The organism is Neobacillus sp. NPDC093182, assembly GCF_044754045.1.
Genome location: NZ_JBIVOI010000010.1, coordinates 1 through 230,686, shown reverse-complemented (window position 1 = coordinate 230,686; position 230,686 = coordinate 1). Strand labels below are relative to the sequence as shown.

234 protein-coding genes, 1 rRNA gene, 13 pseudogenes and 3 riboswitches are annotated in these 230,686 nt (G+C 38.0%); of the genes and pseudogenes, 194 read left to right on the top strand and 54 right to left on the bottom strand.

Annotated elements, in window-relative coordinates; all coding sequences use genetic code 11:
• Positions 1 to 41: 41 nt before the first annotated feature.
• Positions 42 to 185: pseudogene (locus tag ACIQAA_RS19215) on the bottom strand (arsenate reductase/protein-tyrosine-phosphatase family protein); the annotation flags it as partial.
• Positions 186 to 484: 299 nt separating this feature from the next.
• Between ACIQAA_RS19215 and ACIQAA_RS19210 the strand changes: the two are divergent.
• On the top strand, positions 485 to 1,594 hold the full coding sequence (locus tag ACIQAA_RS19210; protein WP_402622385.1) for an FtsZ/tubulin family protein: 1,110 nt from the start codon (positions 485 to 487) through the stop codon (positions 1,592 to 1,594).
• Between the two features lie 135 nt (positions 1,595 to 1,729).
• Here ACIQAA_RS19210 and ACIQAA_RS19205 read toward each other — a convergent pair whose 3' ends face one another.
• The 3 genes from ACIQAA_RS19205 to ACIQAA_RS19195 form a co-directional block, all read right to left on the bottom strand.
• Positions 1,730 to 2,197, bottom strand: a complete 468-nt coding sequence (locus ACIQAA_RS19205; RefSeq protein ID WP_402622462.1) for a glycoside hydrolase family 3 C-terminal domain-containing protein — start codon at positions 2,195 to 2,197, stop codon at positions 1,730 to 1,732.
• A gap of 49 nt (positions 2,198 to 2,246) precedes the next feature.
• Positions 2,247 to 2,738, bottom strand: coding sequence for an Rrf2 family transcriptional regulator (locus ACIQAA_RS19200; protein ID WP_402622384.1), 492 nt, complete (start codon positions 2,736 to 2,738; stop codon positions 2,247 to 2,249).
• A gap of 327 nt (positions 2,739 to 3,065) precedes the next feature.
• Entirely contained in the window at positions 3,066 to 3,686 is a 621-nt protein-coding gene (locus ACIQAA_RS19195) for an NAD(P)-dependent oxidoreductase (RefSeq protein WP_402622460.1), read from the bottom strand.
• A gap of 222 nt (positions 3,687 to 3,908) precedes the next feature.
• Here ACIQAA_RS19195 and ACIQAA_RS19190 point away from each other — a divergent pair, with 222 nt between their 5' ends.
• Positions 3,909 to 4,997 (top strand): GerAB/ArcD/ProY family transporter, encoded by a 1,089-nt coding sequence (locus ACIQAA_RS19190; RefSeq protein WP_402622382.1) that lies wholly within the window; start codon positions 3,909 to 3,911, stop codon positions 4,995 to 4,997.
• Positions 4,998 to 5,010: 13 nt separating this feature from the next.
• Here the strand turns inward: ACIQAA_RS19190 and ACIQAA_RS19185 are convergent, their stop codons facing one another.
• Together ACIQAA_RS19185 and ACIQAA_RS19180 are read right to left on the bottom strand one after the other, a co-directional pair.
• Positions 5,011 to 6,171 (bottom strand): Ger(x)C family spore germination protein, encoded by a 1,161-nt coding sequence (locus ACIQAA_RS19185; protein WP_402622381.1) that lies wholly within the window; start codon positions 6,169 to 6,171, stop codon positions 5,011 to 5,013.
• A 36-nt stretch (positions 6,172 to 6,207) separates the two neighbouring features.
• A complete protein-coding gene (locus ACIQAA_RS19180) occupies positions 6,208 to 7,800 on the bottom strand; it encodes a spore germination protein (RefSeq protein ID WP_402622379.1) in 1,593 nt (530 codons plus the stop codon).
• Positions 7,801 to 8,041: 241 nt separating this feature from the next.
• Between ACIQAA_RS19180 and ACIQAA_RS19175 the strand changes: the two genes are divergently transcribed.
• The 4 genes from ACIQAA_RS19175 (at position 8,042) to ACIQAA_RS19160 (ending at position 13,098) form a co-directional block, all read left to right on the top strand.
• Complete coding sequence (locus tag ACIQAA_RS19175; protein ID WP_402622378.1) at positions 8,042 to 8,959, top strand: LysR family transcriptional regulator; 918 nt, start codon at positions 8,042 to 8,044, stop codon at positions 8,957 to 8,959.
• Between the two features lie 283 nt (positions 8,960 to 9,242).
• Positions 9,243 to 10,235: an SLAC1 anion channel family protein gene (locus ACIQAA_RS19170; RefSeq protein ID WP_402622377.1), complete on the top strand. Its 993-nt coding sequence runs from the start codon at positions 9,243 to 9,245 to the stop codon at positions 10,233 to 10,235.
• A gap of 62 nt (positions 10,236 to 10,297) precedes the next feature.
• Positions 10,298 to 11,203 carry an EamA family transporter gene (locus tag ACIQAA_RS19165; RefSeq protein WP_402622376.1) on the top strand — a complete coding sequence of 302 codons (906 nt, stop codon included), beginning with the start codon at positions 10,298 to 10,300 and terminating at the stop codon, positions 11,201 to 11,203.
• Positions 11,204 to 11,793: 590 nt separating this feature from the next.
• Positions 11,794 to 13,098, top strand: a complete 1,305-nt coding sequence (locus ACIQAA_RS19160; RefSeq protein WP_402622374.1) for a polysaccharide deacetylase family protein — start codon at positions 11,794 to 11,796, stop codon at positions 13,096 to 13,098.
• A 145-nt stretch (positions 13,099 to 13,243) separates the two neighbouring features.
• On the opposite strand, the gene ACIQAA_RS19155 is transcribed toward ACIQAA_RS19160, so the two are convergent.
• From ACIQAA_RS19155 to ACIQAA_RS19140, 4 genes are all read right to left on the bottom strand, one after another.
• Positions 13,244 to 14,146, bottom strand: a complete 903-nt coding sequence (locus ACIQAA_RS19155; protein ID WP_402622372.1) for a VanW family protein — start codon at positions 14,144 to 14,146, stop codon at positions 13,244 to 13,246.
• Between the two features lie 104 nt (positions 14,147 to 14,250).
• A complete protein-coding gene (locus tag ACIQAA_RS19150; protein WP_402622370.1) occupies positions 14,251 to 15,354 on the bottom strand; it encodes a GerAB/ArcD/ProY family transporter in 1,104 nt (367 codons plus the stop codon).
• Positions 15,354 to 16,433, bottom strand: coding sequence for a Ger(x)C family spore germination protein (locus ACIQAA_RS19145; RefSeq protein ID WP_402622368.1), 1,080 nt, complete (start codon positions 16,431 to 16,433; stop codon positions 15,354 to 15,356). The genes ACIQAA_RS19150 and ACIQAA_RS19145 overlap by 1 nt, the downstream gene beginning before the upstream one ends.
• Complete coding sequence (locus ACIQAA_RS19140; RefSeq protein WP_402622366.1) at positions 16,423 to 17,934, bottom strand: spore germination protein; 1,512 nt, start codon at positions 17,932 to 17,934, stop codon at positions 16,423 to 16,425. Before ACIQAA_RS19140 ends, ACIQAA_RS19145 begins: the two co-directional genes overlap by 11 nt.
• Positions 17,935 to 18,218: 284 nt before the next feature.
• On the opposite strand from ACIQAA_RS19140, the gene wrbA reads away from it, so the two are divergent.
• The gene (wrbA, locus tag ACIQAA_RS19135; RefSeq protein WP_402622364.1) at positions 18,219 to 18,842 is read left to right on the top strand and encodes an NAD(P)H:quinone oxidoreductase; all 624 of its coding nucleotides are present in this window, start codon (positions 18,219 to 18,221) and stop codon (positions 18,840 to 18,842) included.
• Positions 18,843 to 19,198: 356 nt separating this feature from the next.
• Here wrbA and ACIQAA_RS19130 read toward each other — a convergent pair.
• A pseudogene (locus ACIQAA_RS19130) lies at positions 19,199 to 19,693 on the bottom strand (RrF2 family transcriptional regulator).
• Between the two features lie 229 nt (positions 19,694 to 19,922).
• On the opposite strand from ACIQAA_RS19130, the gene ACIQAA_RS19125 reads away from it, so the two are divergent.
• The 9 genes and pseudogenes from ACIQAA_RS19125 to ACIQAA_RS19085 all read left to right on the top strand — a co-directional run bounded on the left by ACIQAA_RS19125 (position 19,923) and on the right by ACIQAA_RS19085 (position 32,301).
• Positions 19,923 to 20,366 (top strand): carboxymuconolactone decarboxylase family protein, encoded by a 444-nt coding sequence (locus ACIQAA_RS19125; protein WP_402622362.1) that lies wholly within the window; start codon positions 19,923 to 19,925, stop codon positions 20,364 to 20,366.
• A 100-nt stretch (positions 20,367 to 20,466) separates the two neighbouring features.
• Positions 20,467 to 20,895, top strand: coding sequence for an organic hydroperoxide resistance protein (locus tag ACIQAA_RS19120; protein WP_402622361.1), 429 nt, complete (start codon positions 20,467 to 20,469; stop codon positions 20,893 to 20,895).
• A gap of 54 nt (positions 20,896 to 20,949) precedes the next feature.
• Positions 20,950 to 21,378 carry an organic hydroperoxide resistance protein gene (locus tag ACIQAA_RS19115; RefSeq protein ID WP_402622359.1) on the top strand — a complete coding sequence of 143 codons (429 nt, stop codon included), beginning with the start codon at positions 20,950 to 20,952 and terminating at the stop codon, positions 21,376 to 21,378.
• Between the two features lie 131 nt (positions 21,379 to 21,509).
• A pseudogene (locus tag ACIQAA_RS19110) lies at positions 21,510 to 21,809 on the top strand (carboxymuconolactone decarboxylase family protein); the annotation flags it as partial.
• 102 nt (positions 21,810 to 21,911) lie between these two features.
• Positions 21,912 to 22,163: a DinB family protein gene (locus ACIQAA_RS19105; RefSeq protein WP_402622358.1), complete on the top strand. Its 252-nt coding sequence runs from the start codon at positions 21,912 to 21,914 to the stop codon at positions 22,161 to 22,163.
• A 1,427-nt stretch (positions 22,164 to 23,590) separates the two neighbouring features.
• Positions 23,591 to 23,908, top strand: a complete 318-nt coding sequence (locus ACIQAA_RS19100; protein ID WP_402622356.1) for a hypothetical protein — start codon at positions 23,591 to 23,593, stop codon at positions 23,906 to 23,908.
• A gap of 200 nt (positions 23,909 to 24,108) precedes the next feature.
• Positions 24,109 to 27,570: a S8 family serine peptidase gene (locus tag ACIQAA_RS19095; RefSeq protein ID WP_402622354.1), complete on the top strand. Its 3,462-nt coding sequence runs from the start codon at positions 24,109 to 24,111 to the stop codon at positions 27,568 to 27,570.
• A 287-nt stretch (positions 27,571 to 27,857) separates the two neighbouring features.
• Positions 27,858 to 28,763, top strand: a complete 906-nt coding sequence (locus tag ACIQAA_RS19090) for a LysR family transcriptional regulator (RefSeq protein ID WP_402622353.1) — start codon at positions 27,858 to 27,860, stop codon at positions 28,761 to 28,763.
• Between the two features lie 85 nt (positions 28,764 to 28,848).
• A complete protein-coding gene (locus ACIQAA_RS19085) occupies positions 28,849 to 32,301 on the top strand; it encodes a S8 family serine peptidase (RefSeq protein WP_402622351.1) in 3,453 nt (1,150 codons plus the stop codon).
• Positions 32,302 to 33,023: 722 nt separating this feature from the next.
• Here ACIQAA_RS19085 and ACIQAA_RS19080 read toward each other — a convergent pair.
• Positions 33,024 to 33,224 (bottom strand): annotated as a pseudogene (locus tag ACIQAA_RS19080) (Rrf2 family transcriptional regulator); the annotation flags it as partial.
• A 217-nt stretch (positions 33,225 to 33,441) separates the two neighbouring features.
• Here ACIQAA_RS19080 and ACIQAA_RS19075 point away from each other — a divergent pair.
• From ACIQAA_RS19075 to ACIQAA_RS19050, 6 genes are all read left to right on the top strand, one after another.
• The gene (locus ACIQAA_RS19075) at positions 33,442 to 34,095 is read left to right on the top strand and encodes an FMN-dependent NADH-azoreductase (RefSeq protein ID WP_402622350.1); all 654 of its coding nucleotides are present in this window, start codon (positions 33,442 to 33,444) and stop codon (positions 34,093 to 34,095) included.
• Between the two features lie 830 nt (positions 34,096 to 34,925).
• Positions 34,926 to 35,585: a response regulator transcription factor gene (locus ACIQAA_RS19070; protein WP_402622349.1), complete on the top strand. Its 660-nt coding sequence runs from the start codon at positions 34,926 to 34,928 to the stop codon at positions 35,583 to 35,585.
• Complete coding sequence (locus ACIQAA_RS19065; protein WP_402622348.1) at positions 35,582 to 36,964, top strand: sensor histidine kinase; 1,383 nt, start codon at positions 35,582 to 35,584, stop codon at positions 36,962 to 36,964. Before ACIQAA_RS19070 ends, ACIQAA_RS19065 begins: the two co-directional genes overlap by 4 nt.
• Before the next feature lie 86 nt (positions 36,965 to 37,050).
• A complete protein-coding gene (locus ACIQAA_RS19060; RefSeq protein ID WP_402622346.1) occupies positions 37,051 to 37,533 on the top strand; it encodes a hypothetical protein in 483 nt (160 codons plus the stop codon).
• 417 nt (positions 37,534 to 37,950) lie between these two features.
• Entirely contained in the window at positions 37,951 to 38,454 is a 504-nt protein-coding gene (locus ACIQAA_RS19055) for an RNA polymerase sigma factor (RefSeq protein ID WP_402622345.1), read from the top strand.
• A gap of 679 nt (positions 38,455 to 39,133) precedes the next feature.
• Entirely contained in the window at positions 39,134 to 39,412 is a 279-nt protein-coding gene (locus tag ACIQAA_RS19050; RefSeq protein WP_402622343.1) for a hypothetical protein, read from the top strand.
• Between the two features lie 308 nt (positions 39,413 to 39,720).
• On the opposite strand, the gene ACIQAA_RS19045 is transcribed toward ACIQAA_RS19050, so the two are convergent.
• Positions 39,721 to 40,089 carry a cupin domain-containing protein gene (locus ACIQAA_RS19045; RefSeq protein WP_402622342.1) on the bottom strand — a complete coding sequence of 123 codons (369 nt, stop codon included), beginning with the start codon at positions 40,087 to 40,089 and terminating at the stop codon, positions 39,721 to 39,723.
• 216 nt (positions 40,090 to 40,305) lie between these two features.
• Here ACIQAA_RS19045 and ACIQAA_RS19040 point away from each other — a divergent pair, with 216 nt between their 5' ends.
• Positions 40,306 to 41,025 (top strand): YwaF family protein, encoded by a 720-nt coding sequence (locus ACIQAA_RS19040; protein WP_402622340.1) that lies wholly within the window; start codon positions 40,306 to 40,308, stop codon positions 41,023 to 41,025.
• Positions 41,026 to 41,091: 66 nt separating this feature from the next.
• Here ACIQAA_RS19040 and ACIQAA_RS19035 read toward each other — a convergent pair whose 3' ends face one another.
• Positions 41,092 to 41,370 carry a hypothetical protein gene (locus ACIQAA_RS19035; RefSeq protein ID WP_402622338.1) on the bottom strand — a complete coding sequence of 93 codons (279 nt, stop codon included), beginning with the start codon at positions 41,368 to 41,370 and terminating at the stop codon, positions 41,092 to 41,094.
• A 215-nt stretch (positions 41,371 to 41,585) separates the two neighbouring features.
• Positions 41,586 to 42,191: a TetR/AcrR family transcriptional regulator gene (locus ACIQAA_RS19030; RefSeq protein WP_402622337.1), complete on the bottom strand. Its 606-nt coding sequence runs from the start codon at positions 42,189 to 42,191 to the stop codon at positions 41,586 to 41,588.
• Positions 42,192 to 42,364: 173 nt separating this feature from the next.
• Between ACIQAA_RS19030 and ACIQAA_RS19025 the strand changes: the two genes are divergently transcribed.
• The 35 genes and pseudogenes from ACIQAA_RS19025 (at position 42,365) to ACIQAA_RS18855 (ending at position 73,812) form a co-directional block, all read left to right on the top strand.
• Positions 42,365 to 43,123 carry an SDR family oxidoreductase gene (locus ACIQAA_RS19025; RefSeq protein WP_402622335.1) on the top strand — a complete coding sequence of 253 codons (759 nt, stop codon included), beginning with the start codon at positions 42,365 to 42,367 and terminating at the stop codon, positions 43,121 to 43,123.
• A gap of 56 nt (positions 43,124 to 43,179) precedes the next feature.
• Complete coding sequence (locus ACIQAA_RS19020) at positions 43,180 to 43,350, top strand: hypothetical protein (RefSeq protein ID WP_402622334.1); 171 nt, start codon at positions 43,180 to 43,182, stop codon at positions 43,348 to 43,350.
• A 196-nt stretch (positions 43,351 to 43,546) separates the two neighbouring features.
• Positions 43,547 to 44,608: a LacI family DNA-binding transcriptional regulator gene (locus tag ACIQAA_RS19015; protein WP_402622333.1), complete on the top strand. Its 1,062-nt coding sequence runs from the start codon at positions 43,547 to 43,549 to the stop codon at positions 44,606 to 44,608.
• Between the two features lie 157 nt (positions 44,609 to 44,765).
• Positions 44,766 to 45,239 carry an RpiB/LacA/LacB family sugar-phosphate isomerase gene (locus ACIQAA_RS19010; RefSeq protein ID WP_402622331.1) on the top strand — a complete coding sequence of 158 codons (474 nt, stop codon included), beginning with the start codon at positions 44,766 to 44,768 and terminating at the stop codon, positions 45,237 to 45,239.
• A 27-nt stretch (positions 45,240 to 45,266) separates the two neighbouring features.
• Positions 45,267 to 46,205, top strand: coding sequence for a ribokinase (gene rbsK, locus ACIQAA_RS19005; protein ID WP_402622329.1), 939 nt, complete (start codon positions 45,267 to 45,269; stop codon positions 46,203 to 46,205).
• Complete coding sequence (locus ACIQAA_RS19000; RefSeq protein ID WP_402622327.1) at positions 46,202 to 47,494, top strand: ABC transporter substrate-binding protein; 1,293 nt, start codon at positions 46,202 to 46,204, stop codon at positions 47,492 to 47,494. Before rbsK ends, ACIQAA_RS19000 begins: the two co-directional genes overlap by 4 nt.
• A gap of 73 nt (positions 47,495 to 47,567) precedes the next feature.
• Positions 47,568 to 48,470 carry a carbohydrate ABC transporter permease gene (locus ACIQAA_RS18995; RefSeq protein WP_402622325.1) on the top strand — a complete coding sequence of 301 codons (903 nt, stop codon included), beginning with the start codon at positions 47,568 to 47,570 and terminating at the stop codon, positions 48,468 to 48,470.
• 49 nt (positions 48,471 to 48,519) lie between these two features.
• A complete protein-coding gene (locus ACIQAA_RS18990; RefSeq protein WP_402622458.1) occupies positions 48,520 to 49,383 on the top strand; it encodes a carbohydrate ABC transporter permease in 864 nt (287 codons plus the stop codon).
• A 427-nt stretch (positions 49,384 to 49,810) separates the two neighbouring features.
• Positions 49,811 to 51,049 carry a beta-ketoacyl-ACP synthase II gene (gene fabF, locus ACIQAA_RS18985; RefSeq protein WP_402622323.1) on the top strand — a complete coding sequence of 413 codons (1,239 nt, stop codon included), beginning with the start codon at positions 49,811 to 49,813 and terminating at the stop codon, positions 51,047 to 51,049.
• A 382-nt stretch (positions 51,050 to 51,431) separates the two neighbouring features.
• Entirely contained in the window at positions 51,432 to 51,644 is a 213-nt protein-coding gene (locus ACIQAA_RS18980; RefSeq protein WP_402622321.1) for a peptide-methionine (R)-S-oxide reductase, read from the top strand.
• Positions 51,645 to 51,678: 34 nt separating this feature from the next.
• A pseudogene (locus ACIQAA_RS18975) lies at positions 51,679 to 51,982 on the top strand (thioredoxin-disulfide reductase); the annotation flags it as partial.
• Between the two features lie 165 nt (positions 51,983 to 52,147).
• Positions 52,148 to 52,489, top strand: coding sequence for a bacillithiol system redox-active protein YtxJ (gene ytxJ, locus ACIQAA_RS18970; protein WP_402622319.1), 342 nt, complete (start codon positions 52,148 to 52,150; stop codon positions 52,487 to 52,489).
• A gap of 84 nt (positions 52,490 to 52,573) precedes the next feature.
• Positions 52,574 to 52,777, top strand: a complete 204-nt coding sequence (locus tag ACIQAA_RS18965; RefSeq protein WP_402622317.1) for a hypothetical protein — start codon at positions 52,574 to 52,576, stop codon at positions 52,775 to 52,777.
• Between the two features lie 139 nt (positions 52,778 to 52,916).
• Positions 52,917 to 53,390 carry a DinB family protein gene (locus ACIQAA_RS18960; RefSeq protein ID WP_402622315.1) on the top strand — a complete coding sequence of 158 codons (474 nt, stop codon included), beginning with the start codon at positions 52,917 to 52,919 and terminating at the stop codon, positions 53,388 to 53,390.
• Positions 53,391 to 53,741: 351 nt separating this feature from the next.
• Positions 53,742 to 53,933: pseudogene (locus ACIQAA_RS18955) on the top strand (transposase); the annotation flags it as partial.
• Between the two features lie 383 nt (positions 53,934 to 54,316).
• A complete protein-coding gene (locus ACIQAA_RS18950) occupies positions 54,317 to 54,760 on the top strand; it encodes a MarR family winged helix-turn-helix transcriptional regulator (RefSeq protein WP_402622314.1) in 444 nt (147 codons plus the stop codon).
• Positions 54,761 to 54,982: 222 nt separating this feature from the next.
• A complete protein-coding gene (locus tag ACIQAA_RS18945; RefSeq protein WP_402622312.1) occupies positions 54,983 to 55,462 on the top strand; it encodes a glutathione peroxidase in 480 nt (159 codons plus the stop codon).
• Positions 55,463 to 55,952: 490 nt separating this feature from the next.
• On the top strand, positions 55,953 to 57,104 hold the full coding sequence (gene msrA, locus ACIQAA_RS18940; protein ID WP_402622311.1) for a peptide-methionine (S)-S-oxide reductase MsrA: 1,152 nt from the start codon (positions 55,953 to 55,955) through the stop codon (positions 57,102 to 57,104).
• 75 nt (positions 57,105 to 57,179) lie between these two features.
• Positions 57,180 to 57,626, top strand: a complete 447-nt coding sequence (msrB, locus tag ACIQAA_RS18935; protein ID WP_402622309.1) for a peptide-methionine (R)-S-oxide reductase MsrB — start codon at positions 57,180 to 57,182, stop codon at positions 57,624 to 57,626.
• A 68-nt stretch (positions 57,627 to 57,694) separates the two neighbouring features.
• Positions 57,695 to 58,168 (top strand): DinB family protein, encoded by a 474-nt coding sequence (locus ACIQAA_RS18930; RefSeq protein WP_402622307.1) that lies wholly within the window; start codon positions 57,695 to 57,697, stop codon positions 58,166 to 58,168.
• Positions 58,169 to 58,259: 91 nt separating this feature from the next.
• Positions 58,260 to 58,928, top strand: a complete 669-nt coding sequence (locus ACIQAA_RS18925) for a TVP38/TMEM64 family protein (RefSeq protein ID WP_402622306.1) — start codon at positions 58,260 to 58,262, stop codon at positions 58,926 to 58,928.
• Entirely contained in the window at positions 58,915 to 60,345 is a 1,431-nt protein-coding gene (locus tag ACIQAA_RS18920) for a dihydrolipoyl dehydrogenase family protein (RefSeq protein ID WP_402622304.1), read from the top strand. Before ACIQAA_RS18925 ends, ACIQAA_RS18920 begins: the two co-directional genes overlap by 14 nt.
• Before the next feature lie 20 nt (positions 60,346 to 60,365).
• Positions 60,366 to 61,643 (top strand): ABC transporter substrate-binding protein, encoded by a 1,278-nt coding sequence (locus tag ACIQAA_RS18915; RefSeq protein ID WP_402622302.1) that lies wholly within the window; start codon positions 60,366 to 60,368, stop codon positions 61,641 to 61,643.
• Positions 61,624 to 62,508: an ABC transporter permease gene (locus ACIQAA_RS18910; protein ID WP_402622300.1), complete on the top strand. Its 885-nt coding sequence runs from the start codon at positions 61,624 to 61,626 to the stop codon at positions 62,506 to 62,508. Before ACIQAA_RS18915 ends, ACIQAA_RS18910 begins: the two co-directional genes overlap by 20 nt.
• Positions 62,489 to 63,313, top strand: a complete 825-nt coding sequence (locus tag ACIQAA_RS18905) for an ABC transporter permease (protein WP_402622299.1) — start codon at positions 62,489 to 62,491, stop codon at positions 63,311 to 63,313. Before ACIQAA_RS18910 ends, ACIQAA_RS18905 begins: the two co-directional genes overlap by 20 nt.
• Entirely contained in the window at positions 63,306 to 64,355 is a 1,050-nt protein-coding gene (locus ACIQAA_RS18900) for an ABC transporter ATP-binding protein (RefSeq protein WP_402622297.1), read from the top strand. Before ACIQAA_RS18905 ends, ACIQAA_RS18900 begins: the two co-directional genes overlap by 8 nt.
• A 3-nt stretch (positions 64,356 to 64,358) precedes the next feature.
• Positions 64,359 to 64,961: a CDP-alcohol phosphatidyltransferase family protein gene (locus tag ACIQAA_RS18895; protein ID WP_402622296.1), complete on the top strand. Its 603-nt coding sequence runs from the start codon at positions 64,359 to 64,361 to the stop codon at positions 64,959 to 64,961.
• A gap of 81 nt (positions 64,962 to 65,042) precedes the next feature.
• Positions 65,043 to 65,645, top strand: coding sequence for a TetR/AcrR family transcriptional regulator (locus tag ACIQAA_RS18890; RefSeq protein WP_402622294.1), 603 nt, complete (start codon positions 65,043 to 65,045; stop codon positions 65,643 to 65,645).
• 58 nt (positions 65,646 to 65,703) lie between these two features.
• The gene (locus ACIQAA_RS18885) at positions 65,704 to 66,516 is read left to right on the top strand and encodes an SDR family NAD(P)-dependent oxidoreductase (RefSeq protein WP_402622292.1); all 813 of its coding nucleotides are present in this window, start codon (positions 65,704 to 65,706) and stop codon (positions 66,514 to 66,516) included.
• Positions 66,517 to 67,184: 668 nt separating this feature from the next.
• Positions 67,185 to 67,892, top strand: coding sequence for a sensor histidine kinase (locus ACIQAA_RS18880; protein ID WP_402622290.1), 708 nt, complete (start codon positions 67,185 to 67,187; stop codon positions 67,890 to 67,892).
• Positions 67,893 to 67,905: 13 nt separating this feature from the next.
• Complete coding sequence (locus ACIQAA_RS18875) at positions 67,906 to 68,535, top strand: response regulator (protein ID WP_402622456.1); 630 nt, start codon at positions 67,906 to 67,908, stop codon at positions 68,533 to 68,535.
• Between the two features lie 416 nt (positions 68,536 to 68,951).
• Entirely contained in the window at positions 68,952 to 70,289 is a 1,338-nt protein-coding gene (locus tag ACIQAA_RS18870) for an epoxide hydrolase family protein (protein ID WP_402622289.1), read from the top strand.
• Positions 70,290 to 70,781: 492 nt separating this feature from the next.
• On the top strand, positions 70,782 to 72,374 hold the full coding sequence (locus tag ACIQAA_RS18865) for a spore germination protein (protein ID WP_402622287.1): 1,593 nt from the start codon (positions 70,782 to 70,784) through the stop codon (positions 72,372 to 72,374).
• Positions 72,375 to 72,412: 38 nt separating this feature from the next.
• Complete coding sequence (locus ACIQAA_RS18860) at positions 72,413 to 73,588, top strand: Ger(x)C family spore germination protein (protein WP_402622285.1); 1,176 nt, start codon at positions 72,413 to 72,415, stop codon at positions 73,586 to 73,588.
• Complete coding sequence (locus tag ACIQAA_RS18855) at positions 73,585 to 73,812, top strand: hypothetical protein (RefSeq protein ID WP_402622283.1); 228 nt, start codon at positions 73,585 to 73,587, stop codon at positions 73,810 to 73,812. The genes ACIQAA_RS18860 and ACIQAA_RS18855 overlap by 4 nt, the downstream gene beginning before the upstream one ends.
• Here the strand turns inward: ACIQAA_RS18855 and ACIQAA_RS18850 are convergent.
• The gene (locus ACIQAA_RS18850; RefSeq protein WP_402622281.1) at positions 73,804 to 74,904 is read right to left on the bottom strand and encodes a GerAB/ArcD/ProY family transporter; all 1,101 of its coding nucleotides are present in this window, start codon (positions 74,902 to 74,904) and stop codon (positions 73,804 to 73,806) included. The genes ACIQAA_RS18855 and ACIQAA_RS18850 overlap by 9 nt on opposite strands.
• Before the next feature lie 498 nt (positions 74,905 to 75,402).
• On the opposite strand from ACIQAA_RS18850, the gene ACIQAA_RS18845 reads away from it, so the two are divergent.
• The 3 genes from ACIQAA_RS18845 to ACIQAA_RS18835 all read left to right on the top strand — a co-directional run bounded on the left by ACIQAA_RS18845 (position 75,403) and on the right by ACIQAA_RS18835 (position 78,298).
• A complete protein-coding gene (locus tag ACIQAA_RS18845) occupies positions 75,403 to 76,455 on the top strand; it encodes a choice-of-anchor J domain-containing protein (RefSeq protein WP_402622280.1) in 1,053 nt (350 codons plus the stop codon).
• On the top strand, positions 76,373 to 77,119 hold the full coding sequence (locus ACIQAA_RS18840) for a carboxypeptidase-like regulatory domain-containing protein (protein ID WP_402622454.1): 747 nt from the start codon (positions 76,373 to 76,375) through the stop codon (positions 77,117 to 77,119). Before ACIQAA_RS18845 ends, ACIQAA_RS18840 begins: the two co-directional genes overlap by 83 nt.
• 252 nt (positions 77,120 to 77,371) lie before the next feature.
• A complete protein-coding gene (locus ACIQAA_RS18835) occupies positions 77,372 to 78,298 on the top strand; it encodes a LysR family transcriptional regulator (RefSeq protein WP_402622279.1) in 927 nt (308 codons plus the stop codon).
• A gap of 243 nt (positions 78,299 to 78,541) precedes the next feature.
• Here the strand turns inward: ACIQAA_RS18835 and ACIQAA_RS18830 are convergent, their stop codons facing one another.
• Complete coding sequence (locus ACIQAA_RS18830) at positions 78,542 to 79,504, bottom strand: DUF3231 family protein (protein ID WP_402622277.1); 963 nt, start codon at positions 79,502 to 79,504, stop codon at positions 78,542 to 78,544.
• Positions 79,505 to 79,781: 277 nt separating this feature from the next.
• Between ACIQAA_RS18830 and ACIQAA_RS18825 the strand changes: the two genes are divergently transcribed.
• From ACIQAA_RS18825 to ACIQAA_RS18795, 7 genes and pseudogenes are all read left to right on the top strand, one after another.
• Complete coding sequence (locus ACIQAA_RS18825) at positions 79,782 to 80,135, top strand: DoxX family protein (protein ID WP_402622275.1); 354 nt, start codon at positions 79,782 to 79,784, stop codon at positions 80,133 to 80,135.
• A 27-nt stretch (positions 80,136 to 80,162) separates the two neighbouring features.
• On the top strand, positions 80,163 to 80,924 hold the full coding sequence (locus tag ACIQAA_RS18820) for a pirin family protein (protein WP_402622274.1): 762 nt from the start codon (positions 80,163 to 80,165) through the stop codon (positions 80,922 to 80,924).
• A gap of 26 nt (positions 80,925 to 80,950) precedes the next feature.
• On the top strand, positions 80,951 to 81,394 hold the full coding sequence (locus tag ACIQAA_RS18815; protein WP_402622272.1) for a MarR family winged helix-turn-helix transcriptional regulator: 444 nt from the start codon (positions 80,951 to 80,953) through the stop codon (positions 81,392 to 81,394).
• A gap of 36 nt (positions 81,395 to 81,430) precedes the next feature.
• Positions 81,431 to 81,982, top strand: coding sequence for an NADPH-dependent FMN reductase (locus ACIQAA_RS18810; RefSeq protein ID WP_402622270.1), 552 nt, complete (start codon positions 81,431 to 81,433; stop codon positions 81,980 to 81,982).
• A gap of 970 nt (positions 81,983 to 82,952) precedes the next feature.
• A pseudogene (locus ACIQAA_RS18805) lies at positions 82,953 to 83,402 on the top strand (transposase); the annotation flags it as partial.
• An 813-nt stretch (positions 83,403 to 84,215) separates the two neighbouring features.
• On the top strand, positions 84,216 to 85,796 hold the full coding sequence (locus tag ACIQAA_RS18800) for a BCCT family transporter (protein WP_402622269.1): 1,581 nt from the start codon (positions 84,216 to 84,218) through the stop codon (positions 85,794 to 85,796).
• Positions 85,796 to 87,364 carry an HAL/PAL/TAL family ammonia-lyase gene (locus ACIQAA_RS18795; protein WP_402622267.1) on the top strand — a complete coding sequence of 523 codons (1,569 nt, stop codon included), beginning with the start codon at positions 85,796 to 85,798 and terminating at the stop codon, positions 87,362 to 87,364. Before ACIQAA_RS18800 ends, ACIQAA_RS18795 begins: the two co-directional genes overlap by 1 nt.
• A 210-nt stretch (positions 87,365 to 87,574) precedes the next feature.
• Here ACIQAA_RS18795 and ACIQAA_RS18790 read toward each other — a convergent pair.
• A pseudogene (locus ACIQAA_RS18790) lies at positions 87,575 to 88,402 on the bottom strand (aldo/keto reductase).
• Positions 88,403 to 88,471: 69 nt separating this feature from the next.
• On the opposite strand from ACIQAA_RS18790, the pseudogene ACIQAA_RS18785 reads away from it, so the two are divergent.
• From ACIQAA_RS18785 to ACIQAA_RS18695, 19 genes and pseudogenes are all read left to right on the top strand, one after another.
• Positions 88,472 to 88,931, top strand: a pseudogene (locus ACIQAA_RS18785) (transposase); the annotation flags it as partial.
• A 1,149-nt stretch (positions 88,932 to 90,080) separates the two neighbouring features.
• Entirely contained in the window at positions 90,081 to 90,443 is a 363-nt protein-coding gene (locus ACIQAA_RS18780; protein WP_402622265.1) for a DoxX family protein, read from the top strand.
• A 74-nt stretch (positions 90,444 to 90,517) separates the two neighbouring features.
• Complete coding sequence (locus tag ACIQAA_RS18775) at positions 90,518 to 90,928, top strand: hypothetical protein (RefSeq protein WP_402622263.1); 411 nt, start codon at positions 90,518 to 90,520, stop codon at positions 90,926 to 90,928.
• A 138-nt stretch (positions 90,929 to 91,066) separates the two neighbouring features.
• A complete protein-coding gene (locus ACIQAA_RS18770; RefSeq protein WP_402622261.1) occupies positions 91,067 to 91,198 on the top strand; it encodes a MarR family winged helix-turn-helix transcriptional regulator in 132 nt (43 codons plus the stop codon).
• Positions 91,199 to 91,372: 174 nt separating this feature from the next.
• The gene (locus ACIQAA_RS18765) at positions 91,373 to 92,431 is read left to right on the top strand and encodes an LLM class flavin-dependent oxidoreductase (protein WP_402622260.1); all 1,059 of its coding nucleotides are present in this window, start codon (positions 91,373 to 91,375) and stop codon (positions 92,429 to 92,431) included.
• Positions 92,432 to 92,685: 254 nt separating this feature from the next.
• Complete coding sequence (locus ACIQAA_RS18760; RefSeq protein ID WP_402622259.1) at positions 92,686 to 92,967, top strand: pirin family protein; 282 nt, start codon at positions 92,686 to 92,688, stop codon at positions 92,965 to 92,967.
• A 60-nt stretch (positions 92,968 to 93,027) separates the two neighbouring features.
• Positions 93,028 to 93,471 (top strand): MarR family winged helix-turn-helix transcriptional regulator, encoded by a 444-nt coding sequence (locus ACIQAA_RS18755; RefSeq protein ID WP_402622257.1) that lies wholly within the window; start codon positions 93,028 to 93,030, stop codon positions 93,469 to 93,471.
• Positions 93,472 to 93,501: 30 nt separating this feature from the next.
• A complete protein-coding gene (locus ACIQAA_RS18750) occupies positions 93,502 to 94,050 on the top strand; it encodes an NADPH-dependent FMN reductase (protein ID WP_402622255.1) in 549 nt (182 codons plus the stop codon).
• 190 nt (positions 94,051 to 94,240) lie between these two features.
• Complete coding sequence (locus ACIQAA_RS18745; RefSeq protein WP_402622254.1) at positions 94,241 to 95,734, top strand: spore germination protein; 1,494 nt, start codon at positions 94,241 to 94,243, stop codon at positions 95,732 to 95,734.
• Positions 95,721 to 96,797, top strand: a complete 1,077-nt coding sequence (locus ACIQAA_RS18740) for a Ger(x)C family spore germination protein (protein WP_402622252.1) — start codon at positions 95,721 to 95,723, stop codon at positions 96,795 to 96,797. The genes ACIQAA_RS18745 and ACIQAA_RS18740 overlap by 14 nt, the downstream gene beginning before the upstream one ends.
• A gap of 18 nt (positions 96,798 to 96,815) precedes the next feature.
• Positions 96,816 to 97,934 (top strand): GerAB/ArcD/ProY family transporter, encoded by a 1,119-nt coding sequence (locus ACIQAA_RS18735; RefSeq protein ID WP_402622250.1) that lies wholly within the window; start codon positions 96,816 to 96,818, stop codon positions 97,932 to 97,934.
• Between the two features lie 142 nt (positions 97,935 to 98,076).
• Positions 98,077 to 98,655, top strand: coding sequence for a TetR/AcrR family transcriptional regulator (locus ACIQAA_RS18730; protein WP_402622249.1), 579 nt, complete (start codon positions 98,077 to 98,079; stop codon positions 98,653 to 98,655).
• Positions 98,656 to 98,772: 117 nt separating this feature from the next.
• Positions 98,773 to 99,951: an MFS transporter gene (locus tag ACIQAA_RS18725; RefSeq protein WP_402622453.1), complete on the top strand. Its 1,179-nt coding sequence runs from the start codon at positions 98,773 to 98,775 to the stop codon at positions 99,949 to 99,951.
• A gap of 66 nt (positions 99,952 to 100,017) precedes the next feature.
• Positions 100,018 to 100,189: pseudogene (locus tag ACIQAA_RS18720) on the top strand (mannose-6-phosphate isomerase); the annotation flags it as partial.
• Positions 100,190 to 100,247: 58 nt separating this feature from the next.
• A complete protein-coding gene (locus ACIQAA_RS18715) occupies positions 100,248 to 100,817 on the top strand; it encodes a TetR/AcrR family transcriptional regulator (protein ID WP_402622247.1) in 570 nt (189 codons plus the stop codon).
• A gap of 410 nt (positions 100,818 to 101,227) precedes the next feature.
• Positions 101,228 to 101,551 carry an NIPSNAP family protein gene (locus ACIQAA_RS18710; protein WP_402622245.1) on the top strand — a complete coding sequence of 108 codons (324 nt, stop codon included), beginning with the start codon at positions 101,228 to 101,230 and terminating at the stop codon, positions 101,549 to 101,551.
• Positions 101,552 to 101,621: 70 nt separating this feature from the next.
• A complete protein-coding gene (locus ACIQAA_RS18705) occupies positions 101,622 to 102,161 on the top strand; it encodes an NAD(P)H-dependent oxidoreductase (RefSeq protein ID WP_402622243.1) in 540 nt (179 codons plus the stop codon).
• 265 nt (positions 102,162 to 102,426) lie between these two features.
• Positions 102,427 to 103,164 carry an SDR family NAD(P)-dependent oxidoreductase gene (locus ACIQAA_RS18700; protein ID WP_402622242.1) on the top strand — a complete coding sequence of 246 codons (738 nt, stop codon included), beginning with the start codon at positions 102,427 to 102,429 and terminating at the stop codon, positions 103,162 to 103,164.
• Between the two features lie 54 nt (positions 103,165 to 103,218).
• Positions 103,219 to 103,455, top strand: a complete 237-nt coding sequence (locus ACIQAA_RS18695; protein ID WP_402622240.1) for a tautomerase family protein — start codon at positions 103,219 to 103,221, stop codon at positions 103,453 to 103,455.
• 141 nt (positions 103,456 to 103,596) lie between these two features.
• Here the strand turns inward: ACIQAA_RS18695 and ACIQAA_RS18690 are convergent, their stop codons facing one another.
• Entirely contained in the window at positions 103,597 to 103,707 is a 111-nt protein-coding gene (locus tag ACIQAA_RS18690; RefSeq protein WP_402622451.1) for a hypothetical protein, read from the bottom strand.
• On the bottom strand, positions 103,661 to 103,816 hold the full coding sequence (locus ACIQAA_RS18685; protein WP_402622470.1) for a hypothetical protein: 156 nt from the start codon (positions 103,814 to 103,816) through the stop codon (positions 103,661 to 103,663). The genes ACIQAA_RS18690 and ACIQAA_RS18685 overlap by 47 nt, the downstream gene beginning before the upstream one ends.
• A gap of 345 nt (positions 103,817 to 104,161) precedes the next feature.
• On the opposite strand from ACIQAA_RS18685, the gene ACIQAA_RS18680 reads away from it, so the two are divergent.
• The 19 genes from ACIQAA_RS18680 to ACIQAA_RS18590 all read left to right on the top strand — a co-directional run bounded on the left by ACIQAA_RS18680 (position 104,162) and on the right by ACIQAA_RS18590 (position 123,288).
• Complete coding sequence (locus tag ACIQAA_RS18680; protein WP_402622238.1) at positions 104,162 to 104,725, top strand: VanZ family protein; 564 nt, start codon at positions 104,162 to 104,164, stop codon at positions 104,723 to 104,725.
• A gap of 45 nt (positions 104,726 to 104,770) precedes the next feature.
• Positions 104,771 to 105,457, top strand: a complete 687-nt coding sequence (locus ACIQAA_RS18675) for a response regulator transcription factor (protein ID WP_402622236.1) — start codon at positions 104,771 to 104,773, stop codon at positions 105,455 to 105,457.
• Positions 105,447 to 106,559: a sensor histidine kinase gene (locus ACIQAA_RS18670; RefSeq protein WP_402622235.1), complete on the top strand. Its 1,113-nt coding sequence runs from the start codon at positions 105,447 to 105,449 to the stop codon at positions 106,557 to 106,559. The genes ACIQAA_RS18675 and ACIQAA_RS18670 overlap by 11 nt, the downstream gene beginning before the upstream one ends.
• A 286-nt stretch (positions 106,560 to 106,845) precedes the next feature.
• On the top strand, positions 106,846 to 107,988 hold the full coding sequence (locus ACIQAA_RS18665; RefSeq protein ID WP_402622233.1) for a GntR family transcriptional regulator: 1,143 nt from the start codon (positions 106,846 to 106,848) through the stop codon (positions 107,986 to 107,988).
• Between the two features lie 275 nt (positions 107,989 to 108,263).
• A complete protein-coding gene (locus ACIQAA_RS18660; protein ID WP_402622232.1) occupies positions 108,264 to 109,565 on the top strand; it encodes an ABC transporter substrate-binding protein in 1,302 nt (433 codons plus the stop codon).
• 159 nt (positions 109,566 to 109,724) lie between these two features.
• On the top strand, positions 109,725 to 110,630 hold the full coding sequence (locus ACIQAA_RS18655) for a carbohydrate ABC transporter permease (RefSeq protein ID WP_402622450.1): 906 nt from the start codon (positions 109,725 to 109,727) through the stop codon (positions 110,628 to 110,630).
• Between the two features lie 13 nt (positions 110,631 to 110,643).
• Positions 110,644 to 111,477, top strand: coding sequence for a carbohydrate ABC transporter permease (locus ACIQAA_RS18650; protein ID WP_402622230.1), 834 nt, complete (start codon positions 110,644 to 110,646; stop codon positions 111,475 to 111,477).
• 42 nt (positions 111,478 to 111,519) lie between these two features.
• The gene (locus tag ACIQAA_RS18645; protein WP_402622228.1) at positions 111,520 to 112,398 is read left to right on the top strand and encodes a sugar phosphate isomerase/epimerase family protein; all 879 of its coding nucleotides are present in this window, start codon (positions 111,520 to 111,522) and stop codon (positions 112,396 to 112,398) included.
• Positions 112,399 to 112,418: 20 nt separating this feature from the next.
• Complete coding sequence (locus tag ACIQAA_RS18640; RefSeq protein WP_402622226.1) at positions 112,419 to 113,528, top strand: Gfo/Idh/MocA family protein; 1,110 nt, start codon at positions 112,419 to 112,421, stop codon at positions 113,526 to 113,528.
• 23 nt (positions 113,529 to 113,551) lie between these two features.
• Complete coding sequence (locus ACIQAA_RS18635) at positions 113,552 to 114,535, top strand: Gfo/Idh/MocA family protein (RefSeq protein WP_402622225.1); 984 nt, start codon at positions 113,552 to 113,554, stop codon at positions 114,533 to 114,535.
• A gap of 18 nt (positions 114,536 to 114,553) precedes the next feature.
• Positions 114,554 to 115,654, top strand: coding sequence for a Gfo/Idh/MocA family protein (locus ACIQAA_RS18630; RefSeq protein ID WP_402622223.1), 1,101 nt, complete (start codon positions 114,554 to 114,556; stop codon positions 115,652 to 115,654).
• A gap of 106 nt (positions 115,655 to 115,760) precedes the next feature.
• On the top strand, positions 115,761 to 116,372 hold the full coding sequence (locus tag ACIQAA_RS18625) for a GNAT family N-acetyltransferase (RefSeq protein ID WP_402622221.1): 612 nt from the start codon (positions 115,761 to 115,763) through the stop codon (positions 116,370 to 116,372).
• Positions 116,373 to 116,441: 69 nt separating this feature from the next.
• Positions 116,442 to 116,909, top strand: a complete 468-nt coding sequence (locus ACIQAA_RS18620; RefSeq protein ID WP_402622220.1) for a P-loop nucleotide/nucleoside kinase family protein — start codon at positions 116,442 to 116,444, stop codon at positions 116,907 to 116,909.
• Positions 116,910 to 117,255: 346 nt separating this feature from the next.
• Positions 117,256 to 117,516 (top strand): hypothetical protein, encoded by a 261-nt coding sequence (locus tag ACIQAA_RS18615; RefSeq protein ID WP_402622218.1) that lies wholly within the window; start codon positions 117,256 to 117,258, stop codon positions 117,514 to 117,516.
• A 238-nt stretch (positions 117,517 to 117,754) separates the two neighbouring features.
• Positions 117,755 to 118,252: a hypothetical protein gene (locus ACIQAA_RS18610; protein WP_402622217.1), complete on the top strand. Its 498-nt coding sequence runs from the start codon at positions 117,755 to 117,757 to the stop codon at positions 118,250 to 118,252.
• Positions 118,253 to 118,819: 567 nt separating this feature from the next.
• Positions 118,820 to 119,368 (top strand): pyridoxamine 5'-phosphate oxidase family protein, encoded by a 549-nt coding sequence (locus ACIQAA_RS18605; protein WP_402622215.1) that lies wholly within the window; start codon positions 118,820 to 118,822, stop codon positions 119,366 to 119,368.
• A gap of 201 nt (positions 119,369 to 119,569) precedes the next feature.
• Positions 119,570 to 121,093, top strand: coding sequence for a spore germination protein (locus ACIQAA_RS18600; protein WP_402622213.1), 1,524 nt, complete (start codon positions 119,570 to 119,572; stop codon positions 121,091 to 121,093).
• Complete coding sequence (locus tag ACIQAA_RS18595) at positions 121,071 to 122,198, top strand: GerAB/ArcD/ProY family transporter (RefSeq protein WP_402622211.1); 1,128 nt, start codon at positions 121,071 to 121,073, stop codon at positions 122,196 to 122,198. Before ACIQAA_RS18600 ends, ACIQAA_RS18595 begins: the two co-directional genes overlap by 23 nt.
• Positions 122,188 to 123,288, top strand: coding sequence for a Ger(x)C family spore germination protein (locus ACIQAA_RS18590; RefSeq protein WP_402622209.1), 1,101 nt, complete (start codon positions 122,188 to 122,190; stop codon positions 123,286 to 123,288). The genes ACIQAA_RS18595 and ACIQAA_RS18590 overlap by 11 nt, the downstream gene beginning before the upstream one ends.
• 204 nt (positions 123,289 to 123,492) lie before the next feature.
• On the opposite strand, the gene ACIQAA_RS18585 is transcribed toward ACIQAA_RS18590, so the two are convergent.
• From ACIQAA_RS18585 to ACIQAA_RS18575, 3 genes are all read right to left on the bottom strand, one after another.
• Positions 123,493 to 123,801 (bottom strand): GNAT family N-acetyltransferase, encoded by a 309-nt coding sequence (locus ACIQAA_RS18585; RefSeq protein ID WP_402622207.1) that lies wholly within the window; start codon positions 123,799 to 123,801, stop codon positions 123,493 to 123,495.
• A gap of 51 nt (positions 123,802 to 123,852) precedes the next feature.
• Positions 123,853 to 124,017, bottom strand: coding sequence for a hypothetical protein (locus ACIQAA_RS18580; RefSeq protein ID WP_402622205.1), 165 nt, complete (start codon positions 124,015 to 124,017; stop codon positions 123,853 to 123,855).
• A gap of 106 nt (positions 124,018 to 124,123) precedes the next feature.
• Entirely contained in the window at positions 124,124 to 124,756 is a 633-nt protein-coding gene (locus ACIQAA_RS18575; RefSeq protein ID WP_402622204.1) for a LysE family translocator, read from the bottom strand.
• A 244-nt stretch (positions 124,757 to 125,000) separates the two neighbouring features.
• Here ACIQAA_RS18575 and ACIQAA_RS18570 point away from each other — a divergent pair, with 244 nt between their 5' ends.
• From ACIQAA_RS18570 to ACIQAA_RS18560, 3 genes are all read left to right on the top strand, one after another.
• Positions 125,001 to 125,567, top strand: coding sequence for a DUF4256 domain-containing protein (locus ACIQAA_RS18570; protein ID WP_402622202.1), 567 nt, complete (start codon positions 125,001 to 125,003; stop codon positions 125,565 to 125,567).
• Between the two features lie 155 nt (positions 125,568 to 125,722).
• Positions 125,723 to 127,486, top strand: a complete 1,764-nt coding sequence (locus ACIQAA_RS18565) for an acyltransferase family protein (protein ID WP_402622201.1) — start codon at positions 125,723 to 125,725, stop codon at positions 127,484 to 127,486.
• Positions 127,487 to 127,650: 164 nt separating this feature from the next.
• Positions 127,651 to 128,070: a hypothetical protein gene (locus tag ACIQAA_RS18560; RefSeq protein ID WP_402622199.1), complete on the top strand. Its 420-nt coding sequence runs from the start codon at positions 127,651 to 127,653 to the stop codon at positions 128,068 to 128,070.
• Positions 128,071 to 128,106: 36 nt separating this feature from the next.
• On the opposite strand, the gene ACIQAA_RS18555 is transcribed toward ACIQAA_RS18560, so the two are convergent.
• Together ACIQAA_RS18555 and ACIQAA_RS18550 are read right to left on the bottom strand one after the other, a co-directional pair.
• Entirely contained in the window at positions 128,107 to 129,606 is a 1,500-nt protein-coding gene (locus ACIQAA_RS18555) for an MHYT domain-containing protein (protein ID WP_402622197.1), read from the bottom strand.
• A gap of 222 nt (positions 129,607 to 129,828) precedes the next feature.
• Positions 129,829 to 130,137, bottom strand: a complete 309-nt coding sequence (locus ACIQAA_RS18550; protein WP_402622195.1) for a hypothetical protein — start codon at positions 130,135 to 130,137, stop codon at positions 129,829 to 129,831.
• 401 nt (positions 130,138 to 130,538) lie between these two features.
• Between ACIQAA_RS18550 and sstT the strand changes: the two genes are divergently transcribed.
• The 3 genes from sstT to ACIQAA_RS18535 all read left to right on the top strand — a co-directional run bounded on the left by sstT (position 130,539) and on the right by ACIQAA_RS18535 (position 132,637).
• On the top strand, positions 130,539 to 131,777 hold the full coding sequence (sstT, locus tag ACIQAA_RS18545; RefSeq protein ID WP_402622193.1) for a serine/threonine transporter SstT: 1,239 nt from the start codon (positions 130,539 to 130,541) through the stop codon (positions 131,775 to 131,777).
• 134 nt (positions 131,778 to 131,911) lie between these two features.
• Entirely contained in the window at positions 131,912 to 132,109 is a 198-nt protein-coding gene (locus ACIQAA_RS18540) for a DUF6199 family natural product biosynthesis protein (protein WP_402622191.1), read from the top strand.
• A 78-nt stretch (positions 132,110 to 132,187) separates the two neighbouring features.
• Entirely contained in the window at positions 132,188 to 132,637 is a 450-nt protein-coding gene (locus ACIQAA_RS18535; protein ID WP_402622189.1) for a universal stress protein, read from the top strand.
• Positions 132,638 to 132,850: 213 nt separating this feature from the next.
• Here the strand turns inward: ACIQAA_RS18535 and ACIQAA_RS18530 are convergent, their stop codons facing one another.
• Entirely contained in the window at positions 132,851 to 133,588 is a 738-nt protein-coding gene (locus tag ACIQAA_RS18530; protein WP_402622187.1) for an HAD family hydrolase, read from the bottom strand.
• A gap of 385 nt (positions 133,589 to 133,973) precedes the next feature.
• Between ACIQAA_RS18530 and ACIQAA_RS18525 the strand changes: the two genes are divergently transcribed.
• The 5 genes from ACIQAA_RS18525 to dnaN all read left to right on the top strand — a co-directional run bounded on the left by ACIQAA_RS18525 (position 133,974) and on the right by dnaN (position 138,348).
• Entirely contained in the window at positions 133,974 to 134,420 is a 447-nt protein-coding gene (locus ACIQAA_RS18525; protein WP_402622185.1) for a MarR family winged helix-turn-helix transcriptional regulator, read from the top strand.
• A 217-nt stretch (positions 134,421 to 134,637) separates the two neighbouring features.
• A complete protein-coding gene (locus ACIQAA_RS18520; protein WP_402622184.1) occupies positions 134,638 to 135,165 on the top strand; it encodes an RNA polymerase sigma factor in 528 nt (175 codons plus the stop codon).
• Positions 135,149 to 136,321: a YhfM domain-containing protein gene (locus ACIQAA_RS18515; RefSeq protein WP_402622182.1), complete on the top strand. Its 1,173-nt coding sequence runs from the start codon at positions 135,149 to 135,151 to the stop codon at positions 136,319 to 136,321. The genes ACIQAA_RS18520 and ACIQAA_RS18515 overlap by 17 nt, the downstream gene beginning before the upstream one ends.
• Positions 136,322 to 136,532: 211 nt before the next feature.
• On the top strand, positions 136,533 to 137,030 hold the full coding sequence (locus ACIQAA_RS18510) for a GNAT family N-acetyltransferase (RefSeq protein WP_402622180.1): 498 nt from the start codon (positions 136,533 to 136,535) through the stop codon (positions 137,028 to 137,030).
• Between the two features lie 187 nt (positions 137,031 to 137,217).
• A complete protein-coding gene (dnaN, locus tag ACIQAA_RS18505; RefSeq protein WP_402622179.1) occupies positions 137,218 to 138,348 on the top strand; it encodes a DNA polymerase III subunit beta in 1,131 nt (376 codons plus the stop codon).
• Between the two features lie 291 nt (positions 138,349 to 138,639).
• Here the strand turns inward: dnaN and ACIQAA_RS18500 are convergent, their stop codons facing one another.
• The gene (locus tag ACIQAA_RS18500) at positions 138,640 to 139,215 is read right to left on the bottom strand and encodes an HAD-IA family hydrolase (RefSeq protein WP_402622177.1); all 576 of its coding nucleotides are present in this window, start codon (positions 139,213 to 139,215) and stop codon (positions 138,640 to 138,642) included.
• A 154-nt stretch (positions 139,216 to 139,369) separates the two neighbouring features.
• Positions 139,370 to 139,478: riboswitch (TPP riboswitch) on the top strand.
• Positions 139,479 to 139,579: 101 nt separating this feature from the next.
• Here ACIQAA_RS18500 and thiM point away from each other — a divergent pair.
• The 19 genes from thiM to ACIQAA_RS18405 all read left to right on the top strand — a co-directional run bounded on the left by thiM (position 139,580) and on the right by ACIQAA_RS18405 (position 159,653).
• On the top strand, positions 139,580 to 140,386 hold the full coding sequence (thiM, locus tag ACIQAA_RS18495) for a hydroxyethylthiazole kinase (protein WP_402622175.1): 807 nt from the start codon (positions 139,580 to 139,582) through the stop codon (positions 140,384 to 140,386).
• Between the two features lie 12 nt (positions 140,387 to 140,398).
• On the top strand, positions 140,399 to 141,205 hold the full coding sequence (gene thiD, locus ACIQAA_RS18490) for a bifunctional hydroxymethylpyrimidine kinase/phosphomethylpyrimidine kinase (RefSeq protein ID WP_402622174.1): 807 nt from the start codon (positions 140,399 to 140,401) through the stop codon (positions 141,203 to 141,205).
• A 9-nt stretch (positions 141,206 to 141,214) separates the two neighbouring features.
• Positions 141,215 to 141,877: a thiamine phosphate synthase gene (gene thiE / locus ACIQAA_RS18485; protein WP_402622172.1), complete on the top strand. Its 663-nt coding sequence runs from the start codon at positions 141,215 to 141,217 to the stop codon at positions 141,875 to 141,877.
• Positions 141,878 to 141,976: 99 nt separating this feature from the next.
• Positions 141,977 to 142,084, top strand: a riboswitch (TPP riboswitch).
• Positions 142,085 to 142,163: 79 nt separating this feature from the next.
• Entirely contained in the window at positions 142,164 to 142,673 is a 510-nt protein-coding gene (gene thiW / locus ACIQAA_RS18480; RefSeq protein WP_402622171.1) for an energy coupling factor transporter S component ThiW, read from the top strand.
• A gap of 15 nt (positions 142,674 to 142,688) precedes the next feature.
• Positions 142,689 to 143,774: a LuxE/PaaK family acyltransferase gene (locus tag ACIQAA_RS18475; protein WP_402622169.1), complete on the top strand. Its 1,086-nt coding sequence runs from the start codon at positions 142,689 to 142,691 to the stop codon at positions 143,772 to 143,774.
• Entirely contained in the window at positions 143,771 to 145,219 is a 1,449-nt protein-coding gene (locus tag ACIQAA_RS18470; RefSeq protein ID WP_402622167.1) for an acyl-CoA reductase, read from the top strand. The genes ACIQAA_RS18475 and ACIQAA_RS18470 overlap by 4 nt, the downstream gene beginning before the upstream one ends.
• Positions 145,220 to 145,229: 10 nt before the next feature.
• Positions 145,230 to 145,973, top strand: coding sequence for an ABC transporter ATP-binding protein (locus ACIQAA_RS18465; protein ID WP_402622165.1), 744 nt, complete (start codon positions 145,230 to 145,232; stop codon positions 145,971 to 145,973).
• Positions 145,970 to 146,713: an ABC transporter permease gene (locus ACIQAA_RS18460; RefSeq protein ID WP_402622163.1), complete on the top strand. Its 744-nt coding sequence runs from the start codon at positions 145,970 to 145,972 to the stop codon at positions 146,711 to 146,713. The genes ACIQAA_RS18465 and ACIQAA_RS18460 overlap by 4 nt, the downstream gene beginning before the upstream one ends.
• Before the next feature lie 14 nt (positions 146,714 to 146,727).
• The gene (locus ACIQAA_RS18455; RefSeq protein WP_402622161.1) at positions 146,728 to 147,732 is read left to right on the top strand and encodes an ABC transporter substrate-binding protein; all 1,005 of its coding nucleotides are present in this window, start codon (positions 146,728 to 146,730) and stop codon (positions 147,730 to 147,732) included.
• Positions 147,733 to 147,741: 9 nt separating this feature from the next.
• Entirely contained in the window at positions 147,742 to 148,512 is a 771-nt protein-coding gene (locus ACIQAA_RS18450) for a 3-oxoacyl-ACP reductase (protein WP_402622159.1), read from the top strand.
• Positions 148,513 to 148,782: 270 nt separating this feature from the next.
• A complete protein-coding gene (locus ACIQAA_RS18445; RefSeq protein ID WP_402622157.1) occupies positions 148,783 to 149,115 on the top strand; it encodes a heterocycloanthracin/sonorensin family bacteriocin in 333 nt (110 codons plus the stop codon).
• A gap of 169 nt (positions 149,116 to 149,284) precedes the next feature.
• Entirely contained in the window at positions 149,285 to 151,204 is a 1,920-nt protein-coding gene (locus ACIQAA_RS18440) for a putative thiazole-containing bacteriocin maturation protein (RefSeq protein ID WP_402622155.1), read from the top strand.
• Between the two features lie 8 nt (positions 151,205 to 151,212).
• Positions 151,213 to 153,147: a TOMM precursor leader peptide-binding protein gene (locus ACIQAA_RS18435; RefSeq protein WP_402622449.1), complete on the top strand. Its 1,935-nt coding sequence runs from the start codon at positions 151,213 to 151,215 to the stop codon at positions 153,145 to 153,147.
• Between the two features lie 22 nt (positions 153,148 to 153,169).
• Positions 153,170 to 154,747, top strand: a complete 1,578-nt coding sequence (locus tag ACIQAA_RS18430) for a SagB family peptide dehydrogenase (RefSeq protein ID WP_402622153.1) — start codon at positions 153,170 to 153,172, stop codon at positions 154,745 to 154,747.
• A 398-nt stretch (positions 154,748 to 155,145) separates the two neighbouring features.
• The gene (locus ACIQAA_RS18425; RefSeq protein ID WP_402622151.1) at positions 155,146 to 156,099 is read left to right on the top strand and encodes an MBL fold metallo-hydrolase; all 954 of its coding nucleotides are present in this window, start codon (positions 155,146 to 155,148) and stop codon (positions 156,097 to 156,099) included.
• Positions 156,100 to 156,186: 87 nt separating this feature from the next.
• The gene (locus ACIQAA_RS18420; RefSeq protein WP_402622149.1) at positions 156,187 to 157,404 is read left to right on the top strand and encodes a translocation protein TolB; all 1,218 of its coding nucleotides are present in this window, start codon (positions 156,187 to 156,189) and stop codon (positions 157,402 to 157,404) included.
• A gap of 97 nt (positions 157,405 to 157,501) precedes the next feature.
• Positions 157,502 to 157,954, top strand: a complete 453-nt coding sequence (locus ACIQAA_RS18415; protein ID WP_402622147.1) for a DMT family transporter — start codon at positions 157,502 to 157,504, stop codon at positions 157,952 to 157,954.
• A 248-nt stretch (positions 157,955 to 158,202) separates the two neighbouring features.
• Entirely contained in the window at positions 158,203 to 158,637 is a 435-nt protein-coding gene (locus ACIQAA_RS18410; protein WP_402622145.1) for a hypothetical protein, read from the top strand.
• Between the two features lie 89 nt (positions 158,638 to 158,726).
• Positions 158,727 to 159,653, top strand: a complete 927-nt coding sequence (locus ACIQAA_RS18405) for a patatin-like phospholipase family protein (RefSeq protein ID WP_402622144.1) — start codon at positions 158,727 to 158,729, stop codon at positions 159,651 to 159,653.
• A gap of 32 nt (positions 159,654 to 159,685) precedes the next feature.
• Here the strand turns inward: ACIQAA_RS18405 and ACIQAA_RS18400 are convergent, their stop codons facing one another.
• On the bottom strand, positions 159,686 to 160,240 hold the full coding sequence (locus ACIQAA_RS18400; protein ID WP_402622142.1) for a MerR family transcriptional regulator: 555 nt from the start codon (positions 160,238 to 160,240) through the stop codon (positions 159,686 to 159,688).
• Positions 160,241 to 160,527: 287 nt separating this feature from the next.
• Here ACIQAA_RS18400 and ACIQAA_RS18395 point away from each other — a divergent pair, with 287 nt between their 5' ends.
• The 3 genes from ACIQAA_RS18395 to ftsZ all read left to right on the top strand — a co-directional run bounded on the left by ACIQAA_RS18395 (position 160,528) and on the right by ftsZ (position 165,803).
• On the top strand, positions 160,528 to 160,698 hold the full coding sequence (locus ACIQAA_RS18395; RefSeq protein ID WP_402622140.1) for a hypothetical protein: 171 nt from the start codon (positions 160,528 to 160,530) through the stop codon (positions 160,696 to 160,698).
• 163 nt (positions 160,699 to 160,861) lie between these two features.
• Complete coding sequence (locus tag ACIQAA_RS18390) at positions 160,862 to 164,032, top strand: ATP-binding cassette domain-containing protein (RefSeq protein WP_402622139.1); 3,171 nt, start codon at positions 160,862 to 160,864, stop codon at positions 164,030 to 164,032.
• Positions 164,033 to 164,636: 604 nt separating this feature from the next.
• Positions 164,637 to 165,803, top strand: a complete 1,167-nt coding sequence (gene ftsZ / locus ACIQAA_RS18385) for a cell division protein FtsZ (protein WP_402622137.1) — start codon at positions 164,637 to 164,639, stop codon at positions 165,801 to 165,803.
• A 563-nt stretch (positions 165,804 to 166,366) separates the two neighbouring features.
• On the opposite strand, the pseudogene ACIQAA_RS18380 reads toward ftsZ, so the two are convergent.
• Positions 166,367 to 166,580, bottom strand: a pseudogene (locus ACIQAA_RS18380) (DUF3888 domain-containing protein); the annotation flags it as partial.
• Between the two features lie 125 nt (positions 166,581 to 166,705).
• On the opposite strand from ACIQAA_RS18380, the gene ACIQAA_RS18375 reads away from it, so the two are divergent.
• The 10 genes and pseudogenes from ACIQAA_RS18375 (at position 166,706) to ACIQAA_RS18330 (ending at position 173,619) form a co-directional block, all read left to right on the top strand.
• Positions 166,706 to 167,335, top strand: coding sequence for a DUF421 domain-containing protein (locus ACIQAA_RS18375; protein ID WP_402622136.1), 630 nt, complete (start codon positions 166,706 to 166,708; stop codon positions 167,333 to 167,335).
• Between the two features lie 513 nt (positions 167,336 to 167,848).
• On the top strand, positions 167,849 to 168,190 hold the full coding sequence (locus tag ACIQAA_RS18370) for a PadR family transcriptional regulator (RefSeq protein WP_402622134.1): 342 nt from the start codon (positions 167,849 to 167,851) through the stop codon (positions 168,188 to 168,190).
• 1 nt (position 168,191) lies between these two features.
• Positions 168,192 to 168,533, top strand: coding sequence for a DUF1048 domain-containing protein (locus ACIQAA_RS18365; protein ID WP_394138921.1), 342 nt, complete (start codon positions 168,192 to 168,194; stop codon positions 168,531 to 168,533).
• Positions 168,534 to 168,585: 52 nt separating this feature from the next.
• Positions 168,586 to 168,716: pseudogene (locus tag ACIQAA_RS18360) on the top strand (DUF1048 domain-containing protein); the annotation flags it as partial.
• A 158-nt stretch (positions 168,717 to 168,874) separates the two neighbouring features.
• On the top strand, positions 168,875 to 169,636 hold the full coding sequence (locus ACIQAA_RS18355; RefSeq protein ID WP_402622133.1) for an ABC transporter ATP-binding protein: 762 nt from the start codon (positions 168,875 to 168,877) through the stop codon (positions 169,634 to 169,636).
• Positions 169,637 to 170,386, top strand: a complete 750-nt coding sequence (locus ACIQAA_RS18350; protein ID WP_402622131.1) for an ABC transporter permease — start codon at positions 169,637 to 169,639, stop codon at positions 170,384 to 170,386.
• A 542-nt stretch (positions 170,387 to 170,928) separates the two neighbouring features.
• Positions 170,929 to 171,513, top strand: coding sequence for a cupin domain-containing protein (locus ACIQAA_RS18345; protein ID WP_402622447.1), 585 nt, complete (start codon positions 170,929 to 170,931; stop codon positions 171,511 to 171,513).
• Positions 171,514 to 171,792: 279 nt separating this feature from the next.
• Positions 171,793 to 172,419 (top strand): class I SAM-dependent methyltransferase, encoded by a 627-nt coding sequence (locus tag ACIQAA_RS18340; RefSeq protein WP_402622129.1) that lies wholly within the window; start codon positions 171,793 to 171,795, stop codon positions 172,417 to 172,419.
• Between the two features lie 72 nt (positions 172,420 to 172,491).
• The gene (locus ACIQAA_RS18335) at positions 172,492 to 173,397 is read left to right on the top strand and encodes a TIGR01777 family oxidoreductase (protein WP_402622127.1); all 906 of its coding nucleotides are present in this window, start codon (positions 172,492 to 172,494) and stop codon (positions 173,395 to 173,397) included.
• Positions 173,398 to 173,505: 108 nt separating this feature from the next.
• Positions 173,506 to 173,619: a putative holin-like toxin gene (locus ACIQAA_RS18330; RefSeq protein ID WP_402622126.1), complete on the top strand. Its 114-nt coding sequence runs from the start codon at positions 173,506 to 173,508 to the stop codon at positions 173,617 to 173,619.
• A 218-nt stretch (positions 173,620 to 173,837) separates the two neighbouring features.
• On the opposite strand, the gene ACIQAA_RS18325 is transcribed toward ACIQAA_RS18330, so the two are convergent.
• Positions 173,838 to 174,533 (bottom strand): helix-turn-helix transcriptional regulator, encoded by a 696-nt coding sequence (locus ACIQAA_RS18325; protein WP_402622124.1) that lies wholly within the window; start codon positions 174,531 to 174,533, stop codon positions 173,838 to 173,840.
• A gap of 140 nt (positions 174,534 to 174,673) precedes the next feature.
• On the opposite strand from ACIQAA_RS18325, the gene ACIQAA_RS18320 reads away from it, so the two are divergent.
• The gene (locus tag ACIQAA_RS18320; RefSeq protein WP_402622122.1) at positions 174,674 to 175,618 is read left to right on the top strand and encodes an alpha/beta hydrolase; all 945 of its coding nucleotides are present in this window, start codon (positions 174,674 to 174,676) and stop codon (positions 175,616 to 175,618) included.
• 48 nt (positions 175,619 to 175,666) lie between these two features.
• Positions 175,667 to 177,319 (top strand): flavin-containing monooxygenase, encoded by a 1,653-nt coding sequence (locus tag ACIQAA_RS18315; protein ID WP_402622120.1) that lies wholly within the window; start codon positions 175,667 to 175,669, stop codon positions 177,317 to 177,319.
• A gap of 71 nt (positions 177,320 to 177,390) precedes the next feature.
• Here the strand turns inward: ACIQAA_RS18315 and ACIQAA_RS18310 are convergent, their stop codons facing one another.
• Positions 177,391 to 178,110 (bottom strand): hypothetical protein, encoded by a 720-nt coding sequence (locus ACIQAA_RS18310; protein WP_402622119.1) that lies wholly within the window; start codon positions 178,108 to 178,110, stop codon positions 177,391 to 177,393.
• A 266-nt stretch (positions 178,111 to 178,376) separates the two neighbouring features.
• Between ACIQAA_RS18310 and ACIQAA_RS18305 the strand changes: the two genes are divergently transcribed.
• A complete protein-coding gene (locus tag ACIQAA_RS18305; protein WP_402622117.1) occupies positions 178,377 to 179,456 on the top strand; it encodes an NAD(P)H-dependent flavin oxidoreductase in 1,080 nt (359 codons plus the stop codon).
• A gap of 186 nt (positions 179,457 to 179,642) precedes the next feature.
• A riboswitch (purine riboswitch) is annotated at positions 179,643 to 179,745 on the top strand.
• Between the two features lie 170 nt (positions 179,746 to 179,915).
• Positions 179,916 to 180,791, top strand: coding sequence for a 5'-methylthioadenosine/S-adenosylhomocysteine nucleosidase (locus ACIQAA_RS18300; RefSeq protein ID WP_402622116.1), 876 nt, complete (start codon positions 179,916 to 179,918; stop codon positions 180,789 to 180,791).
• 149 nt (positions 180,792 to 180,940) lie between these two features.
• On the opposite strand, the gene ACIQAA_RS18295 is transcribed toward ACIQAA_RS18300, so the two are convergent.
• Positions 180,941 to 181,909: a metal ABC transporter solute-binding protein, Zn/Mn family gene (locus ACIQAA_RS18295; protein WP_402622114.1), complete on the bottom strand. Its 969-nt coding sequence runs from the start codon at positions 181,907 to 181,909 to the stop codon at positions 180,941 to 180,943.
• Positions 181,910 to 182,273: 364 nt separating this feature from the next.
• On the opposite strand from ACIQAA_RS18295, the gene ACIQAA_RS18290 reads away from it, so the two are divergent.
• From ACIQAA_RS18290 to ACIQAA_RS18275, 4 genes are all read left to right on the top strand, one after another.
• Positions 182,274 to 182,864: a copper resistance protein CopC gene (locus tag ACIQAA_RS18290; protein ID WP_402622112.1), complete on the top strand. Its 591-nt coding sequence runs from the start codon at positions 182,274 to 182,276 to the stop codon at positions 182,862 to 182,864.
• Between the two features lie 28 nt (positions 182,865 to 182,892).
• On the top strand, positions 182,893 to 183,531 hold the full coding sequence (locus ACIQAA_RS18285; RefSeq protein ID WP_402622110.1) for a YcnI family copper-binding membrane protein: 639 nt from the start codon (positions 182,893 to 182,895) through the stop codon (positions 183,529 to 183,531).
• Between the two features lie 282 nt (positions 183,532 to 183,813).
• Positions 183,814 to 184,152 carry a DUF5655 domain-containing protein gene (locus ACIQAA_RS18280; RefSeq protein WP_402622108.1) on the top strand — a complete coding sequence of 113 codons (339 nt, stop codon included), beginning with the start codon at positions 183,814 to 183,816 and terminating at the stop codon, positions 184,150 to 184,152.
• 178 nt (positions 184,153 to 184,330) lie between these two features.
• The gene (locus ACIQAA_RS18275; protein WP_402622106.1) at positions 184,331 to 185,446 is read left to right on the top strand and encodes a mechanosensitive ion channel family protein; all 1,116 of its coding nucleotides are present in this window, start codon (positions 184,331 to 184,333) and stop codon (positions 185,444 to 185,446) included.
• A 100-nt stretch (positions 185,447 to 185,546) separates the two neighbouring features.
• On the opposite strand, the gene ACIQAA_RS18270 is transcribed toward ACIQAA_RS18275, so the two are convergent.
• The gene (locus ACIQAA_RS18270; RefSeq protein ID WP_402622104.1) at positions 185,547 to 186,482 is read right to left on the bottom strand and encodes an FkbM family methyltransferase; all 936 of its coding nucleotides are present in this window, start codon (positions 186,480 to 186,482) and stop codon (positions 185,547 to 185,549) included.
• 240 nt (positions 186,483 to 186,722) lie between these two features.
• Positions 186,723 to 186,809, bottom strand: a complete 87-nt coding sequence (locus tag ACIQAA_RS18265; RefSeq protein ID WP_283865653.1) for a YjcZ family sporulation protein — start codon at positions 186,807 to 186,809, stop codon at positions 186,723 to 186,725.
• A 194-nt stretch (positions 186,810 to 187,003) separates the two neighbouring features.
• Here ACIQAA_RS18265 and ACIQAA_RS18260 point away from each other — a divergent pair, with 194 nt between their 5' ends.
• Together ACIQAA_RS18260 and ACIQAA_RS18255 are read left to right on the top strand one after the other, a co-directional pair.
• Positions 187,004 to 187,297 carry an RNA polymerase alpha subunit C-terminal domain-containing protein gene (locus tag ACIQAA_RS18260; protein WP_402622102.1) on the top strand — a complete coding sequence of 98 codons (294 nt, stop codon included), beginning with the start codon at positions 187,004 to 187,006 and terminating at the stop codon, positions 187,295 to 187,297.
• Between the two features lie 94 nt (positions 187,298 to 187,391).
• Positions 187,392 to 188,273 carry an alpha/beta fold hydrolase gene (locus ACIQAA_RS18255; protein ID WP_402622100.1) on the top strand — a complete coding sequence of 294 codons (882 nt, stop codon included), beginning with the start codon at positions 187,392 to 187,394 and terminating at the stop codon, positions 188,271 to 188,273.
• A 40-nt stretch (positions 188,274 to 188,313) separates the two neighbouring features.
• Here the strand turns inward: ACIQAA_RS18255 and ACIQAA_RS18250 are convergent, their stop codons facing one another.
• From ACIQAA_RS18250 to ACIQAA_RS18235, 4 genes are all read right to left on the bottom strand, one after another.
• Complete coding sequence (locus tag ACIQAA_RS18250) at positions 188,314 to 189,300, bottom strand: inorganic phosphate transporter (protein WP_402622098.1); 987 nt, start codon at positions 189,298 to 189,300, stop codon at positions 188,314 to 188,316.
• A gap of 31 nt (positions 189,301 to 189,331) precedes the next feature.
• Positions 189,332 to 189,949 (bottom strand): DUF47 domain-containing protein, encoded by a 618-nt coding sequence (locus ACIQAA_RS18245; RefSeq protein ID WP_402622096.1) that lies wholly within the window; start codon positions 189,947 to 189,949, stop codon positions 189,332 to 189,334.
• Positions 189,950 to 190,387: 438 nt separating this feature from the next.
• Positions 190,388 to 190,900 carry a GNAT family N-acetyltransferase gene (locus ACIQAA_RS18240; protein ID WP_402622094.1) on the bottom strand — a complete coding sequence of 171 codons (513 nt, stop codon included), beginning with the start codon at positions 190,898 to 190,900 and terminating at the stop codon, positions 190,388 to 190,390.
• A gap of 102 nt (positions 190,901 to 191,002) precedes the next feature.
• Complete coding sequence (locus ACIQAA_RS18235) at positions 191,003 to 191,971, bottom strand: NAD(P)-dependent alcohol dehydrogenase (RefSeq protein WP_402622092.1); 969 nt, start codon at positions 191,969 to 191,971, stop codon at positions 191,003 to 191,005.
• A 250-nt stretch (positions 191,972 to 192,221) separates the two neighbouring features.
• Here ACIQAA_RS18235 and ACIQAA_RS18230 point away from each other — a divergent pair, with 250 nt between their 5' ends.
• From ACIQAA_RS18230 to ACIQAA_RS18220, 3 genes are all read left to right on the top strand, one after another.
• Positions 192,222 to 192,575: a hypothetical protein gene (locus tag ACIQAA_RS18230; RefSeq protein ID WP_402622090.1), complete on the top strand. Its 354-nt coding sequence runs from the start codon at positions 192,222 to 192,224 to the stop codon at positions 192,573 to 192,575.
• Between the two features lie 435 nt (positions 192,576 to 193,010).
• On the top strand, positions 193,011 to 193,424 hold the full coding sequence (locus ACIQAA_RS18225; protein WP_402622089.1) for a RidA family protein: 414 nt from the start codon (positions 193,011 to 193,013) through the stop codon (positions 193,422 to 193,424).
• A 123-nt stretch (positions 193,425 to 193,547) separates the two neighbouring features.
• Entirely contained in the window at positions 193,548 to 193,748 is a 201-nt protein-coding gene (locus ACIQAA_RS18220) for a hypothetical protein (RefSeq protein ID WP_402622087.1), read from the top strand.
• A gap of 278 nt (positions 193,749 to 194,026) precedes the next feature.
• Here ACIQAA_RS18220 and ACIQAA_RS18215 read toward each other — a convergent pair whose 3' ends face one another.
• Positions 194,027 to 194,443, bottom strand: coding sequence for a ribosomal maturation YjgA family protein (locus ACIQAA_RS18215; protein WP_402622085.1), 417 nt, complete (start codon positions 194,441 to 194,443; stop codon positions 194,027 to 194,029).
• A 151-nt stretch (positions 194,444 to 194,594) separates the two neighbouring features.
• Here ACIQAA_RS18215 and ACIQAA_RS18210 point away from each other — a divergent pair, with 151 nt between their 5' ends.
• The 6 genes from ACIQAA_RS18210 (at position 194,595) to ACIQAA_RS18185 (ending at position 199,829) form a co-directional block, all read left to right on the top strand.
• Positions 194,595 to 195,104: a GNAT family N-acetyltransferase gene (locus ACIQAA_RS18210; protein WP_402622083.1), complete on the top strand. Its 510-nt coding sequence runs from the start codon at positions 194,595 to 194,597 to the stop codon at positions 195,102 to 195,104.
• A gap of 161 nt (positions 195,105 to 195,265) precedes the next feature.
• On the top strand, positions 195,266 to 196,153 hold the full coding sequence (locus tag ACIQAA_RS18205; protein ID WP_402622081.1) for a hypothetical protein: 888 nt from the start codon (positions 195,266 to 195,268) through the stop codon (positions 196,151 to 196,153).
• Positions 196,154 to 196,236: 83 nt separating this feature from the next.
• On the top strand, positions 196,237 to 196,977 hold the full coding sequence (locus ACIQAA_RS18200; RefSeq protein WP_402622079.1) for a DUF429 domain-containing protein: 741 nt from the start codon (positions 196,237 to 196,239) through the stop codon (positions 196,975 to 196,977).
• 26 nt (positions 196,978 to 197,003) lie between these two features.
• Positions 197,004 to 197,867: a PhzF family phenazine biosynthesis protein gene (locus ACIQAA_RS18195; RefSeq protein ID WP_402622077.1), complete on the top strand. Its 864-nt coding sequence runs from the start codon at positions 197,004 to 197,006 to the stop codon at positions 197,865 to 197,867.
• 24 nt (positions 197,868 to 197,891) lie between these two features.
• Entirely contained in the window at positions 197,892 to 199,145 is a 1,254-nt protein-coding gene (locus ACIQAA_RS18190) for an MFS transporter (RefSeq protein WP_402622076.1), read from the top strand.
• 51 nt (positions 199,146 to 199,196) lie between these two features.
• Positions 199,197 to 199,829, top strand: coding sequence for a pyridoxamine 5'-phosphate oxidase family protein (locus ACIQAA_RS18185; RefSeq protein ID WP_402622075.1), 633 nt, complete (start codon positions 199,197 to 199,199; stop codon positions 199,827 to 199,829).
• A 188-nt stretch (positions 199,830 to 200,017) separates the two neighbouring features.
• Here ACIQAA_RS18185 and ACIQAA_RS18180 read toward each other — a convergent pair whose 3' ends face one another.
• Positions 200,018 to 202,330: a thiamine pyrophosphate-dependent enzyme gene (locus ACIQAA_RS18180; RefSeq protein ID WP_402622073.1), complete on the bottom strand. Its 2,313-nt coding sequence runs from the start codon at positions 202,328 to 202,330 to the stop codon at positions 200,018 to 200,020.
• Between the two features lie 18 nt (positions 202,331 to 202,348).
• On the bottom strand, positions 202,349 to 203,359 hold the full coding sequence (locus ACIQAA_RS18175; RefSeq protein ID WP_402622071.1) for a 2-oxoacid:acceptor oxidoreductase family protein: 1,011 nt from the start codon (positions 203,357 to 203,359) through the stop codon (positions 202,349 to 202,351).
• A 372-nt stretch (positions 203,360 to 203,731) separates the two neighbouring features.
• On the opposite strand from ACIQAA_RS18175, the gene ACIQAA_RS18170 reads away from it, so the two are divergent.
• On the top strand, positions 203,732 to 204,202 hold the full coding sequence (locus ACIQAA_RS18170; protein WP_402622069.1) for a hypothetical protein: 471 nt from the start codon (positions 203,732 to 203,734) through the stop codon (positions 204,200 to 204,202).
• A gap of 57 nt (positions 204,203 to 204,259) precedes the next feature.
• Here ACIQAA_RS18170 and ACIQAA_RS18165 read toward each other — a convergent pair whose 3' ends face one another.
• Positions 204,260 to 205,327 carry a sulfite oxidase gene (locus ACIQAA_RS18165; protein WP_402622067.1) on the bottom strand — a complete coding sequence of 356 codons (1,068 nt, stop codon included), beginning with the start codon at positions 205,325 to 205,327 and terminating at the stop codon, positions 204,260 to 204,262.
• 183 nt (positions 205,328 to 205,510) lie between these two features.
• Between ACIQAA_RS18165 and ACIQAA_RS18160 the strand changes: the two genes are divergently transcribed.
• The 12 genes from ACIQAA_RS18160 to ACIQAA_RS18105 all read left to right on the top strand — a co-directional run bounded on the left by ACIQAA_RS18160 (position 205,511) and on the right by ACIQAA_RS18105 (position 215,218).
• Positions 205,511 to 205,936 carry a DMT family transporter gene (locus ACIQAA_RS18160; protein ID WP_402622065.1) on the top strand — a complete coding sequence of 142 codons (426 nt, stop codon included), beginning with the start codon at positions 205,511 to 205,513 and terminating at the stop codon, positions 205,934 to 205,936.
• 33 nt (positions 205,937 to 205,969) lie between these two features.
• Entirely contained in the window at positions 205,970 to 206,668 is a 699-nt protein-coding gene (locus ACIQAA_RS18155) for a Crp/Fnr family transcriptional regulator (protein WP_402622063.1), read from the top strand.
• A 93-nt stretch (positions 206,669 to 206,761) separates the two neighbouring features.
• Positions 206,762 to 207,250, top strand: coding sequence for a DMT family transporter (locus tag ACIQAA_RS18150; protein WP_402622061.1), 489 nt, complete (start codon positions 206,762 to 206,764; stop codon positions 207,248 to 207,250).
• Between the two features lie 21 nt (positions 207,251 to 207,271).
• The gene (locus tag ACIQAA_RS18145; protein ID WP_402622059.1) at positions 207,272 to 207,982 is read left to right on the top strand and encodes a YjjG family noncanonical pyrimidine nucleotidase; all 711 of its coding nucleotides are present in this window, start codon (positions 207,272 to 207,274) and stop codon (positions 207,980 to 207,982) included.
• A 25-nt stretch (positions 207,983 to 208,007) separates the two neighbouring features.
• Entirely contained in the window at positions 208,008 to 208,532 is a 525-nt protein-coding gene (locus tag ACIQAA_RS18140) for a GNAT family N-acetyltransferase (protein ID WP_402622057.1), read from the top strand.
• A gap of 130 nt (positions 208,533 to 208,662) precedes the next feature.
• On the top strand, positions 208,663 to 209,277 hold the full coding sequence (locus ACIQAA_RS18135; protein WP_402622055.1) for a DedA family protein: 615 nt from the start codon (positions 208,663 to 208,665) through the stop codon (positions 209,275 to 209,277).
• A 145-nt stretch (positions 209,278 to 209,422) separates the two neighbouring features.
• Positions 209,423 to 210,118 (top strand): vancomycin resistance response regulator transcription factor, VanR-F/VanR-M family, encoded by a 696-nt coding sequence (vanR, locus tag ACIQAA_RS18130; RefSeq protein WP_402622053.1) that lies wholly within the window; start codon positions 209,423 to 209,425, stop codon positions 210,116 to 210,118.
• Positions 210,111 to 211,223 (top strand): sensor histidine kinase, encoded by a 1,113-nt coding sequence (locus ACIQAA_RS18125; protein WP_402622051.1) that lies wholly within the window; start codon positions 210,111 to 210,113, stop codon positions 211,221 to 211,223. Before vanR ends, ACIQAA_RS18125 begins: the two co-directional genes overlap by 8 nt.
• A gap of 91 nt (positions 211,224 to 211,314) precedes the next feature.
• Positions 211,315 to 212,172 carry a VanY-A/VanY-F/VanY-M family D-Ala-D-Ala carboxypeptidase gene (vanY, locus tag ACIQAA_RS18120; protein ID WP_402622049.1) on the top strand — a complete coding sequence of 286 codons (858 nt, stop codon included), beginning with the start codon at positions 211,315 to 211,317 and terminating at the stop codon, positions 212,170 to 212,172.
• 233 nt (positions 212,173 to 212,405) lie between these two features.
• Positions 212,406 to 213,146 carry a TerC family protein gene (locus ACIQAA_RS18115; protein ID WP_402622047.1) on the top strand — a complete coding sequence of 247 codons (741 nt, stop codon included), beginning with the start codon at positions 212,406 to 212,408 and terminating at the stop codon, positions 213,144 to 213,146.
• A 69-nt stretch (positions 213,147 to 213,215) separates the two neighbouring features.
• On the top strand, positions 213,216 to 214,028 hold the full coding sequence (locus ACIQAA_RS18110) for a VOC family protein (protein WP_402622046.1): 813 nt from the start codon (positions 213,216 to 213,218) through the stop codon (positions 214,026 to 214,028).
• A 338-nt stretch (positions 214,029 to 214,366) separates the two neighbouring features.
• Positions 214,367 to 215,218, top strand: a complete 852-nt coding sequence (locus ACIQAA_RS18105) for a P-loop NTPase family protein (RefSeq protein WP_402622445.1) — start codon at positions 214,367 to 214,369, stop codon at positions 215,216 to 215,218.
• A 51-nt stretch (positions 215,219 to 215,269) separates the two neighbouring features.
• Here the strand turns inward: ACIQAA_RS18105 and ACIQAA_RS18100 are convergent, their stop codons facing one another.
• Positions 215,270 to 215,971 (bottom strand): Na-translocating system protein MpsC family protein, encoded by a 702-nt coding sequence (locus ACIQAA_RS18100; RefSeq protein WP_402622045.1) that lies wholly within the window; start codon positions 215,969 to 215,971, stop codon positions 215,270 to 215,272.
• A gap of 147 nt (positions 215,972 to 216,118) precedes the next feature.
• Between ACIQAA_RS18100 and sda the strand changes: the two genes are divergently transcribed.
• The 3 genes from sda to ACIQAA_RS18085 all read left to right on the top strand — a co-directional run bounded on the left by sda (position 216,119) and on the right by ACIQAA_RS18085 (position 217,623).
• Positions 216,119 to 216,265 carry a sporulation histidine kinase inhibitor Sda gene (sda, locus tag ACIQAA_RS18095; protein ID WP_402622043.1) on the top strand — a complete coding sequence of 49 codons (147 nt, stop codon included), beginning with the start codon at positions 216,119 to 216,121 and terminating at the stop codon, positions 216,263 to 216,265.
• Between the two features lie 300 nt (positions 216,266 to 216,565).
• A complete protein-coding gene (locus ACIQAA_RS18090) occupies positions 216,566 to 217,054 on the top strand; it encodes a GNAT family N-acetyltransferase (RefSeq protein ID WP_402622041.1) in 489 nt (162 codons plus the stop codon).
• Positions 217,055 to 217,200: 146 nt separating this feature from the next.
• Positions 217,201 to 217,623, top strand: a complete 423-nt coding sequence (locus ACIQAA_RS18085; RefSeq protein WP_402622040.1) for a DUF1801 domain-containing protein — start codon at positions 217,201 to 217,203, stop codon at positions 217,621 to 217,623.
• 65 nt (positions 217,624 to 217,688) lie between these two features.
• On the opposite strand, the gene ACIQAA_RS18080 is transcribed toward ACIQAA_RS18085, so the two are convergent.
• Positions 217,689 to 218,525: an RMD1 family protein gene (locus ACIQAA_RS18080; protein WP_402622039.1), complete on the bottom strand. Its 837-nt coding sequence runs from the start codon at positions 218,523 to 218,525 to the stop codon at positions 217,689 to 217,691.
• Between the two features lie 149 nt (positions 218,526 to 218,674).
• Here ACIQAA_RS18080 and ACIQAA_RS18075 point away from each other — a divergent pair, with 149 nt between their 5' ends.
• Both ACIQAA_RS18075 and ACIQAA_RS18070 read left to right on the top strand, forming a co-directional pair.
• A complete protein-coding gene (locus tag ACIQAA_RS18075; protein ID WP_402622037.1) occupies positions 218,675 to 219,130 on the top strand; it encodes an SRPBCC family protein in 456 nt (151 codons plus the stop codon).
• Positions 219,131 to 219,273: 143 nt separating this feature from the next.
• On the top strand, positions 219,274 to 219,408 hold the full coding sequence (locus ACIQAA_RS18070; protein ID WP_402622035.1) for a hypothetical protein: 135 nt from the start codon (positions 219,274 to 219,276) through the stop codon (positions 219,406 to 219,408).
• A 37-nt stretch (positions 219,409 to 219,445) separates the two neighbouring features.
• Here the strand turns inward: ACIQAA_RS18070 and ACIQAA_RS18065 are convergent, their stop codons facing one another.
• The gene (locus ACIQAA_RS18065) at positions 219,446 to 220,159 is read right to left on the bottom strand and encodes a cell wall hydrolase (RefSeq protein WP_402622033.1); all 714 of its coding nucleotides are present in this window, start codon (positions 220,157 to 220,159) and stop codon (positions 219,446 to 219,448) included.
• 305 nt (positions 220,160 to 220,464) lie between these two features.
• Here ACIQAA_RS18065 and ACIQAA_RS18060 point away from each other — a divergent pair.
• Positions 220,465 to 221,663, top strand: a pseudogene (locus tag ACIQAA_RS18060) (MFS transporter).
• A gap of 5 nt (positions 221,664 to 221,668) precedes the next feature.
• Here the strand turns inward: ACIQAA_RS18060 and ACIQAA_RS18055 are convergent.
• The 3 genes from ACIQAA_RS18055 to ACIQAA_RS18045 all read right to left on the bottom strand — a co-directional run bounded on the left by ACIQAA_RS18055 (position 221,669) and on the right by ACIQAA_RS18045 (position 223,007).
• On the bottom strand, positions 221,669 to 222,139 hold the full coding sequence (locus ACIQAA_RS18055) for a divergent PAP2 family protein (protein WP_402622031.1): 471 nt from the start codon (positions 222,137 to 222,139) through the stop codon (positions 221,669 to 221,671).
• A 172-nt stretch (positions 222,140 to 222,311) separates the two neighbouring features.
• Positions 222,312 to 222,569 carry an HPr family phosphocarrier protein gene (locus ACIQAA_RS18050; RefSeq protein ID WP_402622029.1) on the bottom strand — a complete coding sequence of 86 codons (258 nt, stop codon included), beginning with the start codon at positions 222,567 to 222,569 and terminating at the stop codon, positions 222,312 to 222,314.
• Between the two features lie 195 nt (positions 222,570 to 222,764).
• Positions 222,765 to 223,007, bottom strand: coding sequence for a glutaredoxin family protein (locus ACIQAA_RS18045; RefSeq protein ID WP_402622028.1), 243 nt, complete (start codon positions 223,005 to 223,007; stop codon positions 222,765 to 222,767).
• Positions 223,008 to 223,235: 228 nt separating this feature from the next.
• On the opposite strand from ACIQAA_RS18045, the gene ACIQAA_RS18040 reads away from it, so the two are divergent.
• Positions 223,236 to 223,958, top strand: coding sequence for a TerC family protein (locus ACIQAA_RS18040; protein ID WP_402622026.1), 723 nt, complete (start codon positions 223,236 to 223,238; stop codon positions 223,956 to 223,958).
• Positions 223,959 to 224,024: 66 nt separating this feature from the next.
• On the opposite strand, the gene ACIQAA_RS18035 is transcribed toward ACIQAA_RS18040, so the two are convergent.
• Positions 224,025 to 224,813, bottom strand: a complete 789-nt coding sequence (locus tag ACIQAA_RS18035) for a class I SAM-dependent methyltransferase (RefSeq protein WP_402622024.1) — start codon at positions 224,811 to 224,813, stop codon at positions 224,025 to 224,027.
• Positions 224,814 to 224,982: 169 nt separating this feature from the next.
• On the opposite strand from ACIQAA_RS18035, the gene ACIQAA_RS18030 reads away from it, so the two are divergent.
• A complete protein-coding gene (locus ACIQAA_RS18030; protein WP_402622022.1) occupies positions 224,983 to 225,861 on the top strand; it encodes a proline iminopeptidase-family hydrolase in 879 nt (292 codons plus the stop codon).
• 51 nt (positions 225,862 to 225,912) lie between these two features.
• Here the strand turns inward: ACIQAA_RS18030 and ACIQAA_RS18025 are convergent, their stop codons facing one another.
• The 5 genes from ACIQAA_RS18025 to ACIQAA_RS18005 form a co-directional block, all read right to left on the bottom strand.
• Complete coding sequence (locus ACIQAA_RS18025) at positions 225,913 to 226,227, bottom strand: spore coat protein (RefSeq protein ID WP_402622020.1); 315 nt, start codon at positions 226,225 to 226,227, stop codon at positions 225,913 to 225,915.
• Complete coding sequence (locus ACIQAA_RS18020; RefSeq protein WP_402622018.1) at positions 226,227 to 226,433, bottom strand: DUF892 family protein; 207 nt, start codon at positions 226,431 to 226,433, stop codon at positions 226,227 to 226,229. Before ACIQAA_RS18020 ends, ACIQAA_RS18025 begins: the two co-directional genes overlap by 1 nt.
• Before the next feature lie 417 nt (positions 226,434 to 226,850).
• Positions 226,851 to 227,276: a spore coat protein gene (locus ACIQAA_RS18015; RefSeq protein ID WP_402622017.1), complete on the bottom strand. Its 426-nt coding sequence runs from the start codon at positions 227,274 to 227,276 to the stop codon at positions 226,851 to 226,853.
• A 29-nt stretch (positions 227,277 to 227,305) separates the two neighbouring features.
• Entirely contained in the window at positions 227,306 to 227,881 is a 576-nt protein-coding gene (locus ACIQAA_RS18010) for a spore coat protein (protein WP_402622015.1), read from the bottom strand.
• 140 nt (positions 227,882 to 228,021) lie between these two features.
• Positions 228,022 to 228,243, bottom strand: coding sequence for a spore coat protein (locus ACIQAA_RS18005; RefSeq protein WP_402622013.1), 222 nt, complete (start codon positions 228,241 to 228,243; stop codon positions 228,022 to 228,024).
• A 227-nt stretch (positions 228,244 to 228,470) separates the two neighbouring features.
• On the opposite strand from ACIQAA_RS18005, the gene ACIQAA_RS18000 reads away from it, so the two are divergent.
• The 5 genes from ACIQAA_RS18000 to ACIQAA_RS17980 form a co-directional block, all read left to right on the top strand.
• Positions 228,471 to 229,286, top strand: coding sequence for a hypothetical protein (locus tag ACIQAA_RS18000; protein ID WP_402622011.1), 816 nt, complete (start codon positions 228,471 to 228,473; stop codon positions 229,284 to 229,286).
• A gap of 63 nt (positions 229,287 to 229,349) precedes the next feature.
• The gene (crcB, locus tag ACIQAA_RS17995) at positions 229,350 to 229,736 is read left to right on the top strand and encodes a fluoride efflux transporter CrcB (protein ID WP_402622010.1); all 387 of its coding nucleotides are present in this window, start codon (positions 229,350 to 229,352) and stop codon (positions 229,734 to 229,736) included.
• Entirely contained in the window at positions 229,733 to 230,089 is a 357-nt protein-coding gene (gene crcB, locus ACIQAA_RS17990; RefSeq protein WP_402622008.1) for a fluoride efflux transporter CrcB, read from the top strand. The genes crcB (ACIQAA_RS17995) and crcB (ACIQAA_RS17990) overlap by 4 nt, the downstream gene beginning before the upstream one ends.
• 91 nt (positions 230,090 to 230,180) lie before the next feature.
• The gene (locus tag ACIQAA_RS17985) at positions 230,181 to 230,321 is read left to right on the top strand and encodes a hypothetical protein (protein ID WP_169803741.1); all 141 of its coding nucleotides are present in this window, start codon (positions 230,181 to 230,183) and stop codon (positions 230,319 to 230,321) included.
• A 300-nt stretch (positions 230,322 to 230,621) separates the two neighbouring features.
• A 16S ribosomal RNA gene (locus tag ACIQAA_RS17980) occupies positions 230,622 to 230,686 on the top strand; the annotation flags it as partial.

Genomic DNA, 230,686 nt, shown 5'->3' with positions numbered 1-230,686 from the left:
TAGGTATTCCTAATAAAGAAACTCGCCAATTACTGATCTGAACCGATATGCCAGGAACTTGTTGCAGATGAATCAACGCTGACCTTGTTAGACAAATTTTCTTTTTTCAGTAAGTCACGAAACACGCCCTCAGCCATAGGTGACCGGCAAATGTTTCCCAAACAAACAAATAATACATTAATCATGTCATAAACTCCTTTTACTCTTTTAAACTAAGTTTCGTTTTCCATATCGACCATTCTAAGCATTTTAACAAGCGTTGTAAAATGAAGAGTGAGATACAGATCTTTTACAGATCACGTCATAATCGTGCCAAGCACTGCCCTATGGATTATAAAAAGGGTAGGGACACTTTATCGTCATAATCTGCCCATCTAAATAGTAATAATGGTATAAGGATTGTTTTTTCCATATCAAAGATCTGGTTAAAAATACTTCTAAATTTTACAACTTAGATTAAGAGCTTAATAAGGAGGCGTGTATAGTGAAATCGATTGGAATCTTAGGCGTAGGTCAAGCAGGTGGGAATATAGCGGAAATTGCATCAGCCTTGAATTTTCCAACAGCTCTCATTAATACGAATCAACGTGATGGTGTTGTAAACACCCGGGTAGAAAAGAAGTTTTTCGTTCCAGGATACAACGGGGCAGGTCAGGATCGTTCATTAGGTTTACGTGCACTTCAAGAAAACTATAAGGAAATCATTGATTTTGTTAACAGCTCCTTTAAGAACATTAAGCTTTTACTAGTGGCGTTTTCAACCGATGGCGGCACGGGGTCTGGGATGAGTCCGATGTTAATTGATCTGTTGATTGATCAGCTCCCTGGTATCAAGGTTGGGGCAATCGCGGTTATCCCTGAACGAAATGTATTAGCGGGAAATCGTATCAATACGGCTGAGTGTATCGAAGAACTTTCCAATATAGAAGGCATTTCTTCTGTGTTCCTCATCGACAATGACCAAATGCGGAAACTGAAACCACAATCCAGTAAACACGAAATTTATCTTTCTGCTAATCTTCATGCCATAGAGGCCATTAACCATCTTCTGAAAATTACGAAGAAGAGCTCCTTCTTTGGCAATTTTGATGAAACAGATTTAATGAATATCCTTGGTTCCAGAGGTGTAACGATAATCTCTTCCGCTCCTATTACGGACGCGAAAAATACCTCGGAGGTCTCGAAGAAAGTTCAGGTTTCTTGGGAGAACTCGATTTTCTGTCCTATTGAGTCACAGGGGGTAATCCGAGCTGGGCTGATTTATGAGGGACCAGAGAACATTTCAAAGTTGATTAATGTACCGTCCATCTTTGAAAGAGTGGGGGAACCGCTGCAATTATTCGAAGGAACCTATATCACAGAAACGGACCCTACGATCACAACCATACTTGCTGGACTATCCTTCCCAACCCGTCGGATGCTCTCTGTAGAGGAATCGATAGAAAAGAATAAGGAACGACTCCAGAACCTTGTAAAAAAGGAAAATACCCAAAATTACGAGTCAGGAATTCGTTGGGCATCCAACTTAAAACTGATGAAACAGGAAAGAAAGCCAGTGTCTATCACTTCTAAATTAAATAAGTATCAAAAATAATACCCATGAGTGATAGGAAACAAAGTCGGGAGAGACATAACCTCAAGTAAAAGATAGATAGGCTGACTTATACTAGCCGTATTGTAACGACTATGCTAAGTCAGCCCATTTAAAACTATTTAAGCCTTTGTTTGTTTACTTTTCATAGGTTAGACCAAAATCAAACCCATATGCATTACCGTTCTTATCACGATATACATAGGAAGGATCTTCATCATAACCAGGAACATCACCATTGTTGTTATTAATCGCTTCTTGATCAGCAGGGATGGTAAATGGAAGTTTTCCTGTTGGAGCAAATTTGCCGCGAATAACATCAACTAACGCTTCTGCTTTTACTCCGAATACCGCTAATGTAGCTGCCGCATTTTCTTCAATCTCTCCAATCAACCATGGACTGGTCATATTAACCGTCAGGATGGTAGGAACTGCTTCTTCAATTTCTTTTATTCTTTCCACATTTATGCCTGTTTCTGCACCTAGCGCTACAGAAAGTGGAATGTCCGGACGATCAGGTACTGTGTTTGGAATGGCATAAATTAGTGCATGCGTAGCTTCGTCTAGGTTGCCAACCACTTGAATAGCTGGATCATATTGTTTGATCGATTTTTTTCAAATCAGCTGTTCTAGTTTGTGCGCTGGCTCGTTTGTTCTACTGGCTGCTCTTTGAAAAATATTTCCGAGTATCTTCACGTATTTGTTTGGATAAGACTTGATTAAGTTCTTCATTCAACCATGAAAGTGTTTTACTTCGCAAGAAATCACGCATTTTTTCCTCTGCAGCGAGCATAACTATATTGATCGTACAAGAGGAGGGAGCTGAACAGCAGTTTTCTCTATACAAATAACCATTATCTTTAATATTTTTACATTGAAAAATTGGCTTAGGACCTTCAACTGCTTCGATTACATCCCAAAAGGAAATTTCTTCTGGAGGTTTAGCGAGTTTATAACCACCTTTAACCCCAGGAACTGAACTTACAATACCAGCCTTAGATAATTTAGTAAAAATCTTTGAGAGATATGTATCTGAAATACCTTGAAAAAAGGAAAGTTCCTTTATGCCAGTGGGAGAATCCTCAGGAATATCAATTAAATAAACGAGACAGTGGAGTGCATACTCAACTCCAATACTATACTGCATTAAAAACACCTTCTTCATAAATAAAAAGTAATTCCTTTAATTAATCTTAGAAATGTTTTAATTCTTTGTCAAACAAACAAATTCACTTAATGGAGGAATGACATAATATGAAAAACAACCCAATATGGATATAGTTAATCATCGATTAATATTGTCTATAATTGCTATTAAGATACTATCTTCAAATATTTATATGTTCTCAACAAACATTACTTAAAAAAGGGATCATCTGCTGCTGCACGGCCGATGATCCTTTTTTTGAAATTTTTCTCTATCGACAATATCCTTAATGGTTACATTTCTTACGCCAATAAAAAAGTAGAATAATTAGTAGGCGATACCTACACGTGATTGTAGATAATCATTACTTTTTATCAGGTTATATGTAAATTCTGCTGTATCCGGTACGGATATTTCAACGCCACCCTGCGGTAAAAAATTACGATCTACACGATAATTACCTACACTCTTACCATCCGGCAAATAGGTAGGGCAGACAATAGTCCATTCGAGTGTTGATTGCTTGAGCATATCGTAAACTTTATGATGTTCTTTCGCTGCGCGGACTGACTTGCGCTTTGATTCACTTGACTGATAACGAAGTGTATTTGGGCTGGTTCTACTTTGCAGGATACCTGCAGTGCCTATAGTTATAATTCGTTTTATACCTTCGTTTTCCATTGCTTCGATTATTAGTGGCATACTATCTGATAGAGTGTTTGTCCCATCAGTATTTAATGCACTAATAACAACATCGATCTCACGCATGGCACGTACGATATCATCTTTATATAAAACATTACCTTGATGAATAGTTAAATTTTCATTGTTTATTTGAATCTTCTCTGGAGTGCGGACTAATGCAGTAACATGATGTCTGTCACGAAGGGCAAAAGTAACTATTTGACATCCAACTCGTCCAGTTGCACCTAAAATTAAAATATTGATGAGAACGAACCTCCTTTTACGATACAATATTACTCTACACTTAAAAGTAAGTATATCGTTTTCTTCAGGAAATAGGTATAAAAGTTGATGGGGCGGTTTATTTAAATCAAATCTTATCAATAAAAAATTATAGACTCATTAAACGTTTAAGTGCATCCAGCTCTGTCAAACATAATAAAAGACTTGAATAGAAGGGTTTTATAAAAGGAGTCAGAAAATCACATGAAGTTGTCTAAAGTTCAAATATTCTGGATGCTGACTACACATGCTCTTGGTGTAGCTATAATGCTCATATTAAGACAAACCATAGATATTTCTAGGCAAGACGCTTGGTTATCTGTTTTAATTGGGGGAGGATTAAGCATATTCATTGTTTTCATTGCAGTAAAACTCAGCCAGATATTCCCCAATCAATCCTTCATTGAATATATTCAAGAAATTCTAGGAAATAAGATTGGTAAGGTTGTTCTTTTAGTTTATTTTGTTCAATGGTATTCGGTTATCGGTTTAATCCTACGCGAATTTTCAGAACTAATGAAATTAACCATGCCTAGGACTCCTACTTGGGTTATTATATTAGGTATGCTTTTAATTGTGGTCTATGCTACCTATCAAGGAATAGAAGTCATTGGTCGATGTAGTGAATTTATTGGTCCGATTATTATTTTCATTGTTTTAATTACATTATTTTTAAATCTAAATAATGTTGACTTCTATAAATTGACACCTATAATTTCAGAGACAGGGCTGTTGTCCATAATAAAGGGAGCTGTTCCGACTGCTGGTTTTATCGGCCAAAACGCAATCATCATTATGCTTATTGTGTTTATGAAAAAGCCAAAGGAAAGTTTATTTCCCGCCTTATGGGGAACAGCTTTACCTGCTGTCATGGTTTCCCTTGCTACCCTTACTGTTATTGCTACATTCGGTCCAAATTTACCTGCACATATGTGGTATCCTTATTTCCGGTTAATCAGAGTTATCTCTGTAGCAGATTTTATCCAAAATGTTGATATTATTTTTATTGTTGTGTGGCTGACAAGTGTTTTTATGCGTTTAGCAATATTTTTCTTTGTGGCCAGCTATGGCTCGGCACAATTCTTAAAAATAAAAAACTGGAAGAAAATGATTTTTATTAATGCACTGATTGTTTATATAATCAGTTTATTGCCTCGTGGCATTGTTATGTCAGACATTCTATATCCTGTTTTTATTACACAAAGAATTACTATGCCTGTTCTTTTGTTTGGAATCCCATTACTTTTGCTGATAATTGCTAAGATACGTAAGAGAAAACTAATTGACAACTAAGGCTAATGGGGGATTAATTGATGATTTTTACTTTGTCGGACTTTGTACCCGTTAATCTTATCTTGCTAGTGACATGAATAGACACTTCAATCTCCTTAAAATGTTTACTCCAATCTTTTTTTAATTTTTTCCATTCATTGTTATCGTAACGTCGAAATGCTTCCCCAAATTGTAAGGGATCTGTTCCTAGCTTTTGAGATTTTTGAATGGTCATTTGAATTTGATTCTTGATTTCTTTTTCCTGCATTTTTTCTAATTCCTTAAGTACCTGTTGGCTTTCAATGTTGACGTTTTCACAATTTACTTCTGCTATTGTAGAATCTGCTGCAATATCTAAATCAATGGATAAATGATTCCCACTCTTAATGAAGGGTTCGATTGAATGTTTTGTTTCAGTAACTTTAAAATTAATCGATCCCTTTTCTTTACCTGGGCAGTTAATACCCACTTTGGCTTCTTTTATTTCATTTAGAATCCACATTAACCCAATGCTTTCTTTATTATCGAGATAGCCAGCAAGTTTATCCTTACTAAAGAGAGCCGTACCATTTAACTTAATTTTATTTTGTGGCTTACTTTCCGATACTTCTAACATAGTTGCAGTTGCACAAGTGGGCCCGCTTTCATACTCACTTATAAAATCTTCCCATTTTATTACTTTTACCAAGGATTCACGTTTAAATTGTTTGATCATATTTTTTATTCCAATTGCTTGAAATTTTTGAAGGTCAATTTCGGTTTCCAGTATTTCTTTCGCAGAACCATTTGTAACAATCATCCATGAAGTTCTACGAAATAATGGCTCTCTTTCAAAATAATCAAGCACATTTTCTAATCCATGCCTCGCCATTTTATCACCAAAGACAACTACGTAGTTATGAGATAAAAAGATTTTACGTGATGATTCCTTGGAAAAGTTTTTGACGGCGTCGTAGACTGTTTTTCCTTTTACAGTGAATAAGACAAATGGCTTTCCATTGGCTTCTCCAGATTTTATAGTGGATGATGGATTAACTATTTGAACAGTAATTTGAATAGGATTTTCCCCTGGTACCCTGTCTACGCCAATTCCAATTACAATGGCCAAATCATCAACTTCATTTTGGTCCCAACACCCTGTTAAAAATATTGTCATGTTAAATACTAATAGGTAAAATAAGCCTTTCCTTTTCATGGGACCTCCTAATTGATATACAGGTTTAGAAAGATGCTATTTAGATGGACCAGGTTTCGACGTTTTTTCCCTTTGTAGATTCTCCGAACTGATTAACTCAGGTCTATTTTTCATGTTCCACCATGGAGCACGAAAAATCGTGTCTTTGATCCCACTCCCATTAAAAGGAGCAATTGGAGTTAGGTAGGGGACACCAAATGAACGTAGAGAACATACATGGATTAGGATCGCAACTAGACCCAACATAATACCGTAAAATCCTAGAACACCAGATAAAATCATTAAAGGAAAACGGAGCATTCTTATACTAATGGCAATATTAAATGCTGGAATAGCAAAGGAAGCAATGGCGGTAAGCGCGACCACAATTACCATCGGTGGGGAAACGATTCCAGCAGACACTGCAGCTTCTCCAATTACTAACGCACCGACGATACTTACTGTTTGTCCAACCGGTTTAGGCAGGCGAACACCAGCTTCCCGGAGAGCCTCAAATGTTATCTCCATAAGAATCGCCTCGATAAATGAAGGGAATGGTACCCCTTCATGAGCACCTGCAACACTAATCAGGAGGGGGGTGGGCAGCATCTCCTGATGATAGGTGGTAATTGCGATATAAGCAGACGGTAGAACTAACGCCACCACAAAAACAAAATAACGAATAATCCTTACCGCAAAAGAGAATATGTACCGCTCATAGTAATCTTCACTAGATTGCAGGAATTGAATAAAAACGGTTGGTACCATCAAAACAAAAGGACTTCCGTCAACTAAAATAACAACCCGGCCTTCTAACAATTCCGCTGCAGCCTTATCGGGCCGCTCTGTATGGGCTATTTGTGGGAAAGGGGAGTAAGGATTGTCTTCAATTAATTCTTCAACATAGGCACTGTCAAGGATGGAATCAATATTAATCTTTTTTAATCTATGTCTTACTTCTTTAATAACGTCCTCATTTGCAACACTATCTATATAAGCTACAACGATATTGGTCTTAGTTTTTGTACCGGCAATGAATTTCTCCATTTTTAATTCGGGAGTTTTAATAATTCTTCTCACAAGAGATGTATTTGTTCTAAGATTCTCAGTAAACCCTTGTCTTGGCCCCCTAACAACAGATTCTGTAGCTGGTTCAGACACAGGGCGTACTTCGCCTCCCTTTGTACTAGCGAATAGGCATACTGCGGTACCATCTAAAAGGATGACAGTTTCTCCATTCAATATTGCATCAATTACTTTTTCAATATCCGATGATTCTTTTATATTTGCGATACTTATTAGACTATATTTAATTTGGGATAATCTTGCATCTGGCATTAATACTCTATTTGTCTGTAGCAAATGAAACTTATGTAATAAGGAACTCATGATGTTATCGTGAATGGTGTTTTTATCTGTAATTCCGTCAATATGGACAATTTGCGCATGAATTTTTTCTTCGTTTTCTAAGACTAGTTCCCTGAAAACAATATCACTGCAATTATGAAAAATTTTTTTGAGCAAAATGATATTGTCTGTTAAATTAGTTGTTAATGGTTCTTTTATTTTAATTTGATTGTTAGTTGATAGTGATATTTGACTTTTATGATTTGTTTTTTTGATTAACCGGCGTAATCTATTATTTTCCATAAGAGTATATCTCCTTTGCCAGTCATTAGCATGTTTTAGAATCACCTATATTTGAAAAAAATATGCAAATAGAACCATAGGCAAAAGTAATGATATAAATAGAAATTATCACATTGAATAATATCTTTTTAATCTTTATACTTTATCTAATGATTTAGCTAATTAATACAAAAAGCGGGAATAACCTTTTACATTAAATTCTACTAACTTAAACCATATTATTTAGAATGAGGTTGATTGGATGGAATTCAGACAACTTGAATATTTTATGGCTGTATGTGAAGAGTTACATTTCACACGTGCAGCAGAAAAACTCGGCATTACTCAACCTACACTTAGTCATCAAATAAAAGCCTTAGAAGATGAAATAGGAATGCCGCTTTTTGATCGTGTTGGAAAGAAAATTGCTATTACAGAAGCAGGATTACTTTTGAAGGAGCAGGGGACAAAAATTTTCGGTAATTTAAAAAGTGTTACAGAAAAAATACGAGAACTTCAAAAAATGAAAAGAGGAAAGCTCTCTATTGGAGCACTCCCTGGAGAAATAAATCATTTAGTTTCATTACAATTGCTGAATTTTCATGATAAATTTCCTGATATTCAAATTAAACTTGTCGGACTAGAAGACCTTTATGAACGTGTGTTAAAAAATGAACTTGATTTAGCCGTAACAATTATACCCGTTCAGTCTGATGATCGAGTAACTGTTATACCCTTATATAAAGAAAAATTCTTCTTAGTTATCCCTGAAAATCATATTTTAGCAAGTAAGGACGAAATTAAATTTGAAGAAATTCATGACCTGCCTATTATTATGTTTCCACAAAATCATCAGTGCAGAAAATTGGTAGATATTTCATGCAGCGCTATTGGGCTTAAAATGCAGCCCAAAATAGAAACAAATACATTTGAATCCATCATCAGCTTAGTTAGAGCAGGGGCAGGAGCAACTATATTATCAAAAACCATACTAAGCCTTAATGATACTTCTGGATTAAAAGTGATTAATATTGTAAACCCAACCATATGCAGACAGGTTGGTATTGTTGTTCATAAAGATAAATACATTGGGTATGCAGCCCGGCAGTTTATTGATTTATTAACCGATTATGTTAAAAGTCTAAATTTGGAAGAACCCATAAATTGTGATGCAATATGATCATGAATAATTTAGATTTTCATCAGACAAAAACCTCAAGTGGTAACAGTTATAGGCATGTCCTCCAACTGTTTATCTCTTGAGATTTTTTTTGACTAATAAAAAAAGGATACTAAACGATAGATTATTTCTATCGTTTATATAGAAAACATAATATTGTTCTATTATTATTCTGGATTTATAATTCAGTTACATACAAGAAAACATTAATGGGGAATGATAACTTAATGGTCTTTTCCCCGGTTTTCCAAGTCAAAATATAACTATAGGAGAGATGGGTAAAATGGGTGTAAGTCATATTATGGATGGAACAATAGCTAAGAGCAAACAAAGTCCTCTTCAATTCTTGCCTGTAAATTTATTTGGTTCTGTTATGGGAATATCAGGGCTCGCCCTGGCGTGGAGATGGTCTCATGAACTATTCGGAACTTATTCGTTTATTGGTGAATTGATAGGGGCATTGGCAATAATCATTTTTATTATTTTAAGTATTTCATATTTAATAAAATTTTTTATGTATCCACAAAAAGTTAAAGATGAATTTAACAATCCGATTGTCGGAAATTTCTTTGGTACGATCACCATCGCGATCCTATTATTGTCTTCCGTTATTGCACCTTATAGTATAGCGCTTTCTGAAATTGTATGGGTTATTGGCACAGTACTTACAATCGTTTTGGCTTTTATTATCGTTCATCGCTTAATGAATCAAAAACAAGAAATACTTCATGCAACTCCTGCATGGCTAATTCCTGGTGTAGGTACGCTTGATATAGCTGTTGCTGGTGGTACCATGCCTTTTGCATGGAGCGAAGAAATCAATCTTTTTGGCTTTGCAGTAGGAAGTATCTTAGCGCTTGTGTTTTTCACATTAATTTTTTCACGCTTAATGCATCACGATCCTATGCCGGAAAAATTAACACCTTCATTAATGGTTTTAATTGCGCCATTTGGAGTGGGATTCTTGGCATACACAAACATTATAAAAGATGTTGATATGTTTGCCTCTATATTATTTTACTTCGGATTATTTTTAGGGATTGTTCTTTTTGGAAAAGTATTTAAAAAGGGGTTACCGTTTGGTGCATCTTGGTGGGCCGTAAGCTTTCCAATGGCAGCAGTCGTTAATGCAGCCTTTAAATATGCAGCATTTGTGAATACATGGCCATTAAAAGCAATAGCTGCGATTTCTTTAATGATTCTAACTATAGTACTAGGAGTTATATTTGTTCGTACGTTAATATTCCTTTTCAAAGGTGAACTTCTAAAAGCATAACATTGGTAAAGGGTAATACTTTCCCTTTCTAAAATCAATAAAACTAAGGAATGAAGGATAACATGAAATTTTCAAACTTACTCTTTAAGTTATTAATGTTGTTAGCTGCTTCGTTACTGGGATTGACAGCGACAATCGTTAATTATTTATACAAAGATGGTTTCAGGATACAGGATTTAACCAACGTTCAATACGGTTTTGCAGTAATAATCATATGGCTGATAGTTCTTCCTGCAATTGGGAATCAAAAGATGCCTGGCAGGAAGACCTTGTGTTTGTTAGCAGGAACAGGAGTCAGTGGTGCCTGTGCGATTTACTTCTATTTTCAATCGTTAACCATGTTACCTGTTTCTTTAAGTATAATTCTTTTATTTCAATTTTCATGGATTATCACTTTAATAGATATTATTGTTAAAAAGAAGGGCGCAGGTTTTGAAAAAGTGGCAGGTATGATCATAATCCTTTTTGGAACATTTTTAGCTGTGGAGTTAACTAGTGTGAATTTAATAGATATCCCTGTTATTGGTGTCGGGTTAGGATTATTAGCTGCACTTTGTTTTGCAGTAAGCTTATATCTACCAGAATATATTAACAATGATTCTTCAGTTGCATTTCGATCTGCAATCACAATAACCATATCAGCAGTGGTGATACACATCCTATATCCCCCAACGTATCTCACTTCTGGGGTACTTTTTAAAGATGGATTTCTATGGTGGGGAATTTTGATGGCGTTGATTGGTCAAGTTATCCCATTATTATTTATGTTAATTTCCATACCAAAGATAGGGGGGCGAATGGCTGGAATATTAGGTTCCATTGAACTTCCGGCTACGATTTTTTTTGCTCTAATCATTTTAAAAGAAGAAATTACATGGTTACGTATACTAGGGGTTTTATTAATTTTAATAGGAATTTTTATGAGTGAAGCGATAAATGAAAAGAAGGAACTGGTGTTAGAGGGTTAAAACCTGGCTTGTATATGCTAGATATTCACGATTGGTAATTAACACCGAAAAGGTTAGTTAAATAGAAAAACTTAAAACTTCGAAATTAAGAGGGGAATAAATGAAAGCTGAGAAACTTCCATATGAACACCATTTATCTCTACAATTGTATGAGTTTATATCCAAAGACTATAAAGCTCTTTTGGAATGTTCTGCAAAAGAAATAAGTTGCTATGATTTATCTGGTAACGAGTTTTCCATATTGGAATTGTTTTATCATAAGAGAAAGGTGCGATTTGAGTAAATTGAAAGGGAGATTCTGATAACTAGGAGAGACATAACGATTTACATTAATCAATTAGAAAAAAAAGGATACATTAAACGTGGTCCATCAAAGGGTGTAAATTATGCACATATTACGAAAAAAGGTACAGAGCTGTTTGATAATATTTTCCCTAAACACAGTAAAGCAATCGATAGAGCTATGCATAGACTTACAAATGAAGAAAAGAAAATGGTTATTACATTAATAAAAAAATTTAGTCTCGACGCTTCAAAAGATTTGTAATTTTGAGAACATCAGTGATTTTTACTTGGAGAGGATGGTTTATTTGAAAAGATTTTTATGGACTCTTCTATTTTTTTCTTTAATTATTCTTGTTTCTTGCAGCCCAGGTCCTGATACCAGTTCATCTAAAAGCAATAAAGAATCCAACCATCAGGAAGATAAAAAATCTGACCCTCCAACAAAGGAAGAAAGTAAACCATCAGAATCTTTTCCAAAACAAATAAGAGATTTAGCTTTAAATGGAAAAGGTTTAAATTCTGAATTTACATTGAAAACTAACATCCAAAAAGTTTATGAAAAATGGGGCGATCCTGATTTTACAGATAAGTATAACGAGTATTTTTATGCAATGTATGAAAAACGGGACATTACATTTGGTTTTTATGAAAACGGGGAAATCTTTGATATTCGATCATACGATGACAAACTACAGTCATTAACCTATGATGAAATTAGCTCAGCACTTGGGGAACCTACCGATACAAGGAGTGTAAATGACGAATCTATTTATGTGTATAAACTGAATGAAGAAATTGAGTTAAAATTTATCATTCCTAATAAATCAGGCACAGTAGATCATACATCGGTATTCCTTACTAAAAAAACTGACGAAACAACAAACATTTCTAAGGACTATATTTTAGAAATCAAAGGAACATCCAATAATTTGTCAGAAAAAGCATGGACAAATATGTTGAAGTCACGTGCAGAAATGCTTACATTGGCTAAAAGCTACCCTAAGAATATATTTTTAAATGGATTTAACCAAAAAAAAGTTGCCCTTACCTTTGATGATGGACCAGATAAAACGGTAACACCTGCAATAATAGATATATTAGCTCAATATAACGTAAAAGTTAATTTCTTTTTTGTCGGTGAGAAAGTTCGTCTTTATCCAGAAATCGTAAAAACGGCATTCGACGATGGCAATTTAATATTAAGCCACAGTTATTATCATAATGACCTTAGTAAGCGTGATAAGGATGATATAACAAGAGATCTTGTAATGACAAACGATGCAATTCAAGATGTTATCGGGAAAAGACCAGCATTATTTAGACCTCCATATGGTGCAACAAATAACTTTGTCCTTTCTTCTGCACAAGAAAATAATTTAAAAATCGTTTTATGGTCGATTGACACTCTTGATTGGTCTCAAAAGGAAAGAGCTCATATTAAAGAAAATGTTCTTAATAATGTCCGTAATGGAGATATTATTTTAATGCACTCTGATGGAGATAAGACTGAAACTGAAAAGGCATTGCCTTTAATCATAGAAGGACTTATAAATAAGGGTTTTCAAATTGTTACTCTAGACATTTTAATTAATGAAGCGGCTTATAGATAATAAAGACTGATTGAAACCGCGTATTTTCTGTTTGAAACTAGTAATAGAATAGACCGGTGGGAAAACCGCCGGTCCCTTTGTAGACAGAGGATAGAAGCGATATAGAATAAAAGACAAAAAACGGGGGAAGACCCAAGTAATAAACTCACTTGGGTAGGCGACTATTCTGATAAGGCAGGTATGGAACATTTTTAGGGTTAAAGGAAATTACATCCGAAGAATAAATCTCAATGATTAATTTATTCCCTAACGTATTTGCTTGAATTAAAATAGGTTGATTGTATTTATTTTTAAAAACAAAATCAGGTCCATTCCAACTTACAGTGGCATCCCGCCCAGGTGGAACGTACGAAATCCGACTACTGTGGGGGTAACGCTGAATAACTTCTAAACCTGCATTATCTACTGCATTATAAAGAGTTGATGAAACTTGACATATTCCACCACCTGTATCTTCTGCAAATTTCCCTTTCACGATAACAGGCGCGGGTAAATAGCCTTTACCTGCTGTTCTTTCTCCAACCACTTTATTAAATGAGAAGGTTTCACCGGGATAAAGAACAAAATTATTAATCGCTTCTGCAGCAAGATAAATATTATTGTTTCGGTTTTTTTTATTGGTACTGAACGATGTAACATATTCCCCAATTTTTTCACTTCGAATGGTTCCAAGTAATTCACTATCAACCTGAGGATAAATGGCTTGTAATGGGGCTTCTAATTGAGATGAAGTATTATTAAAATAATAAGTATAAACTTGTTCTGTAAATTTTTGACGGTCTAAACGATAACCAACTTGTTCTCGAATGATATTTCCGGACCTATCTATAATTGCATTTTTGGGATCTTTAGAAACATTTTTGTCTATTTCGTCCATAAGTTTATTAAACTTTTCTGTATTCATAATGGGTAATCCAGGCAGGTTCATCGATAAGTCAGAACGATTAACCATTGATATAGGTTGACCATTGTTAGTAATTAATAAATTGCCTGGAATATTTAATTGTTGAGATAGAATCATTAGTCCAAGTATCCAAGTAAAATTCATATACAGGAAAGCCCCCTTAACGTTATATGACATGTAGAGACATTAGGCAATATTAAAAAAAGTTAATAAATTAGATAAGATAAGGAAATACAACATAAAAATGACTAAATACTTGTTATCTTATTCTTCATGAAGCGATCCTTAATTTGTTTTGTAATAAAAAGTAAAGGAATGTATATATAAATAAATACAAATCCGACGTTAGAAGAAAGATTACTAACCTTATCTACACTTTCAACATCCTTCAAACTTATTGATGCAATAATGGTTAAAAGAATAAATAATATTAAAGAACCTTTCGGGGGAAATGAAAGTGTTCTCTTGATTATTCTAGTACAGGCCCACATAGAGATACACATAGGGGGAATGATGACTAATAACCAAATAAAAATAAATATATACTCAAACCTTTCCAAAAAAGTAAAGTGGACGATTTTAAGCATCATTAAAGTTGGCCAAGGCAGTTGTTGTATTACTTCTTGATTAAAATAGAGAAATGAAATAAAGGTTACGATCAGGTAAACAATGATCGTATATAAATTCCCGAAATATGCCCATCTAGGAATTTTCGATGAGTCTTTAATAAAAGGGTAGTACATTAATATCCACTCAAAACCGAGAAAAAGCAATGTTGATGCTTTGGCAGATAAGAGTAAATCACTGATAGGGTGACTAAAAGCAGGTAATAAATATATGTAATTCGTATGTTTCATGGGGAAGTATATTAGTACAAATAAAAAAGATGGTAAAATGACTCCCCAGAAGCTGAAACCAGTTAAAACACGGAATCCATTTGATACGATATAATATAGTACAGCTCCGAATATGATGCTAAGTTGCCAGGTCTTGATTGTCGGATAAACCCATACTTGTATGACATCAATGTAAGCTCGAAAAACTGTAAAAGAGGCCAGCCAGAAGTAGCCTAAAGCTAATATAGAGAGCGCGCTTCCTAAAACTTTTCCAAAACAGTGTTCATGGACAGCTACTAAATCATTGTTATGGGAATCCAACATTTTGAAGATGATGAAAAGTATCAAATGAATGGAAACTCCCGAAATGATCAAAGAAATCCACGCGTCTTGTTCTGCATATTTACTGATATCGGCTTGGTAATTTAAAATGCCAATTCCCGTTTGTGAAGCATGAACTAAAAAGAAAGTAAAAAAAGTAGAAACTTGAAATTGTTCTTTTACTTTAACGCTCACTATTTTCCCACTCCAGCTTGTCTAATGATAATGTTTGAACTTACATTAAACGTCATTTTAGGGTAAATATTTTTATAAAAGTTATCCTCAGACCATTTATTATGGTGAATTTTGTGCATTCTACCGAAGCCTATAGGATCCACATTTTTGGCTTGGAGATTTTTAAGAAGAGTTGTAGTATCCCTTGAAATTGATTTCTCCAATTCATTTATTATTTTTTTATAATCTTTTTCATTTTCAACTGTCATCCAGTCTGGTAAACCTGCTAGTTCTACATTAAGAACAAGATTAATTTTTGCCTCTTCGCGGTTATTTTTGTTAATTATTGTAATTTTATGCTTTCCATAAAGAAATCTTACCCCAATGTTGCTGCTATCGTTGTTATTGGTGAGTTTTAAATTATACACCCCTGATTTATTCCTATCAGTCATTAATTTGAAAAATAAAGCCTCTTTCGTTGAAATCTTATATTTTAATTTATCCTCTTTAAATATTCCCATTCCATTAACTTTAACTTTTCCGCTGGAGTCTACTATTAAAAGTGGAAAAGACATATCGATCCCACTTCCAAAATATTGATCATATGTGGTGTGAATGTTGGATTCAGGGATACCTTCGTTTTTAATGCTTTGGTCGATTAAATTCATCAAGTAAAGTGGACTCTCATTTAGTGTTTTTTGAAATATTTTGCTTGGGGAACCATTTGTAATGACGATCCTTACAATGCCGATTTGAGGATCTCTACAAATTGTATCCAGGATCTGTGCTAAACCGTATGTACTTAATTTATTTCCGAATATAATTACCCTTAATTGTCCCATTTCTACTTTATATTGGGACTTATAACCAAGCTGTTCTCGTAAATTAGAAGGATTACTTGCAAGAGCAGAAATCAATGAAGAATTATTACCTTGTTGATAATTAGGATAGGCAACAATACCTTTTAACATTTTCTTCTCCCTATCAAATCCAATGTTATGCATTAAAGAAACCTCATCAATAATATTGTGAGGTATACATCCAGACAGGAGTAGAGATAAAACAACAAAACCAAATTTTACTAAAGTGTTATTCGTCATTAATATCCTCCTTCTGTTTGTTTTTCTCTTTTGGTGAAAATTTTATTGTTTCTTTCGTTCTTAAAAAATCTGGCCTTTTATTTAATTTACGCCAAGGTGACCTAATAAAACTATCTTGAAAATTATTGCGTCGAAATGGATATAAAGGAACCATGTAAGGAGTTTCAAACGATTTTAGTTTAAACAAATGACATAGTAAAACGGCAAAACCGATGATGATACCTAACCCACCAAGTAATGAGGACATAATGATAAAGGGAAATCTTAATAATCGAATTGTGTTGGACATAGTGATAGTTGGTGTAGTGAATGAAGCTAGGGCTGATAAAGCGACGATTATTAATAAAATATTACTTGTCAGTGCAGCAGCAACTGCTGCCTGCCCAATCACAATACCTCCAACAATTCCCAATGTTTGTCCAATCTTAGTAGGCAAGCGAGCTCCTGCCTCTCTTAATAATTCAATTGTCATTTCTAAAAACAGAACTTCCAATAACGGTGGAAATGGAACGTTTGCTCTGGACTTTATTAACGGACCTAGTAAATCTACGGGAATAACCTCATAGTGAAACGTCACAACAGCAATATAAATAGAGGAAGAAATGATTGAAAAGATGATCCCAAGTATTCGTATTAAACGAAGGAACGAACCAGTAATCCAGTTATAATAATAATCCTCTGATGCGATAAAAAAATCGAGTATGGTAGAAGGCCCGGATATTGCGGATGGTGAACCATCACTAAAGATAACTACTTGGCCACTAGAGAGTGTGTAAGAAATTCTATCCAGCCTCTCTGAAGTTACGTAAAGTGGAAAAGGAGTATAAGAATTATCTCTAATGATTTGGTCAATAACATGAGTATCCCAAATAATATCAAAGTCTATTTCAGACACTCTGTTTTTTACTGTTTCTATATGTTTTTCATTTGTTATACCATCTAAATAAACAATGACAACTCTAGTTTTCGAAAGTGTGCCTAGAATAAGCTCTTCGGTTGTTAATAAAGGAGATTTTAACTTACTTCGAAGTAAAAGAATGTTAGTATCAAGATTCTCGACAAACCCTAATTTTGGCCCTGTAACACTATACTCATTCTCAGTTTCATTCGTTGTTCTAACCCCTTTATATAAATTGCTTACGTTTAGTAAAAGACAATCTTCAGCGCTATTTCCAAATTTTATAAGTACATATCCTTTATATATTTTGTCTTCGATTTCTTTTGCATCATGAGTTCTAATTACATCTTCAAGAGGAAGATTGTTTTTAAATTGATTAATATCTAGAGGTTGGTCTATCTTTTTTTCACATTCATTAATATAGGGAAGAAATACACGTTCCATCGTCTTATGATCAATAAGTGTGGTGAAATAGAAAATTATTATCTGGACTCCTGAAACATTTTTTTTAATCTCTTTAAAATCAGATGATTTTTTAGCTCTTTTCACTATTTCTGTATGTGTTAGATTTTCTGTATTCTGACTATTTTTTTTCTTAAACATCAAATGTACTCCCTAATATATTGTCAATTCTTATTATAATTACAATCTAAAATTGTATTCACTTGATCATTTTATTCCTGTATGGCAAACGAATTTTTAGTTTAATAAATTGAATTTTAACTTATCAGCATTTAGGAGCAATCAAAAAGACTGCTTGGCAGGCAAGGAAAAGAGGATAAAAGAGGAATTGAAAATAAAGGCAAGGGCAACATAATGATTATGAATTTGATTATGAAGGTTTAACTTTTTATATTTTATTAAAAAGCGAAAAGGAGATTAGCATCATGTCAAATGTAAACCTAGCTATCATCTTTTATAGTTCAACAGGTACAAATTATCAATTAACACAATGGGCTTCCGAGGGAGCAAAAGAAGCTGGTGCAGAGGTTAAGGTTTTAAAAGTTCCAGAATTAGCTCCTCAATCGGTTATTGATTCGAATCCCTCATGGAAGAACTATGTTGAAGAAGTTGCAGTATGTGTTCCAACTGTATCACTTGAAGATTTAGAATGGGCAGATGCAATAATTTTTAGCATCCCCACTCGATTTGGTAATATGCCGTCACAAATGAAACAGTTCTTAGATACGACAGGTGGACTTTGGTTTAATGGAAAGCTTATGAATAAAGTCGTAAGTGCAATGACTTCGGCACAAAATTCTCACGGTGGTCAAGAGGCGACGATATTATCACTTTATACAACCATGTATCATTGGGGTGCAATTATTGCAGCTCCTGGTTATACTGATCCAGTTATATTTGGAGCAGGTGGTAACCCATATGGAACCAGTGTTACTGTTGATCAGAATGGAAAAATGGTTGAAGATGTCATTGCTGTTCAAGCTGCAGTTAAACATCAGGCAAAACGTACTATTACAGTAGCAGAGTGGGTAAAAAAAGCTAATCATTGATAAAACTAATTGTAACGATCCATTTTGTTTTTATAAACAGATAGAACGATTTGTATCGTCATTATGAATGCGGACCTGAAACCTTTGATTCATTAAACAAGTATCGAAAAATACTATTGGGACAACCTAAAGGAAGCTTTGGATATATTTCAATAGTAGGTGATACATATGTTTTTCAAATTTGAAGAGCGACTCCTTGTCCTAAGGGGCAAAAAATGTTGTTAAAAACGATACTTGAGCACTAATTTTCGAGTAACACCAGTTGGTTTATTAGTAAATGTCCAAATGGGTTTCCTTGAACTAAGAAAAAACCTCTCTAAATTCCTCTGATTAAGGAATTTCACGAGAGGTTTGTTTTATATGTTGCTCTTCGAAAAATATTTCCGAGTATCTTCACGTACTTGTTTGGATAAGACTCGATTCAGCTCCTCATTTAACCATGCAAGTGTTTTACTTTGCAAAAAATCACGCATTTTTTCCTCTGCAGAGAGCATAACTAATCAATTGATAGTACAAGAGGCACTTGGGGAGCAGCCTTTTTCTCTATACAAATAACCATTATCTTTAATATTTTTACACTGGAAAATCGGCTTAGGACCTTCAACGGCTTCAATTACATCCCAAAACGAAATTTCTTCTGGGGATCTAGCAAGTTTATAACCACCCTTAACCCCAGGAACTGAACTTACAATACCAGCCTTAGATAATTTACTAAAAATCTTGGAGAGATATGTATCTGAAATACCTTGAAAATAAGAAAGTTCCTTTATTCCAGTGGGAGAATCTTCAGGAATATCAATTAAATAAACGAGGCAGTGAAGTGCATACTCAACTCCAATACTATACTGCATTAAAAACACCTTCTTCATAAATAAAAAGTAATTGCGTAAATTAATCTTAGAAATGTTTTATTTCTTTGTCAAACATACTTTTGTTTCAATTATGCACTTAAGGTTGACAAAATAAAACAAATACCCTATTATAGATAGTGTTAATCGGCGATTAACATTGTCTGTAATTGTTGTTTAAAACACTATCTTCAATTATTTATTGAATAAACTTTTTTAGGAGGTAATTAAATTGAAACAAAAAATTGATTATTACAATGCAGCACCAGAAGCACTTAAAATAATGATGGAAATGGAAAAATATACGAAAACTACTGGTATAGATCGTAAACTTCGTGAACTTATAAAAATTCGTGCTTCTCAAATTAACGGCTGTGCATTTTGTTTGAATATGCACACAGCAGATGCTCGAAAAATGGGTGAAACAGAACAAAGAATATATTGTGTTAGTGCTTGGGAAGAGTGTGAATTCTATACAGAAGCAGAAAAAGTAGCCTTAGAGTTGACAGAGCACGTGACATTAATCCCGACAAAACGTGTTCCAGATGAGCTTTATCAACGAGTGCGTGAACACTATGACGAGAAACAGTATGTTGACCTTGTTCTAATAATTAATCAAATCAACAGTTGGAATAGAATTTCTATTGCAATGGGAAATATAGCAACTGAAAAATAATTATACCTGAGCATCCTAGTTTGTTTGCTGCCATTTTCATTGTTTATCTTTCTAATGTGAGTATGAAATAATAATCAGTATAAAAAGGGGAGTTCAAAAAATGATTAAAATGGAAAAGAAATTGTACACGGCTACAGTAAATGTTCAAGGCGGAAGAGAAGGCAAAGCGGTTTCCAGCGATGAGAATCTTAATGTGGACCTGAGATATCCCAAGGAATTAGGGGGTAACGGAGCTGGAACAAATCCGGAGCAACTGTTTGCTGCAGGATTTGCCGCATGCTTTGAAGGGGCGATCGGTGCTGTTCTTAGAGAAAAGAAGATTAAAGCAGAAGGTACAACAATTGTTTCTCATGTTACACTCGGCAAGGATGCGAACGACGGCTATGTACTAGCAATTACTATGGACATCACTATTAAAGGCGTACAAACCAGCGTTGCTGAGGAAATCGTTGCGGAAGCTCATAAGGTTTGCCCTTATGCCAAAGCAACACATGGCAATATCGAAGTAATCTCGAACGTTGTTGGTTAATCAGCGCACCAAGAGTATAAAATAATAATCGAGTATGAAAGGGGAGTTCAAAAAATGATTAAAATGGAAAAGAAATTGTACACGGCTACAGTAAATGTTCAAGGCGGAAGAGAGGGCAAAGCGGTTTCCAGCGATGAGAAACTTAATGTGGACTTGAGATATCCCAAGGAATTAGGGGGTAACGGAGCTGGAACAAATCCGGAGCAACTGTTTGCTGCAGGATTTGCCGCATGCTTTGAAGGGGCGATCGGTGCTGTTCTTAGAGAAAAGAAGATTAAAGCAGAAGGTACAACAATTGTTTCTCATGTTACACTCGGCAAGGATGCGAACGACGGCTATGTACTAGCAATTACTATGGACATCACTATTAAAGGCGTAGAAACTAGCGTGGCTGAGGAAATCGTTGCGGAAGCTCATCAGGTTTGCCCTTATGCCAAAGCAACACGTGGTAATATCGAAGTAATCTCGAACGTTGTTGGTTAATCAGCGCCTAGGATTTCTTAGTCATATCCAAGGGTGCTTACGTTCACATTGACTACCTATATAATTAGACCAAATAGTAAAAAGGGCAACCAGAAATATTTGGCAAACCTTATATTACGAACGGGCGCATATCATTTTGTTTGAATATGCACGCAGCAGATGCTCGAAAAATGGGCGAAACAGAACAAAGAATATATTGTGTTAGTGCTTGGGAAGAGTGTGAATTCTATAGAGAAGCAGAAAAAGTAGCTTTAGAGTTGACAGAGTACGTGACATTAATCCCGACAAAACGTGTGCCAGAGGAGCTTTATCAACGAGTGCATGAACACTATGACGAAAAACAATATGTTGACCTTGTTCTAATAATTAATCAAATTAACAGTTGGAATAGAATTTCTATAGCAATGGGGAATATAGCAACTGAGAAATAATTAGGTATTATGAGAGACCAACCAGAAGGGCAATCATACAAGAGACATGCAAGGGAGAGGAAATTCATTAGGGGGATTAGTATCATAAACGAAAAAATGATATTGGATCAATTGGAATTTGCTCGCAATGTTACATTAAAGGTGGCACAAGGCATTACGGAAGAGAACGCAGACGTTATCCCAAATGGATATCCCAATTCACTACGCTGGCAGTTAGGTCATATTAATGTTTCTGTTGTGGGAATAGTCTTTCATTTTGCAAATGAAATTCCGAACCTGCCTGAAGGATATATGGAATTATTCAAAACGGGGACTCAGATCCACTGGATGGAATATAACTCCGCCTTCAATTGAAGAGATTCTTCCATTATTATCTGAACAAGTAAAGCACGAAAAAGAAACGTTTACCGGGCGACTTGATGAAAAAATTGTACAACCATTACTAATTGGATCATTAAAACTAGAAACCATTCGTGTACTTCTTTCCTACGCTTCATTCCATGAGAGTGAGCATATTGGCATAATAAAAAGCTTAAATAATCCTCTTAAAGTGGAAAAATAGATAAAGTCATATGAAATCGACAAACAAGTTTTTTCCCAAACAGATGGCTGTATTCATTCTTTCTTCTATGGAAGGTGCATTGGTCTTCAGTAGATTATATACAGATATGCGATATTTAGAGTTTTCATGCAGATAAAAGGGATTCATTTTTAATACTTTTAAATTTATATTTTTTTGGACAAAAAGAGACCATTTGGTCTCTTTTTGTAGGATTTATATATCAGTACATAAAAGATGTTCTGTGTGGACATAAATTATGGCTTTTTTTGTTAGTTATTTCGGCTACTCGATTTTACTGACTAAAATAAACTTCCTTTATAAGTTATTTATTGAGAATTGAAAAATTCGTGAAAGTAGGAAACATCATGAAAAGAATGCTATGGGTTGTTCTTATGATGTAGTGTGGAGCTGCTTGGTGTTTCAGCCTACCGATCACACGAAACCCAAACGGCATTGTTCAATTACTATGTGAAAAGGATGGCTATGAGAAAGCCATTACCTATAGTGCGCCACCTGGAACGATTGAGCACGAAACGCGGCATTACCTTCGAAGAATACTATAACGGGATTCCAGTTAATGACTAATCTGTACTTGGATTCTCTGTATATAATCTTCACTTTGTTGTGTGTTTTTCCTATGTTGATATAGTCAGTTTTTACCATCTAATTTATTAATCACTTCAATCAAAAATCTTGTATTGTTAATAATTCAGAATACTTATACTATTATGTAGTCTTTACCAAATACAAAGGAGGTATAGTTGTAAGCTGTATGATAACCATGCAACTTACAGGGCTATCGGTTATTCAAATGAAAACTTGAGAGGAGTTTCCCCCATTTGAAAAATAGTATATGTAGGTTGCATTTTTCTTTAAGTTTACTAGTGTCTATCATTCTCTTCATCAGCCTTGTCCTACCCAGTATAGCAGTAGCACAAGGAGTTTCTACGGAGAGTAAACCACTTTCGGAAATTAACAACACATCTATTGAAAATTAGGTAGATTCCTAGTTTATTAAACAATTCAAAGATCAAGATCAGAATACCAGAATACCTTTATTTTAAAGTTTAAAGAACAGGCGGATACCAATCGAGTTGCTCTCGAAAAAGCAGAAAAAGCGAAGAAACAGAAACTAACGGAAGTAAGCACGAAACTTCAGGTCCGTTCCGCTGTCTTTTCGTCATTACGAAATATTGCTCTAGAAACACAGGCTGAAGTCATGGAGTATCTGAAGGAAGCAAAGCAAAAAGGAGAAGTGAAAGGCGTCCAATCGTTTTATGTTGTGAATGCGATAGCGGTGACAGCAACCAAGGCTGCGATGGACAAATTAGCAGCCTTTCCGGAGGTAGCAAAAATTCTGCTGAATGAAACGCGGCAAATCATTACACCTATTTCAAATGATAAAACGACATCTGCTGCAAATTCATCCTCGGTGGAATGGGGAGTTGAACGAGTCGGAGCCCCTCAAGTATGGGATATGAGAATCGATGGTGCAGGGATCGTAGTGGCCAGTAATGATGGGACCATTCTGCTTTAATGGAAAAATACTGTGGATACAATCCAGCGAATCCCAAAATCTATGGACCGTTCATCCTTTATTATCCATTAATATTCTAAACCATCTATTATAAAAAATACTGGTTTGCTAGAAAAAAGAAGAAAGTGAATGGTCTCTATTTTCAGAATTTATAGAAATCTAAATGATGTGTTTATAAAGTTTATAAAAGGAGGATTCAAATGAAAGAGTTAAAAAGGAGAAAACCGAATATAGCAGCTTTTTTGATGATTTTTCTTTTATTAGTAACAATCTTTCCTGTAAAAGGCGTTGCGGTTCAAAACGGAGTATCAAATCCAGACACGATGGAAGGAAAGGTGGACCCGGAGGTAATACAAGCTTTTGAAAAAAACAAGTATACGAATGTGATAATAGAATTAAAAAGCCAAGCGGACGTAGGGCAAATCGCTAATCAAGCTCGGGAAGAAGCTAAGCAAGTGAAGGCTACCAGCTATCAAGAGAAACTCCGCGTCCGTTCAGCTGTGGTGTCAGGACTACAAACGAATGCTGAACAAACCCAGTTTACTATCAAGGATTTTATCCGTCAAAAGAAAGCGGAAGGCAAACTGAAGGATGATCAATCTTACTACATCGTAAATGCGGTTTCATTTACATCCACGAAAGAGGTTGTGCAGGAAATCGCAGCCTTTCCAGAAGTCAACCATATTTACCTAAACGAACGGCATGCTTTGCCAAAACCGAAGACATCTGAAGTCCAAAAATTAACAAATGAGCTGCCATGGAACCTGGAAAAAATACAGGCAAAAAAGGCATGGGAAAAAGGGTTGGATGGATCAGGTATCGTGATTGCAACGTTTGATACGGGGGTTGACGTCAACCATCCGTCACTTAAGAACCAATACCGAGGACTCAATGCGGATGGCACCATGACACACACCTACAATTGGCTGGACTTGGTGGGAGATAGTCCTGTTCCAAAGGATTTAATTGGACACGGTACACATGTGACAGGGACCATGGTGGGCTATGATCCGGAAACAGGCATGCGTACTGGAGTGGCTCCAGGGGCACGCTGGATTGCAGTTAACATATTTTCAGAATATGGCGCACTGGATACAGACTTGATAAAAGCAGGAGAATGGCTTCTCGCCCCGCTGGATGAACAGGGAACACCACATCCAGAAATGGCACCGGACATTATTAATAATTCATGGGGTGCAAGTTCTAATTTGAATGAATGGTTCAGATCGGTTGTGAAGGCATGGGTCGCAGCAGACATTACACCTGTTTTTGCCGCAGGAAACCACGACGGTTCGACGACTCCCATCGGGCCAGGTTCTATCGTCAATCCAGCGAATTACCCGGAAACCGTTGCAGTTGGCTCAACGGATTCAGCCAACCGAATCTCTGCGTTTTCCTTAAGGGGGCCTTCTCCCTATGGAGGCAGTGAGATAAAGCCGGATTTGGTCGCACCAGGGGAAGCGATTCTTTCAACCCTCCCAAATAACGAATACGGATTGTCATATGGGACCTCCATGGCTACACCACATGTGTCTGGCGCCATTGCCATCTTAAAACAAATGCAGCCAAACATGCCGATAGACAAGCTGAAAGAAACGTTGTATGCCGGATTGATTCCGTTATCCGATTCAGACTATCCATCTTCTCCGAATGACGCCTATGGGAGAGGGCTGATTGACCTAACAGGAATGGTTAAGAGCGGTTCTAACGGGGTAGGAAGTCTAGCAGGTAAAGTAGGTTATAAAGCTGTTGATAAAAAGAAACCGGTAGCCAGCCATGAGCCTCTTCCTTATGCTTATGCGAATGCACCTTTAAAACTCTCTGTACAAGCCTCTGACGATTTAGCCGTTGCCAAGGTGGAACTTCATTATCAAGTCGACGGAACACCTGAGCAAACATCAACTGGCTCACTCTTTAAAGGCAACTTTAACAGCGGTTCCTATTCAAGTGAACTTCCTTTAGAACAAGTAAGAGGGAAAGAAATTACGTATTATTGGAAAATTACGGACTATGCTGGAAACAGTACGAAAACCGCCCCTGTTCGCCTGCTCCTGAAGGAAGGGCTGTCAGTCGGCTATGCAACAGATTTTGAAACAACACCTGTTGGGTGGTCAAGTACCGGTAGAAACAATTCATGGAATTGGGGGAAGGTCATGCCGACGCATATCCTGAAAGCGGCATCTGGGACTAATGCGTACGCAACCTCAATCCCTAACTGGAGAGATAACATCGAAAATAACTGGAGTTATAACAATAACGAGGAATCCATGCTTACTATGCCTCCGATCCAAGTTAAGAAAGGAGAAGCGGTGTTTCTTAACTTTAAACAGACCTTTGGATTTCCGTTTTTGATAGGGGCGAATGATTACGGACAAGTGCTCGTTTCTGAAGACATGAAGAACTGGCATGTGGCGAAAACAAACGAAGGGCATTTATACACAAAATGGGAAGCTATTTCTGTCGACTTGTCTTCCTTCTCAGGGAAAACGGTATATGTAGCTTACCGTTTCCATTCCGATAGTGACAAAACAAATTTAGGGTGGTACTTAGATGATGTTGCCATAGAAGCCAAGCCTTCCGGCGACGTCTATCAACCCTCCGCATCAACGACTGCATTAGAACCAACTTTGGGGGCTGCAAGGCAGCAAGGCAACGATGAAAAAGTTCTTGTCCCACTTAGCGCCCACATACAGATTGTTGAAAATGGAAGGCTATTAGCGACCGATCCAACAGATGGCAGCTTCCGCATAAATCTGCCAGCAGATGAATACCACCTGCTAGCCGAGGCGTATGGCTTTAAGCAAAAGATTCAAACGGCGAGTGTAACGAAAGATGCATCGACCAATGTTTCTATACAGTTGTCCCCATTAGATAAAGGCATCGTCAAGGGAACCGTAAAGAGCAGCGAATCCAAAAAAACAATCAAGGGAGCCACGGTGAAACTTATTGAAGACGCCGCTGTCGCCCCGGTAAAAACAGATACAAGCGGTAAATACTCGCTTACTCCTTTTGAAGGAACCTATACGCTTGAAGTGAGTGCCCCATATTTTCATACGTACCGGGAACAGATTGAAATCAAGGGCAATGCCATCCGTTCAATCGATATCAACTTAAAGCCTTATATCGGTACAGAAGGTGAAATCAGCTATGATGATGGCTCAGCTGAAAATGTCTTTCCGGTCAGTGGAGTAGACGAGGCCGCATTAAAAATGTCATTGAAGGATGGACAGGAGCAAGCATTACTGACTGCTGGCCTGTTTTATATCGACCCACGCTGGTATAACCCGGGCGGGGAAAATTTTCAAGTTGATGTATATGATGCCACTGGACCTGAAGGAGGGCCTGGAAAGAAATTAACGGAATCTATTCCTGCAAAATCGGATGTAGTTCCAGGCTGGGTCCGAGTAGATCTTAGCCCTTACTCCATTTATGTACCGAAGGAATATTTCCTTGTATTCAGCACCCAAGGTCCATCTCCATTTGTACCGACTCTAGGTATGGATAGCAGCAGCGCGTTCTCAGACCGCTTATGGTGGAAAACTTACAAACAGCCGTGGCGTAAAGAATCTGGTGGTGCTGGTCCCCTGAATGGAGTTGGTCCTGAAGCAGTAGGTACAGGTAATCCGATGATTCGCTCAGTCGTTTCATATGAAACCAAATAAAAATCTATTAAGCTGGAGACATAACAGCATCTATAATGAATGCATTTGAAATAGGATTAGAACCTTTGGAACATGATTGCCGGTTCTTGGATGAAATCTCAGAACCTGTCATTGAAACACCACAGGATAATAATAGTAAGATAGATTGAAAGATTATCAGATTGTAGGAGTGACAGTTCACCATCCAACTAAGTGCGTGAGCTGTCACTGCTCAAACTGATCTCAGAGTGGACAGAGAGCTATTACCGTTTTAAATAAAAATGAAACGTTCAAAGGGGAATAAAATCTTGGAACTGAGACAATTAGAATACTTTATGGCCCTATGTGAAGAGCTGCATTTTACAAAGACTGCTGAAAAACTTAGAATTGGTCAGCCTACCTTAAGCTATCAAATGAAAGCGTTAGAGGATGAACTTGGTGTTCGTTTATTTGATCGCTTAGGAAAAAAAATAGCAATCACGGAAGCCGGCGAAATCCTTTTTGAACATTGCAAAAAAGTGTTCGAAAATTTAAAATTTGCTACTGAACAAATAGAGGAGCTGCAAAATGTGAAAAGAGGGAAATTAGTCATAGGGGCACTTTCTGGTGACCTAAGTCTTATAGCCTCCAAGGTTTTGTTAGGGTTTCATGCTGAGTACCCTCACGTTCAGATCCAGTTTTTCTCGACAGATGACCCTATAGAAAAGGTAAAACAAAACGAAATTGATTTGGCTCTAACCTTCTTGCCAAGACCAGATGAGAGTTTTATCCAAATTCCTTTATACGAGGATGAATTCTATTTAGTAGTCCGAACGGATCATGCTTGGTCTGTGAGAGACGAAATTGAGTTTCGTGAGATTCAGAATATTCCGCTAATATTAAATCCAATAGGTCATTGTTTTAGGAAATTATTTACGGATGCGTGTCTATCTGCTGGGATCGTCATCCACCCAATCATTGAATCATCCGATTCAAAGGCGATATTGGAACTAGTCGAGGAAGGGATAGGGGCTACCATTATATCTAGTACACTCTTTTCACTGGAAAATACAGGGAGTTTAAAGGCTATCAAAATAACGAATCCAGCTTTCATTAAGGAAGTGACTATTGTCCACCATAAACAAAAATATATTGGAACAGCTGCAAAAGGTTTTATCGAAATATTAAGGAACTTTATAAATGAGAATAAGGCATTAGAGGAGAGCTATAAATAAGCACAATTATCCAAAGCTTGAAAACACAGTTATCCAAAGCTTGACAATAGAATCTGGCAAAAAGTTTGGTTAAAGGAGGGTTCAAATGAAAGGGTTAAAAAGGAGAAAACCGAATTTAGTAGCTTTTTTGATGATTTTTCTTTTACTAGGAACAATCTTCCCAGTAAAAGGCGGTGCGGTTCAAAACGGAGTATCGAATCCAAACCCAATGGAAGGAAAGGTGGACCCGAAGGTAATACAGGCCTTTGAAAAAAACACGTACACGAATGTGATTGTAGAATTAAAAAACCAAGCGGATGTTGGACAAATCGCTAATCAAGCTCGGGAAGAGGCTAAGAAAGCGAAGGCTACCCGCTATCAAGAGAAACTCCGCGTCCGTTCAGCTGTCGTGTCAGGACTACAAACGACTGCTGAACAAACACAGTATCATATCAAGAATTTTATCCGTCAAAAGAAAGCTGAAGGCAAACTGAAGGATGATCAATCTTACTACATCGTAAATGCGGTTTCATTTACATCCACGAAAGAAATTTTGCAGGAAATAGCAGCCTTTCCGGAAGTCAACCATATTTACCTAAACGAACGGCAGGATTTGCCTAAACCGAAGACATCTGGAGTCCAAAAATTAACAAGTGAGCTACCTTGGAACCTGGAAAAAATTCAGGCAAAAAAAGCATGGGAAAATGGGTTGGATGGATCAGGTGTCGTGGTCGCAACGCTTGATACTGGGGTGGACGTAAACCACCCGTCTCTTAAGAAGCAATACCGAGGACTCAATGCGGATGGCACCTTTACACACACCTTCAATTGGCTGGACTTGGTGGGGGACAGTCCTACTCCAATTGATGCACATGGACATGGTACACATGTGACAGGGACCATGGTTGGCTATGACCCGGAAACAGGCACGCGTACCGGAGTGGCTCCAGGGGCACGCTGGATTGCAGTTAACGCATTTTCAGAAAATGGCGCTCTGGATACAGACTTGATAAAAGCAGGAGAATGGCTTCTCGCCCCACTGGATGAAGAGGGAACTCCTCATCCAGAGATGGCACCGGACATTATTAATAACTCATGGGCTGGCAGTTCTTCCTTGAATGACTGGTTTAGATCGGTTGTGAAGGCATGGGCGGCTGCCGACATTACACCGGTTTTTGCCGCAGGAAACGACAGCTCTTGGACGCCCGTCGGGCCAGGTTCTATAACCAATCCAGCTAATTACCCTGAAACCATTGCAGTTGGCTCAACGGATTCAGACAACCGAATCTCATGGTTTTCCTTAAGGGGGCCTTCTCCCTATGGCGGCAGTGAAATAAAGCCGGATTTGGTTGCACCGGGGGAAGCGATACTTTCAACCCTCCCAAATAACGAATACGGGTTGTCATGGGGGACCTCCATGGCCGCACCACATGTGTCAGGCGCCATTGCCATCTTAAAGCAAATGCAGCCAAACATGCCGATCGACAAGCTTAAAGAAACCTTGTATGCCGGATTGATTCCGTTATCCGATTCAAAGTATCCATCTTCCCCAAATGACGCCTATGGGAGAGGGATGCTTGACCTAACAGGTATGGTTAAGAGCGGTACTAACGGCGTCGGCAGTCTAGTAGGAAAAGTAGGTTATAAAGCTGTCGATAAAAAGAAACCAGTAGCAAGCCATGAGCCTCTTCCATATGCTTATGCTAATGCGCCATTAAAACTCACTGTACAAGCCTCTGACGAATTTGCAGTTTCCACGGTGGAACTTCATTATCAGATCGACAGAGCACCAGAGCAAACATCAAATGGCAAACTTTTTAAAGGCAACTTTAAAAGCGGTTCCTATTCAAGTGAACTTCCTATAGAACAAGTAAAGGGGAAAGAAATTACGTATTACTGGAAAATTACGGACTATGCGGGAAACAGTACGGAAACCGTCCCTGTTCGCCTACACCTGAAGGAAGGGTTGTCGGTGGGGTATGCAACAGACTTTGAAACAACACCTGTAGGGTGGTACAGTACCGGTAGAAACAGTTCGTGGAATTGGGGGAAGGTCATGCATACTTTTCTGGAGGTGCCTTCTGGGACCAATGCGTACGCGACCGCGAACCCTGACTGGAGAAATACCGATGCGAACTGGAGTTATAACAATAACGAGGAATCCATGCTAACTATGCCTCCTATCCAAGTCAAGAAAGGAGAAGCGGTATTCCTTAACTTTAAACAGACCTATGGCTTCAAAACTTTGACCTTCCGAGGGATGGATGATTGGGGCCAAGTGCTTGTTTCTGAAGACATGAAGAACTGGCATGTGGTTAAAACATTCGATGAGCATTTAGAGACAAAATGGGAAGCCATTTCTGTCGACTTGTCTTCCTTCTCAGGGAAAACTGTATATATAGCTTACCGTTTCCATTCCGACAGTGCGGTAACAAATTTAGGGTGGTACTTAGATGATGTTGCCATAGAAGCCAAGCCTTCCGGCACCGTATATCAACCCTCACAATCAACGACTGCATTTGAACCATTTGGGGAGGCTACAAGGCTACAAGGCACCCATGAAAAACAAGTTCTCATCCCACTTAGCGCGCAAATACAGATTGTTGAAAATGGAAGGCTTTTAGCAACCGATCCAACGGATGGCAGCTTCAGCATGAAGCTGCCAGCAGATGAATACCACCTACAAGCCGAGGCCTATGGATTTAACCAAAAGATTCAAACGGCGAGAGTAACGAAAGGTGCATCGACGAATGTAGATATACAGTTATCTCCATTAGATAAAGGCGTCGTCAAGGGAACTGTCAAGAACAGCGAATCCAAAAAAACGATTAAGGGTGCAACGGTGAAACTCATTGAAGACGCCGCTGTCGCCCCGGTAAGAACAGGTGCAAACGGCAAATACTCGCTTAACCCTTTTATAGGAACATATACGCTTGAAGTGAGTGCCCCTTATTTTCATACCTACCGGGAACGGATTGAAATTAAGGGCAATTCCATCCATTCAATTGATATACACTTAAAGCCTTTTATAGGTACAGAAGGTGAAATCAGCTATGATGATGGCTCGGCTGAAAATGTCTTGTTGGTCTCTGGTGCGGACGAGGCCGCAGTAAAAATGTCATTGAAGGATGGACAGGAACAAGCATTGCTGACCGCCGGCCTGTTTTACATCGACTCACACTGGTGGAATCCGGGTGGGGAAAATTTTCAAGTTGATGTATATGATGCCACTGGACCTGAAGGAGGGCCGGGAAAGAAATTAACGGAATCCATTGCTGCGAAATCGGATGTCGTTCCTGGCTGGGTCAGAGTAGATCTTAGCCCTTACTCCATTTACGTACCGAAGGAATATTTCCTTGTATTCAGCACCCAATATCCAGATCCATATGTGCCGACCCTTGGATTTGATCTGAGCAGCCCGTTCTCAGACCGCTTTTGGAAGCTTTACAAAGGCGAGTGGAATAAAGTAGAGGAAGGGTCGGTGATTGGACCATTTTCAGCAGGTTTAGATGCAGCCAATCCGATGATTCGCTCCGTCGTTTCATATGAAACCAAATAAAAATCTATAAAGCTGGAAACAATGAGAGAAAAACGATTCAAGTTCAGGTAAAATAGGTTGTTGTATAGTTAGTATTTATTAATTCAAATGGAAAATTAAAGTTTGATGAGGGACAGTTTGCCCATTTAAGAATGGTTGACTGTCTCTTTATCATTAGATTGTTAGACTGTTTAAACTATGCTATTATCTACTTTACTATCAAAAGAAGTTCACAAGGTCATAAAAATCCTTTTTATGGAATTAATAAAATGAATTTAATAGAAGTTTTGTAAATATTTTGGATAGTATATATTATATGAATTTAACTTTTACCTTTTGAAACATCCAGACCAACGACGAATGGATTCATTCTAAATCCTCTTCCTAAACTAATAATTTGCCAGTGACCCCTAAATCCTCCATGCAGTAACACATCTTCGCTTGTTATACCAGTTCTTAGTCCCAACCAGACTCAATCATGTTTCACAAGTAGGGGGCGAACGGTTTAGTTAACGGGGTCAAGCCAAACAAACAGTTACGTTCTACCCTAACTACTTATATGATAAAACCATATGAAAAATGGCCAACCAGAAATATTTGGCTGAGCTTATAATACGAACAAGCAGGTTAGTTGAGGATTGGTTGTAGTTATCACTAGACAATCGAATGATACGTTTCCTTGAACTAAGAAAAAACCTCTCGTGAAATTCCTCTTAATTAAGGAATTTCACGAGAGGTTTGTTTTATATGTTGCTCTTTGAAAAATATTTCTGAGTATCTTCACGTATTTGTATAGGTAAGACACGATCAAGCTCTTCATTTAACCAAGAAAGTGTTTTACTACGCAAGAAATCACGCATTTTTTCCTCTGCAGAGAGCATAACTAAATTGATAGTGCAAGAGGAGGGAGTTGAACAGCAGTTTTCTCTATACAAATATCCATTATCTTTATGCATATATACTTACCTGCTTTTGATTTTAAGGGTTATCAAATTGTATCTTAGGAGTATTTAGTGTGTTAGTCAAATAAAAGAAATCTCTTTTGGTAAATAATATATTTTGACAAAAATAATTATACCCTTTATATTAGAGACATAATTAATCGACGATTATTTTAGTCGCTAATTAAGGCCTGAAATTCATTATAAAGGAGAAATACTAATGAACAAAACACTTATCATTAACGCACATCCAAAAATAGATGATTCATCTTCAGTTAGCTTGCAGGTTTATAACCACTTTTTGAAAGCTTATAAAGAATTAATTCCTGATAGTGAATCAATTGAACAGATTAACTTGTACAGTGATGTAGTGCCTATGATAGATAAAACGGTTTTAAGTGCATGGGAAAAACAACGAAAAGAACAGGAGCTAAGTAGCCAAGAACAAAAAGTAACGGAGCGTATGTCCGAGATCTTACATCAATTTAAAAGTGCAAATACGTATATCATTGTTTTGCCTTTGCATAATTTTAATATTCCATCAAAGTTAAAAGATTATATGGACAATATCATGATCGCACGTGAAACTTTTAAATATACTGAAAATGGGTCAGTGGGACTGCTTAAAGACGGACGAAGAATGCTTGTCATCCAAGCAAGTGGATCAATCTATACTAATGATGATTGGTATACAGAAGTTGAATACTCTCATAAATACCTGAAGTCAATGTTCAATTTCCTTGGTATTGAAGATTATCAAATCATTCGGGCACAAGGAGCTGCTCTACTAGAACCAAATGAAGTATTACAAAAAGCATATAAAGAAGCTGAAGAAGCCGCTTCAAGATTAGCAGCTGAATTAATACTATATTAAAGAAAGATAAAAGCATGAAAATTATTGTTGCAGGGGCTTCTTCAGTAATTGGTCGTTCTCTTCACTATGACGAGAAACAGTATGTTTACCTTGTTCCAATAATTAATCAAATCAGATTGAAGAGATACTTCCATTACTATCTGAACAAGTAAAGCGTGTAAAAGAAACGTTTACTGGACGACTTGATGAAAAAATTGCAAAACCATTACCAATTGGATCATTAAAATTAGAAACCATTGGTGAACTTCTTTCCTACGCTTCATTCCATGAGAGTGAACATATTGGCATTATCAAAAGCTTAAAAAATGCTCTTAAAGTGGAAAAATAGATAAATATATAAACTCCATAAAAAATTTGAAAAAGCAGGAATACATTGGTTTCCTGCTTTTCCTAGTTAATACAAATGATGAGTTTTATGGTATAAGATTATCACATGAAATTATCTCATCAGGTGCTCTTTTTTAATTCTTTTAATTATATCATTTTTTTTGAATAAAAAAAGACCAATCAGTCTCTTTTTGTAGTAACTTGCTTTGTAAATTATTTATTGAGAATTGAAAAATTCGTGGAAGTAGGAAACATAATGAAAAGAATGCTATGGGTTGTTCTTATGATGTCGTGTGGAGCTGCTTGGTGTTTCAGCCTACCGATCACACGAAGCCCAAACGGCATTGTTCAATTACTATGTGAAGAAAGATGGCTTGGAAGAATACTATAACGCGACTCCCGTTAATAGCTAATCTGTTTTTGGATTCTGGGATAAAGATTTTTACAACTCTATGATAACTTTCTATTACAGAATTGCTATCATTATGGAGAGGTGTATTCTTATGGCGAAAATACTGATTGTAGATGATGAGAAGGCAATTAACGATTTGATTGCCGTAAATTTAAAGATGGTCGGGCATGAGTATGTTCAATTATATAGTGGAGATCAAATTTTGAAAACATTAAATGAGATGCGAATCGATTTAGTCATCCTAGATGTGATGCTGCCTGGCAGAGACGGCTTTGAAATCGTGCAGGATATTGTGAAACACAACGTACCGGTTATCTTCTTAACTGCAAGAAATACGGTTTCTGATAAAGTGAATGGCTTGGAGATCGGAGCGGAAGATTATATAGTCAAGCCTTTTGAAGCAGTGGAACTCATCGCTCGTATCCATGTCATTTTAAGAAGAAACCAAAAGGTCGCAAACGAATTTAGGCTGGATGACACCATAGTAGATTTGGAAAAGCATACTGTGACTGTTCATGGACAAGAAATCGAAATAACGAATAAGGAATTCCAATTATTGGATCTTCTCGTGCGAAATAAAAATATCGCGCTATCCCGTGAGAAAATTATTGAGCAAACATGGGGTTTCGATTTTTATGGAGAAACAAGAACCGTTGACGTGCATATTCAGAAGCTAAGAAAGAAACTAAATTGGGAGACCCGGATCAAAACGGTTTATAAATACGGTTACAGGCTAGAGGTGGAGAGGTGAAGTTCTGGCAGAAAACGTATCTGTGTGTGTTGATTGTATTTCTGATCGCCTTCGACCTTGGAGCCTATGGACTTTTAAAAAAGAGTTACCAACTAAACGAACAGCTGGATATCTCAAGAGGCGTGAGCGTATACGGGAGCATCGAAAAATCATTAAGCTATATCCTTCGCGTATATACTGAAAATACTGGCAATACCAACTATGAACCGGTAATTGCTAGTTTCGCAGCAAATTATTATAAAGAGGATATCCTTTTAGAGGTTTACCAAGCGGATCAATTGATCTTTTCCAATGCCTATCAATTTGTAGGGGATCGGGCAGAACTGAATGGAGATCCATACCAATCCGTCTACAGAAAGATGGATGATGAGCTATGGCTGTTTATTGGCGGGAAAATGGAATTCCAGGATTTAAGACTAGTTATCTCAAGAAATTCTGATTATTTACAGGAATATTATGTTACTTTACGGCAGTATTTCATTACATTGAGTGTTGTGATTTCTTTGATTTTATCCGTAGCTCTTATTTTTCTATTATTTCAATTAACCGCACCCATTCGCAGGTTAAACAAAGGTGTAAAGGCGATTGCTGCAGGAGCGTATGATCAAAGAGTGAAAGTAAGAGTGAACGACGAATTTGGGGAATTAGCACAAGATTTTAACAGGATGGTTAATGCTGTTTCCAATCATATTGAAACGATCAAAAAGGCGAGTGAAGACAAAGAAATATTCATCAACAACCTCACTCATGAACTAAAAACACCCATTACGGCTATCAAGGGATATAGCGAGTTTTTAAATCATGCCAATTATAATGAGGAAGAAAGGAAAATGGCGGTCCATTACATATATGAGCATATTGCGCGGCTGGATGTTCTCTCAGGAAAAATGATGCAATTGCTATATTTGAAGAGTGAAGAGATTGCCTTAGAACCTGTTGATATAGAGAATCTGTTTTCATATGTGGTAAACATGGAGCGACATCATCTAGAGGCAAAGCAGATGACGATAATACGTGAGTGTTTAGCCGACGAAGTCTATGGAGATCAAGAACTATTGCAATCCTTGTTAATTAACTTAGTAGAAAACAGCATAAAAGCTTCCTCGTACGGGGGGGAGATACTATTGAGAAGTTACCATTACCACGAAGGCGTTGTGCTTGAAGTATTGGATTATGGAAGAGGCATACCTGAGAAGGACATTGCGAAAATTACAGAAGCTTTTTATGTAGTGGACCGGTCCCGTTCAAAAGAACTAGGGGGGATTGGGCTTGGCTTATCCATATGCAATCAGATCGCCCAGCTCCATCATGCAGAAATACAAATTGATTCAAAAGAAAATGAATATACAAGGGTTTCTGTTTATTTTACAACTATTTAACAACTTGAAGATTAGCTCATAACACGGCTCCATCATACTAGGTTTGTAGCTACGAAACACCAAAAAAATGTTGGAGGTAATGAAGGATGAGAAAAAAGTTTGTCACATCAGCACTGACTTTAGGAGTAGCAACCGCTTTGGTTGCAGGAAACGGCGTTGTGTCGGCATTTGCTTATTCAGGTGACGATGCTCAAAAGGTGGAGGTCATTGGTAAACATCAGCAGCCCGAAATTACACAAATCGAAGATATGCCGGTGAACAATGAGGAAGCGGTTGAGATTGCGAAGAAAGCGATTGAAGAAAAATTTAAGGTTTCATTAAATGGCTTGGAAGTTTGGCAGAATTTGGCCACCTTAGAAGACATGGAAGGAACGTTCTATTTTGTATCCTTTGAAGATCAAAAATACACATATACCGACGCCGAACTCATCGAAGCGAAGCGGAATGTTAAGGCAGGTAAAGATAGCGGCCTTAAGTGGAACGATATTTACATTGCAACAGTAAACGCCGAAACCGGGGAAATCGTTTCTGCTGAGAAAAATCCAACGGCACCTGAAGGAGCTAATTAAATCACAACGAATCACCCTTGTAGTTTTCTGGGGACATGGAACCTTGGGTCGTATAAGATTATACGACCCAAGGTTTTTTTAGAAGTGTATCAGTCTGTCTGATAAGGACATACAGCAACAAAGAAAAAGATGTTAGAGTAGCTTAGAAAAGGGTATACACGCCTTGTTGCAATTGAATATGTAGATACTTTACGAGAAACGGAGTAACAGCGGAAGAAGTCCCGTTGATGGCATTCTTTTTAATTGGAATGGGGCTTATTAAAGAAACCTTTATCCATTCGATTTAGATCGATTTTTATGACAGGGATTATTCAAAAAAAATCATTAAAAATTTTTTATTGGAAAGTGTAGGGGTTTATAGGCTGTCCTCCGTCTATTAAAGTGAGGATCATTAATCCAGGGGAAGGGATGTACCAGATGGAGAATTTTGAAAAAGCTATACTAGAACATGGTAAATCCGTTTATCTTTATATATACTCGCTCGTAAAACACAAAGAGCTCGCTGAGGATTTGTACCAGGAAACATTGCTGTCAGCCTATTTGGCTTTTCCAACCATTCAAGAATCATCAAAGCTTAAAAATTGGCTGTTCACGATAGCGGCAAATAAATGCCGTGATAACTGGAGAAAGGAAAATAAGACAAAGCAGTTTTGGAAGGAGGAGGTTTATTCTTACTCAGCTGTGATGGAGCCGACACCTCTTCCTGAAGAAAGAGTTATACTCAAAGACTATGCCAGCAAAATGGCTAAGAAAGTCAAGACGTTACCGGAAATCTATCAAAAACCAATTTATCTCTATTATTACAAGGACTATTCGATTAACGAAATCTCGATGAAAAGCAATCTCCCGATATCCACTGTTAAAACTAGAATCAAACGAGCAAAAGAACGCCTACGTCCGAAGCTTCAGTCCTTAGCATAAGTTTGGGAGAGCGTTTTAGTGACTACGGTCCCCTGGTAAAAGAAGGGTATGGTCACGGTGAGAAGAGTTCAATGCCCGAAACTGTTTTTAAGAGAGCATTATGGTCACTGAGAGGAAAGCTCAATGCCCGTAACGGGTTGGAAGAAAAGAGAATAGTCAATGAAAGAAGTGTTCAGCTGGACTGGAGTGACCAAAAAATGAAACTACGGCCATTGCAGTATTCACTTTAGTCGTTATTTCTATTTTTAATATTTTCGTCCCATAAACTCTAACGGAATGGCCGCATGCCTGCATCGACCCAAAACAGTAAAATGATCAAAGTTCGGTCATTTTACAAACATCTACATATATTCTCATAATAAAAAGTGCAGTTCGATCGAACTGGACTTTTTTACTTATTAATCATCACTTGATGAGAGGATTCCGAAAACGAGAAAATGTTTATATGCTAAGCTTGACCGTTAAAAAAGGTTAAGGTGAACCATATCACAAATAGTGTTAAAGTGTAGAGTGGAGGTAAAACTACTTAAAGTAATCATTTTAGTGTTATCTTTAGTGCCAAATTGAGTGTGAATTAGAGGTCAACTTCGAGAGGGAGTATAATAACTTTCGTTTTATTGAATTAAAATAATATACAAGAATGATATACAAAATAACCTATTTTCTAAGGAGGGATATCGTGAGATTTTTACCGTATTTTGTTAGATATTTGTTGATATTGTCACTAGGATTTTCATTCTTTTTACTAGGAGTAGGCTTTATATTTAATGATAGCGGAGCCAGTGCATTTGCTATATTAAAAGTAGTTTGGTGGATTATACCCATTATTTTATTCTTTGGAATAAATGAGTATTTGATGAAAAGAGGGGTATTGCGTTCATTAAATAGTTTATGTATTTACGGAATATGTGTATTAGGAATTGGAATTTTGATTATTACATGCTTTCTATACAATTGATATTTAGTCTAGCCCGAATAAACAGATATCTTATACAAAAAGAGTGCCAATTATTAGAGAAATTAGGCACTCTTTCTTTTGTTATATTAACTGTCAAATTAGATGTCAATAAATCTGCCAAAATGCTGGCATGCACCTCTAAAGTGAACCCTTTACGCTTTCACAAGGCCCTCTTTTTTGGTTATTCTAACTTTTAAATAAATAAGGAATCAAAAGAAATCAAGATAAACAAGACGAATTCTGAAAGTAAGAGAGATACTGTTCGTGTATTCCTTTTTATACGCCCAGTGATTTCCCCTTAATCCCATTTATTTTTCAAGAGGAGGTCCTGTGAAGATGACTCGGTATTTTGTTCTTGCCATTTCAATAATTTCATCTATTGTCTTTCCGACAGAGTCCTGGAATGCAAGCTCATCTCCCGCAGGAGTAAACGTAATCTGCATATGTAAAGGAGTGTCGCTAAAATTTGCAAAAGTATGAGTGGTACCTTTTGGAACTACAACGAGATCACCTGCTTTCGCATCAAACTCCTTCCCGTCTACGTGAAAGCGAGCTTTTCCTTTAATGATACGGAAAATTTCGTCTGCTCTTTGATGAATATGAATTCCAGGTCCATAGAATGGTCCCTCTGAAGGATCCTTAACTAGATCCAGAATGGAGTATGCGCCATTAATCACGCATTTTTTCCTCTGCAGAAAGCATAACTAAATTGATGGTGCTGACCCTAATCCAGTCAATTAATCCATACACTAAAAGCCATTTCCATTCAGGAAACGGCTTTTCGATTTGAAATGGGTTGGTTGGCTCTAGAATAAACAAGCCGTCACTAGTATTTTGTGTATTGAATACAATGAAGAAAACAGCAGTTTTTAAGCAGAAAGAGGGATGAAATCATGTTCTCTGCTACAGAAATGCGGGATTTCACGTTGTTTTCAATGCCCCATGTTGTTACGTTATTGATCTTCTTTACCACATTTTTCATGTTCATTTATTACAGGAAGAAACTTGTGAAATACCAAGCTATTTTAAAGTGGTCCTTGTTTACGATTTTACTTGTTTGTGACATATCCTTGCAAGTGTATTTAATCGTTATAAAGCAATGGGAAGTCAGTGATCTGCCATTGCACGTTTGTTCACTTAGTGCCTTTTTAGCTTTGTACTTGTTCCTGAAAAAGAACGAAAAAGTGTTTCATTTGTTATTTTTTATGGGGGCACTTCCTCCTATTTTAAGTATGGTTTCACCAGATATTGTCCACCAATTTCCTCATTTTCGTTTTATAAGATATTTCCTTAAACATTCGGCCATCCCATTAGCAGTATTGTATTTTATCTTATTCGAAGGTTACAGGGTTCCGAGGAAAGCCGTTTTATCCAGCTTTTTAATTATTAATGTCATTGCGGTACCAATTTATTTCTTAAATCAACTGCTTGACACAAACTTTTTCTTTATATCAGCCCCTACAGAAACAAAGACGTTATTAACATTCTTTGGAAGTGGGATCATGTATATTATTAGTCTTGAGATCGTCGCCTTGATTGTATGTATAATCACATACATTCCAATGGGGATTTTACAAAAAAAAGAAAAAATACAAAAGTCCTCGTATCTATAAATGGTAGAGGACTTTTCGTTGTTTAATAATCATTTTCAATTGGTAAAAGTTCCATAAACACCTCATTCAAATCGTTGTATCCGATTGATCCAACAAGTTGGCCAAAATGGCGGAATTTTCCTGGTCCGCATCAAATTGCACAACGTCGTCATAATCAAACAACTGAAAACTGTCTGGAAATTGTTGGGTCATATATTGAATAAAGGATTGCGGGTCATGTTCGCCGCCCCGACGAAACTCCATCATAATAGCGCGAAATTTATGTGGAGGCAATTCTGTTCTGATATGATAGGACTTTGAAAACCCTAATTGTTCGGAACTATATAAGTTATAAGTATAGGACAAATGGATCTCCCTTTCTCAATCGTTTACTGTTTTATTTTTCCTATTTACGAGTTTGTTATGCCTTGAGATACCAAAAGTCTAAAAAATAGCCGCTAGTTCCATGTGGGGGTCACACCGGATTCGATGTTTTCATTATTTTATGGTGATTATTTGAAACAGCTATCGATGTAGGAAAGCCAGGAGTTGTAAACACCTGGGTTCCATGTATTCTATCTTTATGAAATACTTGTTTTAAATGTAGTATTTGATTGTTTCTGTTTTATTAATTCCAGAAGTTGTTCTGCCATATAACTTGAACTATATTTAAAACCTCCATTAATCCATTCTAAAACTAAGCCCAACATCGCATATGCCTGATAGCTTACATGTAATTCGCGGTTAATTTGGGGCTTAGGGAGACTATCTTTTAAATCATTCAACGTTAAATCTTTTATTACACTGCAAAACCTATGTTGAAATCCAGCTAATGTTTTGGATTGAACCATAAGGGAATAGAAATCAGCGTATTTTAGGATATGATCAAATACTTTTATCGCGGAAGTGGTCAGTTGATTTAGTTCAAACACTTCTTTATTTTTATAAGGTTCACGATAAGAATCGGTCAATTCTGTGATTACCTCATCCGTCATTTCATTCAGTATGTCCTCTACATATTGATAATGTTTATAGAATGTCCCTCTGTTAATGTCCGCTAAACGCACAATATCACTTACCGAAATTTCCTTCAATTCCTTCTCGCGCATTAATGTTATTAAGGCAGACTTCATAGCCTTCTTCGATTTAACAATTCTTCTGTCCATAAATTGATTTTTAATAGACATAACACACCTCCATTGTTCGATAAAAATATTTAATAATCAATCTAGCATAATATTGTTCATTAATAGACAAATGGAAGCTGATTTGCTGATTGTACCGCCTTTTTCATTATAATTATAATATAAATAGTGCTTAGTTATAAGTAATTTAATGCGAATATTGGGGGAATGAAAAAATGAGACTTGAGAATAAAATAGCAGTAGTTACTGGGGCAGCTTCCGGTATGGGAAAAGCAATTGCAATTCTTTATGCAAAAGAAGGAGCAAAAGTAGTCATTTCCGATCTCAACATCGAAGCAGCTAATCTAACTGTAGAAGAAATAAAGTCGGCTGGTGGGGAAGCCATCGCTGTAATGGCCAATGTTGCGAAAGAAGAAGATGTACAAAATCTGATTGATACTGCTGTTACTACTTATGGGACATTGGATATTTTAGTAAATAATGCAGGTATTATGGATAACTTTGAACCTGCTGGTGATATTGAAGATGAAAAATGGGAAAGAGTATTTGCTGTGAACACAACCGGTGTCATGCGGACAACTCGTAAAGCGCTGCCAATTTTTTTAGACAAACAGTCTGGAGTCATTGTTAATATTGCTTCAGCTGGTGGACTTCAAGGTGCTAGAGCTGGAGCTGCCTATACCGCTTCTAAGCATGCTGTTGTAGGATTCACAAAGAATACTGGATATATGTACGCAAAGAGTGGGGTACGTTGTAATGCAATCGCACCAGGTGGAGTTGAAACCAATATCGGTGCCTCAATGACGAATATTAACCATTTTGGCATGGAACGCATTCATGCAGGAATGGCCATCAATCCTCGTATAGGTAAACCCGAAGATATTGCCAACATCGCTCTTTTCCTTGCATCAGATGAATCAAGCTTCGTAAATGGAACTGTTATCGCCGGAGATGCAGGCTGGACTGCTTATTAAATTAAATAATCAGAATATCACTTTTTTACTCGGTTGATTAATTGCATGATTCTTTCATGGAAAAGATACTGAATATGTTTGTGGTTCCTTTTCGATTAAAAGAACCGTTATCGTGGGAGGACATTAACGCCATTCGTTATCATTTATTCCCTGAAGTTCGAATCAGCGGCGAGTATTCACAGCAACAGCTGAATATAGGAAGCAGCTTAAGGAAGGAAAAAATATAGGTATTAAGAAAACATAATAAATCTTCTTTTTAAGAAAGCCCTAATATCTAAGTATTTTCTTCTACTTGGATATTAGGGCTTTCCATTTGTCTAAGGTGAAATCATATGACCTGGTAAAATTCAAATAAATTTATTGACAAGAATGAATATTCAGAATAAAATCTAGTTAATCGATTAAAGGAGGTGAAAACTCTGAATGAAGAGAGCCACCCTCAAAGAGGTAGCAACACTAGCTGGAGTTTCTACGGCAACTGTTTCTAATGTGTTGAACGAAACAAAACATGTAAGTGATGAAGTAAAAAACAAAGTTTTCTCGGCGATTCAGGAACTGAACTATCAACCTAATATTGTAGCAAAAAGTCTTCGTGTGCAGGAATCACGCATCATTGGGCTTCTAATCTCCGATATTGTAAACCCTTTCTTTTCGATTGTGGTTCGTGGGATTGAAGAAGAACTAGCCAAGAGCGATTATAGCATACTGCTTTGCAACACGGATTCTTCTGTGGAGAAAGAGGATAAATACCTTAAAGTATTAATAGGCAAAAGAGTAGACGGACTCATCGTCTCATCCACAGGGCACACAGGTGATTATTTCCGCTCAATGGAGAAAACGGGAGTTCCAATGGTATTCCTGAACCGTTGCCCTGATTTCATGGTATCCGATGTGATCATGACGAACAATATTAAGGGGGCTTATTCTGGCACAGAGCATTTGATTCGGCATGGTTATGAAAAAATAGCGATCATCACTGGGCCAATTTCGATTAGTACTGGCAAAGATCGATTGACTGGCTACAAGAGAGCTCTTGAGGATTATGGCATTACCGAATTGGATGAGTTTGTGAAGGAAGGCAATTTTGATATCGAAAGCGGTTACATGAAAATGAAAGAGCTAATGGAACAGGAAAGCAAGCCGGATGCGGTGTTTATTTCAAACAATTCAATGACATTGGGGGCTTATAAATATTTAAAGGAATCAGGTATTTCTATTCCTGATGAGCTCGCAGTCGTTGGATATGATGATTCCGATTGGGCCGATATTGTCGATCCGCCGATTACTACGATTAAGCAACCAGCATACGAACTAGGCGTACATGCCGCAAGATTAATCCTAGCTAGAATAATAAATAAGCAAGTGAAGCGAGAAATCACTTATATGGATACTGAGTTAATTATCCGGCACTCCTGCGGGTGCAATAAGGAAAATCCGTACAGAAGCCAATCCAACAAACAAGAGACAACAAGTGGTTGTATTTAATTATCACTATCTGAATTTGCCGATTTATCGGTTTTTATTTAAAAACAAAGTTAATCGATTAACCGAAAAAATGTAATGATTTATACTTCTTAGTAAATTTTTTTAAAAGCTTGATTGAATAGAAAGCAAATACAAATAAACTTGGGAGGCATAAATAATGAGAATCGGAGTAGGAGGAGACCATGCAGGTTTTCCATTAAAGGACACAGTTGTAAACGCTTTAAAAAATATGGGGCATGAGGTGAGCGATTATGGTTCCTATGACCCCAATCCCGTCGATTTCCCGGACATTACTAGATCAGTGTGTGCAGGAGTCTTATCGGGCGAAGTAGATCGGGCTGTTATGGTTTGTGGTACTGGAGTAGGGGCGTGTATCGCAGCCAATAAAATTCCTGGAATTCGTGCTTCCGTCTGCCATGACATATATTCTGCGCATCAGTGTGTGGAACACGATGATGTTAATGTGATGTGCGTCGGTGCACAAATTATAGGACCTGTTTTATTAGTCGAATTGCTCGAGAGTTTCTTGAAAGCAGAATTCAGCACGGATGAAGAGTTCAGGCGTCGAGTAAGGAAACTGCACGAGATGGAGTTACACCATTACTCTTTAAAGCCCACAGCGTCCGAGTAAAAAATTTTAGCTGAACGGAGGGGAGTTATGGCAAAACAGGCTCGAATTGTGGTGATCGGAAGTTTAAATATGGATTTGGTCATCGGTACACCAAGGATTGCACTTGAAGGAGAGACGATAATAGGAAGTAATTTTGCAACAATGCCAGGTGGAAAAGGTGCTAATCAGGCTGTAGCTGCTAGTAGGCTGGGTGCTAAGGTAGATATGGTTGGCTGTGTCGGGGATGATGGTTTTGGTAAGGAATTGATTGCAAAATTAAAAGGTGAATCTGTAGGTACAGATTTTGTAACGACGGAATCCGGTGTTTCAAGCGGGGTCGCTATGATTACTGTAAATGAATCCGGTGAGAATAGTATCGTTGTTTCTCCCAGTGCAAACCATCAAATGACGCCCGCTCATGTTCGAAAGGCTGAAGAAATCATCCGTTCTGCCGACCTTGTATTAGTACAATTAGAAATCCCAATAATTGTGGTGGAAGAAGCCGTTCTGATTGCAAATAACCATCATGTCCCAATTATCTTAAACCCTGCACCTGCGGCACATCTGTCCGATTTTCTATTACAGCAAATCGATATACTTACCCCAAATGAAACAGAAGCAAGGTACATAACAACAGGACAAGCGGCTGGGGTCGAAGGGTATGAAGAAATGATTACCAAGCTAAAGAAAAAGGGTGTTAAGCAAGTGGTTATGACACTTGGTGGTGACGGAGCTGCCTACTCAGTTGAGGAAGGTGTCATTCATATAGGAGCAAATAAAGTAGTGGCCGTGGACACTACTGGTGCGGGCGATGCCTTTAATGCTGGGTTAGCGGTCTATCTTGGAGAAGGTGGTAAGTTAGATGATGCTATTCGCTTTGCTCAGAAAGTAGCCGCACTATCGGTCACAAGCTTCGGGGCACAATCATCTATGCCTAGTAGATCAAAAGTTGAAAATATAATTGATCATATGGGGGTAAGTTTATGAAACTAAAAAAATTCTTATTACTATTTATGTCTACTATTCTATCTTTTGGACTAGCCGCTTGTTCTTCCGAGGAAACAAAGAGCGGAGCATCTGACAGTAAAGAGAAAGTAGAACTCCGTGTGGCCTGGTGGGGTGGTCAAGCCCGTCATGACAAGATGAATGAACTGTTTGACTTGTTCGAGGAAAAAAATCCAACTATCACAGTCTCAAGAGAATTTACCGTGGAAAACCAATATGCGGAGAAATTTACAACACAGGCAGCGGGAGGAAATGCTCCAGATGTCATGCAAACCAGCAGCTTCTTCCAATTTGACTTTGTTAAACGTAATATGATGCTAGACTTAGGTCCCTTAGTTGAGTCAGGTGACTTAAATGTGAAGGATTTAGACCCGATGGACATTGAGGGTGGTAAAGTCAATGACAAGCTTTATGCCATTAGTCTTGGTCATAATATCACCGGTGTTATCTATAACAAAGCGATGTTTGAAAAAGCGGGTTTAGAGCTTCCAAAAAACAACTGGACATGGGATGAATATGTTGAAATCGCAAAAGCTATTCAAAAATCGTTAGGTAAGGATGCATGGGCTACTGAAGACGAAGGTGGCGTATATCGCGGACTCGAGTTATTTGCACAACAAAGAGGAAAGTCAGTATTCAAAGGCGATGGACTAGGAATCAATAAACAGGATTTGACCGACTGGTTCACCTTCTGGGATCAAATGCGTAAAGACGGCTTAACTCCACCAGCAGACATTCAATCGGAACAAGGGGATAAACCACAGGAGCAGTCTATGCTTGCGCTTGGTAAGGTTGCGATGATTAGCAAAAGCTCCAATCAGTTGAAAATTTATCAAGGCAGTGCAAAAGACGAGTTGGCGATTGTTAGCTATCCTATGGACCCAAATGGCGAGAAAAAGGTTCCGCTGATTGTAGCTTCATTGGGAATTTCCGCAAAGACAAAACATCCGAAGGAAGCAGCAAAGCTGATCAATTTTGTTGTTAACGATCCGGATGCAGCGAAAATTTTTAAAGGAGAGCATGGTCCACAAGCTTCTAAACAAATGCAGGAAGTAATCAAACCACTACTCGGAGAACCGGAGAATAAGGAATATGCATTCGTTGACGAAATGATCCAATCATCTAAGCCATATCCATCTATGCCGAGTAATAGTACATCTGTACAGAAGCTTTTGCTGTCCACTAACCAAGCCATTGCCTTTAAACAAAAGACCATTTCACAAGCTGTGGATGAATTCTTCGAACAGGCCGAACAAATTTTAAACAGATAAGTCAATTTTATAAGAGCAAAAGCTCATGAAATAAAAATCTTGAGCTTTTGTTCTTAAAAAAGGAGCAAAAACCATGTTGAATTTATTTGACCAAAAACGGTGGTCATCGATAATTCCATACCTCTTTCTGGCGCCATGGCTAATAGGATTGCTGGTGTTTAGTGGCTTTCCGTTTCTAAGTTCTTTGTATCTTTCATTTACAAATTACAATTTTGTATCTTCACCTAACTGGGTTGGATTGAAAAATTATCTGACCATGTTTACCCAGGATCCACAATACTTTCAAGCTCTCAAGGTTACCGTTACCTACGTGTTAGTTGCAGTACCGCTGGAGTTATCGTTTGCTCTTTTTCTAGCACTGCTCTTAAATAAAGGGATTCGTGGACTAGGAGTTTATCGCGCCGTTTACTATATTCCTTCGTTGATTGGTGGAAGCGTGGCGATTGCTATTCTTTGGCAGCAGGTGTTCGGGGACAGTGGTATTGTCAATCAATTGCTAGGTTATGCAGGGATTGATATGCCTAGCTGGGTGGGTACACCTGATTATGCCCTTTGGTCCCTTATATTGTTAAAAGTTTGGCAATTTGGCTCACCTATGGTTATCTTCTTGGCGGGACTCAAGCAAATCCCTCAGGAATTTTACGAAGCATCATCCCTGGACGGTGCTGGCAAATGGAAGCAATTTATTCACATTACGCTGCCATGTCTATCACCTATTATTTTATTTAATGGCATTATGCAAATCATTAGTTCATTTCAAGCTTTCACACCAGCGTATATTATCAGTAACGGTACAGGCGGACCGGTAAATTCTACACTGTTTTATACTCTTTATTTGTACCAGAATGGCTTCGGGAACTTCCAAATGGGCTACGCCTCTGCTATGGCCTGGTCTCTGCTTTTAATCATCGCCTTTTTTACTGGCCTTATCTTTTTAACTTCGAAAAAATGGGTTCATTACGGGGATCAGGGGTGATAAGATGGAAAAGTCGATAATTGAGGTTAAACAACAAAAAAACGGGTTGATGTTGAGGACACGTGAGAAACGGTTAACAAATCCATTTCGCTTTAAAAAGATGATATTGCACGCCTTCATCCTTGTCGGCGTAATCATCATGCTTTATCCGATCTTATGGATGATTATCAGTTCGTTTAAACCTACACAAAGTATTCTGAGCGATAACAGTCTTTGGCCGAAAGATTTAACACTTTCGAATTACATAAAAGGATGGAAAGGCACATCAGGTACAACGTTCGCCACCTTTTATCTCAATTCATTTGTTATGGTCGGATTGGCCGTGATTGGCAATGTCTTGTCCTGCTCGCTAACAGCATATGCATTTGCTCGGCTGGAATTCAAACACAAAAAAATTTGGTTTGCCTTGATGATGATGACGATGATGATTCCGATGCATGTACTTATTGTTCCACAGTACATTATTTTTAACAAGTTGGAATGGATCAATACTATTCTGCCAATTGTAGTGCCGAAGTTTTTTGCCGTTGATGGATTTTTTATTTTTCTAACCGTTCAATTTATTCGTTCACTACCAAGAGAATTGGATGAAGCGGCTACCATAGATGGATGCGGGCCTATTGCGATCTATTTTCGAATTATATTGCCCCTGACTGTACCAGCCATCGTTACAACCACCATATTTACATTCATTTGGACTTGGAATGACTTTTTTAGCCAGCTTCTATACCTCAGTGGTGTAGAAAAATATACCGTCACACTCGCACTTCGAATGTTCACCGATGCGGGTGGAGAGGCTGCTCTTGGCTCGCTCTTTGCCATGTCGGTACTGTCGATCATGCCAGTATTTTTAATTTTCTTCTTCTTCCAGCGATATATTGTAGAAGGTATTGCTACATCCGGAATGAAATAACCAAAATAGGGGATATAATGAATCAGCCTCCAAACTAATTGGAAAAAAATTATTTTAAATGATCGATATGAATTAGATGAAATTGACCTTAAAATCGAAAAAACATGAACATAAACTAAATTAAAAAAATCTAGATTTAATTTTTTTAAAGAGAAAAGCTATCATTCATAGGATCTTGTAGACTGTCTGCTTGGCAGTCTTTTTATTTTACATATTTATTTAAAAATTGTTAATTCTATATAGTAAGAACCTATTGACAAGATTATTTCAAAAAGGTTTAATAGCAACAGACCGATTGTTCTTTTTTAGGAGGTATATTATTATCAACAAAGGAGATCGCATAATAAGTGATTATTTTTTTGTAAAAAAACAGACCGATTGTTCTTTTTAGGGTAATAAAATTACAAGAATGTTTGGAGGATTTGAAATGAATCGCAGAGTCGTTATTACAGGTTATGGTGCCATCACACCATTAGGAAATGATGTCGAGACATTATGGAGTAACATTAAGAACTCAAAATCAGGCATAAAAAAAATAGAATTTGAAGGTTATGAAGACATAAATACTAAAATCGGTGGAAGGATTGATGATTTTTCACCTGAAAATTATTTTGATAAAAAAGAGTTAAGTAAGTTTGATAAATTTGTCCAATATGCCTATGCCGCTGCAAAACAAGCTTTAGATCAATCTGGATTAAACATTGAAAATGAAGATGAAAATCGCCTAGGGGTATTCATCGGTTCAGGAATTGGAGGAATAGATACAGTTCTAGAGAATCATCAAACCTTATTAGAAAAAGGCGCAAGAAAAGTATCTCCGTTTATGCCACCAATGATGATTATAAATATGGCTGTTGGAATTGTATCGATTAAAACGGGATTTAGAGGTACAAGTTTTTCACCAGTATCCGCTTGTGCAACTGGAAATCATGCGGTTGGTGAAGCATTTTTAAATATCCGCCATGGTTATTCCGATGCGATTTTAGCAGGTGGAACAGAAGCGTCGATCAATCCATTATCCTTCGCGGGTTTCTCTAGAATGAAGGCAATGTCAACGAATAATGATTCACCAATCACAGCGAGTCGTCCATTCGATAAGACACGAGACGGTTTTGTCATGTCTGAAGGGTCTGGAATTTTGTTACTTGAGGAATATGAACATGCGAAAAATAGAGGGGCAACAATATTGGGAGAAATTATTGGGTATGGGTCTTCAACAGATTCCTATCATATTACTTCACCAGATTATAATGGTGCAGTTCGAGCAATGAAGCTAGCGATTGAAATGGCAAACATAGAAACAACAGCCATTGATTATATAAATGCACATGGTACTAGTACACCAGAAGGCGATAAATCAGAGACAAAAGCGATTAAAAAAGTATTTGGTGAACATGCTTACAAGCTAAAAATTAGTTCAACAAAATCAATGACGGGACATTTATTCGGTGCAGCAGGCGGAGTTGAAGCCATTATCACTCTTAAAAGCATTTCAGAAAATGTGATTCCTGCAACCATTAATTATGAACATCCTGATGAGGAATGTGACCTTGATTATGTACCAAACAATCCAATTAATGCGGAAGTAAATTATGCGATTTCCAATGGATTTGGTTTTGGAGGCCATAATGCTGTTTTAGTATTTAAGAAATTTAATGAAGAGTGATAAAAAGGTAAGTGGTCATGGTTTTTTATTTCAATATCCAAAAATGTTTGCAGAACATGTTACGACATTTATTAATAATGATTTAAAGTAAATGATTGAGAAAGTTAGGATGACTCATTAATTGAGTCATCTCAGATTGTAGACAAAAAGCATCCAATTGAACTTGTTTGGATGCTTTTCCTATTTTATGCTATTTTGTGCTGCATTGATGGCTAATCCATCTAACTGTGTATCGAAGTTGACATGACTTTTGGCATGGAACATGAAATTTATCATGCTTTGGGGTTTAAATAACTTCGTAAACACATTACTTGAATACATTACTTTGTACAGATTCGGGATCCGGTCGACCCTTGTATTATGAAAATGTAAGAAAAAGGAGGTGAATAGCCAGCAAAATTGCAAACGGAATAATACAATTACGGGCTGGTCTACTTTTACAAAGCCTCTCGATGGAGACTATGTTGTATTGAAAGAAGAAAGCGGGTTCCTTTCTTCGAGAACCACTGCTAGAAACCGAAATGCTGATTCCTACTTGGGTGATGTGTTTATTTTAATAAATAGTACAAGCAGTATCCATTTACAAGTTTCATAGTTAAAGCATAATTGTAATCATTTGGATAATGTTGCAAGCAGAGCGCTTCGGAGCTGAATTTTATACAGGTTGGGTGAAAAGTGTTGATTTGTCGAAGCGTCCATTTAAATTACAAGTAGAGGGTAAGGAAGAAATTGTAAGTGAAACCCTTATTATCTCAACAGGAGCGAGTGCTAAATATTTGGGAATACCAAAGCACAGCCGAGACAAATATTCCAGGAGTATTCGCATGTGGCGATGTACAGGACAGCCGTTACCGACAAGCTATCACTGCAGCAGGAAGTGGTAGCATGGCAGCGTTTGATAGTGAAAAATTCATGGAATCATTAGAACAATGATATCTGCAAAGGGCATTCATAAAAAATGTCAGTCCAGTCAGTGAAGTGAAGAAGAAGCAGACTATTGAAGGAAATATGAAAATTACTTGAAAACATAGGGATTCATGTTGTAGTTCGTTTTGTAACCATCGTATTAATATAGTTAATCATAGAGGAGGAATTTGTATGTTGGTTTGGAAAGAATTAACGACACTCGAAGAATGGGAGGATGTATTTAATCGTTCTGCTGAGAAACCGGCTGTAGTTCTGAAATATAGTACAACTTGTCCAGTAAGCGCGAGTGCACTAGAAGAATATGAGGAATACCTGGCAGATAAGCCAAATAGTGATGTTGACTACTACATGGTGAAAGTCATTGAATCGCGTCCAGTTTCTAATCAGATTGAGGAAGATCTTGGCATCAAGCATGCCTCGCCACAAATAATATTTTTCAAAAATAAAAAATCCATTTGGAATACTTCGCATTGGTCGGCAACTAAAAAACATATGACAGCTGTATTAGATTAATCTTAAAAATGCGCTTAAAGCCTTTAAAAATAAATCGAGGGGTCCCTACTTCAAGTAATTGATATAAACGAGGCAACGGAAGCTATGCAGGTCATGCTGAATAAATATGTGCCAGGTTATTATGAACGATCGCTAGGGAAGAGTCATTTGGAACGATATGTTTCCCCTTTAGGTAGTAAAACCGCTATCTACAAGTTAAATGCAGGCTCTCTTTCGGCCAAGGAGAAAGAAGTGATATCAGATCGTATGTTCTATAAAGGTAGGACCATTCATACCGACCGGGCGTAAGAGAATTGAGGAATACAATTAAACTTTTGGCTAAATCATTTTTCAAGTAATAATTTAATGTTGAAAAGCAAACGTTAAATTCCTGTACCATAAATTGAATTTCAAATTGAGCATATAAAAATTTTTAGGAGGAATTGAAATGGAAAAAAATCTATTTGACTACTTAGCATTCAACAGAACTCAAACATTAAAAGCTATGGAGGGCGTAACGGAGGAGTTAGCAGATCGAATTCCTGCAAATTTCCGCAACAATATCCGTTGGCAACTAGGACACATCTATACTGTTACGGAAATATTGGCGTTTTTACAATTAAAGCTTCCTATGAATCTGCCGGAAGGGTTTATGGAGCGCTTTACAAAAGGATCGCCACTAGACGATATTGACAAGTCGGTCCCAATGCCAACATTACCGGAGCTTGAGGGCCTTTTAAAGGAGCAGTATGAGCGAGTTCGCGAGGTACTGACTGGCCGCTTGGACGAAAGCACTCCTGTTCTTACAACGTCAGATGGACTTGATTTGCATAGTCCAAAGGAATTACTCACTTATAATTTGTATCATGAAGGAATGCATTTTGGAATCATCAAAGCTTACAAAAAAATGTTATCCCAGTAACAACCGAAAGTGAGAAAAACCTCTCTATGGGAGGTTATCGAAAGTGTTAGATAAATAGGAAAAGGTACAATCCCTTCTAAAATAGAAGTGGATTGTACCTTTTTCTTATGTAAATTAATAATTGTGGTAGATGACTTTGACAACCTGTTTTACTAACTCATATCTCTTTAAACAGAGCATATTATAAACAAAATGAATTGATTTTTAAAAATATATTCTAAAACAGTTCTGATATCGTATTCCGTAAAGTTCGGCTGGCTGGCAAAAATCATTGGCTTGTCGTATACCTTGCAACTCTGGTTGTTGAAAAGACGATTGACGAACATATTTTGAAACCATTGATATCCAGTACTTTATAAATTTAGAAAGGAAAAAGTAGAGCGAAGCTTCGCAGATTCAAAAGAACTGCATGGGCTTCGCTATTGTAGGTTACGGGGATTGAATAATGCGAGTGAGCAAGTGTTACTCACCGCAGCATGCCAAAATATAAAAAAGATTGCCACACACTTAGCCAGGCTGGAAACAGTGTGTGGCAATTCTTAAGGTTATTTCTCCCCTGTTGATTGGAGCGGAAGGTGCGAAGACTCCTGCGGGAGTACGGGGCTGGGGAGACCCCGCAGGCGCCATAGCGCCGAGGAGGCTCCCCGGCACGCCCGCGGAAAGCGAAGCACCTGGAGCGGAAATCAACAGGCCAGTTAGCAGGCACAATCTTTAATAGAAATCGGTTGGTTAGACCAAGAAAAATAAAAAATTGCCGAGAAAAATACCCTTTCTCGACAATCTGAAGATGACTCATTAATTGAGTCATCTATTTTAAACGTTAAATAATACTTTCCTATAAAATAGTGTGCAATTTAGTTTACTCATGCTAAAAATAAGGTAAACTAAAATAAAGTAACACTGTTATTGAAAAGGAGACTACTAACATGACTAACAGAGAAGTCACGACATTAGAAGACATGCTATGTTTTAATATATACGCTGCATCTCGTGAGATTACACGTATTTATAGGCCCATCCTAAGTAAATTTAACATAACCTATCCACAATATTTGGTACTAATTTTACTTTGGGAAAAGAAAATTTCCACGGTTACTGAGCTAGGAGAACGTCTTTATCTAGATTCTGCCACATTAACCCCTTTATTAAAAAGACTTGAAGCGGCGGAATTCGTCTATCGAAAACGTTCTGCTGAAGATGAAAGAAGGGTTGAAATAGGTTTGACAGAAAAAGGAGCAGCATTACAGAACGATTTAAAAGATGTATCAATTTCTATTTTCGAGAAGATTTGTAAGACGGAAGAGAATTATTTTGGTTCACTAGATATATCAAAAGAATTATTGCAAAAAGCGCATGATATCGCACGATAGATATTAGATAATCTAAGAGAACATAGATAGATTCAATGTTTTCTTAGATATTTTTTTGACTAAATCGCCTCAACTAATAATATGAATTATTTACCATTTTAAATAGTGTGCTATTTAATTGAACTCTATATGATAGTGTAGTATATTATTGTCATAGGGAACAGATATTAAAAATATCGTCCCGATTTATTACATTATCTAAACAAATTGGAGGAAATAAAAATGACAACAATTTATGATTATAAAGTAAAGACAAATAGAGGCGTTGAAAAATCAATGAAGGATTACAAAGGGAAAGTAATGTTAATTGTAAATACAGCTAGTAAATGTATTTTTACAGATCAATATAAAGAGCTTCAGAATTTATACCTTGACTACAAAGATAGTGGATTAGAGATTTTAGGTTTCCCATGCAATCAATTTGGTAGTGGCGAGAAAGGAACAAATAAAGATATTGAAAACTTTTGTCAAATCAATTATGGAGTAACATTCCAATTATTCGATAAAGTAGAAGTTAATGGTCCAAATACTGCACCAATTTTTGACTATTTAAAGAAAGAAGCGAAAGGTTTACTTGGATCTGAACAAATTAAATGGAATTTCACAAAATTCCTTGTAGACCGTAATGGTAAAGTATTGAAACGTTATGCACCAAAAGATAAAGTTTCATCAATAGTAAAAGATTTAAATGGGTTAATCTAAAAATTAAAAAAGTCTGAAAAAGGTAGGGTATGAAGGTTGTTATCAACCTTTACCCTACCTTTTTATGTAACTATTCGACTGATACTTTTTATTTCACATTTCACATCAACGTTTGGATGCTTTTTTGTGCTGCATCGATGGCTAATCCCTGTAACGGTGTATCAAGGTGGACATGACTTTTGGCATGGAGCGTGAAATTTATCATGCTTTGTCGTTTAAATCACTCGGTAAATACATTACTTGTATACATTACTTTTTACAGATTCGGGATCCGGTCGTCCCTTGTATGATGAAAATGTAAGAAAGGGAGGTGAATAGCCAGCAAAATCGCAAACGGAAAAATACAATTCGAGAAGAAAAAACCATCTGCTGTGTAATTAGGAATTATACAGTGTATGCTGAAAGAATTCGTTCGAACGTATTTTACCTGAGTGATTTAGTGTTGGGCATTAAGGAGCGTCCACCATTTTCGATAGGGAGTTGACTAGAAATGAATTTGAAAAAAAGTGCATTATTTTTAATACCAATTGCACTAGTAGTTATTGCTGGATTTTCCATCAACAGTTCGAATCAACAAGCCGAGGTAGCGAAGGGTCAAGGTACTATAACAAGTGAAAATTCGAATTCGTCTACAGACACTGCTATTTTTGCTGGCGGTTGTTTCTGGCATATGGAAGAGGCATTCGAAAAGCTCAAAGGGGTTAAGAGTGTATACACCGGATATACGGGAGGGCCCGAGAAAAATCCAACCTATTATGAAGTCGGTTCCGGAGCTACGGGACATCTCGAAGCAGTAGAAGTTCATTATGACCCTAATGTTGTTTCGTATGAAGAATTGCTTCAAACTTTCTGGCGTAACATCGATCCTACAGATGCAAACGGTCAATTTGGTGATCGCGGCACCCCTTATGAATCCGGTATTTTTTACACGAACAATGAACAAAAAGAGGCTGCCGAAGCATCTGAAAAAGAGTTAGAAGATTCCAAGCGGTTTGATAAACCGATTGTAACGAAAATAGATGCGGCATCAACGTTTTACAAAGCCGAGTCAGAACATCAAGATTATTATGAAAAAAGTTCGTTGAGCTACCAAATGAGTGAGCTTTTATCCGGGCGTGATGCATTTTTGGATGATGCTTGGGGGGAAGATCGCGAAGTAAAAATTAGTGACAAAAATGCAACTACTAGTGACGAAAAAGCAGCTTATGACGATTTTAACAAAGAAGAAAAGCTTAAGACGCTGACTAAACTCCAATATAACGTAACTCAGAACGGCATAGATGAGACACCGTTTAAAAACGAATATTGGAATAATAAAGCAGAAGGTATATATGTAGATATTGTTTCGGGCGAGCCTTTGTTCAGCTCCAAGGATAAATTTGATGCAGGTACGGGCTGGCCTAGTTTTACAAAGCCTATCGATGGAGACTTTGTTGTTTTGAAAGAAGAAAGCGGGTTCCTTTCTTCGAGAACCACTGCTAGAAGCCGTAATGCTGATTCCTACTTGGGTGATGTGTTTAGTGACGGACCGAAACCGACAGGACTGCGGTACTGCATTAATTCTGCGGCTTTGAAGTTTATTCCAAAAGATCAACTTGAAGAAAGTGGATATGGTGATTATTTAAAACTGTTTAATAAATAGTAGGCACTATCATTTACTGTTTCATAGTTAAAGCATAATTGTAATCATTTGGATAATATTAGGAGGTCTCGCAAATTGAAAACAAGTGACGATTTTAACAAAGAAGAAAAACTCAAGACGCTGACTAAACTCCAATATAACGTAACTCAGAAGGGCGCAGATGAGTTACCGTTTCATAACGAATATTGGGACAATGAAGAAGAAGGTATTTACGTTGATGTTCTTTCTGGCGAGCCTTTGTTTAGCTCCAAGGATAAATATGATGCAGGCACGGGCTGGCCTAGCTTTACAAAGCCTATCGATGGAAACAATGTTGTATTGAAAGAAGATAGAGGATTCTTTTCTCGGAAAACCGTAGCCAAAAGCCGTAAAGCTGATTCTTACCTAGGTGATGTGTTCGATGATGGGCCAAACCCAAACGAACAGCGGTTTTGCATTAATTCAGCCGCTTTGAAGTTTATTCCGAAAAGTAAACTTGAAGAAAATGGGTATAGCGATTATACGAAGTTGTTTAAAAAATAGTACCTGCAGTATTATTTACTGTTTCATGATTAAAATATATATATATATAAACATTAGGAGGTTTAACAATGAGAAGAGATTTTGTATATCACATATATAATGTTGAATATGATAAATTTCTAGACCTGCTTTCAAAATGTTCTGAGGACAAGCGTATGGTAGTCCCTGAAGGTTTTAACACCAGCCTTTATTGGCATTTAGGGCATGTCCTTCGAGTTACTGAGTTTATTGTGTTTGATCTTGCAGCACAACCAACAACCCTTCCGCAAAAGTACCATGAACTATTCTTCTATGGAACGAAAGCAACAGAATGGAATGCAGAACAGCTTGCTCAGCTGCCTGATTGGGATACCATGATCGCTCAGATTAAAGAACAGCGCGAACATCTTTACAATACGTTTAAAGACAGACTGGATGAATCTGTACCAGAGAACTTCAAAAAAGCTGAAAATTTCGGAGAGTTGATTCTTACGGCTGCTGCTCACTTATCCAACCATAATGGTGTTGTGGCTGCGATGCTGCAAGTAATGAAACAAAAATAATAGGCAATACAAAAACAGCAGTCATTATTCTATATTTGACTGCTGTTTTTGATAAATAAGCAATAGTAGAAAACCACATGAGGAGATTAGTATGAAACGACAATCATGGCTGTTTAGTTCATTATTGTGCATCACAGTAGTAGTGGGGGTAGTGTGGTTTAATCATAAGGTTTTGCATCTGGATCCCGAAGACATAAGGGGTTGGATTTTATCCTTTGGCTGGGCTGCTCCCGTATTGTTTATTCTTATTTATACAATACGTCCTTTGATCCTGTTCCCAGCCTCTATCCTTTCGTTGGCAGGCGGATTGGCTTTTGGACCGGTTTGGGGAACCGTTTATACGATCATTGGCGCCACGCTTGGCGCAGTCCTATCTTTTGGGTTAGCCCGAGTTTTAGGCACAAACCTATTCCGTGTAAGGCTGGAGAAATGGAAAAGGCTTGAAACGGAAGTACGGGAGAAAGGCTTTCTCTATATTCTGGTGCTTCGACTGATTCCCGTATTCCCCTTTGATCTTGTCAGCTACGTGGCAGGAGTTTCGAAAGTGAAGTTTTGGGCATTTCTGTTCGGTACACTTTTGGGAATCGTTCCAGGTACGTTTGCTTATAATTTTCTCGGTTCCAGTTTTTTTCAAGGAAACACGCTATTCGTGATCATTGCAGCGGCTGTGTTTATCCTTGTGACACTGATCCCTTTATTTCTTAAGAAACGAGTGGTTAAAAATTCAAACGGGAGGAACGGTTACTTTGAAAAGCTATGATATCGTTGTCATTGGCGGTGGTTCGGGAGGACTGACCGTAGCTGCTGGAGCTGTCGCCTTTGGAGTGAAGGTTGCATTGATAGAAAAGGAGCCAGAACCTGGAGGTGACTGTCTGCATACTGGATGTGTTCCTTCCAAAGCGCTAATTGCTGCGGCTAAGGAGCTCCATACGGCAAAGAAAGCTGCAAAAGCATTTGGTTTGGAGCTAAAAGGGAATGCAGATTACCATGAAGCTTTTCAAAGAGTTCAGGCAGCCAAAGCTGCCATTCAACATCACGACAGCTCGGAACGGTTTCGCTCCATGGGGGTGGATGTGTTTCACGGACACGGTCAATTCAGGGACGCGCATCATATCGAAATTAATGGGAACGAAGTTATTAATGGTAAACGGATTGTCATTGCTACAGGTTCCAGACCAGCTATCCCCCCTATCGATGGTTTACAAGACGTAGATTTTTTAACCAATGAAAGTGTATTTGATATGAGAGCTTTGCCGAAAAGTCTTGTTGTCATTGGAGCTGGGCCAGTCGGCTTGGAATTGGGTCAAGCTTTCGCTCGCCTGGGTGCCCAAGTAACGGTACTTGATCGAGGTCCGGAAATATTAAGCATTGAAGACGAGGAAATCGTTCCTTATATACGAGCTGCTTTGGAAAAAGAAATGACATTACTGGTAAAAGCGACCGTGAACAGGGTTGAAACCATCCCAGAGGGACGAAAAAGGCTTTATATAGACCGAGACGGTGAAAAGCTTCAATTGGAGGCCGATGCCCTATTGATTGCTGCCGGCCGAATGCCGAATACTGATCGTCTGGAACTTTCGCGTATCGGAATTGAAATGGACCGAGACCATATCGCGACCAAGAAAACATTGCAAACCAACATTCCACATATTTACGCTGTCGGGGATGTAATCAGACCGTTTCCGTTTACACATGCTGCAGGAATGGAGGGGAAAATCGTCGTCGGAAATGCAGTTTTCGGCTTAAAACGAAAAGTAAGCTACGACAACGTTCCATGGGTAACTTATACAGAACCGGAAATCTTTCATTTGGGGATGACTGAACAGGAAGCCCGCGAGTATGTTGGCGATAAGATCAGCATTTTCAGAGTACCCTTAGATCAGGTGGATCGTTTTATTACTGACGGACATAAAGAAGGCATCGTTAAGGTCATTACAGATGGAAAAGGAAAGATCTTTGGCGCACATGCCGTCGGGAACGGGGCGGGGGAATGGATGCAGCAAGCCGTATTTGCAAAACATTACGGCCATAAGCTTCCTGATATTTCGCAAGTGGTTCATCCTTATCCAACGTATTCCGAAGCTTTAAGGAAAACAGCTGATCAATATTGGCAGCATAAGTTTTCTCATGGCGTTACCGGGCGGTTATTAAAAGCATATGTAAAATGGTTTCGATAACACGGGAGGAGGCCGACGTTTTGAAGTACAAACGTTCTGTTGCAGGTATTATCTTATTATGCATCGTTAGCTTGATTTCAGCAGCCTGTTCTGGTAAACATACCGGCGATCAAGGAAAGGCTGCCGGCGAAACGCTTCTTTCAAGCAGCTGGGATCAAGTACTGGCTGAAGCCAAGGGACAAACCGTGAATTGGTATATGTGGGGTGGAAGCGATGTCATTAGTGAATTTGTGGATAAAAAATATGGGACATTACTGAAGGACCGGTACAATATTACCCTGCGCCGTGTGCCAATCAGCGATACTGCAGAAGCGGTGAATAAGGTACTAAATGAGAAGCAAGCTGGAAAAAACGAAGGCGGCAGTGTGGATTTAATTTGGATTAATGGTGAGAACTTTGCTACCTTGAAGCAAGCAAACGCTTTGTTTGGTCCATTCGCAACGAAACTTCCGAATGCTAAATACGTGGACTATGATAATCCTGCTGTCGTGAAGGACTTCGGTCTGGAAACGGAAGGATATGAATCGGTATGGGGCAGTGCACAGTTTCAATTCGTGTATGATTCCAAACGGGTTCAACCCGATGAACTACCTCACAACTATCGAGAATTGAGGTCCTGGATAAAGAAGCATCCTGGACGATTCACCTACGCTGCTCCTCCTGACTTTACGGGTACACGTTTTGTCAAACAATTGTTCTACGAATTGAGCGGAGGGCATGAAAAGTGGTCAAAACCGTTCAACGAGCAAGAATTTAATACAGAAGCTTCGAAAGCTTGGGTTTACTTAAACGAGATAAAACCGTCCTTGTGGAGAGCAGGGGAAACGTACCCTAAAACGGTCGCTGAACTAACGACACTTTTCAATAACAACGAAGTAGACTTTGCTTTCACACAGGATATCGGAGGTATCGCGACGGAAATTGGCAAAGGGAAATTACCCAAGACAGCACGCCCATACGTGTTCGATACAGGAACAATCGGCGATTACCATAATGTCGCGATTCCATACAATGCCGCACATAAAGCAGCTGCCATGGTAGTTGCCAATCTCATTCTTGATCCAAAACTGCAATACGAAAAAGCTGATCCGACGAAAGGCTGGGGGGACGGCATTGGAATCGATCCTTCGAGAGTAGACGGGGAAAACAAAAAGCTTTTCGACGAGCTTAAGTTTAAAACCGGCGAAACAGCCGTACCTGCGGACGAACTGTTAAAGCACAAGCTCCCCGACATACAGGCTGCTTATACATTGGCTTTGGAAGAAGGTTGGAAGAATCATGTTTTATTCCAAAAGTAAATCCATAAGGCTGCTAATTTCAGCCGGTATGCTCTTTCCTGCCGTTTTTATTGTGGGCGGATCGTTTATCGCAGGGCTTATCATTTGTGGCATTCAAAGCCTGGATTACTTCCCTCTAATCGGGAAAAGAACATTATCGCTGCATGTTTATATAGGAATATTTCAATCTGCGGTATTTTATCGTTCACTCATTTTTTCGTTGGGGATATCCTTGGTTGCAACCGTTCTTGCCGCTATGATTGCGGTTATTCTTGCCCTTTGGCTGCGGAAATATGTTAGGCAAGGTGGATGGCTTCATTTCTTGTTGCAATTTAATCTGCCGATCCCGCATGTTGTAGGTGCAATTGCTATATTGATACTCTTTGGACAAAGTGGATTGATTTCTCGCTTAACTTACTGGGCAGGCTTCATTCAGCAGCCTTCCCAGTTTCCGATTTTGGTTACCGATCAGTTTGGCATTGGAATTGTGCTGGAATATGTTTGGAAGGAAGTTCCGTTTATTGCGGTATCCGTACTCAGTATTTTAAAGTCCTGGACGGTCCCTTATGAAAAGCAGCTGCAACTGCTCGGAGCAAACCGATGGCAAAGGTGGAGGTTCGTCACGTTTCCTTTCATGCTGCCTGCCTTGCTGTCTTCATCGATTATCGTGTTTGCCTATACGTTCGGATCCTTCGAAGTTCCCTACATATTAGGTTCAGTGAGTATGCCTACACTGCCAATACTGGCTTATCAAGCCTATCTCAATCCGGATCTTACATATCGGCCGGAGTCTATGGCCATCAATACGATCATTACAATAATAAGCATGATTCTAGTTATTTTATATATAAAGTGGGGGGGAGGCTATGCGGCGAAACGGCATTAAATTAAGAAAAGGCTACATAATAATGCTTACCCTTTTTATATTGTTTATTTTTCTCCCTTTTCTACTTCTTCCGGTTTGGTCATTCACGGAGCATTGGAGATTCCCTAATGTACTTCCGATTCTTTCAATGCGGACTTGGGATTATGTATTTTCAGCGCACTCGCAAGTGAGGGATGCTGCTTTAAACAGTTTGGGGTTGGCTCTAGCTACTGGTTTGTTGTCTCAAGTGGCTGCGTATCCGGCCGCTCGTGCATTGGGGCTTTACGTAAAAAAATGGAATAAAACGATTCGGTTTGTACTTATAGCTCCCCTATTGATTCCCGGCATTTCCATTGCAATAGGCGTTCATGTTTTGTTCCTTCATTTAGGTTTATCTGATCGATGGCTTGGGGTGCTGTTGTCACACCTAATTCAAGCTATTCCTTATTCGATTTATTTGTTATACGCATTTTATACCGGATACGATATCGGATACGAAAAGCAGGTTCGTTTACTTGGAGCGAGCAGACTGCAAACATTCAGGCTGGTTGAGCTGCCACTGCTGCGTTCGGTTTTAACGCTCAGCTTCTTGTTTAGCTTTTTAATATCCTGGAGCCAATATCTCTTTACCGTTTTTATTGGAGGCGGCAATCTAATTACGCTCCCGATGTTACTATTTAGTACGCTAACAAGCGGCGACTATTCGCTTATAGGTGCCTTATGCACGGTGTTTGTCCTGCCTGCGCTCATTATTGTCATTTTCAGCTCTATCGAAGTGAAGAGGGACTTCTACAAAGGGAAGGAGGCGAATGATCCAAATGTCTGATCCATTTATGCAGATTACCGATGTTTCATTCCAATACGAACAAACAAAGTCCTTTTCTCTGGCCAAGCAATCTTTTGCCCTTGAGAAGGGAAAGCTGCTTATGATACTAGGTCCGTCAGGCAGTGGAAAATCAACGTTGCTTCAGATTATTGCCGGTATATTAAGCCCTGACCAGGGAAGTATCTTAATGGAGGGGAAACCGATTCAGCATTTACCTCCAGAAAAAAGGAATCTGTCCATGATCTTTCAGAAACCGTATTTACTTCCTTTTCTAGGGGTCGGAGCGAATGTCGAAATCGGACTTAAACTAAAAGGTTTATCATCCCGGGAACGCAAAATCAAAACCGAACAAATTCTGAATGAAGTTGGTTTGAAGGAATTTTATAACCGGCCGTTATCATCTCTTTCCGGCGGACAAGAACAGCGTGTGGCGTTAGCAAGATCGCTTGTGATCGAGCCGCAGCTTTTGTTGCTGGACGAACCTTTTAGTCAGCTGGATCCTTTGCTTCGCAAACAAATGGGGCGCTGGTTAAGCGACATGAAAAGAACATGGGATATTCCGATGATTATGGTCACACATGATCGGGAAGAAGCCTTGACACTAGGAGACCAGTTCTTAATTCTCCGAGAAGGTATCACACAACAGTCGGGGACACTTGAAAACATCTATTACGAGCCTGCCAACAAATGGGTAGCGAATTTCATGGGAGTCGATAATATTGTGGACGGAATGAAATGTGGAACAAAGGTGACAACGTTTATGGGTGATTTAGAGATCCATCCAAATTGTGCAACCGTCCGAGATGGTCCGGTTCATATTGCTCTACGATCAGAATGGCTCCAACTGGACATAACATCACCGATAAAAGCCACGATAGAGGGTTGCGATTTTCGTGGAGAATATACAGAAGTGAAGGCCCATGTAGGTGGAGAAATGATCGTCATTAAGCAACTTGGCTTTTCAGCTTATGAACGAGGAATGGAAACAGGAATTCGCCTGACAACCCCAAATGTTTGGTGTCTTCAAAAGGAGATGGTGTAACAAGTGCTAGATTCTTATGCGCGCCACACCGTTCAACCAGTAATTGATAAAGGCGCAAAAATAGTCCAATCTTTCGGTTTATCTGCCAATACGATCTCTTGGATTGCTATGTTGTTAGGCTTTGGAAGCGGGATTTTATTTATTATGGGGTTTCCCATAGCCGCCGTTTTCACTCTTTGGGTATCGGGTTATCTTGATGCTGTAGACGGTACGCTTGCCAGAATGACAAGGCCCTCTAAATGGGGGAATATTTTAGATATCACGTTTGATCGGGTCGTTGAAGGGACAATGATTATTGCACTTTTATTCGTCCATCCTGACGCTTATGTGCCGATTGTTCTAGATTTGGCCGCTATTCTTATCACGGTTACAGTTTTTCTCGTAACGGGCAATGTGATTCCCAATATAGGAGCAAAGGGGTTCCATTATAACCCTGGGATCTTGGAACGTACGGAAGCGTTTCTGTTTTTTTCATTGATGATGCTATTTCCAAGTGTGCTCTATGAGTTGGCATGGCTATTTTTTGTGCTCCTCCTTATCACCATAATTAAGCATCTAAGAGATGTGTATGTGTGGCTTCGAAATAACGATGTGGATAAAATATGAGAACGTTCGGTAAAACATAATACTTTACCGAACGTTCTCAATATGCTATAACTATATTCGGGAGGGGAGGCGAAGAGATAAATGCCGAGAGCCAAGGAATTTGATGAGGATGAAGTACTATTGAAGGCGATGCGGCTATTCTGGGAACAAGGCTATGAGAAAACATCTATAAATGATCTAGTCGAGTGTATGGGCATCTATCGCAGAAGTTTGTACGATACGTTCGGTGACAAGCATCAATTATTTTTAAAAGTTATCGAACGTTACAATACTTTTTTGGAAGGGTATTTTCAAACAAATATCGCCCGCGCCAATAGCGTGAAACAAGCTATAAGTTTTCTGTTTGACTACATGATTGAAGGATATGACAACAAGCCTCCGGGCTGCCTGCATGTCAATATGGCAGTGGAGCTTGCTCCATGGGATCCTAAAGTGAACGTCAAGGCAGGCGAAAGCTTCGAGTGGATGGAGCAGCTTATTGCCGGACTGATCAGGAAAGGACTGGAAAGCGGAGAATTCTCCTCTACTCGTGACGCAGCTGATCTCGCGGAGAATATGCACACCACCATGCTCGGGTTGCGCGTGCTCGCCCGGACCTCGACTGACAGAAAGAAGCTTCACCGTATAGCCGATTCCGCTATTGCGATGCTTGAACCAGGGCAGTCAAATTTTTCACACTTATAAGAACGGTGTTCTCAATACGATGGTTAATATAAATTTATAAAAGGGAGAAATGAATAAAATGAGTAAAGTATGGTTTATTACAGGAACTTCCACAGGATTTGGACGTCATTTTGTGCAGCAGCTGCTTCAAGCGGGAGACAAAGTTGTCGCTACGGCGCGTAAACTCGAAGCCATTCAAGACTTTAAAGAACTGGCACCGGATCGCGTTCATCTCGCTGTTTTGGACGTTACCAAAAAGGAGCAAATTGAGTCAGCTGTTCAAGAAGCCGTTGACGTTTTTGGGAAAATTGATTTTGTGGTGAATAATGCCGGATACGGACTTTTCGGTATGCTGGAAGAGTATACGGATGAACAAATCCGTAGGCAGTTCGATGTCAACGTGTTCGGTGTACTAGATGTCATTCGAGCGACACTTCCTGTTTTGAAGCGTCAAGGGTCGGGACATTACGTTAATTTATCATCCTTCTTTGGAACTTGGTCCATACCTCCGTTCAGCCTGTACGCTTCATCTAAATTTGCGGTTGAAGGTTTTTCCGAAGCATTCGCGCAAGAGTTCGCAAGCTTCGGCATTAAGACAACAATTGTGGAGCCTTCCGTGTACGCAACAGAATTTTTAAACGAATCGATGATTCAGACCAATAGAAAACAAGAATATGCTGGGCTATATGAAGAGTACGAAAAAGGATTATCAAACATCAATATCGGTGACCCGGCGAAAGCTGTGGAATTGATCATATCTGTTCTAAAAGGCGATCAACCGCCTCTTCGTTTGGCTGTTGGTTCTCAAGCTGCATATACGATTCGCGAAGCTTATACGAAAAGGCTGGAAGAGGTCAACACTTGGTTTGAGCGTTCTGCTCAAGGAGACTAATTAAGAGGGACGTAAATCCTTTGATATGGATGAAGAGAGGAATCATATAAGCCGAAGTTTGACTGCTCCAGTCGAGCTTTCGGCTTGTTCAAGGTTTATCGAATAAACGTAAGAACAAAAAATTAAGGATGAAATGGATTATGATAAAAGACACGGATTTATTGAATAAAAACCCCCATTGGTGGAGGTGGTTTTTTGGTCTGAAACTCGTTTTTGATATAGTTTTAACTGGTATTTTTTATTTTGAACATTCGATCACAATCTTCTGGAAGCTAAGTTTTGTGATCTTTTCCCTGATCGCTTTTCTTATAGTTTATTTTTTTTACTCCAGCATAAAAAAACAGTGGTTACTTCATCTTCTTATCATAGATTTTTTGGTATCTGCTTCTTATGGCTATGTTTTTTTAGGGGGGACTTTCCCGCATCACCTTTTTATTGGAATAACGGCTTTAGCTATTTTAATGTTTTCAAAAACCACCCAAGTGCTCATTATTTCTTGTATATTGTTAATTTTGCTCTTTATCGTTACCATGGGCAGCGTGGATTGGTACTTTTATAAGCGGTTTGATGAAACGAGCTACGTTATTTCATGCTCGTTTATTGTGTTTGCAGGTATTGTCACCTTGTTAATTAATTTTTACCAAAAGGCGCGTTTGGAGGCCGTACAGTTGTATGAACAATTGATGCTATCTCATGAGCGGCTTCAGGAATACGCACTCCAGAAAGAAGAGTGGGCGGCTGTTAGGGAACGAGTGAGAATTGCGCGTGATATTCACGATACAGTTGGTCATAAACTAACGGCATTGCTCGTACAAATGCAGGTGGCCCGCAAGCTAAACAGGGTAGATTCAATACGCAGCGAGCAAGCCTATTTGGAATGTGAGGAACTAATTAGGTCGGCCTTACAGGAGGTTCGCCTTTCCGTAAGAGCGATAAGAGACGAACCGATTACATCTACTTCCATAAATGAAAGCTTGAAAATATTATCAGAAGAATTTACTAAGTTTGCACATGTTCATACGTCTTTTGAAGTGCATGGAACGCCTGTTTCACTTCCAAACAATCTTCAATTAACAGCTTTCCGAATTGTACAGGAATCTCTTACGAATGCCCAGAAACATGGACAAGCGAAAAAGGCTGTCATTGTGTTGGACTATGGCGAAACAGGGTTTTCTTTAAGCATTACTAATGATGGTGAATTGCCTGGCAAAATAAAGCCGGGATTCGGTTTAATTAATATACAAGAAAGGGCTAGTGAGTGGAATGGAGTGGTACATTTTAGGATGGATAGGAAAACCGGATTTACTGTTGAATTGAAATTTCCTTATTCTTTAACGGAAATGGAGCGAAAACAAATTGAGAATCTTGATAGTTGACGATCAAAGGCTTATGAGAGAGGGACTTGCAACCATTATCGGATTGGAACAAGGTATCGAAGTGGTTGGAACGGCTGTGGATGGAAGAGATGCCTATGCCAAAATAATTGAATTGCAACCTGATGTAGTACTGATGGATCTTGAAATGCCTGGAATGGATGGTGTCGAAGGATCGGAGTTGATACTTAAGAACTTTCCGGAGATGAAGATATTGATTCTGACCACTTTCGATGACGCGGAACGGATCATACAAGTTTTGGAGAAAGGCGTTCATGGCTATTTATTGAAGGATATGCCATCGGAAGCAATTATTAGTGCTATTCAATCGGTATACAATGGCGGAACAGTGCTTCAACACGACATAACCGCGATGCTGTTAAAAGAGTTTAAAAAAATGTCAGAGAAAAGTCCGTTTAGGGCACATCCATTAAATAAAGACGAGCCCGATGAGCTGAGGTATTTGACTCAACGAGAAAAAGAGGTACTTGCTTTATTGGGTCAAGGATTAAATAATAAAGAAATAGCAGGCAAGCTTTATCTTACGGAAGGTACGGTGAAAAATCACGTCTCAAATCTCATTGCAAAGCTGGGAGTGCGTGATAGGACACAAGCGGCTGTGTTTTCAGTTCGCCATTTTCTATAAATAAGAGGTATCCTCTTCCCTATACTGAAGTCTCGTCGAGCTCCTTGTCCGTTTATGGACAGGGCTTCTTTATTGAAGCGGGATCGATAGTTTTACCGGAAGGACACTTCTAGTTCCGGATATTTATCACCACAAGATTTAATTGCTACGGAATTTGACGGTCAAAATTGGAAGAAAGCTGTAAATTTTGGCACTTAAAACAAAAACCGGGCATCCCTTCGCCAGACGTCTCGAAATATTGATCATCGTGATGGTCATCTGCCACCTATGGACGCGAGCGGACGGGTTGCGTTAGTCCCGTTTGTTATCTGCTGTTGGTGAAGTAACCTTTTTTGAGAAAATGGAATAAGAATTGCACTTCGGATGGAACCTAATGGAAGGGTATCCATAAAAAACCGAATGGAGTGTTACTACTGATGAGCAGCAGATATGGGTTTCGTTTGGCAATGATTTTGACCCTTCTCCTAGGATTGACGATCTTCGGTACTAATGCCAATGCTAAAAGCGAGAATCCACAAGCAAATCCCCAAACAACCAAAACTAATCAAAAGAATCCTATAGACAGTAACGCCATTCGTCCGTTTCATGTGAATGTTCCCGAGGCGGAACTTACCGAATTGCGTAGACGTATAAACGCTACTAGATGGCCAGATCAGGAAACAGTTGCGGATACATCTCAAGGCGTACAGCTCGCAACAATGAAGAAACTCGCACGCCATTGGGCGACCGATTACGATTGGCGCGAAGCTGAGGCAAAGCTCAACGCGCTACCGCAATTTATCACCAAGATTGATGGGCTGGACATTCATTTCATCCACGTCCGTTCGCGCCATAAGAACGCGCTTCCGTTGATCATCACGCATGGTTGGCCAGGATCGGTGCTAGAGCAGATCAAGCTCATCAGACCGCTGACCGATCCAACCGCTTACGGCGGGAACGCCGAAGACGCGTTCGACGTTGTCATCCCATCAATGCCCGGCTACGGTTTCTCTGGTAAGCCGACGAGCACCGGATGGGGCCCCGAGCGCATTGGCCGAGCCTGGACAGAGCTGATGAAGCGCCTAGGCTACATCCGCTATGTTGCCCAAGGCGGCGACTGGGGTGCAATTGTCGTCGACCAGATGGGTTTGCAGGCACCTCCGGGATTGCTCGCCATCCACACCAACATGCCTGCCACCGTTCCAGCTGATGTTGACAAGACTCTTCTGGCCGGTGGTCCAGCGCCATCAGGTCTCTCAGCTGACGAAAAGCGCGCTTATGAGCAACTAGTTAGAACTTTCAAGCAAGTTGAATACGCTAGGTTTATGGGATCTCGCCCGCAAACCTTATACGGCATTGCGGATTCACCCGTCGGCCTTGCCGCCTGGCTTCTCGACCACAATGATGCCGATGGCCAGCCGGCGGCGACGATCGCCTCGGCCCTGAACCGGACGACGAGCGCCATTGGCGAACTTACGCGTGACGAGATTCTCGACAACATCACTCTTTATTGGCTGACGAACACGGGGGTCTCTGCGGCTCGGCTCTATTGGGAATATAAGGGTGGCTATTTCAACGCCAAGGGCGTCACCATTCCGGTGGCCGTGAGCGTTTTTCCCGGCGAGCAATATCAAGCCCCGAGGAGCTGGACAGAGAAGGCCTACCCCAACCTCATCTATTACAACAAGCTCGACAAAGGCGGCCACTTCGCGGCGTGGGAGGAACCAAAGCTTTTCACTGAAGAACTCCGCGCCGCATTCAAGTCGCTACGCTAATCGGAGTCAGGTGGAATACGCCCATACGTGGCGTCCCACGGCACACACCAACATCGATTTGAATGTTTACAGTTAGAGAAAGAAATACAAAAAGTATTAGGAAAACTTAGTTTTATGACACTTAAGAATAAAGAATTTACAGAACTTATCTGAAATTTAAAGAACTTACAAAACAATTAAAAGGACTTTAACTACATTGAGATTTTCCATAATAGAATCTTGTAGAGGTTTAATTTGTACTACCGTTAGGGTTGAACTTTATTTTTTCAACGCTTACGGTTTTTATTTTTTTTGATAATGATGTAATCGATTTTGTATCAATTCCTAGAAGATTTGTTTTGTCTATACTTGTAAATTTTAATATTAGTAACAGCATTATGTCCCCCAGTATTACTACATCGACTCTGTCAGGGACTATCCCAGCTTAAGGATATTATTGAAAAAATAAGAAAAGATATATACGTATTAGTGTTTTCTTTAGGGGGATGTTCAATGAGAGGGCTTAGAAAGCGGATGCGCATTAAACCTCTAAACATACAAGTGGATCATCATTCTGAATATGAGGAGAACAGCATGTTAACCTCTGATTTAGAACAAAATGAATTGATTTTTAAAAAAATATTCCAAAACAGTTCCGATATCGTATTCCGTAAAGTTCAGCTGGCTGGCGAAAATCATTGGCTTGTCATATACCTTGCAACTATAGTTGATGAAAAGATGATTGACGAACATATTTTGAAACCATTGATTTCTAAACGTATAAAACAAGAGGATTTGATAAATGATACAGCAGAAACTCTGGATGATCTGTTTATCTCCGTAGGGAAGACACTCATTTCTTCCAAAGTAACTGACATCGTTAGTCATGTGTTGAATGGTCATGCTGTCGTTTTTACTATCGGGGACAGCAATGCGATGATGGTCAAGGTTAACAATAGTAAAGACCATCGAACGCCTGGAGAGCCTACTTCCGAACCGGTCATTCGCGGGCCGATGGAAGGATTTATTGAGAACATTTCAACAAATATGGGTCTCATACGAAGAAGACTTAAAACATCCAGACTAAAAATGGAATCCTTTAAGCTTGGAGAGCTTTCTCAAACTGAAGTAGTCCTTACTTATATCGATGGTATTGTTTCCGATTCTGTAGTTGAGGAAGTTCGAAAAAGGGTCACTCGGATTCAAATTGACGGGATCCTCGATTCAGGCTACATTGAAGAATTTATTGAGGATGCACCTTTCTCCCCATTTCCACTAGTACAAAGTTCCGAACGACCTGATGTTGTAGCTGCAGAGCTGTTGGATGGGAAAGTAGCCATTCTTGTCGATACCACCCCATTTGTATTAATTGTTCCCATGACATTCTGGAGCGGACTGCAGGCAAGCGAGGATTACTATATTCACTGGACCATCGGAACTTTTGTACGGTGGATTCGCTTCCTTTTCATATTCATCGCCATATTTGCGCCTCCTCTATATGTTGCGGTGACGACCTTCCATCAGGAAATGATTCCGACTAATCTTGTACTGAGTATTGCCTCGTCGAGGGAGGCGGTTCCTTTCCCGGCCCTGATCGAAGCCTTATTAATGGAAATTATATTTGAAGCCTTGCGGGAAGCAGGGATTCGTTTACCCAAACAGATAGGGCAAGCGATAAGCATTGTAGGGGCATTGGTGATAGGACAAGCGGCTGTACAAGCGGGAATTATCTCCGCACCGGTCGTCATTATTGTATCGATCACTGGGATTGCAGCGTTTACGATTCCACGATATAGTTTTGCAAACGGAATCCGTTTACTGCGCTTTCCGATACTATTCTTGGCGGGTACGTTCGGACTTTATGGCATTGTACTAGGGTTTCTGGGCATCTTGTTACATGTGACATCCCTTCGTTCGTTCGGAGTGCCTTATTTTACTCCATTAGCCCCGATAACCATTACGAATTTGAAGGATGTAATTATCCGGGCACCTATATGGGCTAAAACCCGTCGTCCACAGGCAACAGGATTTAATAACCCGGTCCGTGAACCGGCGGGTCAAAAGCCAAGTCCAAGCCAAGGGAAGCAGTCATCCGAGAACAATTAGGGCTTGTCTGGGGGTTAAGAAAGGAGAAGGACTTCATAATGAAACCATTCCTGTACATTGGCTTACTACTTATAGTATTGACCACAAGCGGTTGCTGGGATCGTAAGGAGATTAATGATCTTGCGTTTATTTCGGGAACGTCATTTGACTTAACGGATGATGGGAAATATATATTATCGCATCAGATTCCAATCCCTTCTACCGCTCAGGCGGGACTAGGGGGTGGAGGAGGGCAAGAGCTGTTTTTCGTCACATCTGCTACTGGAAGGAATGCCAGTGATGCGTTTCAAAAGCTTCAGAAAAAAACTTCTCGCACGTTATTTACCTCACACCGAAGTCTTGTTTATATAGGTGAATCGTTAGCCAAACATGGGATTGAGGATATTCTCGATGTTTACACCCACGATCCGCGTCAGCGGTTAAAAACCTATATCATAGTTGTAAAGGGAGGAGAAGGGCGGGAACTTCTGCAAATTAAATATCCCTTCGAACAAGTGCCTTCCGAAGCAGTTAAGGAAATGGAAGCTTTAGGAAGCGGGTTATCGGTTACGTTGCGAGACTTTTTTTTAGCGGCATCAAGTAAAGGTATCAGTCCCGTTTTGGGAGTTATAGAGCGTGACGTTTCATCAGAAGCAGGAAAAGAAAATAAAAGCAAACTTTTTAAGTTGGGCGGTTCAGCCATTTTTAAGGATTTCAAGTTAGTCGGTTTTCTTAACGAGAATGAAACAAATGGATTTCGTTGGGTTACAGATAGAATGAAGTATGGCGTAATCCACGCATCATTACCAAAAGGTGATGGAACACTGGGGATGATTCTGGTCAATGCAAACCGAAAAATCACCCCGGAGATAAGTGGCGATAAGATCAAATTCAAGATTCAGGTGCAAGGGGAAGGAAGTCTGTGGGAAAATAATTCCCCGCTGGATGTCAGTATGCCAGAGAATCTTAGACTTGTACGGAAAGCATTCGAGAAATCGATCAGGAAACAAGTTCTAGATGCGCTATCCAAAGTCCAGAAGCAGTACAAAGTAGACAGTGTGGGTTTCGGTCAAGAAATTTACCGTGATAAGCCGAAACAATGGAAAGCGTTGGAAGAACAATGGGATCATAAATTTCCTGACGTAGACGTTTCGGTTGAAGTTAAGCTAAATGTACGTGGAACTGGGATGGCAGGTGCTCCTCTACAATTAAAAGAAAAGGAGATCAAAGAATGATTGTACAAATAGCGGGATATGTACTTTTATTAGTTGTATGGTCTTTTGTTAGAATACAATCCTTACGGAGTAAGCAAAAAAACAAAGAAGCAGCAGTAGACGGTTTTTTAACGGTTATATCAACCATTATCGGTTCCTTATTAATTGCCGGGGTCGACATACCGAGCCCGGTTGTCCCATACAAAATTATTTTTGAACCCATCGGAAAAATACTTTTAATGTAATGAATGGACCGCTTTTCTTTTAATTGTGTCTATTAGGAGAAGTGACAACGGAATTAGGCTATGTGTAAAAAAACCAGTGATTGGGTAAACGAAAGCAAGAAAAGCTTGAAGCTCTGCGCTATTTCTGAAAACCCAAACCGATCCAATGATGGACAAAAGTGTTATCGGAGCTACGATATCACGATAATTTCGGATGTTGAAAAGCTGGCTTATACTAATACACAATATAAACAATGTTACCGAAACCTTCACAAAATTCCCCAACACCCACATCGCAACGGCGATTGCCTCCAGACGTTCAAATGAACCTTCAATACCAATATATTGCATGACACTTAAAACTGAATAGGTCAGTTTACCCGTTAATGGACCGAGGATCATAATCGTAAGTAATACAATGATAAATATAAAAATGGAAATGCAGAAAAACGTAATCAGCGAGACCTTGCGAGCCTTTTTCGGCTGATTTAAATAAGGAAGGAGCCATCCTAATATTAACACTTGATTCATGTAGGATCCTGCTGGAATGACAGCTCCTTGCAATACCGGCAGTATTCCCTCACCTAAAAATGGCTTTAGTAGGACGGGATCTGCTTCCCCAATCGCCAGAATCAAGATCGGAATCAAAGAGACCAAGATCAATGGTGTAAGAAACTCATTACATCTTCCAATGACCTCAATTCCCATATAAACGGCTAGACCGCATAGGATCATTAACGTCAGACTTCCTACTATGGCTGGGCTTTTTGGTAATAGAAGCGTTTTAATAAAAAAGGTATGCTGTATGATCATAACCGAAATAGACGTAAACCAAAAATAAATGAAATAAAATCCTAAAAATCTTCCTAACCATTTTCCGATGATTTTTGAACTATATTGTATAATCGACATACCCGGATAACGATTGGCAAGTGTAGTCAACGCCCACAGAGTTAATAAACCTGTTGTAGTAGCAGGAACCACGGATATCCAAGCATTCTGTTTTGCATTCATCACCATCCATCCGGGGATGGTTAAGATGATGGTAGAAACGATATAAGTAAAAAGTAGTAAGCCGAGCTGGGTTCCCGTGATTTTTTCTGTTGTCTGCATTTTTATACCACTTTCTCCTTAACTCACATATTTCGTTCCAAGTATTGCCTTATCACTATACACCTATACGTTTAAAGGTAGATATTAGGATTTTCTTTTGAGGTATATCATACAATCCTCATCTGATGAAAATATTGGAAGTCCCTGCAAGTTCCATCGGTTCACTGTTAATTTCATAGAAGATGTTTTACTTAAATATGACTAAATTCACATCCAACTGACTTGACTATAAAGTCGTGGGAAGACGACAAAAGAAGGTGTCTCTTAAAAAAGAGTACACCTTTTTTCTTTTATTACACAATGGGCCATGTAATTTGAGTAAGAAGTTGGAGGAACAGCACTCGAATCAATTAAAACCAAATGATTATCAGCTAGTCATTAGAAATTGAATATTTAGCTGGTCAGCAATGGAAAACGGTAAAAGCAGAAAGAACGGCTGGTGATTTTAGAAACGGGACGTATCAAGCTGTAGTTTCAGGTGAAGATGTAAAAGAAGGTATGTTTACGTATAAGTGGAAAATGGTTGATTATGGACAAAATCAAGTAACTTCCCCGGAGTTTAATGTGGAAGTTAAGCCTGCGGTTACAATTGGTTATTTTCAAGATTTAGAAGCTAATCCGGAAGGCTGGTATTCAGAAGGATGGAATAACGATTGGGAGCGGGGCAGCCCAGCATCTGGACCAGGCAAAGCTTTCTCAGGACAAAACGTATATGGAACCAATTTGGAGGGGCCACACTCTGATTCTTCGGATTCTTATCTCAATATGCCTCCTATCGACATACCTGAAAACGGTCATTCATACCTGCAGTATAAGCAGTGGTATAACATTAGTCCAGATGGAGTCGACGGCTCAACCGATTTCGGTGCGGTGCTTGTCTCTACTGACCGCCAGAATTGGGAAATACTATCTAAAACGGAAGCCACTAAATTTGGTGAAAATGGAGTACCACTAGAGTATTCTACAAACGGTTGGGTTGATGCAGAAATGGATCTTTCTGCTTACGCTGGAAAGCGGATTTATATTAGCTTCTATATGTTTACATGGCTAACTGGATTTGATTGGGAACCTCGCGATGGCTGGTACTTGGATGATATATCCTTAACGGACAAACCTCTTATTGGTAGTAAGGTAAAAAAGGCAACTGGGGAAATCCATACAAAAAAACAACCCTATACTACTCTATTAGCTCCGACATCTACAATGGTTATGAATTCTTCTAGTCAACCGGATGTATTGCCAATCGGTGCAAAGGTAACGCTAGTAGACTCTGGATACTCAGTTGCAGCTAATCCTGCAGATGGAAGGTTCTCCATGACACATAAGGCAGGGGAAATCACTCTTCGCGCTGAGGCATATGGTTTTCATTCCACAGACCAAGCCGTTTCGATTCCAAAAGACGGGACTGTCGAAGCAAACTTTACTCTTAAACCTCTAGGAAAAGGAACAGTAGAAGGGGTAGTCAAAGATAAAAACGACAGGGAAACCAATATCAGATGCCATCATCTCTTTAGTAGAGGATGCCGCCATTACTCCTGTGAAAACGGATAGTAAAGGAAGATTTACCCTTACAGCCTATGAAGGTACCTATACGTTATATGTGTTTAAAAAAGATTATGTTTATAATGATTACTCGATTACACTCCAGTCGAAAAAGAAAACCAAACAGAATGTAGAATTGGAAAGATTTTTAGGAACTCCCGGAGAAATCGGCTATGATGACGGGACTTCGGAAAATTCATATACTTGGTTTGGTGCTAAAAATGGCTTTGCGATTAGAATGTCATTGGAAGAAGGAGTCACTAATTCTTGGTTGACGGGTGGACTGTTTAAAGTTAATACTGAGTGGCCTAGCCCGGGAGCAACTAAATTTCAAGTAGCAGTATATGACTCAACAGGTCAAAACGGAGCTCCTGGTAAAAAAATCGCAGGTCCATTTGATGCTGATGCGCGGACTGATGGGGAGTGGACTCTTGTTGATTTAACGGATAAAAACATCTTTGTCACAGGAGCTTTCTATTTAGTCTATGTACAACCAGATGTCTTTAGCTACTCACCAAGTCTTGAAAGTGATCAAAATAGCCCTTTCCATGAACGGAATTGGTTTCTGGAAAATGGAACTTGGGTTCACAATACGGATCCACAATATGGAAATATGATGATTCGAGCGGTCATGAACAATGAGGTCTCAGCACCTGTCATTAAGTCACCGTAGGATTATTCGTATACAATTAAGCAAAAGCTCAAGTAAAGGGTAAAGCGATTCCAACCATACATGTTGAAAGCAAATAAATTGTTGTCAATGAGGAAATTGATTAAGATAGATTGAAAGTTAGACAGATAGTAAGAGTAACAGTTCACCATAGTTACAATTGCGTGAGCTGTTGCTCATTTTGATTATCTTGAGATAGATAGACGGGTTGTACGATTGTGTACAAAAAAGATACGTTCAAAGGGGCAAAAGATCTTGGAACTGAGACAATTAGAATACTTCATGGCCCTGTGTGAGGAGCTGCATTTTACAAAGACGGCTGAAAAACTAAGAATTGGTCAACCTACCTTAAGCTATCAAATGAAAGCCTTAGAGGATGAACTGGGTGTTCGTTTATTTGATCGTTTAGGTAAAAAAATAGCAATCACGGAAGCAGGCGAAATCCTCCTTGAACATTGCAAAAAGGTCTTCGAAAATTTAAAATTTGCTACTCAACAAATAGAGGAGCTGCAAAAGGTAAAAAGAGGGAAAATAGTAATAGGGGCACTTTCTGGTGACTTAAGTCTTATCGCCTCCAAGGTTTTGTTAGAGTTTCATGCTGAGTACCCTCACGTTCAAATTCAGTTTTTCTCGATAGATGACCCGGTAGAAAAGATAAAACAAAACGAAATTGATTTGGCTTTAACCATCATGCCAAGACCAGATGATAGTTTTATCCAAATTCCTTTATATGAGGATGAATTCTATTTAGTCGTGCGATCGGATCATGCTTGGTCTGCGAGAGAAGAAATTGAGTTTCGTGAGATTGAGAATATTCCGCTAATATTAAATCCAATAGGTCATTGTTTTAGGAAATTATTTGCGGATGCGTGTCTATCTGCTGGGATCGTCATCCAGCCTATCATTGAATCATCCGATTCAAAGGCGATATTGGAACTAGTCGAGGAAGGGATAGGGGCTACCATAATATCTAGTACACTCTTTTCCCTGGAAAATACAGGGAGGTTAAAGGCTATCAAAATAACAAATCGAGCATTCATCAAGGAAGTGTCTATTGTCCACCATAAACAAAAATATATTGGAACCGCGGCAAAAGGTTTTATCGAAATATTAATGAACTTTATAAATGAGAATAAGGCATTAGAGGAGAGCTATAAAGAAACCCAGTTATCCAAAGCTTGACAATAGAATGCGGCAAAAGTTTGGTTAAATAGTAAACTGTTAATTCATTATCAATTTTATAGTTGGGTATATAGAATTGGAGAAATGGAATCCTTTCGATGTTTTTCTTAAACACTCTATAAAATGAATCTTAACGAACATCTTATCGTTTTTGTCTCAAATTATAGACAAAAGGCATCCAAATAAACCTGTTTGGATGCTTTTCCATTTTATGCTTATATCAAAGCATATCGTAATATAATATTAATGATTAATTGACCTATTGGTTATCGGTGGCTCATTAAACCAGTCTTTCCTTACTAATAACTTAAACCCTTTCTCTGAAAAGTTTTCTACCTGTTCGATTAGTTCCTTTAGTATTCTCACGTGACTTTTTTTATAACTAGATACAACAGCTGTTTGTAAATTACCGATTCCTATGGGATTCAGGAACATTATTAAATTAGCCATTAGTTTATCTGAAAATGGAGATTCACTCACCTTATAAACGTGTGCCTCTAATCCGGTTGTTGTTGGAACTCCGTTTTCTCTAAATATGTCGGATAAAGTAGAAGCTTGTTTAATAGCCAACTTGGTCCCATCTTGCAAAAAACTCTTTGTGTCTTCATCCTTTGCAACATCAGAAAAAGCAGTACATAGGGCTACACCAACATTATTACATTGAAATGAACCGAACATGCTTGCTAATTCAACAGCATTTAGTGGCCTTTGCTGGGTTGATACAACTTTAAAAAATGTGCCTTCTCTTTCCTCAGCTTTTTTGTATGAAAATGATCTATTTTGTAATAAGCCTTTATTATCTAACAATTTTAAAAGAGAATGATCAATTTCAGTTATCTTATAGAGTATTTCTTTAAAAAAGTTCTTAACCTTATAATCGGTTAAGTCAGAATATTGAAAAGCAAGCACACGCAGTCCATTACTAGTTATGTGCTTAAGAATCTCAATCATTAATTGATCAGAAAATAACTTTGCTGAAGAGCAATATAAATCATTTTCACTGAAAAACGGGGCATCCTTGAAGCCATTTTCAGACAATAATTGTATAGCCTCTTGTTCTTGAAATGTAGATAGTGTTTTAATTTCATTTAAAGTATTCCTCAAATCATTATCTTCAGCAGTATCAATAAGATTGTTTAAAAAAATATTGACCATATTTGAATTTGATTTTAGGTACCAAAGAAAGCCTAATTCGTTTAAATTCATCTTAATGGCCCCTCCACTAATTTATCTTCTTTATAGTCTGTTAACAAAAATGGTAATTATACATTAAATTGTTCCAAAAAATATCTTACATAGTATCTGCACAAGTTGAATAAAAAACAATCATGCATAGTAGGAAACTACAAAACAACTCAATAACCATAAATTGAGTTGTTTTTTTGTTGACATAAAACATACCCTAATGTTAGGATATATTTATCCTATCATTAGGATGTATTGTTTTGAGATAAATAATTTTAGGGTAAAGGAGAGATTGTTAATGGGTATATTATCCAATATTCTTCAAGTTTTATTAGGATTAGGTTTCCTAATGTTTGGATTTATGAAGTTCGGTTCAAAGCAAATGGTGGATGAATTTAGGCGTTATGGGTATCCAGGAGGTTTTAGGATATTTACAGGTCTGGTTGAAGTTATTGCAGCGGTATTGGTTATCTCAGGTATTTGGAATGATAAATTCGCTGCATGGGGTGGTTTATTTATTGTTGGGACAATGCTTGGGGCAATTTTTACACACATCAAAGTGAAAGATCCTGTAAACAGAATGATGATGCCGATTGTCTTATTAATTCTAGGATTAATTGTATTACTGATGAATTTAGAATCATTGCTTTAAGTTTATTAAGATAAAGGAGGGATTAAATTGGAAATTAAGATTATTAAACCACAGGATCAGGCATTGGAGCAGTTTGATGGAGGTAAAATAATAGCACAAAAACCCATTGGTTTTTCTGGTGAAGGTTCCGTCATTAATCGTCTTGGTCCATTGTTTTACTGGGGATGGGGAAAATCTGAAGGCGAAGGTGGTATTGGCTTACATCCTCATCAGGGTTTTGAGATAATAAGCTACTTCATTAAGGGTAGAGGTCGTCACCAAGATACACTTGGTACGATTAGCGAAGTAGGTCCTGGTGGTGTTCAAGTGATGCAAGCTGGCTCAGGTATGCACCATGCCGAAACTCTTCTCGAGCCGTCAGAAGCGTTTCAAATTTGGCTTGAGCCTCATTTAAGCAAAGCCATAAAGCAAACACCCACTTACTCAAAATACGAGCATGAAGATTTTCCACTCACTTCAGAAAACGGTGTAATCGTTAAAACAATATTAGGTGAACATTCACCAATCAATCTCGTGACGGATGCCAAAATGTACGATGTGGAAATTGAAAATGGTGTAGCCTATAAGTATGCTGTTTCACCTAACCGGACGCTAGCTGGTTTATCTATAAGGGGGAATGGTGGTGTGATTGGTGAATTAGAGGTTTCATTTGAGAATAAGGATTTCATTATTATTCAGTCAGAGAAAGGTGAAAGCTTTACCATTCAGCCTAAAGGTGAAGAACTTCGGATGCTGCTAATAGACATTCCAACTGAAGTTGCTTATCCTTTATACCGAAAACCAAGATAACCTTAATTTTTAAAGGAGGTTGGGTGATGCAAGATCAAAGTAATCTGGATTTGAGATTGTTACGTGTTTGGATGAAGGCTTCCAAGGCAGTTGGTGAAAATATTCGGAAGGATATTGAAAGTCATAAAATTAATAATGAAAATTTTATGATTCTTGAATTGCTTTACAGTAAAGGTCCTCATGCTGTCCAAAAAATTAGTGAAATACTCTCTATTCCTAGTGGAAGTATCACATATGTTGTTGACAAGTTAGAAAAGAAAGGCCTTGTGGAAAGACAGCCAAACCCTAATGACAGAAGGGCTTCTAATGTGGTCCTAACAGAAGAAGGAAGAACACTATTTGACGAGATTTTCCCTAAACACGTTGCAACCATTTCTCAAAATTTATCATTTATCTCGAATGATGAAAAAGAACAGCTAATTGATTTATTAAAGAGAATTGGAATGGGTGCACAAAGTTTGGATAAATAAATTTATAAAACTATACAGTTACAGGAGGAAGAAACAATGACAAATGCGAAATTAAATATTGGAATTATTTTAGGTAGTACAAGGGAAGGGCGAGTTAGCCCGCAAGTGGGAGAATGGGTTAAAGGAATTGCTGACAAACGTGGAGATGCAAACTATGAAATCGTAGATATAGCTGATTATCAATTACCTTTTTTAGGAACAACTGATGGTACTGAACCTGGAATTGCAGCTTGGAACGAAAAGCTTAACAGCTTGGATGGATTCGTATTTATCGTTCAGGAATACAATCACAGTATAACAGGAGCCTTAAAAAATGCACTTGATTTCTCTCGTGAAGCCTGGAATAACAAAGCAGCAGGTATCGTGAGTTATGGTTCAACTGGTGGGGCTCGTGCAGCTGAACATTTACGAGGAATCATGGGCGAATTAATGATTGCAGATGTCCGTGTACACCCTACATTATCCTTATTTACCGACTTTGAAAACTATACTACATTTAAACCAGCTGATTTGCACCTAAATAATGTAAATGAAATGCTTGACCAAGTTGTTGCATGGACCGGTGCATTAAAAACCTTAAGAAAATAATCAACTATCATATTGATATGTAATTCGAATATCAGATACTACTTAAAAGTAGTGTTTGATCTTCGTTTTTTATTTACAGTGTCAGTTTACTCAATCAAAAGATTGACGATTGTACTTAAACAAACAGGTGCATTAATGATCTAAAAGGAGTCTTCATATATAATATAAAACTTGTTTTATGGCCATTCTTTTTATTATCCTGGCTTTCTTTATTCTATTTAAACAACTCTGCTCGTCGTAGATATATGCCTGTCGCCTTGTTTGCAACGGTGATAAATACAATAATGTACCAAGTTGCTTGGACGTCGGTTGGTGGAAGTATAAAGGAACTCTTTTTTGTGGGATAAGGGAGCACAAACACATAATGTTTAATTGAATAGTTTAAAGTTATTGGAGCATTTCCCTGTAATGAGGTATGCTTTTTATCTTGTCTCCAAGGAAAAGGATAATCCAATAACAATAAGAATGTAATAAAAATCAGTAATATTGTTCGTTTATGGACAGGGCTTCTTATTTATAGAAGCGGGATCGATAGTTTTACTGGAAGGACGCTTCTAGTTCCGAGAATTTATAACCACCAGATTTAATAGCGCAGAACGTCTCGTTTCATGTACAGAAGCAGGTTGAACCGGTATGGACTTCGAGTCTGCATGCGGGCTTCCATTGGCCATCCGAACCAAAAGGGTTCACAGGTATACGCCAATGCCATCTACCCGTACTTCTAAGCAGAAGAATAGACGGGGGTTCGACATTTACCAGATAATTAAAATGGAAGAGATACATTTCAGTTTGTTGACATAGTCTTATGACTGCAAGCTGTCCGAATAATCGTTAAACAAACAAGAACCGGGCTATGCCCGGTCAGGCTGTCGAGAAACTCTCGACAGCCTTTTATTTTCCCTCAAAACTTTAATAATTCACCGCGTTAATTTGCTATAATATAATTAATAATTGTAGGACGGTGGATTGAATGTATAAACCAAAAAAAGAGATACAAAATGAAGCAGAATTTGTTTTTATTGAAGATTTGGTACCACAGGATCATCGTCTTAGAAAAGTTGATAAATACATAAACTTTTCTTTTAATGGTTAAAAGGTCCGTCCGTATTACTCAGAAAAAAACGGGCGTCCTTCGGACCCTATTCAACTTTTCAAGATTATGTTTATAGGATATTTTTATGGAGTTCGTTCTGAACGCCAATTAGAACGGGAAATCCAGACAAACGTAGCTTATCGATGGTTCCTAGGATTAAAACTAAATGATCCAGTACCGGATCATTCAACTATAAGTTGGAATAGACGTACTCGTTTTAAAGAAACAAATATTTTTCAGGAGATTTTTGATGAGATCGTTTTTCTGGCCAACAACCACAAAATGGTTGGCGGAAGAGTTTTGTTTTCTGATATTACCATTTTTAAATTTAAGAGGAGTAATGGATTCCACTACTATTTCTATGAATAAAACAAGTCGAATAACTGATGTGTCTGACTTTTAATCGTCTAAAAAACTAGATTTAAGAGGCAAAGGGCAATAAAGATATGTTTAAAGGCGTATGAGTAATTCCACCTACTTCATCTTAATTATTGGTTTAACCACTATCAACAGTATAGATAGATTGTACTACATTTAAAACTTCTTTAGATAGTAAATAACCATATTAGTAACCTCCCCACTTTCTCCTATTCTTCCAATTGAAACGCTAGCCGCAATTGCTTTTGCTGCTTTTTCAGCTACACCAGGAGAAGGTAAACATCAAATTGAAGGAATATATCCAGTGTCAATACTCGAGAATCCGGTGCCTGGAACGCATCAAATTAAGATCCAATGAATTAGGAATAGGGATAAAAGTAGATTTTTAGTTTGAGGATCAATTTATAAAAATCAAAAATAATCGCAATAATCTAAAAATATTGAATAAATCAGACGGAGGAAAATTTAACTTCTAAAATATTTATCGTTTTTCCAAAGAAAAGTTCCTATTTTTGAAGGCGTTTACCTTTTATAATTTTCAGTATATTTAAAAATAACACTTTTACGCGTGAAACGAAAACACAAAAAAGGTGAGTAGAAACGTATACTGAACCCACATTGCAGGAGGAATATTGGTTCAAGATGTTGTTACACCCAAGTAAGGTTGTTATCGCGGTAGACATCCTAGATCGTTTTTCTAAAGAAAATTGAAAAAGTTTAGCTTTTATTATCTATTATTAATTGAGAGAAGGTGGAATTTTTATGTCATTGGAAACCAAAAAAGATAATGTTGCGGAAATAGTAGCACACTCTAAACGAAAAACACGTAAAGGTGTATTTTGGCCATCTTTTCTTATAGTTGGGGGAGGTGCCGTTCTAGGAATTGTTAACAATAAACTGTTGGCTGAAATATCAATGAATGGATTTGTAGCGTCTTTACGAGGGCTTGGGTGGCTTTATCAAATCATTTCGATTGTGGCGTTAGTCATTGTGGGGATCGTAACATTTTCAAAGTTAGGTAAAGTAAGATTGGGCGGAGAGGACGCTAAACCTAAGTATGGGTTTGGGTCCTGGTTTGCGATGGCATTAACGGGTGGAATTGCAACAGGACTCATTACATATGGAGTGAATGAACCGATCATTTACTTCGGAAATATTTATGGAGAAATGGAGCGAACTGGAGTGGAACCTGGAACGCCCCTTGCAGCAATCTATGCCATGGGGCGCAGTTTTTACAATTGGACGTTTATACCTTACGCCATGTATTCATTGAGTGGTCTAGTCGTAGCCTATATGTATTTTAATCGCAAGAAATCATTGTCAGTAACCTCCACGTTAATTCCGTTGTTTGGAGAAAAAGTGACCAAAGGGCTTTGGTCCAGTATAATCGATACATTATCCGTGTTAGCCATCGCACTAGGATTAGCATCTTCGCTTGGAGCAGGATTGGCATTAGTGGGTTCAGGTATCGAGGCGACATATGGTATCCAACAGGGGCCTCTCGTGTGGCTCGTGTTAACGCTAGTGATTACGGCAATGTTTACACTATCCTCTTTAAAGGGATTAGATAAAGGGATTCGATTTTTATCAGATATCAATGCAAAAGTATTTTATATCCTTCTCATCGCACTTGTTATTCTCGGGCCAACATTATATATGCTTCGGACATCCACCGCAGGCATGGGATATTGGCTCCAGAACTTCTGGCAATGGGGACTTGATCCAATTGATTTAGGCGGAGAAGCTCTTGTCATGTGGTGGACTTTGTACGACTGGGCGATTTGGATTGCCTATGCACCGTTAATGGGTATTTTTCTCGCCATCATCTCACACGGACGCACGATTCGAGAATTTATGATTGTTAACTGGATTTTACCTTCCGTATTCAGCATTATTTGGTTCGGTATTTGGGGAGGAACGGCCCTGCACTGGCAGCAGAACAACGTTGTCGATTTAGTGGGGACAATCAAAGAGAGCGGGGCAGTAGCAGCTTTGTGGTCATTTTTAGCCAATTTACCGTTAGGCGCAGTCATTATTCCAGTTGTAATGATCTCGCTCATTCTTTCTTTTGCAACAGGTGCGGATTCAATGGTTCGTACAATTTCACAATTATGTACTGTAAACATTCGATATGACGAAGAGCCTGCAAATTGGAAAAAGCTTCTTTGGGCACTTTCTATTGGGATCATTGCCTTCATTATGGTCGCTTTCGCCGGAGGGGCACAGGGGGTTGATGGTGTAAAATATCTAGCAGCGCTTGGCGGCTCATCTGTCCTGTTCGTTTTCGTGTTGCAAGTGATCTCTGCGATAAAAATGTTCTTTATAGATAAGGTGGAAAAGTGATGGTCGAAAGAGTAAAGGAAGAGAAAAACTTGCGTTCCAAAGAGATTAAAAAAGTAACCCTTGGAAATCCGATTACACTCGATGAATTTGTGGCAGTGGCACGTTATGGTGCATATGTAGAGTTTTCTGAGAGCTACCGTCAACGGATAGAAAGATCGCAGCTACTCGTAGAAAAGGGGATCAACGAAGGAAAGGTTATGTACGGAGTCAATACTGGCTTCGGTGCCCTTTCCACAGAATTGATATCCCCGGAAAAAACGGCTCAATTACAAAGGAATATCCTCCTGTCTCATGCAACGTCGGTAGGAGAACCGCTTGAGGAGGAAGATGTTCGGGCAACGATGCTGATGGTATTGCAAAATCTTGGACAAGGTTATTCTGGGGTGCGAATCGAAACATTAGAAATGTATCGGCAGTTTTTAAATATAGGTCTGACTCCATTCGCTCCAAGGGAAGGCTCTGTTGGGTATTTAAGTCCTGAAGCTCATATCGCGCTCGTATTGCTGGGTGAAGGAAAGGCCTTTGTGAACGGAGAGCTCCTGACAGCGAAAGAAGCGTTGCTTCGTGTGGGTATGGGCCCAATTGTACTAACTGCAAAGGAAGGTTTGGCACTAACGAGCGGTACAACAAGTCCGACAGGTATGGGAGCGTTGGCTTTGTATGATATGTTAAAGGCTGCCACTGTCGCAGATATCATCGGTGCCATGACGTTAGAGGTATTAAAGGGAACGACTCGCGCTTTTGACGACCGTCTGATGAGCGTTCGTCCTCATCAGGAACAAAGAAATACAGCTTCAAATATTAGAAGAATACTAGAGGATTCTATGATTGCTAAGAAGTTCGTGGATTATCGCTTACAAGATGCGTTATCTTTAAGGAGCATTCCTCAATTGCATGGGGCAGCTAAGAAAACGCTGCTCGATGCATTGAAAACGATTGAAATTGAGATAAACTCATGTTGTGATAACCCGATATTATGGCCGGATGAGGATGCCGTCGGTGCCCTTTCAGGGTGTAATTGTGATTCTTCTTACGTCGGGATTGAGATGGATTCCGCATGTATAGCTGCCACAACGATTGCCAAGATGTCGGAGCGCCGGAACAATCGGCTTATTAATGGTCAACATTCAGGCTATCCAACATTTCTCATACGAAATGCAGGACTCAATTCGGGGCTGATGATCCCGCAGTATACACAAGCCGGTATTTTAAATGATATGAAAATATTATCCCATCCGGCGACCGTTGATAACATTCCGACTTGTGCTGACCAAGAAGATTATGTGGCGATGGGATACAATGCGGCAAAAAAAGCACGTAAGGTGGCTATTAAGCTTGAATATGTCCTAGCCATTGAACTGTTATCCATACATTGTGCACATCAGTTCGTGGAAAGAGGTCTTTTACCGGGTTCTGCTTCTAGAGCAGTTTTAGCTCGGATTGCACGAACTGTACCAACAATGGAAGAAGACACGTACCTTTATCCTCATATACAAACGCTAATAGAGATGGTTCATACTGGAGAAATCATCGAATGTGTTGAAGATGAAATTGGAAAATTACTTTAGGAACGTTTTAGGTTCCTTGAAAATGGATTTAACCCCAATGTTACTCTTGTAACAATAGGAGTTATTTTGGATTTAGAAAAAACGAGGCACAATTTTGAGATGTGCCTCGTTTTTTAATATCAAAGTCTAATGTAATTTATTTTATTCAAACATTCTTAATTAAAATTACTATGTTTGAATTCAGATAAGCATGCTATTTACTTTAGACGTTTACGGTAGGAAATGGCCTGCTGCACGATAGATACTATTCCATTCTTTACGAGTCAATTGAAGCGATGGCGATGGTCGTGTTGCTCACTTCATATTTTGCCGAGATTTCATCAATTTGCTGATTCAACTCTTGGATCTTTTCGTTTCAGAGGAATACGCCTTCAAAGAATCCGTATTGGAAAGGTGACCAGGGTTGAATGGTGATATTATTCAGTCTGCAAAAATCAAGTATCCTTCCATCACGATTTATGGCTGATACATTTTCCATGTTAACATTGATTCCATTCGAGATCATGTTGGCGGTGGTGATACTTAATTGGAGTTGGTTTGCAACAAGCGGTTGCTTCACAGATTTCTTTAGCAGTTGGATCTGCATCGGATTCTGGTTAGATACTCCCAAATGCCGCACTTTTCCCTAATTTTCAAGAGTATCAAAATCCTCCGCTACCTCGTCTGGCTCTACAAGCGCATCTGGGCGGTACAGAAGCAGGACGTCTAGATATTCCGTTTTCAGCCGTTTCATTATCCCATCTACCGACTCTAAAATGTGTTCTTTGGGAAAGTTGAACATTCCCTTGCGAATGCCGCATTTCGATTACAGAATGATTGTCTCACGAATATCTGCATTCATGTGGATGGCATTAGCGAATATTTCCTCACATTTTTGCCACCATAAATGTCCGCATGATCGAAGAAGTTTGCACCTTACTCAAAAGCTGTTTGAACAAAGCGCTCAGCCCCTGTTTTGTCTAATGAGTTAATACGCATGCAATCAAATGCTACGACTGGCACATCTAATGAGCTGCTACCTAGTTTCATTGTTCTCATGATTAATGTCCTCCAATTTTTAAAATTGGGTAATTTATTGAAATCGTGTCGAAATAGGGTTAGATTGTTATAGAACAATTATTAGAGGAATATATGACCTCGCTGTAAAACAACTCGAAAGAGTTGAACAACAAGTTAAAGAAGTTCTCTACAAACTACCATTTGCAAAAAAACTATTTATGATTAAAGGAATAAGTGAAATTCATTAGCCGGGATACTAGGAGAATCAGGAGATCTAATTGGTTTCTCTCACGGAAACTCACTATTATGTCATGCGGGATTACATATAGTTGAAGCAAGTTCAGGCAAATGGCAAGGTCAGATTGTCATTTCAAAGTGTGAAAGATCCAGACTACGTCGATTCCTCTACTTAGCAACCATGAGCTTTGTGATGCATAACCCTCAGTTTAAAGCCATCCATTCCCATAATGTGAAGGTAAAGAAGATAAAGAAAATGAATTCAATAATGAAACTGATCGGTAAACTAGCAAGGATTTTTGTAGGAATAGCACGACGAAATGAGTCTTAATGTCCAAATCCCTTTAGCAGCTTAGAAATAAAACATTAGTTTATAAATGTATTAATTAAAATAGTTAACTATAATTTTGAATGTTGTCTTATTCGTAGGATTTCAAATATATACGGAGTACCAGGTTTATTCAACAAGTGGGCACTGTGACCCACCATGTTAGCATAACTGGCCTCCACACCTTGGATAGGCATGACGAAGGAATGAGAGGGCAATTGACCCGTTGAGACATGGGAGGGAAAGCCGCAGGGGTGGCGTGGCGATGTACATTATATGGTAAAAAATATGGAGTGGTAGCTGACTCCTTTATTTAACTATGCCTTCACGAAGCCAAATGATCTGAATTCATTCAAATTACCCGTCATTCTATTTATAAGGGTTATGAAATCCTGCGAATAAGTGAGCATTCGAGAGATAAACGTATCAAACTGAAGGAGTTGAGGATTGGTTGTAGTTATCAATAGACAATCGGAAGATACGTTTTCCCTCAAAAAGAATAAACCTCTCTAAATTCCTCTTAATTAAGGAATTTCATGAGAGGTTTGTTTTATAGGCTCTTCGAAAAATATTTTCGAGTATCTTCACGTATTTGTTCAGGTAAGACACGCTCAAGCTCTTCATTTAACCATGAAAGTGTTTTACTACGAAGAAATCACGCATTTTTTCTTCCGCAGAGAGTATGCGATGAGCTAAACTTGTTGGTTTCAAGTTTTCATTAGAGCTTGCCAAGTATTCTTTAAATTAAATTATAGTAATATCTCCTATGTTCAGATCGTTAAAATAACGAATAAGTAATTTAGCTTGAAGATGATAAGCCTTTAATGTTTGTGGGGAGAACCCTTCAATCCTTTTGCCCGCATCGTAAGATTCCCATGCTTTAGATAATAGCAAATTAATTGATATTTAGAGGAATTATTGCCGGCTATAAAGAATGGAAAACCCTGAAAATATCGTTATTTATATATAGGATCAGATTAGTTTAAAAACAATCATGCATAGTGTATAAAACTACACAACAACTCAGTAACCATAAATTGGGTTGTTTTTTTGTTGACATAATATATAGCCTAATGTTAGGATGGATTTATCCTAATGTTAGGACATATTGAATCGAGATAAATAATATTAGGATAAAGGGAGAGGGTTTTAATGGGTATTTTATCAATTATTCTTCAAGTTTTATTAGGATTAGGATTTCTAATGTTTGGAATTATGAAGTTCGGTTCAAAGCAAATGGTGGATGAATTTGGGCGTTATGGGTATCCAGGAGGTTTTAGGATTTTTACAGGTCTGGTTGAAGTTATTGCAGCGGTATTAGTTATCTCAGGTATTTGGAATGATAAATTAGCTACGTGGGGTGGTTTACTTATTGTTGGGACAATGCTTGGGGCCATTTTCACACACATCAAAGTTAAGGATTCTGTAAACAAAATGATGATGCCTATTATTTTATTAATTCTTGGATTAATTGTTTTATTAATAAATTTTGGATCATTGCTTTCAGCCGATTAACATAAAGGAGGGATTAAATTGGAAATTAAACCGAAGCAGGCTTCGAGGGTTTTCAAATTTGGCTTGAGCCTTACTTGAATGAAGCGGTAAAAAGAGCGCCAACCTATTCTCATTTCAAGCACGAGCAGTTTCCTCAAACACGTCTGGATGGAGTGGATGTTAAGACGATATTGGGAGAAGGTTCACCCGTCCAACAATTGGTGGCTGCTGCACGAATGTTTGACGTAGAGATTGAGCCAGGGGCGTCGTACGTCCATGGGCTATTACCGAACCAGACGCTTGCTGGATTATCGTTTAAAGGCACCGGTGGTTTCATTTTGGTGCCTGGACAAGTCCCCGTTACATTCCAGAATAAAGACTTTGCCATCGTACAATGTGACAAAGAGGGAGAAATCAGTATCCGTGCTGAAGGAGAGAAGCTTCGAATTTTTCTAATCGAAGTCCCTACAAAAGTGGAATATCCATTGTATGATAAACGGAGATAGGGGGGGCTTTTGAATGGCTGAACGCGACGCTGAGGATAAGGCTCTTGATTTAAGACTGATACGCGTAATTAATAACTCGATGAAAGTGCTGTACGCGAGTTTAGCAAGTGCCATTGACAGCTATGGGCTCAGTCCTACGTGGTCGATAAGCTGGAGAAGAAGGGGTATGTGGAACGGCTCCCCATCCCGGGTGATCGACGTAAAACAAATGTGGCATTGACCGGGGAAGGACGACGTTACTTCGATAATATCTTCCCACAGCATGTTTAAATGATCTCCGACAATTTGTCCTTCGCGACGGATGAGGAGAAGCTCGAACTTATTCACGTGCTGAAGAAAATCGGGTATGGTACCAAGAATCATGAGGCAATGCCAAAAATGATGTGTCGGATTCTTTCTGAAAGAAGGATTTTACTTTAATTTTGTATTTAGGGGGATTTGAAAATGGAAATAGGTGTAGATACGTTTGTCGAAACAACACCGGATGTTAAAACGGGCAAGACGATAAGTCATGCGGAGCGATTGCGGCAGGTTGTTGAAGAAATCGTCCTTGCCGATCAGGTTGGGTTGGATATATTTGGGGTCGGCGAGCATCATCGTAAGGAATTTGGGGATTCCGCTACTGCCGTTGTGCTGGCTGCAGCAGCGCCCATGACCAAAAGGATACGCTTAACCAGTTCGGTTACCGTGCTCTCTGCTGTTGATCCAGTACGATTGTTTCAGCAATTTGCCACGCTCGATGGTATTTCAAATGGACGTGCTGAGATTATCGCGGGTCGAGGCTCTATGGTTGATGCGTTTCCATTGTTTGGTTATGATTTAAAAGACTATGATGAGCTTTACGAGGAAAAATTGGAACTATTATTAAAATTAAGGGAGTCGGAGAAGGTAACCTGGAAAGGAGGGCATCGACCTGCCTTTACGAATCTGGGTGTGTATCCGCGTCCGGTTCAGAACCCTTTACCCGTGTGGGTTGGCAGTGGGGGTAATGCGGAATCGGTAATAAGAGCAGGGGTACTTGGACTGCCTCTTGTTTTGGCGATCATTGGCGGGAGTCCCTTGCAATTTGCTCCGCTCGTGCCGCTCTATAAGAATGCTGCTACTCGTGCAGGACATGATGCATCGAAATTACCGATAGCCATACACTCACTCGGGTTCGTTGCGGAGAGTACCTCACTTGCGGTCGACAAGTATTTCCCTCCTACTCAGGCATCTTTTAATTTATTTGGTAAAGAGCGTGGCTGGGGACATTATAGCCGTTCACAATTCGATGCTGCGTGCAGCTTAGAAGGCGCATTCTACGTAGGCGATCCCGAAACGGTGGCCAACAAAATTATTTACATGCGCAAACATTTAGGCTTCTCACGATTTTTCCTACATTTACCTACTGGAACCATGCCACATGAGGATGTTATGAAATCCATTGAACTATTGGGTAAGGAAGTCGCACCGCGGGTTCGAGAAGAGGTCGCAAGATGGGGATCTGAAGAAAGAATTTTCTAATAATAATAACGGTCGACAAACCCTTTAGAATCAATATGATAATTTAAATTGATATGACACAAAGTTCCCCTCTGACATTAAAATAAGGGGAACTATGTGTCAATGGACAAATTTCCGCTAGCCATAAAAAAAGTGTGCACCAGAAGCAGTGCTCACGTGTCGGAAGTCAAAAACATTGTCCCAAAAATTGTCGGCAAATCCACTTACTCAAAATACGTGCATGAAGATTTCCCATCACTTCAGAAAACGGTGTAATGGTTAAGACAATATTAGGTGAACATTCACCAATCAATCTCGTGATAGATGCCAAACTGTACGATGTTGAAATTGGAAATGGTGCAACCTATAAGTTTGCTCTTTCACCTAACCGGACACTAGCTGGTTTAACTATTAGAGGTAATGGTGGTGTGATTGATGGATTGGAGTTTCATTTGAGAACAAGGATTTCTTTATTATTCAGTCAGAGAAAGTTGAAAGCTTTACCATTCAGCCTAAAGGTGAAGAACTTCGGATGCTGCTATAGAGATTCCAACTGAAGTTGATTATCCTTTACACAGAAAAACAAGATAACCTTTATTTTAAAAGGAGGTTCGGTGATGCAAGATCAAAGTAATCTGGATTTGAGATTGTTACGTGTTTGGATGAAGGCTTCCAAAGCTGTTGTTGAAAATATTCAGAAAGATATTGAAAGTCATAAAATTAGTAATGAAAATTTTATGATTCTTGAATTGCTTTACAGTAAAGGTCCTCATCCTGTCCAAAAAATTAGTGAGATACTCTCGATTCCTAGTGGAAGTATCACCTATGTGGTTGATAAGTTAGAAAAGAAAGGGCTTGTGGAAAGACAACCAAACCCTAATGACAGAAGGGCTTCTAATGTGCTCCTAACAGAAGAAGGAAGAGCACTATTTGACGAGATTTTCCCCAAACACGTTGCAACCATTTCTCAAAATTTATCAATTGTCTCAAATGATGAAAAAGAACTGCTAATTGATTTATTAAAGAGAATTGGAATGGGTGCACAGAGTTTGGATAAATAAATTTAAAAAACGATACAGGAGGAAGAAACAATGACTAATCAGAAATTAAATATCGGAATTATTTTAGGTAGTACAAGGCAAGGGCGAGTTAGCCCGCAAGTGGGAGAATGGGTTAAAGGAATTGCGGACAAACGCGGAGATGCAAACTATGAAATCGTAGATATTGCAGATTATCAATTACCATTTTTAGGAACAACTGATGGGACAGAACCAGGAATTGCAGCTTGGAACGAAAAGCTTAACAGCTTGGATGGATTCGTATTTATCGTTCAGGAATACAATCACAGTATAACAGGAGCCTTAAAAAATGCACTTGATTTTGCTCGTGAAGCCTGGAATAACAAAGCAGCAGGTATCGTGAGTTATGGTTCAACTGGTGGGGCTCGTGCAGCTGAACATTTAAGAGGAATCATGGGCGAATTAATGATTGCAGATGTCCGTGTACACCCTACATTATCCTTATTTACCGACTTTGAAAACTATACTACATTTAAACCAGCTGATTTGCACCTAAATAATGTAAATGAAATGCTTGACCAAGTTGTTGCATGGAGCGGGGCATTAAAAACCTTAAGATAATAACAAAGATCATATATTGAACTGAATTCGAATATCAGATACTACCTAAAAGTAGTGTTTGATATTCGTTTTTTATTTGCATTGTATATTAGCACTGACATTCATCTAATTTCGAAACTTAAAGTATAGATTTTTGAAACACCGAGAAAATAATGGTGTTGTCTTATCTTTTAGTGAAGGGACCAACGATATGGGATGGTTTAAACCACACTCTAATAAAACGGCACAAAAGTCATTGAAAGATATTATGGCGCAAGCCTGTAAATCCAGTGACTTTCATCAATTTTCTCCCGTTGGAAAAATAGAGATTAGTTATTATAAATCTTTAATAAACGAAGATAAAATAAATCGATATCTTATACAGGAAATTCAAAAGAATATAGAAAAGATTAACGAATTGGAAGATATCAAAAATATCCTTCCTTTTGATGAAATCAAAGTAACCAATGATACCCAAAATGTTGAAAACAAACTTATAAAGGGATTTGTGATCATACAGCTAAAGAATGTTGAAAATGACTTTATTCTCGTAAATGTCAATAATGGTCAAATGGGGCATCGAAAGAATAATGATACAGAGAATGAATTTAGTGTAGTTGGACCCAAAGTCGGCTTTGTAGAAAATCTTGATATAAACATTCATCTTTTAAGGCAACTAGTTGCAGTTTCCAATTTAGTTATTGAAGAAATAACGATTGGAACTGTCTCTAACACAAGGGTAGCTATTGCCTATTTAGATGGAGTAACGAATCCTAGACAAGTCCAAACTGTGAAACAGAGGCTCAATAATATTAATTTAGATGTTGTTTATGATTCGTCAATGCTAGATCAAATCATTTCAGATAACTCCAATACGATTTTCCCGCTTTTTACATCATCGGAAAGAATCGATCGTATTACGTATTCAATTACATTAGGACAAGTAGCCGTTTTATCCGATGGCTCTCCTTATGTAATCTCAGGTCCGTCTACCATTTTGGATTTTTTTATTTCGCCGGAGGATTATTTATTACCATGGATACTTGGGTCATTTTTTCGTATTGCTCGAATTTGTAGTGTTTTTTTCTCGATATTTGCAACCTCGTTCTATGTTGCTGTACTAACCTATCATTTTGAAGTGATTCCGGAAAAATTACTTGAGCCTCTTGTCATTTCGAGGGCAAATGTTCCATTTCCTCCAGTAATGGAAGTTATCTTTTTGGAAATAACCATTGAATTGTTGCGTGAGGCAGGTGCTCGGTTGCCTGCCAAAATTGGTCAAACATTAGGGATCGTGGGGGGGATTGTCATTGGGCAGGCTACTGTTGAAGCTGCGCTTACCAGTAGTATATTGCTTATCATTGTCGCTTTATCAGCACTCGCCTCATTTACAACTCCTATTTTTAAAATGGCTAACACCATTCGGGTCTTACGGTTTCCCTTTATTATTCTCGCATCAATCTGGGGGGGCTTAGGAATTGTTGCAGGGCTCTTGTTACTTATGGGTCATTTATTGAGGCTGAAATCTTTAGGGACTCCTTATTTGGTGCCCTTATTCCCTTTTCGAACAGGGAATTTTGCGGACAGCTTTATCCGTTCATCATTTCAATATATAAATAAAAGGAACAAATCTTTAAAGCCACTGTCATTTAAACGATATGAACCCAGCGAAGACATGGAGGATATTAATCATGAGGAGAGTTAAACGAATGCTGCTTCTTCTCTGTTTGTTGGTGCTGGTTCTAACTAGTTGCAGCAATGAAAGGGTAGTAGACCAATTACATATTTTGACAACTTTGGGGTTTGATAAAAACAAGTCAGGTTATACGGGTACAGCGTTGTACTCCGATCTTACTAAAAAGGGTGGTAAAATAAGCTTTCTCCAGGGAAATTCAAAGCAAATTATGCTGATTTTAAATAAAATGAATAATCAATCTACCAAACGGATCGATATTGCAAAATTGAGGATGATTATGTTTAGCAAAGAGGTAGCTAAAGAGGGGTTATCGCACTTTTTACTTACCATTTGTAAAGATCCTCTCATAAGTAACTATTTATATATTGTTGTTACGGAGGAATCCATTGCTTCTGTTTCAAAAGGTTTAAAAGATAAAGGTCGTGATAATCTTCCATATTATATGATTGAACAAAATATGCAATCAGGTAACATCCCCCATTCCAATCTCTCGACGGTACTGTTTGACTTTTATGGGGAAGGAAGAGATTTCTCGGTTCCGTATATTCGATTTAATAAAAACGGGGAAACTGAAATAATCGGGTTCGGAATATTTAAAGATGATCGGTTGAAAATAGTCATTAATAGGGAAGAAATGATGTTGTACAAATTGCTGCAGGGTAAATTTATTCAAGGGGATATACCCTATACAATTAATGATAAAAAGGGCAAAAGTACAGCCCTATTCTCTATTCAATATGGAAAGGGGAACAAGACGGTCTCAAAACATAAAAACGAAACAAAGGTAACCTACCACCTGACATTAAATGGAATGGTAAAGGAATATCCACAAGGAACACAAGTAGAAATGAATAAATCACTTGTACATTTAAAAAAGCAGCTCCAAACGGACTTGGTGCTCCTATTAAATAAATTCAAGGATGAGGAGGTGGACCCTTTAGGCACAGGGGATTTAGTAAGAGCATATAGCAGGGATTGGAATGAGAATCAATTTTATAAAGAAGAATATTCAAATATAGTATTTGATGTTGATCTAAATCTTCAACTAACTAAATCAGGCATAGGTGAATAAATGGCGGGTGAGTAATGAATGGGAAATCATGTAAAAGAAAGTTTAACATTATCTCCATATCTTCTTTGGTTTCTACTTCATGGCACACAAGTGGGGATTGCTATGCTAAGTTTTCAAAGATATATCATTACCGGAGCAGAACAGGATTCGTGGGTCTCTCTATTATTAGTAGGAATAAGTATGCATTTTATTACTTGGATTATGTTTTTTGTGCTGAAAAATGCGAATGAAGGGGATATTATCTCCTTACACCAACAGTTGTTTGGAAAATGGTTGGGCAAATGTCTGACTCTTGGTTTTTATGGCTATATACTCTTATTTCTCATAACTGAAATTCGTTTGTATGTAGAAGTTTTACATGTTTGGGTTTTTCCAAATACAAAGATTTGGATATTTTCGCTTATGATTTTAATGATTTGTATTTATCTTGTTTCCGGTGGACTTAGAGTGGTGGCTGGTGTTTGCTTTTTTTGTATCGTTATTCCTTCCTTATTACTTTTATCGCTCTCTGTTCCTTTAAAATATGCGCATTGGACTAATTTCCTCCCGCTTTTTAATCATCAATTTAATGATTATGCCGAATCCGCCTTCCATTCGTTGACGTTATTCAGTGGAGTAGAATTTTTGCTTTTACTCTACCCTTTTATAAAAAATAACGAAAAATCACAAAAGTGGGCCCAAATTAGTAATGTACATACCACGATTTTATATTTATTTATAACTTTAGTATCTTTTTCCTACTTTAATATTCAACAGTTAGAGCATACGATTTGGCCAACCCTAATACTGTCCAAAATCATTCAACTTCCGTTCCTCGAAAGATTTGATTCCATCTATGTATATAATTGGTTCTTAATCATCGTAGCCCGTTGTTGTGTCCCTTTATGGGCAGGGATACGAATATTAAGAAAAACATTCGGTCTTAAAGCTAGACCGTCATTATGGATTACAAGTACGATTGTGTTTATATGTTTAATTCCTTTAAAGGGCCAAAAAATGATAGAGAAGCTCGACTTTCTGTTATCTGTTACAGGAGGAATCCTGCTTTATGGCTACATCCCTTTACTATTTATTTTGATACTCATCATTAATTTTTTTAAGAAAAAACATATGGTTAAAATTAAAGGGAAACAATAAAACGTTGATTCGTAGTTTGATCTAAACGAAGAACAAAAAATGGACTAGGATTATTATGAGTTCATCTCTTGACATAAACCCTATTATGGTTTTAAATAAAAAAAGAACAATTGGTCTTTTTTAATAAAGGAGGCTTGCAAAAGTGAATAAAGGGGAACGAACGAAAAAATTTATTATTGAGCAATCATCGTCTTTATTTAACACAATCGGTTATAAATCCACTTCTATTGCTGAAATAATGAAGGCCACCGGATTAAAAAAGGGAGGGATCTTTTATCACTTTGATAGTAAGGATGATTTAGCCAAAGCTTCGTTTTCCTACTCGTTAATGACACTAAAGGAAAATTATTTGCATGCGATTAACTCCAAGGAGACCGCAAGCGAGCAATTTCAGGCTTTTACTGCTATGGTTATAACGTTGTGGAACAATGAAATCATAGTAGGTGGATGCCCTTTAATGAATGCTGCCATTGAAGCTGATGATTCAAATATTTTGATCGAAGATTCCATTAAAGAAGGCTTTGCTGGCTTAATAAATATTATCAAAGGCATTATTGAGACTGGAAAGAGTCAAAATGAAATTGATAAACATGTTGATTCTGAACAAATGGCGGTGTTAATTCTTTCTTCTCTGGAAGGTGCATTGGCACTCAGCAGATTGTATAAGGATAAACGATATTTAGACATGGTTATCATGCAGATAAAAGCCATGCTATTCTAATTTTTTAATTTTTTTTAGATAAAAAAAGACCTTTTGGTCCTTTTTTGTAAGATTCATATACTAGTACATTTAGTAGATTTAAAAAAATTCGTGAAAGTAGGGGACGTATTGAAAAGAATGTTATGGGTTGTTCTTATGATGTCGTGTGGAGCTACGTTTATTTCTTCTTTATTTCCTTTATACAGTGAGCATTATGGGCTAAGCAGTCTACAAATTACTATCTTGTTTGCCGTCTATGCTGCTATCCTGGTGCCGACATTGCTTATCGTAGGAGCTAAAGGCAGCGCCTGGGGATTGAAAAGGGTGCTTCGCATCAGTGTATTGATTTCCATCACATCGACCTTAATTTTTCTGGGGAGTTTTAATGTCTGGATGCTCTATATAGCAAGGATATTGGAAGGTATCGCATACGGAGCTTTTACGGGTACGGCTGTTGCCTTTTTAATAAAAGTAACTTCTCCTAATAAAATGAGCACAGCAATCAAGTTATCAGGAGTTTCGGTACTGATCGGTTTTGGCCTTGGGCCAGCTATTGCAGGTTTAGTTATACAATATCTACATTGGCATCCGCTTCGTTTACCATATTGGGTTCTCCTTTTCATGTTAATTAGCGCATTAGTCATTCTGGAAACCCTGCCAAAACATGATCACCTTCCTGGGCAGAAACCAGCTAAGACTAAGATTTCAATTGGTGTTCCGAGAAATATTCGCTCCCATTTTTGGTCGTTTATCGGGCTGCCGATATTTATTGGTTTCACACTACAAGGAATTGTGTTATCCCTTGTGCCTTCATTTGCTAAAAATGTTATTCATACTTCCAACCTCTCTGTCCCTGGTTTGTTAATTTTGTTGCTTCTGGGTGGAGGGGCCTTGGCTCAGTTCGTTCCTTGGGCAAGTAATCCGGTTACACGGATCCGTTTAGGATTACTATTCCTTGTTATAGGATCTTGGGTCATTGTTATTTCTGGTCAGACAGCGAGTTTAATGTTGCTCTGGACCGGCGTATTCTTTCAAGCTGTTGGCGGTGGATGGATGTTTCAAGTTACTCTAAGGTTAGCCGGTCAGTTACCGAAACCAGAAGAACGCCCACGAGTTATTACGGCTTTTTATTTATGCGGCTACTCCGGATTTATTGTTCCAATTCTGGGGGTCGGAATATTGACTCAATTTTTTAGTTTGAACTTTTCGTTAATTGTACTAAATGTATTTGCCTCACTTATCATTATTTATGTGTTGATCTATTCTGTGAAATTTAAACGTTCCTATTCTAAAACAAACAGCTTAGTAACAACCTAATACAAATAAACAAATGAATACAAACTTTCTATTAAACTTTGATGGTTTGCGAGAGATTCCCTATACGTATGTGAGGGCACACTTGTATTAGAAACCCAGCAAAGCTCTGACACAACCTACCGGGTGTATGATTATGACCGTAGAGATACGAATGGGAATCTGCGCGATCTGCATTTTAGAAAAAGCCATTGATGACACTACTGTTCCACATCAAGAAGCAGGGGTTGCTCCTGTAGTAACGAGCGGGAGTCAATACCTATGTTGACAAACTATCTATTAAAAGATAGAATGACACCATGAACAAAAATAAGAATACAGCAGAAACTATTTTGGATACTGCTCAGTCGATCGTGCAGGAGTTTGGGTTTAACGGATTCAGCTATGCACACATTGCAAAAAAAGTTGGGATACGTACTGCAAGTATTCATTACTATTTCCCGAATAAGGAGGATCTGGGAGAAGCGCTGATTGAACGGTATCACAAAAATTTTATTTCTGCAATCGCTCAAATCGATACTGAGACACAGAACAATTTGGAAAAACTACGCAAATTTATTATGCTTTACGGTGGCCCTGTTCAAAATTATTGTACTTGCATGGGGGTCATGCTTTCAACTGACCTGGCTACTTTATCAGGTCAAACACGAGAAGGGATAGCTCAGTTATTCACCGCCAATTTAGAATGGTTGGAACGTGTGTTGGATCAGGGGCGGCGTGAAGGGCATCTAAAGTTTGAAGGTGCCGCGGATGTGCAAGCCCATCAATTCCTTGCTTCGCTTCAAGGTGCGCAATTACTAGCAAGAAGCTTTCGGGATTTAAATAGATTTGATTTGATAGCTGAAGGATTAATATCCGCTTTAACTTAAAAAAGAAGGCGGATATTTTTTTAATATAATTCTACCTTTTAGTAGGTAGATAAAAACCTTTTGTTGGAAAAATAAATATGAAGAAGGGAGTGATCGGGGTGAAGTTCGCATTCTCCCGATGATTTTATGAAAGTTTTTGACCGGGTAATGCAAGAAAATTAAACACAGCAATGATAAGGGGTGTCTAAACTTTGAAGGTGCGTGCAAGCCCACCATTTTCTTGCTTCGCTACAAGGTGCGCAATTAATTACAAGAAGTTTTCGGAATTTAAGCAGATTGGACAGGATTGCTGAAGCATTAATATCCGCTTTAACCAAAAAAAAGGCGGATATTCTTTCAAAAATAAAATCTACCTATTAATAGGTCAAAAATAGTGAGGAACCATTTTACTAAATGGAAGAGGTGAAGTGATGTTGTATGAGCTGCGAGTATATCATGTGAATCCTGGCAAGATGCGGGCAATACAAGATAGGTTCAAAGATTATGTTATCGACTTATTTATGAAGCATGATTTGAAAGTGACGCTATTTTGGGAAGAGATTGATGAGGCAAATAACCGTCTTTATTATGTTGTCGAGCATGCCAATATGAAAATGCGTAACCTCAACTATGATCGTTTCCGCAACGATCCTGAATGGATTGAATTAAAAAGAATTACAGAACTTGATGGACCATTAGTGAACAAACAAGAAAGTATATTTATGAAAAACGTATCATTTTTCGAGAATAAATGAAATCATGCTGAAAACCTGTCCTTAAATTAGAAAAGAATTTAAAAAATAACTATGAAATGGAGCAAATAAAATGAAAACATTAGTAATTGTGAGTCACCCGAACATCGACGAATCCCACGTGAATAAAGCATGGATGGAGGAATTGCAAAAGCAAAGTGATGTTACAATTCATGAGTTATATAAGGCTTACCCAGATGAAAATATCGATGTTTCTAAAGAGCAGCAGTTGATTGAGGCACATGATCGGATTATTTTCCAATTTCCACTCATTTGGTACAGCACACCTGCATTACTAAAAAAATGGTTCGATTCCGTATTACAATACGGTTGGGCTTATGGGCCAGATGGCAGGAAAACAGCAGGTAAGGAAATTGGCGTAGCGGTTTCGACATATGGTTCTGAAGAATCGTATCAAGCAACTGGGTCCAATCGTTTTACACTGCAAGAAATATTGCGTCCGATTGAAGCGACTGCTCATTTTATCAGTGCTTCTTATCTGCCTCACTTTACACTGAACGATGCTTCTAACCTTTCCGATGAGCGATTGGCACAAAGTAGAATCGATTACATTCATCATATTAAAACTGTAAAGGAAGTGGTGAATGTTTAATGAAAGACTTGATCTTTGATGTTTATATGGATACGAGTTGCCCCTAGTGTCGAATGGTAACAAAGAGCTGTCAAGATGGAGCGATGAAGGAAGGCGTGCGTGCTGCTGCTGAACATCAAGCAAAACGAACCGTATCGGTTGCTAAATCGGTGAAAAACGGTTTAGAACAATAATATAAGCTATCACTTAATTAGATCATACATGCAGGCGATTCATTACGCCAATTTATTTTCCATAAATTATAAAATACAAGGAGAAATAACACATGGGTATTCAAGGAAAAGTAGTAATAATAACTGGCGGAAGCAGCGGTCTTGGGAAAGCTATGGCGATTGAGATGGTGAATCGAGGAGCGAATGTAGTTCTCAATGGACGTCGTGAACAAGCGTTGGCTGAGACTGCAAAAGAAATCGATCCTACAGGAAATCAAGTGCGGTTTGTTTCCGGTGATATTGCAGATCCTAAGATAGCGCAACGCTTAATCGACGAAGGTTTGGCTCACTTTGGACGCATCGATACATTAATTAATAATGCGGGAATCTTCATGTCTAAGCCATTTACGGAGTATTCAGAAGAGGACTTTGCAACGTATTTATCCACGAATGTCGTCGGCTTCTTCCACGTTACCCAATGCGCGGTAGCTGAGATGCTGAAACAAGGAACGGGACACGTCATTAACATCACGACAAGTCTGGTTGACCAACCGTCCGTTGACGTTCCTTCCGTACTCGCCTCCTTGACGAAGGGCGGTCTGAACTCGGCGACGAAATCATTAGCAATTGAGTATGCTTCTAGAGGTATTCGCGTGAATGCAGTCTCACCGGGGGTAATAAAAACACCAATGCACCCTGTTGAATCACACGATGATCTAGCTAAACTGCATCCTATGGGACGCATGGGTGAGGAGCATGAAATCGTCGAAGCAGTCTTATATCTGGATTCAGCCAACTTCGTAACTGGTGAGATCCTTCATGTTGATGGTGGACAGAATGCTGGTCACTAAGCAAATGCAGCAGCAGATACAAAACATAACCAAACGGAATGGGGGAGAATATTCGTGCCAATCGTTACGATTCAAGTGACCCGTGAGGGCACAACACCAGATCGTCAGTCTGTTACGGCGGAAGAAAAAGCGGCACTCATTAAAGGGGCCAGCGAGCTTCTATTCAAGGTGTTGAACAAGCCCTTAGACTCTACTTTCGTCGTTATCGAAGAGGTGGATACCGAGAGTTGGGGTTGGGGCGGACTGCCAGTGTTGGAGTACCGCCAGCAGCTTGCCGATAAGAAGAAGTAATGTGATCATGGCAGGATTGCCGGGGATGCAAGAGCAGAAGGTTCTGCCTAGCTTCTCCGGCAGGCTCGCCTGCGCTGTCAAGTTAATCACACCGCAATCCATTTTGACAGCAGTAAATTTAAAGCGCTTCCAATGGCATTTTCATAATGACATAAAGGGTGATGAACAGTGAAGGAGAAAGCGGTTGAAACGTTGTACGTTAATACTATGCAAACTGGTTTTTCCGGAACCCGATGTGCCCATAATTCCAATAAACTCTCCTTCTTTCATAGAAAAGGACAGCCCATTTCAAGCAGAATGCGTGCTGCTGTCTTTTTTCCATATACTTTCGTGTATTTCGTGTCTCAATAATTGTTTTCATTTATATTCCTCCATCTTTTATATAGATTGTTAGCTGTCATATACCTGTTTAACATCCTGTTTTTGAGGATGTTTTGTCATTTTAGTTGGAAGGGTTAAAGATTTTTTAAAGATAGAATTAAGGATAGGGAAAGTTTTAAAAAAACTGGTTTAGTTTGAAATCGAGGCAGCTCATTAAGCGGGAAACTACTATTAATGAAGTGAATTGTGTTTATGATTTATAAAATTTAGAGAACCTTTACTCTCTCTTTAAAAAATCTTTAAAATTAGCAACTATACTGAAGTCAACGCTTAAGCTCAAAGAACAGCGTCACCAACTACTTTTAAAATTAGGAGGAGAAATTAAATGTTTTTTACAATAGATTCATGGTATATTTTGCTTCCAGCCTACATTCTATTTTTACTATCTCTTTTCATTGGAACTAGAAAAAAGAACTATCGTGCGGGACAATATTTTCTATTAATAACATTTGCTATATACCTTTTAGCAGTGATTCATTTAGTATTCTTTCCGATAGAGGTTTGGTTAGGAGTAAATAAATCGACTCAACCATTGTGGCAAGTGATTTTGCAAGAAATAAATTTTATTCCTATCTTAACAATTGACATTCCAAGTTTTGTATTAAACGTCATTATGTTGATACCTTTTGGTGTATATTTACCGTTACTAAACAGTAAGGTAGTCTCAGCAAAAAAAGCGGCAAAGTACGGTTTCTTCCTAAGCTTATCAATTGAAGTATTACAGTTAACATTCGAAGTCACATTGGGAAGCGGCAGAACCGCAGATATTAATGACCTTATTGCCAATACACTTGGTGCTGCAGTTGGATTTTTAATAATAATGAAATTGGTAAAAATAAGATTATTCAAGGTTTTGGTTTCTAAATTTTCATTAGCAAAATCTGTGTGAATCCCCTATCCAGGGGATTTATGCTTTGGTTTAGGGGGATGTATTTTGAGTAAGTCAATACTAGTTGTCGATGATGATAAAGAAATTGCGGAATTGATTGAGGTGTACCTTCATAATGAAGGCTATACCATCTATAAAGCACAAGATGGAGTTCAAGCACTTTATTTTTTGGAAAAGACTCAAGTGGATCTGATTGTTTTAGATATTATGATGCCAAAAATGGATGGTTTAGAATTTTGTAAACAAGTTCGCAAAGTGAATCAGGTACCTATTCTCATGGTGAGCGCAAAAGTACAAGATATGGATAAAATTATTGGTTTGATGTCAGGTGCCGATGATTATATGAGTAAACCTTTCAACCCGTTGGAATTAACGGCAAGAGTGAAGGCATTACTCAGAAGAGCCAGTTATCAGCAGCCTGCAATGGAGAATGACCGAATTCAAATTGCTTCACTCGAAATTGACAAACATAGCCATAAAGTAACGGCAAACGGAAGAGAAATAAAATTAACTGCGATTGAATTCGATATTTTATATTTACTAGCCAAGAATCGCGGGAGAGTTTTTGGTTCAGAAGAGATTTTTGAAAAGATATGGAATGAGCCTGGAGCAGGGTCGAATAAAACGGTTATGGTTCATATAAGCAACTTGCGGGATAAAATCGAAGCAGTTTTGCCAGGAGAATCAATTATTCAGACGGTCTGGGGGGTTGGCTACAAAGTTGAGAAATAATTTCCTTGATGTCGTAAAGTTTATTCCTAATAAGAAAATTTATTTTTATCTCTTTCTATCCGCAATACTAACAATGATTACCGCTTTTATTGTTATTCCTTCTTTAGAGTATTACGCAGAGCAGTCTCGATTTTTTTCGCAGATTCTTAACATTTTGTCTTATTTTGGGCCATTAATCATTATTCTTTTCTATTGTACTATTTTTTGTGCTTACCTTTTTTTATTTTATCAATATGAGAAACAACGATATACAGCATATAGAATTTATAAACTGTCAGAGGAAGTTCAGTTAATCGCAAAAGCTAATTTTGATAAAAAGGTAATAAAAATAGATGATGCCGAATTAGGACTATTAGCTGAAAGTATTAATGCTATAATCATTCAAGCCCAAAAGGCGATTGAGGAAGAAAGAAGGGCAAAGGAAATTAAGAATGATTTAGTAACGAATGTTGCCCATGACCTTAGGTCACCCCTGACGTCCATTATTGGGTACTTAAACCTTATCAATAATGATAATTATCGAGATGAGATCGAACTGCGGTATTACACCCAAATTGTTCAATCAAAAGCTGAGAGATTACATCATTTAATCAATGATTTATTTGAATATACGTATGTTCAAAATAAAGAAATCCTGATGAAAGACCCGATTAATATAGAAGAAATGGTCAACCAATTAGCGGTTCAATATCGGATCCAGCTACAAGAAGCTGGAATGCAATTAAGACAATTCACAACCATCCAACATCCAATTATTATTGGTGATGGTAATAAACTGGCCAGAGTATTTGAAAACCTGATTCAAAATGCCATCCGGTATGGAAAAGAAGGGAAATATTTAGATATTAGTATAATGGAACGAGAGGAAACAATAGAAATTGCCATCAGTAATTATGGTAAACCAATACCAAGTGTGGACCTTCCACATATTTTTGATCGGTTTTACCGAGTGGAAAAATCACGCTCTGAATATACGGGTGGTGCCGGGTTAGGACTCGCCATTGCCAAAAGTATCGTTGAATTGCATGATGGCACGATTAAGGCAGAAAGTTCTACTGGGAAAACCACTTTTATCATTACCTTATTAAAAGTGAAAGGTTGAAACGAATGATCAATCCCCGATGGCAGCTACCTAGTACTAAAGTAATAAGAAAAAACACTGCAACCCGTGGTATATAAATGGGTTAAGTGTTTTCTTTTTATGAGTATTTTTGTAAAAAATATAAGCAAAGAGCTGCGGGAAGTGGAAAACAATTACTTTTGAATTCTCAATAGGAAAAACAGAACATTCTAACTAGTAATAAATAACTATTTTAGTTGTTTTGATGGCTTTAAGATGATATATTTGTATATAATAAATATATCAACTTTAAAAGGTGAAATAGCGAATGAATACTCCCTTATATGAAAAAATATATGAATATATCATCGATCAAATAAAGCAAGGACAATTGTTGGAGGGAGATCGAGTTCCTTCAGAAAAGGAGTTGGCTGCAGAATTCGATGTAAGCAGAATTACATCAAAAAAAGCGTTAGACTTGCTTGCGCACAATAACATCATTGAGCGGATAAGAGGAAAAGGCTCATTTGTTGCCCATCAGCAGGTAGAAAATAACGAGTGGACTTCTAATGAGATGCAAAGTTCCATGATTACAAATAGTAAATTGATTGCCCTCATCATACCTGACTTTGATAATGCCTTTGGGCTAACTCTGGTAAAAACGATTGAAAAAATGTGTATGCAGCATAAATGCAACTTGATTATCCGGCGTACAGGAGGGAAGACTGAAGAAGAGGCAAGTGCGATCATAGATCTTGTAAAGAGTGGAGTGGATGGTCTTATCATCTTTCCCGTCCACGGCGAACATTACAATACAGAAATATTAAAACTAGTCTTAAACGATTTTCCAATTGTGGTGGTGGACCGGTACTTGAGGGGAATTCCCGCTAGTTCAGTATGTACAAATAATCAATCTGCCTGTGAAACCTTAACAAATTATTTATTTAATTTAGGACATAAGGACATTGCCTTCCTGTCTCCGTCTCCGATTGGGACTTCAACATTAGAGGAGCGACTCCAAGGGTTTCATATTGCATATTCAAAGCAAGGTTTGAAACTGAATCCTGATTTTTTACTGATTGACCTGATCAGTTCCTTACCGCAAAACTATGAGGATCACCCGGAAACGATGGAAGCAGACTTTCAATCGATCAAACATTTTATTGAAAACAACCCGGAAGTCACGGCCTTTATTGTGAGTGAATACTATTTGGCTCTTACACTTCGAAATGTGTTAAATAAGCTGGGAAAAAAAATTCCTGAAGATTATTCCATTGTCTGTTTTGACTGCCCAGAAGACCGTTTTGATCAAGCTCTTTTTACTCATATTAATCAACATGAGGAAGAAATGGGTAAGAAGGCCGTCTATTTACTAATAAAGCAACTAAACGGCGAGAAAATCCCTAAGCATACGCTCATTGATTTTACCTTGGTAGAGGGAAAGTCAACAGCTCCAATTCAATCATTATAGAACCAAAACAATCCATTGATAAGGATTGTTTTTTTTGTTCTAATGGGTTTTTTAACGAAAAGAATAAAATGAAAGAATATTCAAAAAAGAATGTTGACATACATAAAAGGAGTTGGTAATCTATCAATATACCATTAATAATAACAAGTAATAGTTGTTATATCATCTTAACGATTTTTTACAGCAAGCATTGAAAGCGCTTTATTAATGGTGCATCTGTGAACGTACATAAAAAGGCATATAAAAAAATTCGAAAAAAAGGCAGGGGGATGAAGATGAAACAAAAGAAAAAAAGAATCGGGGCATTAGCATTAATATTCGTTCTAACTTTATCAATGATTCTTACTGGATGTTCCTCGAAATCTAGTTCTTCAGGGAAAGGAAACAAAAATCAAACAACAGTGACATTTTGGCATCCGATGACAGATGTTACAGGTGAAGCGGTTGACGCAGTTATTAAGGAATTTGAGAAACAAAATCCTGATATCAAAATCAATGGTGTCTATACTGCAAATCAAGGTGAAGGGCAAAATGAAAAATTAATGACGGCTATCTCTGGAGGAAATCCTCCTGATGTTGCATACTTCGACCGTTTCGAGATTGGATCTTGGGCAGCACAAGGATCCTTGGAGGATTTGACACAATTAGCTGAATCAAGCGGGGTTACAAAGGATACCTACTATCCTTTTGCATGGGATGAGGCTAATTACGAAGGAAAACTATACGGAATCCCTACCACTACGGATTCAAGGCTCGTGTATTTTAATATCGATCATTTTAAAGAGGTTGGATTAGATCCTGAAAACCCACCGAAAACAATTGCAGAATTAGAAGCTGCTGCAGAAAAATTAACCAAGAAAAAAGGAAAGCGCTTTGAACGTATTGGCTTTATTCCATGGTTTGGCCAAGGCTGGTTTTATGGTTGGGGTTGGTCGTTCGGCGGAGAATTCTTTAATCCTGAAACAAATAAAGCAACTGCAACTGATCCAAAGGTTGTGGAGGCTCTTCAATGGATTACAGATTATGCAAAAAAATATAATGTCGAGGATATCGCTGGTTTTACCGATTCACAAGGCCAGGGTGCAATGGACCCATTTTTAACCGGCCAACTAAGCATGAAGGTAAGCGGCCCATGGGAGGTTTCCGCCATTAAGAAATTCAAACCGGATTTGAAATATGGGGTATTTCCTATGCCAACTCCAACAGGAGAAAATCATACAACATGGTCAGGCGGATGGTCAGTTGTAATCCCTAAGGGTGCCAAGAATAAAGATGCTGCCTGGGAATTTATGAAGTTCTTTGGCGGGGAAGAAGGTCAAAAGATTTTTAGTGGAATTGCGAGAGACTTCTCGGTCATCGATTCCGTCAATGAAGAACTGGGATATAAAGAGGACCCGATCTTAAAAGAATTTGTTAACATTTTACCTGTTTCTCACCACAGACCGGTTATGACACAAGGATCTTTATATTGGAACGAACTGGCAAGCGCAGTTGAAAATGCAACACGTGGAAATGGAACACCAGAAGAGCTATTAACTAAAGTGAATGAAAAAGTAAATAAAGAACTAAGTAAATAATGGAACACTTGTTGCCGAGTTCAGGAACTGGATAAGAAAGGGAGGAGTTTTTTCTCCTCCCGGAAAAGAAATATTCGGACAGGAGCAGTGATTAAAGTGAAAGGTAACACGCCACTAGCTGAAGAAATGAACTCTCCTAAAACAGAGTCTAATAATATAATGAACATCGCTGCTGAGAAAAGGCTGGCTAATTGGGGGCAATACAAATACGGTTTATTATTTGCATCACCTTGGATTATAGGTTTACTCGTTTTTTACGCGATTCCCTTGTTTTCATCTATTTATTTCAGCTTTACTTCCTATAGTATTCTTCAGCCAGGTGAATTCATTGGTTTGCAGAATTATAAAGAATTAATGAATGATGAATTATTTTGGAAATCCGTTTATAATACCGTTTACTTTGCGGTGTTTTATGTACCATTAGGAATCATCTTTGGTGTGGCACTGGCCATGATGCTCAACATGAAGGTGAAAGGGATGGCCGTATATCGAACTATTTTCTTTCTGCCAACTCTTGTCCCGCATGTAGCGCTGGCGGTTTTATGGATGTGGCTGTTAAATCCAGGGTTTGGACTAGTAAACGGGATTTTAAGCACGATTGGTATTGAAGGGCCATCATGGCTTGGAAGTGAGACTTGGTCAAAGCCTTCATTAATCCTCATGTCATTGTGGGGTATCGGCCAGGCTGTGGTCATCTATTTAGCCGGTCTGGGAGATATTCCGGAAGATTATTATGATGCCGCGGAAGTAGATGGAGCGAACTGGATTCAAAAAACTTTTCATATTACTCTGCCTCTATTAACACCGGTTATCTTTTTCAATTTGGTTATGGGAATTATTGGTGCGTTCCAGCAATTCACATTACCTTACACATTGACACAAGGCAAAGGGACACCAGCCAATTCATTAACCTTTTATGTGATGTATTTATACGATAACGGCTTCAAATTCTTCAAAATGGGCTATGCCTCTGCCATGGCATGGGTGTTATTTGTCATTGTTATGGCATTAACTGCCTTTGTATTTATCACATCCAAGCGCTGGGTTCACTATCAAGGCAAATAAGGGGGGAGAAAAAATGGAAGGAGCAAGGAAAAAGAAAGTATCGCGTTTTTCAGCTCATATTGTCCTCATTGTCGCATCATTTTTCTTTATGATTCCATTTATCTGGATGGTATCAACATCATTAAAACCATTGACACAAGTATTTACTTTTCCGCCTGAATGGATTCCAAAGCCAGTGAAGTGGAGCAATTATATTGATGCTATGAATTATATCCCGTTTTTTACTTATTTAAAAAACACCATCATTATTACCGTATTCAGTACCGTTGGGGCTGTTTTATCGTGTCCAATTGTTGCTTATAGCTTCGCGAAACTGAAGTGGCCTGGGAGGAATATCCTTTTTATCATTACTATTGGTGTCATGATGATCCCAGGGCAAGTGACTATGATACCATTATTTTTATTGTTTGAAAAATTAGGGATGGTGGGTACGCCCTATCCATTAATCCTCCCGGCCTTTTTCGGAATCCCTTTTTACATCTTCCTGTTAAGGCAATTTTTTATGGGCTTACCTGATAGTTTACGAGAGGCTGCGAAAATAGATGGTGCCAGCGAATTCAGAATCTATTGGCAAATCATGCTTCCGCTAGCAAAACCAGCGGTATTGGCCGTAGGACTATTTCAATTTATGGCTAGTTGGACAGACTTTATCGGACCATTACTCTATTTAACGGATTCCGTTCAATACACTTTATCTCTAGGTTTGCAGCAATTCCAAAGCCAGAAAGGTTCTGAATGGGGACTGATGATGGCTGTATCTACCATGATGACACTTCCAGTGATTATCCTATTCTTCTTTTTACAAAAAACATTTATTAAAGGAATTACTTTCAGTGGAATTAAATAGGAATCTATTAATATTTATTTAAACTAGTAGGAGGTTGTTGATATGAATAAAAAAATAGGGATGAGAATATCACCTAAAATTGGTGCAGAAGGAATGGAGTCTGTGGCAAAATTCGCCGCTAGTATTGGCTTGGATGTCGTCGATGTTCCTGTTTATAACCAAGAAGTGAAAGCTGTATTAGAAAATGCGGGGCTCGAAGTCGGATCGATTGATGGTGTAGGTGCCGTTGGCAGAACAAAGCTGTTAAGCGAAGATGAGAAAAGTCGTGCAGAAGCAGTGTCGGCGCTAAAAACTCAAATGACAGAAATTTCTGAGCTTGGCGGAAAAGTCATGTTTATGTGTCTGGTTCCGGATGATATTACAATGCCGAGAAAGAAAGCATTTAAAATTTGGAAAGAAACCTTTCCTTCCGTCGTAAAGCACGCTGAACAAGAAAACATTTTTATTGCCTTAGAAGGGTGGCCGGGGCCTGCTCCCTATTATCCAACGTTAGGGTGCACACCCGAAATGCTAAGAGCGATGTTCAACGTTATTTCTTCTAAACATTTCGGGATCAATTATGATCCTTCCCACTTAGTAAGGCTAGGGATTGATCATTTAAGAGTATTGAGTGAATTTGGTGACAGAATCAATTACTGCCATGGTAAAGACACAGAAATTTTACATGATGAACAATATGAATGCGGTAACATTGAGGCCACCTTTGGAGCAAACTATGATTTTTCAGAAGGGCCATGGAGATACACCATTCCTGGACAAGGAGATGTGGACTGGGCAAAGGTAGCCGTTCGTTTAGAAAAGGTCGGTTATCAGGGTCCAATCAGCATAGAACTAGAAGATCACCGCTATTGGGGTTCTTTAGAGAAGGAACAGCAAGGAATTATCAAAGCAAAAGAACATCTGGCGATTTATTTTAAATAACCATTTAGGAGGAAATAAAGATGACAAAAACTGTGAAAGTGGCGATTGTTGGTTGTGGCGGTATCGCAAATGGAAAACATATGCCTAGCTTATCGAAGCTCAAGCATGTGGAATTAGTGGCTTTTTGCGACGTACTCTTTGAAAGAGCTGAAAAAGCGGTAGCAAAATATGGTGTTCCCGGTGCAAAGGTGTATGAGGATTATCGAGAGTTGCTTCAAGATGAAGCGATTGATGTGGTCCATGTCCTTACACCAAATGATTCTCATGCGGAAATATCTGTGGCTGCACTGGATTCAGGAAAGCATGTGATGTGTGAAAAGCCAATGGCGAAGACGGCTGCTGAAGCGCGAAAGATGGTGGAGGCGGCAAAACGCTCAGGTAAAAAACTGACAATCGGATATAACAATCGCTTCCGGCCCGATAGCCAGCATTTACATCAACTCTGTGAACGCGGTGATTTAGGGGAGATTTATTTTGCCAAGGCGCATGCGATCCGCCGCCGTGCCGTACCGACATGGGGTGTATTTTTAGATGAAGAAAAACAAGGCGGAGGCCCGTTAATTGATATTGGCACCCATGCCCTCGATTTAACGTTATGGATGATGGATAACTATAAACCGAAATCGGTTATGGGGAACACGTATCATAAATTAAGCCAAAAGAAAAATGCGGCCAATGCATGGGGACCATGGGACCCTGAAAAATTTACTGTTGAGGATTCTGCTTTCGGATTTATTACGATGGAAAATGGCGCTACCATCGTGTTGGAAGCAAGCTGGGCTTTAAACTCGCTGGATGAGGATGAGGCAAAATGCTCACTGAGCGGAACAGAGGGCGGAGCAGATATGAAGGATGGACTTAGAATAAACGGGGAAAGCTTCGGTAAGCTTTATACAACCAATATTGAGCTTGGCGCTGGGGGAGTAGCCTTTTATGATGGAAAGTCAGAATCAGATGCTGATCTAGAGGCAAGGCTTTGGATTGATAATATCCTCCATGACACCGAGCCTGTAGTAAAGCCGGAACAAGCATATGTGGTCACGCAAATCTTGGAAGCAATCTATGAATCTGCTAAAACAGGAAAAGCCGTTTACTTTGAAGAGAAATCTTCTTTAGTTGCAAATAAATGAATGGATTCAGCGAGGTGAACGAGGTGGAAAGTGTTAGATTAGGTATCATTGGAACTGGCGGTATATCTCATTGGCATGTCAAACAATTGAAGGAAATAAAAAGTGCGCAGATTATTGCTGTGGCAGACCCAAATCCGGATCAACGCAGAAGATTGATTGATAAATTCAACCTTGAGCAGATTTCTGAGTTTGACCATCATCAAGAGATGCTGGAAACGGTTCCGATGGATGCAGTTGTTATTTGTTCGCCGCATACCCTGCATTATCAACAGGTGGTGGAATCGATTCATCATGGCTGTCATGTGTTAATTGAAAAACCGATGGCTTGTTCATTAGAGGAAGCAGAGCATATCATTGATTTGGCAAAAAGGGCTAATAAGGTTCTTCAAGTTTCCTATCAAAGGCATTTTGAACCAGCGTTTCTTTATATACGGGAAGCAATTTCGAGTGGGAAGATCGGAAAACTTACTTCCATCACTGCTTCTCTTTATCAGGATTGGAAACACTTGACCACAGGTACCTGGCGGCAAAATCCTTCGCTATCCGGCGGGGGAATGCTGATGGATTCAGGGAGTCATATTGTTGACGTACTTTTATGGACGACAGGCTTAAAGCCGCTTGAAGTGGAAACCAAATTAGAACAACATCACACGCCTGTGGAGCAGGATTCCTTTTCAACGATACGCTTTGAAAATAATGTAGTGGCAGGACTAAACATTATTGGGAATGCCCCTTGCTGGCATGAAACCTATGTTTTCTGCGGAGAAACTGGAGCGATTTTTTATGACAATGGCAAGATTGTTCTGCGCCCATTAGGAAAAGAGGAGATTGTTCCTGAACTTCCTCTGCAAATCACCAATTCAGATAAGAGTTTTATCAATGCTATCTTAGGTGTTCACGAAGTCAAGGTGCCAGGGGAATTCGCTAAAGAGGTTGTGGCACTTACCGAAAGAATTTATAAAGCAGCAGGCTACCAGCCTATTACTCCAGTAAATCACCAAAAATAAAAGATGGAGGAAAAATAGATGTCAAAAATGGTCAATATCGGAATTATCGGCAGCGGCGGAATTGCTGCTGCCCATGCAAGAGCCTATAAGCAAATGCCGGATGTAAGGATCGTAGCTGTTGCCGATGTGATTCCAGGCAAGGCGAGGCAATTTATTGAACAGCTTGAATTAAAAGAGGTAAAAGCCTTTGATGACCATCTCGAGCTTTTACATATGGATATTGATGGTGTCAGTATTTGTACTCCAAATGTTGCCCATCATCACACAAGCGTGGATTCTCTTAATGCAGGCAAACATGTGTTAGTGGAAAAGCCGATGGCCGTTACCTTAGGACAGGCGATTGACATGGTGGAAGCATCCAAAAAGGCAGATAAAATCCTGACAGTCGGATTTCAACCAAGATATGATCCGAATATGAAAGCAGTTAAAGAAATTGTTCAATCGGGTCAATTAGGGAATGTCTACTATGTTCAAACAGGCGGCGGACGCCGGCGGGGAATGCCAGAAGGCACCTTTATCAATAAAGAATTAGCAGGTGCGGGTGCGATGGCGGATATCGGTTGTTATTCATTAGACCTAGCTTTAAATTCACTGGGCTATCCTAAGCCCTTAACCGTATCCGCCTATACGTCTAATCATTTCGGTACAAATCCGCTATACCACAAGGAAGCGGATAAATTCGAGGTAGAGGATTTTGGTGTGGCGATGATCCGTTTAGAAGGCGGTATTGTTTTAAACTTTAAGATTTCATGGGCCATGCATATGGACTCTTTGGGGCCAACTCTCTTTCTTGGAACAGATGCTGGTTTGAAATTGACCCCAGCGGGTAGCGGATCATGGAGCGGTGTGTGGGATGGGGGGATCGGCTCAATCAGCTTATTCCATGATATAAAAGGGCACCATGTAGAATCTGCTATTCCTGTTCAAAATCATCAGTTAAATATTTTTTATGAAAAGGTACGCGACTTTGTTGTGGCGATTCAGAATGGTAATCCCGCTCCAATTCCTGGTGAACAAATTGTGATTAATCAAGCAATCATTGATGGGATATTACGTTCGGCAGAACAGGGTACTGAAGTCAAAATTGATATTCCTGAATTTAGTTTAAATGTATCATAAAGGAAAAACGAAAGGTGGTTTTATTCTATTCAATAGAATGAAATCGCTTTTTTCTTTATAGATGTTATCCAGCAAAAAGAAAGCCATTATGAGAGGTGAGACCATTTTGTTAGATAAATCCATCCCCTATTTCAATGTGATTATGAAAAGACCCGCAGGGATACCAATTCCTCATTTTATATTGCCAGATGGTTATTCGTTCGTTTGGTTTACAGAAGGAAATGAACAACAGTGGGCTGAAATCGAAACTTCTGTTGATGAGTTTTCAAATAAAGATGAAGCTCTACATTACTTTCAAAATGAGTACTTACCTTTTATAGATGAATTAAAAAGCAGATTACTTTTCATTCGGAATGCAGAGGGGAATGAAGTTGGTACAATAACCGGATGGTGGAATATAACAGGTGAAAGACGAGATCTTTCCGTACACTGGTTCGCAGTGAAAAAAGAATACCAAAGTTTAGGTCTTGGAAAGGCTTTGGTTTCTGAGTGTTTAAATAGATTACTACTTATTGAGGGTGATAAAGATATATTCTTACATACACAGACTTGGAGTTATAAAGCAATCGGAATATATTTAAAGGCTGGTTTCGAAATAGTGAGAAAAGAAAGTTTTGCACAATACAAAAATGATTATGAGCAAGCCATTCCACTTTTAAAAAAGGTCTTATATCTAAAAACACTTCAGCAAACGGAGCATGATAGTTTAAGAAGATAAGAAACTGCGAATGATTTATTTATTCGATAAAATGTTATTGTAAAAATTTGTTAAAGATAAAGATTGGAGATGGGTTCTATCGCGACACTTCATATAATGGTTGGTCTACCGTGTAGTGGTAAGACGACGCTTGCACGGAAACTTGAAGAGAAATATTCTGCACTCCGTCTAACTCCTGATGAATGGCATATTCGCTTGTTTGGACAAGATATGGATGAAACAGAGCACGATGCTAGACACGATTTAGTAGAAAGTCTACTTTGGGATGTTGCGGCTAGGGTTTTAGTTCTTGGTACAGATGTAATTTTAGACTTTGGATTTTGGGGGCGTGGGGAACGTGATGATTTTCGGTCGCGAGCAGCAGAATTAGGGGCTGACTTTAAAATTCATTTTTTAGATGTACCAGAAGAGATGCTTTTAGAACGTCTTACAGCAAGAAACGCTCAACTTCCTCCATATACATTTGCATTACCTGCGACTATCCTTAAAGAGTGGATACAGTCATTTGAACCTCCTTCTCAAGAAGAACTTGAATAATCTATTTATTTAATTAATTGGTGCTGTACTTGACTAAGAACACTATGAATGGCAATCAATCTATCATCATTAAGGGGAGTTCAAACAAAAGGGAAAAATAGCTAAAGAAAGTTAAGAAAAATGAAATGGAATTTATCTATTTCATTTATGCTTGATTAATAATAAATTAAGGTAATTCTATTGAAAATTATTGACCTTGAAATCTAATTCATTAGTGATAATAGCCACTATGGACGTTCCTTAAAGTACCGAACTGTTTTAGTCTATTTCTGAAATACTCTGTTATATATTTCTTCTTCTTGGACATACTCATTTTAGTCAGATTTAATTGAAGGAGGAATCAAATATGGCAAACGATATCAAACAGGAAATGGAACGGATTTGGGGAGAAACGTGTGGTTCATGGGAAAACTGTACTGAGGAAAACATTCAGTCTTTCTTAGCAAAATGCGGAGAAAAGAGTATAGACCCGCAATATTGTATGAGTTGGGTAGAGAAACATAGCAACCAAATCCCTAATTGGTCAGCCGTTTCAAAGGTATCTCTTGACTGGGTAAATGATCATACTTCAACAGGTTCGCCCATTAACGGACACGAACCTCAGTAACAAGGAGAGACACACTCTCCTCTTTTTTATGCCTTGAGTTTTTTACCTTCCTTTAACACCGAGGGTTTAATATAAATATTCCTTTGTAAAAATTAATATCAAAAGATTCTCTTTAATAATAATAGCAAAATACTACTCAAATGGATAATTTCGGTGGATTGTACATAAATGGATAAATCAGATCAAAATAAAATTATTGCAACGTATTAAAATAGAACAAGGAATTCTAAAGGAGAAGTTGATTACTGAATACTCTTATTTAGGAGAGGCAAATAAATTCGCCTACGCCTTCCAAATGGGAACGCGTCCGCAGTCGCTGACCGGACTGGTGGATTCACCTGTCGGTTTGGCAGCCTTTATGATTGACCACGACTGGAAGAGCCATGCCCTGAAAGCGAGAGCTTTTGCCGGAATTAAAGAAGGCCTAACTCGCGACGACATTCTCGACAACATCTCACTCTTCTGGTTTACGAGCACAGCTATTTCTGCGGCGCGTCTCTACTGGGAGAACACCGTTGCCGGAAATTCCTTCTTCGCCGTCAAAGGTGTAAAACTCCCGGTTGCCGTAAGCGTATTTCCGGATGAGATGTATGTAGCACCAAAGAGCTGGATAAAGAAGGCATACCCGAATCTTATCCACTACAACAAACTTCCTAAAGGCGGACACTTCGCAGCTTGGGAGCAGCCAGAATTTATGACTTCAGAAATCCGTACGGCGTTCAAGTCGCTACGCTAATTGGAATCTAGTGGATTCCGCTGACATGGCGATGCTCTACGTGTACAGCTGTTTTCAGAACTAGGCTAAAGTACCACTAAGATCACTGTCAAAGTCACTCGACGGTCCGCCAGGGGCTGGCCAAAGGATGTCGGTCCCAATCGCACCTGACGACTCGGGGTGGCTGAGCGTCGAGCCAAGTGAAGCGTTTCAGATTCCTTTTTAGACAGTAGTTATATGCCGATGCAGTGGTATGGTAGCTCACTATCAAAGAATTATTGGAATACCTTTATTCATCATGTATGAAAACACCTTGTACAATTAAAAATTGGACAGGTATAGAATTCTTTTAGCAAAGCCTGAGTAACATGAGCATTCATTAATTTTTTACTAAAGGGATATTTATGCTGAATTGAAAAAGAACATGAGAAAGGAACGCAGCCCCTATAAAGTTGGGGCTGCATTTTTATTCTTTCGTTTCGCGAATATGGAGAACTTTCAATCATACTCAAACTTCCTTGAATTTTTAACAAGCTTTAAATACACCCTAATAGTTATTTCATAAATCTTTAAAAGGAGATAATTAAGATGTTTCCCATTCGCAATCAGAAACGCACTTGTACTGATACCGACAAAATCCAGCACTTTCTAGAAAATGCCCAAACTGGATTTCTCGGCTTATCTTCAGAAGACGTCCCCTATGTCATTCCACTCAATTTTGTTTGGCTGAATGACGCCATCTATTTTCATGGGGCAGAAGAAGGAAGAAAAGTCACTTACATCGAGAATAACCCTCTGGCCTGTTTCACCGTAAGCGCGAATTATGGGACAATTACCAGTCCGATACCCGCTAAAACGGATACAGCCTATATGAGTGTGATCATCGAAGGATCCTTGCTTCGTGTAACCGATATAAACGAGGCAACGGAAGCCATGCAAGTCATGCTGAACAAATATGTACCAGGCTATTATGATCGACCGCTAGGGAAGAGTCATTTGGAACGATATGTTTCCCCCTTAGGTAGTAAAACTTTCATCTATAAATTAATCGCATCATCCGTCTCGGCCAAAGAGAAAGAAGTGATCCTAGATCGTATGTTCTATGAAGGCAGGACCATTCATACCGACCGGGTGTAAAGGAACAATGTACAATTCAGGCGATACTTCATCCCGTTGATGGGTGACCGAATAACATTTTCGAAGCAAATTGACCGCCACGAAATTTTTCGTGGCATTTTTATTTAATAAGGCTTTCTATTTTTGTAGAGGTATCAAAATACATATTTGAAAATTAATGGCAAATAATAAAACTATCCCGATTAAAAGGAAGGAACATAAATGGGTCACTTTCGAACAATACTCAAAAACATTCTCTTACAAAAGGATACAGAATTTGTTAATCTGCATAAAACGCAGCATTTGAATAGTAATAACAAAGCTTCAAATGAAAAAACATATACAGAAGCAACTTATGACAAGACACTTACAGAATTAGGAGATTCTTTTGACCTTGTTCATCGTTCATTTAATCAGGATGAAATTCAAATTATTTATTTAGACTCATTAGTAGATTCCAAAACGTTAGAGTGGGAAATACTTTCACCCTTAAGAGAAATGTCATTCAATCATTTAGAAAAAGCTTTTCAACAATCACTGTTTAAACGAGAAAATAATCAAGAAAAAGTAATAAATGGAATATTAGATGGTAATGTGTCTATGTTCGCTGGGGAGAATACTTATTTAATAAATGTAGCTGGATTCGAGAAGCGATCCATTTCACAATCTGAAACAGAAACGGTAATAAATGGGCCTCATGATTCCTTTAATGAGACATTAAAAACGAACGTTTCATTGATTAGAAGAAGAGTAAGAAGTCCTCGCTTAAAAATGATTAAGTTATCTGTTGGAGACATTTCAAAAACAAAAGTTCTCCTAATCTATATTGAGGGTATTGTAAATATGGATATTGTGGATCAGCTAAAAGAGAGGATTCAATCAGTTAAAGTGGATTCCATAATGGACTCCAATGTTTTGATCCAAATAATTGATGATCATCAACATTCACCATTTCCACAATTTTATACGACTGAAAGACCAGATATAGCTGTAGCAAAACTATATTCTGGAAAGGTAATCGGACTTGTCGAGGATAGTCCAAACATTTTTTGTACCCCTTCTAGTTTCTTTGATTTTTTTGAGTCACCAGATGACTATAATCAACGTTGGATAATAGGAACAGGGGTTAGGATTCTTCGATATCTAGCCTTATTTATAACATTAATACTTACAGCTTTTTATGTCTCTATATGTACCTATCATTACGAAATGATTCCACAATCCCTACTTCAAAGCATTATGCAGTCTAGGAGTAGAGTACCCTTTCCGCCTATCGTTGAAGCTATATTTTTAGAAATAGTAATTGAACTGCTAAGGGAGGCAGGTGCCAGACTGCCTACCAAAATTGGTCAAACCATTGGAATTGTAGGAGGTATTGTGATTGGCCAAGCGGCTGTTGAAGCTGGAATTACAAGTAACATTTTAATAATAGTTGTAGCTGTGTCGGCAATTGCTTCATTCATAGTCCCAAGTTATATTATGACTGCTTCCATTAGAACCGTTCGGTTCCTATTTATTTTAGTGGCAGGTTTTTTGGGGAATATTGGGATTTTTTTTACTTTTGGAATATTAATCGTCCACTTAACTGGATTAACAAATTTATCTTCACCTTATTTTATGCCGGTTTCTCCTACCTTTTTCAAAGATTGGGTGGATAGTATTGTGAGAGGGCCTTTTTATAAAATAAAAAAAGGACAACCTGCACAATCTTTGATGCAAAACGATGGTGAAAAAGAGAGGAATTAAAGGTGATCATATGAAGGAACGACTCCATCCACTTCAACTATCTATTCTAATCATGATGATTCAAAATGGTCTCGTCGCGTATAGTTTACCTCGACTAACTGCCGAATATTTCGGAACAAATGGCTGGTTAAGTATTATTTTCATTTTCGTACTGGTAAATATTAATCTTATGATGATTGCGATCATTTATAAGCTAGGAAAAGGCAGGTCAATCTTTGAAATCATGGAGGCTTCGGTTCCCAAATGGGTAATGGTACCCATCTATTTGTTTATCATTGGTGTTTGGATTGGAATAGCAAGCATGATTATGAGGGAATATATCTTCATATATAAATTGATGTTTTTTCCATTTTTACCTGACACACTTTTTATCATTTTATTTACTATTATTAGTTATCAATTATTAAGAGGTGGAATCTACAACATAGCTAAAGCCAGTGTGGTTTTATTCTTCTTCGTAGAGCTGATGCTTTTTTTAATTTTTTATCTATTTCCAGAATTTGAATTTGCACGTTTTACTACTTTCTTTTTTAAAGGAGAAACGGATTATTTCAAAGGGGCACTTCATGTTTATTCAGCTTTTTTGGGTATTGAAGTTTCCATTCTTTTTTTCCCTATGGTAGAAAAAAAATGGACAAAGGCTCTTTTTATTGGAAATATTATCTCCACGTTGCTTTATTTAACTGTCCTTTTTTTAAGCTTTGGCTTTTTTAGCTTCAATCAAATTTTAAATGATAAATACCCAGTTATGACATTGTTTGAATATACAGAAGTTCCTTTCCTTTCACGAGCCGAAAATCTCTGCTTTTCCGTTTTTGCATTCAAGGTATTAACAACAATTGTCATATATTACTGGGGAGCACAGCAAATTTTTGGAAATATGATGAAAAGTATTAAGCCTAATGTTTGGATTTTCCTAATACTATCAAGTGGATTTATCCTTGCATTGGTCCCAGATTCCATTGTGGATGTCGAAAAGTGGTTAAAGTGGCTGAGTAATTATGCAATAGGTATAGCTTGGGCATTACCTGTCTTTGTGCTATGCCTCCTTTTTATTCAAAATCTGAAAAACCGCCTTAATAGGGAGACGGATCATGCAAAATAAAATTACTGTATTGATTACAATATGTGCTTTGTTTTTAACAGGTTGCGGAACAAGTAATATTATTGAAGATTTAGGAATTATTCAATCTGTTGCTTTCGATATGTCTGAAAGTAAAGAAAATCCACTTAGAACAACTGTCTTATTTCCCGCAGTTTCTAAAGAAGGAACGTTTGATACTCAGACTTTAACTGTTAATGGAAAATCAACTCATGACACTTACAATAAACTTCAGAATTTAACAAATTTAAACCTTGTTGGAGGGCAGAGTACGATTCTGTTTGGGGAGGAACTCTCAAAAAAAGGACTTATAAATGTTGTTGAGACGTTTACAAGGGATCCACAGGTCGGAACACGAGTTAAATTTGCTATCGTAGAGGGAAAAGGAGAAGAGCTACTAAAAAAAAAGATGCCCTCTATTTCAGATAATGCAGAATACCTTTTTACGTTCATCGAGAAATTAGGTATACAAAATAACGTTTTAAATACTAATAAATATCGTTTTTTAAGAGATTATTACGACGATGGTATTGATCCGGTTTTACCAGTTTTATCATATGAAGGTGAGAAAATTGAATTAAAAGGATTGGGTACTTTTAAAAAAGATCAATATGTTACTCACCTCACTTTAAGTGAAACACACATCCTTAATTTTTTAAGCGGAGACATCAAACATGGCAGTTTAATGATTAGTGTTCATGATGAAGAGTCAGGAAAGAATGAACAGCTTTACTTAAGTAGTATCAATTCTGCTAATGATAAAAAAGTGAACGCAAACGAGAATCTGAAGGTTGAAATAATATTAGATATAAAAGGTAGCGTCATTGCATACACAGGTCCAATGGATTTAAGTGAAGAGAAGCATCAAAGACAATTGGAAAAACAGGTTGAAAATTATTTAAACACCAATTCAAAAAAGCTGTTTAACAAATTACAAAAATATCAGACAGATCCTATTGGAATAGGAAAAGTGGTACGAAATCGTTTACCATATGAAAGATGGAACAAGATGAACTGGGATAAAATTTACTCAAACTTGAGTTTTAAAGTTAAAGTAAAAGTAGATCTGATTAATACAGGAAGATCAAAATGAATTTAGGAAATAGCTCTACTATTTTAATTAAACGAAACGCTAGTGTAGAGAAACTCACTTCTTTTTTCTACATCTAGCGTTCATTAATTTATGTAATAACGAGAATACGACAGAAAGCGTTTTTTTTTTGGATTTATTTGGCTTTAGGATTGTACTACGTTATATATGTGTACCTTTTTATTTTGAATTTAAAATTTCATAAAGCTAATAACCGTTAAAATTACTATTTTCCCCTGTAAATCTTGATAATGTCTTATTATATTTCATACCTAGTCTCTCTATTATTCTTTTAGAGGCAGTATTTTCCGGATGTACGGTTGCGATGACTTTTTTTAAGCCGATGGTGTTAAGACAATAATCCAGAATGGCTTCCGCAGCTTCAGTGGCTAATCCACATCCTTGGTAGGCTTCTTGGATGCCGTAGTAGATCTCAATTTCTTGATTATCGATATCATGAGGTCCAAGTCCGCCAATCCCAATCGTTTCTAACGTGTCCTTTAACACAAAAGCCAAATTAAATTTATGTATTTTCTCAGGAGTATTATTAAGATTACAGGTTTGAGATCACTTAACAAGGCTTTCAATCTCACTCACCGTGGCAGGGGGAAGGTCAGGCTGATACTTAAAGTGACTAGCTTCTGTTGCCATTTTAAAGATAGGCATTACATCTTCTTCTATAAGAGGCAGAAGGATTAATCGGACAGTTTCTATTTTTGCATTCTTGAACATATCTTTCATCATCCATTTTGTTAATGTTTGTATATTAATAGTACGGCAAAACTAAGACCCTTCGATTTGGGAAAATCAAGGGTCTTGCTATATAAAAAATAAACATTTAATGATGAGCCTTTTCAAGTGCTAGTTTTATTCCAAAACCTATCAATATAGTACCCGTGATTCCTTCAATCATTTTTTGTGTTTTAGGTTTTTTCATAAAAGCACTAATCTGATTAATTAGATAGACATAAAGTAAAAACCATAGTGCAGTCAATACAGTATACGTGATACCCATTAAAAGAAACGGTGTAAAGGTATTGCTTCCAGCATCCACAAATTGAGGCAAAAAGGTTAAGAAAAAGACCGCAACTTTGGGATTTAGGATATTTGTAAGGAACCCTTGTTTAAAACAGGAGGTGTTCACAAACTGTTTTTTCGTGTTCATCTCAACGCTTGCTGCTTCTTCTTTTTTCTTCAAAGACCATAATGTCTTAACACCCAGATAAATTAAATAAACAGCACCAACGTATTTGAAGATAGAAAATAATAACGCTGATTTCACAATAATGGCTGAAAGTCCTAATACAGCAGCAGAAGTATGGATAAGAAGGGCACAACAAGTACCTAAAGCTGTTTTAAGCCCCCCGATTTTACCAACGATGACCGTATTTTTTGTAGCAATGGCAGTATCGGGACCGGGTAAAATAATAAGAAGAATACACATAAGAACAAACAGATAAAAGTTTTCCATTTTATTATTCCTTTCTGAGTATGATAAGTTCAGAATTTTCGATTCTTAGATTGAATTATATATAAAATTTGGTATTAAATAAATATAAATCTAATTTAATGGATTTCTTGTTAACCTACGTGGTGCAATTGTAGTAACGTGTGCTTTATTTTATAATAAGAATTAACGTTCTTATATGGGTAATTGAACTAAAAAGCAGTTGAGTACGTATATAATTATGAGTAAAAACAGGGAGGAAACGAATATGACAAAGGGAAATAAGGAGTTATCACCAGAACAACGTGAAGAATTGCTCGAAATTTTGAAAGCCCGTTTTGAGAAAAACATAAATCGACACGATGGCCTTGAGTGGGCTGATGTACAAGCTAAGCTCGTTGCTAATCCTGAAAAACTGTGGTCGCTCAATGAAATGGAAGGGACTGGCGGTGAACCGGATGTGGTGGGACTTGATCAAGAGACGGGCGAATACCTATTTTATGATTGTTCTGCAGAAAGTCCTAAAGGCCGCAGAAGTGTTTGTTTTGACCGTGCAGCACTGGACGCAAGGAAAAATCACAAACCAGAAAATAGCGCGATGGATTTGGCAGCTGAAATAGGCATTGAACTTTTAACAGAAGAACAATACCGGGAGCTTCAGAAACTTGGAAAATTCGATTTAAAAACGTCGAGCTGGGTGCAAACACCTGCTAATATAAGAAAACTTGGCGGGGCCCTCTTTTGTGATCGTCGCTACGATACTGTCTTTGTATACCATAATGGAGCAGATTCCTATTATGCAGCAAGGGGTTTCCGCGGCGCACTAAGGGTCTAGCGAAAATACATATATGTATAATTTGAAATAGGTTTAAACAGGGACAAAAAGGTTTTTTGGGAATGATTAAACGTTAGTAATCATAAGAAACATTAGGGGCGTATTAACCTCTAATGTTTTTTTATCCTTTCAACAATAAGGGGGGAGAGGATGGAATGGAAGTCCCGAGCAAAGATAGGCGCAGGTATATGCCAGGAATCGATGGACTTAGAGCCCTAGCGGTCCTTGGGGTTATTCTTTACCATCTGAATATCCCATGGTTTCAGGGGGGATTTTCAGGTGTTACGGTTTTCTTTGTTTTATCCGGCTACTTGATTACAGACATCCTTATTGATGAATGGAACAAATACAATAAAATTGACTACGTTCGCTTTATGATTCGCCGTTTTCGTCGACTGGCACCTGCTTTATTGTCCATGATTTTTATCGTTACCTCATGGGTAATCTTCACCAACCATCCTTCGTTTGAAAAATTACGTTCAGATTTTCTTCCTTCACTTCTATATGTTACAAATTGGTGGTACATTTTACACGAAGTTTCCTATTTTGATAGCTTTGGTCCTGCTTCACCGCTCACTCATATTTGGTCATTGGGTATTGAGGAGCAATTTTATCTTATTTGGCCGCTGCTGGTGATTCTTGGTTTAACTTTTATAAAAAGAATAAGATTTTTAGTTATGGCTACTCTCGTTGGTGTTATGATTTCTGCTTGGTTAATGGCAGTCCTTTATACACCGGGAGAAGATCCTTCACGTGTGTATTATGGAACGGATACTCGAGCTTTTTCACTGTTGCTAGGGGCTGCACTTGCCTGCGTTTGGCCAAGTCAAAGATTATCGAAGACCTTACCAAGAAATGCTGGCTGGGTTCTAGAAATTGTGGGAATAACGGGATTATTACTGCTCATCATAATGTTTATGGTTACATCAGAATTTGACTCTTTTCATTATCAGGGAGGCATGCTTCTATTATCCGTTATTACCACTCTCGTTGTAGCAGCATTAGCTCATCCTGCAAGCAGACTGGCGAAATGGCTAAGTGTAAAGCCTTTGCGATGGATTGGGGTTCGTTCTTATGGTATCTATTTGTGGCATTATCCGATTATTATTCTAACCACACCGATTATTAACACAGATGGACTAAACATTCGGAGAATCATCTTACAAATAGGTGCCACGCTGATTATTTCGGCTTTATCCTATCGTTATGTGGAATCTCCGTTTAGAAAAGGGCGGATTAAATTTACGTTAACCGCCTTTAAAAAACTAACCAACTTTCAACAAAGGGTTGCTTTAGGAAGTAGTGCAGTACTTTTCGCATTGGTCATCGGAATAGGAGTCACATTTGCTGCCAAAACAACAGTTAGTGTTACGACTAAAGTACCCTTAACGTTCGAAACGATCAAGGAGATTGAATTCAACCATGATCCTATCATCGAACCTGAACCAGCTCCTGATTTGAAAACGATTACGGTGATTGGTGATTCGATTCTCCATGATGTTGCTCCATTCTTTAAAAACCATTTTCCAGAGGCGGTGATCGATTACCGTGTCGGCCGGCAAATGGCTGAGGTGCCTGAGGTAATTCAGCAGCTAGAGAGCAGCGGGCAATTAGGTGAAAATGTGATTATTCAACTTGGAACCAATGGACCTTTTGTGAAAACAGACTTACTAAATGTAATTAAAAGCTTGGAAAATAAAAAGGTGTATTTAGTAAACTGTCGAGTACCGCGTGTCTGGGAAACCACTGTGAATCGTACGTTAGAGGAAGTCGTTAACAGTATGCCAAATACCGTTCTTGTAGATTGGTATAGTGCCAGTACCGGCCACCCGGAGTTTTTTGCAGATGATGGTGTTCATTTAACGAGGGCTGGCGGTGAAACCTATGCCAACCTCATTGCCGCTATAGTAGCAGAGTAAATCGCTTCCGAATTTGCTCTGCATTTTTTTACTAGCAATGTAGAATTGGTCGGAAAATGTCGATATTTGTAATTTTTTATTTCGATTCATTTCCAAATAATTGGTAAGTATAATAAATACTTCCATTAAACGGAATAAGCAAACATCGTACAAAGGAGTTATTCATGAGGAATCTTGCAGCGTTATTTTCCATGCTTATGCCTGGATTTGGTCAACTCTATAATCGACAATTTCTAAAAAGTGTTTTTCTTCTGATTGTGGAACATTATGATAATGTATTTGGAAGAATCAATACTGCCATTCATCTAGATTTTAACGGCTTCCACCAAAAAGCTTTAGAGACAGCCAATTTCCAATACGTGTTATTTTATCCTGGATTTTATGCCTATACGGTTTGGGATGCCTGGTATTTTGCTAAGCCCAATGCAGACAAAACCAAATCGGCCATCCCATTTTTGATAGGTGGGTTTCTTGGTGAATTTGGTGCCATCTTTTCTAGTCGATTACCCATTCCCACACTAATGGTCGGGTTGCTCATGGTCGTACCGATGATTACAGGAATGATTATCTTAAGAAACCAATAAAAAAGCTTTACCTTTGGTATGGTAAGGCCGTTCAACTTAAGAAGATTGGGACAAAGTGGGATCATCTTTATGATTCATTTTTACATAATCTAAATGGCTAAGTTCTGTGGGTAAGGTAATCGTTACCGTTGTAGCGATGTTTGGAACACTTTTGATTTCTAACTTCCCATTGTGATTTTGAATGATTTTTTTGCTCACCATTAGCCCCAAACCGGTACCCTCCGTTTTTGTCGTATAGAAGGGGGTGCCTAATAAAGGAAGATTTTCCCTCGATATCCCCACACCGTTATCCATCACCGATATGACAAGATTCATATCTTGATGTTCCATTCTAATCTGAATTTTTCCTCCTTGCGGCAAGGCTTCTATGGAGTTCTTGATCAGATTGGCCATCACTTGCTTAATTTGATTTTCTTCGCATTTAATGATAAATCGCTCTCCGATAAATTGCGGGATGATTTCAATATTTTTGATGATTGCCTGTGTATTTAAAAGGGTAATCACATTTTTTATGCTTTGCGAAATATCCGTTAAAGTAAATTGAACGATATGGGGTTTAGAAAGGACCATAAACTCACTCACGATAAAATTGATCCTGTTTATTTCATCAATCATAATCTTGGAATATCGTTTAGTGGATTCGGGATCGGTATTTTCATTCATCATTTGCGCAAATCCTTTTAAAGTCGTTAATGGGTTTCTAATTTCATGTGCTACACCAGCCGCAAGTTCTCCTACCAGTGATAGTTTCTCAGATTCTCTTAACTTTTTCTCATGGTTATTCAGGTCCTTCATATGTTCAATCAGCTTTCTATCCAGGAAGGCGCTGGATAATAACATAATCAATACGACGATAATAGCAGGGACGCTGATGAAAGAACTCAAGGTACTGGAACTTACTGAATAATAGGCAGCTGAAGGTAGAAGGGATGGCTGATAATGAAGTTTCGTGCCCCACATCCCTATATAATGCATTCCAGCGATTCCAATTCCCATTAGGATACTGCTTAATACTCGGCAATGAAAATTCATGGAGCGATGATGATTAAAAAAGAAAAGTACCCATAGTGATCCAAATGCAGCAGTAAAAGCAATCAATAACGAAAAAAGCACGATTGCCGGGTTATAGGATATGGAGAAGTTCAAATGCATGGCCTCCATACCTAAATAGTGCATACCAACGATTCCGCCGCCCATAAACAGACTTGATATAAAGAGCCTATTATGATTCCTTTTCATCATAAAGAAGGCGAGGCCAGTACCCGATATGGAAATCAACAGTGAAAGCAATACAATCCTGGCATCATACTCGCTATGACTTGGCATATTCATCGTAAACATGCCAACAAAGTGCATGGTCCAAATCCCAATACCCATAGCAATCGCACAGCCTAATAACCAAAGATTGTATTTGAAATTTTTAAAAATAATCATTTTCCAGCGGAGATCTAACGCTATGTAGGAAAAAAGGATTCCAACAAAGATTGAAAAAACGAACCAGTAATCGTTATAGGTCCCGGTCATATTATGCTCCATGGTTAACACTTCCAAATAGTTTATATTTCTACCATGATTCACTTCCAAGCCGGATATTATAACGAAATACCCAAAAATGGTAAATTATACCCAAATAATAATGAAACCTAAAAGGATTATACATAAAATAGCAAAGCCATCCTCAATTGAGAATGGCTTGTTTTTGGTTAAATAATCACCATGTTTTTTTAAGAATAAGATAAGGCTTGGGTCCCTGCTGCACTATTTCTTTTCCACTTTGATTAACCCTTTTCCAAAATTATCTTTCTCAAAATAGCATATGACCACATCACCGACTTGTATTTTTTCGCTAGAATCGACGCTTTCAGCAGAAAAGACGATCTTCGTTCCATCATCACTTTCCCCGTGGTATTGATCCCCATTAATATTACTAATCTTGTATTCAACCGTTGTGTATTCAGAGGACTCATTGTTTTCTTTGGAAACAGGTTCTGCACTCTGTGATTTTATTACAACTAACACAACTAATATGGATAACAGTACTCCAAGGATGATTATTCTTTTGAACATAACACTAACCTCCCACTAAGTATTGTAAGGGATGGAATGGGAAAGTAAATCCTACTATTTTCCTTTATTCTTCTGCATATAAAAAATATTTGTGATAGATATTTTTCTACAAAAACTATAAAAAGCGAACGATGTAAGTTTTTTTTTATTTAATATACATCGAAATACGAACGATATCAAAAATAAATGAAAAATCGTTCATATCTTATTGATAAACGACTGTGATGTTGTTATACTAGACTAAACGATAAGCTATTGTAATATATCTAAATATTCATTATAATTCTATTTGTGAGAATTCTAGGGGACAGGGGTACGAATTAAGAGAAATATAGGAACACGACTTAATGTTTCTTTGTACCGGTGCAATTGGATTGAACACAATCGGGAGGGGTACATCTATGAAAAATTTATTGAAAAAGTGGAATCAAATCAGTCTGGTAAAGCAAATTTCTATTGGTTTACTAATTGGTATTATCCTAGCTGTCGCAATTCCGGAAGTGGCAAAACCTGTTGTCATTTTAGGATCCTTATTTGTCGGAGCACTAAAGGCTATTGCGCCAGTATTGGTCCTGTTCTTGGTTATGTCTGCCATTGCGCAGCACAAGAGTGGTCAGGAAACGAATATGAAATCGATTATTTACCTCTATCTTTTAGGGACGTTTCTAGCTGGCTTAATTGCCGTTATCGTTAGCTTTATTTTCCCAGTAAGTATGACTCTTACAAAGGGTGCTGAGGATATGGCAGCTCCAGGCGGTGTAGTAGAGGTTCTCAAAGCATTACTGCTGAACGTTGTCGATAACCCGGTCAATGCCATTGCCAATGCTAATTATATTGGTATTTTAGCTTGGGCGATTGTCCTAGGGCTGGCTTTACGAAATGCACCAGATACGACAAAAACCTTGATTACTAATTTTTCAGACGCCGTATCGAAAATGGTTACATGGGTCATCAAGTTAGCTCCATTAGGAATCATGGGTCTAGTCATTGAGTCGATTACAACAAATGGACTAGAATCACTATTAAGCTATGGAAAATTACTTGTCATCTTGATTGGATGTATGCTTTTTGTGGCTTTCGTTGTCAATCCACTCATCGTATTCGTGAACGTACGTCAGAATCCTTATCCGCTCGTTTTCAAGTGCATTAAGGAAAGTGGTATTACAGCATTCTTTACACGCAGCTCTGCTGCCAATATTCCGGTTAATATGAAATTATGTGAAAAACTAGATTTAGATAAAGATACTTATTCTGTATCGATTCCATTAGGTGCAACCGTCAATATGGCTGGTGCAGCGGTTACGATCTCCGTGTTAACCCTTGCAGCCGTTCATACACTAAACATTCAAGTGGACATCCCTACAGCCATTCTCCTCAGCGTCGTTGCAGCGATTTGTGCGTGTGGAGCATCTGGCGTTGCCGGCGGATCACTTTTATTGATCCCGCTTGCTTGCAGCTTATTCGGAATTCCTAATGATGTAGCGATGCAGGTAGTTGGAGTAGGTTTTGTCATCGGGGTTTTACAAGATTCTTTTGAAACGGCACTTAACTCCTCAACAGATGTTCTTTTCACAGCAACAGCTGATTATAAGAAGAGGATACAAGAAGGTAAAAAAGTCGATATCAAAAAAGTAGCATAATAAGCAGATTAATCCCTTTTGTGAAGACAGGCTGGACCTGTAGGACAAAAGGGATTTTTTTTATTTAGGGATCAAAAATGGCACGTTAAACGTATGTTTTAGTAAGAGGAGCGTACGTAGGAGGTGTTTTTATAATGTTAGCACTTGGAATATTTTTTATCATTATAGGCGTTTTGTTTATCATAAACCCTTCATTCATTTGGATGATAACGGAGAGCTGGAAGTCTGATGATGGTACAGAACCATCTAGTCTATACATTTGGAATACGCGTTTTGGCGGTATGATTTTATGGATTGTAGGGATTGGGTCGGTGATCGTAGCATTCCTTTAACAAAGTTGTCACTATCTCATGGCCACAACTAAACCATACAGAAGTATAATAAAGGTATAAGATATAGGATTTTATGAGATGATGATAGAAATGTTAACGGATTATTCAAGAATCGTTGTTGCATATGATCATTCAGAACTAAGTAAAAAAGCCTTGAAGATGGCCATGAATTTAGCTAAGCAGGATACACACATTGAATTGTTAGTGGTTATAGTTATACAACCAGATAGACCCATGGTTTACTCTTATGGTTATGCTTTTGAGGCCTACCATAAGAAGCAGCGTGAGGAAGTAAAAGCTGTACGCAATGAACTTGAGCAAGATCTAAAGTCCCTGTCAAATAAAACTAGAACCTATGCGATCGAGGGCTCTCCAGGTCATATGATTGTCGAATTTGTGAAACAAAATGATGCCGATCTTGTTGTCATGGGAAGCAGAGGATTAAGTGGCCTGAAGGAACTGTTTTTAGGAAGTGTTAGTCATTATGTTGTGCAAAAGGCACACTGTCCCGTTTTTATTGTGAAATAATTAGGTGAAAAAAGCTCATAGCAAAAGTCTATTAGGATGATTCTAAAGGGTTCCTTTTTCGGGTGCTTTCTTAATAAATGACACAAGAATTGACGTATGAATTGGCATACGTCTTTTTCTTTATTTATCAAGGTTTGTTCGGAATTACGTTAACTTTGATCGACGGATGGACAGTAGTATTGTTGAAAAACTTCGAAGGGTATTACCTATCACTTACATTATTTGATCTTGGATATGTTTATCAATTACATCAGGAACATCTTGAAGTGAATCTACAGTTAAAAAAGCACTACTATGGTCAACGTTAACTTCAACCATGTTATATTGCCATTCACTTTCTGCTGGAATGTAGATTGCATGGATATCCATTTCCAATGCCGGGACAATATCCGTTCTTAATGAATTTCCAACCATCCATGTTACATTAGGGTCAGCTTTAATGGTTTTCAAAATATCGGATAGCGCCGTGGTATCTTTATGTTCCGAAATAAAAATGCGATGTTCAAAATATGTAGTCAATTCTAACTGGGTAATTTTTCTGCGTTGATTAGCCTCATCTCCTCCTGTGTGCAAATATAATTCATGTCCCTCTTCTTTTAAACGTTGCAGCGTTTCATTCATGTTCGGTATAGGTTCAACAGGGATCGCGAATACCTTAAAACCCAACTCTCTTATATATTGAATTTCATCTTTTTTCTTTTCCCTCCCGGTTAAGTCGCAAAAGTATTTATAAGTACCAACAAATGACTCCGGAAACCGATCTGACTTTAGACCGTGCTCACTAATCGCTTCAACATCAAGTTGAAGTTGTTTCTGTTTTATATCTTCCTCTGTAATCGAGTCAAACCACGCCATCATTTGGTCAGCGAATTCGTCTATTACGAGGTTAAAATATTTATTACAGTATGATAATGTATCATCAAGGTTAAATAAGATGTTTTGTTTTTTCATTTTTTACTCCTTTTCAAGAATATATCTTTAACTATTATTCCACTATGAGTAAGTTAATATTACAGAAGATCCTGTAAACAAAATGATGATGCCGATTGTTTTATTAATTCTTGGATTAATCGTATTACTCATAAATTTTGGTTCATTGCTTTAAGCACCTAATCGGACTAGCTGCTTTATCTAATAGGGGTAATGGTGGTGGAATTGACGTGTTGGATGCTTCATTTGTGAACAAGGATTTCATCATTATTATCTAGTCAGAGAAAGTTGACAGCTTTACCATTCAGCCTAAAGGTGAAGAACTTCGGTTGTTGCTAATTGAGATTCCAACTGAAGTCGATTATTCTTTATATAGGAAACCAAGATAACCTTTAAAGGAGGTTGGGTGATGGAAGAACAAAGCAATCTGGATTTAAAATTGTTTCGTGTTTGGATGAAGGCTTCCAAAGCTGTTGTTGAAAATATTCGGAAGGATATTGAAAGTCATAAAATTAATAATGAAAATTTTATGATTCTTGAATTGCTTTACAGTAAAGGTCCTCATCCTGTCCAAAAAATTAGTGAGATACTATCAATTCCTAGTGGAAGTATCACATATGTTGTTGATAAGTTAGAAAAGAAAGGGCTTGTGGAAAGACAGCCAAACCCTAATGATAGAAGGGCTTCTAATGTCGTCCTAACAGAAGAAGGAAGAGCACTATTTGATGAGATTTTCCCAAAACACGTTGCAACCATTTCTCAAAATTTATCATTTATCTCGAATGAGGAAAAAGAACAGCTAATTGATTTATTAAAGAGAATTGGAATTGGTGCACAAAATTTGGAAAAATAAATTTAAAAAGCTATATAGGAATATAAAAAGATTGTGAATGATTGAAACTAACGGGGCGTTGATCCAAGAAGGATTAACGCTTATTTTTGTTGAACTTTATTGAACACACGGGACAGTTTTGGAATTAAAAAGAAGAACTAATAAAAACAAATATAAAGTAAAACTTTTAATTGAGTTAAACGTCTAAACATCAAGTTAAAAAATGGGGGGGAAGAATTTGTCTGATATAAGGGATAAAGAGGTTTTAGAGTGGTACGAACAGTTCCACGAATCAATATTTAAATATATAAATATGGTGATTCAAGATTATCAATCAGCTGAGGATTTAAGACACGAAACCTTTTTAAAGGCTTACGTTAATTATGAATCATTTAGGGGAAATTCCAATCCTAAAACTTGGTTGTTCAGTATCGCTCACAATATAACTGTTGACTACATTAGGAAACGAAGGCCATTAACCATTTTACAAGATGTACTTCTGTTTAAAAAAGATCTTAAGCCATTGCCGGAAGAAATAGTAGAGATCAAAGAAAACTCTCAGGAACTGTATAATGCTTTAGCTAAACTTAAGGGTTCTTACAGAGAAGTAATAATACTTAGAAAGATAAAAGAGTTCTCTATCGAAGAAACCTCAATCATTTTGGGATGGTCTGAAAGTAAAGTAAAGTCAACACTGTTTAGAGCAATCCAAGCTTTAGAAAAAAAGTTATTGAAGGAGGGGGTTCTAAATGAAAAAATTGTCTGAGCATAGCATATTAGATAATGAGCTGAATAAATTGGATTCAAATATTATTTGGAAAAAAGCCAATAGCAATGAATTAAAGCAAAAACTCATTACTGACATAAATAAACAATCATATAGGGCTAAATTTAACAGATTTATTGGGCACTCAGTTAGGATTGGGGCATTAGCTGCGGTATTATTTATTGGTTTTATATTTATTAGCCAGAAGGTTAGCGATGTGTCTTTAATTAATGCGGGGAATAATAAAGAAGAAATAAATCAACCTGAGTTACCTATACAGAAAAAGGATGAAACAATTGTTTATACGGCAGAAGAACAGAATTTAATTGAAAGCTATAATGCGAGTAAAAACCTCACTTTAACTGAAGAAGCAACCATTTCTTTGGATTCAATTGCTTCTATTTTAACTAAAATTGGGGAACCGGAGATAATAGCAAAAAAGGAAAAAGGAAAAGTTCTGGTCAATTTATTATATGCTGGAGATAAAGGTCTATCTATCCAAACAAATATTAATGAGCAAGGTTCAGAAAGACTTGCATATGAATCGTTAATAAAAGAGTATCCTAAATATTTGCCGATAACGAGCATTCATAATCATTCAGCTATCCTTATTTATTCAGAAAATCAAAAAACCCATTTGTGTATGTTAACGGATAAATTCATTTATGAAATTTCTGGTAGTAAAAATGCTGAAGACCAAATTAAAATTGCCAAACTGATCAATATTAAGAATTCTGGGGAAGGTGATTATCCTGTAATAGTTAAAGAAAATTCCGAGATTGTCAAAAGCGGAGAAAAAAGCAACACTATTAAAATTGTAAAATTGGGTGGGCAAACTGTTATAAGTGCAACTGTTTCACGAGTTGGCGATAGTATGTTAGATGTCAAGAAACCACACGTTTCTTATAATCAAGAAAACCCAAACGAACTTCAAACTTTAGTTGATGCTATCCAAAGAGCAGAAAAAAGAGTTGGTGTTTTTGATCTGGAATCTCCTGATTATCTTTTTATATTGACCTTTGAAGACAAAACAATAACAAAATACTCACTATGGGTAGGAAATGATGGTGGGTCTATTATGAACGAAAACGATACTCATACATTGTATAAACTACCAAAAGAATTAATTGATGATATAAACTTAATCGTCAAATAAAAACAGTAAAAAAACAATCGGTAATGATTTTCTGCCGATTGTTTTTATTTTATACTTAAGCTAACGAGTGCATTACTGGAAAAACGGTAATGCCTTTTACTTGTTCTACCAACCTAGCAGTTTAGCACTGCGTTTGCTTATTTAACTAAGCAGGTAATTTACACAAGATAATGAATAATATTGGATATATATTTTTTTAGGGGGGGAGTTAATGTTATTCAGAGAAATAACACCGAATGATGCTGGAAGTTTAATAAATTTACTTAAGCAGGTTGAAAGTGAGTCCAAATTTATGCTCTTCGAACCAGGAGAAAGAAAAATGAGTGGAGAAGAGCAGGCAAAAAGAATAGAAGTAATGAGAAAATCGGACAATTCGACCATTTTTATCGCAGAAGAGGATGAACAATTAATTGGGTACCTTATTGCGATGGGCGGTAATGCCACAAGAAACAAACATTCTGTATATATTGTTATTGGAATTTTAGCTCAATGGCGAGGGCTTGGAATAGGAACAATACTATTTGAACAATTAGAGAAGTGGGCAAAAGAACACAATGTTCATCGTTTAGAATTAACCGTAGTAACTCAAAATCAAGCAGGATTACAGTTATATAAAAAAATGGGATTTGAAATTGAAGGAACAAAAAGACAATCGCTCTACATAGACGGCAAATTTGTTGATGAATTCTATATGTCTAAACTTTTATAAAAAAATCTACTTCAACTCCCTCAGTTTAATACGTATCTACAGGAATGCTAACGTGGTGCGTTGTCGAAGAAGGGCAATAACTTTTCTTGTTCCGCTAACTGTGCAGTTTAGTTCAACAAGAAAACAGGGATTATTAGGTATTTTGTCGAATTAGTTTCACTAACGATTAAATGAGGTGGACTATATTATGGAATTTATAATAGATAATGAATGTTTTAACAAAGCAATTTCAGATGTTAATAAAGCAGTATCTTTAAGGACACCTTTCCCTATTTTGTCAGGTATAAAGATAATTGCTAATAATAATTGCTTAATCCTTATCGGAAGCAACTCTGATATTGTTATTGAAAAAGTGATTCCTTTAACAATTGATGGAGTAAAAGTATTGCAAGTTTATGAGGCAGGTAGTGTTGTTATTTCTGCAAAATATTTAAGCGAAATTGTTAAGAAATTACCAGCTAAAGTTCATTTAAAAGTAAATGAAAAACAATTAGTTACTATTCAGTCCGATGAAATTGTAACTAATCTGTACGGATTTAATTCTGAAGAGTACCCAAAGCTTCCTGAAATTGACGAAACTATTTGCATTAAAATCCCCAGTATTGAATTAATAGAAATTATTAAACAAACTGCGTTTGCTGTCTCAAAGAGTGAGTCTAGACCTGCTCTGACAGGAGTAAATATGTCATTTAAAGATAACCACCTTTCGTGTGTTGCAACAAATTCCCATCGCTTAGCGTTAAGAGAGCTTGAAATAAAATCAAATATAAATGGTTCATTCATAGTTCCAAGTACAAGCCTAAATGAGCTAACCAAGTTAATAAATAATGATAGTGGTGTAATACATATATTTATTACGGAAAGCTATATGGTATTTAAATCAAATACTATCTCACTTTTTTCAAGGCTAATTGAAGGTAATTATCCTAATATTTCAGGATTATTGCCGAATAATTCAAAGACAATAATTACTCTCGATACAAATCAACTATTAAAAGGTATTGATAGAGCTTGTCTTTTGGCAAGTGAATGGAAAAATAACAATGTACACTTAGAAATCAAAGATGGTAAAAAAATAAGAATTTCCTCTAACTCATCAGAAATAGGGAAAATAGAAGAAACTCAAAACATTAAGGCGATTAACGGTGAAACCGATTTAAGTATTTCACTTGATGGCAATTTTTTAATGGATGCCTTAAAGGCAATAAAAGAAAAAGAGATAAGATTGAGTTTTAGTGGTTCAATGAGACCAGTATTAATAGAACCTATTGAAAATTCTTCTTATCTTCATCTAATTTCACCTGTGCGTTCATATTAAATAACCCATTCTTATTACACTAAGTGCAAGATTTAAAGGTACTGCTGCCATTCCTAAGCAGCTTTTTCTTGTTGAGCGAACGGGGCAGTTTAGTAAAAGAAGGATATATTATTGATCATTTAAACTATAGGGTGCTTTAGTCAAATAAGGTTTAGGTACTTCTAATAAAGAAACTCGCCAATTTTACTAAGGCGAGTACTGCTTTTTTATATACCCATGAAGATGTCAAAATGTCTACCATTTTGGCACTTATTTTCGAAAAGCACCTAAAATGAACCCATTAGACTGATTCTACAAGCTTTTATTTTTGAGTACTAAAGAAATAAATTCACCGTAACTATCTAGATGAAAATCTGCTTCGATGTTGCGATTTTGAAATGCAATGGTTTTAATCCCTAATTGTCTTGCTGGAAGTAAATCTAATTCCCGGTCACCCACCACCAAATCGATGTCATATTTTTCCAAGACAAATTCATAAGAAGAAGGGTGGGGTTTTCTGTGGAATCCTTGTTCCTCTACCGAAACAATCTCTTTAAAGTATTTTGTTAATCCATATTTATTAAGTAGATTTTCGGCAGATTCCCTGTCACGATGGGTCACAATAATATTGTTTTCAACGGCTGCTAAAACTTCTTCTAAATGTTCAAAAGGCTTACTGTCTTTAGAATATTTTATATCCAGTTGTTTATATTCGGCACGTCGGTCTTCATCAATCCCAAAATGTTTAAAGGCCGTTTTTGAATCGACTTTCAGCCATCGTAATACTTCATCACGATCAAGGTCACGCTGACTTAATTTAACAAAACCTTCGACCAGTGCCGGATATGTATCAAAAAGTGTTCCATCAAAATCCCATAATATGTTCATCTTTTATTCCCTCATTTCGAACTTTTTGTAAAATAACACTGAAAAATATTACTTTATCATTATCTTTTGCATAACACCAGTAATCATCTGGATGGATCAAAAAACTTTACATATCGAAAATTGTAGACTATTATAAGAAATAATTACATACGATGTTACCTACTAGGGGTGCCCCAATACGGGCTGAGAGAAAAACGTACGTTTTTTAACCCTTTGGACCTGATCTGGATGATACCAGCGTAGGAAAGTAGCCAAGTGAAATTACCTTTTTCTCTAACTATTAAGCCAGGTCCTATTATAACGGATCTGGCTTTTTTATGTTTAGAAGACTAATAGGTTAATGAATGAAGATGGGGGTGCTGTGATGAATCATCACGATGTAAGTTCTATTTTACAAAGGGTAAGAGATGAAAACCCGCTCGTACATAATATTACCAATGTAGTGGTCACCAATTTTACCGCAAATGGTCTTTTAGCACTTGGAGCTTCACCGGTGATGGCTTATGCTCCGGAAGAAGTGGCAGATATGGTGAGAATTTCACGTGCGCTAGTTCTAAATATCGGGACATTAAACAAGGACGTGGTCAGCTCGATGATCTTAGCTGGAAAAACAGCCAATGAGCTGGGAGTTCCGGTGATATTCGACCCCGTTGGTGCAGGAGCTACGCTGTTCCGTACGGAAATGGCACAAAAGATAATCGAAGAAGTGAAGGTATCTGTTATTCGCGGAAATGCTGCAGAAGTCGCCAATGTTCTAGGCGAAAAGTGGGAGATCAAGGGCGTGGATGGCGGTGCACATCAGGGAAGTAATGTCGAATTGGCTGTCACCGCGGCGCAAAAGCTGCATACCACTGTCGTGATTACCGGGAAAGACGATGTACTGACAGATGGGGAGACGACGTATTTGGTCTCCAATGGTCACCCTCTGTTAACAAAAGTGACAGGAACAGGCTGTCTGTTAACCTCTGTCATTGGAGCCTTTGCTGGAGTGGAAAAGGACTTACTGCTTGCTGGGTTGTCTGCGCTAACCTTTTATGGAATCGCAGCGGAAAAAGCATTCGAAAAAGCGGGTGATTTGGGACCTGGCAGCTTCCAAATTGAATTTTTAAATCAACTATCACACGTTTCTTCAGAGGATATTCAACAATTAGCGTCATTCAAACAAGTATAAGGAGTGTACATCATGAAAAAAGCATTAACGATTGCTGGGTCTGATAGCGGCGGCGGTGCAGGAATTCAGGCAGATTTAAAGACTTTTCAAGAGTTAGAGGTTTTCGGGATGTCAGCACTGACAGCCGTTACTGCCCAAAATACTTTGGGGGTTCAAGCTGTCTATCCGATGACTGCTGAGGCAGTTAGTAAACAAATACAATCGATTGGCGAAGATATGGGTGCAGACGCCGTTAAAACAGGAATGCTGTTTAATGCAGAAATCATTAAAGCTGTTTCTGAGCAAATAGAACACTACAACTGGCAAAATGTCGTGGTTGATCCCGTGATGATTGCAAAGGGCGGGGCGTCCCTGCTCCAATTGGAGGCCATTTCGGCATTGAAAAAGTATTTGTTACCACTGGCGATGGTGATTACACCTAATATTCCTGAAGCGGAAGTTTTAACAGGGATCTCGATTCGAACAGATGAAGATAAAGAGGAAGCGGCTAAATATCTTTATAATTTAGGAGTTAAACATGTGGTCGTAAAAGGCGGGCATGATGAAGACCGTAATGTGTCGGTAGATCTATTATATGATGGGATGGAATTTAAGACCTTTACGAGTAAAAGAATTCCTACAAAGAATACTCACGGAACAGGATGTACGTTTTCAGCGGCTGTTACCGCAGAACTAGCCAAAGGTTTAAGCGTTTATGAAGCTGTATCAAAAGCGAAGCATTTTATCCAGGCTGCCATAGAAGATCAGCTGCTGATTGGTCAAGGTCATGGACCAACCAATCATTGGGCATATCGAAAAAGAATGGTGGCGATGAGGTAGGTGACCAGCATGAATATTCGCAATAGTGATTCAATAAAAGAGGCATTGAAAGTTTACTTTATCATGGGCAGTCCCAACTGCAAGGACAATCCAGCGTGCGTGTTACAAGAAGCGATGGAAGGGGGAATTACCCTTTTTCAATTTCGCGAAAAAGGTACCGGAGCTTTAACAGGGAATGCAAAAGTTGAACTGGCCAAAGAACTTCAGCAAAAATGCAGAGAGCACCAGATACCTTTTATTGTGAATGACGATATCGATTTGGCTATTGCACTTAACGCGGACGGTGTTCATATCGGACAGGAAGATGAGCCGCCAGCGGAAGTCAGAAAGAAGATTGGCCATGATAAAATCATTGGAGTTTCTGTACATAGTTATGATGAGGCCATTACCGCGTTGGAGGGAGGAGCCGATTACTTTGGAATCGGCCCGGTTTTTCCAACGAAAACAAAAAAAGACGCCAAACCTTCAAATGGGACGAAGTTAATTGAGGAATTGCGTGACAGAGAAATAAGTATTCCGATTGTCGGAATTGGCGGAATTACTGCGGAAAACGCAGGGTCTGTGATCCAAGCAGGAGCTGATGGAGTATCGGTCATTACAGCAATTAGCCATGCTGCTTCTGTTACAGAAGCAGCTAGGAATTTAAGAAAAAGTGTTTTTGAAGGTTACTAGTCTATTAATCTATACTATGAGACCAAACTTATCTAAAAGTTCCTGAAAAAGGGTCACATGAATTGTCAATGAGACCTATAGCTTTCTATTAAAATTTCATACTTGCACTGGGGGAGCCGAAACTGGCTGAGATTAGACGATCTATCGTCTTAAACCCCTGAACCTGATCTGGGTAGTACCAGCGTAGGGAAGTGAACGATACGTCCATGAACTGTTTGAACCATCATGGTATGTATTAACCGGTAATCCCCCAGTGCTTATTAAAAAATTGGAGGGATTTTTTTTTATGAGAAAAACACACAAACTCACATTGACAGCGATGATGATCGCGATTGGCACACTTTCGAGTAATTTATTGTTTATTCCGGTTGGGTTCACAAAGGTGTTTCCGATTCAGCATTTCTTGAATGTTTTGTCTGCAGTCCTGCTAGGACCGGTGTATGCTGTTGCCCAGGCACTATGTGTCTCAATCCTGCGAAATATCATGGGAACTGGCTCCATCTTTGCCTTTCCAGGAAGTATGGTGGGTGCCTTGCTGGCAGGGCTCCTCTTTATGAAAACCAGAAAGATTTATATGGCTTTTTTCGGCGAGGTCATTGGAACGGGCATTCTTGGCGCGATTCTTTGCTACCCAATCGCCACATTAATAATGGGTCAGGAAGCAGCCGTGTTTGGATTTATCCCGTTATTTATTTTTAGCTCGATCGCGGGTGCACTTATTGGCGCGATTATCTTATCTGTCTTTTTAAAGAAGAAAGTAGCTGTATTTACTCAAAATGGCACGACGTTGAAATAGAAAGGAAGTATCATCATGGAACAGCAGCAAATCATAAATCAACTTCTTACGATCTTACAATCAGATTCGCTATCAGACGAAGAATTTAATCGAAATGCCTTACAACTATTCGCCTACCAGTACACAAATAACCTTCCATTTCGGAAGTTCTGCCAGCAAAAAGGCAAAACGATCCGGACGGTGAAATCATGGAAGGACATTCCAGCGGTGCCGATTAATGCTTTTAAAGAGGTTGACCTAACCTGCACGCCGACAGAAGAAGCAGAAAGGTATTTTATGACAAGCGGCACCACACAAGGTGTGAAAGGGAAGCACTACCATCCGACCTTACAAGTATGGAATCTTTCGATGAAAACCTATTTCAAACAGCGTTTTATGAAAGAAACGGAAAAAATTCGCATGGGTATTCTATTCCCGACCGAGGAAGAAATGCCAAATTCCTCATTAGCCCGGTATTTAGCGCTTGCAAAACAGGAGTTTGGCACGGAAGAGAGTCACTATCTTCTAGGAGAAAATGGGATTGAGCTTGAGAGGCTGATTCAAGAATTGGAACAGGCAGAACGCTCAGGTGAGCCTTATGCATTGTTAGGGGCCTCGTTCAGTTTTGTTCATCTGTTCGAAGAACTAGAAAACATCGGCCGCAGCTTTCAATTACCGGATGGAAGTAAGATTTTAGATACAGGTGGATTTAAAAATCAGTCAAAAGAATGGGAACTGGATGATTTTTATCATGAGTTATCAAGATTATTAGGTGTTCCGCGAAAAGATTGTATCAATATGTACGGTATGACGGAGTTAAGTTCACAGCTCTATGACTCTGGAAATGAACAGGTTCCATCTGTTAAATCCGGTCCTCATTGGCTAAAGACGAGAATTATACACCCGTTAACAGGTGAAGAAGTGTCTGAGGGGGAACGCGGGGTTATTGTCCATTGTGATCTGGCAAACTTTAATTCTGTCACGACTATTTTGACGGAAGACATAGGCATGAAAGTTGGGGAGGGCTTCCTTCTATTAGGCAGGGTCCAAGGAACAGAGGCAAAGGGCTGTTCAATTGCCGTTGAAGAATTTATAAAGGCAGCCACGGAGCCAGCACAATGAGAGAAATAGTTGGATACCTTCCTGATATCGGGGAAGAAATCATAGAAACCAAGATCCTTACCTTTACCAGAAAGGGTGAAGTGCTGGAGGTTGAAGCCCCGCTTCTTACTATAGAGCAAATGCAGCAGGTAACAGAAAAGGTGAAAAGAGCCAGTACCGAAGTATTAAAAAATATGAGTATTGCGGAGATTATTTCCATTATTGACACAGCGATTGAAGTACTACTTGACCGAAATTCAACTTACCGGAAAAAAGCGGAACAGCTGCTGCCAATTGTTACGGGTTACGATAAAGAAATGATTCGCCTGGGACTTACTTCCTTTTTGAAAAAGTTCCGAAAACATGAGCTGCAGCGCTTCGTGGTTGAGGACTTAGGAAATCCCATACTGTTCGATGATTTTCAGCCTCGGGTAAAAAAAGGTTATTCGAAAGCGGTGGGACCTGAATTGATTCTCCATGTATGGGCTGGAAATGTACCAGCACTCCCATTATGGAGTCTCATTTCCGGATTATTGGTTAAGTCTGGCAACATTGGGAAGGTATCTAGTGCCGAGCCTTTGTTTGCAGGCTGGTTCGCACAGGTTTTGGTCGAGGTGGCTCCCCAATTTAAAGACTGCCTGGCGGTTGTCTGGTGGAAGGGCGGAGATGAGGCACGAGAAAAGGAGATTTTTAGATATTCAGATGTGGTGGTCGGCTATGGAAGTAATAGTTCACTAGAATCGATGAGTCGTAGAATCCCTGTCACCACTCGTTTCCTGCCATTTGGACATAAAGTCAGTTTCGGGGTCATTAGCCATTCGGCGCTGGACTCACGAAAAGCATTGACGACTGCTCATCATGCGGCATTTGATATCATCCAATTTGATCAACAAGGCTGTTATTCCCCGCATATTTTCTATGTTCAAAAAGGGGGTAATGTATCACCCGCTGAGTTTGCGCAGTATCTTGCACAGGAACTGGAAAGTTATCAAAAACGTTACCCTAGGCGCACTCTTACACTAGAAGAAATGACAGCCGCCGTATATTGGCGTAACCAGGAAGAAGTATCTTCTTTTACAAACCCTACTAAACAAGTATTCGGTCAAACTGAAAACCATTGGACCGTTGTTTATGAAGAAGGTGCTGCGTTCTCACCGACTTGTTCGAATCGTGCGGTGAAAGTGATTGCTTTTGAAGAGATAGAAGACATTTTGCCAAGTATGCAGCCCTATCGCAAATTCTTACAGAGTGCTGGTATTGCTGCAGCTCCGAAGGAACTGTTTCGTTGGGCTGAAAAGTTAGGGAATATCGGTGTAACAAGAATTACTGCTCTAGGTAAGATGACTTCTCCTGAATCAGGCTGGCATCATGATGGCCGGTTTAATTTACTAGATTTGGTTCAAATGGTTGATATCGAGCATTCAGCGGAAGAGTATGCAGAATATTTTGCAGCGTATATCGATTAGGAGGCATGGAATGGCTTATTTAAGTTTACAAGATGTTCGTTACAGCTATGCAAAAAATAACCTGATTGTCGATGCCGTAAGTTTCGATGTAGAAAAAGGAAAGTTTCACAGTTTACTAGGTAAAAGCGGCTGTGGAAAAACCACGTTATTAAAGCTGGCTGCAGGATTAATAACCCCAGATGAGGGTCGTATTCTGTTACAAGGTGAAAGGATAAAACCTTCAGAAAAAATAGGCTTTGTATTTCAGGCACCAACTTTATTGGAATGGAAAACAGTAATGGATAACGTTCTTTTACCCGTATCTCTTAAACATAAAGTAACAAAAGAACATGTAGAAAAAGCAGAATCCCTTTTGGATCTAATGGGGCTGTCGCATTTAACAAAGGAATACCCAACTCGTTTATCTGGCGGTCAGCAAAGTCGTGTATCGATTGCAAGAGCGCTCATGGGATCGCCGACCCTGCTTTATATGGATGAGCCTTTCTCAGCACTTGATGCCATCACAAGAGAGGAGCTTCAAGATGATCTTCTCCGGCTTTGTGAACTCCACCAAATGACGGTGTTGTTTGTTACCCATGATATTTCAGAAGCGGTCTATTTATCAGACAGGATTGCTGTTATGGATAAAGGGAGAATCATCGATGAATTTTTTGTGGATTTACAAGACCGGCACACACCAGATAGTCGATATTCCGGGCAGTTTAGTCAGCTTTGCCTGGAAATCCGGACTGCCATTAGTGGAGGACAAAAATGAAAAATGTTTCGATTTATTCGTGGTTATTATTCATTTTGATTCTATTACTCTGGGAAATGCTGGCCAAGCAAATGTCCGAGCTGGTCCTTCCAGCACCGTCCGTTGTGGTCACCACACTGTTAGAAGGATTAACGAGCGGTTACTACACTCCCCATATTCTCCGAACAAGTTTGGAGATTGTCATCGGCCTTTTTCTTGGGAGTTTGTTAGGAATCCTTACGGGAATTTGGATGGGTGAAGTTGAGTTTATCCGAAAGCTATTATTTCCTTATGTGATAGCAAGTCAAGCTGTTCCCAAACTTGCACTGGCACCATTATTTATTCTTTGGTTTGGTTTTGGAATGACGTCCAAGGTTGTGATCACCGCATTAATATGCTTTTTCCCGTTAATGGAAAATACCGTTACGGCCATTCAATACACCGATCCTAAAAAATTAGAACTGTTTCGAATGTTAGGGGCCAACCGATGGCAGACCTTGTTTAAATTAAAAATACCTGCTGGGCTGCCCAGTATCATGGCTGGTTTTCGGGTTGCCGTTGTTCTCGCTGTTGTTGGTGCCGTAGTGGGTGAATTTATTGGAGGCAGTGAGGGATTAGGCGCTTTGATTATCGCCTCTCAAGGGATGATGGATACACCGTTAATGTTTTCGGTGCTCATATTAATCACCATACTTGGAACTTTTCTCTATCAACTGATTTATTTTATTGAACGTCGCTTATTTAAATACAGAAACCATTAAGGAGCTTATTACAAATGAAATTGAAACGAAGTATTACAGCAGTTGCCATCATCCTTGTATTGTTTTTAACCGCTTGTGGTTCAAATGTTAATCAGCAAGCTGCTGCAGGAACAGAACTGGATACAGTAAAAATCGCCAGCTGGAGCCAGCCGATTTCAGAGCAAACGAACCTGCTTGTAAGTGAGGAAAAAGATTTTTTTAAAAATGAAGATTTAGATGTTGAATTTATTCCGGGTGCAGGAGGCGGAGATGCCATCAAAAATATTCTTTCAGGTAAGGCCGATATTGCCTTTACTGATCCTGGTTCTCTCTATTTTGCCTTAAACCAAGGGGAGAAATTGAAGGTTATTTATAATATTTATCCTCAAAACGTATTCAATGTTGTTTCTTTAAAGGAAAGCAATATCACGAAACCTGAGGATTTAAAGGGGAAGAAGATTGGCGTATATAGCCTTTCCAGTGGTACACGGCAAAATCTTCTTGTTCTATTGAACCAAGCAGGCCTTTCCGAAAAGGACGTTACGATAGTTGAAACAGGTCTTTTGAATTTTGCGCCGTTAATGCAAGGTCAGGTCGACGCAACAGCAGCGACAGACACAGGCTTAGTGACAGCAGCAGAAAAGGGATTGGCGGATGTCAATGTACTGGAAGTGAAAGATTATCTTAATATCCCAAGTGATATCTTCGTGGTCACAGAAAAAACGTACAATGAAAAAAAGGATATGCTGAAAAAATTTATTAAAGCCTATCAAACGAGTGCGGAGTGGATGCTCAGCCAGCCAGAGGAAGCTGCTGCCTTAGCCGTAAAACATGCGATTGACGGCAAGGATGAAAAACACAATTTAGAAATTATTAAACTGCGAAATGAAGCCAGTATTTCGGAGGCAGCAAGCGAAAGAGGCTTAGGTGCATTAGAAGTGGATGTTTTGCAGCAGGGTGCTGATATCTATCATGAGCTGGGACTAATTGATAAGGAATTACCTATGTCTGAATTTATCGTCGAAGACTTTACGAAATAGGGTGAGCTTGTGAGAAAATTTGAGAATAAAACCGTATTAGTTACAGGTTCAAGCAGAGGAATCGGTGCTGCGATCGCCAAAGGTTTCGCAGCAGAAGGGGCCATGGTCATTGTTAATTACGTTCAAAATCAAGAAGCTGCCGAAAAAACAGTGGCTTCTTGTCTTGAGCTTGGTGGTGATGCATGGGCGATTCAAGCAGACGTTAGGTCCGAATATGATGTTAAACGTATGATGGAGCAAATTGAGCTAGAAGCAGGAAAATTAGATGTAGTCGTCAATAATGCCTTTAAACCCTATGTCTTTAATCCCGATACCCGAAAAATGTTCTCGCAATTAAAATGGGAAGACTATCAAGAACAAATCGATGGAGCAGTAAAAGCTACTTACAATGTATGTCAACAAGCCATACCCTTAATGAAAAAACAAAACAGTGGAAGCATTGTTAATATCGTAACAAACTTAGTACAACGGCCGCTCATTCCTTATCATGACTATACAACGGCTAAATCAGCATTAATTGGGTTTAGCCGCAATTTGGCCGTTGAAGTAGGGGCATTTGGGATTCGAGTGAATTGTGTGGCACCTGGTTTGGTGTATCCAACTGATGCAAGCAGAGAAACGAAAGAAGAAGTAAAAGAAATGATTATTGCTCAAACACCGCTTAGAAGAATTGCACAACCTGAAGATATCGTCGGGCCTGTCCTGTTCTTATCCTCGGAATGGAGTCAGTTTATGACAGGGCAGACATTGTTGGTTGATGGCGGGCTCGTCATGAGTTAGGTAAGTCTGCGCAAAATCTTATGTAAATGATATATAGAATAATAGAGGCCACATAGGTGGGCCTCTATTCCTATTTATTCTGAGATCATTCTTTTCTCAACCTTGAAGGTTTGAAACAATAAAATAGGCTTTTATATGTGTAGCAATACCCACCCATTGTACATATTTTGTTGGGGAAGGTATAGCGGTATTTACCTATTTTTCTAGTTTGTTCCGTGCCCGTTTCAAGTTGCTGCTGCCCTTGTTTAAATATATAAGGAGGTATTGAAAATGAATGATTTCCAAAGTCAACTCCAGGGGTTAAGTCTTGGGGATTTCCAAGCAACCCAAGCAGTTCCTTACGACCAAACCCAATATTATGGTGATCAAGATCGAATTTTCCTTGGTGTGGGTGGTTTTGGCCGATGTTCTAGCTGTTTTAGTTGTTTTAGCTGTTTTAACTGCTTTAATTGCTTTAATTGTTTCCATAATTGTTTCCATAATTGCTTCCATAATTGCGGGGGACATCGTTGCCATAATTGTGGCGGCGGACATCGCTGCGGAGGACACAATTGCGGAGGCGGCCATCGTTGTGGTGGCGGAGGCCATCGTTGCGGCGGTTGATGGCTTTCGATTTGTAAGAAAAACTCAATTTAAAATGGAAGGAGAAAAGCCCCAACAATTGTTGTTGGGGCTTTTCTCTACAGAATTAACATAAGGGACAAATTGAGATACATAAGATGATAGAGATGATAAATAAATTTGAAGATAGCTACGGCTAAGGAGGAACGAAATGACCAATATGAACCCTTCTATGCGTCTGAAGGTGAAGAGGGACACGTTTTTTCTCCCTGATCCTAACAGCGGTGTGTATTTTCGGAACAATGTAAGCTCATTCCGTATGGAAGGCAGTATGATTGAGCAATGGGTTGAAAAGCTGTTACCGATGTTTAATGGTGAGTACACCTTGGAGTATTTGACAACCGGATTGCCGGGGGCATACCGAGATAGAGTGTATGAAATTGCAAAAACATTATATCGAAATGGGTTTGTTCGAGACGTGAGCCAAGATCGTCCTCATCAATTGAAAGAACAGGTTATAAAAAAATATGCTTCTCAAATTGAATTTATTGATAATTTGGTTGAATCGGGAGCATTCCGTTTTCAGACCTATCGTCAGGCGAAAGTGTTGGCAGTAGGCTCTGGTCCTTTTTTTGTTTCATTGGTTGCGTCATTACTAGATTCCGGATTGCCCAAGTTCCAAATCCTAATCACTGACAGTGTTCAGACCAATAGACAGCGGTTGATGGAACTCGAGGCACATGCCCGTAAAACAGACCCTGATGTGGAGATAGAGGAGGTCACACTAAACAAGCAGGTGGAAAGCTCCTGGGAGGAAATAGTGAAACCGTTTGATTATATTTTATATGTGTCAGAACAGGATGATGTAGAGGAACTCCGACTTCTACATAGGGTTTGCAAGGAAGAGAAGAAAGTGTTTCTCCCTGCTATTTGTTTAGAGCAGGCGGGTTTAGCGGGTCCCTTAGTACATTCAGACTCAGAGGCGGACTGGGAGTCTGCATGGCGCCGTATTCACCAAGAGGCTCTCTTAAGTGAACAGAAATTTTATGCTTCTTCTTCGACACCCTTAGCAATGCTGGCGAATGTTGTCGTATTTGAGTTGTTTAAAGACGTTACGGGTGTGACCGAAAAGGAACAGAAGAATCAATTCTTTCTTCTAGATTTGGAAACGTTAGAAGGAAACTGGCATTCTTTTATGCCTCATCCGCTGGTGGCAGGAGAAACATCTTCTAGATTGGTGGAAGATATAGATATACGACTAGCACAAGGAACCGAAAGAGGAGAGCCGGGTAAATTACTCCTTTCCTTTAACCATTTGACATCTAAGGTATCCGGAATTTTTCACATTTGGGAGGAGGGTGATTTAAAGCAGCTGCCATTGGCTCAGTGCCGAGTTCAGCCAGTTAACCCATTGGCATATAGGCCAGCTGACCTATTGGGTGATATTGTCTGTACAGGTCTGACACATGAGGAGGCAAGAAGGGATGCGGGTTTGTCAGGAATTGAAGCGTATGTATCACAACTAATCGGATTGCTAGATCTACCTCCGGAAGCTGAGGTGGGAGCAGGTGAAACATTCTCGGAAAGTGTTTGCCGAGGATTGCAAAGATTCTTGTACGAGGAGTTGATCAAACAAAGCCTTGAACAGGAGTATTCCGTACTCCCAGCGCAGTTAAATACGATAGAAGATGAACGCTGTCAGTTTTATTTGCAGGCACTGACGACGTTGCGGGGAGCACCGACAATAGGTATTGGCGAAGAAGTGTCTGGATTCCCGGTTGTGTGGGTTGGTACAAATGACGGATGGTTTGGCAGTGTCGATTTGAATATCACAATGGCATTACGAAATGCTCTTCAACAGGCAATTTTCACTGTGCAAAATGAAGAGGAATTCGATATGGAACGAGCATTGGAGGTTTCATCCATGATTCTGGATGAAAAAGTGCCGCTAAGGATTGAAATTCCTGCGTGTCAAGAGAGAATACAGTCTGAGAACTTGCTGAATGCTATGAAAATTTTGGAACGGAACGGAAAGCAGTTGTTTGCATATGAATTAGAACTAGAACCCTTTTTGAAAGAGGGATTGGCAGGGATATTTGCGGTATTGGTTCAAGAGGAGGGGTTAACGTGAGTCCTGTCATGTTGGTTGTAGGAGAAGGGCTGCTGGCAGACCACATTTGTGAAGAACTTTCATCTCAATACTTTATATTTCGACAAACTGATTTCGGAGCAATCGTACCCGGAAGTATTGATTTGGCGTTGGTGTTACATGATGCATGGAATCCCTCTGTTCATCAAAAAGCAGAAGAGGTGTTTCAACGAACCAATACTCCCTGGCTGAGAGGTTTTGTTACTTTTGGAGAGGGCGTAATAGGACCACTTGTTCGCCCAAGTAGGTCAGGGTGTTCACAATGTACAGATATGAGGCGTCATATGACAGGACACGACCGGAGAGAGATGTGGGAGATACAAAAAAGGTTAGAGTTAACAGGAGAAATGCAGCAGGAAGCTTGGGCAACACGTACAGGTCTTTTACACTTGGCCCACCTGGTCGAGGCGGAGGTTCAAAGAATTATTCAAGGTGATCAGGCCCAATCTGAAGGAAAGGTATGTTTTCTCAACCTGAAAACGTTGAAGAGTTCCTGGCACAGGTTTTTGCCGGTCCCTTTGTGTCAGGTTTGTAGTCAATTACCTGACGATTCACCAGCCATGGCTCGAATTTCTCTGCAGCAAAGTCCGAAGGTTTCCAACGACAGTTTTCGCAGCAAGTCGTTAGATGACCTAAATAATGTTCTCGTAAAAGACTATCTGGATTCCCGAACAGGCCTTTTGAATAATAAAATGGTTAACCTCGTGCACACTTTTGCGGATGTAAGTGTTAATTTGCCTTTGTTCGAGGGCGACGAGGGAACAGCAGGACGGACTAACTCCTTCGCGGTAAGTGAGTTAACGGCCATTTTGGAAGGGTTGGAGCGATACTGTGGACTAGAGCCCCGTGGCAAAAAGACAGTGGTCCATGACAGTTATAACCATTTGAAAAATCAAGCACTCAATCCGATCGAGGTTGGTGTACACGCCAAAGAACAGTATGAGAGACCTGGTTTTCCATTTACAGAATTTGATCCAGATCGCTCGATTGATTGGGTATGGGGATATTCGTTTTTGCAAGAGCGATCGATTCTGGTTCCAGAGCTGCTTGCCTATTATAGTTTGGGCTGTGGATCACGAGGGTTTGTCTATGAAACTTCCAATGGATGTGCGTTGGGCGGAAGTCTAGAAGAGGCTATTTTCTACGGTATTTTGGAAGTGGTGGAACGTGATTCGTTCCTGATGACTTGGTACGCGCAGATGTCCCTCCCGCGTATTGATCCTAACTCCATTGAAGACCAAGAGCTTCTGTTAATGATTGAACGGATGCGTGCGGTCGCGGGATATGATCTATATTTGTATAACTCTACGATGGAGCATGGAATTCCAAGTATTTTGGCCATAGCGAAAAACCGAAAAGAAAAAGGGATGAATCTTATCTGTGCGGCCGGATCTCATTTGGATCCAATACGGGCAGTGAAATCGGCGGTTCATGAGTTAGCTGGTATGATGCTGTCTTTGGATGAGAAATTAGAGGCGAACCAGGAGGAGTATGTACGAATGTTGCATGATTCGTCCTTGGTGCAACAAATGGATGATCATGGAATGCTTTACGGTTTGCCGCAAGCTGAAGAGCGCCTGCAGTTTTTGCTGGACGATCGTCGTCCATTGCGGTCATTTAACGAAGAATTCAAGTGGAGGTCAACACATTTTGATCTGACCGATGATCTACAGGAAATTCTTCAAGAGTTTCGCCGATTAAATCTCGATGTGATTGTGGTTGACCAAACGACACCTGAAACGGCCCGAAACGGACTGTATTGTGTAAAAGTGCTGATTCCGGGGATGCTGCCGATGACATTCGGACATCACCTAACTCGGGTAACAGGGCTGGAGAGGGTGTTCAAGGTACCTATGGAACTAGGTTATTCAAATGAACCGCTGACAGCCGAACAGCTCAATCCACATCCTCATCCGTTTCCATAAGCAGTCACTAGGAGGATAGAGTATGATTCTAGATGAGTTTCTGCACAATTTGCATTTTGACATAGATAAGGCAAGCATACCCAATTGGGAAGTGGATTGGGAAGATGGACCACTTCCTTATAAATTATACCGTGGATTGCCTGTTGTCCCATTTTCTCTAGAAGTACCACTGACACTTGAAGAACAGAAACAACCTTTACTACCTGACCTGTGTAATGTGGGGCATTTTCTATGGTATGTTTACGGCCTTACTCAATTTAGCCAATCCCTCATTAACATGGATTCTACAGAGATAAAAGCAGAACTAATGCAATCAAAAAGGAGGTTTGCTCCTTCGGGTGGAGCACTGTATCCAAACGAATTATACGTCTATTTAAAAATCGAGGATTTGCCAATAGGGGTTTATCATTATGATGTGGCACACCATCGCTTAGTATTGCTGCGGGAAGGAAATTTTGATTCCTATATTGCCAGGGCTCTTGGTAATCGATGTGATATTTCAGCATGTTTTGGGACGGTTTTTGTATCGACCATGTTTTGGAAAAACTTTTTTAAATACAACAATTTTGCCTACCGACTGCAGGGGCTGGATGCGGGTGTGTTAATTGGACAATTATTGGAAGTATCGAAACGGTTTGGCTTTGAATCTGGGGTATACTTCCAATTTCTTGATCGGGCCATAAATCATTTGCTTGGATTATCTGAACAAGAGGAGAGCGTATATGCAGTCATCCCGTTATCGGTGGAACCAACCATTTGGTCAGCCAATGGGAGAGAAATGGACAGAATGGTATCTTCAGCAGAGTTGTGCCAAGAATTAAAATCGATTGAGCCGAATCATTACGTCCGGTCACAAAGGGTTAAAGAGTATCCGATGTTAACCAAGTTAAATGAAGTTTCCATGTTGGATTCTACAACAAATTTTCAGTTGATCGAGGCGAAGGAAAATGTGATTAGTGATGGTCAAGCCGTATCTCTGCCTCATGTGGAGAGGTTGTCTTATGATCTGGGATCTGCTTGTCGAAACCGATTTTCTCCAGATATGGATTTCATTTTGGGAAAGGTAACTCAAGTCGAACTGGCAAATCTGCTACAAGCGGCAACGGATTCCTTTTTGTACCGAAATGATTTGGAGGCAGTCTATCAGAAGCACGAGCCACGTGTCTCGCTGAATCTCTGTTTGTATAATGTTGAAGGAATTCCTAATGGTGCGTATCAATATGACAGCACTGCTCATGCATTACGTCAGGTCCATCTCGGAGATCATCGACTTCTGCTGCAATCGGGTATGTCGTTATATAATGTAAATTTGCTCCAAGTACCACTCTGCATACATGTCACAGGAGTTAAGGATTACTATAAAACTACACTCGGATACAGAGGATATCGAATCCAACAAATGGAGGCAGGTATGCTCGTGCAACGATTACTCTTATCGGCAGGAGCCAGTGGAATGGGAGGGCACCCGCTCCTCGGATATGATTCCAACCTGTGTGATGAAATTTACAAGCTGGAACCACAAGGAAAAACCAGCTTAATTCAAATTCCGATTGGTCCCTATCGACATCGTCCTTGGTTATTGGGAGGTTTGAGTAGTTAATAGCTTAATTTATTAATAGCCGTGTAAGAAATAACCTGGATGAATGAAACAAAAGACGCAGCAAAATAAACATCAACTTTGCTAAGGAGCTTGAAACTTAAAAAGTAAGGTAAAAAATACATTTGTAGAACAGGTTTAAGAAGAATAACAGAAGAATAAAAGTAAAAAAGTGACGGCATTTCTAACAGTTTTATAGAAATGTCGTTTGTTATTACATAGTTTTAAAAAAACAAACATTATTTAAGGACGCTGAAGTATAATGAAGACGAAGAAAGAGACAAATGTAATCTCTACACATAGCAAGGAATGTTTGCCAAAGTAATTATTACAGTTATATGTGAACGAGTATATGTATTAGATAAAGACTAAACGATTCAAGATAGAGGAGGTTTTAATAGATGGACCAGTATCCAACGCTAATTGAAATCTCGGAGGATATCTATCAACTCGTTGTTCGGTATCCGTTTGGAATGTATGAAATGAACAGTTATCTATTTAGAGGAGAAAACGGTTTTACGATTGTCGATACAGGCAGTGAAGCAAAAGAATCCATCGATTTATGGGAGAAAACATTAGCATCAGGAATTACTGTCGAAAAATTAGTGTTAACACATGCCCATCCAGATCATTGTGGACTTGCTAGATGGTTTCAGGAAAATCATCGCGTTCCTGTCTTTATTTCCAGTTTAGGTTACCAAGAATTACAGAAAAAACGAAACTATCATAGGGTCAATTGGCTTCACAGTTTTCTGAAATCGCATGATTGCCCTGAAATTTCTCAAAATATGGGTAATTCTGAAGCGGCTGCCTATGAATTTGAACCTGATGGAGTGTTTGAAAACAAGCAGTCTATCAAGCTAGGAAACGAAAGGTATGAAACCATTTGGACTCCTGGACATTCTTATGACCATTTCTGTTTTTATAATCAGAATCAGCAGGTAATGCTGACAGGGGACCATGTGTTAGCTGGTCTTTCACCAATCGTAGCACTTTGGTCGGAGTACGATGAGAATCCAATAAAAGATAATTTTGACTCCTTGGAAAAATTAAAAATATATCCTTCCAAGCTTGCACTTCCTGGTCATGGCGGACTGATTTACAACTTAAATGAACGGATCGATGAAATGATAAAGAGTCACAGGTATCGTTTACAGCAAATTTTACATTTTGTTGGGAACGAAGAAAAAACAGCATGGCAAGTTTGTCAGGATCTATATGGTTCTCTCAGTGATACCAAATTCTTTGCTCCTCTTATGGCCACGATCGCAAGACTTATTTTCCTTGAAAAAAGCGGGGAACTACATAGTGAGTTGAGAAACGGGAAAGTGTATTATAGTCATGTAAGTAAATAGTAAACCATTTAATGATTTTGAATGAGTGTATTATCATTAGAATTCTTACCCATGATCAGGACATCCTATGACCAGGAGGGATTGATCATGGGTTTTCGGGTTTTATTACTATTCATCTTCATCTGTTTTCAGTTTTCAATGATGGTCAGTGCTGAAGTTCCACTAACGGCTGCATTTATCCGCGACCATCAGCTATGGATTAAAAAAGGAGATCAAGAAGTTCAACTCACAAAAGGTCAATATGTGTATTCTCCAAAATGGTCATATGATGGTCGTTTTATTGCGTATATTGATGGTGATGAGCAGGAAGAGAAATCAAATTTATTCATTTATGACACAAAGGAAAAAGAAAGCTACCAGCCTTATGTAACCATTGAAACATCAGATTTTAAGTGGTCCCCGGTAAAAAATCAACTAGCCTACAATTCCGGCGGTGTATTGAATGTTACGAAAGAAAAGAATGGCCGGCCGCATGGATTTGAAAATGTTTCTTTAGGTGTAAGTGATTTTGAATGGTTTCCGAACGGGAATGAATTTATTGTTTCCTCCCAAGCCAATTTACTTCCTACCGGTTGGGGACCAGTTCACCTGTTTAGAGTTCCTGTGGATGCCAATCTTAATACAGAGAAAATGAAGCCCTTTTATACGATTCAAACTGATGAATCTGATTTGTTTGCGATATCTGCTGATTATTTTAAATGGAGTTTTGATGGAAAGTGGGTTAGTTTTTTAGCAATGCCTACTGCTTCCTGGTCAAACGATAGCAATACCTTATGTGTTTTATCATCACAAGGAGATCAATTTCAAGCTGTTGGAAAAATGCTTTGGTATAAAGATTGGATTAAGTGGTCAGCTTCAGCCAATCAACTCGCCTATATTTCAGGAGAAGGCAGATTTTTTGTTGAAAACAAAAAAACGAAAATTGCTGATATGCCAAGTTCATTACAACAAAAGGAATATACACCTAAAGGCTTCGTTGACCTTGATTTAGAATGGTTCACTCCAGATAGTGTAATTGTAGCTCGTGCGAAAGAGAATAAGGAGTGGCACGAAGGACCTGTCCCTGCTATGTTTACAGCACTTTATGCGATTAATATTAAATCAGAAGAACAACAGCAGATTTCCTTTCCAAAAGAGAATGAACTGGATGTGGATCCGCAGGTTCTTGGGTCTCATATTACTTGGTTTCGCAAAAAGGGTAAGGAACTTAAAGGGGATGTATGGGTGAAGGATGAAATAAATGGAAAAGAGAGTATTTGGCTGAATAATGTTGATTATGCTCCAGTGTTTTATATACAGAAGTAAATGTTCGCGAAAATGTATTACTCATTCAGCTAAATGCATACTAATTAGTATTAATCGACCCTTTGGTTTTACCTTAGGGGTTTAGGTGGAATCATTCATGTATATGTTATTTTATTTATTATTAGCCATAATTGGCGGGACTTGTATTGGGTTACAAGCAGGCATAAATGGTGTGTTGGGAAAAAGGATTGGAGTAATAGAGGCTTCATTTGTTTCATTTTTTATCGGAACGATTATTCTATTATTACTCGTTATCTTTGCGGGTAAAGGGAACATTTTAAATGTAACCACCGTACCGAAATGGCAGCTGCTGGGTGGAGCGCTTGGAGTTGCTTATGTTTCTATTATGGTAGCGATTGTACCTAAAATTGGAGTCGCATCCTCCATCACAGCAGTCATTGTTGGACAGTTAATTATTAGTGTTACCCTTGATCATTTTGGAATCTTCACGAATCAACGAATACCGATTGATTGGTATCGTATTTCAGGATTATGTTTATTACTTGTCTCGTTATTATTAATATTTAAAGGTAACATCAAATGGTTTTGAAAAAATAAATTATCAATTGCATTAAAAAGTGTCCCGCACCTATGAAGTACAAATGTATCCAAGGTGCAAGACGCTATTTTTAATGCATAGGGATTTTTCCTCAATTCGTCAGTGGATCATTAGGTATCAAGATTTGTTTTATTATGTGATTCTTAAATTTTGATTTTATAGCTTTATAGTTTTAATTCATATTTGTAAAATAGAAGAGTATAAGAAAAATATTGTCAGTTAAAGGGAAGTGTCAGCACATGCTTTATATCAGAAATATCGAGAAAATCATTGAAGAAACTTTAGACCATCACAAATTAGATATTAACTATGAAATTAATAATAAACTCACTGTACCTATGAGCTATAATGTTTCGACAAACACGATAAAATTTAATTATCTACAAGTTAACGGTTATATCAGTAAAATTAGGATTAAAGAGTCAGATGAAAACTTTGTTAAAATTATTCTTTATCACGTGATTGGGTATTATTTAGATTTTAAGAAAAACAAACATGATTTGAGGACCTTAAAGTATGGTGAAGACTACGAAATCGCAAAGCTTAAAATGGATATAGAAACGAATGCTTGGGTCTATGGGAGAACATTGGTGCCTGAACAATTGTTAGACTCATATGATCAAGTTCATGAATTAGATAAAGACCTAGTACATGGACAACTAACCAATATATAGTGCATTGCATTTTACTCCGTAATGAAAATTTCGCATGGTAGAACCATGTATTTTTAAAATTCATTTCACAGAATGAGAGGTGTAAATAGTTGAGAGCAGACGCTGTTTTTGAAGGCGGTGGAGCAAGGGGAATTGCTTTTGTCGGAGCCATTCAAGCCATGGAAGAGGAAAGGGTAGAATGGCAAAGAATAGCTGGAACCTCAGCAGGAGCTGTAATCGCTGCTCTTTTGGCAAGTGGCTATAAAAGCTATGAAATTAGAAAGCTTTTGAGTGAGCTGGATTTTTCTAAGCTTCGAGGCAGGACGTTCATGAACCGAATTCCCATTTTCGGCAGTTTACTTGAACTAATGTTTAATCTAGGTATATATAAAAATGATTATTTGGAAGCCTGGATCGATTCACTTCTTTTAGAAAAAGGCATTAAAACATTTGCCGATCTTCCAGAAGGGAAGTTAAAGATCATCGCTTCTGATGTTTCGAATGGGCAAATGCTTATTTTGCCGGATGATTTAGAGCGCTATGGAATGACCCCTGCAGATTTGAAGGTTTCAACCGCTGTCATGATGAGTGCATCGATTCCATTTTTCTTCCGTCCGGTTATTTGGAAATCGAAAGATCGTAATAAGTCCTACATATTAGATGGCGGTTTGCTGAGTAACTTCCCAATTTGGATTTTTGATACGCAAAACCCTCAGTTTCCAACGTTCGGCTTCCGTTTTGTAAAAGATAAAGTTAGTATAGACCCAGTAATACCAACGCCGCTGCATCTTTTCAAAAATATATTTAAAACGATGCTTCAAGCACATGATCTACGACATATGAAAGAAGACACGCTCGAACGCACAATAAAGATTCCAACTGGCGACATTAACACAACTGATTTTAAACTGAATGAGGATGAAATCGATTTTCTCTATATGTCAGGCTATACCTCTACAAAAAAGTTCCTATCAACATGGGATTTTGAGCAACATAAGGCCAATAGACTACAAAGAATAAATAGACAAGGGAGATAGAAAACGCCATTCCGGAATGAATGACGTTTTTTTCATTTCCACCATTGCCACCATTTCCTTTGCTGTGCAGCTGCAATCTGCTTTCTAGTTTCCTCCAACATGAAATTACTACGCTCCTCTAATAGCTGCTCCGTTCGTTCCACATACTTTAAGATTTGGTTCATCTTATCTTCTAGATACGCTTCCCGTACCGCTTTCTCCTTCAGTAGTTTGATCAAATCCATGTTGATTCGCTCTAAATTTTCTATCCGTTCTACCAGCTCTTCAAAATCACGATTCTGCGATATTTCCGTATCAGGTGAAGTATGTAACGGTTCATTTTCTGTAACTCCGACTGTTTTATTTTCTTCAGAAATCCATGTCATTATGGCCTGGGCTGAAAGTTCCAAGGTCATACCCTCTTGGCTGCTGAAATCTATGAATTTGCGAATCGTGTTAATATCCTTTTCAAAATAGCCCCGATGGCCCCTGTTATTTCGGTGAATAGGATACCCGTGTCCTTCTAATAGAGTGGCATACTTACGTAATGTATTGCTATCAATGCCCAGTAATTCTTGTACATGACTAGGGGAATATATTTCCATCATAACAAAGCCTCCTCTATTACTATGAATTTATGAATAATTCAAGAAATATGTAGATAAAGTTATTATAACAAGTTATATTTAAGAATTTGTCGAACAAACAGATAGTTAACGATTTGTAATTAGACTGTTAAATCATTGAAACATGGTTATCCACTATTAAATCCAGCTAACGGCAACTAAATTCAGCTATCCGCAAAAAAAATTCTATTTAACGTGATGTATATCACATCAGAAGGGGGGATGAATCCCTTAAAATAACATTAAGAAGATGACAAAGGGGGAATTTAATGTTTCTTACTTGGTTGATGTGTATCAGTTATTTTATTGGTTCCTATTATATTACTGTTGTTATTTTTGATCGGCTTAAGGAAAAAGATCAAGCTGATTTAGCTCAATTAGAATCTCAATTCAAAAACATGGCTGTGAATCCTACAAAATCTATGAAACAAGCAGTTTAAAATTTAAAATAAAACCGCGTTTAAAATGAAAGCCAAAAGGCATACTCAGGTGCCTTTTGGCTTTTTATTATGAGGATTTGTAAACGTTTTTACTATAACTAACGTATTAACTTGTAGTTGTGCTATTATTAATGTTGAAATTCGAGAGTGGAGAGGATATCCATTGAAAATTAATTCATTAATTGCCAACAATATCAACAAATTAGATGCCTCCATACCAGTAGATCAATCACTAGGAATTGCGGGATTGTCTGGTTCAGGTAAAACCACATTCTGTCAAACCATCGGTGAAGAATCAAAGAAGCGTCTTGTTTCCCTGTTACCAAAGGCTGAATATCAGTATCTATTTTCCAATATCATGGAAACGAATTTTAGTGCGATTAAGATGGAAGATATGCCGTTAGTTCTTTTTCTTGGAAAATCATCCATCTCCTCCAATCCACGTTCGACTATTGGAACACATACTGGAGTTTTTAAAGAGATCCGTGAAAGCTTTGCGAAAAAATATCATTTATCTCCAGAAGTTTTTTCCTTTAATAATGCACTAGGCTGGTGTCCAGACTGTAAAGGACGCGGAACAACAAAAAATGTTGAATGTCCAAAGTGTAAGGGCAGGCGCTTTAGCCAAGAGGTAGTACAATATAAGCTTGAACTATTTGGAAAGCCACATAGTATATCTGACGCAAACAACTTAAGCATTGAAGCTATTTTTTCTCTAGCAGAAGAGTTACATATCAGTGAAGGTAAACTACATATACTTCAAAATATTATCAATATGAATATCGGTTACTTAACCTTAAACCGGATTATGGGGACACTGTCAGGAGGGGAATTAACTCGACTTTACCTGGCAGAATTCATGGCAGCAAGTGAAAATACCGTGATTATTATCGATGAAATTTCCGTTGGTCTAGATCATCAAACACTACTGAAAATCTTAGATCAGATTAGAAAATTAGGCTATAAAAATCAAATTTGGCTCATCGATCATTCAGACACCGTACTTGACGCTACGGACGAACAATTGTTCTTTGGCCCTGGCAGCGGGAAATATGGCGGTAAAATTGTAGATGAATCACCACGTCCAAAACCTATCATTTGGGAACGAAATCCTGCATCTCCAACAGAATACTATCAATTTCGGGACCTATACTGCCGTAATATTCAAATGGCTGAAATTGAAATTCCTAAAAATAGGCTTGTCACCTTTACAGGTGAGTCTGGCAGCGGTAAATCCACGCTGGTTAATGAGTGTATCGCTAAAGATTTTTTGAAGCGTTATCCAAAGGACAAGCTGGTAATAGTTGGGCAGGATCGAAACCAATCGATCACCAGTCGTTCAACGGTGGCTACTTTTCTTGATATAAAAAGAAAACTCACCAAATATAGTGAGGATATTGACGATATTTTTCAGCGTTCGATTGAAGATATTATTGAAGAACTGCCAAATGAAGACATCGCACATAAACGCTTGAGCTTATTGATAAAGCTCGGACTTGGATATTTGACATTAGAAAGAAAGACGCAAACCCTATCGACGGGGGAATTTCAATGTGTTCATTTGGTTTCTGAACTGTTTGCTAACACCAGAAACCCTCATACGCTGTTTATTTTTGACGAGCCTTCAAAAGGGTTGTCACAAAATATCTTAAATCAATTCATCGATAGTGTTAGAGTTATACTTCAAGACGAGTCTGTCTCAATCATCATGATTGAACATAATGCCTATATGCTTGAAAGCTCTGATTATATCGTTGATTTTGGAAAAAGACAGATTGACCCAGTCACACATTTAGATGTTCAGAGTCATGATGAGTATTATCGTCATAATAAACAGGAAGAAAACGATGGGCCCATTCAAATTACTTCAACGCTTAGGCTGCAAAGTGGTGTTCGCTATCAACAAGAAAATCAAATCGCCTATTTTAAAAATGCTGAAAACATCTATAAAGGCGGCATTTTAAAAAGCTTGTCATCCATGGCACGTTTGATTTATGGAGAATATGAATCTGAAACAATCGCACCTGTTATCGCGATTGATCTTGAACGACATTTGTATAGTCAATATAGTTTTCTTTATGAACTTGGCGGTCTGATCAACCATATTGTGGCGGCTCATCCGAAAAATAAAGATACACGAAGCTTCGATTTCTATCATCAAGACAATCATTGTCCATGCTGCTCTGGCCGACGTGCCATTGAAACGTTTGATTTTGATGTGGTCGTACAAGACAAAACCGTACCATTCTGGGATGGGTTATTATATCCAGATGTGATGGAGGTTTTAAAATGGTATCAATATCCAAAATTGCAATTCCTTTTTGATGAGATCAAGAATGAACTTGGCCAAGATATTAGTAAAAGCTACAATGAGATGACAGAAGAAGAAAAGCATACCTTCTTATATGGGTATTGGGAAAAGTCATTTTACGATAAAGCAGGTAAGGCACAAAGAACATGGGAAGGCTTTAATATGATCCTGGGGCGTTATATGTTCATCTCGAAATCGATTATTAAAGAGCAGATGAAAGAATCAAAAGAGATGATTATCTGCCCAGTCTGTCAGGGAACTGTTTTAAAACACCGTAAAAAACTACATTTTGGTGATCGTGATATTCGAGAGATTATCCAGATGCCACTTGATCAGGTCATTGAAACAATAGGGAACTTACCGGAACTTGAAAAACTAAAAAGTATTGTCGGCGGTGATATGTCACTTACAGAAGATGTATCCTTATTGCCCCGGGAAACACAGGTAAGTTTGAAGATGTTTGAACTAGAGTTAGCAAGCTTTGTGGGCTATGAAGTGGTTTTACAAAATGCCTTACCATTTTGGGGCAATATAAAAAGCAATATCGAAGCGATAAGCAGTAAAAATCTAATGACCATCTGTGATTTTGACAATATTACTGAAACAAGAGAAACGATTATTGATAAATATTTTACGAATGGAAAATACAAAAAACTAACGTATGTCTATGAAGCGTTCGGCTACAAAAAAATTGTTACCTTAATCAATAAAATAAAAGCTGCTCATCCATGTCCTTTCTGTAAAGGGAAAAAGGTTATTTCAGAAGATAACCTCCATGAAGGCGTACATAAATTATCGGTACCATGTGTGAGCTGTCATGCGAGCGGCATTAATGAGGAAGGGCGCAAGGAAATGGTCGAGGGCATAGAGGTGCAAACATGGCTTACTGGTAAAGTAAGTGATGTTGTAGCAGAAAGTCTAATTACAGAGGCGGTCGCAGAAATCCCTATTTTCAATCGTATTCGTGAGTTGAATAAACGAGATATGATGGCAGTTTATCAAGCGCTTGAACAAAATAAATAAGCTAGCTAAGCAGAACTCATTTGCAATTCGTCATTGCAAATGAGTTTTTTTTAATGATCTAGTTTACGAAGGAAAGCAGGTTGTTTGTATGGATTTTAATTTTATTTTACAAAAAGATCAAAACCGATTGTAATCAACCAACCAACAGCAAGAGTAACGGTGACATATGTACCCAGATAAAGCAATATTTCCGCCATGGTTCCTCCTTTTATTCCTTCTTCTAAGATATATAGCCATCATAACAGGGGGCTTTTTCAAAATTTGTCGAACCAAAGGATATTAACCAATTTGTAACTAGAATGTTAACTTCCCTTAACAATAGAAATAACCTGAAAATAAACAGGACCTTACTCCCCCAAAAAGGAAAAATATGACTGCTTTTCACATTAAAGAAGGGTGTGCTTTTTCCCATTTTGCCTCTCGAAATAATAGGTAACCCTTAACTAGACAATAAATTTAATGTTCCGTAGACTAAAAACTATATTATTTTTCTAGTATTTTACTTTAGGGAAAAAGTAACTCTACTAAATCGAAAAAATAGATTTACTGCCGAATGAGTGATTAGTGTAATAAGTAGGATTTCGGGTAACGGGGAGGAATATCCATGTTAGAATTTGATACAAGTATGGACCAATTAGCCACGATTAAAGTGATCGGTGTAGGCGGCGGGGGAAATAATGCCGTAAACCGTATGATTGAGGATGGAGTTGTCGGTGTAGAATTCATCGCCGTTAATACGGATGCACAAGCGATCAAGCAATCGAGTGCAGCAATCAAAATGCAAATCGGATCCAATTTAACAAGAGGTTTAGGTGCCGGGGCTAATCCGGAAATAGGAAGAAAAGCTGTGGAAGAAAGTAAACATCATATTGAAGAAGTGTTAAAAGGTGCCGACATGGTTTTCGTTACAGCAGGAATGGGCGGCGGTACAGGAACAGGTGCAGCTCCTGAGATTGCGAAAATTGCCCGAAAGCTGGGTGCATTAACGATTGGTGTTGTAACGCGTCCTTTCAAATTCGAAGGTCACAAGCGTGCCGTAAATGCAAAAAATGGAATAAGCGAAATGAGGGAAGCGGTAGATACATTAATTATTATTCCAAATGATCGCTTATTGGAGATTGTAGACAAAAAAACACCGATGATTGAAGCTTTCCGGGAAGCGGATAATGTTCTTCGCCAGGGTGTTCAAGGAATTTCTGATTTAATAGCTGTGCCTGGTTTAATTAACCTTGATTTTGCTGATGTGAAAACAGTCATGTCTCATAAAGGAACGGCACTAATGGGAATTGGCATTGCGGAAGGTAGAAATCGTGCAACGGAAGCTGCGGAAAAGGCATTAAATAGTCCGTTATTGGAGACCTCCATCAATGGAGCACACGGTGTCATCATGAATATTACCGGCGGAAACAATTTAAGTCTTTTTGAAGTACAGGAAGCAGCCGAAATTGTTGCCTCTGCTTCGAATGAAGAATTGAATATGATTTTTGGTTCGGTTATTAATGAAAACTTAACAGATGAAATCATTGTAACGGTCATTGCTACTGGTTTCACTGAGAAAGAGGCGACCGAAGTACATAAGCCTTCCCAGCCAGCCATTGAGGAAACGCGACATTCCTATAGGAGGGAGCAACGTATACCCTATCAAGAACCTGAGCCCATTATCCATTTCGAAGAAGTTCTAGAATATGATGAACACCGTGAAGAATCAGAGGAATCTCAGGATATACCAGCGTTCTTACGTAATCGAAGAAAACGACTTCGATCGTTTTAATATTACTCCTCACATTAAATAATAATACTGCTCTTTCTTAAATTAAAGGGTTCCGTTTTCGGGAACTTTCTTGATAAATCGCAAAAGAAATGACGTGTGAATTGGCACACACGTCATTTTCCTTATTTATTAGTGTTTTTAAGCATATTTAATATGTTTGACATAGCAAATACAAGATTTTATGATGAAACTGTAAATTATGAATGGGAACAACTTAATCGACACAAAGTCGAATATGAACTGACCAAACGATACATAAACCGTTTTATTAAGCCTGGCGATAAAGTATTAGATCTCGGTGGTGGTCCTGGAAGGTATCTATCTTTTTCGTGATAAGAGTTGGGAGAATATTAACTTCCAGGTTCGGGATTTTGAGAATAGGGATATTGATTTTTATTGTAATAACATTGAAATCCTTGAAGTAAAGGAATCACAACTTGTTGATAAATTATGGTGAAATTGTGAAACGTTGTACTTAAACTAACGAGTGCAAGAGTTGAAAACATAAGCTGCCATCATAGACACGGGCGAGTTTAGTCGAAGCTTATTATAATCCGTTCTTATTATTCAGGAGGTAATTCATAAGTCTTTAGGTACGTGTGATTTATCAATTTAACCATTGGTCCAGAAGAAATTTTCATATGTCATTCGGTCCTTCCCTATTTGAACCCAGTGTCCACCATCGGTAGGCTCAATTTCAAATGTAATTTCCAATATAGAGTCACGGAACCCATTCACTCTTCTCGTTTCAATCACTTCAATTTTCCAAGGAGCGATCCCTTATTCTTCCTCTAAAAAACACCTATAAATAATTTTTTTGTTGTTATCTAGTTTTTAAAGCCATCTACATATTTGGGAGGCAATTAACAAATAATAACAAAAAATTTGAAGGAATGAGAGTAATGATGGAATTTTTGGACGATCTACCTACCTTACCTTATATATTTAAGGCATTGTTAATTTTTTTGGCGGCACTTATGCTTTTGCGTATCGCAGGAAAAAGATCACTTGCAGAAACGACAGTTTCGGAAGCAGTGTTGAGGATTTCAATTGGTGCTGTACTAATCCAACCTTTAGCATTAAGAAATGAATGGGAAGCAATATATGCTGGGACTTTGCTTATTATAGGAATTGTACTATTAGCGAAAATACAAATATGGATACCAAAATCAAGAAAGTTTATTAATGGAGTACCATCAGTACTAATTAATGATGGACAGATGAAATTAGAAGAGCTTAAAAAAGCAAGACTAACTACAGATGAGCTACAGAGTTCACTTCGCCTAAAAAACATAGGTAATGTCGAAGATGTAGAATTGGCAGTATTAGAGTCCAATGGTAAAATATCGACTACCCTAAAGCCAAACAAAGCACCTGCAACCAAAGAAGATATTCAAAAAATTTTGGATATCTTAGCTCAAAATGGTATACGTGCCTCATCACAAAATCAATCTGAATCAAAAACGCCACCATTATTTCAAGAAGCATATGACGAGGGAGACATAGTGGACTATAAGCCTCAGATACATTAAATAGGCTATCTTTATGTCGTGATTACAACTCATACTTAAGCATTGTTCTTCAACTAAATTGAGCACGAGTTAAAGATTAAGGTCGCTTCGGCGATCTTTTTTCTTGTTGAACTAAACCAGCAAATAGTTTGTCAAGATTTTTCAATAAAAACTTAAAATATCTCATGCTATACTAAAAATGTGCATGCCAAATAACCTTCCTTCAGTCTGTTTTTGGAAGGTTTTGTACTATTTAGTTTAATTTAGGTTCTAAGGTATATCTTGGAAAGTCGTTTTGCTTTTTAAAAGGGCAAATATCCAGTGTAAGAGCTTATTTACACAGGCAATAACAGCTACTTTAAAACACCTTTGAAGTCGTAATAAGGGCTTTTTTGACGAAAAGTTTTATTGACAAGTGACGCTAATTGGTAATACTATATACTAGTAGTCAGTAATACTAAATATCAGTAACACAAAATACCTGTGTTACAGAGTACTGAAAAAATATAAGTAAAATATAAATGGAGGTAAAGAATGGAAAACATCACGGAAATGCTGAAAGGGGTGCTTGAAGGTTGTGTGCTTGAAATCATCAGCCGTGGCGAAACTTACGGCTATGAAATCACGCAACAGCTGCGAGAACTTGGCTTCACTGATGTGGTTGAAGGCACAGTTTATACGATTACCATGCGACTTGAGAAAAACAATCTGGTGGACATCGAGAAAAAGCCATCCACTATGGGACCGCCGAGAAAATTTTACACACTCAACGCAGCAGGTCAAGAGCAGCTTAAGATTTTTTGGAAAAAATGGGATTTCATCTCAAGTAAAATTAACGAACTTAAGACTAAAATAAAATCAAAAGGAGAGAAGTAAAATGAATATTTTTGAAAAAATTATCGGAAGTCTAGATGACAAGCGGGAATGGAGGGAGATGGAGGCACGTGCGAAGGCACTTCCAAGTGAGTACCGCAACGCTTACAAAGCTATCCAAAAATATATGTGGACTGCTGGTGGTGGTCCCACCGACTGGAAGGACAGCAGCCGTATCTTTGTCGGCATTCTCGATCTCTTCGAGGAAGGAGCAGCGGAAGGCAAGAAAGTCACTGACCTTACGGGCGAGGACGTGGCTGCTTTCTGCGACGACTTGGTGAAGGATGAGCAAACTTGGAAGGACAAATATCGCAAGAAGTTGAACGATACGATTGGTCGTGGCTAACGGTGAATTCCAAGTGGAGTTTCGCCTAGCATCGACACTAACCACGCAAACCGTCACTGGGGACGACTTGGCTTCCTTTCCGACGAACTAGTGGCTACCGCTAAAACCTATGTCGACAAGTATCGTGAAGATTTGAATCAGCGTATCATGAAGCGATTGGAAAAAAGTAAATTCAATAGATAATTTCGACTGAATAGCTGGTTACAAATGAAATGTGTCACCTTCACTATTCAGTTATATTTTTAACTTGGTAGTAAGTAATACAGAATATCAGTCAGACAGAGTAGTGAAGTATAGCCAATCTAGCGCCTTGCTGCGCTTATTATAAGGAGGAAAAAAGTATGAGCAATGCAGCGATTACTGTAAAAGGGTTAAAAAAATCCTTTAAAAATAAGGAAGTGTTAAAGGGGGTGGATTTTGAGGTGCGGCGTGGCGAAATTTTCGCCCTGCTGGGCTCAAATGGAGCGGGCAAGACGACGACGGTCAACATCCTCTCGACGCTGATGAAGCCCGATGGCGGCGAAGTCGGTATTTGCGGTTTTGACGTCCAGCGTCAACCGGATCATGTTCGCCAGAGCATCAGCCTGACAGGACAGTTCGCAGCTTTAGACGGCATGCTCACAGGAAGGGAAAACCTGATGATGATCGCCAAGTTGCGAGGAGTTTCCAATCCCGCTCAAGTCGCTGACAATCTGCTTGCAAGATTCAGCCTGACCGAAGCGGCCAACCGCCGGGCGGATAAGTATTCCGGCGGGATGAAGCGCCGGCTTGACATCGCCATGAGCCTGATTGGGACGCCAGAAGTCATTTTTCTCGACGAACCGACGACAGGGCTTGACCCCGAAGCGCGGATTGAAGTCTGGGATACCGTCAAGGAGCTTGCCGGCGGAGGCACGACCATCTTGCTGACGACCCAGTATCTGGAGGAAGCCGAACAACTGGCTGACCATATCGCCATCCTGCATGGCGGAAAAATCATCACAACCGGTACCCTTAAAGAACTCAAAGAGATGTTCCCGCCAGCAAAAGTGGAGTATATCGAGAAGCAGCCAACATTGGAGGAAATTTTCCTCGCGATCATCGGCAAAAAGGAGGAGATGTAAATGAAAAGCAAAACAGGGGTAATACTAGGTCGATTAATGCGCAACATCATGCGCAGCCCGGATACGATTATTACGGTGGCGATTACGCCGATTATGATGATGCTGCTGTTTGTCTACGTATTTGGTGGCGCAATAGAGACAGGTACGGACAACTATGTTAATTATTTATTGCCTGGAATTTTGCTGATGGCTATCGCTTCCGGCGTCGCTTACACTTCCTTGCGGCTGTTTAACGATGTAAAGAGCGGACTGATGGCGCGTTTCATTACCATGCCCATCAAGCGCTCTTCGGTATTGTGGGCTCACGTGTTGACTTCGCTTGTTTCCAATGCGCTTACTGTCGTGGTGGTTATCCTCATCGCGCTCTTGATGGGCTTCCGTTCCAGTGCTGGTATCCTGGATTGGCTCGGGGTAGCTGGGATACTCGGGCTGTTTACGCTGGCGCTGACATGGCTGGCGGTCATTCCCGGATTGACAGCGGGGTCTATGGAAGGGGCCACAGCCTACTCGTATCCGCTAATTTTCCTGCCGTTTATTAGTTCTGCCTTTGTCCCTACCGAAACCATGCCTAAAATTGTCCGTGCGTTTGCTGAGAACCAGCCCGTGACTTCAATCGTGAATGCGATTCGAGCCCTTTTGTATGAAGGGTCTGTTAGCAACGATATCTGGATCGCGCTTGCCTGGTGCGTCGGTATCATGGTCATCGCTTACTTCTTCGCCAGTAAAGCATTTAAACGACAGTTAGGGTAAGTACACCATTAAGGGATTAGCCCCTATCAATAGTCAGCCCCTAAGATGAATGCATTTGCTACACATGGAAGGCTACTTAAATGCGGTGCAACCATCGATGAAATCATGGAGACCCTCAAAATATGGTGTGGTTGGTGGCGCGTCAAACACTTACACAACTCGGGGTTGCCAGCATGCTTTAGAAGAAATTACAGCGTGTAGTGCTCTTTCGCAGGAGGAGAAATTAAAAGAATAAAGCCCATAGATAAAATTGACGGTAAAGAGTAGATTCCGAAGCAAAACCGCTTTAGAAATCAATGTTATTAACTTAAGGAACTATGGATTAATAACATGGTTATATTGTTTATATAAAGAATACTACATCGATTTCATCTCGGGTCTGTGGATTTTTTGTGAAATATTTCACTAAAAGATGATGTTTTAGAAGCAAAATTTATTAGTTTATAAATTTTAACAAGTAGGATGGTTTGAAGAGGATTAGGTACATTCACTGTTCAAAAGGAATACGATAACGGGAAAATTCTTTGAAGGGAATGAGCAATATGTACTATCTTCCTTATATGTCCCCATATCATTATCAATATCCCTATTATGTCAACGTTCCAGCTTATAACGACGAAAGACAGACGGCGTATAGGGGTTATACTGACGAGTTTGACTGTGCAAATCCTTATCGACATTGGCATCCCATTAATGAGGTAAGGGACGTCGAATTAAAGGAATATGGTAAAGAACCATTTGTTGTGAATATTGAAGAAGCGACTAAACAAAACCGTACATTTCGTACCGCACTATGGACGGGAACCCATTTCCAATTAACCTTAATGAGCATCGACGTTGGGGAAGATATTGGTCTAGAAATGCACCCAGAGGTTGATCAATTCCTGCGTATTGAAGAAGGCCATGGAATCGTTCAAATGGGTAATTCAAAAGATGAATTAACTTTTCAGGAGAGAGTTTCTGATGATTTTGCCATCATAGTACCTGCTGGTAAATGGCACAATGTAACCAATACAGGGAATAAGCCGCTTAAACTTTATTCCATCTATGCACCGACTCAGCATCCTTTTGGAACTATTCATAAAACGAAAGCAGAGGCAATGGCTGCTGAAGAAAACCATGAATAAGCAAAAAATAAGCCCCGATAAACAGCTTTTTGTTTATTGGGGCTTTATTTGATTTTATTGCTACTATAGAGTAAATTCGAATAGTTTTGGTTTTAAATGGTATAATTTTTAGACAGGCAGATAAAAAGATTAGGCAGAAGACAGCCGGATATCATTTAGAAGAACTGGATTGGGAAATCCTAATTTATTGGGGTTTAAGATATATTTCTACTATTTAAAAATTAGTGTCAATCATGATACATACCAATTCATATTAAATCCAAAGGAGATAGAGATAGGATGGAATTCTGGGAATCAAGCTTTATCGAAAAAGAAACGATGTGGGGATTTGAACCTTCTGACTCCGCAATTTTGACAAAGGACTTTTTCCTTGATAAGAATGTTAAGGACATACTGGTACCAGGTATTGGATATGGTAGAAATGCGAAAGTTTTTATCGACAATGGAATAACCGTAACAGGGATTGAAATTTCAAAAACCGCAATTGAATTGGCCAGGCAGAACGGGCTTGATATTGATATTTTCCATGGTTCCGTAACGGATATGCCTTTTGACAACAAACTTTATGACGGTATATTTTGCTATGCACTTCTTCACTTATTGAATGAACGTGAGAGAGAGAAATTTATTAAAGATTGCTACGATCAGTTAAAGCCAAATGGATATATGATTTTTACAACTGTTTCAAAAAATGCCCCCATGTTTGGAAAGGGCAAACAACTGGATAAAGATTATTATGAGATCATGGAAGGCGTGAAAATGTTTTTTTATGATGCTGACTCGATAAAACGAGATTTTGAAAAATATGGGCTGGTAGAGTTTTCAGAAATTGACGAACCAAATAAAATCATGGAAAATAAACCTTCCATCAACTTTATAATGGTGACATGTAAGAAGGAACTATAAAGTAATCATACAGTAATAATAGTTTCCTTTTAAAAAGATATGCTAGACGATTGGTCAATTGGGGGAGGTAAAATGAAGATTGTTATTGCCGGCGGTACCGGATTTATCGGCGAAAAGTTAACAAACTTGCTTCTAGCAGAAGGGCAAACTGTTGTAATTTTAACCAGAGGTGATCGTGAACCTTCCGGGAAAGTCCAATTTGTAAAGTGGCTGGAGAAAGGCGCTTCACCAGAAAAGGAAATAAGACATGCAGATGCCTTTATTAACTTAGCGGGTGTTTCTATCAACGACGGCAGATGGAGTGAAACTCATCAGAAACAAATCTATGAAAGTCGGATGACCGCAACAGATGAATTACTAAGAATTATTTCTTTGCTACCTGAAAAACCTTCAGTCCTGGTAAATGCCAGTGCAATCGGTATTTATCCTGCCTCAGTAACATCTGTATATACGGAAGATTCAACGGAAAGAGCAAATGATTTTTTAGGAAGCACGGTACAAGATTGGGAAAACAAAGCGAAACGAGTAGAAGAACATTCGGTTCGTGCGGTCTTCATGAGATTTGGAGTGGTACTTGGTAAAGAGGGGGGCGCACTGCCGCTTATGGCACTCCCATATCGTTTATTTGTTGGCGGCAAAGTAGGTTCCGGGCAGCAATGGGTATCCTGGGTTCATGTCATGGATGTTGTCCGTGCGATTGTATATTCCCTTAAAGATGATACTTTGAGGGGACCAGTAAATGTTACTTCTCCATCACCACTTCAAATGAACGATTTCGGCAAGACGATTGGATCGGTTTTACATCGTCCTCATTGGATTCCTGTCCCTTCTTTTGCCATGAAACTGGTCCTAGGGCAAAAAAGTGCACTGGTTTTGGAAGGTCAGCATGTGCTGCCTCGAGTGCTGCAAGAAGCAGGTTTTGAATTCATGTTTCCAACACTGCGATCGGCTTTAGAGAAATTGTTCTCTCGTAAATAATAGTAAGTAATAGATAATTTTGCCAAGAGAACCGAATGTATGTTCTTAAATCGTGTTGTTTATGATATACTAAAATGGCAATAGATAAGGTTGTCTTAATGGTTCGGCATGCTCCCAATGGAAAGGGGGTGCTGCTGTTTGACCATTTTTGAAACGTTGATGATTATGTTTGGTTTTGCTAGTTTAGTCATTGCCATTCTGACGTTTAATCAAAAAAAATAACCCACCCATGAGTTAGCAGGCTCGGGTGGATTATTTATACTCGTAACTAGCCGATCCTTTTGAGAGACCGTCTATTGCAGGACCGACATGTTGGCACCATGTTCGGTCTTTTTCATTTTATGTTCATGCATCTATATTATAACGAAAAATAGGAAAAAAGAAACATAAACGAGGGATAATCTTATAGTAAACACAGTTGGTAAGCGATTACATTTTATTCAAGAGATTATACCTCTTCTTAAAAGTTCACTCACGGCATGGGATCGATTATGTGCACCAAGCTTTTTGATCGCTGACTTCACATATTGTTTTACAGTTAATTCACTTATATCCATCGCAGCAGCCATTTCCTTCATGCTTTCTCCCCAAGAAATCTTTCGCATTACCTCTAATTCCCTTTTACTTAAGTTTGGTGTTTCGTCTAAGGTGTTGGTCTTTTCCATGTACTTTCCAACTATTCGCCCGTAATCCGTAAGAGAGGAAAGCGTTACTTCATCGATTACCGCCGTATCGGAGAATTCTGTCGTACAGATATAGCCGATCACCACTTTATCAAAGCAAATCGGGATTACAGCCATTGAATTTACGTTGGAAGTAAGGATATATTTGCTGCTCATTTGTTTTAAAAATTCAATTCCAGCGCAATACTTGGCTCTTCTTTCTAAGATTGCGGAGTAAATGATGGGTAAAGTACGAATGTTGTCGCGGATATCGTTTATGTAGACAATGCCAGTGGTGTTTAACATGATAATTCCTTCACCTAAATAACCTAAAGGTGAAAAGCGGAATAAATATGAATTCCTTACAGGGTAAATCGACATGTATAATTCTAAAATTTTATACAGTTTCTCCTCATGACTAGCCGTTTCCTCCAGCTGTACAATCTTTTCCATCAAGGTATGCTGTGAAGCCAAATTATCATCTCCTTTTGGGGGAATTAGTATATATAAAATTAGGAATATTCAAATTATACAAAATATTTTACTATTTAGATAGTACTTACTATGCATAAACAAAAAAGATGAAAAACTTTTAAATCGAAGGGAAGATGACAATGGCAAATTTAAAACCACAATCACAACTCTACCTAGAGGCATTTAAACAAATGCCACCAATCGCTTCATTAGAACCACAAACAGTAAGAGATATGTTTGCTATGGCACCCCCAGTAGAGGTAGAACTTGCACCACTGTCAAAGATTGAAGATCGTCTTGTACGCGTTCAAGATGGAGAAATTAATGTAAGAATTTATACACCAGAAGGGCAGGGTCCTTTCCCGGTATTTGTATATTACCATGGTGGCGGCTGGGTATTAGGGGATATTCCTACAGCTGATGCCAGCTGCAGAATGTTGGCAAATAAAACCCAAAGAATTGTCGTCTCTGTCGATTATCGATTGGCTCCTGAGTATAAGTTTCCTGTACCGGTTGAAGATTCCTATGCTGCTTTACAATGGGTAAGTGAAAATGCTGCGTCATTAAATGCAAACGCTTCTAATGTAGTCGTAGGCGGCGATAGTGCAGGCGGTAATCTGGCTGCTGCCATGACCTTAAAGTCACGGGAAGAAAACGGACCTGCCATTGCTGGTCAAGTACTTATCTATCCGGTTACAGCCTTAAGTTATGATTCCCCTTCCTATGAAGAGTTTAAAGAAGGATTTGGTTTAGACAGAGACCTTATGATTTGGTTTGGCAATTATTATATCCGTAATGACGAGGACGCGAAGAATGTACTTGTGGCACCTATTTTGGCTGAAGATTTACGTAATCTCCCGCCGGCCTATGTCCTGACAGCAGAGTATGATGTGTTAAGAGATGAAGGGGAAGCCTATGCAGAACGGCTTGGTGAAGCTGGAGTGTATGTTGAAACTTCACGTGAGGAAGGCTTAGTCCACGGTTTCTTTACGAATATGGCGGTCTTCCCGGAAGACATTAAAGGGTCCATCGATAAATTTGCTTCTTTTCTAGCAAAGGTAGATCAAGAGGTAAGTAGAGTCTAATTAAGATAGAAGCTGTATCTGAACCTTATTTTAGGGAGGGAAATGCTAATGACATCTAAACAAGAAGCGAATCAAATGGCAAGTTTTGACGCAGTTGTAATTGGTGCAGGCTTTTCAGGTATGTATATGCTTTATCGCTTACGTGAAGCAGGTTTATCGACTCGAGTATATGAGGCCGCCGATGGTGTTGGCGGTACCTGGTATTGGAATCGTTATCCTGGGGCACGCTGTGACTCAGAAAGTATCTACTATAACTATACCTTTTCAGAGGAGCTTTATCGTGAGTGGACTTGGTCTTCTCGCTATCCCGAGCAGCCTGAGATATTAAAATATCTAAACTTTGTTGCTGATAAATTCAATTTGAGACCTGACATTCAGTTTGAAACCCGGGTACAGGCAGCACATTATGATGAAGAGGCTAAGAGATGGAAGATTTCTCTAAATGATGGTACATGTGTTTCAGCAAAGTACTTTATCACGGGTGTCGGTTGTCTTTCCGCATCAAACCTTCCTAAATTTAATGGCTTAGAAAACTATAAGGGAGACTGGTACCATACAGGGCATTGGCCGCACACAAAGGTTGACTTTACTGGCAAACGGGTTGGGATTGTCGGGACTGGTTCGAGTGGTGTTCAAGCAATTCCAGTCATTGCGGCAGAAGCAGCTCATCTAACGGTCTTCCAGCGGACGCCGCAATATAGTGCACCTGCGAGAAATCACCCTTATGACGCAGAGTATATCCGAAAGGCAAAAGAGAATTTTCACGAAATTAAAAAGCAAATACGAGAATCGGCAGGAGGAGCACCAGCAGATGTGCCTACCAAATCTGCGCTCGAGGTAACCCCTGAAGAACGCCTGGCGAAGTTTGAAGAAGCATGGGAAGTTGGCGGTCAAGGTATTTTTACCTCATTCTATGACATTACCATTAATCCAGAGGCAAATGAATTGGCGGCTGAATTTATTCGTTCGAAAATTCGCTCCATCGTTACAAAACCGGACGTCGCTGATAAGCTGATGCCGTCCTATTATTACGGGACGAAGCGCCCGATTATCGACACAGATTACTATGAAACATTTAACCGAGATAATGTTTCGTTAGTCGATGTGAAGAAAAATCCAATTGAAGAAATTACTGAGACGGGGGTCCGTACGTCTGAAGGTGAATATGAGCTCGATGCGATTGTGTTTGCTACTGGATTTGATGGTATGACAGGTCCATTGTTAAAAATGGATATCCGCGGTAAAGATGGTGTGTCATTGAAGGAAAAATGGAATGGGGGAGAAGATACTCGAACCTACCTCGGTGTTGCCAATGCCGGTTTCCCTAATTTCTTCATGATTACCGGGCCTGAAAGTCCTTCCGTTTTCAGTAATATGCCTGCTTCCATTGAGCAGCATGTAGAATGGGTCTCCGATTGTATTGAATACATGGCTGCAAATAACTTGGAAACCGTAGAAGCAAATGTGGAAGCAGAAGAAGCATGGAGCAAGCATTGCCGAGAAGTTGCTGAAGCCACACTATTCACGAAGACGGAATCCTGGTACACCGGTGCCAACATACCTGGTAAAACTCGCAGATTCTTAATCTATTTAGGCGGCGTCGGCGCATACCGTCAAAAGTGTACAGAAATTGCTGAGAATGGCTATGAAGGATTTACGTTTAAAAAATCAACGGCCCCTATTCAGGGTAGTATAAAATAAATCATTCACAAATTATCCCTAGACATCCGTCCAGGGATTTTTGTATAGAACCAGAAATAGAACCTTCTAGTTTATTCCGAAATTCCACCTTCATAAATAAACTCAAAATATCGATTAACGCTGTTGCCTGATTCATTAGTGGCGGTAATACGGTAGGCACGATAGTTTGGTGAAGATTGATCAAAATGAATACTCTTTTCAAATGAATTTGGTAACTGTTCTGTGGTTTCCTCATCTGTAAAAATGATACTAGCAGCATCCGAGCACCCTTTGAATATGACATCATGTTCGCCAACAGGAAGGTGTGTCACAAGCTGGGCAGGACTTTCAATGGTTAGTTTTGGGAGTGTAGTATCAGGTGCTTCCTTAAATGTAAGCCCTTTTAGAATAAAATGATAGGATAATAGGGACGGGTCTTCCGGTGATTCTGCTGGATTTGAAGTTATCACTAACATATAATCTCCTGCTGGCAATTCATCGCCATTTCCATACATGGCAGTCCAGTTTTTATCGGTGATAATATAATCGGATCCCAATGTATCGGGTCCCCAACTAATGTCAATGGTTCCTTTCTTAGAAGTTGAAAACAGGTAATAATGTGTTTCGAGATCACGATAGATCTTGCCTTTATATTCAACCGTCATTTTGACTTTTTCCTTTTTCTCCGCTTTCATCTGAGCTGAAGCTACACGCTCATGTTCTGGCATTGGAGAAAACATTATAGGTGCGAAAAACAGCAGGAATACCAGAAAACTAATTAGAAAATAATTAAACCCTTTCGATTGAAACATACCCATCATCCTTTCTTGATGACAATTAAAATTACTGGTGCTTGATTGTATGCTGTAGCTCTATTCTCAATAAAGTAGACGATATCGTATGAGTATAGTTACACCCGTTACTAGGAAGATGTTCAATTTCAGGTGCCTATTTTTATGAAACGGTGATGGAGAATTTTAACCGCTTCTTGTCTCCAACTTTATAAACGACTAATATGGTTATATACAAGTACATCGTAATGTCAAATCTATGTAAATTAATTAACGAGGTGTAATCGATGTTAAAAAACAAAATGACTGAGCTTTTAAAAATCGAGAATCCGATCATTCAAGCTCCCATGGCGGGAGGAATAACGACTTCGAAATTAGTAGCTGAGGTTTCTAATGCTGGAGGTCTTGGAATGATTGGAGCTGGCTATATGACTCCTACTCAAATGCAAGAACAAATCAAGGAAATAAAGCAGTTAACATCCAAGCCATTTGGTGTAAATTTATTTGTTCCCAACAAATTTGCTTATACAGAAAATGAAATACATTCAGCCAATGAGCTATTACAGCCTATTCGTAATCAATTACATATAAACGAAGAAAATAACCTAAACATCCCCACATGCGATCAAGTAATTGAAACTTTTAATGAACAAATCAAGGTTGTCATAGATGAAAAAGTTCCAGTTTGTTCCTTTACATTTGGTATTCCTTCTGAGTCCGTTATGGTGGATTTAAAACAAAATAATATTTTTGTGATGGGAACAGCTGCAACAGTGGAAGAAGCGTTTATAATTGAAAAATCTGGAATGGATATGGTTGTGGTTCAAGGGAGTGAAGCAGGAGGTCACCGCGGTAACTTTATTAGTCCATCTCAAGATAGTTTAATAGGGTTAATGTCACTAATTCCACAAGTTGTCGATCATGTCAGCATTCCAGTTATAGCAGCGGGAGGAATTATGGACGGGAGAGGTTTAATGGCTTCTCTATGCTTGGGTGCAATGGGAGTCCAAATGGGTACAGCTTTCTTAACGTGTATCGAAAGCGGTGCACATCAGATATACAAGGAAGCTATTATGCACGCAAAAGAAGACCAGATTGTCTTAACACGAGCTTTTTCTGGTAAATATGCAAGAGGAATAAAAAATAAATTTATTGAAGAAATGGAGAAACACGAAGATTTATTACCAGAATTCCCAGTTCAAAATGCACTTACTCAACCTATAAGAAAAGCTTCTTCTTCCAAGCAAAACCCAGACTACCTATCACTTTGGTCCGGTCAAAGTCCAAGATTAGCAAAAAATCAAAGTGTTAAAATGCTTTTCAAAACCATTTTAACCGAAGCTAAAAACATCAATAAAAAAATATAGAATAATCTACAGCGATTCTTTCATAAAGAAGAATCGCTATTTTTAATGTTTTTCGCTAAAAAAGGGAAATAATAGCCATTAACCCGTTACTTTTATCCTAAAACACGAACATTATAGTGGTTATTTCTAATTAATGTTCATAATTATATTGAATATCTTTTAACGATTTGCTAAATTAAGAAAGTAATAATCGTAGAAATCATTACTCGTATATACTCGGTAATATGGTCTGAGTGTTTCTACCTGGTTCCCAATAATGAACTAGACTACGAGTTAAAGTATTCGGTTCAGCTTTGCGGCTGCTGCCGTTTTATGATTTAGCAATAACTTCTTGCTCAATTATTTATACTTTGACTTTCGTAGGTCTAGAAGACAGGAATTCCTGCATTTTCTAGACTTTTTTCTTTGGAACCAACTAGCGAGTATATCAAACAACTAGAGAAAGAGGAGAGGTTATTTATGAAAAAGAAAACGTTAAAGAAATTTGCTTCAGTCGTAGCTATTTCGGGCATGTTAGTGATGCTCGCAGGATGTAATTCATCCTTACTAAATGAAACAGAAGTAGAAGGGGCTCAGAGACCAATCATCATTCAAGGTCCAATGCCTATAGAAGCTGAAGATTTTGCGAAAAAATTAGATAAAGTGAAAGTGGAAAAATCAGGAACGTTTGTTTTTTACAAAGGAAAATTGAATAATTATCCTGTTATCGTTACTAAAACAGGTAAGGGAATGGAAAATACAGCTGCTGCAACAGCATTGGCGATTGAAAAATATGACCCGATCGCCATTATCAATCAAGGTACATCAGGCGGACATGATCCGAGTCTAAATGTATTTGATATTGTGTTAGGGGAAAAAACGACAAACATCGGCTCATTAAAAACAACAAATATGGATGAAAACCAAGGAATTGATCCAACTTCATGGATCCCGATGGACTTAATGGCTTCGGAAGGAAGCGGATCAGATCCTAATGCTAATAAAGTCCGTTACTATGAAGGAGATAAGGATTTACTGGCAGCTGCTAATGCAGTAAAAGACACATACACGAAGGGTAAGGTTGTCGAAGGTATTATCGGTTCAGCAGACTTTTGGAATAGCGAAGTAGACCGAATTAAATGGATCCATGAGATTTACGGTACCTCTGTAGAAGAAATGGAAGGTGCCTCAGCAGCACAAATTGCCGATGCTTATGATGTAGCATTCTTGGGTATTCGAATCCTGTCTAATAATAAAACAAATGGCGGTACTTACAATCCGGGTACAGCAGCAGCAAATCAAGAATATGTTTATGAAGTCGTTAAGGAATACATTTCAATGATGAAAAGTAAATAATGAATCTATAGGATGCGTTTCTACTTTTGTAGAGACGCATTTCTCATTTTTTATGAGAAGGGGAAGGGAATTCAAACATCGGATGGAGAAAACTACAGACGTAAGAAAATCCTGCCATGATTGTGAATGGCAGGATTTGATTGATTTTACTAGTTTAAAGCAGTTTGAATGACATCTATGTTTTTCCTCATGATGCTTAAGTAGTCTTCTTGCTCCTTAACATTTTCTTCTGTTAATGCCTCAAGATTGTGAAGGGTCAGCGACTTTGCACCAATTTCATTCTGGATAATTTCAGATACTTTTGGTGAGACATTTTGTTCAAAGATCACATACTTGATTCCGTGTTCGGTCGACTCTTCGATAATTTCCCCTAATTCTTTTTGCGAAGGTTCCTGTGTAGGGGAAAGTCCATTTATCGCAATGGTTTCAACACCATATCGTTTCTCCCAATAACCATAGGCATCATGAGAGACTAATAGGTGTTTGGTTTTTGAGTTTTCAACGACTGACTTGAACTCTTGATCTAGTTTTTCTAATTCACCTTTCAGCTGGAGAAAATTTGCTTCAAATTCATCCGCATACTCCGGCTTTAACTCTGTTAATGAAAGTTTAATATTTTCGGCCAAGTCAATCGCTAGAATCGGGTCCAGCCAAACATGGGGATCAACATCTCCATGGTCATGCTCTTCTTCTTCATGGGCATTTTCTTCGGCAGCTTCATGCTCATGACTGTGGGAGGCTTCTATCAGCTCGATTCCATCAGCTGCCTCTAGTATTGTGACATTCTCTTTTTCTAAGGTTTTCACGGCTTTATCGGCGAAACCTTCGATACCCACGCCGGTATAAATAAATAAATCAGATTCAGCAAGTGAGACCATGTCTTTTGTGGTTGGTTCAAAGGAATGAGCGTCCACTCCTGGAGGATAAACACACTGCACCACAACATAGTTCCCGCCTATTTTTTTCGTAAAATCCTCAAGGGGGTAAATGGTAGTAGATATCTTTAATACACTATTCTTGGTTGATTCATCGCTTGTCTGCGTTTCTTTCGTACTGCAGGCAGTTACTAGTAGAACAGACATCAACATTGTTACAAAAATAAATTTTATTTTTTTCATTTGTAAACTCCAATCAAAACTTTTTTATCATACAAATCGTACTCATTACGTTTTGTATTATATTATTAAATTATGAATCTGTAAATGATTTTAGGAATCATTTCGAATTAAAAAATAAATAAATACTTTTGTAACTAGACAAAGTAGCCTATTAAGATAACTCAAAAAATATTTATCAAGAGAATTATCGTAAATAAATAGACTATATTTTTCCAAATGAAATACCTATTTGTGAAAACTTTGTGAAATTAGTATGTAGTATTAAAAATACATAGACATCGTGTTAATATGGATAAAGTTGGTGACCAGGTATTATAAAATAGTATTTATTGAAATTTAGAAATAAAGTGAAAGGAGTCTTATCTTGAAAAAAATCATGTTAATCTTGCTTTGTACATTAATAATGGTTCCCTCATTTGTTCGTGCACACACAAGTTTATCCACTTCCGATCCATCAGAAGGACAAGTTGTAACAGAGAATCTTGAACAAATTACCCTTACTTTTGCTACTACAATCGAAGATTTAAGCACGATGGATTTACTTAAGGATGGAGATGTAATTCCATTAGAAGGAATCAAAGTGGAGAATAAGCAATTAATAGGAACAGTTACTAAACCATTAGAAAACGGATCTTACTTAATCCAATGGAAAATTGTTGGGGAAGATGGTCATCCGATAAAAGGCGAGATTAATTTCGCTGTTCAAATGGATCAAAATGAATCAGAAACAAATCCTGTTACTCCTGAAGATAGCGAAGAAAATCAAGAAGATGACAGCCAAACCAATCAACTAGAAGAAAAAAGCGAAGGACAAAACACCGCTACTGATACAGTTGAAAAAACAGATGATCAAAATAATAACTCTTCATCAACCATGCTCATTACAGTATTTATTATTTTAATCGTTATTTTCGGAATTGTACTTTTACTATTTACTAAAAAGAAGAAGAGTTAATTTTGTATTGAAGGGAAGTTTTTATTAGATGAAAAAGTTATTAACCTCTTTTGTAATCATGTTTGGTTTACTTTCACTTTATGCGGGGATTGCCAGTGCTCACGTAACTGTACTACCCAAGGAAACAACACAGGGCAGCTATGAAATGTTCACTGTCAGGGTACCATCTGAGAATGAATCTGTGCCTACTACACAGGTAAAAGTAGAATTCTCTTCAGATATTACTATCAGCCGTTTTGAACCCAAGCCAGGCTGGAAATATGAAATTGAAAAGGATGCAGCAGATAAGATTACAAGTGTGACATGGACAGCAGAAGGTGAAGGTTTATCACCAACAGAATTCGGACTTTTTAACATGCAGGGAAAAGTCGCAGACACTGCCACTGAGATCGTTTGGAAATCCTACCAAACCTATCAGGATGGCAGTGTAGTGGAGTGGGTTGGTGGACAAGACGCTGAAAAGCCAGCCTCTGTGACAACGGTGAATCCTAAACCAGCTGATGGAACTGGTGATCATCATGGTACTGATACAAAAGAAGAAGTAAAAACGGAGCAGCCACAAGAAGAAGTTAAAGACACCACGAACTCTTCAAATGCTCCACTATATGTTTCCATTGCTGCTTTAGTTGCAGGGCTGCTAGCACTGATTATTTCACTAAAAAAATGAGCATATAGTTATATCCAAAAGACAAGAAATATAAATTTTCTTGTCTTTTTATTTGGAGGGGAGTTATTCTAAGGAGAAAAAGAAGAATTTACATATATAAGCAGCGTATAATGGGTACAGGGAAAAGTTCTAGAAAAATATGAAAGAATCTTATAATGGTGACGTCTTACAAACACTTGTAACGGAAATTTATAAAGTGTATAACACATAATAGAGGAAAAAGGGAATGAAATTATTAATTATTGTATTCCTTGGTCTTGGAGAAAGAAGGAGATAAAAAATATGTCAATAGAGGAATTATTCGCAAATAAGTCATCAGAAGTATATGAGATATATTTAAAAATACTCGATATACTTAAACAAATAGGACCAATTGAAATAGAGCTTAAAAAGAGTTCTATTCACCTTTTGAAAAAATCATCTTTTGGAGGAGTACATCCCAAAAAGAACTGGATAGATTTCAATTTAGTATCAAACCATCAAATTGCACACGAGAAAATAACTAAAAGTGAACAAGTGTCCAAAAATAGATTTCATAATAATTTTAGATTCAATAGTGTAGACGATCTAAATCAGGATTTTATAGCACTTTTAAAAGAATCATATCAACTGATGAGTTAATTTGTGAGGAAAACTGGCTGCAAAAAAAGCAGCCAATATTTTTGCTTAATTAACCTCAAAAATCATAAATCTAAGACTTTGGTTGTATTCAAATATTTAGTTTAAGAAGTTATTATAGTGAGATGTGATGGTTTTAACCATTGTAATTGCTAAGAATTATGAAAGAAGGGTTTTGTGAATGGCTTTTGATTCATTTGTCATGGCTTTTTTAGGGATGCGATTGGACTATGAAATGTTGAAAGATTTAGGGATTTCTATTGGGATATTGTTATTATTTATTCTTTTTAGAAACATATTTACCAAGTATGTATTCCAGTTAATATTAAAATTGGCGGGTAAAACACCTACAGATTTTCTTACAAAAATCTTTTTAAGTTTTGAACGTCCATTAGGCTGGGGCTTTATTATTTTAGGTTTGTATGTAGCAATGGATTATTTTCCTTTTATTGAACAACATAATGCGTTATTTTTAAAATTCTTGCGTTCGATGGTGATTGTTTTAATTACATGGGGATTATTTAATTTATCCTCTCCGACAACGGGAATCTTAATTAGCGTAAATGAAAAGATTAATAATAAGATAGATTTAATCCTGCTTCCCTTTATTTCAAGAACAATCCGCGTCATCCTGATTGCCATCAGTATCAGTGTTATTGGTCAAGAATTTGATTATGACGTTAATGGATTAGTTGCGGGTCTTGGATTAGGGGGACTGGCTTTTGCTTTAGCTGCCAAAGAAGCGGTTGGAAATCTAATTGGCGGCATCGTCATTGTAACAGAAAAGCCTTTTTCTATTGGTGAATGGATTTTGACACCTAGCGTTGAAGGAACGGTAGAAGATATAAATTTCAGAAGTACGAAAATTCGAACCTTTAGTCAAGCGCTTGTAACCGTCCCAAATTCAACACTAGCGAACGAACCGATTACCAACTGGAGCCGGATGGGGAAGAGACGAATTACTTTCCATTTAGGACTAAACTATAATACTTCCAAAGATAAAATTGAAAGAGTCGTTCTTCGAATTGAACAAATGTTGAGAACACATGACGAAATTCATCCGGATACCATCATGGTTGCATTCGATCAATATAATGACAGCAGTCTCGATATTCTGTTATATTTCTTTACGAATACCACCGTTTGGGCAGAGCACGTTAAAATTAAACATGAAATCAACATAGCGATTATGGGGATATTAGAGGAAGAGGGAGTAGAAGTCGCTTTTCCAAGCAGAACCATTTATGTATCGCCGCAATCTAGTGAACTATTTCAAACAATGGGTTCATTTGATTGATAACGTTAAAATCAACACAAAACCACCAATTTTTTGGTGGTTTTATTTCTTTTCCAGCAAATTATAAATGAGAGGCTTTTTACAATGCCGGTTCTAAAACCTATGAAGCTGAAGAAAGCTGTAATAAATTTATCTGTTTTTTTACATTCTTTACTAAAATCATATCTGTATGAACATATTTTGACCCGAATAGTTTATGTAAATCAGATCGAGTTAATTGACTTCCATTTACTAGCTCATTTTTGGTATAGATGTATACTGAGAAATGTTGCTGTAAAAACCTCAAAAAGTCACTTACATTTACTCCGGATTTTTCCATATACTCACTATTAAACTCAATAAAACCTAAAGCAGAAGCACTACTCTGAATTAGTTCTGTCATACCTTTTAAAACAAATGCTTCATATCCCTCAACATCCACTTTAAATAAAATATTTTTGTCAGTAACATCTTCTTCCACTATCGAATCAATCTTAACAGAACTAACGATTGTTTGTTCAATCATATTGTGTGCAGGACGATAGGCTGCAGAAGATGTACCAGACCAATGCTTATCTACATAGAACGTTTTTTCTTCCTCTTTATCTGCCGCAAAAACATTAAAGATCTTAATTTGCGCTTTATTATGATGAACCTCTCTTGATTGATGAATGTACTTTAACAAATCTTGATTCGCTTCGATTCCATAAATTTGTGTGTGGGTAGGATAATTTGTCGAGAAAATACATTCTCCATAGTTTACGCCTACATCGATAACCAAATCTGGTGAATATTCATTCACAGCGTTAGTCCAAAAATTTGTTAAACGCTTCTGAGTCATCCCATTGCTTATCAACAATGCTCTACCACGATTTTCTTCTGGATTGACGAAGATTGTATTGGAGGTAGGCAACACAATTTGATTTGGAATTTTATTATTATTCAATGTCTTGTATTTAAGAAATATTCCTAAATCAATAAAAAACTTCCACGTCTTCGGATAATTTTCCCACATTTTTAATAAGAAAGTCTTTCCCGCAGATGCTCCCGTGTTCATTTTTTTCCTCCTATAAATGTAATTAACTACATTTATAGAATTTTCTGTTTACATTTAAAAACTCCTTCACTATTAAGAAATATTAACAATAAATTTACATATTATTAGCGGATAAATAAACTCGCCAATATTAAACTGCAGCCAACATAAATAGTGTGGTCTAAAAAGGGGGGGCAGTTCAATATTTTTGGCGAGTTTTGTAATTTACACCACAGGCTGATTAAATGCCATCTTTATTTTTCAACATACGGCCCAAATTATAATTAACAGGATAAATAGGACAACAATTAAGTGAAAACCAAAACCTACTTCATACTCATTACTCATTTGAAATACCTCCTTATTCTGGGAAGAATACATCTTATGACATTCGCCTAGGGATTGACACTAAAACCGATCATTGTTTTTTTATAGGGTTAAATGTATTATGATAAATTACAATTAAAGCTGTACAAAAACAATTCGAAAACAGCCTTATTTATGTGGAACTATGAAATTTTATTAATAGAGGTGATTTAGAAATGACTACTTCAGAAAGAAATGTAAGAACTTGCCCCAAGGGACACAAATATTATAAAAGCAGTGACTGTCCAAGCTGTCCGACTTGTGAGCAAGGACGGAAACCCAAAAGTGGATTTCTTTCACAGCTCTCCGCACCAGCAAGACGAGCATTGGAAAACAATGGGATCACATCTTTACAAGAACTATCGACCTATAGCGAAAAAGAGATTTTGAAATTTCATGGAATGGGACCTGCTTCGTTACCTATACTTAGGTCAGCATTACACGAAGAGGGTTTATCATTTAAAAACTAACATTCATTTTTATTGGACTTGCCTAAGCAGGATATTTTCAATACTAGGAGAAATAAATAGGTGATTGTTCAAATAATCTGGGATGAGGTATTTCATGAAGTGGAGAAATGGAGAATATCAAATACAAATTAATTCAATTAAACATTGGATAAAAATAGAGGGGAGTGAACATCAGACCACACCATTGATTCTTCTTCACGGCGGTCCTGGCGGAAACCATTACGCCTTTCAAAGGACGATGGGGCCGTTACTCTCTGAAAAGAGAACAGTGGTGTATTATGAACAGCGTGGCAGTGGCAGAAGTGAAAAGCCTATTTCTGATGAAGATTATAAAATGGAACAGCTTATATCTGATTTTAGCGAAATCAAAAAATGGCTCGATGTAGATAAGGCAGACCTTTTAGGGTACTCGTTCGGTGGGGAATTAGCGTTGGAAATTGCCTATGCTCTGCCTGATGAAATCAACAAGCTGCTGCTCTCTGGACCGAGTTTAATCGATTTAGAAATGGGGAAATTAATTCAGATTGCCGGCTTTATGTCAGTTGGTGAAACTCAATTACTAAAAAAGATAAATGAACTGCTAAAACAAAATCTTCCTATAAGCAGTTTATATGACAAAGTTTGGAGTTTGGTTGATACCAAAACAGTTGATCGGCTGTTATTTCAAAATCAAACTATAGCAATACAGAACAGAAAGCTTTGGGAAGAAAGTAAGCTTACCAATACAGGATTAATGGCCAAAGTTATCATGGGTCATCCTATGGAAACTCCGTTACTGGATCGGTTAAAACACATTAAACAACAAGCTTTAATTATTACCGGTATTTTTGATCGTAATACGGGTGTAACCATTTCCAAGCTCATACATAATGAATTAAAAAATAGTGAATTAGTGCTCTTTAAAGAAAGTGCTCATTTTCCGGACTTAGAAGAACCTCATCGTTTTATCGATACCGTAATAAATTTCTTAAATTGAAGGGGTAACGAAGTGTAATGTTCGTTACCCCTTCATCCATCTATATGAAGAGTTTTAAGATCATCATAACGATACCAGCTATTAATGCAGATATTGGCAGTGTAATAACCCAAGTAGTCACGATTCTAATCGCTACTCCCCAATTTACACCTCGAAAACGTTTAGATGCACCAACACCTAAAATAGATGATGATGAAACATGTGTGGTGGATACCGGTAATCCTAAAAAGGTTGCACCTTGTAAAACCACAAATGACGATAAATCTGCTGCAAATCCATTGATTGGCTGAACCTTAAAGATTCTTTTCGCAACCGTTTTAATGATTCGCATTCCACCAATCATTGTTCCTAAACCGATGGTTGCTGCACATGTAACCTGTACCCAAAATGGTACATCCAATGTTGCCTGATAACCACCTGCAACCAATGCAAAAACGATAATCCCCATGGTTTTTTGCCCATCATTCCCTCCATGAGAAAATGCGGCTAAACCTGAAGCGATAATTTGAAACCCTCGAAAACCGCGAGTTGCACGGTAAGGATTTGCGTTTCTAAATAGAATGGCTAATATCTTCATGAGGATAAATCCTACTCCAAAAGCTAAAAAAGGAGAAATAATTAGGGCTCTAATAATATCGGTAAATCCTTCCCAGTTAATGGAGTCTAAGCCTGCTCCAAAAATAACAGCTCCGGCAACTGAACCGATTAAGGTGTGTGAAGAAGAGGATGGAATTCCATAATACCACGTTAAAAGGTTCCAAAAAATAGCGGCAATTAGGGCGGCGATTACGATTAACATTCCGTTTTCAATTTGAAAAGGGTCAGCGATTTTCCCCCCAATCGATTTTGCAACAGCTTGTGATATTAAAGCACCAAAAAAATTTAAGACTCCTGCGTAAACAACTGCAAATCGTGGTGTTAAAGCTTTTGTGGAGACTGACATCGCAATGGCGTTTGCGGTATCATGAAAACCATTGATGAATTCGAAAACTAATGCAAGAATTAGGATAATAATGAAAGTTGTCATTAGAACCTCCAATAGAGTATTTCAACTGTTGTTAAGCATTTTTCATGATTATGGTTTCTAATGTATTGGCTACAGACTGACAGAAATCTGCAATGTTTTCTAGCTCTTCATAGATCTCCTTATATTGAATAATACGAATTGGGTCTTTTTCATTTACAAATAGACTTTTAATCGATTCCCTTAAAATTTCATCACATTTGGATTCCAAATCCTTTATTTTAATTGCATGTTCTCTCATGTCGAGTAATTTCTTTGTTCCCAGCATTTCAACAGCCGTTTCAATTTCAGATGCACAACTTGTAATGGCATCGACAAACCTAAGCATATAATCATCTGCATTTACAACAGAATACATATCAAAGAGAGCGGCTGTATGCTCCAACCCATCTAAAACATCGTCCATGCTCATGGTAAGCGTTAAAATATCCTCACGTTCAATATAAGTGATAAAAGCATTATGTAAATCCTTAATTACTTCATGAACCATTGAATCGCCTTTGTTTTCATACTCCTTCATTTTTTCAGAGAAAATTTTTAGGTCGCTGACATTCTTTAGTTTATAATCTGCGAAAAAGTTAGCACTTTCCTTTAAATTTGAAGCGATATTCCCTAAGTAAACCGCAAATTTGTCTTTTTTCTTTGAAGCCATGCTGATACCTCCACTTTTACCCAATAGTTGTCTTGCTAGTTATTTATTTTTACTATTTCCTTAATGGACTATCCAATGCATACAACGATAGAGGTTTCATAAAGATAGAAGGATTCCTGTTCTTTTTGTAGAAATAGTCTAAAGAAATAGTGGGAAAATCTAAAGGGAGAGTTTCCTAATGAAGGTTTATATTTTAGATATCGAATTGTTGCAGAACCTGAAGAATTAAACGCTGCAAGGGAAAAAGGGTTCGCTCAATTAAGGAAGGATAAAAAAAAGTTACAATCATTGGATTAGAGGAAACCGGTCACATAATCCAATAGGATCAGCCGGAGGAGGTAAGTGCTGAAATTATAATTGGATCAATAATAATGAAGAAAGACTTTTGAATTAGTGAACGTAACCCCCATAGCTTTTGCTAAGGGGGTGTTCTAATCTTTAGTCTTCTTGAGGATTTTTAGGGCCATTTAGGTCTAACTGATAAAAAGCTAAATCCAGCCATGTATTGAATTTATAGCCTGCATTTTTAATTGTACCTGAATGGACGAAACCAAATTTCTCGTGCATGGCAATGCTTTTTTCATTTGCTGCATCGATACCGCCAATTAAGGTTTTATACTCTCGTTCATTGGCAATGGAGATGATCTCTTTTAATAATGATGTTGCAATCCCTTTTCTTTGATAATTGCTGTCTACATAAATAGAATGTTCGATCGAATATTTGTAAGCAGGCCACGGTCTAAAGGGACCAAACGTTGCAAAGCCAACTACCTTATTATCTAACTCATATACGATAACAGGATAACCTTCATCCATTTTTTGCTTAAACCAAATTTCTCTACCCTCAAGTGTTTGAGCCTTATAGGTATATACGGCCGTAGTATGTAGAACGGCATCATTATATATATCTAAAATGTCCTGTAAATCCTTTTGCTGTGCAGATCTTATCAAAATTGACACCCCTAAATTATGAATATGGGGTTTATTATAACAGTGAAAGACTGATAATAAAATAACTTAAAAATGGGTCGCCAAAAAAAAATTTTTTTCAGATCAAATTGTAATCACTACTTTTCCCTGAGCATGCCCTTGTTCAAAGTACCTGAATGCTTCGCGAACATCACTTAACTTATATTGTCTATCAATTACAGGCTTGATTTTGCCAGTTTCCAGGAGTTCTTTTAAGAATACAAGATCCTTTTGATTGGCTCTTTGCAAAAAGGTGCTCACTTTTTTATTCGAGGTCTTTGATATCCAAGCTCCCAAGGTCATCGCTTGAAACATTTGTGCCTCAGAACCTCCAACATGAATAAAGATACCATTAGGTTTTAATGCACGTTTATAATCTGAAAGAGGCTGGTGTCCGTTAACTCCCAGAATTAGATCATACCTCTGATTGTTTTCGGTAAACTTTTCCTTTGAATAGTCAATGACATGGTCTGCTCCAAGCGTCTGCAAAATGTCTACATTTCTCGTACTACACACTCCGGTTACCTCAGCACCAAAGGATTTGGCAATCTGTACGGCAAAAGTACCAACACCCCCAGAGGCACCATTAATCAATACCTTCTGTCCCGGTTGTATCTTTCCTTTATTCCGCAGACTCTGTAAAGCGGTTACCCCTGCCATTGGTACCGCGGCTGCTTCCTCAAAGGAAAGATTGGCTGGTTTTAAGGCTAATGCCTTTTCGGGAACAACTGCATATTCCGCAAATCCACCCCAGCCACACCCTGATAAATCTCCGAACACTTCATCACCCGGTTGAAACTGGGTTACATCTTTCCCAACTGCTTCTACCGTACCTGCAATATCTCCTCCAGGTATAGAATACCTTGGTTTAAACAATCCAAATGCGAATCGTGCTAAGAACGGTTCTCCTTTTAAAAGAACCAGGTTTCCAAAATTCACGGAAGAGGCATGAACTTTTACCAATACTTGATTGTCCTTAGGAATCGGTTTTTCGACTTCTGTTACCTCAAGAACATCAGGTGGACCATATTTTTTATACACGACCGCTTTCATAAATGCCCTCCATTGAAAGTTTTTACTACATTGAATTATCTTTAAAAATAATAAACACCTAAATAAATAGATATTCCAATTAGAGGTAATTTAATACTTGAATAAAAATATTAGTGGATTCCCCTCGTTTTGATTATTTTTATGGTAATTTACACCTTCGTCTATACACCTTTTTGCCGGCAAACATACTATATGTTGGACAAACCATCATTCATTTGTGTATGTAAAAAAATAAAAGGGAGTGGACATATTGAGTAAAGAAGACAAAAAGCGTAAAGATAGGAAAAATGGTGAAAAAAGAAAGGAAGAAAGAGGCGCAGTTAGACAAAATGAAGAAACAGACGTATCAGTGAATAGACTTTATAATGAGATGAGGAAACTAAATAGAAATTTAGAAAAAATGGGAAATTCGACTACACAAAACTCATCTAATCTATCTAACATTCTCGGAAATCTGGATCTTACTAAAATAATTGGTATATTAACACTTATCAATAATTTTAGAAATCTAAATCAAGGTCAAGAAACACAATCACTGCCTAATATGATCCAACAAATGCTGCCGTTATTAGATACGGGGAGTAAGAATACTGATTCTAATTAATATAAAAAGGATAGGGGGCTGAAAACACTGCTCTCTATCCTTTTATTTTACATAATTCATGCAAGCAATATATAGATTAATAAAGTAGACAAAGACCACCAGAATAGATGGTCTTTGCCCTCTTGTTCAACTCAAGTATTTCCTCAGAGAGTTAAAAGAATGAAAAGGATGAAGATAATCAAGAAAACTAGCGCCAATTCAGTGAAATTTCCTTGTCCTGCTGCCATCCGAATCCCCCCTTTCCTTGAGGTGATTTGCTTTTACGATAATAATATATTCGGACAAGCAGATATTGTGTAGGACAAGCAGGTAGTCATAAGTGGATTTTTTAATAGAAAAAGTAAAATGGTTTATATATTTTTATAATCATGGTTATTCGATATCTCTGATACAATTACTCTATAGAATAGGAATAATGGAGAGGAAGTTGAAAAAATGAACAAAAAGATATCGCTCATTCATTCTACCCATTTAGCTCAAGTTGATTATGCCTACGCTAGCCGAGTACCAGCGGAAATGGATTTATTGTTTTTAGCAGGAGCCTGTCCGCTTACAAAAGAGGGAATCGTTCCTGATTCAAGTGATTATGAGACGCAGGCTAACCTTTGTGTAGAGAATTTGAAGGAAGCATTAACTGAATGTGGTGCTACATTGGATGACATCGTATATACAAGAATATTGGTTGCTTCTCAAAACCAGGCTGACTTAGTAACAACATGGACAACAATCAGAAAAGAATTCGGTGATCATGATGTCCCCAGTACATTATCAGGAGTTACCGTATTAGGATATAAAAATCAGCTGGTGGAAATCGAGGCAGTTGCTGCGGTTGATAACCATAAAACATAATGAAGGGGGACTCGGTTTTTTGAGTCCTTTTTCTATATTTCCTAGTTCATTTATTTTCTAATTATTCTCTATTATTTTCCTATTCCGCCTATTTTGGAAGCGCTTTTATGTGAATAGATTCACATGTATAATAAGAGTATAAGAAATCCATTAACCGTAACTGGAGGAATCACGATGTTTACTGAACTTTTTCTTGAATTCAAAAACTGGTGGCTTGGCGAGTCAATGTATGATGAAGAGATTGTAGAGTTCGAACGTATTGAATCTAAGCATACGAGAGTGCATCATGATGAAGATATAAATGAAATAATCCGCGTACATTAAATTAAAATTAAATTAATTCCAAAGAAGACATCTAGTTTAGAAGAATGCTGCCGGAGCTCTATCGCAATATAAGTCAATACTTACCTTTAACCTATACCAATGGAGGATTTAAGGCTGTTATCTCACTCGATCACAGCAGCTATTTGTTGGAAAATACTGGTATTCTATTTGTATATTTCGCTGTTTTTGTTGTACTCGCTATATGTGTTTTCTTGTATAGCAGAAAAAATATTGAGGATATCCGCTAATCTATTCATTTTGAACAGAAGAACATTGATTTATTTGTTCTTCTGTTTTTTTATGATTATTATACGATCTAAGCTAGAGGCTATGACAATTGCCGTTGTATATCGAATTAAATCCACAGTAAGGAAGCCTTTACCTAATATCAACGCGCCAAGCAGCGTTCCGCGAATCTGATTGATCCAATCTTCTTGATACAGCTGACTGAATTCGATACCGAAGCTAAACAAAAAACTGAGAAAGATCGCTTTTAACATACTCTTTTTCAAAAACAAGAAGCGAAATCCGAAATAGACCATCATTGCCCATAGCATATCTCCAGCATTCTCTGCTAAAAAGGAGAATAATAGATGGCTGAATTTTCTAGAAGCCAGTCCAAGTAGAATTGTTATTACAACAGCAAAAAAATAAGTTTTTCTCAATGGATTATGAGATTCATTTTTAGAAATCATTGGCAACACCTTTATTCCAAAGTATAATCTTCATTATAGTAACACTTTTTTTGACGATACAAGCCATATCTACATACTCTATGAATATATCTACACAAATTCATTCGATATCTACACAGTTTTAAATATATCTACAAATTTTCCGATAGAGGTGTTTAATGTGCTAAAAATTGAAGAAATTAAATCGATTGAGTCCAATAAAGTTCCGCTCTCTGAACTATTAGTTAAAGTGGTAAATGATGGTGCGTCTATTGGTTTTTTACCTCCTATGAAACTATCAGATGCGAGACAATATTGGCAAACTGTATTAAATCCAGATGTCATTTTATTTATTGCGAAAATAGATAATGAGATCGTTGGAACCATCCAACTTCATTTATGTACGAAGCAGAACGGTCTTCATCGGGCTGAAATTGCAAAGCTAATGACAGGACCCAATGCTAGACGTAAAGGAGTAGCGCGTGCATTAATGAAAGCTGCCGAGGAGCGAGCGGTAAGTGAGGGAAGAACTTTACTTATTCTTGATACGAGGGAAGGGGATCCCTCTAATCATCTCTATCAATCAATTGGATTTATTCCAGCAGGGAGAATTCCTAACTTCGCCCTATCCGAAAAAGGCGAACTAGATACCACTGTTATTTATTATAAAATTTATGAGTGAAATCCTAGGAATGCTAAATTCCCAGGATTTTTTTTGAATAACAGATACGAATTTTTAAAATTTTGCCACAATATCCACCTAAATTTTTCTAAATAACTGTATATAATAAATGTGAATGGATGTTGATTCTATCACATTAAAACGGAGAGAAGGAATCCAAAATGAAGTATAAAAAAGCTATCAGTTTGCTCGTTTATGGCATATCTTTACTAGCTGTAATTGCAACAACTGTTGGTATATTCTCAAAAAGCGGTCCCGGAGAATATGAGCATATTTCCATTCGCGGTGAAACGATCACGATTTATGGTAAAGGTATTTATCAGGATATGTCAGCAGATGTGGCGATCCAAGGAATTGCACAGGATGTGGTTACATTATGTATTGCCATCCCATTACTCTTGGCTGCACTCTATTTTTCTAGAAAAGGTTCACTCAAGGGAAGAATCATACTTTCTGGCTGTATACTCTATTTCTTTCTTACATACCTGTTTTATTTAGCGATGGCAATGTTTAATCCAATGTTTTTAGTATATGTCCTTCTTTTATCCGCTAGTTTTTTTGCATTGATCCTAACGCTATTTTCACTCCATTTTGAGAACCTTAGTAAATTCTTTGATACAAGTTTACCAGTAAAGTTTTTAGGCGGATTTCTTATTTTTAATGCAGTGGCTATGGGCGGTATGTGGCTGCAGGTTGTCGTTCCTCCACTAATTAATGAAGGGATCCCCGTCGATTTAGATCATTACACAACATTAATTGTTCAGGGATTAGATTTAGCACTGTTTCTGCCCATTTCGTTCATTTCAGGTGTCTTTTTGTTTAAAAGAGTTCCTATAGGTTATTTGTTAGGTGCCGTTTATTTTGTTTTTTTATCTCTTTTAATGACCGCTCTTACAGCTAAAATCATTGGAATGGCACTTGCGGGTGTGAATGTTGTCCCAGTAATATTCATTATCCCAACGATCAATTTAATCACGATTCTTTGTTCTATCATTATCTTTAAAAATATCAACCATAAAGTGAACACAGATATCGAAATAAGCTTATAGACAGCAGAAATATTGAATCCTTGGATATATTCATATCCAGGGATTATTTTTTGTTTTAAGGTGATAAGCTGGAGAGTTTAATCGTGACGTTTATAGATAATGTTGATAAGATTATTAAAAAGCAGATGACAAAAACCATTAGCAGGCTGAAAGCGGGATTGTTCATGAGAGTGATAGGGATTGATTTATCTGGGCCTAGTAATCATAAAGATACAGTTTTATCGTTATTTGAAAAACAGGATAGGGAATTGAAATTTCTTAAATTAATGAAAGATGTAAGTGATTTTCAGATATTAGAAGAAATTGAGGCTCAAAGTAAAATCGATGAAGTGATCATTGGAATCGATGCCCCCTTGTCATATGAGGATGGCGGAGGGGACAGACAAGGAGATAAGCTGCTAAGACAGTTTATTATTTCGTTAGGGATGAAGTCTGGATCCATCATGCCTCCGACTTTTAATCGAATGGTCTATCTTACTTTAAGAGGGATTAAACTTACAAGAGAAATTGAAAATATGAACACTTTCAACCCAATCTCTATCGTCGAAGTTCATCCAGGCGCTGTAATCGGTTCAAGACTTCCTTATGAAGATATAAAATATGTATTGAACTACAAACAAGATTTATCCGCGAGAACTTTTATACGAAACTGGCTTGGTGAGCAACAAATTAAAGAGCTGCCTGCATTTATAGAAGATGAAAGTCATACAATTGATGCGTGTGCAGCTGCCTTAGGAGCTTGGCATTGGAAGGACCCATGGTTTGAGCCAACATGGCTGCTTCCTGGAAATCCTCCTCTTCATCCATATGACTATTGTTGTTAATTAAGTAAATTAAGGAGGAAATTAAGGTGAAGTATTATATAGTGGATGTGTTTGCCGAAAACAAATATGAGGGAAATCAATTAGCTGTATTTATTCCAGATAGACAAATTGAGACGGCCGAAATGCAAAAAATGGCCAGAGAAATGAACTTTTCGGAAACAACCTTTATTATGTCAGGCTTACAGGCTAATGGAGGATATGATGTTAAGATTTTCTCTCCTGATTCTGAATTACCTTTTGCTGGACATCCGAGCCTTGGCACAGCATATGTTATCAAAAACTTATTAGAGCGTTCGGAACGTAGTGAAATTAAATTAAATTTAACGGTTGGGCAGATTCCAGTCATTTTTGAAGATCAATACGCCTGGATGACTCAAAATCAACCGGAATTTGGAGTTAATGTAGAGATTGATAGAATTGCAGACGCACTACAAATTAATCGTGAAGATATTAATACTGATTATCCAATTGAAGTGGTTTCAACAGGATTGCCTAGTGTTATTGTCCATTTGAATTCATTGGATGCCGTAAGTCGTTGTAAAATTAATCATATTGCTTTTGAGAAACTTTTAGAGGATATTGGAGAAGTGAATCTACTTGTTTTTACAACGGAAACTGCAAGCCCTGAAAACGACCTTAACGTAAGGTTGTTTATGTGTAATTCAGGGTATTTAGAAGACCCGGCAACAGGGAGTGCGAATGGAAATTTAGCAGGTTATCTATTAAAACATAACTTTTTCCATTCTAATGAAATCAGCTATCGCGTTGAACAAGGGGCTTTTATTGGCAGACCATCTCTGCTAAAAATAAATGCCAAAAAGAGCGATGACCACTATCTCATCCAAGTCGGGGGCCGAGTTTTTGTCATTTCAGAAGGTAAGTGGTATTAAGAAACAAGCGAAGGGATCTATACTATGCAAACATTGCCACAAACACAACCGGTAAAGAAATACATACCACTTTCATTTTTTGTTATTTTTCTAGGATACCTAGTTTTTGGGTTATCTGAGAATATCAAGGGACCTGCGATTCCTCAAATACAAATCGATTATGGAATAGATGAACTGCAGGTTGGTTTTCTATTAGCGATTAATTCAATTGGTTTTTTAATCGCTTGCAGCTTTACTGGTGCTTTTTCATCTAGAGCCGGTATTAAGCTTACGAGTCTGCTAGCCTTTGGAACGATGGCGGTATCAGGTGCTTTCATTTATTTTTCTAGTAATTTTGCCATTTTTTCGGTTTCCTATTTCATTATGTATTTAGGAAACGGCATGTTAGAAATAGCCTTGGCGATTTTAGCTGCAAGAATTTTTACAAAAAATACTGGCTTTATGATGAACCTTTCTCATTTCTTTTATGGACTTAGTTCGACGGCTGCACCATTGATGGCGGCGGGCTTAATGGGTATGACATTTATTGGAGGACGTGAGTTAGGATGGCAGGGAATGTATTTTCTCATGCTGTCATTATGCCTAATCCCTATGATCCCAGCACTTTTTAGTACCCTTCCAATTGATAAAACAACTACCCACGAGCGCCTGCCAATTAAGATGTTCTTAAAGGATCGTGTAGCATGGTTCATTATTATCATTCTTTCATTTGGAGTAATCGTTGAACTTTCGATTGCTGGCTGGCTTGTTAACTTTCTAGAAAGATCTTTTCAATGGAGTTCAACGGCAGCCTCTGGCATGTTATCGATCTTTTTTCTCTGTTTTATGGTAGGAAGGTTACTTCTAGGATTTGTAACCGATAAAATAGGTTTTATGATCTCAATCATTGTTTTTTCTGGTCTTGCAGGAATTACGACCATCTTGGCTACATTATTGGGACCATCAGGGGTATGGTTATATGCTGCAGCTGGGTTCGGGATTGCACCCGTTTATCCGACCGTAATGGCACTGATAGCTAAAAGATATACTACTGGACTTGAGGCTGCGATTACCGTTACCGTAACCGTAATGGGAATTGTGGTCGTTATTAGCAATTTATTCTTAGGAGCACTGATTGAATTTTTTAAAAGATGGTTCACTACTCTTCTTGGAGCTGAAATAGGTCTCATGAGAGGATTTCAGGCCGGATTTATATTTATTGGCGTATGCGGGTTGTTATGCTCCGTTTTTAGTATTATTTTGTATCATTATTTGAAGAAGCGGAATGAAGTCATGTAAACGAGGTGACCATCTGGGTTGCCTCTTTTTATTGAGAGGAGTGTCATAAAGATGGATAAACAATTTAAGGAATTGATCGGTTCAGAAGAGGAATTAAGAGCTTTAATAGGTTTTCCAAGTGAATTAGTTGAGCGAAAGCTGATTACATACTTAGATCACAATTGTGAAGAATACATATCTAAATCACCCTTTTTAGTGATTTCTAGTTCTGATTCATCAGGTAAATGTGATGTTTCGCCAAGAGGGGATATGCCTGGTTTTGTAAAAGTATTAAATGAAAAATATTTGATTATTCCTGAGCGGCCAGGAAATAAAAGAATAGATACCATGCGAAATATCCTAGCAAACCCAAACGTTGGCCTGTTATTTATGATTCGCGGATTAGGAGAGACACTAAGAGTTAATGGAAAAGCTTGTTTTGTTAGGGATAGCGAGCTGCTTGAACAAATGGAAGTAAAAGGACGCAAGCCGCTACTTGGAATTGGAGTAGAGGTGGAGGAATGTTTTATCCATTGTGCAAAAGCCTTTAAACGTTCAGGACTATGGAAAGCAAGTTCTTGGGCGGAAAAAGAAACATTACCAACTGCAGCGAAAATTATATTTGAACACGCTAATCTGCCGGGCAGCAGTATCGAATCTATAGAGGAAAGGCTTACAGAAAGTTATAATAAAAGACTTTATTAAATGATACTTAAAAAACCTAGCAGATGAATTTTGACCGGAAATTAGGGGAGAGCTGCATTTGGGTAAGAATCTGAAGAGAATAATGACCCAACAAATGGTTAAGTAAAATTTCCGAAATTCAACACAGTAACTATTTAAGGTAAAAAAAACAGTCCCAAGTACTATACCAGTACTCGGGACTGTTTCTATTATAGATATGGACTTTCATGCTTCGCCTTTAGCATATTCCAACGGCGATCAACTTCTTTATCAAACATCTCCAGCATGTCTTTGCTATTTTCATTAAGCAAATGTTTTGTTTTGCCCATCAGCTTTAACCATTCTGAAACAGCTAAGCGTTTATTTTTTTCCTCAGGATTATAGGTAACGGTTGTAATACCATGCTCAACCTCATAAAGGGGGAAGAAGCAGGAGTTGACAGCAGCCTCGACAATCGTTTGTCCTAACTCATCCTTTGATTTCCAGTTCAATGGACAGGTAATTAATATTTTTCCATATACCAAGCCTTCATTATTTGCATACCACTGTGCTTTTGCCGCTTTCTTTAAAAGGTCGCGATCGAATGCTTCGGTACCGGTAAATACATATGGAATATGAGTAGCTGCCATAATTTGAGCAGTATCTTTATGATGGAATGGCTTTCCGTTTTGGAAGCCGCCAATATTGGATGTACTCGTCATATGTCCCATCGGAGTAGAGTAGGACAGCTGGCTGCCTGTATTCATGTAACCTTCATTATCATACTCAAGGATGATCATTTTATGGTTTCGTAAAGCCGTTCCAATTGCAGGACCCATTCCGATGTCCATTCCACCGTCACCAGTAACCATCACAAAAGTAAAGTCATCACTCAGTCCTAATTCCGCTAATTCACCGCGTCTTTTTCTTTCATGAAACATTTCCACAAGACCAGAGAGGGTAGCAGAGCCATTTTGGAAAAGGTTATGGATGTAGGTGGCTTTATGCGAACTGTAAGGGAAACCTGTAGTTACGACCATTGCACATCCAGTATGGAATAATGCAACAATATCACCTTCAATTCCTTTAAAAAACAATTCAAGTCCAGAGAAAATGCCGCACCCTGGACAGGCACCGTGACCTGATGCCAGTCGCTTTGGTTTTTTCGTTAAACTCCTTAATGGCGGGATTTTTACTTTGAGTTCACCCGTTTTTTCATCAGGGGTTACCGTTATTAGACCAGTATTTAAATCTTCTTTTTTCATAGGATTTAGAACACGTTTAGGTGCAAATTCAGCCCTACCTGGATTATGCCCGAAGTAGTCGAACGGCTTTTCTGCAAATCCTTTTTCAGCAGCTTCTATAGCTAACTCGAAAAAGTGTTCAGCGTCATCTGCATAAAAGTCTTTTCCACCTAAACCGTAAATTCGGTTGATCACCTTTGTATGAGCATTTCCAACGGTTTGCAAAGCTGCTCTTAGTTCAAGGGCCATGTTTCCACCATGCGCTCCGTAAGAATCTGCACGGTCACCAACTGTAACAGCTTTTACGTTTTTCAAGGCTTCTGCTAATTGTTTTTGAGGGAAGGGACGTATCATATTTGGTGAAATGACGCCTGCTTTAATCCCTTTCAAACGTAGGCGGTCGACCACGTCTTTACAAACCTCAGCAGCAGAATTCAACATGAATACCGCAACCTCAGCATCCTCCATACGATATAAATCAAGGATCGGATACTCTCGTCCGGTTAATTCAGCATATTCTTTCGAAATTCGCTCGAATACCGCTTCTGCATTGTACATTGCTTCTGATTGTTGATAACAGTTATTAATATAATCAGGTTCATTCATATATGGACCGATGGTAACAGGGTTTTCACGATCCAAGGCATGAGGGAAGTACCTCGGAGGTTCCCCAATGAATTTTTGGACATCACTTCTATTTTTTATCACTTGTACACGGCGTTTTTGGTGAGAGGTGAAATACCCATCGAATGACACAATGACAGGAAGTCGTACCTCAGGATCTTCTGCTAATTTAATCGCAATAATGTTCATATCATAAACGATTTGCGGATCGCGGGCCATTAGGATTGGCCATCCTGTATTCAAACCGAAATATAAATCAGAATGATCACCATGGATATTTAATGGACCTGAAACAGAGCGGTTTACTAAATTTAATACCATCGGAAACCGGGTTCCGGATTGAACAGGAAGCTGCTCTAACATATAGAGGAATCCATTAGCGCTAGTAGCGTTAAAAACACGGCCGCCTCCAGTTGAAGCCCCGTAGCAGATACCTGCAGAGCCATGTTCACCATCCGCTGGAATTAAAACGATATCATGTTCACCTCTGGATTTCATTCCATCAAGGAATTGGGCAACCTCTGTTGATGGGGAAATTGGGAAGTATCCCATTACATGGTAATTAATTTGGTGGGCAGCATAGGCCGCCATTTCATTACCTGATTCAAATACAAAGCTTTGCTCAACTGTACCCATTTCAGTTTTAAGATTTTCTTGGTTTATTTCAATGGACATTAAGATCCCGTCCTTTCCTTAGTTTTGAGTCACTAAATCAAATAAATGGGGAACACGGTTTTTATCCGCATAGCCATCATTATATTCTCGTTCTCCTGATAGCGCTTCCACTGGACAGGCCGTTACACATTTCAAACAGCCTTTGCAGTATTGGTAGTCAATCCCTTTAAGGAACATTTGCGGTCGACCTTTTTTATCCGCTTTTTCTTCCCATACAAAGCAAAAATCTGGGCAGGCTGTATCACATGCAGCGCAATTGATACATTTTTCCTCATGAAAATGAGGGAGCATACCCGCGCGTGAAATACTTAAATCCTTTAGCATACTGTTACCTGGATTGATAATCGTACCGCCAATCGCCTGAGTTTCATAACCAAGAACAGGTTCTGGTCTTGAAAAAGGCTTTGGTTCAACGCCATCTTCCGGAAGATACGTTTTAAATTCCACTTCATTAAATCCACGATCAAATGTACGAATATTTGGGTCAACCAGATGTGGATATTTTTTTTCAAAGGTACGTCGGATTGTTTGTTTCATCGATTCTGGATCTAAAAAGTCCAAGATACGATATAGAGCACCGAGCATTGCGGTGTTGGCTTTTGTTTGTTCTTCTAACGCGATACCAGTGGCATCAATGATGGCAATGGTTCCGCCAGCAATTTTCATGAGATTTTTAAGTTCGTCTGGGGATTTTTGTGAGTTTACTAGGATCGTGCTGTCAGGAAAGATCCCGCTTGTGCAGTCGATGGTTTTAAAAAGGGCATCATGGAAAATGCCGACAACATGAGGGCGTTCTATTGGTGTGGTGTCTCGTATGTTTGTTTCTGGCTCGCAAAAACGAATATGCGCTTTTACTGGAGAACCTTTTTTCTCTGAACCGTATGATGAAAAACCGACTCCATTCAGTCCGTTTCCAACAACTCCATCCTCGGAAAGCATTTTTCCAGCCAGATTAGCTCCCAACCCGCCAATGGACTCAAGGCGGATTTCAAAAAAACCTAATTCATTTGTTTTTGGCAATTTTGACAAAAGTATTCCTCCTATCAATGAAAACGGAGTTTAATATAGAATATTATAAATATTCTATAAATTAAATTATTTTAATTGTAACAGGACACGAAAACAAATACAACAGATTTTTGTATTCAGATGTGGAACCCAAATGGAGTTGGTCTTATCAAATGGAGGATTTTAAGCTTGATATATAACAGTGTAAATTTTGTTATATAACAAAAAGAGGGGGCAAGTATGAAAACAAATGGAAGGTTGTTTGCAGGTCACTTGTGCCCAGTTCTTTCATATAATGCTAAAGGGAAATAGTTATGAAAAACTAAATATTTATCCAAACCTGTTGTGATTACACAGTTAAGGTAAGATTTATTCGAACAGGAGGGGATGTTAGTGAAATTTACCATTCAATATATACCCCTGAACAAAATCAAACCTGACGTATCATTAAAAGTAACAGAGCATATTAAAAAACTTCAAAGATTGATGTGGGATTGCATGTTCGTTTTGGTTGTCAGAAAAAATCGGAAGGATAACAGCTATACGATTATTAGCGGTCAAGATCGTTATGAATCCCTTCGCAAACATACAAAAAGTATTTATGCTCCCTGTATCGTCGATAAAAGTCCTCCTTCTGAAACTATATCCTGGTTTCATCGCTTTCGCAGAAAACAACCGCTGGATGATTTTCCATTAATGCCATCTAGCTGGTCTATTGTACGTTCCTTTTTAAAACAAGAGCCTCGATTTAAACAATTATCCCGATCGCAACAAATAAGAGTCCTTCTTTTAGCTGCGCGCTATAAAAAAACAGTCATTGATTCAATGAAAATGACTGTCGATGATATTTTAAGAGAACATTAGTAATGTGAGGAAGATAATATGTAAAGTAGAGCAGGGAATCAAGTCCTGCTCTTTTTACTATTCAACCTTTACTTTAATTTGATCGATAGCATTATATCCATACCCATTTCTATTCCAATAAGGTTTAATGGGCTGTGTTTGACCAGTAGAATCTGTTGCTTTTGACAGAATGGTAAAAATACCTTTTTCAACAGAATCCCATTCATATGACCAAGATACCCATTTGTAGCTGGATTTCGAATCATATACTTGCGCTTCCGACCATGTACTCCCATTATCCTTACTGATTTCTACCTTTGTTATGCAGCCTTTGCCTGTCCAAGCAATGCCTTTTATAACATGTTTTCCGGTATTTAACCTAGCCATATCTAGCGGTTTTTGAATCGTCGAGTTTACATTTATGGTAGTAACAGGATGAGCCCCATCGTCATTTTCCTCGTTTGGATAATACATATAGTCAATGTTCTGGTAAGGTCCAGTAAAATGAGAACCTATCACGCTTATTTGCTTAATCCATTTAACTGACGCCATACCATACCATTGTGGAACGATTAATCTAAATGGAAATCCATGTATAAAGGATAAAGGTTGTTTATTATATTCATAGGCGATAATTGTATCGGGATGTAAGGCATTCTTTAAAGGTAAACTCCTAGTATAAGAGAAAACCTTGTCTAAGTCCGTTCTTACTCCGAAATCATATCCTTCTACGACCACCTCTTTAGCGGCTTCTTTTATTCCGGAAATTTCAAGCAAAGTACGTAAGGGAACACCTTTCCAAACGCCTTGGCTCATTGCTCCCTTACCCCATTGTTCGCCAAACACTCTAGGCTCAAATAGGCTGCGCTTATTTCCGGAACATTCAAGAACAACTTCAACGGTTTTCGAAGGTAATTGAAGGATATTATGCATGGAAAGCAGTAAGGGGGTAGTAACCAACCCATTTATTGAGAGGAAATAGTTTGAAAAGGTCAGCTTTGGATAAGTAAAGTGGTTACGTCTATAGAATAAATTGTTAGAGATAAAATCATTCTCAATAAACTGTATAGGTGTTTCCTGATTCTCAGGCTTTAACCTGCGTGTTATTAAATAAGGCTTTTCAACGTGATGTTTTGGATCGGACATAATTTCCTCCTTTTCAGAATCCGTCAGTAATAATGTATGTTATATAGGATCAAATTAGGCTACATTACGTACCAAGAGAAAGTAGATGAAAACTTTTATATTTGAGGACATATGTCCTATCGAAAAACTCCTGATTTATCATTTAATTAGATTATAAATCTAGATAAATTGGAGAGAAGAGAGATGAAAGGGAGTTTATTTGCATTTTTAGGCGGGGCTTTTATTACGGTACAGGGCGTAGCAAATACACGTATTAGCCAGGATATTGGCACGTGGCAGACGGCAGCCATTACACAATTTACGGGATTTCTTGTAAGTTTACTGATCTTGATGTTTGCAAGAGATAAGAAATGGAAAAGGTTAAAGAATGTAAAACCCCTATACTTGACTAGTGGCGCTTTTGCAGCAATTATTATCTTTAGTAATGTCGCATCCATTGAATACGTAGGTGTTACCCTTTCTATTTCCGTCCTATTAATAGCACAGTTGAGTTTGACCTTTTTAATTGATGGCAAGGGCTGGTTTGGTATGCCGAAACAAAAGATGAGGATACCTCAGTTTGTAGGAATTGCGATGATGATCGTGGGTGTTGTCATATTACGGTTTTGATGCAAAGAATTTGCCCGTGTTGGAGGTGGAAACATGAAAGAAATAAAAGATCCTAAGTTAGTGCAGTCCTATTTGCAGGTTAATCAAATAGAATCCATTTTTAATGAAGCTATCATGCCCTATTTGTCTCTATACCATTTTGAGCAAGGAGAACTTATCTTATCCCAAGGTGAACCATCCAAGTATTTGTATGTCCTGGTAAAAGGGAAAATAAAAATCTACACCTCTTCAGCCGAAGGGAAAACGCTTATTTTGTCTTTTAAATCACCGATTGAAGTGATAGGTGATATTGAATATGTGCAGGAGATAGATACGATCAATACGGTGGAGGCTGTTTCATCGGTTTATATGATCGGTGTGCAGCATATTATGCTGAAAAAATTCACAAATGATTTTTCACCATTTTTGCAATTTATTTTAAAAATCATTACCGAAAAGTTTTACTTGAAGAATAATTCGATGAGCTTCAATTTGATGTATCCAGTTGAAGTTCGTTTAGCCAGTTATTTATTGTCGGTTACCCCAGATGAAAATGAAACATTATTTTCTGGGCAGCTAAGTACCACAAGTTTGACGGATACTGCAAACCTGATCGGTACCAGTTATCGGCACCTAAATCGGGTTATACGGCAGTTTTGTTCCGATGGACTAGTTGAGCGCAGTAAAGGATTCATTCTTATTAAAAATAGAGAGGCCTTAAAGACTTTGGCTGGAGGAAATATTTACGAGTAAACAGATGGAGGACATAAAACGAACGTTCCCGTCAAATCATTGCAGCCATTCATGAGTTTCTATTAAACTATAACACATTGGAGTGTATCAGATATGATTCTAGGACTATTATTTGCCATACTGGCTGGAGCTTTAGTCAGTCTGCAAAATATATTCAATAGTAAAGTTGGTGAACACGCTGGTTCATCGACAACAACCACCTTAGTATTAGGTTTGGGATTTGCCGCTTCATTTACTATAGGTTTTCTGTTCGAAGGTAAACAATTATTTGAATTACAAAATATGAAGACATGGTACTGGTTTAGCGGATTAATAGGAATTGGAGTAGTAACTTGTGTCGTCCAAGGAATAAAGCTGCTTGGTCCAACCTATGCGATTTCAATTTTGCTTACATCACAACTGGGAATTGCCTTATTGTGGGATACATTTGGCTGGATGGGAATTGAAAAGGTACCTTTTACCCTTCAACAATTTATAGGTGTATTAGTAATTATTGCTGGCATTCTTATTTTTAAAATGAGTGGTGAACCTAAGCCGGCTAAAATGACCAATGGCTTAAAAAGTGTCCATGCAGAAAAGTAAAAACGGGATGGAGGGATACTTTTGAAAGAATATAAAACTTTGTTTTTTGATGTAGATGATACTTTATTGGATTTTGGTGCAGCAGAAAAAATAGCGTTACAACTCCTATTCGAGGAGCAGAATATTCCGCTTACTTCCGAAATAGAAGAGAAGTATAAAAGAATAAATCAAGGTCTTTGGAAGAGGTTTGAAGGAGGAGAATTGAGCCGGGACGAGGTTGTCAATACACGCTTTTCTCTTCTTTTTAATCAATATGGAAAAGAAGCCGATGGGACCTTACTAGAAAAAAACTATCGATCGTTTCTAGAACAAGGACATCAATTGGTGAACGGTGCTTTTGAACTTATTACGGAACTTAATTCACAATATGACTTATATATTGTCACAAATGGTGTGTCTAGCACACAGGATAAACGATTACGTGCTTCAGGTTTATATCCACTATTCAAAGGTATCTTCGTTTCCGAAGATACAGGTTTCCAAAAGCCAATGAAGGAATTTTTCGATTATGTTTTTGCCAGAATTCCTCATTTTGAAGTGAATCAAGCATTAATAATCGGTGATTCTTTAAGTGCAGATATTCTTGGCGGGACTGCAGCTGGAATGGATACATGCTGGTTTAATCCAAAAATGAAACCCATTGATTCAGATATTATTCCAACCTACCAAATTCACAAACTTGAAGAGTTAAAACGAATATTAAGTGTAAGAGATAGAATAGGTGCCTGTTAATCTGATTATTAAAGGAGTGGGGAATATGGAGTTAAAATATGAAATAATCACCGATGAAGAAATTGAACACTGTAGAGATTTATGTAATGAACTAATGGCCTTTCAAAAATCTAAAGCTCATATAACCCCCGAGTTATTTGATAATATGAATTTTGACACTCGGATGGTTCCTTCTATAAACAGTGCATTGCACAATTATACGGTTATCGTCAAAGATGGTGAAAAAATTGTAGCTTACGTCTATTCCAATATCTCACCGAAAGAAGCCTATTCCAATAATTTCGCCACTTTTTTTGATTTATCTTCTGTTCGGAAAAAGAATGTCGGTTGTCTTTCTCAATTTTTTATAAAAGAAGAATATAGACAGTATGGGATTGGATCCAAGCTCTTTGATATGTCAATGGATTGGCTGAAGCAATTTGAGGATGTTGAGGATTATTTTATCTTTGTCTCGAATGGTAATGATAACGCCTTAGAATTCTATAAACATAAAGGGTTTTCAGTAAGTCATTCAATTTTGGATGGTTTTATTACTGTTTTACGAAAATAGTACGGGACCATTGTAGGTCCGACATAGCCATCTACGCCTCAAGACTTAGATAAATTTACTACTTCAGTATCTTAAAGTCATTTTAAAACTCCACTATACTATAATTACTTTATATAGTGGAGTGAGAAGTATGACTGAATCAGTATTGTCCCTAATCAAAGAATGGGGGATATGGGGAGTGTTCATTTCCTTATTTATTGAAGGAAGTGCTCTTCCCTTTATCGGCTCGTTTATCATGGTTACAGTGGGATTTATTTTAGATTTGACCTGGTTCGAGATGGTCTGGATCTCAATAGCAGGCAGCTTTCTATACGCGATAGGGAGTTGGATTCCCTTTTTTATTGGATATAAATTTGGTAAATCTGTGGAAGGCCGGTTGAGTGATGCAAAAAGAGAGAAATTAACAAAGGCTAAGAAGGCTTTTAGCAAGAATGGAGTTTGGAGTGTTGCCATTTCGAGTCCGCTTCATTTAGGGAATTTTGTTCCTTTTTTAGCTGGAATGTCTCATATGAAACTTCGAACCTATACACTACTTACGATGATTGGAATTGCCCCATCCACCTTTCTGTTTTTAAGTATTGGTCATTCTTATCCCGGTGATTTCAGCAGCGTTATGAATACAGTAAAGGATTATCAACTATTACTATTCATTTTGTTTGGCTTAATTACTTTGATTTATTTAGGTATAAAATTTTTCGGTTATCGTCAGCAAAAGAAATTAATGAAACAAAATGTGATGAGCTAGATATCCTTACACTAAAAACACCTGAAAAGGGTGTTTTTTCTTTTTACATTGGCGAAGTATAATGGATGTAATTAGGTTAAAACTTCCTAACCTATAAACAATCCATTATAATTTTTAATGAATGGAATGTAATAGGAGTGTATAGATGAAAAGTATATCGATTTTAGTTGCAGATGATGAAGAAGAGATTGCCAATTTAATTGCCATCCATTTAGAAAAGGAAGGGTATCGTGTTTTTAAAGCATTGGACGGGGAGGAAGCTATACACGTAATCCAGACTCAATCGATTGACTTAGTTATTTTGGATATCATGATGCCGAAATTGGATGGTTATGAAGTAACCCGCCAAACTCGTGAACAACACAACATGCCGATCATTTTTTTGAGTGCCAAAACATCTGATTTTGACAAGGTCCACGGTTTGGTGATTGGAGCAGATGATTATATGACGAAACCCTTCACTCCCATTGAATTGGTTGCTCGCGTAAACGCACAGCTTCGCCGGTTTATGAAGTTAAATCAACCTAAAGTTAATCACATTTCTGGCTTGGAATTTGGCGGATTGGTTATTTCTCCTGAACAAAGGACCGTTACTCTATATGGTGAATCCATCGACTTAACGCCAAAGGAATTTGACATTCTATATTTATTAGCACGGCAGCCAAAGAAAGTGTTCAGTGTGGAAAATATTTTTCAACAGGTATGGGGCGAAGCATACTATGAAGGGGCTAATACCGTAATGGTCCATATACGTACGCTGCGAAAAAAACTGGAAGAAGATAAACGGAAAAACAAATTAATCAAAACCGTGTGGGGAGTCGGGTATACATTCAATGGTTAAGATCGCACGAAGTTTCCGTTCTAGAATGGTTCTATTATTTGGCTTAAGCATGTTGTCGGCTGGTACCATAACATTCATTACTTATAAGGGACTTCAATGGTACTATCACAATTGGGTCGAATGGGGCGATCCGCTGTCGTGGCTTCGGATTTATATGAGTACAATTGGTGACATGAATTTCTTCTTAATAATATTTATTCCGCTTTCTATTCTTTTTTTCTATTTACTCACTAAGCCTTATACTACGTATTTTAATGAGATTTCAAATGGAATCCACAAGCTCGCGCTTGGGGACTTTAAACACCGGGTTACGATCCAATCCAATGATGAATTTAGTGATATTGCCCATGATATTAATCTCACTAGTGAAAAATTAGAAGAAGCGATTTTAAGAGGTGATTTTTCAGAAAGCAGCAAGGATCAATTAGTCGTCAATTTGGCCCATGATTTAAGGACACCACTCACCTCCGTTCTCGGGTATTTGGATTTAATCCTTAATGATGATTATTTGACGAAGGATCAAGCAAAACATTATTTAACCATTGCCTATACGAAGTCACAACGTTTAGAGCGTTTGATTGATGAATTATTTGAAATAACTAGAATGAATTATGGAATGTTACATATTGAGAAAAAACCACTTAATTTAAGTGACCTGCTGAATCAATTAAAGGAAGAAATGTATCCAGTCTTTGAAAGAAATGATTTGAAGGCTCGTATCAATATTCCGCCTGCTCTATCTATTTTAGGTGATGGCGATCTGTTAGCACGTGTGTTTGAAAACCTGTTAACCAACGCAAATCGGTATGGTATTGATGGTCAATATGTCGATATTAACGGTTTTATCGAGGAAGGGGAAGTAGTTGTTCAAATCGTTAATTATGGAGACAGCATACCTCCTAATGAACTTCCGCATATTTTTGATATGTTTTATACCGGAGATAAAGCTCGAACACATCAAGAGAATAGTACTGGCCTTGGTTTATTCATAGCGAAGAATATTGTCGAGCAGCATAATGGGACCATTTCAGTAGAAAGCAGTTTCATTCGTACGGTATTTGAGGTTCGTTTACCACAAGTGAACGTAGATGATCAAACAGAGTAAAAACTTAAGAAAAATTTAAACTTTACCCCACTTTTTATTTAAATAGTTTTTCCTATTCTAGTACCAAGATAGAAATAGGAGGATATTTAATATGAAAAAGTGGGGATTTTTACTATTAGTTGTAATAAGTATGGGGATTACACTAGCAGATAGATTTGAGTTTTTTAAAGATAAAGTAGAGATTAAACATTTTGAGCCAGATCATAAATTAGATGAAAGTACTGAATTGGTAGAAATAAGAAAGGAACTCGTATATCAAGGGAATTTACTTTTGGTCAACAATGAGTATCCTGTTCACAAGGAGAGTATCAAATCAGATGTCGTAAATTTATTTGAGCACAGGGAATTAACAGAGGGTTATAGGCTATTAGATAGTGAAATTTATTTGTCAGAAGAAGTTGCAAATGCGTTTTCTGAGATGATAGATGCTGCAGGTGATGAAGGGGTTCGTTATTTTTCTATTAATAGTGGCTTTCGAGACTTTAATGAGCAGAATGTACTTTATCAACAAATGGGCTCTAGCTTAGCTTTGCCTGCGGGACATAGTGAACACAATCTAGGTTTATCATTGGATGTAGGTTCGACACAAATGAAAATGAGTGAGGCTCCTGAAGGCAAGTGGATTGAAAAAAATGCTTGGAAATACGGTTTCATTTTACGCTATCCAAAGGATAAAACGCATATTACTGGAATTGAATATGAACCGTGGCATATCCGCTATGTGGGACTGCCCCACAGTGCGATCATACAAGAAAAGAACTTCGCTTTGGAAGAATATATAGATTATCTAAAAGAAGAAAAGAACTTGACGGCTACCGTTAATGGGGAAGAATATACAGTTACTTATTATCACATTAAAACTAGTAGTGCAATAAAGGTACCAAAGAATAGCATATATGAGATCTCAGGTAATAATATTGATGGCGTTATTGTAACTGAAATCAAATAATAATAATAATGTGAAAGTAAATTTCACTTTTCCGAGAGTAAAATCAATTATGCGAATTTATTTTCGATTTCCTAGATTATTTTAACTATGTTCGGGGTATATCATCTATATGAATTTCTATTTTTATTTTAATAATGGAAATTTTTATCAAGAAAATAGTGCAAAATAGTATTAAACCAGTATGAACATAATTTATACTAATACTGTGATTTAATCATACATAGGGGGATAAAATGGAACTATCATTGTTATTAGAGTATGGATGGGTATTACTTATTTTGATTTTGTTGGAAGGGTTATTATCTGCGGATAATGCTTTGGTGTTAGCGATCATGGCAAAGCATTTGCCTCCAGACCAGCAAAAAAAGGCGATAAATATCGGCTTAATGCTAGCCTTCATCTTTAGGATTGGTGCTATTTTTATTATTTCGTTTTTGTTTCATGTTTGGTGGATTCAAGCGATTGGGGCTGCGTATTTAATTTTCATCGCATTAAAACATTTGCTTAAAAAGGACCATGGCGGTAGAGAGAAAGCAGGAAAAAGCTACCGAGCTACTGTAGCTCAGATCGCATTAGCTGATATCGCCTTTGCAGTTGATTCAATTTTAGCTGCTGTCGCTCTTGTCATTGCATTGCCGGGTACGCCAATGGGTGAAATCGGCGGCATGGATGGCGCGCAATTTATTGTCATATTGATCGGTGCAATCGCTGGATTAATCGTGATTCGCTTTGCAGCAGGATTCTTTGTTAAAATCCTGACACAACGTCCTACCCTTGAAACAGCAGCCATGTTACTTGTTGGCTGGGTAGGAGTTAAGCTATTAATGCATACACTTGCGCATCCAGCCTTACACATTATTCCTCATGATTTTGTAGAAGGTCCGATTTGGAATACCATCTTCTGGTCTGTTATGCTTTTAATTGCTTTAGGCGGCTGGTTCTTATCAGGAAAGAAGACAGAACAATCTACGTAAGTTTTATCAAACAGAGAATGGCTTGGAAGCATACCAAGCCATTTTTTATATTGAGAATGGGGAGTAAAGATGAAATTTTCATTCGATCACTTAGTTTGGTTCCATCATAAACCGGAAAATGCAATACCACCTCTTACAGAAAAAGGAATCCATGTTGCCCACGGCGGCCGTCATGAAGCATGGGGAACCTATAATACACTTAGTTATTTTGGTTTAAGCTATATAGAATTTTTAGGGATTGAAGTACTATCAATCGCTGAGCAGCATGAAGAAAATCGATTAATTACCCAAATTGTAGAGCAGCTCGCAAAAGAGAACCGGGAAGGACCTGCTAAAATCGCAATCCGAACAGATCAGATTCACGAATTAGCTATAAAGCTGAGACAAGACGGTCATACCGTTTATGGTCCACTTCCTGGACAACGAGTGACAACTGCCGGTGAAGTGATCAGATGGGAACTTCTTTTCATCCAAGATCACTCTGATCAGCTTTCATTTCCTTTTTTCATCCAATGGGAAAAAAGTGATGAGGATAGATTATCTTCGTTTAAGGAACTAGGAATGTTAGGAAGGCATAACGAGGAAAATTTGAAATTTGAAAGTGTCGGGTTTGTTGTAAAGGATTTAGACAAAACGATAAAAACTTGGGGAAGGTTATTAAATCTAACACCAGGTGAAGAGTTCAGGGACCAAGCCTTACATGCAAGATATCAAACATTAGAATTGCCTGGCACCCAGCTCTTATTCTGTACACCGCTGGGAAAAGGGCCGGCAGAAAAGGTCTTACATGAAAGAGGAGAAACTCCTTTTTTAGTGAAAATAAGCCAAGCTGACCAAAACAGCTTTTTTGAATTGTTGAATGGCTATTGGCGGTTTCTCTAAATAAAATAGTTGACATTAAATTCCAGTTGATACTATAATGATGATAGTTATTTTAAGGAGGTTATCTGTAGACATGTTAAACTAATCCCATTAATGGCCGTTTTTAATACGAACCATTTTAAACTCTCTGCGGATGAGTGAACGGGATTACTATGTCATTTTACAGATATCCGAACTAGACTGACTCTTTGTAATGGACTTTTTTTGCATGCTCCATTTACATAGAGTAATTTGTTTCGTCCTGTTAAGCATGCCATATAAATCTAAATTCACAAGTCGCAGAGAAATCTGCGATTTTTTTATTGGTTGAAATATAAAACAGAGGAGACATTTACATGATAATCACAAAATTAATTTTAATAGAGGGATTGCCAGGTTCAGGAAAATCTACAACAGCAGAATTGACAAATGATATTTTAAAAGAATGGAATGTAGATACAAACTTATTTCTTGAGGGAAATGTCGAACATCCAGCCGATTATGAAGGAGGCTCTTACTATTCAAAAACTGAATTTGCCCAGCTTTTAGAACAGTATAATGAATTTCAGCCTATTTTAGTAAAACATGCCATTGAACGCTGTGGTGGATTTGTATTGCCGCAATATAAGCTGAAAGAAGAACTTGATGAGACAATGGTTTCCGATTCTTTTTGGGAAGTTATTTGGAATCATGATATCTATGAGCTGCCGTTAGAAAAAAACATGGAATTAATAACTGATAAATGGCAAAGGTTCGTCGAACAGGCGATGATTGGAAATCAAACGTATATATTTGAATCCTGCTTTATCCAAAATCCTGTAACCATCGGCATGATCAAATATGGTGCGTCTCAGGAAGTTGTTATGAATTATGTAAAACAATTAGCTGAAATTATTGAGCCTTTAAACCCCGTTTTACTTTATGTAGAACAACAAGATCTGTCGCGTTCCTTTAAAAAGGCTGTTCAAGAACGACCGAAAGAATGGTCTACTGGTTTTATGGATTACTATACTAACCAAGGCTACGGGAAAATTCATGGTGCAGAAGGAATCGAAGGAACCATTGCAGTTCTGGAAGCAAGAAAACAATTAGAGTCCTCCATTTTTAATGCATTGGCCATTAAAAAGGTTAAAATTGATAATACTCAGTTTGACAAAGATTCTCACAAAAATAGAATCACGGAAGTATTCATGAATGCTGTAAGCATGTAGTTTTATGAATCAGAGTGCACTTTGCCTCTGATTTTTTTCATATCTAATTCATTATTTTGTTGGATTAATGACGAAGACAATCACACTTTTATCTAAGTCAAAGTCCCAGTCGACAAAAATATCAATGACTTTCGTATCCAAAATCGCTTCAAAATGGTTATTGTTATGAAGCAGCCCTTTTTCGAGTATCCGCTTTGCGAGCTTGAGTTGTTCCTGCATCCCTTGTCTGATTAATTGCTTTTCAATCCTAACCAATATTCCATTTCGAATAACTAGGATGGTGCGCTGATTTACTTGGCATGCATAAATCTCTTCAGGTTTCTTTTCTGATTCAGAGCTTAAATGAATCATCTCATTAATAAGTTCTGCTTTACCAGTAAACTCTTCTGTAATGGGATAGTCGGTACTCGTTGAATCCGTGGATATCCCTGTGAACATCGCAGATTTATTTTGTAGACTCCAGTCATAGTAGAATTCTCTTATTTCCATACCAGTAACAATCTTTATATATGCCTTTATTTCAGGGATTAGCGTCTGCATGACTAAATCTCTAGTTTGTTGAACACTTTCATCTTGTCTTTGGTTCATAAGTACCTTTTCTGTTGGAGTAAGGAAATTTCGAATATACACGATCATAAATGTTTTACCTAACGAAACATGTACCGATTCCGGTCCTTTGCCAAAATGATCACGGAGAATCTTACTTATGTAGCTACTTAACTCGGCAGATTTTTTATAAATTGGGATTTCCATTTTTGCGAAACTCCTTTTTCTAACTAGGTATTTATACCTTAGTTTACCCCTTTCACTGGAAATAATTAGCATGGTTTGTTACTCGGAATAAAAATATAATGAAAATAGGTGAAGGGACAGAAAGCCATTCGCTTTGAGGAGTAGGATATGTTTTCAAGCATGAGCAACAAAGTTTTAATAGACACATATTTTAATGCAGTAAAGCTTAAGTTAGACGAAGACTTTATTAAATTGTTAGAAGAAGAAATTGACCGAAGAGGGATCGAATCAGATAAGGTAGAAAGAATGGTTTAAATCATAGCTTTTTACTAAAGATTATTTACACCTTCTTCCAATTATTATTAGTTATAATGTAACAAGAACAGCAGCGAATGGCTTCTTTCTCTTCACTTCTTTCATAGAAATAGTGCTATTAAATAATCAGACTACTAATACTATTTAAAAAGCTAGGTGATTAGCCTAGCTTTTTCTTTTAGTTATTTTTAATAAGTGGTTATTTTCCCTTATATCTCACTCAATAGTTTTGTATAATTTTATATTATAAGAGTTTTTAAATTCAAACACAAATGATACTTTGGAAAATGGAGTGTTAAAATGTTAACCATACGGAACGTGACGATGAATGATTTACCTGACCTTTTAATCATTGAACACCTTTGCTTTCCAATAGAAGAAGCAGCGACGGAAGAAGCCTTTAAACAGCGTATTCAATTAATTCCAGATAGCTTTTTTGTAGCGGAAGAGTGTGGTGTGATTGTGGGTTTAGTGAATGGACCAGTGATTGAAAAAGAATTTATTACAGATGATTTATTCGAGAAGATTAAGCCAAATCCTGCATCTGGCGGTCATCAAACGGTTTTAGGTGTAGCGGTGACACCGCATTTCCAAACCCGGGGAGTGGCGACAGCTTTACTAGCACATCTTGAAATAGAAGCAATATCAAAAAATCGCGAGAGTATTACACTTACTTGTAAAGAGGACTTAATACGTTTTTATGAAAACTTAGGATACAAAAATAGAGGTGTTTCGAAATCGGAGCATGGCGGCGTCCAGTGGTACAACATGAATAAAAAATTGCTATAGAACCTCTTTTTAAATAATGTATAGTAAGAACCTAAGCCCAAAAACTTAGGTTCTTTTTTAGGTCTTTTCTATGCGTCTCCTCTAGTGGGGAATTATGGTAGAATGGGTAGTAATGAGAACACTTATAAACGAAAGGAGCATGACCAATGTACGAAGTAAAAACAAAGGAAACAGACAATAGTGTGATTGAGTTTATCGAACAAGTCGACAGCCCTAAAAAGCGTGAGGATGCATACAAATTATTAGATATCTTTACAGAGACCACAGGTATAGAAGCAAAGATGTGGGGGCCAAGTATTATTGGTTTTGGAGCCTACCATTACAAATATGAATCTGGTCACGAAGGAGACGCACCTCTTGTTGGCTTTTCTCCGAGAAAAGCAAAAATCAGCTTGTATTTTGCACCAGGTGAAACAAAGCGGGAAGAATTGTTAAAACAGTTTGGAAAACACACTACAGGGAAAGCGTGTGTGTACATTAATAAAGTGGCAGATATTGATGTAGATGTTTTAAAAGCATTGATTAATGAATCTGTATCTTTTTTGCAAGCAATGTATCCAGCTAAATAAGACCAGTGAGCCCTATATCCAGCAGTCCATTCATTTGCTAAATAAGGGGCTCTATTTCAATTCTTTTATGGCAGCAACCCTGCTATTCCTAATAATGATAAAACAATTTCAAAAAGAATGAGAATCACAATAATCCATTCTACGAAAAGTCCGCGAATGGAGTGGCTGATAGTCGAAAATCCATCCATAATGTTATAGAGTATTTCAGTTTTACTCTTCAAAATCTTATAACGATCATTCAATTCGAAAAACTCGAGCATACGATCATAAAATTCACCGGCTGAACTGCTTGTCCAAGTGATGTCGGGTTTATCGAGAATCATGATGTAAGCAAGGGTATTATACTCATGACGGATAATTTTTGCTGTTGTCCTTGCGAGTTCCTTATTACCGATTCGCAGCTTACCTTTCTCTAACCGGTCAATCATCGTTTCGAGCTTATCATTAATTTGCCCCAGCTGTTCCTCAGTTTTTTCCAAAGCAACAGACTTTGCCAATACAGTAGAAATTAATTCAGGATAGTAATCCTCATATTCAGGAACGACCACATATTCATCTGTTAACTCAATGCTTTCGGTTTCTTTTATATGCAAGCTGTAATCATCGCTGTATCGGTCTGCGTTTTTAACCTCAATGTCTGGCTCGAAGGAGTAGAGGTAGTTCAATAAAGCAGTTATCTCATTTGGAGTTGAGTGATTAATGAAGACAATGCTGCCGAAGGAAAATACTAGAACCATTTGTGAGTCGTCCACATCTTTATAGAGGATTGATTTTAATATTTCACCCCTTAAAATTAATGGCTCCTCCCAGGTGAATTTCTTTGGTATTCCACAATGAACGGCGATTTTGTTCAGATCAATTTCATTGGTTATGGCAAAAGCTTTAAAGGTTAAATCTCTCATATTCACCACTCATCTCAGGTATTTTTGTTACTTATCTATATTAGTATATGAAGCGTTTAGGTAAAATAATGAAGGATAAGTGGAAAGGAAAGAGAATTAATTATGAAGTACTAGTAATAAAGACTGAAAACATACGGAGGAGAGATACCATGACTGAAAATTCATTTGTTTACGTTACATACATAGCGACTACACCTGAAAAGCTTTGGGAAGCTTTGACGAGCAGCAAGTATACCGAACAATACTTCTTTGGAAGCAGTATTCAATCAGATTGGCAGGAAGGGAGTGAACTTACCTATTCTCGCAATGGGCAGGTTTCCGATTATGGAAAGATCCTAAAGATTGAACGTAATCGTGTACTTTCCTTTACATGGACTTATGTTGGAGATGGTGTAGATGGGAAACTGCCTTCACGTGTGACATTTGAATTAAAACCGATGAAGGAAACCGTAAAACTAACACTTAGACATGAAGATCTCCAGCCTGGTGATTTAGTGGATCGAGATGATACCTTTGAAGGTTTGAACAATGGCTGGCCAGCGATAGTAAGCAATTTGAAAAGCCTTTTAGAAACCGGAAAAACTCTAGCTGCTGTGACAATCTAAAGAGGTCTGTGAAATTGCTGAGAAAAAAATAAAATGAAAAAGTTTCTAATGATAAAAATAGTTTTATCCATTACATTTTGAAAAAACGATTGTAATACTTTCTCCTTTATGATGAATACTAAAAATAAAAAGGAGAGATAAGTATGAACAATGAAAAGGACTACGTAGCTGCTGACTTATCATCAAATTTAGTAAATGAAATCAAATCACTTGAAGAAAAATTAAGCGAACAAGCCAATAAAGAAGTTGTGGTTATTGCTTACGAAAAAGACAAATAATACAGCAAAAAAGAGCCGTTAACCACGGCTCTTACCTTTATTTTGCAAATACATGATTTCCAACTGTCTTTACTACTTCGCGAGTCCTAATCCAAGAATCAGTTGCAATTTCTGGATTATAAAAATATACGCTATCATTTAAACGATCTTGTCGTGTTAAAGCCTCTTCAACTGCTCGAATTGCTTCATCTGATGCCGGATTATTAATTTCACCATTTTGCACAGGAGAAAAGGCATAAGCGTCACCAACTACTTCATTAATAACTTCTGTTACGGTATTTGGAAATTCTGGTGAATCAACTCGGTTTAATACAACTGTTGCCACCGCAACTTTTCCTTCATATGATTCGCCTTTCGCTTCTGCTTCTACTAATCTAGCAAATAAGTCTTTCTCTTCATTTGAAATAGTAACAGCAGGCGGGGCCGGTTCTGCTGCTGGCTCAGGCGTTACCGTTTCCGATTCTTCTGCTTGAGACTCCGAAGCAGCTGCTACTTCAACCTCCGTTTCGGCAGATTTTTCTGCTGCTAAATCCGGTTTATTAAGAATGAATTCCTTTTCGTCATCATATTGATTGTTTTCTTGTTTCATTTCATACATGATCGGACCATATGCTTGTCCAATATCAGCCAAGCTGTCTACATTTACAATTTGATATTGCGTTATCGCTTCAACTGTCGTGTTGTGTAATCCGATAAATGCAAATGTAGCTACACAAGCTACAGCAACTTTTTTAAAATAAGTGTTTTTCATGTGTGCTACCTCCTGATGTTTTGTATGATATAACACTAACATGGGTATACACACTATATACAGAACGATAAGGTTACATTTCATTATGGTTTGATGAACAACATTACAGCTGCGATGTGAATATGACATTATACCTATGATTTTGTCATAATCAAACCAATTTTACGGTATAGAGGAATATATTGTATGAAAAAGGCAGGATGAAGAAATTATTTCTATAATCTAATATTTCGAAAATGAAAATAAATGGGGATTATGCTACTATTACAATATTAAATTATCAATATTATTGGAGATGGATTTTCGTGCTTATTTGGAAGCGTAATTTGTGGGTACTATGGATAGGGGTATTCTTCGTATCAGCAAGCTTTTCCATGGTCATCCCGTTCTTACCAATATTCCTGCTAGAAATTGGTGTGCATGATCACACGGAAGTTTGGGCTGGTTTGTTATTTAGTGCAGCATTTTTTGCAGGTGCGATTGCTTCTCCGTTTTGGGGGAGAGTAGCAGATAAATATGGGAGAAAACCCCTGCTAATTCGAGCCGGATTTGTTCTTTTTATTGTTTATACATTAACTGCTTTTGTTACAAATCCTTATCAGCTATTAGGATTACGTATCATGCAGGGGTTGTTAAGTGGATTCATTCCGGGCGCAATCGCCTTAGTCGGTACGAATACACCAAGTAATAAAGTTGGATACGCGCTATCGATGATATCCTCTGCTTCTGCGTCAGGTGGAATTATTGGACCACTTTTAGGAGGGGGTATTGCCTCATTAGTGGGAAATCGAGTGGCGTTTGGAAGTGCTGGAATGTTCTCGCTCATTTCAACACTACTGGTCATATTTTTTGTAACGGAGGAAAATTTCATTCCGAGTAAAGAGAAGGGATCGATAAGGAATGATTTTAAATTGGCACTCTAAACCGTTCATTGATGATGGTTCTTGGATTAACCAGCCTTACATCTGCTTCGATTATGACCATTGAACCAGTACTTCCATTATATATAGTGGACCTTGGCGGTTCTTCCCAGCATGCTTCATTACTAGCAGGGATCGTTTTTTCTCTTCCTGGTATCGCAAGTGTCGTTTTTGCCCCAATGTGGGGGAAATGGGCTGACAAAGTTGGTTTCCAAAAAATTCTTTTTATCGGGTTAATGGGTGGAGGAATCGGAACCATCGCTCAAATTGTTTTCAGTAATATTTGGGGATTCTCCATTACTCGATTTATTTTTGGTGTCTTTTTCTGCGCCGTATTCCCAGCGTTAAATGGACTAGTCGTAAGGTCAACACAGAGCGATTTCCGCGGGCGGGCGTTTGGTTTACACCAAACCTCTAATCAAATTGGCGGGATGATTGGCCCGATAATCGGAGGTATCCTTGGCGGTATTTTTCCTGTACAAACTGTGTTTGTGGTAACAGGGTTCTTACTACTGGCTGCAACCGGTGTGGCATATTGGTATGCAAATGACTTAAATCGTGAACTTAAAACAAAAGTAACATGACATAATTAAAAGGGATATATATAGTAAGTAATGATGCCGACAATGATTCCAGTTATGGCCCCAAAAAAGACCTCAGTTGGCTGATGACCTAATAATTCTTTTAATTTTTCTCTAGACTCCGGTTTCTTTAAATTGGGGTCTTTTAGTGTTTCAATCAGACTGTTAAAATCGGCTAAAAGCGTATTCAGAATCTCCGCATGATAACCTGCATGCCTCCGAACTCCCATCGCATCATGCATAACGATCGCAGCTACTACAACGCAAATAGCAAACTCATTTGATTGGAACCCTGTCATTAATCCGATTGCTGTCGTTAATGAAACAATCATCGCAGTATGTGAACTAGGCATACCGCCAGTGCTAAACATTAATTTCCATTTCAATTCTTTAGAAGCTAAAAAGTGAATCGGTACTTTTACAAATTGTGCAAGGAACATGCCCAAAAAAGCAGCTACTATCGGACAGGATAAAAACATAATAACCTCCTGGATGATCATCTTTGTACTTATATTATGAAATATAACCCCTATTAATCCGGATGAAACATGAAGAATGTGGAAGAATTATGATAAAATAGGGTTGTTAAAAACATAAATAAAACAAAGAAGTAAGAGTGGCAATTTGATCACTCTTACTTTTTTTCAGGGTTTACGTTAATGATTGTATTGTTTCTATTAATTGCCTAATTGCTTCGTGATCATCAGAGCCAGATGCTTCTAAACTAATTTCTGCATTGTTTGGTATGGCGAGTGATAAAACTCCCATTATAGATTTACAATTAACTTTATGTCCATTGTAGGTAAGGTAGATATCTGATTCAAATTGCGATGTTACCTGGACGAGCTGGTTAATTGCGCGACTGTCTAAACCAGACTTTCGATTAAGTTGAATTGTCTTTAGTACCATTTGAGGAACCCCTCCTTAATATTAAAGTTAAATCACACTCTTTTATCTATGATAGAAAAAATTCAAATATGATTTATTTAGTTATTTAAGCGAGTCTGCTGACACGATTGTATGGAAGATTATTAAACAAGAATGCCCCAAAAATAAAAAAAAACGGTCACTCCTAATTTAGAGTGACCCATCAAGACGTTCTACTTATATTCCTAGAAGTTCCGCTAACTTCTCTTGGTTAAAGCCAAAAACAACCTCTGAACCTTTTTCATCCTCCACGACAGTTGCTGGTGTGGCTGATGCACCTAATTCAACAATTTCATCTAGGTATTTAGGATTTTCTCTAATATTTTTTTCTTCAAACTCAATACCATTATCTTTTAACCATAACTTCTCAGCTGTACATGGACCACAGCTTTCTTGTGTGTATATAACTATCTTACGCATAGTACATTCCTCCTTCTTTTTTATTTTATTACAATTAGTAAAAAAAGTCCCATCACCTGATTCCTTCATTATATACATTTTACAAACCATAAGAAATATGTTAGAAGTTCCCTTCATAGTCCCTATCTATTTAAGATTCATATAATCGGTTGCTTAACATACATATACAGTAAGATGACAAGCAGTTACGTTAACGAAAATCCATGAAAAGGAGATAAGTGCAAGGGAATGGAGTTCTTACAAGAAATCATTGCGAATTATGGTTCATTTTTATCATTAGACGCCTTGTGGGATGTAGTAACAGATCCTGCTAGTTGGGGAATCATTGGTACCTTAGTTATTCTCGAAGGGTTATTATCGGCTGATAATGCGTTAGTACTTGCTGTTTTGGTAAAGCACTTGCCGGAAAAACAACGAAGGAAAGCACTTTTCTACGGAATTATAGGAGCATATCTATTTCGGGTTATTGCAATTGGAATAGGTGTTACGTTAATTAATATTGGCTGGATCAAGATTGTTGGCGGTCACTATCTCCTTTGGCTGGTTCTCCAACACTTTATCAACAAAAGAGACGGGGAGGAAGAGATTCCCACCAAACAAGTGGGTTTTTGGAGCACCGTCTTAACCGTAGAACTTATGGATATTGCGTTTAGTATCGATAGTGTCATCGCTGCGTTTGGTGTATCGAACCAGGTCTGGGTACTGTTCTTAGGAGGAATCCTTGGAATTTTAATGATGCGTGGTGTCGCACAATTATTCTTAGCCCTTATTGAAAGAATACCTGAGTTTGAAACGACTGCATTCGTGTTAATTGGCATGATTGGATTAAGAATGATAGGTGCAGTATTTGGCTTTCATATGCACGAAGTGATCTTTTTTAGTCTATTAATAGGAATCTTCTTAGGAACTTTCCTGGTACATTTTTTAAAGGGGAAGTTGGCAACGAAATAAACCAAACCTAACACTTTTATAAAAAGAAAATGACTATCAAATTGTCCTTTTGATAGTCATTTTTTATTAGTAGCTTGGCTTGTTATTCTTAATTCCGCGTACACGTATTCTTTTATAATCAGCTATCCAATTTCCATCTTTATATAAAATTTCTTTTAGATTATTCTCTACCTTTGTAACAATCTCATCTTTTTTATCTTGGGAAATCCCTTCAAACAAAAGACTGCCAAACATCTCAATCCAATTTTTCAATCCATATTCACCTACTAAGGGGGTCGGTCGATCGAAGTGCTCTGCAAAGGTAACCCTAAATCCTGCTTCCTCCATTAAAGATGTATATTCACCAATACTTGGATAAAACCAAGGGAACTGTTCTATCTTATATTCAATTCCTGATTGTTTTATTTGCTCAATAATTTCACTTGTTATGATGTGGACGTTTCCTTTACCGCCAAATTCGGCAACAAATCTTCCGCCTGGTTTTAAACTTTGATAAATACAACTTAGCGCGTCCTTTGGCTGTTTTACCCAATGAAGTGTTGCATTCGAAAATACAGCATCGAATTCCGCATTGTATCCTAGGGCTGTCACATCTCGAACGAAAAACTTAATATTAGAGTACTTACTCACTGCTTGGGTAATCATATTTTGAGATTTGTCTGCCCCAATAACATCTCCTCCAATATCATATAATTTTTTTGTTAAATCTCCAGTTCCACAACCAAGATCAAGGATTTTCTCGCCTGCTGTAATAGCTAATAATTCTATTAGATTCGTTCCGAACATTGAAACAAATGAATGATTCTGGTCGTATAAATTTGCATTCCAATTGTCCTCTGTGCTTTGGGTTTTCATTTGCAATCTCTCCCCTATAGTAAAATTTGATGATTTAAAGTATCTGTTACTAGATTATACTGGAAATTTTAACCATATGAAATAAATTTAAGAGTTTTCTAATTATTTTTAAATAGGTTAAAATAATAACCATTACCTATAATTTTTTGTTGTCTTAGGGGGAAGTTTTATGCGTGAAGAGGGATACATAAAGGTTACAGGGGGGAGAGTCTGGTATCAAATATTTAATAAGAATTCTGAAGTTACTCCAGTCATCATATTACATGGTGGTCCGGGTTCTTCAAGTTATTCATTAGAAGGACTACAAGCGCTTGAAAAAGATAGACCGGTTATTTTATACGATCAATTAGGCTGCGGCAGGTCAGACCGTCCCAGTGATACCTCACTTTGGCAGCTTGATCGTTTTGTCGAGGAATTAGCACAGATAAGAGAAGCTTTAAAATTGGAGGAAGTTCATATTTTAGGCCATTCATGGGGTACAACCCTTGCGGCTGCCTATTGTTTAACAAAACCTAGTGGTGTGAAAAGTGTTATCTTTTCAAGTCCATGTCTAAGCGCACCGCGTTGGGAACAGGACCAGGCGGAGAATTTAAAAAAGCTTCCTATTGATATTCAGGAAACCATTACACGATGTGAAGAAGAGGGAACGACGGATTCCGAGGAATTCAAAGCGGCCATTCAGGAATTTAACAAAGTGTTTGTTTGTAGAGTGCAGAAAGAACCAGATCCTAAATGGGTTAAAAAAGGGTCAGGTTATCGAAATCCTGAGATTTACAACATTATGTGGGGTCCATCTGAATTCAGTGTAAAGGGAAATTTAAAGTATTTTGATTGTACATCTCGATTGAATGAAATCAGCTGCCCAACCTTATTTACTTGTGGACGATATGATGAGGCAACACCTGAATCGACGGAATACTTTAGCAGCCTTGTACCAAATGGGAAATTCCATGTTTACGAAAATAGTGCTCATATGGCTTATTTTGAAGAGAAGGAAGAGTTTTTACAAGTAGTAGGTGACTTTTTAAAAAACGTTGACTCCAAGTGATGTAACTAATATATTTTCACCCGCCTATCGAAAAGGCGGGTGTTTTTTACCTTAAGAAGAAGTATTTTGGGACTGGTTTAGATTTAGCGCAGTTTGAGCAGCCTTTAAATCAACGTTAAGCTGCTCTGACAGATTATTTGGGTGATAGTAGCCCTTATTTACCATATACTTTGATATTTGTTCGTGTGTATCCACTGCGTCCATTAAATACTGTTTTAATGTATCTCTAACTTCAGGAGTAGAGGTTTCAGTTAAAGCAAGTGCAATATTCTTTACCCCTGTTTTAGCAGCGATTAAAAAATCCGTTGCAATGACTTGATCTGTCATTGACCCCATACCTACCATATCCTGTACCATTCCATTCATTATTGTTCACCTCGGTTCGTCATAAATTCTTGTATGCGTTGGATTTGACCAGTGGTTTTAGTAACATCTTGCTGCAAGATATTCTTAAGCTGCGGGTCCTGGACAAGTGCACTCATTGTCGATGATTTCGTTAAACAAAGGTTTTTAAACGTTAATAATTCATGTAATTCGTATGTCTCATGCGGTGCTAAATAATGTGTGTTCACTGCATTTCCTCCTTGGGAATAATATTTGCCACACAAAAAATAGTTTGACCTAGCCTAACAAATAAATTTGAGGGAATAAGTGGGTGATGCAGAATCGAATGGTGGAAAATCTTGTTCCCTCTACACCGGGATTATTAATTAAACTGAAGGAAAAACTAAAAGAAAATTAATTTAATTTAGGGGTTTCTTTTTGCTTGAGACAAAAACCCGAAAGCAGGAAATTATAGACGCATTGCATTTAAACTTCTACTCGCTATGCATATTTAACATAAAAAGGACAGCCTATAGGTGTCCTTTTTAGAAAAAATATAAATTGTTAGAACGTTATTAAGTAAATCATTAACTGCAATTTTTGCCAACGAGGAAAGGAGAAACATAATATCTTATGTTCTCCTATACTAAATATGGCGTTTAATATTATAGAACGTCTAATTTAGCAACGATTGTTACAAGGATTTGAAGAAGTGCTTGGATATTTACAGCAACTTGAGTGTCAGTTGTAACAACTTTGATATGTTTAGAACCTTGAATTACTGTTTTTTGAGAGTTCTTTTGCTTGTTTTTAAATAATTGTTTAAGGTCCTGAACAACTGCTTTACCTTTTTCTGTATCGCCAAGTGTAATGCTAATTACAATTGCGATGGCTACTTGAATGGCGGCTTGCAAAGATATAGCGACTTGAGTATCAGTAGTTTGTACATCAATTCCTTCAGAATCCTTAATGATAATCCATTCAAAAGATTGTTGTTTGTTAGAAACAAATTGATCTGCTTCTTGCATCACATCAGCGGCTTTACCTTTATCGTCACAAGAGTCTAATGCTTTCCATTTCTTTTCAGTCATTTTATTTTCACCTCTTATTAATATATTTTTTAAGCAATATCAACTTTTGCAACTAATGTGAGAAGGACTTGTAATAAAGCTTGGATGTTTGCAGCAACGTCTGTGTCAGTTGTTGTGATGTTGATATCTTTAGAATTTTCGATGCTGATTTTTTGGAAGTTATTTTGTTCGGAATCGAAATATTGAAGAAGATCTTCTGCTACACTTTGACCTTTATCAGAATCAAGGATAGTAATTCGAAGGACTAATGCGATACAAAGCTGTAATGCAATTTGCAAGGAAACAGCTGCTTGCGTATTAGTAGTATGAACACAGATATTGCAAGAATCTTTAATGAAGATTAATTCCTCGGAATCTTGTTCCATTAATGAAACCTGATCTGCATCTTGGAATACATCAGCTTCATGAGAATCATGAGAGTGATGCTCTGGTTCATGGTGTGTTGGTGTGTCTTGAAAAACCGCTGGATCATGATAAACGAAACCATATTGCGGTGCTTCCTCATAAGTTTTTTCTGCGGCTGGCTTGTCCTCATAAAACATATCTGAAGATTCATCCTTCTGATACTTTTTATCCTTTTTATCCTTTTTGTTGTTGGATGGCATTGTTTTTTACACTCCTTTGTTGTAGTTTGTTTTCAATATAATATATGGAGTTGTCCAATAATGGTTTGTGTGTATCAGCTGAATTTGGCTTTTTTATAAAAAATGAAAAGAACGCCTAATCTAGCGTTCTTTAGAATGGTTTATTCCGTATCTTCTGCTTTCTTTGTTGGATTCTCTTTATTGACGAAGGCATCGACCTGCTGGGATAAGTCATTTACTAATTCCTTTATTAATTGTTTTTGCTCTGGAGATAAATTCGACTTCCCTTGATCTAAATTAATTCCATTTTTTTTAAAAATATCACTAACGAGTAAATCGATAATTTTACCTGTTAGTAATGGGTTTTGATTTGAATCACTCACCACTAATCGCTCCTTTACTAGTTTTTCCATTAACAGGATATGCATTTGTTAACGGATATTCCTGCACTTATACTCCAAAAGCAGACAAAAATAAGGGAAAAAGAAAAATATGGTATAATTTTCGGTATATCTTTTTTAAATGCAGTAAAACAAGATCATCATTCATCACCTTGTTGAACGATATATCATTGACATAGATGATGATCTAAGGAGGGGATAATGAATAGGTGAGGTTTCTTGAGTCTGTTTTAAATACTTTAATGTTAAGTCTAGTAGAATTATTTTTCCTTTTAGGGTTCTTAATTGGTGTTGGTTTCTTATTGGGCGTGTTAGAAAAATACTCGAATAAGTTTCTATATAAAGCATTGGGACCACGTGGAGTATTGGCTACCGCTTGGATAGGTACACCGGTCCACGAACTCGGGCACCTTCTTCAGTGTTTCATTTGGGGACATCGAGTAACAAAGGTAAAATTCCTTCAATTAAACAATCCTAATGGTATTCTTGGATATGTGGAGCACCAATATAATCCGAGTAGTATCTATCAACAGATTGGAAATTTTTTCATTGGAATGGGACCCATTTTCAGTGGGATTGGTGCATTAATGCTGGGGATGTACGTATTGGTACCTAAATCCTATTTCACTTTTAGTGCGTACATTGATAACCATGTTTCTCCTGGAAGCGATGATTTAATGGTAATCGTGAGTGCAACACTTGCCATTACGAAAAGTCTCTTTACATTAGAAAATTTACTCAATCCGTTATTTTGGCTATTTCTTTTGTTTGCTGTCAGTATTTCATCACATATAGCTTTAAGTAAGGCCGACATTAATGGGTCTTCCAAAGGGCTGCTCATGATATTTTGCGTCTTGTTTATAGTAAATCTTATCGCTGGTTTATTTAATATAGATACGTATAGATTTATCGTCAGATTGACCGAATATAATGCCTATGTACTAGCTTTTTCTAGTATTGCGCTCCTTTTTTCATTTATGACACTTTTGATATCCTATATAATATATAAATTGAAATTTGGCTGATGAATAATAAGGAGTCAACTTCTCGAAATAAGAATGTTCTCATGTGAAAGAAGGCTGAACGTATTGAAATTAATTTCTGTTATGCTTGGAGGGTTTTTTGGAGCATTAACAAGATATGGAATAGGAGAATGGATTCCAACAGATAATGGGTTTCCTCTTGGAACCTTAATAATAAACCTCATAGGTTGCTTTTTCCTTGGGTGGTTTCTTACGTTCATCACGTTCAGGAAAAATATAAAACCGGAATTTACGTTACTAATCGGAACGGGTTTTATCGGGTCATTTACTACTTTTTCAACCTTTTCTATAGAGACGATCCTTTTATTTCAAAATGGACTCGCTGTTTATGGGACCATATATGTTTTATTTAGCATTATTTTTGGAATACTGTTGGCTTATTTAGGACTAAAATTAGCATTAATTTATGAGGAAAAAGGAGAAACACATTGATTTGGTTAATTGGTCTTGGAGGATCTTTAGGCGCATCAGGTAGATATTTATTAGGCAATTTTATTAATAAAAAAAAGAAACCTGGACATTTTCCATTGGGAACTTGGATAATAAATATTACTGGATCCTTTCTTTTAGGGATCCTTTATAAGCTACATATGACAAATGAAATAAGTAATTGGGTGTGGCTGTTTTTGGGAATTGGTTTTTGCGGATCCTATACCACTTTCTCGACATTCGGTTATGAAACGATTACCTTATTGCAATCAAATAAAAAATTTTTAGCTGGGATATATGTATTAACTTCAGTAATAGTAAGTATTTTAACCGCTGCTATTGGTTTTATTATTTAGCATAAACCTAAATCCAGAATATATTAATGATTAAATTGAAAAAAAGAATGCAAAATAAGAGGGGAAAATACGATTTTATAGGAGGATTCCAATGTCTAAGAAAAAGTACACCCCTTCATCAGACGTAGACCAAAAACAATTACTAAATGATAAAGTGGAAAATGCACGAAAAAACAATTTTGAAGATGATCATACGCGCAGAGTAACCCCAAATGGCGGGCAAGGACAATAAATAAACATCAGGGGGTTGTTGCAAAGGCAACAACTCCTTTTTTATATTCTATTTGGATAATATTTCTATTGAACTAGATGTGAGAGGGTGTTATTATATAAAAGTTCCCTTCAGAGGGGCAAACAAAAACGAAACATATTATTGACATTAATATCGTTATTGTGTTATAATAAATTTTCTCGCTTTTTTAAAAATAGTAATCTCTTGTTCTTTGAAAACTAAACAAACAAGAACGTCAACAAACAATTTTTTAGCTTTTTATAAAAGCTAAGCCAACGTAACAAAATGAGCTAATCAACTTTCTTGGAGAGTTTGATCCTGGCTCAGGACGAACGCTGGCGGCGTGCCTAATACATGCAAGTCGA

What these genes read in the sequence shown, in the direction of transcription:
- thiE (WP_402622172.1), top strand. Translation starts at nt 141,215, where the DNA reads ATGAATATTCGCAATAGTGATTCAATAAAAGAGGCATTGAAAGTTTAC.
- ACIQAA_RS18460 (WP_402622163.1), top strand. Translation starts at nt 145,970, where the DNA reads ATGAAAAATGTTTCGATTTATTCGTGGTTATTATTCATTTTGATTCTA.
- ACIQAA_RS18355 (WP_402622133.1), top strand. Translation starts at nt 168,875, where the DNA reads ATGAGCAATGCAGCGATTACTGTAAAAGGGTTAAAAAAATCCTTTAAA.
- ACIQAA_RS18310 (WP_402622119.1), bottom strand. Translation starts at nt 178,110, where the DNA reads ATGTTTCAATCGAAAGGGTTTAATTATTTTCTAATTAGTTTTCTGGTA.
- ACIQAA_RS18965 (WP_402622317.1), top strand. Translation starts at nt 52,574, where the DNA reads ATGCAGGTCATGCTGAATAAATATGTGCCAGGTTATTATGAACGATCG.
- ACIQAA_RS18620 (WP_402622220.1), top strand. Translation starts at nt 116,442, where the DNA reads ATGGGTTCTATCGCGACACTTCATATAATGGTTGGTCTACCGTGTAGT.
- ftsZ (WP_402622137.1), top strand. Translation starts at nt 164,637, where the DNA reads ATGTTAGAATTTGATACAAGTATGGACCAATTAGCCACGATTAAAGTG.
- ACIQAA_RS19145 (WP_402622368.1), bottom strand. Translation starts at nt 16,433, where the DNA reads ATGACGAATAACACTTTAGTAAAATTTGGTTTTGTTGTTTTATCTCTA.
- ACIQAA_RS18155 (WP_402622063.1), top strand. Translation starts at nt 205,970, where the DNA reads ATGAAAGAAATAAAAGATCCTAAGTTAGTGCAGTCCTATTTGCAGGTT.
- ACIQAA_RS18815 (WP_402622272.1), top strand. Translation starts at nt 80,951, where the DNA reads ATGCAAGATCAAAGTAATCTGGATTTGAGATTGTTACGTGTTTGGATG.
- ACIQAA_RS18885 (WP_402622292.1), top strand. Translation starts at nt 65,704, where the DNA reads ATGAGTAAAGTATGGTTTATTACAGGAACTTCCACAGGATTTGGACGT.
- ACIQAA_RS18350 (WP_402622131.1), top strand. Translation starts at nt 169,637, where the DNA reads ATGAAAAGCAAAACAGGGGTAATACTAGGTCGATTAATGCGCAACATC.
- ytxJ (WP_402622319.1), top strand. Translation starts at nt 52,148, where the DNA reads ATGTTGGTTTGGAAAGAATTAACGACACTCGAAGAATGGGAGGATGTA.
- ACIQAA_RS19085 (WP_402622351.1), top strand. Translation starts at nt 28,849, where the DNA reads ATGAAAGGGTTAAAAAGGAGAAAACCGAATTTAGTAGCTTTTTTGATG.
- ACIQAA_RS18870 (WP_402622289.1), top strand. Translation starts at nt 68,952, where the DNA reads ATGAGCAGCAGATATGGGTTTCGTTTGGCAATGATTTTGACCCTTCTC.
- ACIQAA_RS18030 (WP_402622022.1), top strand. Translation starts at nt 224,983, where the DNA reads ATGCGTGAAGAGGGATACATAAAGGTTACAGGGGGGAGAGTCTGGTAT.
- ACIQAA_RS19175 (WP_402622378.1), top strand. Translation starts at nt 8,042, where the DNA reads ATGGAATTCAGACAACTTGAATATTTTATGGCTGTATGTGAAGAGTTA.
- ACIQAA_RS18865 (WP_402622287.1), top strand. Translation starts at nt 70,782, where the DNA reads ATGAGAGGGCTTAGAAAGCGGATGCGCATTAAACCTCTAAACATACAA.
- ACIQAA_RS18710 (WP_402622245.1), top strand. Translation starts at nt 101,228, where the DNA reads ATGTTGTATGAGCTGCGAGTATATCATGTGAATCCTGGCAAGATGCGG.
- ACIQAA_RS18220 (WP_402622087.1), top strand. Translation starts at nt 193,548, where the DNA reads ATGTATAATAAGAGTATAAGAAATCCATTAACCGTAACTGGAGGAATC.
- ACIQAA_RS18750 (WP_402622255.1), top strand. Translation starts at nt 93,502, where the DNA reads ATGACTAATCAGAAATTAAATATCGGAATTATTTTAGGTAGTACAAGG.
- ACIQAA_RS18025 (WP_402622020.1), bottom strand. Translation starts at nt 226,227, where the DNA reads ATGAATGGAATGGTACAGGATATGGTAGGTATGGGGTCAATGACAGAT.
- ACIQAA_RS18735 (WP_402622250.1), top strand. Translation starts at nt 96,816, where the DNA reads ATGGGAAATCATGTAAAAGAAAGTTTAACATTATCTCCATATCTTCTT.
- ACIQAA_RS18930 (WP_402622307.1), top strand. Translation starts at nt 57,695, where the DNA reads ATGAGAAGAGATTTTGTATATCACATATATAATGTTGAATATGATAAA.
- ACIQAA_RS18365 (WP_394138921.1), top strand. Translation starts at nt 168,192, where the DNA reads ATGAATATTTTTGAAAAAATTATCGGAAGTCTAGATGACAAGCGGGAA.
- vanR (WP_402622053.1), top strand. Translation starts at nt 209,423, where the DNA reads ATGAAAAGTATATCGATTTTAGTTGCAGATGATGAAGAAGAGATTGCC.
- ACIQAA_RS18900 (WP_402622297.1), top strand. Translation starts at nt 63,306, where the DNA reads ATGTCTGATCCATTTATGCAGATTACCGATGTTTCATTCCAATACGAA.
- ACIQAA_RS18375 (WP_402622136.1), top strand. Translation starts at nt 166,706, where the DNA reads ATGATGGAATTTTTGGACGATCTACCTACCTTACCTTATATATTTAAG.
- ACIQAA_RS18510 (WP_402622180.1), top strand. Translation starts at nt 136,533, where the DNA reads ATGTTATTCAGAGAAATAACACCGAATGATGCTGGAAGTTTAATAAAT.
- thiW (WP_402622171.1), top strand. Translation starts at nt 142,164, where the DNA reads ATGAGAAAAACACACAAACTCACATTGACAGCGATGATGATCGCGATT.
- thiD (WP_402622174.1), top strand. Translation starts at nt 140,399, where the DNA reads ATGAAAAAAGCATTAACGATTGCTGGGTCTGATAGCGGCGGCGGTGCA.
- ACIQAA_RS19060 (WP_402622346.1), top strand. Translation starts at nt 37,051, where the DNA reads ATGAGAAAAAAGTTTGTCACATCAGCACTGACTTTAGGAGTAGCAACC.
- ACIQAA_RS18830 (WP_402622277.1), bottom strand. Translation starts at nt 79,504, where the DNA reads ATGAATTTAAACGAATTAGGCTTTCTTTGGTACCTAAAATCAAATTCA.
- fabF (WP_402622323.1), top strand. Translation starts at nt 49,811, where the DNA reads ATGAATCGCAGAGTCGTTATTACAGGTTATGGTGCCATCACACCATTA.
- ACIQAA_RS18115 (WP_402622047.1), top strand. Translation starts at nt 212,406, where the DNA reads ATGGAACTATCATTGTTATTAGAGTATGGATGGGTATTACTTATTTTG.
- ACIQAA_RS18305 (WP_402622117.1), top strand. Translation starts at nt 178,377, where the DNA reads ATGTTAAAAAACAAAATGACTGAGCTTTTAAAAATCGAGAATCCGATC.
- ACIQAA_RS19025 (WP_402622335.1), top strand. Translation starts at nt 42,365, where the DNA reads ATGAGACTTGAGAATAAAATAGCAGTAGTTACTGGGGCAGCTTCCGGT.
- ACIQAA_RS18890 (WP_402622294.1), top strand. Translation starts at nt 65,043, where the DNA reads ATGCCGAGAGCCAAGGAATTTGATGAGGATGAAGTACTATTGAAGGCG.
- ACIQAA_RS18225 (WP_402622089.1), top strand. Translation starts at nt 193,011, where the DNA reads ATGAACAAAAAGATATCGCTCATTCATTCTACCCATTTAGCTCAAGTT.
- ACIQAA_RS18085 (WP_402622040.1), top strand. Translation starts at nt 217,201, where the DNA reads ATGTACGAAGTAAAAACAAAGGAAACAGACAATAGTGTGATTGAGTTT.
- msrA (WP_402622311.1), top strand. Translation starts at nt 55,953, where the DNA reads ATGAATTTGAAAAAAAGTGCATTATTTTTAATACCAATTGCACTAGTA.
- ACIQAA_RS18875 (WP_402622456.1), top strand. Translation starts at nt 67,906, where the DNA reads ATGAGAGAGGGACTTGCAACCATTATCGGATTGGAACAAGGTATCGAA.
- ACIQAA_RS18605 (WP_402622215.1), top strand. Translation starts at nt 118,820, where the DNA reads ATGTTTCCCATTCGCAATCAGAAACGCACTTGTACTGATACCGACAAA.
- ACIQAA_RS18760 (WP_402622259.1), top strand. Translation starts at nt 92,686, where the DNA reads ATGGTTAAGACAATATTAGGTGAACATTCACCAATCAATCTCGTGATA.
- sstT (WP_402622193.1), top strand. Translation starts at nt 130,539, where the DNA reads ATGAAAAATTTATTGAAAAAGTGGAATCAAATCAGTCTGGTAAAGCAA.
- ACIQAA_RS18065 (WP_402622033.1), bottom strand. Translation starts at nt 220,159, where the DNA reads ATGAAAAACACTTATTTTAAAAAAGTTGCTGTAGCTTGTGTAGCTACA.
- ACIQAA_RS18435 (WP_402622449.1), top strand. Translation starts at nt 151,213, where the DNA reads ATGTTGGTTGTAGGAGAAGGGCTGCTGGCAGACCACATTTGTGAAGAA.
- ACIQAA_RS18410 (WP_402622145.1), top strand. Translation starts at nt 158,203, where the DNA reads ATGCTTTATATCAGAAATATCGAGAAAATCATTGAAGAAACTTTAGAC.
- ACIQAA_RS18015 (WP_402622017.1), bottom strand. Translation starts at nt 227,276, where the DNA reads ATGACTGAAAAGAAATGGAAAGCATTAGACTCTTGTGACGATAAAGGT.
- ACIQAA_RS19155 (WP_402622372.1), bottom strand. Translation starts at nt 14,146, where the DNA reads ATGAATTTTACTTGGATACTTGGACTAATGATTCTATCTCAACAATTA.
- ACIQAA_RS19165 (WP_402622376.1), top strand. Translation starts at nt 10,298, where the DNA reads ATGAAATTTTCAAACTTACTCTTTAAGTTATTAATGTTGTTAGCTGCT.
- vanY (WP_402622049.1), top strand. Translation starts at nt 211,315, where the DNA reads ATGAAAAAGTGGGGATTTTTACTATTAGTTGTAATAAGTATGGGGATT.
- ACIQAA_RS18640 (WP_402622226.1), top strand. Translation starts at nt 112,419, where the DNA reads ATGACAAAAACTGTGAAAGTGGCGATTGTTGGTTGTGGCGGTATCGCA.
- ACIQAA_RS18190 (WP_402622076.1), top strand. Translation starts at nt 197,892, where the DNA reads ATGCAAACATTGCCACAAACACAACCGGTAAAGAAATACATACCACTT.
- ACIQAA_RS18825 (WP_402622275.1), top strand. Translation starts at nt 79,782, where the DNA reads ATGGGTATATTATCCAATATTCTTCAAGTTTTATTAGGATTAGGTTTC.
- ACIQAA_RS18345 (WP_402622447.1), top strand. Translation starts at nt 170,929, where the DNA reads ATGTACTATCTTCCTTATATGTCCCCATATCATTATCAATATCCCTAT.
- ACIQAA_RS18330 (WP_402622126.1), top strand. Translation starts at nt 173,506, where the DNA reads ATGCTCCCAATGGAAAGGGGGTGCTGCTGTTTGACCATTTTTGAAACG.
- ACIQAA_RS19070 (WP_402622349.1), top strand. Translation starts at nt 34,926, where the DNA reads ATGGCGAAAATACTGATTGTAGATGATGAGAAGGCAATTAACGATTTG.
- ACIQAA_RS18745 (WP_402622254.1), top strand. Translation starts at nt 94,241, where the DNA reads ATGGGATGGTTTAAACCACACTCTAATAAAACGGCACAAAAGTCATTG.
- ACIQAA_RS18420 (WP_402622149.1), top strand. Translation starts at nt 156,187, where the DNA reads ATGGGTTTTCGGGTTTTATTACTATTCATCTTCATCTGTTTTCAGTTT.
- ACIQAA_RS18905 (WP_402622299.1), top strand. Translation starts at nt 62,489, where the DNA reads ATGCGGCGAAACGGCATTAAATTAAGAAAAGGCTACATAATAATGCTT.
- ACIQAA_RS18205 (WP_402622081.1), top strand. Translation starts at nt 195,266, where the DNA reads ATGAAGTATAAAAAAGCTATCAGTTTGCTCGTTTATGGCATATCTTTA.
- ACIQAA_RS18010 (WP_402622015.1), bottom strand. Translation starts at nt 227,881, where the DNA reads ATGCCATCCAACAACAAAAAGGATAAAAAGGATAAAAAGTATCAGAAG.
- ACIQAA_RS18910 (WP_402622300.1), top strand. Translation starts at nt 61,624, where the DNA reads ATGTTTTATTCCAAAAGTAAATCCATAAGGCTGCTAATTTCAGCCGGT.
- ACIQAA_RS18160 (WP_402622065.1), top strand. Translation starts at nt 205,511, where the DNA reads ATGAAAGGGAGTTTATTTGCATTTTTAGGCGGGGCTTTTATTACGGTA.
- ACIQAA_RS18445 (WP_402622157.1), top strand. Translation starts at nt 148,783, where the DNA reads ATGAATGATTTCCAAAGTCAACTCCAGGGGTTAAGTCTTGGGGATTTC.
- ACIQAA_RS18700 (WP_402622242.1), top strand. Translation starts at nt 102,427, where the DNA reads ATGGGTATTCAAGGAAAAGTAGTAATAATAACTGGCGGAAGCAGCGGT.
- ACIQAA_RS18650 (WP_402622230.1), top strand. Translation starts at nt 110,644, where the DNA reads ATGGAAGGAGCAAGGAAAAAGAAAGTATCGCGTTTTTCAGCTCATATT.
- ACIQAA_RS18250 (WP_402622098.1), bottom strand. Translation starts at nt 189,300, where the DNA reads ATGACAACTTTCATTATTATCCTAATTCTTGCATTAGTTTTCGAATTC.
- ACIQAA_RS18045 (WP_402622028.1), bottom strand. Translation starts at nt 223,007, where the DNA reads ATGCGTAAGATAGTTATATACACACAAGAAAGCTGTGGTCCATGTACA.
- ACIQAA_RS18810 (WP_402622270.1), top strand. Translation starts at nt 81,431, where the DNA reads ATGACAAATGCGAAATTAAATATTGGAATTATTTTAGGTAGTACAAGG.
- ACIQAA_RS18550 (WP_402622195.1), bottom strand. Translation starts at nt 130,137, where the DNA reads ATGTTCAAAAGAATAATCATCCTTGGAGTACTGTTATCCATATTAGTT.
- ACIQAA_RS18370 (WP_402622134.1), top strand. Translation starts at nt 167,849, where the DNA reads ATGGAAAACATCACGGAAATGCTGAAAGGGGTGCTTGAAGGTTGTGTG.
- ACIQAA_RS18280 (WP_402622108.1), top strand. Translation starts at nt 183,814, where the DNA reads ATGTCAATAGAGGAATTATTCGCAAATAAGTCATCAGAAGTATATGAG.
- ACIQAA_RS18595 (WP_402622211.1), top strand. Translation starts at nt 121,071, where the DNA reads ATGGTGAAAAAGAGAGGAATTAAAGGTGATCATATGAAGGAACGACTC.
- ACIQAA_RS18570 (WP_402622202.1), top strand. Translation starts at nt 125,001, where the DNA reads ATGACAAAGGGAAATAAGGAGTTATCACCAGAACAACGTGAAGAATTG.
- ACIQAA_RS18995 (WP_402622325.1), top strand. Translation starts at nt 47,568, where the DNA reads ATGTTGAATTTATTTGACCAAAAACGGTGGTCATCGATAATTCCATAC.
- ACIQAA_RS18950 (WP_402622314.1), top strand. Translation starts at nt 54,317, where the DNA reads ATGACTAACAGAGAAGTCACGACATTAGAAGACATGCTATGTTTTAAT.
- ACIQAA_RS18140 (WP_402622057.1), top strand. Translation starts at nt 208,008, where the DNA reads ATGGAGTTAAAATATGAAATAATCACCGATGAAGAAATTGAACACTGT.
- ACIQAA_RS18425 (WP_402622151.1), top strand. Translation starts at nt 155,146, where the DNA reads ATGGACCAGTATCCAACGCTAATTGAAATCTCGGAGGATATCTATCAA.
- thiM (WP_402622175.1), top strand. Translation starts at nt 139,580, where the DNA reads ATGAATCATCACGATGTAAGTTCTATTTTACAAAGGGTAAGAGATGAA.
- ACIQAA_RS18135 (WP_402622055.1), top strand. Translation starts at nt 208,663, where the DNA reads ATGACTGAATCAGTATTGTCCCTAATCAAAGAATGGGGGATATGGGGA.
- rbsK (WP_402622329.1), top strand. Translation starts at nt 45,267, where the DNA reads ATGGCAAAACAGGCTCGAATTGTGGTGATCGGAAGTTTAAATATGGAT.
- ACIQAA_RS18315 (WP_402622120.1), top strand. Translation starts at nt 175,667, where the DNA reads ATGACATCTAAACAAGAAGCGAATCAAATGGCAAGTTTTGACGCAGTT.
- ACIQAA_RS18470 (WP_402622167.1), top strand. Translation starts at nt 143,771, where the DNA reads ATGAGAGAAATAGTTGGATACCTTCCTGATATCGGGGAAGAAATCATA.
- sda (WP_402622043.1), top strand. Translation starts at nt 216,119, where the DNA reads ATGTTTTCAAGCATGAGCAACAAAGTTTTAATAGACACATATTTTAAT.
- ACIQAA_RS18245 (WP_402622096.1), bottom strand. Translation starts at nt 189,949, where the DNA reads ATGGCTTCAAAGAAAAAAGACAAATTTGCGGTTTACTTAGGGAATATC.
- ACIQAA_RS18665 (WP_402622233.1), top strand. Translation starts at nt 106,846, where the DNA reads ATGAATACTCCCTTATATGAAAAAATATATGAATATATCATCGATCAA.
- ACIQAA_RS19015 (WP_402622333.1), top strand. Translation starts at nt 43,547, where the DNA reads ATGAAGAGAGCCACCCTCAAAGAGGTAGCAACACTAGCTGGAGTTTCT.
- wrbA (WP_402622364.1), top strand. Translation starts at nt 18,219, where the DNA reads ATGTCAAATGTAAACCTAGCTATCATCTTTTATAGTTCAACAGGTACA.
- ACIQAA_RS18180 (WP_402622073.1), bottom strand. Translation starts at nt 202,330, where the DNA reads ATGTCCATTGAAATAAACCAAGAAAATCTTAAAACTGAAATGGGTACA.
- ACIQAA_RS19040 (WP_402622340.1), top strand. Translation starts at nt 40,306, where the DNA reads ATGTTCTCTGCTACAGAAATGCGGGATTTCACGTTGTTTTCAATGCCC.
- ACIQAA_RS19075 (WP_402622350.1), top strand. Translation starts at nt 33,442, where the DNA reads ATGAACAAAACACTTATCATTAACGCACATCCAAAAATAGATGATTCA.
- dnaN (WP_402622179.1), top strand. Translation starts at nt 137,218, where the DNA reads ATGGAATTTATAATAGATAATGAATGTTTTAACAAAGCAATTTCAGAT.
- ACIQAA_RS18860 (WP_402622285.1), top strand. Translation starts at nt 72,413, where the DNA reads ATGAAACCATTCCTGTACATTGGCTTACTACTTATAGTATTGACCACA.
- ACIQAA_RS18125 (WP_402622051.1), top strand. Translation starts at nt 210,111, where the DNA reads ATGGTTAAGATCGCACGAAGTTTCCGTTCTAGAATGGTTCTATTATTT.
- ACIQAA_RS18740 (WP_402622252.1), top strand. Translation starts at nt 95,721, where the DNA reads ATGAGGAGAGTTAAACGAATGCTGCTTCTTCTCTGTTTGTTGGTGCTG.
- ACIQAA_RS18705 (WP_402622243.1), top strand. Translation starts at nt 101,622, where the DNA reads ATGAAAACATTAGTAATTGTGAGTCACCCGAACATCGACGAATCCCAC.
- ACIQAA_RS18500 (WP_402622177.1), bottom strand. Translation starts at nt 139,215, where the DNA reads ATGAACATATTATGGGATTTTGATGGAACACTTTTTGATACATATCCG.
- ACIQAA_RS18165 (WP_402622067.1), bottom strand. Translation starts at nt 205,327, where the DNA reads ATGTCCGATCCAAAACATCACGTTGAAAAGCCTTATTTAATAACACGC.
- ACIQAA_RS18400 (WP_402622142.1), bottom strand. Translation starts at nt 160,240, where the DNA reads ATGATGGAAATATATTCCCCTAGTCATGTACAAGAATTACTGGGCATT.
- ACIQAA_RS19120 (WP_402622361.1), top strand. Translation starts at nt 20,467, where the DNA reads ATGATTAAAATGGAAAAGAAATTGTACACGGCTACAGTAAATGTTCAA.
- ACIQAA_RS19000 (WP_402622327.1), top strand. Translation starts at nt 46,202, where the DNA reads ATGAAACTAAAAAAATTCTTATTACTATTTATGTCTACTATTCTATCT.
- ACIQAA_RS18040 (WP_402622026.1), top strand. Translation starts at nt 223,236, where the DNA reads ATGGAGTTCTTACAAGAAATCATTGCGAATTATGGTTCATTTTTATCA.
- ACIQAA_RS19010 (WP_402622331.1), top strand. Translation starts at nt 44,766, where the DNA reads ATGAGAATCGGAGTAGGAGGAGACCATGCAGGTTTTCCATTAAAGGAC.
- ACIQAA_RS18575 (WP_402622204.1), bottom strand. Translation starts at nt 124,756, where the DNA reads ATGGAAAACTTTTATCTGTTTGTTCTTATGTGTATTCTTCTTATTATT.
- ACIQAA_RS18035 (WP_402622024.1), bottom strand. Translation starts at nt 224,813, where the DNA reads ATGAAAACCCAAAGCACAGAGGACAATTGGAATGCAAATTTATACGAC.
- ACIQAA_RS19200 (WP_402622384.1), bottom strand. Translation starts at nt 2,738, where the DNA reads ATGCAGTATAGTATTGGAGTTGAGTATGCACTCCACTGTCTCGTTTAT.
- ACIQAA_RS18855 (WP_402622283.1), top strand. Translation starts at nt 73,585, where the DNA reads ATGATTGTACAAATAGCGGGATATGTACTTTTATTAGTTGTATGGTCT.
- ACIQAA_RS18590 (WP_402622209.1), top strand. Translation starts at nt 122,188, where the DNA reads ATGCAAAATAAAATTACTGTATTGATTACAATATGTGCTTTGTTTTTA.
- ACIQAA_RS18960 (WP_402622315.1), top strand. Translation starts at nt 52,917, where the DNA reads ATGGAAAAAAATCTATTTGACTACTTAGCATTCAACAGAACTCAAACA.
- ACIQAA_RS18795 (WP_402622267.1), top strand. Translation starts at nt 85,796, where the DNA reads ATGGTCGAAAGAGTAAAGGAAGAGAAAAACTTGCGTTCCAAAGAGATT.
- ACIQAA_RS18800 (WP_402622269.1), top strand. Translation starts at nt 84,216, where the DNA reads ATGTCATTGGAAACCAAAAAAGATAATGTTGCGGAAATAGTAGCACAC.
- ACIQAA_RS18535 (WP_402622189.1), top strand. Translation starts at nt 132,188, where the DNA reads ATGATGATAGAAATGTTAACGGATTATTCAAGAATCGTTGTTGCATAT.
- ACIQAA_RS18630 (WP_402622223.1), top strand. Translation starts at nt 114,554, where the DNA reads ATGTCAAAAATGGTCAATATCGGAATTATCGGCAGCGGCGGAATTGCT.
- ACIQAA_RS19095 (WP_402622354.1), top strand. Translation starts at nt 24,109, where the DNA reads ATGAAAGAGTTAAAAAGGAGAAAACCGAATATAGCAGCTTTTTTGATG.
- ACIQAA_RS18430 (WP_402622153.1), top strand. Translation starts at nt 153,170, where the DNA reads ATGATTCTAGATGAGTTTCTGCACAATTTGCATTTTGACATAGATAAG.
- ACIQAA_RS18725 (WP_402622453.1), top strand. Translation starts at nt 98,773, where the DNA reads ATGTTATGGGTTGTTCTTATGATGTCGTGTGGAGCTACGTTTATTTCT.
- ACIQAA_RS18540 (WP_402622191.1), top strand. Translation starts at nt 131,912, where the DNA reads ATGTTAGCACTTGGAATATTTTTTATCATTATAGGCGTTTTGTTTATC.
- ACIQAA_RS18925 (WP_402622306.1), top strand. Translation starts at nt 58,260, where the DNA reads ATGAAACGACAATCATGGCTGTTTAGTTCATTATTGTGCATCACAGTA.
- ACIQAA_RS18645 (WP_402622228.1), top strand. Translation starts at nt 111,520, where the DNA reads ATGAATAAAAAAATAGGGATGAGAATATCACCTAAAATTGGTGCAGAA.
- ACIQAA_RS18415 (WP_402622147.1), top strand. Translation starts at nt 157,502, where the DNA reads ATGTATATGTTATTTTATTTATTATTAGCCATAATTGGCGGGACTTGT.
- ACIQAA_RS18335 (WP_402622127.1), top strand. Translation starts at nt 172,492, where the DNA reads ATGAAGATTGTTATTGCCGGCGGTACCGGATTTATCGGCGAAAAGTTA.
- ACIQAA_RS19140 (WP_402622366.1), bottom strand. Translation starts at nt 17,934, where the DNA reads ATGTTTAAGAAAAAAAATAGTCAGAATACAGAAAATCTAACACATACA.
- ACIQAA_RS18565 (WP_402622201.1), top strand. Translation starts at nt 125,723, where the DNA reads ATGGAAGTCCCGAGCAAAGATAGGCGCAGGTATATGCCAGGAATCGAT.
- ACIQAA_RS18300 (WP_402622116.1), top strand. Translation starts at nt 179,916, where the DNA reads ATGAAAAAGAAAACGTTAAAGAAATTTGCTTCAGTCGTAGCTATTTCG.
- ACIQAA_RS18050 (WP_402622029.1), bottom strand. Translation starts at nt 222,569, where the DNA reads ATGGTACTAAAGACAATTCAACTTAATCGAAAGTCTGGTTTAGACAGT.
- ACIQAA_RS18075 (WP_402622037.1), top strand. Translation starts at nt 218,675, where the DNA reads ATGACTGAAAATTCATTTGTTTACGTTACATACATAGCGACTACACCT.
- ACIQAA_RS18555 (WP_402622197.1), bottom strand. Translation starts at nt 129,606, where the DNA reads ATGGAGCATAATATGACCGGGACCTATAACGATTACTGGTTCGTTTTT.
- ACIQAA_RS18270 (WP_402622104.1), bottom strand. Translation starts at nt 186,482, where the DNA reads ATGAACACGGGAGCATCTGCGGGAAAGACTTTCTTATTAAAAATGTGG.
- ACIQAA_RS19115 (WP_402622359.1), top strand. Translation starts at nt 20,950, where the DNA reads ATGATTAAAATGGAAAAGAAATTGTACACGGCTACAGTAAATGTTCAA.
- ACIQAA_RS18845 (WP_402622280.1), top strand. Translation starts at nt 75,403, where the DNA reads ATGTTTACGTATAAGTGGAAAATGGTTGATTATGGACAAAATCAAGTA.
- ACIQAA_RS18945 (WP_402622312.1), top strand. Translation starts at nt 54,983, where the DNA reads ATGACAACAATTTATGATTATAAAGTAAAGACAAATAGAGGCGTTGAA.
- ACIQAA_RS19190 (WP_402622382.1), top strand. Translation starts at nt 3,909, where the DNA reads ATGAAGTTGTCTAAAGTTCAAATATTCTGGATGCTGACTACACATGCT.
- ACIQAA_RS18660 (WP_402622232.1), top strand. Translation starts at nt 108,264, where the DNA reads ATGAAACAAAAGAAAAAAAGAATCGGGGCATTAGCATTAATATTCGTT.
- ACIQAA_RS18215 (WP_402622085.1), bottom strand. Translation starts at nt 194,443, where the DNA reads ATGATTTCTAAAAATGAATCTCATAATCCATTGAGAAAAACTTATTTT.
- ACIQAA_RS18055 (WP_402622031.1), bottom strand. Translation starts at nt 222,139, where the DNA reads ATGTTTTTATCCTGTCCGATAGTAGCTGCTTTTTTGGGCATGTTCCTT.
- ACIQAA_RS18755 (WP_402622257.1), top strand. Translation starts at nt 93,028, where the DNA reads ATGCAAGATCAAAGTAATCTGGATTTGAGATTGTTACGTGTTTGGATG.
- ACIQAA_RS18070 (WP_402622035.1), top strand. Translation starts at nt 219,274, where the DNA reads ATGAACAATGAAAAGGACTACGTAGCTGCTGACTTATCATCAAATTTA.
- ACIQAA_RS17985 (WP_169803741.1), top strand. Translation starts at nt 230,181, where the DNA reads ATGTCTAAGAAAAAGTACACCCCTTCATCAGACGTAGACCAAAAACAA.
- ACIQAA_RS18265 (WP_283865653.1), bottom strand. Translation starts at nt 186,809, where the DNA reads ATGAGTAATGAGTATGAAGTAGGTTTTGGTTTTCACTTAATTGTTGTC.
- ACIQAA_RS18475 (WP_402622169.1), top strand. Translation starts at nt 142,689, where the DNA reads ATGGAACAGCAGCAAATCATAAATCAACTTCTTACGATCTTACAATCA.
- ACIQAA_RS18530 (WP_402622187.1), bottom strand. Translation starts at nt 133,588, where the DNA reads ATGAAAAAACAAAACATCTTATTTAACCTTGATGATACATTATCATAC.
- ACIQAA_RS18990 (WP_402622458.1), top strand. Translation starts at nt 48,520, where the DNA reads ATGTTGAGGACACGTGAGAAACGGTTAACAAATCCATTTCGCTTTAAA.
- ACIQAA_RS18780 (WP_402622265.1), top strand. Translation starts at nt 90,081, where the DNA reads ATGGGTATTTTATCAATTATTCTTCAAGTTTTATTAGGATTAGGATTT.
- ACIQAA_RS18150 (WP_402622061.1), top strand. Translation starts at nt 206,762, where the DNA reads ATGATTCTAGGACTATTATTTGCCATACTGGCTGGAGCTTTAGTCAGT.
- ACIQAA_RS18100 (WP_402622045.1), bottom strand. Translation starts at nt 215,971, where the DNA reads ATGGAAATCCCAATTTATAAAAAATCTGCCGAGTTAAGTAGCTACATA.
- ACIQAA_RS18395 (WP_402622140.1), top strand. Translation starts at nt 160,528, where the DNA reads ATGTTTCTTACTTGGTTGATGTGTATCAGTTATTTTATTGGTTCCTAT.
- ACIQAA_RS18320 (WP_402622122.1), top strand. Translation starts at nt 174,674, where the DNA reads ATGGCAAATTTAAAACCACAATCACAACTCTACCTAGAGGCATTTAAA.
- ACIQAA_RS18680 (WP_402622238.1), top strand. Translation starts at nt 104,162, where the DNA reads ATGTTTTTTACAATAGATTCATGGTATATTTTGCTTCCAGCCTACATT.
- ACIQAA_RS18560 (WP_402622199.1), top strand. Translation starts at nt 127,651, where the DNA reads ATGAGGAATCTTGCAGCGTTATTTTCCATGCTTATGCCTGGATTTGGT.
- ACIQAA_RS19185 (WP_402622381.1), bottom strand. Translation starts at nt 6,171, where the DNA reads ATGAAAAGGAAAGGCTTATTTTACCTATTAGTATTTAACATGACAATA.
- ACIQAA_RS18465 (WP_402622165.1), top strand. Translation starts at nt 145,230, where the DNA reads ATGGCTTATTTAAGTTTACAAGATGTTCGTTACAGCTATGCAAAAAAT.
- ACIQAA_RS18685 (WP_402622470.1), bottom strand. Translation starts at nt 103,816, where the DNA reads ATGAAAACAATTATTGAGACACGAAATACACGAAAGTATATGGAAAAA.
- ACIQAA_RS18655 (WP_402622450.1), top strand. Translation starts at nt 109,725, where the DNA reads ATGAACATCGCTGCTGAGAAAAGGCTGGCTAATTGGGGGCAATACAAA.
- ACIQAA_RS18260 (WP_402622102.1), top strand. Translation starts at nt 187,004, where the DNA reads ATGACTACTTCAGAAAGAAATGTAAGAACTTGCCCCAAGGGACACAAA.
- ACIQAA_RS18340 (WP_402622129.1), top strand. Translation starts at nt 171,793, where the DNA reads ATGGAATTCTGGGAATCAAGCTTTATCGAAAAAGAAACGATGTGGGGA.
- ACIQAA_RS18185 (WP_402622075.1), top strand. Translation starts at nt 199,197, where the DNA reads ATGGATAAACAATTTAAGGAATTGATCGGTTCAGAAGAGGAATTAAGA.
- ACIQAA_RS18110 (WP_402622046.1), top strand. Translation starts at nt 213,216, where the DNA reads ATGAAATTTTCATTCGATCACTTAGTTTGGTTCCATCATAAACCGGAA.
- ACIQAA_RS19020 (WP_402622334.1), top strand. Translation starts at nt 43,180, where the DNA reads ATGGAAAAGATACTGAATATGTTTGTGGTTCCTTTTCGATTAAAAGAA.
- ACIQAA_RS19100 (WP_402622356.1), top strand. Translation starts at nt 23,591, where the DNA reads ATGGAGTATCTGAAGGAAGCAAAGCAAAAAGGAGAAGTGAAAGGCGTC.
- ACIQAA_RS19180 (WP_402622379.1), bottom strand. Translation starts at nt 7,800, where the DNA reads ATGGAAAATAATAGATTACGCCGGTTAATCAAAAAAACAAATCATAAA.
- ACIQAA_RS18255 (WP_402622100.1), top strand. Translation starts at nt 187,392, where the DNA reads ATGAAGTGGAGAAATGGAGAATATCAAATACAAATTAATTCAATTAAA.
- ACIQAA_RS18235 (WP_402622092.1), bottom strand. Translation starts at nt 191,971, where the DNA reads ATGAAAGCGGTCGTGTATAAAAAATATGGTCCACCTGATGTTCTTGAG.
- ACIQAA_RS18580 (WP_402622205.1), bottom strand. Translation starts at nt 124,017, where the DNA reads ATGTTCAAGAATGCAAAAATAGAAACTGTCCGATTAATCCTTCTGCCT.
- ACIQAA_RS18850 (WP_402622281.1), bottom strand. Translation starts at nt 74,904, where the DNA reads ATGCAGACAACAGAAAAAATCACGGGAACCCAGCTCGGCTTACTACTT.
- ACIQAA_RS18615 (WP_402622218.1), top strand. Translation starts at nt 117,256, where the DNA reads ATGGCAAACGATATCAAACAGGAAATGGAACGGATTTGGGGAGAAACG.
- ACIQAA_RS19030 (WP_402622337.1), bottom strand. Translation starts at nt 42,191, where the DNA reads ATGTCTATTAAAAATCAATTTATGGACAGAAGAATTGTTAAATCGAAG.
- ACIQAA_RS18765 (WP_402622260.1), top strand. Translation starts at nt 91,373, where the DNA reads ATGGAAATAGGTGTAGATACGTTTGTCGAAACAACACCGGATGTTAAA.
- ACIQAA_RS18090 (WP_402622041.1), top strand. Translation starts at nt 216,566, where the DNA reads ATGTTAACCATACGGAACGTGACGATGAATGATTTACCTGACCTTTTA.
- ACIQAA_RS18600 (WP_402622213.1), top strand. Translation starts at nt 119,570, where the DNA reads ATGGGTCACTTTCGAACAATACTCAAAAACATTCTCTTACAAAAGGAT.
- ACIQAA_RS18285 (WP_402622110.1), top strand. Translation starts at nt 182,893, where the DNA reads ATGAAAAAGTTATTAACCTCTTTTGTAATCATGTTTGGTTTACTTTCA.
- ACIQAA_RS18275 (WP_402622106.1), top strand. Translation starts at nt 184,331, where the DNA reads ATGGCTTTTGATTCATTTGTCATGGCTTTTTTAGGGATGCGATTGGAC.
- ACIQAA_RS19170 (WP_402622377.1), top strand. Translation starts at nt 9,243, where the DNA reads ATGGGTGTAAGTCATATTATGGATGGAACAATAGCTAAGAGCAAACAA.
- ACIQAA_RS18515 (WP_402622182.1), top strand. Translation starts at nt 135,149, where the DNA reads ATGAAAAAATTGTCTGAGCATAGCATATTAGATAATGAGCTGAATAAA.
- ACIQAA_RS18295 (WP_402622114.1), bottom strand. Translation starts at nt 181,909, where the DNA reads ATGAAAAAAATAAAATTTATTTTTGTAACAATGTTGATGTCTGTTCTA.
- ACIQAA_RS18715 (WP_402622247.1), top strand. Translation starts at nt 100,248, where the DNA reads ATGAACAAAAATAAGAATACAGCAGAAACTATTTTGGATACTGCTCAG.
- ACIQAA_RS18440 (WP_402622155.1), top strand. Translation starts at nt 149,285, where the DNA reads ATGACCAATATGAACCCTTCTATGCGTCTGAAGGTGAAGAGGGACACG.
- ACIQAA_RS18080 (WP_402622039.1), bottom strand. Translation starts at nt 218,525, where the DNA reads ATGAGAGATTTAACCTTTAAAGCTTTTGCCATAACCAATGAAATTGAT.
- ACIQAA_RS19055 (WP_402622345.1), top strand. Translation starts at nt 37,951, where the DNA reads ATGGAGAATTTTGAAAAAGCTATACTAGAACATGGTAAATCCGTTTAT.
- ACIQAA_RS18455 (WP_402622161.1), top strand. Translation starts at nt 146,728, where the DNA reads ATGAAATTGAAACGAAGTATTACAGCAGTTGCCATCATCCTTGTATTG.